The organism is Reyranella sp. (genome assembly GCF_965279625.1).
Taxonomy (GTDB): Bacteria; Pseudomonadota; Alphaproteobacteria; order Reyranellales; family Reyranellaceae; genus Reyranella.
Window position 1 is genome coordinate 3,535,548 of sequence record NZ_OZ257251.1, and the last position, 226,344, is coordinate 3,761,891.

The 226,344-nt window shown below is 66.0% G+C and carries 213 protein-coding genes, 2 tRNA genes, 1 pseudogene and 1 riboswitch (2 of these 217 running past the window's edge); of the genes and pseudogenes, 102 read left to right on the top strand and 114 right to left on the bottom strand.

The window, feature by feature from the left end; genetic code table 11:
• A protein-coding gene (gene hslU / locus ACQY78_RS17130; RefSeq protein WP_428677002.1) for an ATP-dependent protease ATPase subunit HslU crosses the window boundary here: on the top strand, positions 1-875 show its 3' portion. The gene continues 436 nt to the left of window position 1, outside the view; only the last 875 of its 1,311 coding nucleotides appear in the window; its start codon lies beyond the left edge, outside the window; it ends in the stop codon at positions 873-875.
• 214 nt (positions 876-1,089) lie between these two features.
• Here hslU and ACQY78_RS17135 read toward each other — a convergent pair whose 3' ends face one another.
• The 5 genes from ACQY78_RS17135 to ACQY78_RS17155 form a co-directional block, all read right to left on the bottom strand.
• Positions 1,090-2,007, bottom strand: a complete 918-nt coding sequence (locus ACQY78_RS17135; RefSeq protein WP_428677004.1) for a hypothetical protein — start codon at positions 2,005-2,007, stop codon at positions 1,090-1,092.
• A 1-nt stretch (position 2,008) separates the two neighbouring features.
• Entirely contained in the window at positions 2,009-5,935 is a 3,927-nt protein-coding gene (locus ACQY78_RS17140) for a hypothetical protein (protein ID WP_428677006.1), read from the bottom strand.
• Positions 5,936-6,004: 69 nt separating this feature from the next.
• Complete coding sequence (locus ACQY78_RS17145; RefSeq protein ID WP_428677007.1) at positions 6,005-6,127, bottom strand: hypothetical protein; 123 nt, start codon at positions 6,125-6,127, stop codon at positions 6,005-6,007.
• Positions 6,128-6,299: 172 nt separating this feature from the next.
• The gene (locus tag ACQY78_RS17150; protein WP_428677009.1) at positions 6,300-6,449 is read right to left on the bottom strand and encodes a hypothetical protein; all 150 of its coding nucleotides are present in this window, start codon (positions 6,447-6,449) and stop codon (positions 6,300-6,302) included.
• The gene (locus tag ACQY78_RS17155) at positions 6,446-7,693 is read right to left on the bottom strand and encodes an MFS transporter (RefSeq protein WP_428677011.1); all 1,248 of its coding nucleotides are present in this window, start codon (positions 7,691-7,693) and stop codon (positions 6,446-6,448) included. Before ACQY78_RS17155 ends, ACQY78_RS17150 begins: the two co-directional genes overlap by 4 nt.
• 106 nt (positions 7,694-7,799) lie before the next feature.
• Between ACQY78_RS17155 and ACQY78_RS17160 the strand changes: the two genes are divergently transcribed.
• On the top strand, positions 7,800-9,323 hold the full coding sequence (locus ACQY78_RS17160; protein ID WP_428677013.1) for an alpha/beta fold hydrolase: 1,524 nt from the start codon (positions 7,800-7,802) through the stop codon (positions 9,321-9,323).
• Positions 9,324-9,332: 9 nt separating this feature from the next.
• Here the strand turns inward: ACQY78_RS17160 and ACQY78_RS17165 are convergent, their stop codons facing one another.
• From ACQY78_RS17165 to ACQY78_RS17175, 3 genes are all read right to left on the bottom strand, one after another.
• Positions 9,333-10,652: a TRAP transporter large permease gene (locus ACQY78_RS17165; RefSeq protein ID WP_428677015.1), complete on the bottom strand. Its 1,320-nt coding sequence runs from the start codon at positions 10,650-10,652 to the stop codon at positions 9,333-9,335.
• The gene (locus ACQY78_RS17170; protein ID WP_428677017.1) at positions 10,649-11,164 is read right to left on the bottom strand and encodes a TRAP transporter small permease; all 516 of its coding nucleotides are present in this window, start codon (positions 11,162-11,164) and stop codon (positions 10,649-10,651) included. The genes ACQY78_RS17165 and ACQY78_RS17170 overlap by 4 nt, the downstream gene beginning before the upstream one ends.
• Before the next feature lie 82 nt (positions 11,165-11,246).
• On the bottom strand, positions 11,247-12,236 hold the full coding sequence (locus ACQY78_RS17175; RefSeq protein WP_428677018.1) for a TRAP transporter substrate-binding protein: 990 nt from the start codon (positions 12,234-12,236) through the stop codon (positions 11,247-11,249).
• Positions 12,237-12,430: 194 nt separating this feature from the next.
• On the opposite strand from ACQY78_RS17175, the gene ACQY78_RS17180 reads away from it, so the two are divergent.
• Together ACQY78_RS17180 and ACQY78_RS17185 are read left to right on the top strand one after the other, a co-directional pair.
• Positions 12,431-14,095 carry a SulP family inorganic anion transporter gene (locus ACQY78_RS17180; protein ID WP_428677019.1) on the top strand — a complete coding sequence of 555 codons (1,665 nt, stop codon included), beginning with the start codon at positions 12,431-12,433 and terminating at the stop codon, positions 14,093-14,095.
• 8 nt (positions 14,096-14,103) lie between these two features.
• Positions 14,104-15,003 carry an aldose 1-epimerase family protein gene (locus tag ACQY78_RS17185; protein ID WP_428677021.1) on the top strand — a complete coding sequence of 300 codons (900 nt, stop codon included), beginning with the start codon at positions 14,104-14,106 and terminating at the stop codon, positions 15,001-15,003.
• Here the strand turns inward: ACQY78_RS17185 and ACQY78_RS17190 are convergent.
• Complete coding sequence (locus ACQY78_RS17190) at positions 14,978-15,820, bottom strand: helix-turn-helix domain-containing protein (RefSeq protein WP_428677023.1); 843 nt, start codon at positions 15,818-15,820, stop codon at positions 14,978-14,980. The two genes, ACQY78_RS17185 and ACQY78_RS17190, sit on opposite strands and share 26 nt — an antisense overlap.
• 109 nt (positions 15,821-15,929) lie before the next feature.
• Here ACQY78_RS17190 and ACQY78_RS17195 point away from each other — a divergent pair, with 109 nt between their 5' ends.
• Together ACQY78_RS17195 and ACQY78_RS17200 are read left to right on the top strand one after the other, a co-directional pair.
• The gene (locus ACQY78_RS17195) at positions 15,930-16,349 is read left to right on the top strand and encodes a hypothetical protein (RefSeq protein WP_428677025.1); all 420 of its coding nucleotides are present in this window, start codon (positions 15,930-15,932) and stop codon (positions 16,347-16,349) included.
• A gap of 22 nt (positions 16,350-16,371) precedes the next feature.
• Complete coding sequence (locus tag ACQY78_RS17200) at positions 16,372-16,767, top strand: PaaI family thioesterase (protein WP_428677027.1); 396 nt, start codon at positions 16,372-16,374, stop codon at positions 16,765-16,767.
• Here the strand turns inward: ACQY78_RS17200 and ACQY78_RS17205 are convergent.
• From ACQY78_RS17205 to ACQY78_RS17220, 4 genes are read right to left on the bottom strand one after another with little or no spacing between them, the layout of a single operon-like run.
• Positions 16,764-17,453 (bottom strand): hypothetical protein, encoded by a 690-nt coding sequence (locus tag ACQY78_RS17205; RefSeq protein ID WP_428677028.1) that lies wholly within the window; start codon positions 17,451-17,453, stop codon positions 16,764-16,766. The genes ACQY78_RS17200 and ACQY78_RS17205 overlap by 4 nt on opposite strands.
• Before the next feature lie 18 nt (positions 17,454-17,471).
• Positions 17,472-17,936, bottom strand: coding sequence for a glycine/sarcosine/betaine reductase selenoprotein B family protein (locus ACQY78_RS17210; RefSeq protein WP_428677030.1), 465 nt, complete (start codon positions 17,934-17,936; stop codon positions 17,472-17,474).
• Positions 17,937-17,949: 13 nt separating this feature from the next.
• Positions 17,950-18,279 (bottom strand): DUF1330 domain-containing protein, encoded by a 330-nt coding sequence (locus tag ACQY78_RS17215; RefSeq protein ID WP_428686415.1) that lies wholly within the window; start codon positions 18,277-18,279, stop codon positions 17,950-17,952.
• Positions 18,280-18,335: 56 nt separating this feature from the next.
• On the bottom strand, positions 18,336-18,926 hold the full coding sequence (locus tag ACQY78_RS17220) for a TetR/AcrR family transcriptional regulator (RefSeq protein ID WP_428677031.1): 591 nt from the start codon (positions 18,924-18,926) through the stop codon (positions 18,336-18,338).
• Positions 18,927-19,004: 78 nt separating this feature from the next.
• On the opposite strand from ACQY78_RS17220, the gene ACQY78_RS17225 reads away from it, so the two are divergent.
• Complete coding sequence (locus ACQY78_RS17225) at positions 19,005-19,925, top strand: DMT family transporter (protein WP_428677033.1); 921 nt, start codon at positions 19,005-19,007, stop codon at positions 19,923-19,925.
• A gap of 23 nt (positions 19,926-19,948) precedes the next feature.
• Here ACQY78_RS17225 and ACQY78_RS17230 read toward each other — a convergent pair whose 3' ends face one another.
• The 9 genes from ACQY78_RS17230 to mutM all read right to left on the bottom strand — a co-directional run bounded on the left by ACQY78_RS17230 (position 19,949) and on the right by mutM (position 30,053).
• Complete coding sequence (locus ACQY78_RS17230; RefSeq protein WP_428677035.1) at positions 19,949-20,545, bottom strand: hypothetical protein; 597 nt, start codon at positions 20,543-20,545, stop codon at positions 19,949-19,951.
• A complete protein-coding gene (gene gyrB, locus ACQY78_RS17235; RefSeq protein ID WP_428677037.1) occupies positions 20,538-22,979 on the bottom strand; it encodes a DNA topoisomerase (ATP-hydrolyzing) subunit B in 2,442 nt (813 codons plus the stop codon). Before gyrB ends, ACQY78_RS17230 begins: the two co-directional genes overlap by 8 nt.
• A 23-nt stretch (positions 22,980-23,002) precedes the next feature.
• On the bottom strand, positions 23,003-24,208 hold the full coding sequence (gene recF / locus ACQY78_RS17240) for a DNA replication/repair protein RecF (protein WP_428677038.1): 1,206 nt from the start codon (positions 24,206-24,208) through the stop codon (positions 23,003-23,005).
• Positions 24,205-25,323, bottom strand: a complete 1,119-nt coding sequence (dnaN, locus tag ACQY78_RS17245; RefSeq protein WP_428677039.1) for a DNA polymerase III subunit beta — start codon at positions 25,321-25,323, stop codon at positions 24,205-24,207. The genes recF and dnaN overlap by 4 nt, the downstream gene beginning before the upstream one ends.
• A gap of 204 nt (positions 25,324-25,527) precedes the next feature.
• On the bottom strand, positions 25,528-26,937 hold the full coding sequence (gene dnaA, locus ACQY78_RS17250) for a chromosomal replication initiator protein DnaA (RefSeq protein WP_428677041.1): 1,410 nt from the start codon (positions 26,935-26,937) through the stop codon (positions 25,528-25,530).
• A 74-nt stretch (positions 26,938-27,011) separates the two neighbouring features.
• A complete protein-coding gene (locus tag ACQY78_RS17255; RefSeq protein WP_428677042.1) occupies positions 27,012-27,476 on the bottom strand; it encodes a rhodanese-like domain-containing protein in 465 nt (154 codons plus the stop codon).
• Positions 27,477-28,068: 592 nt separating this feature from the next.
• The gene (gene rpsT / locus ACQY78_RS17260; RefSeq protein WP_428677044.1) at positions 28,069-28,332 is read right to left on the bottom strand and encodes a 30S ribosomal protein S20; all 264 of its coding nucleotides are present in this window, start codon (positions 28,330-28,332) and stop codon (positions 28,069-28,071) included.
• 75 nt (positions 28,333-28,407) lie between these two features.
• Entirely contained in the window at positions 28,408-29,190 is a 783-nt protein-coding gene (locus ACQY78_RS17265; RefSeq protein WP_428677046.1) for an enoyl-CoA hydratase, read from the bottom strand.
• Positions 29,191-29,213: 23 nt separating this feature from the next.
• A complete protein-coding gene (gene mutM, locus ACQY78_RS17270; protein ID WP_428677048.1) occupies positions 29,214-30,053 on the bottom strand; it encodes a bifunctional DNA-formamidopyrimidine glycosylase/DNA-(apurinic or apyrimidinic site) lyase in 840 nt (279 codons plus the stop codon).
• Between the two features lie 75 nt (positions 30,054-30,128).
• Between mutM and ACQY78_RS17275 the strand changes: the two genes are divergently transcribed.
• The gene (locus ACQY78_RS17275) at positions 30,129-31,070 is read left to right on the top strand and encodes an endonuclease/exonuclease/phosphatase family protein (protein WP_428677050.1); all 942 of its coding nucleotides are present in this window, start codon (positions 30,129-30,131) and stop codon (positions 31,068-31,070) included.
• Between the two features lie 19 nt (positions 31,071-31,089).
• On the opposite strand, the gene ACQY78_RS17280 is transcribed toward ACQY78_RS17275, so the two are convergent.
• Both ACQY78_RS17280 and ACQY78_RS17285 read right to left on the bottom strand, forming a co-directional pair.
• Complete coding sequence (locus ACQY78_RS17280; protein ID WP_428677052.1) at positions 31,090-31,773, bottom strand: YggS family pyridoxal phosphate-dependent enzyme; 684 nt, start codon at positions 31,771-31,773, stop codon at positions 31,090-31,092.
• Positions 31,770-33,125 (bottom strand): tetratricopeptide repeat protein, encoded by a 1,356-nt coding sequence (locus ACQY78_RS17285; protein ID WP_428677053.1) that lies wholly within the window; start codon positions 33,123-33,125, stop codon positions 31,770-31,772. Before ACQY78_RS17285 ends, ACQY78_RS17280 begins: the two co-directional genes overlap by 4 nt.
• 47 nt (positions 33,126-33,172) lie before the next feature.
• On the opposite strand from ACQY78_RS17285, the gene ACQY78_RS17290 reads away from it, so the two are divergent.
• Entirely contained in the window at positions 33,173-33,778 is a 606-nt protein-coding gene (locus ACQY78_RS17290; RefSeq protein ID WP_428677055.1) for a Smr/MutS family protein, read from the top strand.
• On the opposite strand, the gene ada is transcribed toward ACQY78_RS17290, so the two are convergent.
• Positions 33,712-34,845 (bottom strand): bifunctional DNA-binding transcriptional regulator/O6-methylguanine-DNA methyltransferase Ada, encoded by a 1,134-nt coding sequence (gene ada / locus ACQY78_RS17295; RefSeq protein WP_428677057.1) that lies wholly within the window; start codon positions 34,843-34,845, stop codon positions 33,712-33,714. The genes ACQY78_RS17290 and ada overlap by 67 nt on opposite strands.
• A 61-nt stretch (positions 34,846-34,906) precedes the next feature.
• Positions 34,907-35,143, bottom strand: a complete 237-nt coding sequence (locus tag ACQY78_RS17300) for a DUF1127 domain-containing protein (protein WP_428677058.1) — start codon at positions 35,141-35,143, stop codon at positions 34,907-34,909.
• A gap of 141 nt (positions 35,144-35,284) precedes the next feature.
• On the opposite strand from ACQY78_RS17300, the gene gcvA reads away from it, so the two are divergent.
• Positions 35,285-36,208 (top strand): transcriptional regulator GcvA, encoded by a 924-nt coding sequence (gene gcvA, locus ACQY78_RS17305; protein WP_428677060.1) that lies wholly within the window; start codon positions 35,285-35,287, stop codon positions 36,206-36,208.
• A gap of 32 nt (positions 36,209-36,240) precedes the next feature.
• Here gcvA and ACQY78_RS17310 read toward each other — a convergent pair whose 3' ends face one another.
• The 3 genes from ACQY78_RS17310 to ACQY78_RS17320 form a co-directional block, all read right to left on the bottom strand.
• Complete coding sequence (locus ACQY78_RS17310; protein ID WP_428677062.1) at positions 36,241-37,272, bottom strand: lysine-2,3-aminomutase-like protein; 1,032 nt, start codon at positions 37,270-37,272, stop codon at positions 36,241-36,243.
• Positions 37,273-37,334: 62 nt separating this feature from the next.
• Positions 37,335-38,024 carry a hypothetical protein gene (locus ACQY78_RS17315; protein ID WP_428677064.1) on the bottom strand — a complete coding sequence of 230 codons (690 nt, stop codon included), beginning with the start codon at positions 38,022-38,024 and terminating at the stop codon, positions 37,335-37,337.
• Complete coding sequence (locus ACQY78_RS17320) at positions 38,021-39,679, bottom strand: flavin-containing monooxygenase (protein WP_428677065.1); 1,659 nt, start codon at positions 39,677-39,679, stop codon at positions 38,021-38,023. The genes ACQY78_RS17315 and ACQY78_RS17320 overlap by 4 nt, the downstream gene beginning before the upstream one ends.
• A 251-nt stretch (positions 39,680-39,930) precedes the next feature.
• On the opposite strand from ACQY78_RS17320, the gene ACQY78_RS17325 reads away from it, so the two are divergent.
• Both ACQY78_RS17325 and ACQY78_RS17330 read left to right on the top strand, forming a co-directional pair.
• Entirely contained in the window at positions 39,931-41,109 is a 1,179-nt protein-coding gene (locus ACQY78_RS17325) for an HlyD family secretion protein (protein WP_428677067.1), read from the top strand.
• A gap of 93 nt (positions 41,110-41,202) precedes the next feature.
• Positions 41,203-42,777, top strand: coding sequence for a DHA2 family efflux MFS transporter permease subunit (locus ACQY78_RS17330; protein ID WP_428677069.1), 1,575 nt, complete (start codon positions 41,203-41,205; stop codon positions 42,775-42,777).
• A 1-nt stretch (position 42,778) separates the two neighbouring features.
• On the opposite strand, the gene ACQY78_RS17335 is transcribed toward ACQY78_RS17330, so the two are convergent.
• Complete coding sequence (locus ACQY78_RS17335; RefSeq protein ID WP_428677070.1) at positions 42,779-44,341, bottom strand: AMP-binding protein; 1,563 nt, start codon at positions 44,339-44,341, stop codon at positions 42,779-42,781.
• Between the two features lie 57 nt (positions 44,342-44,398).
• Between ACQY78_RS17335 and ACQY78_RS17340 the strand changes: the two genes are divergently transcribed.
• The gene (locus ACQY78_RS17340) at positions 44,399-45,679 is read left to right on the top strand and encodes an ArgE/DapE family deacylase (RefSeq protein ID WP_428677072.1); all 1,281 of its coding nucleotides are present in this window, start codon (positions 44,399-44,401) and stop codon (positions 45,677-45,679) included.
• 69 nt (positions 45,680-45,748) lie between these two features.
• Here the strand turns inward: ACQY78_RS17340 and ald are convergent, their stop codons facing one another.
• Positions 45,749-46,864, bottom strand: coding sequence for an alanine dehydrogenase (gene ald / locus ACQY78_RS17345; RefSeq protein ID WP_428677074.1), 1,116 nt, complete (start codon positions 46,862-46,864; stop codon positions 45,749-45,751).
• Positions 46,865-46,999: 135 nt separating this feature from the next.
• Between ald and ACQY78_RS17350 the strand changes: the two genes are divergently transcribed.
• On the top strand, positions 47,000-47,509 hold the full coding sequence (locus ACQY78_RS17350) for an Lrp/AsnC family transcriptional regulator (RefSeq protein ID WP_428677075.1): 510 nt from the start codon (positions 47,000-47,002) through the stop codon (positions 47,507-47,509).
• Here ACQY78_RS17350 and ACQY78_RS17355 read toward each other — a convergent pair.
• The 5 genes from ACQY78_RS17355 to ACQY78_RS17375 all read right to left on the bottom strand — a co-directional run bounded on the left by ACQY78_RS17355 (position 47,482) and on the right by ACQY78_RS17375 (position 52,145).
• Positions 47,482-48,345: an EamA family transporter gene (locus ACQY78_RS17355; protein WP_428677076.1), complete on the bottom strand. Its 864-nt coding sequence runs from the start codon at positions 48,343-48,345 to the stop codon at positions 47,482-47,484. The genes ACQY78_RS17350 and ACQY78_RS17355 overlap by 28 nt on opposite strands.
• A gap of 33 nt (positions 48,346-48,378) precedes the next feature.
• Positions 48,379-48,996, bottom strand: coding sequence for a 3-isopropylmalate dehydratase small subunit (gene leuD, locus ACQY78_RS17360; RefSeq protein WP_425068949.1), 618 nt, complete (start codon positions 48,994-48,996; stop codon positions 48,379-48,381).
• A gap of 128 nt (positions 48,997-49,124) precedes the next feature.
• Positions 49,125-50,519, bottom strand: coding sequence for a 3-isopropylmalate dehydratase large subunit (gene leuC, locus ACQY78_RS17365; RefSeq protein ID WP_428677078.1), 1,395 nt, complete (start codon positions 50,517-50,519; stop codon positions 49,125-49,127).
• A 42-nt stretch (positions 50,520-50,561) separates the two neighbouring features.
• A complete protein-coding gene (locus tag ACQY78_RS17370) occupies positions 50,562-51,788 on the bottom strand; it encodes a tetratricopeptide repeat protein (protein WP_428677080.1) in 1,227 nt (408 codons plus the stop codon).
• A 153-nt stretch (positions 51,789-51,941) separates the two neighbouring features.
• Complete coding sequence (locus ACQY78_RS17375) at positions 51,942-52,145, bottom strand: DUF1127 domain-containing protein (RefSeq protein ID WP_428677081.1); 204 nt, start codon at positions 52,143-52,145, stop codon at positions 51,942-51,944.
• A gap of 116 nt (positions 52,146-52,261) precedes the next feature.
• On the opposite strand from ACQY78_RS17375, the gene ACQY78_RS17380 reads away from it, so the two are divergent.
• The 4 genes from ACQY78_RS17380 to ACQY78_RS17395 all read left to right on the top strand — a co-directional run bounded on the left by ACQY78_RS17380 (position 52,262) and on the right by ACQY78_RS17395 (position 56,916).
• A complete protein-coding gene (locus ACQY78_RS17380) occupies positions 52,262-53,164 on the top strand; it encodes a transcriptional regulator GcvA (protein WP_428677083.1) in 903 nt (300 codons plus the stop codon).
• A 2-nt stretch (positions 53,165-53,166) separates the two neighbouring features.
• Complete coding sequence (locus tag ACQY78_RS17385) at positions 53,167-54,222, top strand: LLM class flavin-dependent oxidoreductase (protein ID WP_428677084.1); 1,056 nt, start codon at positions 53,167-53,169, stop codon at positions 54,220-54,222.
• 91 nt (positions 54,223-54,313) lie between these two features.
• Positions 54,314-54,937, top strand: a complete 624-nt coding sequence (locus ACQY78_RS17390; protein ID WP_428677086.1) for an MSMEG_1061 family FMN-dependent PPOX-type flavoprotein — start codon at positions 54,314-54,316, stop codon at positions 54,935-54,937.
• 23 nt (positions 54,938-54,960) lie between these two features.
• Positions 54,961-56,916, top strand: a complete 1,956-nt coding sequence (locus ACQY78_RS17395; protein ID WP_428677088.1) for an adenylate/guanylate cyclase domain-containing protein — start codon at positions 54,961-54,963, stop codon at positions 56,914-56,916.
• Here ACQY78_RS17395 and ACQY78_RS17400 read toward each other — a convergent pair.
• From ACQY78_RS17400 to ACQY78_RS17410, 3 genes are all read right to left on the bottom strand, one after another.
• Complete coding sequence (locus ACQY78_RS17400) at positions 56,905-57,945, bottom strand: fatty acid desaturase (RefSeq protein ID WP_428677090.1); 1,041 nt, start codon at positions 57,943-57,945, stop codon at positions 56,905-56,907. The two genes, ACQY78_RS17395 and ACQY78_RS17400, sit on opposite strands and share 12 nt — an antisense overlap.
• Positions 57,946-58,060: 115 nt before the next feature.
• A complete protein-coding gene (locus ACQY78_RS17405) occupies positions 58,061-58,882 on the bottom strand; it encodes an NYN domain-containing protein (protein ID WP_428677091.1) in 822 nt (273 codons plus the stop codon).
• A gap of 17 nt (positions 58,883-58,899) precedes the next feature.
• A complete protein-coding gene (locus ACQY78_RS17410; protein WP_428677093.1) occupies positions 58,900-59,568 on the bottom strand; it encodes an aspartate/glutamate racemase family protein in 669 nt (222 codons plus the stop codon).
• A 107-nt stretch (positions 59,569-59,675) separates the two neighbouring features.
• Here ACQY78_RS17410 and ACQY78_RS17415 point away from each other — a divergent pair, with 107 nt between their 5' ends.
• On the top strand, positions 59,676-60,203 hold the full coding sequence (locus ACQY78_RS17415) for a hypothetical protein (protein ID WP_428677095.1): 528 nt from the start codon (positions 59,676-59,678) through the stop codon (positions 60,201-60,203).
• On the opposite strand, the gene ACQY78_RS17420 is transcribed toward ACQY78_RS17415, so the two are convergent.
• Positions 60,187-61,389 (bottom strand): CaiB/BaiF CoA transferase family protein, encoded by a 1,203-nt coding sequence (locus ACQY78_RS17420; protein WP_428677097.1) that lies wholly within the window; start codon positions 61,387-61,389, stop codon positions 60,187-60,189. The genes ACQY78_RS17415 and ACQY78_RS17420 overlap by 17 nt on opposite strands.
• 183 nt (positions 61,390-61,572) lie before the next feature.
• A complete protein-coding gene (locus ACQY78_RS17425) occupies positions 61,573-62,499 on the bottom strand; it encodes a Bug family tripartite tricarboxylate transporter substrate binding protein (protein WP_428677099.1) in 927 nt (308 codons plus the stop codon).
• A gap of 296 nt (positions 62,500-62,795) precedes the next feature.
• Here ACQY78_RS17425 and ACQY78_RS17430 point away from each other — a divergent pair, with 296 nt between their 5' ends.
• Complete coding sequence (locus ACQY78_RS17430; RefSeq protein ID WP_428686417.1) at positions 62,796-63,995, top strand: M24 family metallopeptidase; 1,200 nt, start codon at positions 62,796-62,798, stop codon at positions 63,993-63,995.
• On the opposite strand, the gene ACQY78_RS17435 is transcribed toward ACQY78_RS17430, so the two are convergent.
• On the bottom strand, positions 63,961-64,935 hold the full coding sequence (locus tag ACQY78_RS17435; protein ID WP_428677100.1) for a GntR family transcriptional regulator: 975 nt from the start codon (positions 64,933-64,935) through the stop codon (positions 63,961-63,963). The genes ACQY78_RS17430 and ACQY78_RS17435 overlap by 35 nt on opposite strands.
• A 264-nt stretch (positions 64,936-65,199) precedes the next feature.
• Between ACQY78_RS17435 and ACQY78_RS17440 the strand changes: the two genes are divergently transcribed.
• Genes ACQY78_RS17440 through ACQY78_RS17460 form a run of 5 tightly spaced genes read left to right on the top strand, consistent with a single transcriptional unit; the run spans position 65,200 to position 70,140 of the window.
• Complete coding sequence (locus ACQY78_RS17440; protein WP_428686419.1) at positions 65,200-66,540, top strand: LLM class flavin-dependent oxidoreductase; 1,341 nt, start codon at positions 65,200-65,202, stop codon at positions 66,538-66,540.
• Between the two features lie 28 nt (positions 66,541-66,568).
• Positions 66,569-67,411 (top strand): substrate-binding periplasmic protein, encoded by an 843-nt coding sequence (locus ACQY78_RS17445; protein WP_428677102.1) that lies wholly within the window; start codon positions 66,569-66,571, stop codon positions 67,409-67,411.
• A 17-nt stretch (positions 67,412-67,428) separates the two neighbouring features.
• Positions 67,429-68,121, top strand: coding sequence for an amino acid ABC transporter permease (locus tag ACQY78_RS17450; RefSeq protein WP_428677104.1), 693 nt, complete (start codon positions 67,429-67,431; stop codon positions 68,119-68,121).
• Between the two features lie 46 nt (positions 68,122-68,167).
• On the top strand, positions 68,168-68,962 hold the full coding sequence (locus tag ACQY78_RS17455) for an amino acid ABC transporter ATP-binding protein (protein ID WP_428677106.1): 795 nt from the start codon (positions 68,168-68,170) through the stop codon (positions 68,960-68,962).
• Positions 68,962-70,140 carry a M24 family metallopeptidase gene (locus ACQY78_RS17460; RefSeq protein WP_428677107.1) on the top strand — a complete coding sequence of 393 codons (1,179 nt, stop codon included), beginning with the start codon at positions 68,962-68,964 and terminating at the stop codon, positions 70,138-70,140. The genes ACQY78_RS17455 and ACQY78_RS17460 overlap by 1 nt, the downstream gene beginning before the upstream one ends.
• Before the next feature lie 181 nt (positions 70,141-70,321).
• Here ACQY78_RS17460 and ACQY78_RS17465 read toward each other — a convergent pair whose 3' ends face one another.
• The 4 genes from ACQY78_RS17465 to ACQY78_RS17480 all read right to left on the bottom strand — a co-directional run bounded on the left by ACQY78_RS17465 (position 70,322) and on the right by ACQY78_RS17480 (position 73,346).
• Entirely contained in the window at positions 70,322-71,014 is a 693-nt protein-coding gene (locus ACQY78_RS17465) for a GntR family transcriptional regulator (RefSeq protein ID WP_428677109.1), read from the bottom strand.
• 80 nt (positions 71,015-71,094) lie between these two features.
• Positions 71,095-71,781, bottom strand: coding sequence for a DUF2848 domain-containing protein (locus tag ACQY78_RS17470; protein ID WP_428677111.1), 687 nt, complete (start codon positions 71,779-71,781; stop codon positions 71,095-71,097).
• On the bottom strand, positions 71,781-72,584 hold the full coding sequence (locus tag ACQY78_RS17475; RefSeq protein WP_425068963.1) for a putative hydro-lyase: 804 nt from the start codon (positions 72,582-72,584) through the stop codon (positions 71,781-71,783). Before ACQY78_RS17475 ends, ACQY78_RS17470 begins: the two co-directional genes overlap by 1 nt.
• A 9-nt stretch (positions 72,585-72,593) precedes the next feature.
• Positions 72,594-73,346, bottom strand: coding sequence for an SDR family NAD(P)-dependent oxidoreductase (locus tag ACQY78_RS17480; RefSeq protein ID WP_428677112.1), 753 nt, complete (start codon positions 73,344-73,346; stop codon positions 72,594-72,596).
• 250 nt (positions 73,347-73,596) lie between these two features.
• Here ACQY78_RS17480 and ACQY78_RS17485 point away from each other — a divergent pair, with 250 nt between their 5' ends.
• The 13 genes from ACQY78_RS17485 to ACQY78_RS17545 all read left to right on the top strand — a co-directional run bounded on the left by ACQY78_RS17485 (position 73,597) and on the right by ACQY78_RS17545 (position 89,795).
• A complete protein-coding gene (locus ACQY78_RS17485; RefSeq protein WP_428677114.1) occupies positions 73,597-73,767 on the top strand; it encodes a hypothetical protein in 171 nt (56 codons plus the stop codon).
• A gap of 66 nt (positions 73,768-73,833) precedes the next feature.
• Positions 73,834-75,762 carry a protein kinase domain-containing protein gene (locus ACQY78_RS17490; RefSeq protein ID WP_428677116.1) on the top strand — a complete coding sequence of 643 codons (1,929 nt, stop codon included), beginning with the start codon at positions 73,834-73,836 and terminating at the stop codon, positions 75,760-75,762.
• Between the two features lie 56 nt (positions 75,763-75,818).
• Positions 75,819-76,406 (top strand): ANTAR domain-containing response regulator, encoded by a 588-nt coding sequence (locus tag ACQY78_RS17495; protein ID WP_428677118.1) that lies wholly within the window; start codon positions 75,819-75,821, stop codon positions 76,404-76,406.
• A gap of 240 nt (positions 76,407-76,646) precedes the next feature.
• Entirely contained in the window at positions 76,647-77,936 is a 1,290-nt protein-coding gene (locus ACQY78_RS17500; protein ID WP_428677120.1) for a CmpA/NrtA family ABC transporter substrate-binding protein, read from the top strand.
• Positions 77,926-79,239 carry a CmpA/NrtA family ABC transporter substrate-binding protein gene (locus ACQY78_RS17505; protein ID WP_428677122.1) on the top strand — a complete coding sequence of 438 codons (1,314 nt, stop codon included), beginning with the start codon at positions 77,926-77,928 and terminating at the stop codon, positions 79,237-79,239. Before ACQY78_RS17500 ends, ACQY78_RS17505 begins: the two co-directional genes overlap by 11 nt.
• Positions 79,239-80,141, top strand: a complete 903-nt coding sequence (gene ntrB, locus ACQY78_RS17510) for a nitrate ABC transporter permease (RefSeq protein WP_428677124.1) — start codon at positions 79,239-79,241, stop codon at positions 80,139-80,141. The genes ACQY78_RS17505 and ntrB overlap by 1 nt, the downstream gene beginning before the upstream one ends.
• An 11-nt stretch (positions 80,142-80,152) precedes the next feature.
• The gene (locus tag ACQY78_RS17515; protein WP_428677126.1) at positions 80,153-80,968 is read left to right on the top strand and encodes an ABC transporter ATP-binding protein; all 816 of its coding nucleotides are present in this window, start codon (positions 80,153-80,155) and stop codon (positions 80,966-80,968) included.
• The gene (locus ACQY78_RS17520; RefSeq protein ID WP_428677128.1) at positions 80,965-82,749 is read left to right on the top strand and encodes a NirA family protein; all 1,785 of its coding nucleotides are present in this window, start codon (positions 80,965-80,967) and stop codon (positions 82,747-82,749) included. The genes ACQY78_RS17515 and ACQY78_RS17520 overlap by 4 nt, the downstream gene beginning before the upstream one ends.
• On the top strand, positions 82,746-84,317 hold the full coding sequence (locus tag ACQY78_RS17525) for a sulfite reductase subunit alpha (RefSeq protein WP_428677130.1): 1,572 nt from the start codon (positions 82,746-82,748) through the stop codon (positions 84,315-84,317). Before ACQY78_RS17520 ends, ACQY78_RS17525 begins: the two co-directional genes overlap by 4 nt.
• Before the next feature lie 150 nt (positions 84,318-84,467).
• A complete protein-coding gene (locus ACQY78_RS17530; RefSeq protein WP_428677132.1) occupies positions 84,468-87,074 on the top strand; it encodes a molybdopterin-dependent oxidoreductase in 2,607 nt (868 codons plus the stop codon).
• A complete protein-coding gene (gene cysG, locus ACQY78_RS17535) occupies positions 87,074-88,480 on the top strand; it encodes a siroheme synthase CysG (RefSeq protein WP_428686421.1) in 1,407 nt (468 codons plus the stop codon). The genes ACQY78_RS17530 and cysG overlap by 1 nt, the downstream gene beginning before the upstream one ends.
• Before the next feature lie 42 nt (positions 88,481-88,522).
• Complete coding sequence (locus ACQY78_RS17540) at positions 88,523-89,263, top strand: DUF882 domain-containing protein (protein ID WP_428677134.1); 741 nt, start codon at positions 88,523-88,525, stop codon at positions 89,261-89,263.
• A 19-nt stretch (positions 89,264-89,282) separates the two neighbouring features.
• Positions 89,283-89,795, top strand: coding sequence for an O-acetyl-ADP-ribose deacetylase (locus ACQY78_RS17545; protein WP_428677136.1), 513 nt, complete (start codon positions 89,283-89,285; stop codon positions 89,793-89,795).
• A gap of 144 nt (positions 89,796-89,939) precedes the next feature.
• Here ACQY78_RS17545 and ACQY78_RS17550 read toward each other — a convergent pair whose 3' ends face one another.
• Positions 89,940-90,515 (bottom strand): DUF924 family protein, encoded by a 576-nt coding sequence (locus tag ACQY78_RS17550; RefSeq protein WP_428677137.1) that lies wholly within the window; start codon positions 90,513-90,515, stop codon positions 89,940-89,942.
• 47 nt (positions 90,516-90,562) lie between these two features.
• Here ACQY78_RS17550 and ACQY78_RS17555 point away from each other — a divergent pair, with 47 nt between their 5' ends.
• Both ACQY78_RS17555 and ACQY78_RS17560 read left to right on the top strand, forming a co-directional pair.
• Positions 90,563-92,128 carry a sulfatase-like hydrolase/transferase gene (locus ACQY78_RS17555; protein WP_428677139.1) on the top strand — a complete coding sequence of 522 codons (1,566 nt, stop codon included), beginning with the start codon at positions 90,563-90,565 and terminating at the stop codon, positions 92,126-92,128.
• Positions 92,129-92,141: 13 nt separating this feature from the next.
• On the top strand, positions 92,142-93,149 hold the full coding sequence (locus tag ACQY78_RS17560; protein ID WP_428677140.1) for a glutathione S-transferase N-terminal domain-containing protein: 1,008 nt from the start codon (positions 92,142-92,144) through the stop codon (positions 93,147-93,149).
• Between the two features lie 27 nt (positions 93,150-93,176).
• On the opposite strand, the gene ACQY78_RS17565 is transcribed toward ACQY78_RS17560, so the two are convergent.
• Positions 93,177-93,941 (bottom strand): hypothetical protein, encoded by a 765-nt coding sequence (locus tag ACQY78_RS17565; protein ID WP_428677142.1) that lies wholly within the window; start codon positions 93,939-93,941, stop codon positions 93,177-93,179.
• Positions 93,942-94,161: 220 nt separating this feature from the next.
• Between ACQY78_RS17565 and ACQY78_RS17570 the strand changes: the two genes are divergently transcribed.
• The gene (locus tag ACQY78_RS17570) at positions 94,162-95,145 is read left to right on the top strand and encodes a Bug family tripartite tricarboxylate transporter substrate binding protein (RefSeq protein WP_428677143.1); all 984 of its coding nucleotides are present in this window, start codon (positions 94,162-94,164) and stop codon (positions 95,143-95,145) included.
• Between the two features lie 68 nt (positions 95,146-95,213).
• On the top strand, positions 95,214-95,396 hold the full coding sequence (locus tag ACQY78_RS17575) for a hypothetical protein (protein WP_422009599.1): 183 nt from the start codon (positions 95,214-95,216) through the stop codon (positions 95,394-95,396).
• Between the two features lie 76 nt (positions 95,397-95,472).
• Here the strand turns inward: ACQY78_RS17575 and ACQY78_RS17580 are convergent, their stop codons facing one another.
• The 3 genes from ACQY78_RS17580 to ACQY78_RS17590 are packed head-to-tail and all read right to left on the bottom strand — an operon-like array spanning position 95,473 to position 97,205.
• Positions 95,473-96,345, bottom strand: coding sequence for a hypothetical protein (locus ACQY78_RS17580; RefSeq protein WP_428677146.1), 873 nt, complete (start codon positions 96,343-96,345; stop codon positions 95,473-95,475).
• Positions 96,342-96,746, bottom strand: coding sequence for a phage holin family protein (locus ACQY78_RS17585; protein ID WP_425068984.1), 405 nt, complete (start codon positions 96,744-96,746; stop codon positions 96,342-96,344). Before ACQY78_RS17585 ends, ACQY78_RS17580 begins: the two co-directional genes overlap by 4 nt.
• Before the next feature lie 9 nt (positions 96,747-96,755).
• Positions 96,756-97,205, bottom strand: coding sequence for a hypothetical protein (locus tag ACQY78_RS17590; RefSeq protein WP_428677147.1), 450 nt, complete (start codon positions 97,203-97,205; stop codon positions 96,756-96,758).
• 227 nt (positions 97,206-97,432) lie between these two features.
• Between ACQY78_RS17590 and ACQY78_RS17595 the strand changes: the two genes are divergently transcribed.
• Both ACQY78_RS17595 and mdoH read left to right on the top strand, forming a co-directional pair.
• Positions 97,433-98,923, top strand: coding sequence for a glucan biosynthesis protein (locus ACQY78_RS17595; RefSeq protein ID WP_428677149.1), 1,491 nt, complete (start codon positions 97,433-97,435; stop codon positions 98,921-98,923).
• Between the two features lie 28 nt (positions 98,924-98,951).
• The gene (gene mdoH, locus ACQY78_RS17600; RefSeq protein WP_428677151.1) at positions 98,952-100,760 is read left to right on the top strand and encodes a glucans biosynthesis glucosyltransferase MdoH; all 1,809 of its coding nucleotides are present in this window, start codon (positions 98,952-98,954) and stop codon (positions 100,758-100,760) included.
• On the opposite strand, the gene ACQY78_RS17605 is transcribed toward mdoH, so the two are convergent.
• Positions 100,753-101,421, bottom strand: a complete 669-nt coding sequence (locus ACQY78_RS17605; RefSeq protein WP_428677153.1) for a glutathione S-transferase family protein — start codon at positions 101,419-101,421, stop codon at positions 100,753-100,755. The two genes, mdoH and ACQY78_RS17605, sit on opposite strands and share 8 nt — an antisense overlap.
• Before the next feature lie 74 nt (positions 101,422-101,495).
• Between ACQY78_RS17605 and ACQY78_RS17610 the strand changes: the two genes are divergently transcribed.
• Positions 101,496-102,875 (top strand): leucyl aminopeptidase family protein, encoded by a 1,380-nt coding sequence (locus ACQY78_RS17610; RefSeq protein WP_428686423.1) that lies wholly within the window; start codon positions 101,496-101,498, stop codon positions 102,873-102,875.
• Between the two features lie 113 nt (positions 102,876-102,988).
• Here the strand turns inward: ACQY78_RS17610 and ACQY78_RS17615 are convergent, their stop codons facing one another.
• The 6 genes from ACQY78_RS17615 to ACQY78_RS17640 all read right to left on the bottom strand — a co-directional run bounded on the left by ACQY78_RS17615 (position 102,989) and on the right by ACQY78_RS17640 (position 110,800).
• Complete coding sequence (locus tag ACQY78_RS17615; protein ID WP_428676459.1) at positions 102,989-103,930, bottom strand: IS110 family transposase; 942 nt, start codon at positions 103,928-103,930, stop codon at positions 102,989-102,991.
• Between the two features lie 235 nt (positions 103,931-104,165).
• Positions 104,166-105,101, bottom strand: a complete 936-nt coding sequence (locus tag ACQY78_RS17620) for a 2-hydroxyacid dehydrogenase (protein ID WP_428677155.1) — start codon at positions 105,099-105,101, stop codon at positions 104,166-104,168.
• A gap of 58 nt (positions 105,102-105,159) precedes the next feature.
• Positions 105,160-106,794: an ABC transporter ATP-binding protein gene (locus ACQY78_RS17625; protein WP_428677157.1), complete on the bottom strand. Its 1,635-nt coding sequence runs from the start codon at positions 106,792-106,794 to the stop codon at positions 105,160-105,162.
• Complete coding sequence (locus ACQY78_RS17630; protein ID WP_428677159.1) at positions 106,791-107,810, bottom strand: ABC transporter permease; 1,020 nt, start codon at positions 107,808-107,810, stop codon at positions 106,791-106,793. Before ACQY78_RS17630 ends, ACQY78_RS17625 begins: the two co-directional genes overlap by 4 nt.
• Positions 107,810-108,907 (bottom strand): microcin C ABC transporter permease YejB, encoded by a 1,098-nt coding sequence (locus tag ACQY78_RS17635; RefSeq protein ID WP_428677161.1) that lies wholly within the window; start codon positions 108,905-108,907, stop codon positions 107,810-107,812. The genes ACQY78_RS17630 and ACQY78_RS17635 overlap by 1 nt, the downstream gene beginning before the upstream one ends.
• A gap of 15 nt (positions 108,908-108,922) precedes the next feature.
• Positions 108,923-110,800 carry an extracellular solute-binding protein gene (locus ACQY78_RS17640; RefSeq protein WP_428677163.1) on the bottom strand — a complete coding sequence of 626 codons (1,878 nt, stop codon included), beginning with the start codon at positions 110,798-110,800 and terminating at the stop codon, positions 108,923-108,925.
• 202 nt (positions 110,801-111,002) lie between these two features.
• Here ACQY78_RS17640 and ACQY78_RS17645 point away from each other — a divergent pair, with 202 nt between their 5' ends.
• Complete coding sequence (locus ACQY78_RS17645) at positions 111,003-111,929, top strand: glycine/sarcosine/betaine reductase selenoprotein B family protein (RefSeq protein WP_428677165.1); 927 nt, start codon at positions 111,003-111,005, stop codon at positions 111,927-111,929.
• A 7-nt stretch (positions 111,930-111,936) separates the two neighbouring features.
• Positions 111,937-113,130, top strand: a complete 1,194-nt coding sequence (locus ACQY78_RS17650; RefSeq protein WP_428677167.1) for a CaiB/BaiF CoA transferase family protein — start codon at positions 111,937-111,939, stop codon at positions 113,128-113,130.
• Positions 113,131-113,292: 162 nt separating this feature from the next.
• Here the strand turns inward: ACQY78_RS17650 and ACQY78_RS17655 are convergent, their stop codons facing one another.
• Positions 113,293-114,618 (bottom strand): OprD family outer membrane porin, encoded by a 1,326-nt coding sequence (locus tag ACQY78_RS17655; protein WP_428677169.1) that lies wholly within the window; start codon positions 114,616-114,618, stop codon positions 113,293-113,295.
• A gap of 265 nt (positions 114,619-114,883) precedes the next feature.
• Positions 114,884-116,212 (bottom strand): OprD family outer membrane porin, encoded by a 1,329-nt coding sequence (locus ACQY78_RS17660; protein ID WP_428677171.1) that lies wholly within the window; start codon positions 116,210-116,212, stop codon positions 114,884-114,886.
• 115 nt (positions 116,213-116,327) lie between these two features.
• Positions 116,328-116,457: riboswitch (TPP riboswitch) on the top strand.
• Between the two features lie 47 nt (positions 116,458-116,504).
• Between ACQY78_RS17660 and thiC the strand changes: the two genes are divergently transcribed.
• The 6 genes from thiC (at position 116,505) to ACQY78_RS17690 (ending at position 129,224) form a co-directional block, all read left to right on the top strand.
• The gene (gene thiC / locus ACQY78_RS17665) at positions 116,505-118,322 is read left to right on the top strand and encodes a phosphomethylpyrimidine synthase ThiC (RefSeq protein ID WP_428677172.1); all 1,818 of its coding nucleotides are present in this window, start codon (positions 116,505-116,507) and stop codon (positions 118,320-118,322) included.
• 160 nt (positions 118,323-118,482) lie between these two features.
• Positions 118,483-119,781 (top strand): MdtA/MuxA family multidrug efflux RND transporter periplasmic adaptor subunit, encoded by a 1,299-nt coding sequence (locus ACQY78_RS17670; protein ID WP_428677173.1) that lies wholly within the window; start codon positions 118,483-118,485, stop codon positions 119,779-119,781.
• A gap of 12 nt (positions 119,782-119,793) precedes the next feature.
• Positions 119,794-122,949 (top strand): MdtB/MuxB family multidrug efflux RND transporter permease subunit, encoded by a 3,156-nt coding sequence (locus ACQY78_RS17675; protein WP_428677174.1) that lies wholly within the window; start codon positions 119,794-119,796, stop codon positions 122,947-122,949.
• Positions 122,946-126,248, top strand: coding sequence for an efflux RND transporter permease subunit (locus ACQY78_RS17680; RefSeq protein WP_428677176.1), 3,303 nt, complete (start codon positions 122,946-122,948; stop codon positions 126,246-126,248). Before ACQY78_RS17675 ends, ACQY78_RS17680 begins: the two co-directional genes overlap by 4 nt.
• Positions 126,245-127,792, top strand: coding sequence for an efflux transporter outer membrane subunit (locus ACQY78_RS17685; RefSeq protein ID WP_428677177.1), 1,548 nt, complete (start codon positions 126,245-126,247; stop codon positions 127,790-127,792). The genes ACQY78_RS17680 and ACQY78_RS17685 overlap by 4 nt, the downstream gene beginning before the upstream one ends.
• 136 nt (positions 127,793-127,928) lie before the next feature.
• Positions 127,929-129,224 carry an O-acetylhomoserine aminocarboxypropyltransferase/cysteine synthase family protein gene (locus ACQY78_RS17690; protein WP_428677179.1) on the top strand — a complete coding sequence of 432 codons (1,296 nt, stop codon included), beginning with the start codon at positions 127,929-127,931 and terminating at the stop codon, positions 129,222-129,224.
• 53 nt (positions 129,225-129,277) lie between these two features.
• Here the strand turns inward: ACQY78_RS17690 and ACQY78_RS17695 are convergent, their stop codons facing one another.
• From ACQY78_RS17695 to ACQY78_RS17705, 3 genes are all read right to left on the bottom strand, one after another.
• The gene (locus ACQY78_RS17695) at positions 129,278-129,871 is read right to left on the bottom strand and encodes a nitroreductase family protein (RefSeq protein ID WP_428677180.1); all 594 of its coding nucleotides are present in this window, start codon (positions 129,869-129,871) and stop codon (positions 129,278-129,280) included.
• A 43-nt stretch (positions 129,872-129,914) separates the two neighbouring features.
• On the bottom strand, positions 129,915-130,391 hold the full coding sequence (locus tag ACQY78_RS17700; protein ID WP_428677182.1) for a carboxymuconolactone decarboxylase family protein: 477 nt from the start codon (positions 130,389-130,391) through the stop codon (positions 129,915-129,917).
• Between the two features lie 87 nt (positions 130,392-130,478).
• Positions 130,479-131,483, bottom strand: a complete 1,005-nt coding sequence (locus ACQY78_RS17705) for a Bug family tripartite tricarboxylate transporter substrate binding protein (RefSeq protein WP_428677184.1) — start codon at positions 131,481-131,483, stop codon at positions 130,479-130,481.
• Between the two features lie 170 nt (positions 131,484-131,653).
• Here ACQY78_RS17705 and ACQY78_RS17710 point away from each other — a divergent pair, with 170 nt between their 5' ends.
• The 8 genes from ACQY78_RS17710 (at position 131,654) to ACQY78_RS17745 (ending at position 142,201) form a co-directional block, all read left to right on the top strand.
• Positions 131,654-132,523: a protein-L-isoaspartate O-methyltransferase family protein gene (locus ACQY78_RS17710; RefSeq protein ID WP_428677186.1), complete on the top strand. Its 870-nt coding sequence runs from the start codon at positions 131,654-131,656 to the stop codon at positions 132,521-132,523.
• A 180-nt stretch (positions 132,524-132,703) separates the two neighbouring features.
• Positions 132,704-135,379 (top strand): hypothetical protein, encoded by a 2,676-nt coding sequence (locus ACQY78_RS17715; protein WP_428677188.1) that lies wholly within the window; start codon positions 132,704-132,706, stop codon positions 135,377-135,379.
• Positions 135,376-136,428 carry an alpha/beta hydrolase gene (locus ACQY78_RS17720; RefSeq protein ID WP_428677189.1) on the top strand — a complete coding sequence of 351 codons (1,053 nt, stop codon included), beginning with the start codon at positions 135,376-135,378 and terminating at the stop codon, positions 136,426-136,428. The genes ACQY78_RS17715 and ACQY78_RS17720 overlap by 4 nt, the downstream gene beginning before the upstream one ends.
• Positions 136,425-136,973, top strand: coding sequence for an HD domain-containing protein (locus ACQY78_RS17725; RefSeq protein ID WP_428677191.1), 549 nt, complete (start codon positions 136,425-136,427; stop codon positions 136,971-136,973). The genes ACQY78_RS17720 and ACQY78_RS17725 overlap by 4 nt, the downstream gene beginning before the upstream one ends.
• Positions 136,974-137,251: 278 nt before the next feature.
• Entirely contained in the window at positions 137,252-139,015 is a 1,764-nt protein-coding gene (locus ACQY78_RS17730; protein WP_428677193.1) for an adenylate/guanylate cyclase domain-containing protein, read from the top strand.
• A 49-nt stretch (positions 139,016-139,064) separates the two neighbouring features.
• On the top strand, positions 139,065-140,102 hold the full coding sequence (locus ACQY78_RS17735; RefSeq protein WP_428677195.1) for a phosphatase PAP2 family protein: 1,038 nt from the start codon (positions 139,065-139,067) through the stop codon (positions 140,100-140,102).
• 18 nt (positions 140,103-140,120) lie between these two features.
• Positions 140,121-141,167: a G1 family glutamic endopeptidase gene (locus ACQY78_RS17740; protein WP_428677197.1), complete on the top strand. Its 1,047-nt coding sequence runs from the start codon at positions 140,121-140,123 to the stop codon at positions 141,165-141,167.
• Between the two features lie 110 nt (positions 141,168-141,277).
• On the top strand, positions 141,278-142,201 hold the full coding sequence (locus ACQY78_RS17745; protein ID WP_428677198.1) for a serine/threonine dehydratase: 924 nt from the start codon (positions 141,278-141,280) through the stop codon (positions 142,199-142,201).
• An 18-nt stretch (positions 142,202-142,219) separates the two neighbouring features.
• Here the strand turns inward: ACQY78_RS17745 and ACQY78_RS17750 are convergent, their stop codons facing one another.
• From ACQY78_RS17750 to ribA, 15 genes are all read right to left on the bottom strand, one after another.
• The gene (locus ACQY78_RS17750; RefSeq protein ID WP_428677200.1) at positions 142,220-142,798 is read right to left on the bottom strand and encodes a hypothetical protein; all 579 of its coding nucleotides are present in this window, start codon (positions 142,796-142,798) and stop codon (positions 142,220-142,222) included.
• 61 nt (positions 142,799-142,859) lie between these two features.
• Positions 142,860-143,417 carry a hypothetical protein gene (locus ACQY78_RS17755; protein ID WP_428677201.1) on the bottom strand — a complete coding sequence of 186 codons (558 nt, stop codon included), beginning with the start codon at positions 143,415-143,417 and terminating at the stop codon, positions 142,860-142,862.
• A 19-nt stretch (positions 143,418-143,436) separates the two neighbouring features.
• A complete protein-coding gene (locus ACQY78_RS17760; protein WP_428677203.1) occupies positions 143,437-144,378 on the bottom strand; it encodes an ABC transporter ATP-binding protein in 942 nt (313 codons plus the stop codon).
• A 2-nt stretch (positions 144,379-144,380) separates the two neighbouring features.
• Positions 144,381-145,364 carry an ABC transporter ATP-binding protein gene (locus ACQY78_RS17765; protein ID WP_428677205.1) on the bottom strand — a complete coding sequence of 328 codons (984 nt, stop codon included), beginning with the start codon at positions 145,362-145,364 and terminating at the stop codon, positions 144,381-144,383.
• Entirely contained in the window at positions 145,364-146,218 is an 855-nt protein-coding gene (locus ACQY78_RS17770; protein ID WP_428677207.1) for an ABC transporter permease, read from the bottom strand. The genes ACQY78_RS17765 and ACQY78_RS17770 overlap by 1 nt, the downstream gene beginning before the upstream one ends.
• Positions 146,218-147,234, bottom strand: a complete 1,017-nt coding sequence (locus ACQY78_RS17775; RefSeq protein WP_428677209.1) for an ABC transporter permease — start codon at positions 147,232-147,234, stop codon at positions 146,218-146,220. The genes ACQY78_RS17770 and ACQY78_RS17775 overlap by 1 nt, the downstream gene beginning before the upstream one ends.
• Positions 147,219-148,823: an ABC transporter substrate-binding protein gene (locus ACQY78_RS17780; RefSeq protein WP_428677210.1), complete on the bottom strand. Its 1,605-nt coding sequence runs from the start codon at positions 148,821-148,823 to the stop codon at positions 147,219-147,221. Before ACQY78_RS17780 ends, ACQY78_RS17775 begins: the two co-directional genes overlap by 16 nt.
• A 57-nt stretch (positions 148,824-148,880) precedes the next feature.
• Positions 148,881-149,309 (bottom strand): PaaI family thioesterase, encoded by a 429-nt coding sequence (locus tag ACQY78_RS17785; protein WP_428677212.1) that lies wholly within the window; start codon positions 149,307-149,309, stop codon positions 148,881-148,883.
• On the bottom strand, positions 149,306-150,319 hold the full coding sequence (locus tag ACQY78_RS17790; protein ID WP_428677214.1) for a zinc-binding dehydrogenase: 1,014 nt from the start codon (positions 150,317-150,319) through the stop codon (positions 149,306-149,308). Before ACQY78_RS17790 ends, ACQY78_RS17785 begins: the two co-directional genes overlap by 4 nt.
• A 2-nt stretch (positions 150,320-150,321) precedes the next feature.
• Positions 150,322-151,821 (bottom strand): class I adenylate-forming enzyme family protein, encoded by a 1,500-nt coding sequence (locus ACQY78_RS17795; protein ID WP_428677216.1) that lies wholly within the window; start codon positions 151,819-151,821, stop codon positions 150,322-150,324.
• Positions 151,815-152,906 carry a M14 family metallopeptidase gene (locus ACQY78_RS17800; RefSeq protein ID WP_428677218.1) on the bottom strand — a complete coding sequence of 364 codons (1,092 nt, stop codon included), beginning with the start codon at positions 152,904-152,906 and terminating at the stop codon, positions 151,815-151,817. The genes ACQY78_RS17795 and ACQY78_RS17800 overlap by 7 nt, the downstream gene beginning before the upstream one ends.
• 50 nt (positions 152,907-152,956) lie before the next feature.
• Positions 152,957-153,799 carry a VOC family protein gene (locus ACQY78_RS17805; RefSeq protein WP_428677220.1) on the bottom strand — a complete coding sequence of 281 codons (843 nt, stop codon included), beginning with the start codon at positions 153,797-153,799 and terminating at the stop codon, positions 152,957-152,959.
• 191 nt (positions 153,800-153,990) lie between these two features.
• Entirely contained in the window at positions 153,991-155,454 is a 1,464-nt protein-coding gene (locus ACQY78_RS17810) for a GH1 family beta-glucosidase (RefSeq protein WP_428677222.1), read from the bottom strand.
• A gap of 82 nt (positions 155,455-155,536) precedes the next feature.
• Entirely contained in the window at positions 155,537-156,769 is a 1,233-nt protein-coding gene (locus tag ACQY78_RS17815; protein WP_428677224.1) for an ABC transporter substrate-binding protein, read from the bottom strand.
• Positions 156,770-156,789: 20 nt separating this feature from the next.
• Positions 156,790-157,953: a GTP cyclohydrolase II gene (gene ribA / locus ACQY78_RS17820; protein ID WP_428677226.1), complete on the bottom strand. Its 1,164-nt coding sequence runs from the start codon at positions 157,951-157,953 to the stop codon at positions 156,790-156,792.
• A gap of 106 nt (positions 157,954-158,059) precedes the next feature.
• Between ribA and ACQY78_RS17825 the strand changes: the two genes are divergently transcribed.
• Positions 158,060-158,758 (top strand): response regulator transcription factor, encoded by a 699-nt coding sequence (locus ACQY78_RS17825; RefSeq protein WP_428677228.1) that lies wholly within the window; start codon positions 158,060-158,062, stop codon positions 158,756-158,758.
• A gap of 78 nt (positions 158,759-158,836) precedes the next feature.
• Positions 158,837-159,904, top strand: coding sequence for a ferritin-like domain-containing protein (locus ACQY78_RS17830; protein ID WP_428677230.1), 1,068 nt, complete (start codon positions 158,837-158,839; stop codon positions 159,902-159,904).
• Positions 159,905-159,976: 72 nt separating this feature from the next.
• Here the strand turns inward: ACQY78_RS17830 and ACQY78_RS17835 are convergent, their stop codons facing one another.
• Both ACQY78_RS17835 and ACQY78_RS17840 read right to left on the bottom strand, forming a co-directional pair.
• On the bottom strand, positions 159,977-160,663 hold the full coding sequence (locus tag ACQY78_RS17835; RefSeq protein WP_428686425.1) for a YoaK family protein: 687 nt from the start codon (positions 160,661-160,663) through the stop codon (positions 159,977-159,979).
• Positions 160,597-161,616 carry a 2Fe-2S iron-sulfur cluster-binding protein gene (locus ACQY78_RS17840; protein WP_428677232.1) on the bottom strand — a complete coding sequence of 340 codons (1,020 nt, stop codon included), beginning with the start codon at positions 161,614-161,616 and terminating at the stop codon, positions 160,597-160,599. Before ACQY78_RS17840 ends, ACQY78_RS17835 begins: the two co-directional genes overlap by 67 nt.
• Positions 161,617-161,761: 145 nt before the next feature.
• On the opposite strand from ACQY78_RS17840, the gene ACQY78_RS17845 reads away from it, so the two are divergent.
• Positions 161,762-162,829, top strand: coding sequence for a ferritin-like domain-containing protein (locus tag ACQY78_RS17845; RefSeq protein ID WP_428677233.1), 1,068 nt, complete (start codon positions 161,762-161,764; stop codon positions 162,827-162,829).
• A gap of 185 nt (positions 162,830-163,014) precedes the next feature.
• Here ACQY78_RS17845 and ACQY78_RS17850 read toward each other — a convergent pair whose 3' ends face one another.
• The 3 genes from ACQY78_RS17850 to ACQY78_RS17860 all read right to left on the bottom strand — a co-directional run bounded on the left by ACQY78_RS17850 (position 163,015) and on the right by ACQY78_RS17860 (position 164,506).
• Positions 163,015-163,674, bottom strand: a complete 660-nt coding sequence (locus ACQY78_RS17850) for a hypothetical protein (RefSeq protein ID WP_428677235.1) — start codon at positions 163,672-163,674, stop codon at positions 163,015-163,017.
• A gap of 12 nt (positions 163,675-163,686) precedes the next feature.
• Positions 163,687-164,352: a hypothetical protein gene (locus tag ACQY78_RS17855; RefSeq protein WP_428677237.1), complete on the bottom strand. Its 666-nt coding sequence runs from the start codon at positions 164,350-164,352 to the stop codon at positions 163,687-163,689.
• Between the two features lie 78 nt (positions 164,353-164,430).
• Positions 164,431-164,506: transfer RNA gene (locus tag ACQY78_RS17860), tRNA-Ala, on the bottom strand.
• 105 nt (positions 164,507-164,611) lie between these two features.
• Here ACQY78_RS17860 and ACQY78_RS17865 point away from each other — a divergent pair.
• From ACQY78_RS17865 to folD, 6 genes are all read left to right on the top strand, one after another.
• Positions 164,612-165,004 (top strand): RidA family protein, encoded by a 393-nt coding sequence (locus tag ACQY78_RS17865; RefSeq protein WP_428677238.1) that lies wholly within the window; start codon positions 164,612-164,614, stop codon positions 165,002-165,004.
• Positions 164,988-165,248, top strand: a complete 261-nt coding sequence (locus ACQY78_RS17870) for a hypothetical protein (RefSeq protein WP_428677240.1) — start codon at positions 164,988-164,990, stop codon at positions 165,246-165,248. Before ACQY78_RS17865 ends, ACQY78_RS17870 begins: the two co-directional genes overlap by 17 nt.
• Entirely contained in the window at positions 165,249-165,899 is a 651-nt protein-coding gene (locus ACQY78_RS17875; RefSeq protein WP_428677242.1) for an FHA domain-containing protein, read from the top strand.
• Between the two features lie 78 nt (positions 165,900-165,977).
• Positions 165,978-166,271: a YggT family protein gene (locus ACQY78_RS17880; protein ID WP_428677244.1), complete on the top strand. Its 294-nt coding sequence runs from the start codon at positions 165,978-165,980 to the stop codon at positions 166,269-166,271.
• A 58-nt stretch (positions 166,272-166,329) separates the two neighbouring features.
• Complete coding sequence (locus ACQY78_RS17885; protein ID WP_428677245.1) at positions 166,330-166,602, top strand: DUF167 domain-containing protein; 273 nt, start codon at positions 166,330-166,332, stop codon at positions 166,600-166,602.
• Entirely contained in the window at positions 166,595-167,497 is a 903-nt protein-coding gene (gene folD, locus ACQY78_RS17890) for a bifunctional methylenetetrahydrofolate dehydrogenase/methenyltetrahydrofolate cyclohydrolase FolD (protein ID WP_428677246.1), read from the top strand. Before ACQY78_RS17885 ends, folD begins: the two co-directional genes overlap by 8 nt.
• Before the next feature lie 7 nt (positions 167,498-167,504).
• Here the strand turns inward: folD and ACQY78_RS17895 are convergent, their stop codons facing one another.
• The 4 genes from ACQY78_RS17895 to ACQY78_RS17910 all read right to left on the bottom strand — a co-directional run bounded on the left by ACQY78_RS17895 (position 167,505) and on the right by ACQY78_RS17910 (position 170,755).
• The gene (locus tag ACQY78_RS17895) at positions 167,505-167,747 is read right to left on the bottom strand and encodes a hypothetical protein (RefSeq protein WP_428677247.1); all 243 of its coding nucleotides are present in this window, start codon (positions 167,745-167,747) and stop codon (positions 167,505-167,507) included.
• A 13-nt stretch (positions 167,748-167,760) separates the two neighbouring features.
• Complete coding sequence (locus tag ACQY78_RS17900) at positions 167,761-169,233, bottom strand: GSCFA domain-containing protein (protein WP_428677249.1); 1,473 nt, start codon at positions 169,231-169,233, stop codon at positions 167,761-167,763.
• 83 nt (positions 169,234-169,316) lie between these two features.
• A complete protein-coding gene (locus ACQY78_RS17905; protein ID WP_428677250.1) occupies positions 169,317-170,228 on the bottom strand; it encodes a metal ABC transporter solute-binding protein, Zn/Mn family in 912 nt (303 codons plus the stop codon).
• A 32-nt stretch (positions 170,229-170,260) separates the two neighbouring features.
• Entirely contained in the window at positions 170,261-170,755 is a 495-nt protein-coding gene (locus ACQY78_RS17910) for a prolyl-tRNA synthetase associated domain-containing protein (RefSeq protein ID WP_428677252.1), read from the bottom strand.
• A 112-nt stretch (positions 170,756-170,867) separates the two neighbouring features.
• Between ACQY78_RS17910 and ACQY78_RS17915 the strand changes: the two genes are divergently transcribed.
• Positions 170,868-170,942, top strand: a tRNA-Gly gene (locus ACQY78_RS17915).
• Positions 170,943-171,911: 969 nt separating this feature from the next.
• Here the strand turns inward: ACQY78_RS17915 and ACQY78_RS17920 are convergent.
• The 6 genes and pseudogenes from ACQY78_RS17920 to ACQY78_RS17945 form a co-directional block, all read right to left on the bottom strand.
• Positions 171,912-172,241, bottom strand: coding sequence for a helix-turn-helix domain-containing protein (locus tag ACQY78_RS17920; RefSeq protein WP_428677253.1), 330 nt, complete (start codon positions 172,239-172,241; stop codon positions 171,912-171,914).
• A 14-nt stretch (positions 172,242-172,255) separates the two neighbouring features.
• Positions 172,256-173,077 carry a hypothetical protein gene (locus tag ACQY78_RS17925; protein WP_428677254.1) on the bottom strand — a complete coding sequence of 274 codons (822 nt, stop codon included), beginning with the start codon at positions 173,075-173,077 and terminating at the stop codon, positions 172,256-172,258.
• Positions 173,044-173,412 carry a hypothetical protein gene (locus ACQY78_RS17930; protein ID WP_428677256.1) on the bottom strand — a complete coding sequence of 123 codons (369 nt, stop codon included), beginning with the start codon at positions 173,410-173,412 and terminating at the stop codon, positions 173,044-173,046. Before ACQY78_RS17930 ends, ACQY78_RS17925 begins: the two co-directional genes overlap by 34 nt.
• Before the next feature lie 75 nt (positions 173,413-173,487).
• Positions 173,488-174,177: a hypothetical protein gene (locus tag ACQY78_RS17935; RefSeq protein ID WP_428677257.1), complete on the bottom strand. Its 690-nt coding sequence runs from the start codon at positions 174,175-174,177 to the stop codon at positions 173,488-173,490.
• A gap of 340 nt (positions 174,178-174,517) precedes the next feature.
• The gene (locus ACQY78_RS17940) at positions 174,518-175,612 is read right to left on the bottom strand and encodes a recombinase family protein (protein WP_428677259.1); all 1,095 of its coding nucleotides are present in this window, start codon (positions 175,610-175,612) and stop codon (positions 174,518-174,520) included.
• 752 nt (positions 175,613-176,364) lie between these two features.
• A pseudogene (locus ACQY78_RS17945) lies at positions 176,365-176,517 on the bottom strand (IS5/IS1182 family transposase); the annotation flags it as partial.
• Positions 176,518-177,030: 513 nt separating this feature from the next.
• On the opposite strand from ACQY78_RS17945, the gene ACQY78_RS17950 reads away from it, so the two are divergent.
• On the top strand, positions 177,031-178,719 hold the full coding sequence (locus tag ACQY78_RS17950) for a sulfatase-like hydrolase/transferase (RefSeq protein ID WP_428677260.1): 1,689 nt from the start codon (positions 177,031-177,033) through the stop codon (positions 178,717-178,719).
• A gap of 798 nt (positions 178,720-179,517) precedes the next feature.
• Here ACQY78_RS17950 and ACQY78_RS17955 read toward each other — a convergent pair.
• Positions 179,518-180,306, bottom strand: coding sequence for a hypothetical protein (locus tag ACQY78_RS17955; protein ID WP_428677262.1), 789 nt, complete (start codon positions 180,304-180,306; stop codon positions 179,518-179,520).
• 199 nt (positions 180,307-180,505) lie between these two features.
• Between ACQY78_RS17955 and panC the strand changes: the two genes are divergently transcribed.
• Positions 180,506-181,378: a pantoate--beta-alanine ligase gene (gene panC, locus ACQY78_RS17960; protein ID WP_428677264.1), complete on the top strand. Its 873-nt coding sequence runs from the start codon at positions 180,506-180,508 to the stop codon at positions 181,376-181,378.
• A 20-nt stretch (positions 181,379-181,398) separates the two neighbouring features.
• Here the strand turns inward: panC and ACQY78_RS17965 are convergent, their stop codons facing one another.
• The gene (locus ACQY78_RS17965) at positions 181,399-182,283 is read right to left on the bottom strand and encodes a TauD/TfdA dioxygenase family protein (protein ID WP_428677266.1); all 885 of its coding nucleotides are present in this window, start codon (positions 182,281-182,283) and stop codon (positions 181,399-181,401) included.
• 55 nt (positions 182,284-182,338) lie between these two features.
• Between ACQY78_RS17965 and ACQY78_RS17970 the strand changes: the two genes are divergently transcribed.
• A complete protein-coding gene (locus ACQY78_RS17970) occupies positions 182,339-183,334 on the top strand; it encodes a D-2-hydroxyacid dehydrogenase family protein (protein WP_428677267.1) in 996 nt (331 codons plus the stop codon).
• A 145-nt stretch (positions 183,335-183,479) separates the two neighbouring features.
• Here ACQY78_RS17970 and ACQY78_RS17975 read toward each other — a convergent pair whose 3' ends face one another.
• Positions 183,480-184,409 (bottom strand): hypothetical protein, encoded by a 930-nt coding sequence (locus tag ACQY78_RS17975; RefSeq protein WP_428677268.1) that lies wholly within the window; start codon positions 184,407-184,409, stop codon positions 183,480-183,482.
• Between the two features lie 22 nt (positions 184,410-184,431).
• Entirely contained in the window at positions 184,432-185,682 is a 1,251-nt protein-coding gene (locus ACQY78_RS17980) for a class I SAM-dependent methyltransferase (RefSeq protein WP_428677270.1), read from the bottom strand.
• A gap of 83 nt (positions 185,683-185,765) precedes the next feature.
• Between ACQY78_RS17980 and ACQY78_RS17985 the strand changes: the two genes are divergently transcribed.
• Together ACQY78_RS17985 and rlmN are read left to right on the top strand one after the other, a co-directional pair.
• Complete coding sequence (locus ACQY78_RS17985) at positions 185,766-186,332, top strand: RNA methyltransferase (RefSeq protein ID WP_428677271.1); 567 nt, start codon at positions 185,766-185,768, stop codon at positions 186,330-186,332.
• A 53-nt stretch (positions 186,333-186,385) separates the two neighbouring features.
• Entirely contained in the window at positions 186,386-187,534 is a 1,149-nt protein-coding gene (rlmN, locus tag ACQY78_RS17990; RefSeq protein ID WP_428677273.1) for a 23S rRNA (adenine(2503)-C(2))-methyltransferase RlmN, read from the top strand.
• On the opposite strand, the gene ACQY78_RS17995 is transcribed toward rlmN, so the two are convergent.
• Complete coding sequence (locus ACQY78_RS17995) at positions 187,535-188,563, bottom strand: methyltransferase domain-containing protein (RefSeq protein ID WP_428677275.1); 1,029 nt, start codon at positions 188,561-188,563, stop codon at positions 187,535-187,537.
• Positions 188,564-188,672: 109 nt separating this feature from the next.
• Here ACQY78_RS17995 and ACQY78_RS18000 point away from each other — a divergent pair, with 109 nt between their 5' ends.
• The 12 genes from ACQY78_RS18000 to ACQY78_RS18055 all read left to right on the top strand — a co-directional run bounded on the left by ACQY78_RS18000 (position 188,673) and on the right by ACQY78_RS18055 (position 198,324).
• The gene (locus tag ACQY78_RS18000) at positions 188,673-189,929 is read left to right on the top strand and encodes an argininosuccinate synthase (protein WP_428677277.1); all 1,257 of its coding nucleotides are present in this window, start codon (positions 188,673-188,675) and stop codon (positions 189,927-189,929) included.
• A 29-nt stretch (positions 189,930-189,958) separates the two neighbouring features.
• Positions 189,959-190,618 carry a rhomboid family intramembrane serine protease gene (locus tag ACQY78_RS18005; RefSeq protein WP_428677279.1) on the top strand — a complete coding sequence of 220 codons (660 nt, stop codon included), beginning with the start codon at positions 189,959-189,961 and terminating at the stop codon, positions 190,616-190,618.
• Positions 190,619-190,635: 17 nt separating this feature from the next.
• Complete coding sequence (locus ACQY78_RS18010) at positions 190,636-192,030, top strand: ATP-binding protein (RefSeq protein ID WP_428677281.1); 1,395 nt, start codon at positions 190,636-190,638, stop codon at positions 192,028-192,030.
• An 81-nt stretch (positions 192,031-192,111) separates the two neighbouring features.
• Complete coding sequence (locus ACQY78_RS18015; protein WP_428677283.1) at positions 192,112-192,330, top strand: hypothetical protein; 219 nt, start codon at positions 192,112-192,114, stop codon at positions 192,328-192,330.
• A gap of 92 nt (positions 192,331-192,422) precedes the next feature.
• Positions 192,423-192,695, top strand: coding sequence for a hypothetical protein (locus ACQY78_RS18020; protein ID WP_428677285.1), 273 nt, complete (start codon positions 192,423-192,425; stop codon positions 192,693-192,695).
• A 23-nt stretch (positions 192,696-192,718) separates the two neighbouring features.
• A complete protein-coding gene (locus tag ACQY78_RS18025) occupies positions 192,719-193,417 on the top strand; it encodes a response regulator (RefSeq protein ID WP_428677286.1) in 699 nt (232 codons plus the stop codon).
• A gap of 66 nt (positions 193,418-193,483) precedes the next feature.
• Entirely contained in the window at positions 193,484-193,855 is a 372-nt protein-coding gene (locus tag ACQY78_RS18030) for a hypothetical protein (RefSeq protein ID WP_428677288.1), read from the top strand.
• Positions 193,856-194,037: 182 nt separating this feature from the next.
• Entirely contained in the window at positions 194,038-194,856 is an 819-nt protein-coding gene (gene phnC / locus ACQY78_RS18035) for a phosphonate ABC transporter ATP-binding protein (protein ID WP_428677290.1), read from the top strand.
• 40 nt (positions 194,857-194,896) lie between these two features.
• Positions 194,897-195,811: a phosphonate ABC transporter substrate-binding protein gene (gene phnD, locus ACQY78_RS18040; RefSeq protein ID WP_428677291.1), complete on the top strand. Its 915-nt coding sequence runs from the start codon at positions 194,897-194,899 to the stop codon at positions 195,809-195,811.
• A gap of 34 nt (positions 195,812-195,845) precedes the next feature.
• Positions 195,846-196,730 carry a phosphonate ABC transporter, permease protein PhnE gene (phnE, locus tag ACQY78_RS18045; RefSeq protein ID WP_428677293.1) on the top strand — a complete coding sequence of 295 codons (885 nt, stop codon included), beginning with the start codon at positions 195,846-195,848 and terminating at the stop codon, positions 196,728-196,730.
• Complete coding sequence (phnE, locus tag ACQY78_RS18050) at positions 196,730-197,566, top strand: phosphonate ABC transporter, permease protein PhnE (protein ID WP_428677294.1); 837 nt, start codon at positions 196,730-196,732, stop codon at positions 197,564-197,566. Before phnE (ACQY78_RS18045) ends, phnE (ACQY78_RS18050) begins: the two co-directional genes overlap by 1 nt.
• On the top strand, positions 197,563-198,324 hold the full coding sequence (locus ACQY78_RS18055) for a DUF1045 domain-containing protein (protein ID WP_428677296.1): 762 nt from the start codon (positions 197,563-197,565) through the stop codon (positions 198,322-198,324). Before phnE (ACQY78_RS18050) ends, ACQY78_RS18055 begins: the two co-directional genes overlap by 4 nt.
• Here ACQY78_RS18055 and phnN read toward each other — a convergent pair.
• The 8 genes from phnN to phnG are packed head-to-tail and all read right to left on the bottom strand — an operon-like array spanning position 198,272 to position 204,526.
• Positions 198,272-198,847, bottom strand: coding sequence for a phosphonate metabolism protein/1,5-bisphosphokinase (PRPP-forming) PhnN (phnN, locus tag ACQY78_RS18060; RefSeq protein WP_428677298.1), 576 nt, complete (start codon positions 198,845-198,847; stop codon positions 198,272-198,274). The genes ACQY78_RS18055 and phnN overlap by 53 nt on opposite strands.
• A 12-nt stretch (positions 198,848-198,859) precedes the next feature.
• Entirely contained in the window at positions 198,860-200,005 is a 1,146-nt protein-coding gene (locus ACQY78_RS18065) for an alpha-D-ribose 1-methylphosphonate 5-triphosphate diphosphatase (protein WP_428677300.1), read from the bottom strand.
• Positions 200,002-200,736, bottom strand: a complete 735-nt coding sequence (phnL, locus tag ACQY78_RS18070) for a phosphonate C-P lyase system protein PhnL (RefSeq protein ID WP_428677302.1) — start codon at positions 200,734-200,736, stop codon at positions 200,002-200,004. Before phnL ends, ACQY78_RS18065 begins: the two co-directional genes overlap by 4 nt.
• A gap of 7 nt (positions 200,737-200,743) precedes the next feature.
• A complete protein-coding gene (gene phnK, locus ACQY78_RS18075) occupies positions 200,744-201,517 on the bottom strand; it encodes a phosphonate C-P lyase system protein PhnK (protein WP_428677304.1) in 774 nt (257 codons plus the stop codon).
• Positions 201,514-202,371, bottom strand: a complete 858-nt coding sequence (locus ACQY78_RS18080) for an alpha-D-ribose 1-methylphosphonate 5-phosphate C-P-lyase PhnJ (RefSeq protein ID WP_428677305.1) — start codon at positions 202,369-202,371, stop codon at positions 201,514-201,516. The genes phnK and ACQY78_RS18080 overlap by 4 nt, the downstream gene beginning before the upstream one ends.
• 3 nt (positions 202,372-202,374) lie before the next feature.
• Positions 202,375-203,478, bottom strand: a complete 1,104-nt coding sequence (locus tag ACQY78_RS18085) for a carbon-phosphorus lyase complex subunit PhnI (protein WP_428677306.1) — start codon at positions 203,476-203,478, stop codon at positions 202,375-202,377.
• Positions 203,479-203,480: 2 nt separating this feature from the next.
• The gene (gene phnH, locus ACQY78_RS18090; protein WP_428677308.1) at positions 203,481-204,071 is read right to left on the bottom strand and encodes a phosphonate C-P lyase system protein PhnH; all 591 of its coding nucleotides are present in this window, start codon (positions 204,069-204,071) and stop codon (positions 203,481-203,483) included.
• A complete protein-coding gene (gene phnG, locus ACQY78_RS18095) occupies positions 204,068-204,526 on the bottom strand; it encodes a phosphonate C-P lyase system protein PhnG (RefSeq protein WP_428677309.1) in 459 nt (152 codons plus the stop codon). Before phnG ends, phnH begins: the two co-directional genes overlap by 4 nt.
• Positions 204,527-204,784: 258 nt before the next feature.
• On the opposite strand from phnG, the gene pstS reads away from it, so the two are divergent.
• Genes pstS through phoB form a run of 6 tightly spaced genes read left to right on the top strand, consistent with a single transcriptional unit; the run spans position 204,785 to position 210,099 of the window.
• A complete protein-coding gene (gene pstS / locus ACQY78_RS18100) occupies positions 204,785-205,828 on the top strand; it encodes a phosphate ABC transporter substrate-binding protein PstS (RefSeq protein WP_428677311.1) in 1,044 nt (347 codons plus the stop codon).
• Between the two features lie 49 nt (positions 205,829-205,877).
• Positions 205,878-206,894 carry a phosphate ABC transporter permease subunit PstC gene (pstC, locus tag ACQY78_RS18105; protein ID WP_428677313.1) on the top strand — a complete coding sequence of 339 codons (1,017 nt, stop codon included), beginning with the start codon at positions 205,878-205,880 and terminating at the stop codon, positions 206,892-206,894.
• Between the two features lie 4 nt (positions 206,895-206,898).
• Positions 206,899-207,771 (top strand): phosphate ABC transporter permease PstA, encoded by an 873-nt coding sequence (pstA, locus tag ACQY78_RS18110; RefSeq protein ID WP_428677315.1) that lies wholly within the window; start codon positions 206,899-206,901, stop codon positions 207,769-207,771.
• A 5-nt stretch (positions 207,772-207,776) separates the two neighbouring features.
• Positions 207,777-208,601 carry a phosphate ABC transporter ATP-binding protein PstB gene (pstB, locus tag ACQY78_RS18115; protein ID WP_428686427.1) on the top strand — a complete coding sequence of 275 codons (825 nt, stop codon included), beginning with the start codon at positions 207,777-207,779 and terminating at the stop codon, positions 208,599-208,601.
• A 32-nt stretch (positions 208,602-208,633) separates the two neighbouring features.
• Positions 208,634-209,359 (top strand): phosphate signaling complex protein PhoU, encoded by a 726-nt coding sequence (gene phoU, locus ACQY78_RS18120; RefSeq protein ID WP_428677317.1) that lies wholly within the window; start codon positions 208,634-208,636, stop codon positions 209,357-209,359.
• Positions 209,360-209,406: 47 nt separating this feature from the next.
• Positions 209,407-210,099, top strand: coding sequence for a phosphate regulon transcriptional regulator PhoB (gene phoB, locus ACQY78_RS18125; protein ID WP_428686429.1), 693 nt, complete (start codon positions 209,407-209,409; stop codon positions 210,097-210,099).
• Positions 210,100-210,287: 188 nt separating this feature from the next.
• Here phoB and ACQY78_RS18130 read toward each other — a convergent pair whose 3' ends face one another.
• Genes ACQY78_RS18130 through ACQY78_RS18145 form a run of 4 tightly spaced genes read right to left on the bottom strand, consistent with a single transcriptional unit; the run spans position 210,288 to position 213,856 of the window.
• Positions 210,288-211,679, bottom strand: a complete 1,392-nt coding sequence (locus tag ACQY78_RS18130; protein ID WP_428677319.1) for an AmpG family muropeptide MFS transporter — start codon at positions 211,677-211,679, stop codon at positions 210,288-210,290.
• A complete protein-coding gene (locus ACQY78_RS18135) occupies positions 211,676-212,653 on the bottom strand; it encodes an adenosine kinase (RefSeq protein ID WP_428677321.1) in 978 nt (325 codons plus the stop codon). Before ACQY78_RS18135 ends, ACQY78_RS18130 begins: the two co-directional genes overlap by 4 nt.
• Positions 212,654-212,669: 16 nt before the next feature.
• The gene (locus ACQY78_RS18140) at positions 212,670-213,071 is read right to left on the bottom strand and encodes a DsrE family protein (RefSeq protein WP_428677323.1); all 402 of its coding nucleotides are present in this window, start codon (positions 213,069-213,071) and stop codon (positions 212,670-212,672) included.
• Positions 213,068-213,856 carry a HesA/MoeB/ThiF family protein gene (locus ACQY78_RS18145; RefSeq protein ID WP_428677325.1) on the bottom strand — a complete coding sequence of 263 codons (789 nt, stop codon included), beginning with the start codon at positions 213,854-213,856 and terminating at the stop codon, positions 213,068-213,070. The genes ACQY78_RS18140 and ACQY78_RS18145 overlap by 4 nt, the downstream gene beginning before the upstream one ends.
• Before the next feature lie 53 nt (positions 213,857-213,909).
• Between ACQY78_RS18145 and ACQY78_RS18150 the strand changes: the two genes are divergently transcribed.
• Together ACQY78_RS18150 and ACQY78_RS18155 are read left to right on the top strand one after the other, a co-directional pair.
• Positions 213,910-214,080 (top strand): hypothetical protein, encoded by a 171-nt coding sequence (locus ACQY78_RS18150; protein WP_428677327.1) that lies wholly within the window; start codon positions 213,910-213,912, stop codon positions 214,078-214,080.
• On the top strand, positions 214,077-215,114 hold the full coding sequence (locus ACQY78_RS18155; RefSeq protein ID WP_428677329.1) for a Bcr/CflA family efflux MFS transporter: 1,038 nt from the start codon (positions 214,077-214,079) through the stop codon (positions 215,112-215,114). The genes ACQY78_RS18150 and ACQY78_RS18155 overlap by 4 nt, the downstream gene beginning before the upstream one ends.
• A 1-nt stretch (position 215,115) precedes the next feature.
• On the opposite strand, the gene ACQY78_RS18160 is transcribed toward ACQY78_RS18155, so the two are convergent.
• Both ACQY78_RS18160 and ACQY78_RS18165 read right to left on the bottom strand, forming a co-directional pair.
• Positions 215,116-216,159: a WD40 repeat domain-containing protein gene (locus tag ACQY78_RS18160; protein WP_428677330.1), complete on the bottom strand. Its 1,044-nt coding sequence runs from the start codon at positions 216,157-216,159 to the stop codon at positions 215,116-215,118.
• A gap of 4 nt (positions 216,160-216,163) precedes the next feature.
• Positions 216,164-217,135, bottom strand: coding sequence for a CobW family GTP-binding protein (locus tag ACQY78_RS18165; protein WP_428686431.1), 972 nt, complete (start codon positions 217,133-217,135; stop codon positions 216,164-216,166).
• A gap of 155 nt (positions 217,136-217,290) precedes the next feature.
• On the opposite strand from ACQY78_RS18165, the gene ACQY78_RS18170 reads away from it, so the two are divergent.
• Positions 217,291-217,827, top strand: a complete 537-nt coding sequence (locus ACQY78_RS18170) for a hypothetical protein (RefSeq protein WP_428677332.1) — start codon at positions 217,291-217,293, stop codon at positions 217,825-217,827.
• Positions 217,828-217,834: 7 nt separating this feature from the next.
• Here ACQY78_RS18170 and ACQY78_RS18175 read toward each other — a convergent pair whose 3' ends face one another.
• Together ACQY78_RS18175 and ACQY78_RS18180 are read right to left on the bottom strand one after the other, a co-directional pair.
• On the bottom strand, positions 217,835-219,124 hold the full coding sequence (locus ACQY78_RS18175; protein ID WP_428677333.1) for a UbiH/UbiF/VisC/COQ6 family ubiquinone biosynthesis hydroxylase: 1,290 nt from the start codon (positions 219,122-219,124) through the stop codon (positions 217,835-217,837).
• Positions 219,125-219,192: 68 nt separating this feature from the next.
• Positions 219,193-220,077, bottom strand: coding sequence for a TorF family putative porin (locus tag ACQY78_RS18180; RefSeq protein ID WP_428677335.1), 885 nt, complete (start codon positions 220,075-220,077; stop codon positions 219,193-219,195).
• 160 nt (positions 220,078-220,237) lie between these two features.
• On the opposite strand from ACQY78_RS18180, the gene ACQY78_RS18185 reads away from it, so the two are divergent.
• The 5 genes from ACQY78_RS18185 to ACQY78_RS18205 all read left to right on the top strand — a co-directional run.
• The gene (locus tag ACQY78_RS18185) at positions 220,238-220,576 is read left to right on the top strand and encodes a P-II family nitrogen regulator (protein ID WP_298312750.1); all 339 of its coding nucleotides are present in this window, start codon (positions 220,238-220,240) and stop codon (positions 220,574-220,576) included.
• A gap of 38 nt (positions 220,577-220,614) precedes the next feature.
• A complete protein-coding gene (locus ACQY78_RS18190; RefSeq protein WP_428677337.1) occupies positions 220,615-221,946 on the top strand; it encodes an ammonium transporter in 1,332 nt (443 codons plus the stop codon).
• 189 nt (positions 221,947-222,135) lie between these two features.
• The gene (locus ACQY78_RS18195) at positions 222,136-222,474 is read left to right on the top strand and encodes a P-II family nitrogen regulator (RefSeq protein ID WP_295133713.1); all 339 of its coding nucleotides are present in this window, start codon (positions 222,136-222,138) and stop codon (positions 222,472-222,474) included.
• Between the two features lie 228 nt (positions 222,475-222,702).
• Positions 222,703-223,908, top strand: coding sequence for an aminotransferase class I/II-fold pyridoxal phosphate-dependent enzyme (locus ACQY78_RS18200; RefSeq protein WP_428677339.1), 1,206 nt, complete (start codon positions 222,703-222,705; stop codon positions 223,906-223,908).
• A 15-nt stretch (positions 223,909-223,923) separates the two neighbouring features.
• Positions 223,924-226,344: the 5' portion of a DNA translocase FtsK gene (locus ACQY78_RS18205; protein WP_428677341.1), read on the top strand. The gene runs 453 nt beyond the window's last position; only the first 2,421 of its 2,874 coding nucleotides appear in the window; it begins with the start codon at positions 223,924-223,926; its stop codon lies off the right edge, out of view.

Here is a 226,344-nt window from a genome sequence, read left to right on the forward strand (position 1 = left end):
GGCTGCGCTTCCGCCACAAGCTGCGGGCCGGCGAGCTGAACGATCGCGAGATCGAGATCGAGGTTGCCGATTCGGGCGGGCCCATGCAGTTCGAGGTGCCGGGCCAGCCCGGCGCGTCGGTCGGCATGATCAATATCGGCGACATGCTGGGCAAGGCGTTCGGCGGCCGCACCAAGAAGCGCAAGATGACCGTGAGCGAGAGCCACCAGACGCTGCTGCGCGAGGAGAGCGACAAGCTCCTCGACCAGGAGCGCGTCGTGCGCGAGGCGCGCGACATGGTCGAGCAGAACGGCATCGTCTTCATCGACGAGATCGACAAGATCACGGCGCGCAGCGAATACCGCGGCGGCGGCGACGTGAGCCGCGAGGGCGTTCAGCGCGACCTGCTGCCGCTGATCGAGGGCACGACGGTGAACACCAAGCACGGGCCGGTGAAGACCGACCACGTGCTGTTCATCTGCTCCGGCGCCTTCCACCTCGCCAAGCCGTCGGACATGCTGCCGGAGCTGCAGGGCCGCCTGCCGATCCGTGTCAGCCTGGCCTCGCTCAGCCAGGAGGATTTCCGCCGCATCCTGACCGAGCCGGAAGCCAGCCTGGTCAAGCAGTACAAGGCTCTGATGGCGACCGAGAAGGTCGAGCTCGACTTCACGTCGGACGCGATCGACGAGCTGGCGCGGCTGTCGGCCGACATCAACGAGACGGTCGAGAACATCGGCGCGCGCCGGCTGCACACGGTGATGGAGAAGCTGCTGGAAGAAATCAGCTTCACCGCCTCCGACAAGCCGAACACGAAGATCGAAATCGACGCGGCCTACGTCCGCACGCATGTGAGCGAGCTGGCGAAGAACGCCGATCTCTCGAAGTTCGTCCTCTAAGAATCCCTCCCCATTCAAATGGGGAGGTGGCCCGCAGGGCCGGAGGGTCATGGGCCGAGCAAAGCTCGGCCCGTTGAGCGACAGGCTGCGGCTTGGTTACAAGCCGCTAAGCTCGCAATGTCCGAGAGCGCCGAAGGAGGAACGACCACATCTGACCCCTCCGTCGCGCTAAGAGCGCGCCACCTCCCCATTTGAACGCGGAGGTAAGAGTCGCCTAAAGCGGCTTCGGCTCGGCGACGATGATTTCGAGGGCGGCGAACTGGCGACGTGTCAGGGAATGGGTGAAGGCATTCTGCGCGGCGTCGAAGGGCAGGCCTTCGGCGGCTGACGGCTGGAAGCCCCAACTCCAGAACTGGAACGTCATCTCCTCCTGATCGGTCGGCGTTCCGCCGCCTGAGGGGGCCGTGAAGGTCGGGGGCGCAACCAGGCGCACGGCGTGCCGTATCGTGGAATCGATACCGAAGCGCGTCATTTCCCCGACCAGCAGGATGTCCTGCGTGCGGCTCTTCTCCAGCGTCTCAATGAGCTTCTGTCGGTTTCTCTTGTCGGTCGACGATAGCGTCGTCACGTCCTCGTAGAGGCCGCAATCGTCCAACAGGTCGGCCAGTGTGCTGGTCGAAAAGCTGACGGGATCCCGAAGCGATCCGGTCATCGGATAGAGGGTCGTGGCGTCCTGAACGGCTCCCAGCAGGATCCAATCCGCGTGGGAGGCCAGATACAGGTCGCGATGCCGTTGCGACAGCGCCGTGTCCGATCGAATGAAATCGGGATAGTTGAAGGCACGGAAGGCGTCCGTCAGCGTGACCTCGATGTCGCCGAGGCTGCCTTCGCCCGTGGCGTAGAGATCCATGCCGAACTGCGCGACCAGGTCGGGAAACCGACCAAGGACCGACTGCAGGAAGGCAGCCGGCAGACACCAGCTGTACTGGCCCTGCCGCAACTCGTGGGGCGAATCGACCAGCGTGCGCAGGCGCTCGGCGAACCTGTCGGGCGGCAGCCGGTACTGGGTCGTGGTCTCCATGCGCAGCCAGGCTTCGATGGCCGCCTTCGCGTTGCCGCGCCGTTGCTCGCGGGGGATCACCGGCGGATCGTCTCGACCCAGAAGCTCCTTGATGCTGTCGATGATCCCCATGTCAGCGCTTCCCCGGCTTGAGTTGCTGCGCCAGCGTGACGCCCAGCCCGTCGCGCAGTGCCTTGCGCTTCGCGAGTCCCCGCTGCTCGATTGCCTTCTTCTGCGCGGCAATCGATTGCAGCCGGTCCTTCTTCGGCGGCAGCACGAACTTGTCCGCGATCTTTTGCGGCACCAGGTCGGCCGACTTCACCGGTCTCACGCCGGGAAGTCGAACCGAACCCGGCTTCGGCACCGTGGGTTTGGGTCTCGACGGCGGCGTCGCAACCGTCTCGCCGAAAAAGGTGCAGGATGCTTCGAGGCGTCCGCCGCCCGGCAGCACGACCGCCACGACCAGCGTGTTGAGACCTTCCTCGAGCGCGCTGCCGTCCAGCAGGCACGACAGCACGACACCGCCGGTCGTCTGGCCGACGAGGCGTCCGATCTGCGTCACGGTGAGCGGCCTGCCGAAGCGCCGCTCCGCGCGCTTGGCGAGCGCCTGGCCTAACGGCGCGGCCTTGCCCTTGAGCGGTGCGAGCGGTGTGCCGCCGGGGGTGGCGACCGGACGAGTCGGGGTGCGCTTCGATGCGATCACCGCCAGTTGAGCGGCGGCCTTCCTCGCCGCGCCCTTCCCCGGCTTGGCGGGAGTGCGAATCGCGGTCCAATGGGGTCGCAGGTCGAGTTCCTGGCGCGCGTCGTAGATGCCGGGGACGGGCTTCAGAGACGGCGCCAGCACCGTGCCGGTCTCGGTCAGGGTGAAGGACGAGAGCGGCAGTTCCCGTCCGTTGAGGAAGACGCAGACGACCGACGGGCGATCATCCTGGTCCTCGACGGCTGAGCGCGACAGGCCCTCGATCTCGATACGCAGGCGTGTCCGGCCGGCTGCGGCGCTGCCGCTGGTGGGCGACAGGATTCTGACGCTGCGGGGCGCTGCCTCCACCGCCTGGCGCTGGGCGCCGAGCCGTGCCTGCGATGCGGTCTTTCCGGTGCGCTCGGTCTCGGCGGCTTGCAGGCGCGCCTCGTGCGTGAAGGCCGTGGCGAGGGCGGCCGCGGCATCGCGCACCGCGTCCTCGAAGGCGTCGAGCTGGCGGATCGCCGCTCGCAGAGCGTCGACCACCGCGTCGATCGGCACGTCGATGCGGCCCAGCAGGAGCCGGTGGCGCGTGCCGAGCACGGTGAAGTCGAATCCCACGTTGATGTGGGGATCGCGGCCGAGATTGTCATATATCGCGTCGGTCAGCCGGTTCAGCAGCAGGTTGCCGATCTGCTCGGCGAGATCGTGCCGGGGATCGAGGTCGCGGATATCGTCCAACAGCGAATCGACCTCCTCGGCGACCTCGCCCACGATATCGAGCACGCCGTCGAGGACGTCGTTGTCGAGCGCGTTCTCGACGGCGCTGCGTGCGGCCGCCCGGATCGCCCCGCGCACGGGGGCCGGCGCCAGCGTGCGATAGACATAGTTGTCGTCGAGGATGGCGAATGCGTCGTCGATCACCTGGTCGGCGAGCCGGGCCTTGAAGGTGCGACGGCCCGCGCGCGTGGCGAGCGGCGCCAGCGCGCCCAGGAGATCGTCGATCGCCCGGTCGAAGTCGCGCGCGACCTGGTTGGCCAGGCGCTCGATCTCCGCCGCCAGTCGGCCAATCTGCTGCTGCAGCTCGTCGAGCGCACGCTGCGTGTCTTCGTACCATTGCTGGATCTGCGCCCGCGCCGCGTCGATGACGGCCGAGAACTCCTCGAGTATCTTTCGGCCGATCAACTCGACCAGCCTGATGACGAACTGCAGGAAGCGCTCGCCACCGATCGATCCCAGCTCGGTGGCCAGTTCCATCATCGCTTCGCCATTGGGCAGGAAGGCGCTGTCGGCCAGCTGGCGCATGAAGGAGGCGCCAGCATCGACCGGCACCGGATCGATGACCCGATACATGAGCGAGCGGATCTTCGCGCGCTGGCTGTCAGTCAGCGGCCCCAGCACCTCGGCGCCGATGCGCAGTGCATCGGCGGTGAGTTCGGCGATCTCGCTCACGGGCACCGGCAGGTTCGCCGCGCGCGAGAGCTGGCGGACGATGCCGTTGGGCGCGCCGACATTGTCGGCGAGGCCGTTGAGGATGCCCTGCATCTGGCGCTGCGCCTCGGTGACCATGATGTCGGCGGTCGCCACCAGGCTGCGGCCGACCAGCTTCATCAGGATTCCCGAGAGCGCTTCCTTGAGACGCTCCCGGTCCGCGCCGCGCCGGCTCCAGTCGAGGGCGGCGCCGAATACGGTATCGAGCGTGAAGTCGGTGGTCGGCAGGAAGACCTCATCGAAATAGGTCTTCACGTCGGGGCGCGACAGGAGATTTGCGCGCAATACCGGAGCCAGCTCCTGGTGGATCTGTGTGCCGACGAAGCTGCGCAGGGATACGGCGATGGCTTCCAGCGTGGCCTGCGCGTCGGGCCGTCCACCGGCAACGACGGCGCTGCCGATGTTGCGCAGGAACGTGCGGGCGACGTCGTTGGCCAGGGTGCCCAGCGGGCCGGTCATGGCGCCGAGGAAGCGATCCACCCCCGGGTTCTGCTGGCGCAGGAAATCGAGCGCCGCATCGGCGGTGAGGAACTCGACCAGATGGCCGAGCTGCAGCGCGCCCGTCGGCGCGGCGGCGAGCGACGCCCGAATATGATCGCGGACGACCTGGGGCGGCTGGACGGAGAGGTTGCCCTGGAACGGCGCATGGACCTGGCGCGGCGGCAGGCCGATGACGCTGAGCGAAGCATCGGCCCGGGTCACGCGTCGGGCGGCGACGAGGGCGAGCTGCGCGGCCGACCACAGCACGGCGACGAAGCGCTGCGTCGGCTGGTCGAGTGTGCCGCCGGCCATCGCGGTCGCGAGATCGACGATGCGGGTGACCAGCGTCGTCCAATAGGCTTCCGTCGCGGGCGTGCCATCGAAGGGCTCGGCCGGGAAGCCGTCGAGATGATCCGACAGGGCGCGGCGCAGGCTGCGGGCCGCGCGCCAGCGGGCGTTGAGTGGTGGCGCCATCCAGCCCAGCATCGCCGTCCGCAACGCCTGCAGCGCGGCATCGGTCAGGCCTTCGAGCAGGAAGCGCTGACCCTCCTCCAGGGCGACCTGGGCGCAGCGCAGCGCGACCTGTTCCGCGCCCGCCGCATTGGCTTGCGGCGCGTTGACGGCGATGAACTCGCCCAGCTCGTAGGCGGTGCGCAAGGCCATCTTGAAGGCCGGCCGTGCCGCCTGCAGAAGCGCCCGCGAGGTCGCGTCGGCTGCGGGAAGGCCGGCGGCCGCTTCGCGGCAGGCGCCGTCCACCAGCACGTCGACCGAGCGGCCGACGAAGCGGCTGAAGTCGGCGAACTCCATCGCGGCAAAGACGCGGAAGCCGGCGCCGGCCTTCAGGCCGACGCCCATCCCGGCCACGATGTTGAAGCCGGGTTTGATGTTGCGCGAGGGCTGGGCGATCGCCGTGCCCGTGACGACCAGCTGGGCATAGGCCTGCGCGGTCAAGGCCGCCTTCGCATAGAGGCCGGCCTTGATGTCGATCTCCGACAGGAACACTCGCAGAAGCTCGACGGGCAGGCCGCGCATGTTGGAATCGGAACCGGCCAGTTCGAGGAAGTCGCCGACCTTCAGGCCGAGGCTGACCTGGACCGCGGCCGCCAGCTCGGCGATGGCCTGCAGGCGAACGGCGAAGCCGATCTCGCCGAACAGGTTCATCGGCACCTGGATCTGCGCCGCCACCGAAGCCGTGGCACTCGCCTGACCCGAGAGTTCGGCGCTCAGGAATCTGCCCACGCCGGCATCGACATTGGCGAGGGCGGAGATGCCGAGTTCGAAATTGATGCCCCGATTGACCTGCGCGCCGGCGGCGATGGTGACCTGGGCACTGCCCCCGGCCTGCGCCCAATCGGTGGCGACCGTCCCGCCCGCGGCAAAGACGTTCTGGTCCAGTCGTGCTGTCGGCATTCGTCGCGCTCCCCCGCCCGCGGCATCAGCGTCGAACGCTGCGCACGGCGTGAGGTTAGCTGCTCCCGATCACAGGCAATAGGCCGCGATGAGGTGCACGAGATATGCAGGACCGTTCAGCCCCCACAGAACGAAGGACACGACCGTCGCGGCCGCCTCTCCCTCGATCGCGGGCTCGCTCCGACTCTGCATTCCGATGACGTCGTCAGGTCGCATAAACGAAACAAACGAAATAAACGAAATAATCGAAGCCAGTGTCGCACCCCCTGGAACCGGGCCATGACCCCTTGGTATTTGCATGGCGCATGCCGGAGGGCGAGGCCTGCTCAAGGAATACCTCCCCAGTCCGATGGGGAGGCAAATGCTACAGGCAATAGGCTGCGATGAGGTCGACGAGATAGGCGGGGCCATTCAGGCCCCACAGGACGAACGACACGACCGTCGCGGCCGCGACCAGGCTGGCCAGCCCCCACAGCAGCACGGGACGCCAACTGGTGGTCGGGCCGTCCGTCATGCCGGCTGCGGGATCGCCGCCGGACGGATCAGCCGCTCCTCGACGATCGGGTAGTGCAGCGCGGCCGAGACCAGGCCGAGTGCGATCGAGATCCACCACATCATGTCGTAGTTGCCCTGCAGGTCGAACAGCCGTCCGCCGCCCCAGCCGCCGAAGAAGCTGCCGACCTGGTGGCCGAAGAAGACGATGCCGTTCAGCATGGTGACGTGCACCGGCCCGAAGATGTAGCCGACCAGCGAGGTGGTGAGCGGCACCGTGCCGAGCCACAGGAAGCCCAGTGCCGCGGCGAAGATCAGCACCGAGGCGGCCGACAGCGGCGCGATCACGAAGCCCAGGAAGACCAGCGAACGCAGCAGGTAGAGCGTCGACAAGAGGTTCTTGCGCTTGAACCGGTTGCCCATCGAGCTCCACAGGATGGCGCCGGCGATGTTGAACAGGCCGACCATGCCGATCGCCCAGCCGCCGAGTTCGGCCGGAGACAGGTTGATGCTGAACAGCGACAGGCCGATCCCCTTGTCGGAGATGTAGGCGGGCAGATGGCCGCCCACGAAGGCGACATGGAAGCCGCAGACGAAGTAGCCGACCACCAGCAGCACGAAGCTGCGCTGCGCGAAGGCCTCGGACAGCGCCGCGCCGGTGGTCTGGCTGCCGCCGCTGCCGCGCTTGGAGGCCGCGATCTCCTTGCGGTCGTTGAGGCCGATCGGCAGCACCATGATGAGCAGGGCCAGAATGGTCAGGGCCCACATGGTCGGGCGCCAGTCGCCGAAATAGTTCTGCAGCACGGCGGCCAGCGGCACGATGAAGAACTGGCCGAACGAGCCGCCGGCCGAACAGATGCCCACCGCCAGCGCCTGCTTGGCGGGCGGGGCCACGCGCAGGATGACGCCCAGGACCGGCCCGAAAGTCGCCGCCGACAGGCCGATGCCGACCAGCACGTTGCCCACGATCAGCATCAAGCCGTCGTGCATCGTGGCGGTGACGATCATGCCCAGGACATAGATCGCGCCGCCGCCGGCGATGGTCGGTGCGGAGCCGAACCGGTCGGCCAACCGGCCCGAGAAGGGCGCGATGGCGCCCATCAGCAGCATCGACAGCGCGGTGCCGAAAGAGAAGAGTTCGCGGCCGACATGGAGTTCGGCCGAGATCGGCTTCAGGAAGATGCCGAAGCTCTGGCGGACGCCAAGGCCGATGGTGAGGACGAGGAAGCCGCACCAGACGGCGGTCCAATAGGAGCGTTGGGTCATGGCCGCAACCTGAGGCGGCATGCCCCAACTGGCAAGACGTCCTGCCTTATGGTTTCCATAGAATTACTTCATGCCGTCACAAGCTTGGATGTGGCAGAAGATATCCATGGTGCGACTGAGGTTCCTGTGCGGCTTGGCAGCATTCCTGATGCTTTTGGCAGGAAGCGCCCAGGCGACGCCGCGACTGGAACGTGAGCGCTGCACCTTCAAGCCGCCGCGCGGCGACAGGGTCGAATGCTTCGTCCTGACGGTGCTGGAGAATCGCGAGCAGCCTCAGGGCCGCGAGATCAAGCTGAAGGTGGCGATCCTCAAGGCCAAGCGCACCGCCGGCGTCGAGCCGATGATCTACCTCTCGGGCGGCCCCGGCGATTCGCCGCTGGTCGCCTCGACGCCGGGTGCGGATGCGCTGAGCGAGGGCGACTGGTGGAACGAGACGGCCGCCATTCGCCGCCGCCGCGACGTCGTCATCCTGAGCCAGCGCGGCGCCGGCGGGTCGACACCGAATCTCGACTGTTTCGACACGCGCTCCTCCGACCCGGGCCGGGCGCGCCGGCGTGCGGTGACCGAGCAGCAGGAGCGTGAAATCCTGTCGCGCTGCCGGGCCGGGCTGGAACGCCGCAAGATCGATCTCGGCATGTACGCGACGCCGGCCCTGGCCGACGACGTGGCCGACCTCGCGGCGGCACTGGGCCAGACCAAGATCAACATCTACGGCGTGTCCTACGGCACCCGATGGGCGCTCGAGGTGATGCGCCGGCATCCCGATCTGGTGCGGGCGGCGGTGCTCGACGGCGTCTATCCGCCCCAGGTCAATGGCGAGCAGAACGAACCGGCGATCGTGCGGCGCGCCTTTGAACAGCTCTATGCCGACTGCGCCGCCGACGCCGTCTGCCGCGAACGCCACCCGACCCTGCGCGCCTCCCTCGAGGGTCTGATCGAAGCGGCGGAACGCACGCCGATCGAACTCGCGCTCACGCTGGAGGACGGCCCGCATCCCGTGCGGCTCGACGGCACCCAGGTGCTGATGGTGTTGCTGAACATGATGCGGGAGGGCGAGGTCGCCGCGATTCCCGAAACCGTGGCGGGCGCGCAGCGCGGCGACCTGCGGCTGCTCAAGCTCTATGCCGAAGATCTCGAAACCGACGACGGCGGATTGCTCGAGCAGAACGCCCAGCAGTTCGACGGGCTCTACAACAGCGTCGAATGCCGCGAGACCTGGCCGATGGTCGACCGCACGGCCCGGCGCAAGGCCATCGAGAGCAACGGGGTCTACGGCCTGAACGCCCGGTCGAGCAAATCGCCGACCTTCTGTCCGGTCTGGAGGGTCACGCCTGCGCCGGCCGCGGAACGCCAGCCGGTGAAATCCGAGGTGCCGACCCTGCTCCTGAGCGGCGGCTACGACTGGCTGACGCCGCCTCCCTGGGCGCGCGAGGCCGCGAAGACCCTGCCGGCCTCGCGCAACGTCGTGTTCCGGGCCCAGGGCCACGGCGTCGTCGTGCAGGATGCCTGTGCCGCCCGCCTGCGCGACGCCTTCATCGACGATCCCAATCCGAAGCGGGCGCTGCCCTGCCGTCCCGACAAGGCCCCGAACTTCACCGCCGCCTGGGACCGCGTGCGCAACATGCCGTGAGCCTGCGGCCTACTTCAGAAGCTCCGGCGCGATGAGGCGGGGCAGGAAGAGGGCGATGTCGGGCCACACGATCATCGCCGCCAGCACCACGACCATCGGCACCAGCATGATCAGCGTGTCCTTCAGCGCGAAGCGCAGCGGCACGCCCGCGACGGCACAGGAGATCATGAGGCAGAGACCGTAGGGCGGCGTCACGAGTCCGAAGGCCAGCGACACGATCGACACGATGGCGAAATGCACCGGGTCCATCGACACCGACTTGGCGAGCGGCTCCAGCACCGTACCGACGATGATGATCGCCGGGATCGCGTCGAGGAAGCAGCCGACCACGAGGAACACGAAGGCGATGAAGAAGCCGACGCCGATCGGCCCCATGCCCCAGGTGGTGACGTTGGCCAGCAGCTCCTGCGGGATCTTGTAATAGGCCAGCAGCCAGCCGAAGGCCGAGGCGGTACCGATGCAGAACAGTGCCACCGAGGCGAGCTTGCCGGTGTCGACCAGCGCCCTGTAGAGCTCCTTCGCTCCCATCTCGCGATAGACCACGATCGACAGCACAGCCGAGTAGAGCACCGCCACGCAGGCCGATTCGGTGGCGGTGAACCAGCCGGCCAGGATGCCGCCGACGATGATGACGGGCGTCATCAAGGCCGGGATCGACACCCAGATCGAGCAGAGAAGCTGACGGAACGTCCCGCGCGGATAGGTCGGATAGCCGCGCTTCACGGCATAGACATGCACCGTGACCATCTGCGCGCCGGCGATCAACAGGCCGGGCACCACGCCGGCGAGATAGAGCGCGCCGATCGAAGTCGAGATCAGTCCGCCCCACACGATCATCAGGATCGAAGGTGGAATGATCACCGCCAGCACGGCGGAAACCGCAGTGATGGCGATGGAGAAGGAGAGGTCGTAGCCCTCGCGCGTCTGGGCATCGATGAAGATCTTGCTCTGGCTCGCCGCATCGGCGGTCGAGGATCCCGAGATGCCGGCGAAGAAGACCGAGAGGACCACGTTGATTTGGGCCAGCGAGCCGGGAAAGCTGCCGACGATGGCGCGCGACAGCGCCACCAGCCGGTCGGTGATGCCGCCGACGCTCATCAGGTTGGCCGTGAGCAGGAAGAACGGCACGGCCAGCAGGATGAAGGAGTTGTAGGCGTTGAAGGTTTCCTGCGCGAGCATCATCGTCCCGAGCCGCGGCTCGAGATAGAAGAGCGGCAGGCAGGCGAGGCCGAGCGCGAAGGCCACCGGCACACGCAGCACCAGCAGCACGAAGAAACAGCCGAACAGGATCGACGCGGCCTCGCCGGCAGAGAACAGCGAGCCGGTCATGTCGTGCTCCAGCCGAACAGGATGCGGACTTCGTCGTAGAACTGTTCGCCCAGGAAGATGATCCAGGTGACGGCGGCGACCGGCCAGGCGATGTGGATCATCCAGAGCGGCAGGTCGGCCAACTCGGACGTGCGGTACCAGGCAAAGCGCGTGAATTCGATGCCGCCCACCACGAACACCAGGGCGAAGGCCAGGATGCCAAGTCGCGACGCGATCCGGACCGCGGCCTCGCCGCGTCTCGGCAGCGCCGGCCACACGTCGACCTCGAAGTGCGAGGCTTCGCGCACGCCGATCATGGCGCCGATCATGATCATCCAGATGAACAGGAAGCGCGCCATCTCCTCGGTCCAGATGTAGGCCGGGATCAGCGCGGTGTAGCGCGAGATCATCTGCAGGGTGACGGGGATGATGATGACGGCGACGGAGAAAGCGAGCAGGCCGGTCAGGAATTGGGCATAGGCGGCCGTAAACCGGCGCCACAGGCCGGGAGGCGCAGAGACAGAGGAGGGCATCGGGAATCCGTTCAGGAGAAGGCCGACCGGTGGGCCGGGAGAAGGGCGCAGCGGAGCCTGGGGACCCCGCTGCGTATGCCGATCAGTTGGTCGCGACGATCTGTGTGAAGATGCCGTCGGCGCCGATCTCCTTGGCGTAGGCAGCCATCACCGGATCGACCAGCTTCTTCATTTCGGCGCGATCCTTGAACGGGATACGCTTGAGCTTGCCGGCCTTCTCCAGCGCCGCCAGCTTCTGGTCGTCCTCGGAGCTTTCGACCTGGCGGCCATAGGCGCCGGCCTCCTTGCCCGCCTTGACGACGGCGTCCTGCAGGTCCTTCGGGAGAGACTTGAAGGTCTTGCCCGCGAAGCAGACCGGCCGGATGGTGATGGCGTGCTCGGTCATCGCGAGATTGGGCGCCACCTCGTAGAACTTCATCGACTCGACGCCCGCCGCCTCGTTCTCGCCGGCCGAGATCACGTTGTTCTGGATGGCGTTGTAGACCTCGTTGTAGGCAATGACCGTCGGCGACATGCCGGCCGCGGCGAAGGTCTTGGACCAGATCGGCGCGCCCTGGACGCGGACCTTGAGGCCCTTGATCTCGGCGAGGTTGCTCACCGGCTTGTTGACGAAGATGTTGCGTACGCCGCCGCCGGCATAGCCGACCAGCATGACATCGGCCTTCTGCGCGATTTCGTCGGCCACCGGCTTCAGCAGGTCGAGATCGAGCACCTTGTTCCATTGCGCGAGGTCGCGGAACAGGAACGGCGCGTCGATGAACGGTGCCGCCTTGGAGAAGGTCGACATGTGGGCCGGCGAGACGATGCCGTAATCCACCGCCTTGCCCTGCGCCATGTACTCGAAATACTGCTTCTCCAATCCCAGCGACGAATTGCGGTGAAGCACGAAGTTGATCGGCTTGCCGTAGTACTGCTTCACCAACTCCTCGAACTTGAGCAGCGTCTTGTTGAAGGCATGGTCGTCGTTGAACTGGACCGCGCCGTTCAGCGTCAGCGGCGCCTGGGCGTTGGCGATGAACGGGGCGGCGAGAGTCGAGGCGGCGATACCGCCCATCAGCAGTCTGCGCTTCATGTCGTTTCCTCCGGAGATCCTGTTTTGGTTCTGAGACCGGGACCCTGCGCGGACTATGCATGGGTTTCGGATCGGGCGCGACCGAGTTGTCAGACAACAAGCCGTCTTTCTCCGGGAGGCTGGTCTGGACTTTGCGTCGGGTTGTGCCGGTGAGCGATCTTCGTTATGATGATAACACACAAATATCCTGTATTATGTCTCTCGGTCTCCCTTCCCCGATCCTCCCCCCGAGCTTCAACGGCCCCTTCGTGCCGAAGCTCGTGTCGGTTCTGCGCGAGGGCTACGGGCTGGCTTCGTTGCGGGCCGATGCGGTTGCCGGCCTCACGGTGGCGATCGTGGCGCTGCCGCTGTCGATGGCCATTGCCATCGCCTCTGGCACCACGCCGGAACGCGGGCTGTACACGGCCATCGTCGGCGGCTTCCTGATCTCGGCGCTGGGCGGAAGCCGGTTCCAGGTCGGCGGTCCCGCCGGCGCCTTCATTGTGCTGGTCGCCGCGACAGTCGCGCGCCACGGGATCGAGGGGATGCTGCTCGCCACGATGATGGCCGGCGTCTTCCTGGTGGCGGCGGGGGCGCTCCGGCTTGGCACCTTCGTCAAGTTCATCCCGTACCCGGTCACCGTGGGATTCACGACCGGCATCGCCGTCATCATCTTCGCGAGTCAGATCAAGGACCTGTTCGGCCTCACCCTGGCGGGCAAGGAGCCGGGAGAGTTCGCCGCCAAGCTTGAAGCGCTGGCGGGCGTGGCGGGCACCGTGAACGCTGCCGCCGTTACCCTGGCCGTCCTGACCATCGGCGTGATTCTCGGCCTCAAGAAGCTGCGCCCGCACTGGCCGGGCATGCTGGTGGCCGTGGTCGCCACCTCGGTCGCGACCTTTGCGTTGGGTCTGCCGATCGAGACGATCGGCAGCCGTTTCGGCGGCATCCCCTCGATGCTGCCGGCCCCCAGCCTGCCCGACATGTCGCTGGGGAAGGTCTTGGCCGTGTTGCCGGATGCGCTCTCCTTCGCGCTGCTGGGCGCCATCGAATCGCTGCTGTCCGCCGTGGTGGCCGACGGCATGACGGGACGCCGCCACCGCTCGAACTGCGAGCTGGTGGCCCAGGGCGTGGCCAACATCGCCTCGGCGCTGTTCGGCGGCATCTGCGCCACCGGGACCATCGCCCGCACCGCGACCAACGTGCGCGCCGGCGCGCGCGGACCGGTCGCCGGCATGCTCCACTCAGTGTTCCTGCTGGGCTTCATGCTGCTGGCCGCGCCGCTCGCCGCCTACATCCCCCTGGCCGCCCTGGCCGGCGTGCTGGCTGTGGTCGCCTGGAACATGGCCGAGAAGCATGAGTTCGTGACCCTGCTGCGCTCCTCGCGCGGCGATGCGGTCGTGCTGCTGTCGACCTTCCTTCTCACCGTGTTCCGCGACCTGATGGAAGGCATCGTGGTCGGCACGGCGCTGGGCGTCATCCTGCTCATCCAGCGCCTGACCGCCACGGCGGGGGTTGTCGCGCAGCCCGCCCGCGCGCCCTTTGCCGCCGACCTGGTGACCGACCCGCGGGTGATCGTCTACCGGCTGTCCGGCGCCTTCTTCTTCGGCACGGCCTCGACCGTGGGCGCCGTGCTCGACAACATCGCCGACCAGCACAAGGCCTTCATCATCGACTTCAGCGCCGTGCCCTTCGTCGATTCGACGGCGGCCAACGTGATCGCCGGCGTCGGCCGGAAGGCCCAGAGCCATGGCGTCCGTGTCTACATCACGGGTGCCACGCCGTCAGTGCGCCACGCGCTGCTGAGGGCCGGCGCCGGACGACCGCAGGTCCGCTACCGGCCCTCCGTCGACGATGCCGTTCGCGAGGCACATCTGCTGTAGGATGGCCCATGGCCTCCCCCGTCTCGAATTCCCCCGTCTCGAATTCCCCCGTCTCGATCTCCACCGCCGCGCTCAGCGCCGAAATTTCCGCCACCGGTGCCGAGCTGGTGCGTCTGCAGGATCGCACCGGCGCCGATCTGTTATGGGACGGCAATCCCGCCGTCTGGAACGGCCGCTCGCCGCTGCTGTTTCCCATTGTCGGTGAGGTGACGGGCAATCGGCTCAAGGTGGCCGGCAAGGCCTACGAAATCGGCCGCCATGGTTTTGCCCGCACCTCGACCTTCGCGCTTGTCCGGTCCGACGCCGCGTCCTGCACCTGGCGGCTCGAATCGAGCGAAGCAACGCGTCGCCAATATCCGTTCGAGTTTCGCCTCGACGTCACCTACCGGATCGAAGGCGCGACCCTCTACATGGAAGCCGAGGTCACGAACACCGGGGTTGTCCTCATGCCGGCCTCGTTCGGCTTTCATCCTGCGCTGCGCTGGCCGCTGCCCTACGGCAAACCACGGGCGGCGCACGAGATCGTCTTCGAGCGGGACGAGCCTGCGCCGATCCGCCGGCCCATCGACGGCCTGCTGAGTGCGGCGCAGTTCCCGACGCGGGTCCGCGACCGCCACCTCCTGCTGCACGACGATCTGTTCGAAGACGGCGCGCTGGTCTTCGACACGCTGACAAGCCGCAGCGTCGTCTATGGCGAAGCCATCCGCGTCGACTTCCCGCGCATGCCCCATCTCGGCATCTGGACCAAGCCCGGCGCCGGCTATGTCTGCATCGAGCCGTGGCAGGGCCATGCCAGCCCCGAAGGCTTCGACGGCGAGCTGGCCGACAAACCCGGCATCGTCGCCATCGCACCGCGCGAGACCGAGACCTTCGCGATGTCGATCAGCGTTTTGCGGCGAGACTCCTGAACAGCGCGTCGCTGCGGTCGTCGGCAGGGAAGAAGCTCTCGACGCGGACTTCCTGCAGGGTGATGTCCTGCGGCGTTCCCAGGGTGGCGATGGTGGTGAACACCGAGAGCGCCTTGCCGCCCACCAGATAGTCGACCGTCAGTACCGGCGCAGGCCGCTCCTCGAAGCGCAGCTTGCGGAACGAGGCGGGCACGTCGGGATAGGCCATGATCTCCTCGATGAAGGCCAGCGCCCGAGGCTCGCCGCCGGCCGCCAGGATCTCAGCATAGGTCGTCGACACGAGATAGCGCGCGACCTCCTCCCAGTTGGAAATCTTGGGGCGCAGAGCCCTGGGATCGAGGATCCAGCGCAGCAGGTTCGGACCCTTGCCGGGCGGCGGCGCGGGCGGCATGCCTTCGAACAGGAAAACGGTAAACGCGTTGGCCGCCTCGTTGGCCTGCAGCAGGTTCCACAGCCGGTCGATCACGACGGCAGGGTAGGGCTCCTGCTGTTTCAGCATGAAGTCGAGGGCCTGGCGGACCGGCGCGAGTTCGGGCGCGGCGAGGTTGCTCTCGCGATAGGCCGGCGCGAAACCCGCCGCCAGCAGCATCTCGTTGCGCTGGCGCAGCGGCACGTCGAGCGCGGTCGAAAGCTGGACCACCATCTCTCGACTCGGGCGGGCGCGGCCCGATTCGAGGAAGCTGACATGGCGCTGCGAGACGCCGGACTGCAGCGCCAGCGAGAGCTGGCTGGCGCCACGGCGCCGGCGCCAGGCGCGCAGCATGGGACCGAACGTGTCGACCGGGACGGCCGGTGCGGAAGCTGTGGGGGTGCTCATGGCGCGAACCCTAACACCGGCCCGCGGGTCCGCCGATTACCTCCTGCGTAATTGAGGAACCGCTGCGCCAATGCGATTTCCAGGTCGTCCGCAACCAAAGGAGGACGACATGACTGCTTCATCCGATCGCCTGCTCCGCCGCACGCTCTGGGCCAACGCCATCCTGTCCGTGGGCTCCGGCGCCGTCCTGGCCGCCCTGGCCACTCCCCTCGCGAAGATGGCCACCCACGCGCCCCTCCAGGTGCTGGGCCTGGATCTCGCCATTGTGCTGGAAGTACTGGGGCTGGGCTTCGTGGCCTTTGGCGCAGTGTGCGGCTGGGTCGCGTCACGCCCCGAGATGCCCTTGGGCTGGGCCCGGGCGATCTTCCTTCTCGACGCTTCCTGGGTCGCGATCAGTGCCGTCATCCTGATGCTGCCGGCTTCCTGGACCCTGGCCGGCATCGCGGGCATCGTCGTGGTCGCGCTGATCGTGGCCGACCTCGCGATCCTCGAGTATCTCGGCCTGCGCCGCATCAGCACCGCCCACTAGACGCTGACTGGAGGAAACCATCATGGACAGGCTTCAGCTCCTGAACGACATCAAGCTGCCCTTCGCCGAAGTTCTGGGGCTGAAGTTCACGGAAGCGAGCGAGACCGGGGTGAAGGCCGAGATGGTCGTCCGCCCCGAGCTCTGCACGCGGCCCGCCATCCTGCACGGCGGCGCGGTGATGGCCTTCGCCGACACGCTGGGCGCCGCCGCCACCGTGCTCAACCTGCCCGAGGGCAAGGGCACGACGACGATCGAGAGCAAGACCAACTTCGTGGGGCCGGCCCCGGTCGGCACCACGGTGATCGGCGAGACCACGCCGATCCATTGCGGCCGCCGCACCATGGTGTGGACCACCCGCATCACCACCGCCGAGGGCAAGCTCGTGGCGGTGGTGACGCAGACGCAGATGGTGCTCTAGGCCTTGGCCAGCCGGTGGCGCTCGGTCGCCGGGATCAAGGTCAGGTTGCCGAGAATCCTGTGCTGCGGGTCTTCACTCGCGGCCAGCTTGGGCTGCAGGTCGAGCAGCGCCTTGCCGAACAGCGTCTCGTCCCACAGCCACGCCTTGCGCTTCTTCGACGTGCCGGGATCGGGAAAGGCCGAAGCCGCCTCCAGATAGTAGGCCCGCAGATCGTCGACTGCTTCCTTGAGCGCTTGCGCGGACGGCAGATCGCCGGCCAGGGCGGCGGAGAGAAGAGCGCCCGCCGCCGGCATGTCGAGGCCGGAGACGCCCACGGTGGTGCGGCCGGTTCGCGCGACGCTCTGATCGTGCCAGGTCGCCAGACGGTCGATCTCGGCCGCAAGCGTGTCGGTCGCCTGGGGTGCCAGGTTGATCGGACAGGCCCAGCCGGTGAAGTCGGCCTCTTCGGCAACGTGCTCAGGATAGTCGGCGATCAACGGTCCGTCGGTGCGCTCCAGCAGCTCCGCCGTCGCGCGCAAAACGCGTCGCTGAAAGTCGGGATCGTCGGGAATGCCAAGCGGCCGGCCGAGCTCGAACGTGACCCAGAGGGCGCGCGGCGGACGGATGGTTTCGGTGTGCTCCCGAACCAGGCTGATGCTGGCGGTCGGAATGCCCTGACGCTCGAGGAAGTGCCCCAGCGCGCCCACGGCGCGCGTGCAGGCGGGTCAAACGGGAACGAGCAGAGCCGCGTCGACGGCATCCTGTTTCAGCAGGCCGGCGAGATGCTGGGCATGCGGCTCGGCCGCATCGGGCGGAAAGGCGCCCATGAACGAATAGTGCATCGAGGCCATCGAGCCGACGACGCGCTCTTCGACCAGCTCGCGCAGTCGATCGATCGGGAAGGCGACGTTGTGATCCTGCTGGAAGCCGGTGCGGTCGAAGTTCACCGAGATGTGGCTCATGACCAGGTCGCGCGCCGGGGTCTCCGCCGGAATGACGCGGTAGCTGCCGTCGCCGGGACGGAACGGCCGGTCGCCGCGCCGGTGCAGGCCCGCGGTCGAGATCAGCGCGACGCGGCGCTGCGCGAGCGGCTTGCCGGACAGCGCAGGCGTGTCGTCGAACGTGGGACACTCGATGCGCCGGAGATGGTGGGCCTCGACCTCGGGCATCTCGCTGAGACGTTTCACCATGGTGTCGTGCTCCTCATGTGAATTTCCGATAGGTCTCGCGCGTGGCGACGATGGCGTGGTCGATGCAGCCGTTCTCGCGTTCGACATTGGCCGCCGCGTATTCGGGCGACGTCATCATGGCGAGGAAGGCCGCGCGCGAGGGATAGCGGACCAGCGCCACGTAGTCCCAGCGATGCCGGTCCGGCTCGCCCAGCGCCACCGCCTCGGCGTCGCCGGTCCAGATGATGGTGCCGCCCTGGGCCTTGATCAGTTTTATGGTGAGCGCGCTGTAGCGCAGGTAGGCGTCCCATCCGCTTCCCTTGCCGTCGAGCGAACGCTCGCGGAAGCGCATCAGGTTCAGCATGACCACGGGAACGTCGTCCGGCAGCGCGCTCAGGGCGGCATCGTTCAGATGGTCGATCAATGCGGCCTCCCCAGAAGGTCGAGCGCCGGCTGGACCACCGCTTCGAGTGTGCGCTGCCGCGCGCCGGTGCGCGCCAGGACCCGCATGCCCATCAGCACGCCCAGCAGGTGGATGGAGAGGGTCTCGGCATCGGTGCCGGGCGGCGTCTCGCCGGCTTCGCTTGCCGCCTCGACATTGCGCCGAAAGAACGCGCGGATCTCCTCGAGATAGCCGGTGACCACGCGGCCGAGTTCGGCGTCGTGCGGTGCCACGTCGAGCGCGGAATTCACCAGCAGGCAGCCCTTGCAGTCGCGGTCCTTGATCGACCGGTCGATCACCTCGGCCAGGAACGCGCGGATCGCCTCGCGGGGACGATGGCCGGCCTCGAGGCGCGCGATGCGCTCGCGGGTCGATCGGTTGGCGTACCGTTCGAGGACGCGCGCAAACAGGGCGCGTTTGCCGCCGAAGGCATTGTAAAGGCTGGCGCCGCCGATCCCCATCTCGCGCGCGAGGTCGCGCACCGACGTGGCCTCGTAGCCGCGACTCCAGAAACAGTCGACCGCGGCATCGAGCGCACGGTCCTCATCGAATTCCCTGAGGCGAGCCATCGAGGGATAAGAGCGTGATTCTGGATCGATTGCACCAAAATTCGTGTGCCTCTGGCCCGCTGCGTGCTAGCGAGGTGCATGGGCGATTCGACACCGGCACGGATCACACGCGACCAGTGGGGCTTCCTGTGCGGCTCCATCATGGCGCTCGGAGCGTCGCTGTCGTTCGCCTCGGCGCGTGCGGGCATTCTGGGCGGCTTGGGCGCCGTCGACATGATCTTCGCCCGCTACGTCGTGGCCGGCGCGATCATGCTACCGCTGCTCTTGCGATATGGCGTGAGGGACTTCGCCGGGATCGGCTTCCGTCGCTCGTTGATCCTCACGCTGCTGGGCGGTGCGCCCTTTGCGTTGCTGCAGACCGGCGGTTATGGGTACGCGCCGCTCGCCCATGGGGCGGTGATCGCGCCCTCCACCGTCACCATCGTCAGCACCATCGGCGCCGCGCTGTTCCTGCGCGAGCGCTTGAGCCGCAACCATCTGATCGGCGCCGCCGTCGTGCTGATGGGCATCTTCCTCATCGGCTGGGACGGGCTTACCCAACCCGCGGGCGAACGCGCCTGGCTGGGCGATCTCCTGTTCTTCGCCTCGAGCGTGCTATGGGCAGGCTTCACCCTGCTTCTGCGGCACTGGCGCCTGCCCGCCCTGCAGGCGACAGCGGTGGTGGCGGTGCTGTCGTTCATGATTACGACGCCGCTCTACCTGGCGGTCATGGGCATCGCCCACCTGCAGGCGCTGCCGCTCGGGATGCTGGCCTTCCAGGGGCTGGTGCAGGGCGGCCTGCAAGGCGCCATCACGATGATCGCCTACAGCCAGGCCGTGATCTTCCTCGGCGTGAGCCGCGCCGTGCTGTTTCCGGCCATCGTGCCGGCTCTGTCGGTATTGGTCGGGATCCCGATCGTGGGTGAAATCCCCGGCGCCCTGCAGATCGGCGGCCTCTGTCTGGTCACGCTGGGCCTGCTGACGACGGTCGGAACGTTCCGGCGGCTCGGCCTGCGCTGACGCAAGGCCCGCGCATGGCGGGCTCAGCGCATCAGGGCCGGGACGAAGGCCTGCAACGCGGCATCGGCATCGCCGGCGGTCTGCTGGTGCGACTGCGCCCAGTCGACCCGGATCTTGATGAAGTGGTCGCGAAAGCCGGTCAGCAGCAGCTTGCTGTAGACCCGCGAATTGGCCTGGGTGAGGCCGCTGTAGGTGAGGCAGCGGAAGGTTACCGCGCCGTAGGTGCAGCTCGACGGCACCGACGGCTTCTGAAAGCTGGTGTAGCCCGCGTGCTTGAACTGCTGCTCGGCCGAGCTGACCTCCGCGTTGAACTGGCCGGTCACCACCGGATTGTCGCTGCCAGCCGGCACCCGGCGGCCGAGGTCGAAGACCTGGACACTGATGGTCAGCCGCTTCGGCGTCGAATAGTAGTAGGCCGTGCCCTGGCCGGGATTGTTGGCCGGAGGCGCGGCATAGTTGACCGAGCGCTCGAAGGTGGCGCCGCCCAGGCTCGCGGGGAAGTTGAGCCTGGTGCCGGCGTTGGCTGTCGGCGCCGTCGACTGGGTCTGCGCGGTCGCGGGGAGGGCTCCTGCGACGGCGAGCACGGCGGCCATCAGCAGGACGGATACGGTTCTAGACATCGAGGTTCGCGACCTTCAGCGCATTTTCCTGGATGAAATCGCGGCGCGGCTCGACCACGTCGCCCATCAGGGTCGAGAAAATTTCGTCGGCTTCGTCGGCGTGGTTGATGCGGACCTGCAGGAGCGTGCGCGCCTCGGGATCGAGGGTGGTCTCCCAGAGCTGATCGGGATTCATTTCGCCCAGCCCCTTGTAGCGCTGGATCGTCACGCCCTTGCGGCCCGCCTCGAGGATGGCGGCGAACAGCTCCGTCGGCGAAGAGATCCTCGTCTCCTTGTCCTTCACCGCGAACAGGCCGGGCTTCTCGTAGACGGACTGCAATTCGTCGGCCAGCGCGTCGAGCTTGCGCGCCTCGGCGCTGCGGGTGAGCGGTCCATCGATCACGTGCCGCTCGGTGACGCCCCGCAGACGGCGCGTGAAGGCGAGACCGCCGTCCGCGATCGGCTCGCCGGTCCAGCCCCTCTCGAGCGGCGGGCTGACGACATCGAGGCGCTTGGCGATGTAGTCGGCCGTCTGCTTGGCGAGCGTGGGATCGGCCAGCACGTCGGGCTTGAGGGCGCCCGCGATTGCCGCCTGCTCGATCACGGCCTGGCTGGTGACGCGGCGCGACAGGGCCAGCGGCTTCACGAGATTGGTCACCGAGCGGGCAATGTCCGCCGTGTGACGCAGATCGTCCTTGGCGAGGACACTGCCGTCGCCGAGCTGCAGCGTGGCGCCCTCCAGGCCGGTCTGGATCAGATGGTCGTCGAGCGCGCGTTCGTCCTTGAGATAGATGGCCGACTTGCCCTTGGCCGCTTTGAACAGCGGCGGCTGGGCGATGTAGAGGTGGCCACGCTCGATCAGGTCGCGCATCTGGCGATAGAAGAACGTCATCAGCAGCGTGCGGATATGGGAGCCGTCGACGTCGGCGTCCGTCATGATGATGATCTTGTGGTAGCGCAGCTTGTCGAGGTTGAAGTCGTCATGGCCGATGCCGGTGCCGAGCGCCGTGATCAGCGTGCCGATTTCCGCCGAGCCCAGCATCTTGTCGAAGCGCGCCCGCTCGACGTTCAGAATCTTGCCGCGCAACGGCAGGATCGCCTGGTTGGCGCGGTTGCGGCCCTGCTTGGCCGAACCGCCGGCCGAATCGCCCTCGACGATGAACAGTTCGGACAGCGCCGGATCGCGCTCCTGGCAGTCCGCGAGCTTGCCGGGCAGCGAGGAGACGTCGAGCGCGCCCTTGCGGCGGGTCAGTTCGCGGGCTTTCTTCGCGGCCTCGCGGGCGGCGGCGGCCTCGACGACCTTGGTCAGGATCTTGCGCGTCTCGGAGGGATGCTCCTCCAGCCACTGGCCGAACTTGTCGCCAACGACGGACTCGACGACCGGGCGCACTTCCGAGGAGACCAGCTTGTCCTTGGTCTGCGAGGAGAATTTCGGGTCCGGCACCTTGACCGAGAGCACGCAGGTCAGGCCCTCGCGCATGTCGTCGCCCGTGAGGCCGACCTTCTCCTTCTTGGAGATGCCGCTCTCGTCGGCGTACTTGTTCAGCGTGCGCGTGAGCGCGCCGCGGAAGCCGGCGAGGTGGGTGCCGCCGTCGCGCTGCGGGATGTTGTTGGTGAAGCACAGCATCGTCTCGTGATAGCTGTCGTTCCACTGCATCGCGACTTCGACGGTGATGCCGTCCTTCTCGCCGCGGATCGACACCGGCGGGTCGTGCAGTACCGACTTGTTGCGGTCGAGATACTTGGCGAAGGCCTCGACGCCGCCTTCGTAGAACAGCTCGGAGACCTTCTGCTCGGCGCCGCGCTCGTCGGTCAGCACGATGCGGACACCGGAGTTCAGGAACGCGAGTTCGCGCAGCCGGTGCTCGAGTGTGGCGAAGTCGAATTCGGTCTTGGTGAAGGTGCCGGTCGAGGGCAGGAACGTCACTTCCGTGCCATGCTGACCCTGGTCGGCTTCGCCCACGATCTTCAGGTCGCCCTCCGGCTCGCCGTGCCGGAAGATCAGGTGGTGTTCCTTGCCGTTGCGCCAGATGCGCAGGTCGAGGCGCTGGGACAGCGCGTTCACCACGGCCGCGCCGACGCCGTGCAGGCCGCCCGACACCTTGTAGGAATTCTGGTCGAACTTTCCGCCGGCATGGAGCTGCGTGAAGATCACGTTGGCGGCCGAAATCCCCTCTTCCTTGTGGATGTCGGTCGGCACGCCGCGGCCGTTGTCGCGCACCGTGACCGAGCCGTCGCCGTGCAGGATGACGTGGACCTTGTCGCAGTAGCCGGCCAGCGCCTCGTCGATCGCGTTGTCGACGATCTCGTAGACCATGTGGTGCAGGCCGGTCCCGTCATCGGTGTCGCCGATATACATGCCTGGGCGTTTGCGCACGGCTTCGAGTCCGCGCAGCACCTTGATGGAGTCCGCGCCGTAATCCTCGGCGCCCGGCGTGATGTCGTTGTCGCTCATGGTCCTGGCTTTCGGAAAGGTGTTCAGACCGCCGCGATCGAGCCGTCGACGACGCGCAGGATCTGCGCGCGACCGGCAAGCGGCGCAAAGAGTTCGGCATCGGTGCCGGTCATCCAGCTCTGGACGCCGAGCGCCACCACCTCGTCGAACAGCGCCAGACGGCGTTCCGCGTCGAGATGGGCCGCGATTTCATCGAGCAGCAGCAGCGGCGGCCGGTTGCGCGACAGGGCCACCAGCCTTGCATGTGCCAGCGCGATCGAGACAAGGACGGCCTTCTGCTGGCCGGTCGAGCCTTCGGCCGCCGGCAGGTCGAGATCGAGATGGCGCACCGCGAGGTCGCTGCGATGGGGGCCGTACGAGGTGATGCCGGCTTCGGCATCGCGCGACCGGCTCGCGGCCAGTTCGCGGCGCAGACGGTCCTCGACATCGATCGCCGCCATCGTGGCCACCCAGCCGTCGACCTCGCCGGCCATCGTCAGGGACGCTCTCGGGAAGGGGCCGACGCCCAGCCGCGCGGCGGCGTCGAGACGCTGCACCGTGTCGGCGCGCGCCGCGGCCAGGGCCACACCGTGGCGGGCCATCGTGTCTTCCAGGGCCGTGAACCAGTGCGGATCGCGATTGCCTTCGCCGAGCAGCCGCGCCCGCTGGCGCATCGCATTCTCGTAAGCCGCGACGTCGCCGGCATGTTCCGGGTGCAGCGCCGTCACCAGCCGGTCGAGGAAGCGCCGGCGCTCCGACGCGCCGTCGAGGAACAGGCGGTCGAGCTGCGGCGTCAGCCACACCGCCGCAACATGCTGGCCGAGTGCGGTCTGGCTCTGCATCGGCCGGCCGTCGATCCGCACGACACGGCGGGGCAGGCCGCCGTCGCTGCGGCCGGCTTCGAGCCCGGTGCCGATGGCGACCCGACCGTCGGGCGTATCCAGGGTCGCCGCGACGGCCCAGCCGGCGGCCGGAGGGTCACCGGCGCGGGAACGGCAGCAGACATCGTCGAGCCGGGCGCGCCGAAGGCCGCGGCCGGGCACGAGGTAGGACAGCGCCTCGAGCAGGTTGGTCTTGCCCGCCCCGTTGGGGCCGACCAGGACGACGGGCTCGAAGCCGCAATCGAGACGGAGCTGCCGGTAGTTGCGGAAATGGGTAAGGCGAAGCTGGCGCACGGCGAGGAGTGCCGGCGCAGCGCCCGATACGGCGTCGGAAGAATAGGCGAGGGCGCTGATGGCCTGTGCCGTCATACCCGCATCGGCATGAGCACGTAGAGCGCGCTCTCGTCGGCACCGTCGCGCACCAGGGTGGGCGACCCGGCATCGGCCATCAGGAAGCGCGCTTCGGCGCCCGCGATCTGCTCGGTGATGTCCAGCAGGTAACGCGAATTGAATCCGATCTCGAGGGCCGTATCCTTGTATTCGACCTCGATCTCCTCGGTGGCGCTGCCGGCATCGGGGCTGGTGGCCGAGAGCGTGACGACGCCCTTCGCGACGGCCAGCTTGATGGCCCGCGACTTTTCCGTGGAGATGGTCGAGACGCGGTCGACGGCGTGCGCGAATTCCTTGCACGGCACGTTCAGGACCTTGTCGTTGCCGGTCGGGATGACCCGCTCGTAGTCGGGGAAGGTGCCGTCGATCAGCTTGCTGACCAGGGTGACGTTGCCGCTGGAGAAGCGGATCCGGGTGTCGCTGAGCTCGACATCGACCGTACCATCGCTCTCGTCGAGCAGCTTGCGGACCTCGCCCACGGTCTTGCGCGGCACGATCACGCCTGGGATCTCGCCGGCGCCCTTGGGCAGCGGCACCTCGACCCGGGCGAGGCGATGGCCGTCGGTCGCCACCCCGCGCAGGACCTGAGTCCCGCCCACGGTCGCGGCGTGGAAGTAGATTCCGTTCAGGTAATAGCGGGTTTCCTCGTTGGAAATCGCGAACCGGGTGCGGTCGATGATGCCCTTGAGGTCGGTCGCCGGAAGCTGGAACCGGTGCGGCAGGTCGCCCTCGCTCATCGCCGGGAAGTCGGCCGCCGGCAGGCACTGGAGCGTGAAGCGCGAGCGACCGGCCCGGATGACCAGGCTGCTGTCGTCCGAGGCCGTTTCAAGTTCGACCTGGGAGCCATCGGGCAGCTTGCGGACGATCTCGTAGAGCGTGTGGGCCGGCGCCGTGGTGGATCCGGTCTTGGACGCGTTCGCTTCCACCGACTCGGTGATCGCCAGGTCCATGTCGGTCGCGGCAAGGCTCAGCCGGCCCTTGTGAGCGGTGACCAGGACGTTGGACAGAATGGGGATCGTGTTCCGCCGTTCGACCACACTCTGCACATGGGCAAGCGCCTTCAGAAGGGCTGCCCGTTCGATCGTCAGTTTCATGGGTTGGTCGCTATAACGAGGGCCAAAATACGCGGTTCAGACACCCCGTTTCGCCGGCTGCGGAAGTCCCGGCGGAACGGTCGGAGACTATACCACGCGATGTCGCATCGGGAAGCGAATTCGCCCGTATTTTGAGGCCCTTAGGGCCATCCCGACGCAGAACGGGCCCCTTTCGGGGCCCGCCTCCGAACGCGTCCGAAGCGCTCAGCCCTGCAGCTGCCGTTTGAGCAGTTCGACGTCCTCGGCGATCGACAGGTCGGAGACCTTGAGTTCCTCGATCTTGCGCACGGCGTGCATGACCGTGGTGTGGTCGCGGTTGCCGAAGCGCTTGCCGATCTGCGGCAGGCTCAGCGTCGTGAGCTGCTTGGCCAGATACATGGCAACCTGGCGCGGCCGTGCCACCGAGCGCGCGCGCCGGGGCGAGCTCATTTCGGCGAGCTTGATGTTGTAGTGCGAGGCGACCCGCTGCTGGATCTCGTCGACCGTGACCTTGCGATCGGCCTGGCGCAGCAGGTCGTGCAGCACGTCCTGCGCCATCTCGACGGTGATCTCGCGGCCGATCAGCTGGCCGTGCGCGACGACGCGGTTCAGCGCGCCCTCGAGCTCGCGGATGTTGGTGCTGATCTTGTGCGCGAGGAACTCGAGCACGTTCGCCGGCACCGGCACGCGGGCATTCTCGGCCTTGGTCTGCAGGATCGACAGGCGCAGCTCGTAGGTCGAGGAATGGATGTCGGCAACGAGGCCGCTGCCGAGGCGCGAACGCATGCGCTCCTCGATGTCCTGCAGCTCGCTCGGCGGCTTCTCCGAGGACAGGATGATCTGCTTGTTCTGCTCCACCAGCGAATTGAACGTGAAGAAGAATTCGTCCTGGCTCGCTTCCTTGCCGCAGATGAACTGCACGTCGTCGACCATCAGCACGTCGACGTTGCGGAAGAGTTCCTTGAACTGTCCGGTGTTCTTGGTGCGCAGCGCCTGGATGAAGCGGTTCACGAAGCTCTCGGCCGTCAGGTAGAGAACGCGGGTCTTGGGATCGCGCTCGCGGATGACGTGCCAGATCGCATGCATCAGGTGGGTCTTGCCGAGCCCGACGCCGCCGAAAATGTAGAGCGGGTTGCGCTCGGGAAGCGGCATGTCCTGTTCGGAGATGTTGCGCGCCGCGGCATAGGCGAACTCGTTGGGCTTGCCGACCACGAAGTTCGCGAAGGTGTAGCGGCCCTCGGGAGCCTGCGAGAGTTCGTCGGCGCCGCGGCCGATCGAGGGGCCCATGCGGGGCATCGGCGGCTGGTGGTTCTGCGACGACGGCACGGGCGGCATCGCGATGATCTCGTTCGGACGGCGCGGGGCCGGCGGCGGCACGAGGTTCACCTCGACGTTCTTCACTTCGGGCATCACCGACTGCCAGTAGGCGAGCACGCGGTCGCCATAGTGACGGCCGACCCAGTCGCGCACGAAGCGCGTCGGGGCGTAGAGACGCAGCTTGCCGTCCTTCAGTTCACCCAGCTCGACCTCCCCGAACCACGTCTTGAAGGCCTTGTCTCCGATTTCCTTGCGAAGCCGATCACAGACGCGCGCCCAGTGCGCTTCAAGCTCCTTTCGGCCCGCCCCTTCATCCATACCTGCCCCCGCCACGATGTTAGTCTCGAATGCTGCGTTGTTATTGTTGCCTTGGATCGGCGATTGAATTCGATTCACGTTTGTCTCCACGGAAGCCCCGCTGCCTTCCATCCCCTCGCTGCGCCGCGCTTGCCGTGCGCATCGAGGGGCCCCTCAAAGCCGTCTGCCACATTGAGACACGTACTGTATCCGGCCGCGGAGATGGCTTTCGCCGCCGCGACCGATCTGACCCCACTTCGACACAGAAAGAGCAGCGGGACCGTCTTGTCCGCCAGCGCTCCCGAAAGGGCGTCGACGAATTCCGGATTGACCTGCATGCTCGGAAAGATCTGCCATTCGACCAGCGCCGGCTTCTTCTCCAGGCTGGCCAGATCGGGCACACCCACATAGTTCCACTCGGCGCGGGTGCGTACGTCGATCAGGATCGCGTCCTTGTGTTCGCCGAGAATCTTCCAGGCTACCGCAGGACTCACGTCACCGGCGTAGCCGGCAGCGGGGGACACTTCGAATGTGTCTGCGATCTTGTTGTCTTTCGACATGGCCCCCGCTTTCATTCGTCGAAGCGAGGCGTTGTCTGACGAGCCACCAAACGAAGGCGACACACAACACGGCAAGAGGGAACGAGGGATTTTCAGCGAGCGTCGCTTATGGGACGCTTCATCTTCTTATCGATCGTCGAACTTGCGAAGCGTTGTGTACCTGTCTCCCACGTTCGTCGTTTCGATGGAGAGGAATCCCCTCTTCTCCATCTGGCTCGCGATCCAAGCGCCCCACGCCCCGTCGCGATGGCCAGAGTCTTATCCAGACTCTCCGAAGCGCGCAAACGATTCACTCGCCGAACACCACACGCTATTCAGCCACTTCGCGGGGTGACTCGATTGACAAGTTGTTCGACACGTTTTTGCGAACCACACGTCGCGTTGTGTCGCTCAACATCTAGCGCTCGTCGGCGCGCATCGTTCGATAAATTCGAATCGTATGTCAGTCGGCCAATCGACGACCAAATGATCATTGAAGAAAAGAGCTGAGATTTTTTTTCGCCAATGAGTCTCGGCTTCGTCATCGCCACAAAAGAAAACGCCGCTCGAAGGAGCGGCGTTCACAATCTCTGAAGCGAAGAGGCGGGAAGCGTCAGGCCATCGCCTTGATGCGCGCCGACAGACGCGACACACGACGCGAGGCAGCGTTCTTGGTCACGATGCGCTTGACGGCGCCACGCTGGATTTCCGGCTGAGCCAGACGCAGCGCCTCCTGGGCGGCTTTCTTGTCGCCGGACGCAATCGCCTCTTCGACCTTCTTCACCGATCCGCGGACGCGGCTGCGGCGGGCCGTATTCACGGCGGTGCGGCGCTCGGTCTGGCGGGCGCGCTTCTCGGCCGACTTGTGATTAGCCATAATAGTCCTCGTTGCTCGAAGGGCGCGCTTATACGGGCCGCATGGAGGCCGGTCAAGCGCGCCAAAACCGCCAAATCAGCGGTGTTTCCAGCCCGGCTTGCGCTTTTCGGCGAAGGCCGCCATGCCTTCGGACCGGTCGTCGAAGGCAAAAGTCGCGTGAAATGTCCGGCGCTCGAAGCGGACGCCTTCCGAAAGGGTCGTCTCGAAGGCGCGATTGACGGCTTCCTTGGCGACCATGGTGGCGGGCAGCGACATGCCCGCGATTTTCTCGGCGGTGGCGATGGCGTCGTCCATCAGCTGCGCCAGCGGCACGACGCGACTGACCAGGCCGCAGCGCTCGGCTTCGGCCGCGTCCATCATGCGGCCGGTCAGGACCATGTCCATCGCTTTCGACTTTCCGACGAAGCGCGGCAGGCGCTGGGTGCCGCCCGCGCCGGGGATGGTGCCCAGTGTGATCTCGGGCTGGCCGAACTTGGCGTTGTCCGCAGCAATGATGAAGTCGCACATCATGGCCATCTCGCAGCCGCCGCCCAGGGCGTAGCCGGCAACGGCGGCGACGATCGGCTTGCGGACCTGGCTCACCCGCTCCCAGCCGACGGTGATGAAGTCCTGCAGGAAGACGTCCTGGTAGGTCTTCTCCTTCATCTCCTTGATATCGGCGCCGGCCGCGAACGCCTTGTCGCTTCCGGTAAGGACCATGCAGCCGATGCCGGGATCGGCTTCGAACGCGTCGAGCGCCTGACCGAGCTCGCGCACCAGATCGGCACAGAGCGCGTTCAGTGCCTTCGGACGGTTCAGCCGGATGATGCCGACCCGGCCCTTGGTTTCCGTCTGGATGTTCTCGTATGCCGTGGTCATTTCCTCATCTCCTCGATCGTGTCTTAGCGCTGGCAGCGGGCGCAATAGAAGGTGGATCTGCCGGCCTGCACGAGACGGCGAACCGTATGGCCGCAGTCACGTGTCGGGCAGGCGATGCCGGCCCGGTCGTAGACATTGAAGCGCGTCTGGAAATAGCCGAGTTCGCCGCCGGGCTGAACATGGTCGCGCAGGGTCGACCCTCCGTCCGCGATCGAACGGTTCAGCACGAGCTTGATCGCGTCGACGAGGCGACCCGCGCGCTCTCCCTTGACCGTGCGAGCGGACCGGCGCGGCGAGATGCCGGCCAGGAACAGCGCCTCGCACGCATATATATTGCCCACGCCCACCAGGGTCTTCTGGTCGAGCAGCGCCGCCTTGATGGGCGTCTTGCGGCCGGTGAGGCGCGCGGCCAGGACATCGCCGGTGAAGGCCTCGTCCAGCGGCTCCGGGCCCAGGCTCTTGAAGTACTTGTGCTGGGCCACGGCCTCGTCGGCCACCAGCACCATCAGCCCGAAGCGGCGGGCGTCGTTGAACCGGACCTGCCACCCATCGTCCATGTCGAACACGACATGGTCATGCCGGCCGAGCGGATGGCTGGCGGCGCTTTCGGCATCGTGCAGGGTCATGCGGCCCGACATGCCGAGATGGACGATCAGCGTCTGGCCGTCGTCGAGGCGGATCAGCAGGTACTTTGCACGCCGGTCGATGCCCTTGACCGTGCGGCCCTCGACCCTGGAGGCGAATTTCGCGGGCATCGGCACCCGGAGGTCGGGGCGGCGCTGCTGCAGCCGGACGATGCGCCGGCCGACCAGACGCGGCATCAGCCCGCGCCGGACGGTCTCTACTTCAGGAAGTTCGGGCATGAGCGCCGGCCATGTACAGTGCGGTCGATGAGGTGGCAACAACGAGCATTAAACGTCCTGCGACCGGGCCTGACCATGCTCGTCATCGGTCTTTCGCTGGTGGCGGCCCTGTCCTGGCTGGCGCCCTGGCACTGGGCGTTCGAGCTGCTCACTCATTTCCATGTCCATTTCCTGTTGGCGAGCGTGGCCCTTGGCTTGGTGGCGGTCAGCCTCCACCAATGGGGGACGGCCGGGCTGTCGTCTTTGGTCGCCGCTGCGAGCTTTTCGGTCGTGTGGCCCCACGTCCACCTGCCGCCGACCGATCTTCAGCCTCAGAGCGGCCCCGTGGTGCGCCTCATCTGGGCGAACCTGCATCATCGGAACACCGATCTGGACGCCCTGCGGCGTCTCATCGAGACGGAAAAGCCCGATATCGTGGTGTTCACGGAACTCGACCCGGTTCACGACGCCGTCCTGCGCGACGTGGCGCGCTTGCTGCCCTTCCAGTCGGCACCTCCGCGCGCCAACGTGTTCGGCATAATGCTGCTCGCCAAGAAACCACCCGAGTCGCTGAAATTCGATCTGACGATGGGCGACTACGCGCCGTTGATGGTGGCGCGGCTGTGCCCGGTGGAAGCGGGTTGTCTCACGCTCCTCGGCCTGCATGCCTGGCGGCCCGGCTCGTCCTGGACCGACGCCCGCGACCGCCAACTCACCCATGCCGCGGCCGTGGCGCGCCGGCATGTCGACGAGGGCGAGCGCGTCGTCCTGGTGGGCGATCTCAATCTCACGCCGTTTTCACCGGCTTTCGAGCGGCTGACGACGCAAAGCGGATTGTGGGACACGGCCATCCTGCCGGCCGAGCGACCGCGAACCTCGCCGTCGATCGCGACCTGGTGGCTGGCCAATACCGGGATCGGACTCCCCATCGACCACGCGCTCATCGGCGCCGGAATCGGTATCGTCAGTCGCCGTGTGGGACCGGACATCGGCAGCGACCACCTGCCGCTGATCCTGGATCTGAAGATCGCGCCCTGATCTCGGGTTCGATCCGGCCCTAGGACGCGGGCTGCAGCGGCGGACGGGTGCCGAACAGGGCGCTGCCGACGCGGACATGGGTGGCGCCCATCCGGACCGCGGTCTCGTAATCGGCGCTCATGCCCATGCTCAACTTGGCCAGGCCGTTGCGGGCCGCCATCTTGGCCAGCAGCGCGAAATGCAGGGCCGGCTCCTCGTCGACCGGCGGGATGCACATCAGGCCGACGATCGGCAGCTTGTACTGGTCGCGACACTGGGCGACGAAGGCGTCGACATCCTTCGGGAGAATGCCGGCTTTCTGCGGCTCCTCGCCGGTGTTGACCTGGATATAGCAGGCCGGCCGACGGCCGAGCTTTTCCATCTCCTTGACGAGCGCTGCGGCCAGCCGGTCGCGGTCGACCGACTGTATGACATCGAACAGCGCGACGGCGTCGCGCGCCTTGTTGGTCTGCAGCGGGCCGATCAGGTGCAATTCGAGATCGGGCCATGCCGCCTTGAGCTCCGGGAACTTGCCTTCGGCTTCCTGGACGCGGTTCTCGCCGAACACGCGATGGCCGACTTCCAGAAGTTCGCGAACGCGGTCCGCGCCATGCGTCTTCGAGACGGCGACGAGGGTGACGTCGGAGGCTGAACGACCCGAAGCGAGCGCCGCCTCGGCGATGTGGCCCTTGACCTCGGCCAGACGATCGGCGCCGCTGCTCATGCGTCGAGGCCTGCGCGCGCGAGCAGGGCTTCCTCGTTGTTCGGGTCGGCCGCCAGGGCGGCGTCGAGGGTTTCGCGGGCCCTGTCGAGCTCGCCCAGCGCTGCGAGGCAGATGCCATAGTGGGCCAGCAACCGCGTATCGTTCGGCAGGGCACGCAACGCCTGCTCATGGTGCGGGCGCGCTTCGCCGGCCCGGCCCAGGCCCATCAGGGCACGACCGTAGTTGGTCTGCACGAAGGGCTCGTCCGGTGAAATCTTCGCAGCCTTCTTCAGGATGCGCCTCGCGTCGTCGAAGCGCTTGAGACCGAGCAGCGCCAGACCTTGGTTGTTCATCACGCGGGCGTCGCCCGACACGGCCTTCAGGTAGGGCTCCAGAATCCGGGTGGCTTCGTCGAAGCGCCCGACCTGCAGATGCAGGTTGGAGAGCTGGAGGATCGTCTCCTGGTCGAGAGGGTTGCGTTCAAGGACCTTCCCGAGAATCTCGGCGGCCTGCTCGGTCTGGCCGGCGGCCGCACGGGCCAGCGCCAGGGTGTTGTAGGCTGCGCCGAACGCCGGATCGAGTTCGAGCGCCTTCTCGATCATCGCGATGGCGTCGCTCGGGTGGCCGCTAAAATAGAGGACGTAGCCCAGCGTATGATTGAGCGTGGCGCTGGTCGGCGCCAGCTCGAGCGCCCGGCCGGCCTCGGCAATGGCTTCGTCATAGTGGCCGAGGGCCGCCAGCGAGAGCGCGCGGTCGCCGAGAATCTGGCCGCGGCGCTCAGCATTGTCGCCGGCATCCTGCAAGGCCATGTCGAACACTTCGATCGCCGCCGAATGCCGGCCCAGGCGATAGAGCGCATAGCCCAGCATGTTTCGGGCGCGCGCCTGAAGCGGCTTCAGCTCGTCGGTCTGGTGTTCATGGATGGCGCGGTCGACATTGGCCACGAATTCCGACAGTTCGCGCTCGGCGGCGGCGAAGCGGCCGGTGTCCATATGGACCGAGGCCAGCGCCAGCCGTGCCTCGACATGGGTGGGGGCCTGGCGGACCGTGTCCCGGAACCGGCGCGCCGCCTCGTCGAGATTGCCGAGGCGCCGGGCGGCGAGACCGAGATTGTAGAGCAGCATCGGCTCGTTCGGATCCTTCGCCACGGCCTTGCGCCATAGCTTCTCGGCTTCCTTCACGGCCCCGCGCTGCGACAGGCAGACGGCGAGATAGTGCAGGATGTCGGGACGGTCGCCGTGCCGGACCAAGGCGCTCTTGAACAGCAGCTCGGCGCGGTCGTACCAGCCGGCGCGCAGATACTGGAGGCCGGTCTGGAGGTCGGGATCGGGTTGGGGCGGGCCGTTGGGCCGAAGGGGGGGCGCGATGGCCATGGCGGGCTGTGTAGACCCGCCTCACGGCCAAGGCTAGACGAAATGGCATGGTGAAGGACGTCGAATTGTTCGCAGCGGCGATGGCCGACGTGAAGCCGCTCAAGCGAAAGCGGGCTGCCGCGGCACGCGTTCCGGCGGCTGAAGCCAGGGCGGGGGGCAAAGCCGCCGGCAAGCCGGTCGTGGGCAAGCCGGGGGCGGCTCCGCCCCCGGTTCTTGTCTCGAGCCCTCGGCCACAGCCCGCCAAGCCCAGCGTTTCCGACCTGTCGCCGGACGACCGCCAGTTCGATCGCGACGTCTCGCGCGCCCTGTCGCGGCGCAAGCTGGTGCCCGAGGCGACGATCGACCTGCACGGCATGACGCTCGCGGCGGCGGAGCGGGCCGTGACGGCCTTCCTGGCCAGGGTATCGGCGAAGGACATGCGCGTGGTGCTGGTGGTTACCGGCAAGGGCCTGCGCGAGGAAGGCGGCCGCACGATCGATGGCCGCATCCGTGGCGAGTTCGTGGGGTGGCTCAATCGCGGCGACAACCGCGAGCGGGTGCGGGCGGTCCGCGCCGCCCACGCCCATCATGGCGGCACGGGCGCCTTCTACCTGCTGCTGCGCCGTCGTTCCTCGGCCAGCAGTCGTTCCTTGCGCGCCACGCCCCAGCGATAGCCGGTCAGCGCGCCGCTCGATCCGACGGCGCGATGGCAGGGAATGACCACGGCGGCCTGGTTGGTCGCACAGGCGCGTCCCACCGCACGCGCCGCCTTGGGCTCGCCGATGCTGCGGGCGATTTCGCCGTAGGTGCGGGTCTCGCCGGCCGGGATCTCGGTCAGCGCCTTCCAGACCTTCCACTGGAAAGCGGTGCCCACGATATCGAGCGGCACGTCGGGTGCATCGAGCGCGGTGGGCTTGCGGCCGTAGAGCCGCGACAGCACGGCTGTCACGCGCGGGCCGAGCAGGGCGTCGTTGCGCTTGAGCTCGGCGGCGGGGAAGTCCCGCTTCAGGCTCTTCTCGAGCGAACGGTCGTCGTCGCCCAGGAACACCGCGGCGATTCCCTTCTCTGTCGCGGCCACCAGCACGCGGCCATACTCAGACTCGGCCATGGTGTAGTCGATATGGGCGCCGGCGCCGCCCCGCGCATAGGTCGCGGGCGTCATGCCGAGCGCCTTGTCGCTGTTTTCGTAGACGCGGCTGGGCGAGCCGTAGCCCGCGCCATAGAGGGCGTCAGCCACGCTGGCGCCGCCGCGCAGGGCGCTGCGGAAGCGTTCGCGCTTGCGGGCGACCAGCCAGTCCCGCGGATTGACGCCCAGTTCGACCAGGAAACGTTTGCCAAGGGCACCGCTCGACAGGCCGACCTTGCGCGCCACCTCGGCCAAGGAAGGCGGGGTGTCGGCATCCGCCGAGTCGAACAGTGCGCACGCCTCGGCCACCGGACGGCTGAGGCCGAGATCGGCCCCCTTCCCCAAGATCCAGTCGCGCGGCTTGCACCGCTTGCACGCACGGAAACCCGCCGCCTCCGCCGCCTCGGGCGAGGCGTGGAAGTCGACGTTGCGGCGCAACGGCGGACGGGCCGCGCACGACGGCAGGCAATAGACCCCGGTCGTCTTGACCGAGAACCAGAACCTGCCGTTGTAGACGCGGTCACGCCGCTGGACGGCGTGCCAGCAGGTTTCCGGATCGGGGAGAAGGGAAGTGGCGAGGGCCACGGCGGGAAACGAAAGAGGGTGTTGGGTCATGGCGCCATCAAAGCACCACGACCCGAACTTGCTCTATCCGGCGCCCGCCGGCAATTCCGGTCTAGGACCAGAAAGGCTTGGTCGCCTCGAACCGGGCGGTGGCGCGGTCGAGGCCGATGTCTCGCAGCAGTCGCTCGTCCAGCTGGGCCAGCTGATTTCGCGAACGGGCGAGCTCGGCTCGGGTCATGACTTTCTCGATCCCGACCACAACCGTGCCCGCCAGCAGCGCGACGGCGCGGCCGAACGAGAAGGAAGGGGCTTCCGCGCGGGCAACCCGCACGTTGGATACGATCGACATGACTTAGCTCCGCTTGAGGCGATGAGGCCGGGGATCGGCAGTTGCGCCTCGTTTCTGCGCTGTATTTGCTGTATCCTGTGGATACTTGCAAAGGATGAAAGCTCGGGGGAGGCATAGAATTTCTATGAGCGTGTGTCCTAGATGAGCCGTTCGCAACTACCATTGAATGCCTTGCGCGCCTTCGAGGCCGCTGCCCGTCACGCGAGTTTTACGCACGCTGCCGAGGAGCTTCACGTCACCCAGGCGGCCGTCAGCCATCAGGTAAAGGCGCTCGAGGAGAGGCTCGGCGTCGCGCTGTTCGTGCGCCGTCCGCGTGGTCTCGAGATCACCAGCGAGGGCGAGGCGCTGCTGCCGGATCTGCGCGATGCCTTCGACCGCATGACCAACGCGCTGGAGCGGGTCGGCCGCAAGGCCAACTCCGGCACGCTGAACGTGAGCCTCGTCACGACCTTCGCGCTGGGTTGGCTGGTGCCGCGCCTGCATCGCTTCCAGGCCAAGCATCCGGAGATCGAGGTGCGCATGACGACCAGCCAGAAGCGCGTCGACTTCGCGCGCGAGGATGTCGACTGCGCGATCAGGTTCACGGTGCAGCCGGAGCCCGAACTGCATGCAACGAGGCTGTTCAGCGACGTGCTGACGCCGCTCTGCGGCAAGCGCTATCATGACAAGCTGAAGACATTCGACGACCTGAAGCGCGTGCCCTTCATCGACATGACGCACGATCCCGAATGGCCGATCTGGCTGCGCGCCGTGGGCCTCGGCGACTTCAAGCCCAAGCGCGTGCTCACCTTCGATTCGACGATGATCGCGGTGGAGGCGGCGATGGAAGGTGCGGGTGTGGCCGTCGGTCCGCCACAACTCTTTCGCGAGGAGTTGTCGGTGGGGCGGCTGTTCCAGCCCTTCGAGCAGATCGTCGACAGCGGCAAGGCGTGGTGGTTCGTCTGTCCGCCCGCATCGGTGAGCCGTCCCAAGACCAAGGCCTTCGAGGAATGGCTGGTCGAGGAGCTAGCCGCACCGCAGGCGCGGAGCGCGCGCCCGGCCCTTACCGCGACCGGCCGCCGCTAGGACGCTCCCGAAAAATTCTAATGGCTAGAGGGTCAGTCGGACGGGTAGCGGTGCTGCCCGCCAAAGACGTCCTCGACCGTCAGGGCGCCGGGATCCTCGGCCAGATAGGAGGGTCCGACGGGGACCTTTCCGTGACCGCCGGGCACGTCCAGCACGTAGGTCGGCTGGGCGAGCCCGGAGAGCCGCCCGCGCAGGGCTTTCATCAGCATCTGTCCCTCCGCGATCGACACCCGGAAGTGGCCGGTGCCGCGCACGAGGTCGGGGTGATGAAGGTAGTAGGGCTTCACCCGGGCGGTCACGAGCGCGCGCATCAGCTGCTCCAGGGTCTCGACGGTGTCGTTCACGCCCTTCAGCAGGACCGTCTGGCCCATCAGCGGCAGGCCGGCGTCGGCCAGCCGCGCCAGGGCGGCGCGGGTCGAGGGGGCGAGTTCCCGGGCATGATTGCAGTGAACGGCCAGCCAGACGGCGACCCGGCCGGGCTTGAGTGCCCGCACGAGTTCGTCGGTAACCCGCTCGGGATCGACGATCGGCACGCGGCTGTGCAGGCGTACGATCGCCACGTGCGGGATGGCATCGAGCGCCGCCATCAGTTCGGCCAGGCGGCGTGGCGCCAGCATCAGCGGGTCGCCGCCGGTCAGGATCACTTCCCAGATTTCCGGCCGGCTGCGGATATAGGCGAGGGCTGCCGCCAGCTCTTCGGCCGACAGGGCCTCGCCGCCCGGGCCCACCTTCTCGCGGCGGAAGCAGAAGCGGCAATAGACCGGGCAGACATGGAGCGGCTTCAGCAGCACCCGGTCGGGATAGCGATGGACGATGCCTTTCACGGGCGACCGCGCCTCGTCGCCGATCGGGTCGGCCAGCTCGCCCGGCGCGATCTCGGCCTCGGCGCCGCTCGGCACGAACTGCCGGGCGATCGGATCGTCGGCCAGGCGCGAGCGGTCGATCAGTGCGACCATCTCCGGCGTGATGGCAATCGCCATCGCCTGCGCGGCGTCCTGCAGCCGCGGATCGGGCGACAGGAGGCCCTCGCGTTCCAGGGCGTCCAGGGAGCGCAGCGTCGGCATGGCGGCGTGGAGATAGGCGGCAGCGCCGCTTGAGTCCAGCGGCTGCTCAGGTCCGGCGCCCCTCAGGTCCAGCGAGCCGTATCGGTGCGGTCGACGGCGGTCAGAAGCGTCGCGGTGGACACCACGGTCCAGTCGCAGAGGTCGTAGCGGCGGCTGAGCTTGTCGCGGACCGCCGCCTCGACCTCGCCTTCGGGCAGCTTCGAGCGCTCCCACATCGCGAGATTGGGCCGGCGGGTCAGCAGCAGGCTGCGCACGCCGCTGTGCAGCCCGGCGCCCGTCACCTCGTCCGGGCCGGCGCCGGTACGGTCGCCGGTCGCCTGCCAGAGGCCGATCACCTGCGAATCGTAGGCGCCCTCGAAGCCCGGCCACGCGGCGGCGCAGAGATCGAGGAACTCCGGCCAGTTCGGTTCCGGCACGGCGAACCAGCGGAAGGCGTAATTGCCCTGGCGGGTGGGCGGCACCATATCGGTCGGGCGAAGCGTCGGCGTCAGGACCTCGCTTGTTACCGCGCGGATGTCGTCGGACTTCGCCAGCAGCGTGCGTTCGGCGGCCGCCGCCGTGATCCCCTGCGGCCAGACGCTGATCGCCTGAACCTCGTCGCGCGGGCGGCCGATCTGGCTGCGCCAGGCGCCATAGAGTTGGCCACCGGCCTCGGCGATGCGTCGTGCGCCGTCGCCGGACAGCCGATCGGCCACGGCCTGCCATCGACGCGGCGCGGCGTCGATGCGGTGATGAACGAAGGTGGCGCTCAAGCTACTTCGGCTTTGTGACGGCTGAGCGTGAAGCCTTCGTAGCCGCCGGCCGTGACCTCGTCGCAGCGCTTCTTGTAGCGATCGAAGCCGCCGACATAGGGCATGAACACGCGCGGCTTGCCGGGAATGTTGGCGCCCACGTACCAGGAATTGGCCAGCGGATAGAGGGTGCTGTCGGCCACCGCGTTGACGTGCTCGACCCACTGGGCCTCGGCCTGCGGCGACGGCTCGATGCGGTCGAGCTGGTGCTTGCCGAGATGGCCGAGCGCATCGGCGATCCAGTCGACATGCTGCTCGATCGACGCGATCATCTGCGTCTTCACGCCGGGGCTGCCGGGACCTGTGACGACGAACATGTTGGGAAAGCCCGAGACCATCAGGCCGAGATAGGTGAGGGGGCCGCCCTCCCAATGGTCGGCCAGCACCGCGCCGTCGCTCGTCCGGATGTCGATCTCGCGCAGCGCGCCGGTCATGGCGTCGAAGCCGGTGGCGAAGACGATGGCGTCGAGCTCGTACTCTTTCTTGCCCGTACGCACGCCCTTCTCGGTGATCTCCTGGATCGGGTCGCTGCGCACATCGACCAGCACGACGTTGTCGCGATTGTAGGTCTCGTAATAGTTCGTATCGAGGCAGAGCCGCTTGGTGCCGATCGGGTGATCCTTCGGCGCCAGCAGCTCGGCCGTCGCCTTGTCCTTCACGATGCCGCGGATCTTGTTGCGCGCGAACTCCGAGGCCGTGTCGTTGGCCTCCTTGTTCACCAGCAGATCGGTGTAGGTGTAGAGGTAGCTGATGCTGCCGCCCTCCTGCCACTTGGACTCGTAGGCGGCGTTGCGCTCCTGCTCGGTGGCTTCGAGGGCCGACTTGGTCGGCCGCGGGTAGCCGCCGATCGCGAAGGGCGTGTCGTAGGCGGCGCGCCGGCGGGCCGGATACTCGGCCTTGTGGCGGCTCTCGCGCTCTTCCTCCATGGGCGCGTTGCGCGCCGGCAGGCTGAAATTGGCGGTGCGCTGGAAGACATGCAGATGTTTGGCCTGCTGCGCGATCAGCGGGATCATCTGGACGCCCGAGGAGCCCGTGCCGATGACGCCGACCCGCAGCCCGGTGAAGTCGACACCCTCATGCGGCCACAGGCCCGAATGGTACCACTTGCCCTTGAAGCTCCCGATGCCCTTGAAGTCGGGCACGCGCGGCGTCGAGAGATTGCCCGCCGCCATGATGCAGTAGCGCGCGCGGATCTCCTCGCCCTTCTCGGTGCGCAGCGTCCACTCGTTGGCCTTGCCGTCGAACAGCGCCGACTTGATCCGTGTGTCGAGCTGCACGTCGCGGCGCAGGTCGAAGCGGTCGGCGACATGGTTGATGTATCTCAGGATCTCGGGCTGCGTGCCGTAGCGCTCCGGCCACTTCCACTCCTGCTGCAGCTCGTCTGAAAAGCTGTACGAATATTCTAGGCTCTCGACGTCGCAGCGCGCGCCCGGATAGCGATTCCAGAACCACGTGCCGCCGATGCCCGATCCTGCTTCGTAAGCCCGGACCTTGAGGCCGAGCTTGCGCAGCCGGTGGATGGCATAGAGGCCTGCCAGTCCGCCGCCGACGATCGCCACATCGAGGGGGGCGACATCGAGCGGGCGAGGCGCGGGGGTGTGGGAAGCATCGGGCATGGCGGCGGGTCCTGGTTGAATTTTTGCTCTGCGAGCGGTGTCCGACGGGCTGCGCGATCAGCGTCGACCCGGTCGCCTGCTTTGGCAAGAGCGTCGAGCCCGCATGCGGAACTGGTAGTGCGCCATGCAAGGCACGCGTTGCTGCAAATCCATGTTCTCGCGCGAAGATCGTTGGCCCGCCGATTGTTTCGGCACTATTCTTTTTTCATGACAACAGCGCGAAACCCCGGTTGAGAACGGCAGGATAGGTCGTGGATCAGTCGGTGCCGCCGCCCGCCGTGAAAACGCCGCCAGAATCGCCCGCCGTTGGCGTGATGCCTCGTGGACGGCTGAGCCGAACGTCCGGCATCGTGCGCGTGCTGCTGCGTCCGCGCTTCATCGCGATCGCCCTCGTGCTGCTCGCCGCCGTCGCCTATGGCGGCCGCGAGCTCCACCTGCGTCTCACCCATGTCTACGAGTACGACGCCCGCGTGACCGCCGACATCGTGACGGTGTCGAGCCGCGCCGAAGGTTGGATCGTCGAGCTTCCGGTGCGCGAGGGCCAGCGCGTCGAGGCGGGCCAGACCCTGGTGAAGATCGACGACCGCGCGGCCAAGCTTCGCGTCGACGGCTTGCGGGCGCAGATCGAAGGCGTGCGGGTCGAACGGGCGAGACTGCGGGCCGAGCGCAAGCTCGACCAGAATCAGGCAGATGCCGCGATGCGCACTCGCACCTCGACCATCACGGTCCGCGAGAAGGCACTGGCCGCCTTGAATGCCGACCTCGATTTCGCCAGGCTCGAACTCGACCGCAGCCGGACGCTGTTCGCCAGCAAGGTCGTCAACGAGCGGCAGCTCCAGGTGGCGCAGGCGGCGGTCACGAAGCTCGAAATCCAGATCCTGCAGCTCCAAGCCGAGCATGAGCAGGCCGAGGGCAGCCTCGGCGAGGCGCGGGTCGGCCACGACCGGCTGGGCATCATCGACGCCCAGATCGAGGCGCTGACCCATCAGGTCGCGGTGCTGGCCGCGCAAATGCGCCAGCAGCAGGTCGATGTCGAGGACCGCACGATCAAGAGTCCGATCCCGGCCGTGATCGACCGCACCTTCACCTTGCCGGGCGAATATGTGGCCGCGGGACAACGCATCCTGCTGCTGCACAATCCGGACGAGGTCTGGGTCGAGGCCAACATCAAGGAAACCCAGGTCGGCAAGCTCAAGCTTGGCCAGGCCGTGCGCGTCTCGGTCGACGCCTATCCCAACGACACGTTCGTCGGCCGCGTGGGTCGCATCGGCAGTGCCACGACCGCGCGCTTCGCGCTGCTGCCGACGCCCAATCCGTCGGGCAATTTCACCAAGATCACGCAGCGCGTGCCGGTGAAGATCGACATCGTCCAGATGCCGAAGCCGCTCACGCCCGGCATGATGGTCGAAGTCGAAATTGACATTCGCTGACTCTCTGAACGCTGGGGGCGCGCCACTCCAGTGGCGCGATCTTCCTCTTTCGCCAGATATGACGCGCCACTGGAGTGGCGCGCCCGCGGCGCCATGAGCGCCGCCGCCGTTCCCCTTCAGACCGCCGCGGCACTCACCGAGCGCTACGGTCCTTCCTATCGCTGGCTGGTCACCGTCACCGGCATGATGGGCGTCGTTTCCATGGTGCTCGCCATGACCACGGTGAACGTGGCGGTGCCCGACGTGATGGGCGCCTTCGGCATCGGCCAGGACAAGGCGCAATGGATGTCGTCGGCCTATATGGCGACGATGACGGCCGGCATGCTGATCAACGCCTGGGTGAGCGGCATCCTGGGCGAGCGCCGCACTTTCGTGGGCGCGCTGTTCTTCTTCTCGGTGGGCGCGCTGATGGGCGGCTCGGCGCCGACCGAGGATGCGCTGATCTTCGCCCGCGTCCTGCAGGGGTTCAGCGCCGGCATCGCCCAGCCGCTGGTCATGGCCACGATCTTCACCGTCTTCCCGCCGGAGCGCCGCGGTATGGCGATGGGCGTGTTCGGTCTCGGCGTCGTCTTCGCGCCGGCGATCGGGCCGACCCTGGGCGGCCTGATGATCGAATACTTCTCGTGGCGCTACGTCTTCTTCATCTCGCTGCCCTTCTGCGTCGTCGCGGCCGTCCTCGGCATGGTGTTCATGCCGACCCGGCCCATCCCCAAGGTCATCCCGCCCTTCGACTGGCTGGGCTTCGCGCTTCTCTGCACGGCGCTGCTGGGGCTGATGACCGGCATCGCCGACGGCCAGCGCGAGGGCTGGAGCTCCGACACCATCGTGTTCCGGCTGGTCCTCGGCGCCGTGGCCACGGTCGCCTTCGTCTGCTGGGAGCTCTATACGCCGCGGGCGCTGCTCGACGTGCGCATCTTCGGCAATGTCGAGTTCGCCGCTGCCGCCCTCATCGCCTTCATCTTCGGCGCCGGCATGATGGGCTCAACCTACATCATCCCGGTCTTCGTGCAGACCATCATCGGCTTCACGCCGCTGCTGGCCGGGCTGATGATGATGCCGGCTGGCATCATGCTGGCCTTCATCTTCCCGCTGGCCGGGCGGCTGTCGGACGCGATGCCGGCCTCGACCATGATCATTGGCGGGCTGATCCTGTTCGCCGCCGGCTTCGCCTGGATGACGACCGCCGACATCGACACGACCTTCTGGACGCTGGTCTGCATGGTCATGGTGTCCCGGCTGGGGCTGGGCTTCATCAACCCCAGCCTCAACGCCTCGTCGCTGAAGGCGCTGCCGGCCGACAAGGTGCGCCAGGGCTCGGGCGTCGCCAACTTCATGCGCCAGCTCGGCGGTGCTTTCGGGATCAACCTGATGGTCGCCTTCTTCGAGATCCGCACCCGCTTCCATGCCGACGCGCTGACGGCGACGCAAGACTGGGGCAACCGCACGACCGACCGCATGCTCACCCAGGTCGAGCACCTGATGCAGAAAAGTGGCCTGCCGTTCCAACAGCAGAAGGCGGGCGCCCTCGAATATCTGGCCACGATGCTGCAAAGCAACGCGCAGATGATGGCGTTCTCCGATACGTTCATCGTCGTGGGCGTGGTGGCGCTTCTGGCCTTGTTTCCCGCGGCGATGCTGTCGCGTTCGCAGCGCCGGTCGCGCCGATGAGTCACACGATGCGGCTCTTCTTGTCGCCCCAGTAACGGTCGCGCAGCAGGCGCTTGTAGAGTTTGCCGGTCGGCAAGCGCGGCAGCTCGTCTTCGAAATCGACGGAGCGCGGCACCTTCTGCCGGGCCAGATGCTGGCCGCAGAAGGCGATCAGCTCCTCGGCGGTGGCGCTCGTCTTCGGCACGTCCGGCATGAGCTGGACGACGGCCTTCACCTCCTCGCCGAGATCGGCGTTGGGGACGCCGAACACCGCCGCGTCGGCCACCTTGGGATGGGTGATCAGCAGGTTCTCGCATTCCTGCGGGTAGATGTTCACGCCGCCGGAAATGATCATGAAGGTCGCGCGGTCGGTCAGGTAGAGGTAGCCGTCCGCATCGACATAGCCGACGTCGCCCACCGTGCTCATCGTGCCGTCCTCGGAGCGCGCCTCGCGCGTCTTGGCGGGGTCGTTGAAATACTCGAACGGCGTCGCGGTTCTGAACCACAGGGTCCCGGCCGTGCCGGTGGGCAGCGGCTTCATGTCATCGTCGAGCACGTGCAGTTCGCCCAGGAGGACGCGTCCCACCGTACCCTTGTGCGCCAGCCATTCCTGCGAGTTGCAGGCGGTGAAGCCCAGCCCCTCGGTGGCGCCGTAATATTCGTGGATGATCGGGCCCCACCAGCCGATCATCTGTTCCTTCACCTGGACCGGGCAGGGCGCCGCCGCATGAATGGCGATCTCCAGCGAACCGAGGTCGTACCGCTTCCGCGTCTCCTCCGGCAGCTTCAGCATCCGCGAGAACATCGTCGGCACGAGCTGGCTGTGCGTGACGCGATGCTTTTCGATGAGCTGCAGGTAATGCTCGGGGTCGAAACGCTCCATGATGATCACGGTGCCGCCCATGCGGATCGTGAGGTTCACCGCCGCCTGGGGCGCCGAATGGTAGAGCGGCGCCGGCGAGAGGTAGATCATGCCTTCGCGGTACTGCCAGAGCTTCAGCAGGAAGGAGAAGATCGGCAGGAGCTGCGACGGCGCCTGTTCGGCCAGCGGCCGTACGATCCCCTTTGGCCGTCCCGTAGTGCCGGACGAGTAGAGCATCGCGGTCCCGAGCGACTCGTCGGCGATCGGCGTCGCGGGCAAGCCGGTCGTCTCTTGCGCGAGATTGACGATCTTCGCGCGGCCGGCCGATCCGCCACCGGGCCCGTCGACGACGATGCAGAGCGCGATCCCCGGACAGTGCGGCAGGGCCGCGAGGGCCACGTCCCGCTTGGCCTGGGAGGTGATCAGCACTTTCGAGGCGCTGTTGTTCAGGATGTAGGCAAGCTCTTCGGCCGTCAGGAACGAATTCACGCACGTGTAGTAGGTGCCGGCGCGTTCGCCGGCGGTACAGCACTCCACGTAGCGCGCGTTGTTTTCCATGAAGATCGAATAGTGGTCGAGCCGCTTCACGCCATGGGCGCGCAGCAGGTGCGCCAGCCGGTTGCTGCGCGCTTCCAGCTCGCCATAGGTCACGGTCTCGCCGCTGCCGGCCATGATCACCGCAGGATGGGACGCCTGCGTCGTCGCATTTTTGCCCGGGTACATTTTGTTTCCTCCGCCGAAACTATAGACGGCGTACCGGGGCTGCGCCAAAGTCCACGCATGCTCGATTCATCGCTCAAGTCCAAAATCATGGACGAAGTCGATCGCCGCTTCGACGATCAGACGAACGTACTGGCCGACCTGGTACGGATTCCCTCGACCCGGTTCCAGGAAGCCCCGGCGCAGGACATGATGGCCCGCCTCTTCAAGGAGGACGGGCTCGGCATCGATCGCTGGCAGGTCAAGATCGACGACCTCAAGCACCTGCCGGGCTACTCGCCGCATTCGCTGGATTACGACGATGCCTGGAACGTGGTCGGCGCCTGGCGGCCGTCCAATCCGAAGGGCCGGTCGCTGATCCTCAACGGCCATATCGACGTGGTGCCCGAGGGGCCGCACGAGATGTGGACGCGCAATCCCTACGACGCCTACGTCAAGGACGGCTGGATGTACGGCCGCGGCTCGGGCGACATGAAGGCCGGGCTGATCCTGAACGTCTTCGCGCTGCGCGCGCTCCGCGCGCTGGGCTACATGCCGGCGGCCGACGTCTATCAGCAGTCGGTGGTCGAGGAAGAATGCACCGGTAACGGCGCGCTCGCCTGCCTGCAGCGCGGCTATCGCGCCGAGGCGGCGCTGATCCCTGAACCGTCGGGCTGCACGCTCACCGTGGCGCAGGTCGGCGTCATGTGGTTCCAGGTCAAGGTCACCGGCCACCCGGTGCATGTCTACAAGGCCGATGCCGGCTCGAACGCCATCGAATCGGCCTTCCGTCTGATCCAGCAGCTGCGCGAACTCGAGAAGAAGTGGAACGCGCTGAAGGCCCACGACAAGCACTATTGCGACCATCACCATCCGGTGAACTTCAACGTCGGCAAGATCGCGGGCGGCGACTGGGCCAGTTCGGTCCCGTCCTGGTGCACCTTCGACATGCGCGTCGGCGTGCTGCCGACACAGACGCTCAAGGAGTGCCGGCAGGAGGTCGAGGACACGATCCGTCAGGCCGCGGCCAACGATCCCTTCCTCGGCAACAACCTGCCGACGGTGAGCTGGGAAGGCTTCCAGGCCGAGCCCTACGTGCTCAAGAACCACGAGCATGTGCGCGACGTCCTGGCCGAGGCGCACAAGACGGTGTTTGGCGCGGAACTCGACGACCGCCGCACCACCGGCACGACCGATGCCCGCTTCTTCGGCCTCTATGCCGGCCTGCCGGCGCTGGTCTATGGGCCGCAGTCCGACGACGTGCACGGCTTCGACGAGCGGGTGAACATCGAGTCGATCCGCAAGATCACTCAGTCGACGGCGCTGTTCATCGCCGAATGGTGCGGCCTGGAGAAGGTCTAGACCTCATCGCCGTCGTATGACGAGGGCACTTCCCCTTTGCGGACTCCGCAAAGGGGAAGAGTTTGAGGATCACGCAGCGATCGCCTGTTCGGCGGGCGAGTAGGCAAGGCCGAGGCTTGCGGCGGCCGCCTTGTGCGTCAGCCGGCCGCGATGGACGTTGAGGCCTGCCGCGAGATGCGGGTTCCCGGCGAGGGCGGCGAGGCCCGTGGCGGCCAGAGCGAGGCCGAAGGGCAGGGTCGCGTTGTTCAGCGCCTCGCTCGAGGTCACCGGCACCGCGCCCGGCATGTTGGCCACGCAATAGTGGATGATGCCGTCGACCTCGTAGGTCGGTTCGGCATGCGTGGTGGCGTGCGAGGTCTCGAAGCAGCCGCCCTGGTCGATGGCGACGTCGACGATCACCGAAGCCGGCCTCATCGATTTGAGCATCGCCTTGGTCACCAGCTTGGGGGCGGTGGCGCCGGCCACCAGCACGGCACCGATCACGGCGTCGGCCGAGAACACTTCCTGCTCGATGGAGTCGATCGTCGAATAGCGCGTGCGGACCCGGCCCTGGAACAGGTCGTCTAGCTCGCGCAACCGCGGCAGCGAGCGGTCGAGCACCGTGACTTCGGCGCCGAGGCCTGCGGCCATGCGCGCGGCATGCGTGCCCACGACGCCGCCGCCCAGTACGACGACATGGGCCGGCTTGACGCCCGGCACGCCGCCCAGCAGCAGGCCGCGGCCGCCGCGATGGCGCTGCAGCGCGCCGCCCGCCGCCTCGATCGAAAGTCGCCCGGCGACCTCGCTCATCGGCGCCAGCAGCGGCAGGCCGCCGCGAGGATCCGTCACGGTCTCGTAGGCGATGGCGGTGCAGCCCGAGTCGAGCAGGCCCTTGGCCTGTGCTGGATCGGCGGCGAGATGGAGATAGGTGAACAGGATCTGGCCGGAGCGCAGTTGCGCCCATTCGCCGGGCTGCGGCTCCTTCACCTTCACGATCATCTCGGCGGTCGAGAAGATCTCGGCGGCGGTGCCGGCGATGCGGGCACCCGCCGTGCGGTAGACCTCGTCGCTTGCTCCGATCCCGGCGCCGGCGCCGGTCTCGACCACGACCTCGTGGCCGGCATGGACGTATTCGCGGACCGCGCCGGGCGTCAGCCCGACGCGATATTCATGCATTTTGATCTCTTTCGGCACACCGACGCGCATAGGACAAATCTCCAGGCTGTTTCGGGTGTCATCAAACCAAGGAAGGCGGGTTTGTTTCCCGGCATTCTGAAGATGAATTGTGTCTCTCCTGCCGAAATTCTACGTTGAACCGCGAAAGCACGCAGGATTCCGCACATGCATCTCGACAAGATCGACGCCACCATCCTGTCGGAGCTGACGGAGAATGCCCGCGTCAGCCAGGTCGAGCTTGCCGCGCGGGTCGGCCTGTCCGCCACGGCAGTGGCGAGGCGGCAGCGCGCGCTCGAGGAGGCGGGCCTCATCCGCGGCTATCAGGCCGTGCTCGATCTCGGCCGCTTCGGCCTGGGCACGACGGTGGTGGTGCGGATCACTCTGGAGAGCCAGAGCGACGAGGCGCTGAAAGCGTTCGAGGCGGGAGTGCTCGACTGCCCCTCGGTGGTGCGCTGCTTCCTGATGTCGGGCAGCGACGACTATGTCGTGATCGTGCTGGCGCGCGACATCGAGGATTTCGAGCGCATCCATCGCACCGAACTCTCGCGCCTGCCGCGGGTCGCCCGGCTGGAATCGAGCTTCGCGCTGCGCGAGGTCGTGGCTCGCGCCGTCCCACCGTCGGTGTTCGGCAAGTCCGCGCGAGGGGCTCAGCGCAGGCGGCGCGCCGAGGCATAGACGCCGATCGCCACGCCGCCCAGCACGACCGCCACGGCCACGAGGCGCTCCCCGGACAGCGGCTCGCCGGTCAGGTAGGCCGAGATGGCGATCGCTGCGCAGGGCACGAGCAGGCTGACGGGGCCGACCTTCGCGGCGGGATAGGTGCGCAGCAAGGTGCCCCAGATCAGGTAGCCCAGCCACATCACCGGAACGACCGTGTAGAAGAGTACGAACCAGCCAAGCCAGGTCGGCGCGAGGATCGGCGCGGCGAGCGCCGCCGGCCCGTCGAGCACGAGGGACGCGAGCGCCAGGGGGATCGGCGGCAGGACGCTCGCCCAGACGGTGACGGCGAACATCGAAACGCCGCGGGCCGAGCGGAAGACGAGATTGCCCAGCGCCCAGGTGAAGGCCGACATCAGCGCCAGGCCGACGGCGAGCAGCGGCGTGTCGTCCGAGATCGAGCGTGCGAGCAGCACGACGCCGGCGACCGCGACGGCGAGGCCGAGCCACTGCCCCCGCGTCGCATGCTCGCGCAGCAACAAGGCGGCCAGCACGACGGTGAGCGGCCCCTGGAGCTGCACCAGCACAGAGGTGAGTCCGGGCGGCAGACCCGCGCCCATGGCGAAGAACAGGAAGACGAACTGGCCGGCGAACATCAGGCCGCCGATCCCGGCGAGCGCCGCCCACGATACGTTGGGCTTCGGAATGAACAAAGCCGGCAGCGCGCCCAGCAGGAAACGCCAGGTCGCAAAGGCGAAGGGCGTGAACTCGTCGAGGCCGAACCGGATGACCGTGAAGTTCAGCCCCCACATCGCCACGATGAGGAGGGCCGCCGCTAAGTGCGTCGGGCTCATGCCCGACGCAGGGGATGCAGCGGGCTCAAGTGCCTACAGCCAGACCCACGGACGCGAGCTCTTGTCCGAGGACTGCCACGCCTCGATTTCGTCGCGCCGCGACATGGTGAGCGCGATGTCGTCGAGCCCGTTCAGCATGGCGTGCTGGCGCCTGGCATCGACCTGGAACGGGATGGTGCGGCCGGTCGGCGAGATCACCTGGCAGTTCTCGAGGTCGACGGTGATGCGCGCGTTGCCGGGCGAGGCTTTCATCTCGTCGGCGAGCTGCTCGATCTCGTGGATCGGCAAAGCCACCGGCAATAGCCCGTTCTGAAAGCAGTTGTTGTTGAAGATGTCGCCGAAGTAGGGCGCGATCACCGCCTTGATGCCCATGCCCTTCAGCGCCCACACCGCGCCCTCGCGGCTCGAGCCGCAGCCGAAATTCTCCCGGCTGAGGATGATCGGCGCATCGCGATAGGGCGTCTGGTTGAAGATGCAGTCCGGATCCTCGCTGCCATCGGGCTTGAAGCGGATCTGCTCGAAGGCATAGGGCCCGAGCCCCTCGCGCGTCACATTGTCGACCAGCCGCTCGATGCGGATGATCAGGTCGGTGTCGACGTTCTGGCGCATCAGCGGCGTGGCGACGCCCGTCACCTTGGTGAACTTGTCCATCCTGAGTCTCCTCCTACCACCTCATCCTGAGGAGCGCGTGCAGCGCGCGTCTCGAAGGATGGGCAACAATCGTGGTGCTCGTTCTCACCCTTCGAGGCGCTACGCGCTCCTCAGGGTGAGGTCTTGCGTTACATCTTTCTCACGTCGGCGATGGCGCCCTTGATGGCGGCGGCGGCGGCCATGGCGGGGCTCGCGAGATGGGTGCGCGCGCCGGGGCCCTGGCGCCCGACGAAGTTGCGGTTGGAGGTCGAGACGCTGCGCTTGCCGGGTGGCACCCTTTCGCCGTTGGAGGCGAGGCACATCGAGCAGCCGGGTTCGCGCCATTCGAAGCCGGCGTCGGTGAACACACGGTCGAGGCCCTCGGCCTCGGCCTCGGCCTTGATGCGCACCGAACCCGGCACGACCCAGGCGGTGACATGGTCGGCCTTGTGGCGGCCCTTCACGATCTCGGCGGCGGCGCGGAGGTCGGAGATGCGGCTGTTGGTGCAGGAGCCGATGAACACCCAGTCGACCTGTGTGCCCTCGATCGGCTTGCCGGGCTCGAGCCCCTGATACTGGAGCGCCGCTTCCCAGGCGCCGCGCTTCTCTTCGGGACCGGTGCGCGGATCGGGGATGGCGCGATCGACGGCAATGACATGCTCGGGGCTGGTGCCCCAGGTGATCTGTGGCGCGACGTTCTTCATGTCGATCGTGTGCTCGCGATCGAACTCGGCATCGGGATCGGTCGGCAGGGAGCGCCAGTGTGCGACGGCGCGGTCCCACATCGCGCCCTTCGGCGCATAGTCGCGGCCGTTCAGGTATTCGTAGGTCGTGTCGTCGGGCGCCACCATGCCGGTGCGCGCGCCCATCTCGATGGTGAGGTTGCAGAGTGTCAGCCGCGCCTCGACCGGCAGCGCCCGCACGGCAGAGCCCGCATACTCGACCGAGTAGCCGGTGCCGGCGGCCGTACCGAGTTCGCCGATCAGGTGAAGGATCATGTCCTTGGCCGTGACGCCCGGCATCAGCTTGCCCTCGAAGCTGGCGCGCATACGCTTGGGCTTGCGCTGCACCATGGTCTGCGTGGCGATTACATGCACCAGCTCGGACGAGCCGATGCCGAAGGCCAGCGCGCCCATGCCGCCATGGGTGGAGGTATGGCTGTCGCCGCACACCAGCGTCGTGCCGGGAAGCGTCAGCCCCTGCTCGGGGCCCATCACGTGCACGATTCCCTGGCCGTCCTGGCCGAGGTCGAACAGCTTGATGCCGTAGGCGCTGGTCGTTTCGCGCATCGACTTGATCAGCGGCAGGCCCGGCGGATGGGTATGTTCCGTGCGGCCGGGCCTGGTCGACATGGTGTGGTCGGGCGTGCCGTAGATCAGGCGCGGCTGCACCGGCGGATAGCCTTTATCGATGGCTTCCTTCAGCGCCTTGCCCCCCGACATGTCATGGAGCAGCAGGCGATCGATGTGCAGCAGCACGAAGCCGTTGCCGAGATCGGTGATGACGTGGCTGTCCCAGATCTTGTCGAACAGGGTCTTGCCCATGGGTTTGGCCTCTGGGTGTGGGGTTTCCGCCGGAGGCGGATATCAGCACCCGGCGAGCCGCGCCGCCAGCCCTTCGCGATCATCGTCGCGCAGTAGTTCCGCAGACGCATACCACGGCGATATTCCGAGCCTCGGTCCCCAGAGCCAGTCTGCGATACGGGGCAGCAGGATCACGGTCGGGATGCCGAGCGCCGCCGCAGCATGAACAGGCCAGATGTCGTCGCCCACGACCAGGCGACAAGCCGCGATCTCGTCGGAGGTGCGCACGAGATCGAGCCCGGCGAGGGCCGGGGGCGGTTCGGCGGCGGTGAACCATCCGATGCGCGACGAAGGTTCGGGCGTGCGTCTTAGCCTGGCGGACGGCGGCGGCGCGTCGCTCGTCCAATTCAGGAGGAGTGGCAGGCTGCGCAGCGGAGCGGCGGCCGCGAACCCTTCCAGGGATTCGCCACGTCGTACCGTGGGACCGTCGAGCCAGTCGGCGAGGGTCGCGCTGCATTGCACGCTGGCCTCGACCCCGCGCGCCAGCATCAACGTATCGCGCAGGGCGGCGTCGCTCTCGATGTCGGCCTGCTCGGGATAGAGCAGCAGACGGCCTTCCAGCGATTCGCCCTGCCAGCGCGGCAGGTCCGGCGTGTAACGCTCGCCCGGGATCTCCAGCCGCGCCTCGTAGTCGGCAAGCCCGCGCCACCAGTCGCCCTGGCGCAGCATCAGCTCGCCGCGCCGCAGCCTGATGCGCGGTTCGTTGGGTTGGCTGACCAGCGCCGTTTCGAGATCGGCAAGGGCACCCGCCCATTCGCCGCGCGCGACCAGAAGCTCCGCCCGGGCGCTGAGCGCCGGCAGCAGCCGATGGTCGATCGACAGAGCGAGATCGTAGGCGCGCTCGGCTTCCTCGGTCCGCCCCAGGGCTTCTAGGGTGCGGCCGGTATTGTGCGAGATGGCGGCGTCGTCCGGCTTCAGCCGCGCGGCCTTGGCGAGGGCGGCCAGCGCCTGTTCGTGCCGGCCGAGCTGGATCAGGCAGCCGGCGAGGTTGGTCTGGGCCGAGACGTCGCGCGGCAGGAACTGGGCGGCGCGCTCCAGCGGCTCGCGAGCCTCGGCGAATCGGCCCAGCTTGAGCCGGAACTGGCCCAGCAGATGGAGGGCCTGGCCCATGTTGGGCCGCGCCTCGACGATGCGGGCGAACATCTCTTCGGCGGACGCGAAATCGCCTGCCGCCGCCCGCTGAAGGGCGTCGCGGCCGAGGGCCTGGATCTGCTGGTCATTGAGCGCCACGCGGCGGCTCTAGCAGAGCCGCGCCGGCTGGCAAAGAAGAACGGGCAAGAAAAAGCCGGCGGTCGCAAGGGAGGCAGGGGCGACCGCCGGCCAGGTACCGGAGTGGGATGGTCCCGTGCAGGGTATGAAACGGGACCCCTCCGGATTCGGATGTCAGCCGCGCCAGAAGGGCTTGTTCGCCTCGAACTGGACGTCGGTCGGGCTGATGCCCAGATCACGCATCGTGCGGTAGTCGAGGTTGGCAAGCTCGCGGCGCTGCCGGGCGCGCTCGCGCCACGTCGCCAGGATCTGACCGAAGGCGGTGAAGGTGCCGGCCATCGAGGCCTGCGAAGAATACTGGAGAGATATGTTGGCCATCGAACTGTTCCCGAAAGGGTTGAACTCTGTTGGCGTGGATGTGCGCCCGGGGGGCCCCCTTTACAAACGACCCTTTGTCCTGTTTTGATTAAAATAGCTCATGTGAAGGATTCGCGATGAAACGATCCCTGCCGCCGCTCAACGGCTTGCGTGCCTTCGAAGCCGCGGCACGCCATATGAGTTTTACCGATGCCGCCGAGGAATTGAGCGTCACGCAGGCCGCGATCAGCCACCAGGTGCGCGGCCTCGAGCAGAGACTCGGATTAAAATTGTTCGTGCGGCGCAATCGTTCGCTGCTGCTGTCCGAGGCCGGTCAGGCCTATCTCCCCTCGGTCCGTGCGGCCTTCGACCAGCTCAACGAGGCGACCGAGAAGCTGCTGCAGAAGGACAAGGGCGGCAACCTCACGGTGACCACGACCTCGTCCTTCGCGGTGAAATGGCTGGTGCCGAGACTGGGCGGCTTCCAACGCTCGCATCCGGAGATCGACGTCCGCATCTCGACGGGCACGTCGCTGGTGGATTTCTCGCGCGAGGACGTCGACATCGGCATCCGCTATGGCCGCGGCCAATGGCCGAACCTGCTGGCCGAGCGACTGGTCAGCGAGGACGTCATGCCGGTCTGCGCGCCCTCACTGCTCAAGGGACCGAACGGCCTCAAGAAGCCGGCCGACCTCAAGCGTTTCACCTTGCTCCATATCGGCAGCTTTCCCGACGACTGGCAGGTCTGGCTGACGGCCGCGGGCGTGAAGGGTTTCGATGCCTCGCGTGGCGTCTCGTTCGATTTCGCGCTGGCGGCCTATCAGGCGGCGATGGACGGGCTGGGCGTCGCGCTGGGGCGCAACCCTCTGGTCGAGCCCGACCTCAAGGCCGGCCGGCTGGTCGTCCCCTTCGATTTCAAGCGCTCCTCGGACTTCGCCTATTATCTCGTCTATCCGCCGGAGGCGATCCGGCGGCGCAAGATCAAGGCGTTCCGCGACTGGATCGTCTCCCTCTCCGAAGTGGCGCAGCAGGCGGCCTGATCATGCAGTTCGGTTACTTCACGCTCTCGGACAACCGCTATCCGAACAATCCGCGCACAGCCGAATCCTTCATCAAGGACATCTACGCCGAGGCGCTGTGGGCCGAGAAGGTCGGGCTGAACTCGGCCTGGATCGGCGAACATCACTTCAACCTGCTGGGCGTCAACGCCTCGCCGTTGGCGATGCTGGCGCAACTGGCGGGCGCCACGACCAAGCTGCGGCTGGCGCCGGCCGTGACCCTGCTGCCGGTGCACCATCCGCTGCATGTCGCCGAGGAATGGGCAACGCTCGATCTCCTGTCGGGCGGCCGGGTCGATTTCGCCGCCGGCCGTGGCTACGATCGCAAGGAATACGATCCGTTCCAGATGCCCTTCGACGACTCCGCCGAGCTGTTCGCCGAGGGGTTGGAGATCGTGTGGCGCGCCTGGACCGAGCCCGGCACGTGGTCCCACAAGGGCCGGTTCTACGAGTTCAACGACGTCGAGGTGCGCCCGAAGCCGGCGCAGAGCCCTCTCAGGCCGTATGTGGCCTGCTTTTCGCGGCCGTCGATGGAGCTGGCGGCAAAGAACGACTGGAACGTGATCTATGCGCCGTTCGCCGCGGCCATGGTCTACGGCTCGCTGGCCGACGCGGTGCGGGTCTATCGCGAGACCTGCGAGACCGGGTTCAAGCGGCCGATGCGGCGGGCCATGTGCTCCTACTTCGTGCACATCGCCTCGACGCCGGAGGAGGAGCGCTACGGCAAGGAAGCGCTGGTCCGCTACTTCCAGGATGCGCTGATCGCGGCCTTTCCCTCGGCGACGGGCGAGAAGGTGCCGCCGACCTACAGGTACTTCGTCGACATCGTGAATATCCTGCGCGACATGCGGCCGGAGAAGCTGACCGACAAGTCGATCCTGTGCGGCAGCCCACAGCACATCGTCGACACTCTGAAGCAGGTCGAAGCGGCCGGCGTCGCCGAGGTCATCCTCTACTTCAACTACGGCCAGAAGCCGCATGCGATGGTGAAGGAGCAGATGCAGCGCTTCATGCTCGAGGTGGCGCCGCACTTCGCATGATGGAGGCGGAGAGCCCCCAACGCAGCCGAGGTTGCAAGTCGTTCGCAAGTAGCGGATGTTGCCCCGAAACGCGTTTCCAAGGAGTTGTCTCATGGCTCGCATCAGCACGACGGAAGAGCTGCGGCGCATCATTGCCGAGCCGCGGCCGGCCGCGCGCGTCAAGATCCTCGACGCGCTGGACGATCAGTCGATCGAGTTCCTGAAGCGCTGCCCCTTTGCCCTGGTCGGCACGACGTCGGCGGACGGCACCATTGAAGTGTCTCCCAAGGGCGACGAACCGGGCTTCATCCGGATGGAGGATCCAAAGACGCTGGTGATCCCCGAGCGGGTCGGCAACAACCTGGCGTTTGGCCTGAGCAACATCATCGCCACCGGCAAGATCGGCATCATCGCGCTGGTGCCGGCGACCGGCGAGACGCTGCGCATTTCCGGCACCGCGGAGATCCACGACGACGCCGACCTTCTCGCGTCGCTGAGCTCGCTCGGCAAGCCGGCGCTGCTGGCGACACGCGTCCATATCCAGCACTGCTATTTTCACTGCGCCCGCTCGATCGTGCGCGCCAAGCTGTGGGACCCGAAGGCCTGGCCGGCGCCCGGACGCATCTCGTTCGGCAAGATCATCGCGCCCCGCATCGGCGAGAGCGAGGCCGTCGCGGCGCAGATCGACGCCAATGTCGAGGGCGCCTATACGACACGGCTGTGGCAGAATACCTGATCGGCTGAAGGACCGGCCCTTCGATGAAGCGAAAGGTCGGTCTCTTCCTGCTCACGGTCCTGGTGGCCGTGAGCCTGGGCGCGACGATCGTGGCGTCGCTCGCCATGTACCGCCTGGTCTCGAGGCTGCAGGACGAGGAGCTGCGCCGCATCGAGGCCAGCCTCAGCGAACGCTTCGACGTCTTCGAAACGATGCTGCGCAGCGAGAACGAGCGCAACACGGCGGTCATGGCCAAGGTGCTGCCCCAGATCGAGGCGGAGGTGGAGCGCATGGGCCGCGCTCCGGCCGACCTGACGGTCGACGAACTGAACGCGCTCTCGGCCAAATACGGTGTCGCGCACCTCTACTTCATCAATCGCGACCACAAGATCTTCAACACCAACCTGGCCTACGATATGGGCCTGGTCTTTCCGAAGGGGCCCTTCACCGACTTCCTCGATTCGGTGTTCGGCAAGGGCAAGGCGATGAGCGACGGGATCGACCTGTCGTCGGTGACCGGCACGCTGCGCACCTACACCTATTACGGCCCACCGGGTAAGGACTACCTCATCGAGGCCTCCACCGAGGTCCGCGCGACGCTGAAGCAGAGCGACTTCAGCTGGATGAGCCAGTACTTCTTCCACGATTACTTTTCCGACGCGGTCAAGTCGAACGCCTATGTGACCGATGTCGACATCTACCTGATCAATGCGTCGGGAACCTGGTCGCTGATCCGGCCCGGCGAGAAGCTCGATCCCAAGCTGACTCGGGAGATCCTGAGGGAAGGGCGCCTCGAGGTGCCTGACGCTTCCGGCCACGGCGTCACGACCTACAGCCGCTACAACAGGGCGGACACGATCAAGGGCGAGAGGCCGATGATGATCGTGCGCAAGGTCACCTACGACCTGGCGCTCGCCCGACAGGCCGTCGTGCATGTGTTCGTGAGCTCGATGGTCATGCTGGCGCTGATGTTGCCGTTGATCTTCTGGATCGCCTCGCGGCTGTTGCAGCGCCAGATTATCGATCCGCTGCTGAACCTGCGCGGCGAGGCCGGCGCCATCGCCGGCGGTGACCTCGATCATGCGATTGCCAACACCGACCGCAGCGACGAGATCGGACATCTCGCCCGCAGCTTCGCGTCGATGCGCGATTCGGTGCGGTCGAGGATCAACGATCTGCGGGAAACCAACCTGGCGATCGAGCGATTCGTGCCGCAGGCGTTCCTCGCCAAGATCGGCAAGCCGAACATCGTCTCGGTCGCGCTGGGCGACAACAAGCGCGAGCACATGACCATCATGTTCTCCGACATTCGCAACTTCACGGCGCTGTCGGAGACGATGACACCGGACGAGAACTTCGCGTTCATCAACGCCTATCTCGAGCATGTGGGGCCGGTGATCCGCGACCATGGCGGCTTCATCGACAAATATATCGGCGATGCGATCATGGCCCTGTTCGAAACGGCTGACGACGGCTTGCGGGCCGGTCTCGCCATGCTGGACGCGCTGGACTCGTTCAATGCCCCGCGCGCGGCAAAGGGCCTGGCGCCGGTGGCCATCGGGACCGGTCTCAACACCGGCTCGCTGATGATGGGAACGATCGGCGAGCTGCATCGCATGGATGGCACGGTGATCTCCGATGCGGTCAACCTTGCCTCGCGGATCGAGAGCCTCACGAAGGTCTACCGGGTCCGCATGCTGATCTCGCAGTACACCTACGATCAGCTGGCGGATCCCGATGCCTACGCGATCCGTCCCCTCGATGTCGTGGTGGTCAGGGGCAAGACGCGGCCGGTGGTGCTGTTCGAGGTGTTCGACCGCGACCCGCCGCCGGAGCGCGAGGCCAAGCTCAGAACGCGCGCGTCGTTGCTGCGCGGGGTCGAGGCCCTGCTACACCATGACATCGCCACGGCGCGAACCCTCTTCGAGGACTGCCTCGCGCTGGCGCCGGGCGATCCAGCCGCCGCAAATCTGCTGAAGAGCTGTCCCTCAGACGCGTGAGGCGCGCGCCTCGCGGAAGGACACGAGGCGACGCTGCGTCTCGTCCCACAGGACCAGGCGCACGCAACGGAAACTCTGGAGCAGGGTCAAGCGCCCGACCTCCCGAAGCTCGGGGTGGTCGCGCAGCACGAGCGGCAGCCGGTAGTAGGGGATGCGGCTGCTGAGATGATGGACGTGATGGATGCCGATGTTGGCGGTGAACCAGCGCAGGAAAGCCGGCAGATCGTAGTGCGAGCTGCCGTGCAGGGCGGCTTCGTGCAGGTTCCAATCGGGATCGTTGTCCCACTTCGTATGCTCGAACTGGTGCTGGACGAAGAACAGCCAGACCCCGACCGAGGCGGAGAGCAGCAGCACCGGAAGGTGGATCAGCAGGAAGGCTTTGATGCCGACCAGCCAGATGAGCAGACCGGCGACCAGAACGATCGCCAGGTTGTTCGTCATCGTACTGACCCACGGCCGCCAGCCATCGCGCATCAGGCCGATCGGAAGGCGATGCTGGACGATGAAGAGGTAGGCCGGTCCGAGACCGAACATGACCAGCGGATGGCGATAGAGACGATAGCGCAGCCGGCCCCACATCGAGCGCGCGCGATATTCCTCGACCGTCAGCGTGTCGACGTCGCCGAGGCCGCGCTTGTCGAGATTGCCGGTGCTGGCGTGATGGGTCGCATGCGTGCGGCGCCACACGTCGTAAGGCGTCAACGTCAGCACGCTGGCAAGGCGCCCGATCCAGTCGTTCGCCGAGCGCTGGCGGAAGAAGGCGCCATGCCCGCAATCGTGCTGGATCGCGAACAGCCGAACCATGAAGGCCCCGGCCGCGAAGGCCAGCGGCAGCGCCAGCCAATAGCCGATGTCGAGCGTTGCCCAGGCCAGGGCCCACAAGGCGACCAGCGGCACCACCGTGACGGCGATCTCGAAAATGCTGCGGCTGTTGCTGGGCTGGCGATAGCGCGACAGGACCTGAGCCCAGGCGCGGGCGGCTTTCGCCACCTGCTCGCGCGGGCCGGCAGCTTCCAGAGGGGTGCTCAAACGAGTGGATTTCCTTGAGAAGAGGAGCGGGCGTCGGCAACCGCAAATCGGGCTTAGGGGGCGGTCTGGACAAAAGCAACGAGCGAAATGGCCCAGCGCTGCGACTCTATGGCGACTAAGCCGATTGTGACCGCGGCGCGGCGGAAGCGGCTCCTCTGCCACGTCCCCTGCCACGGCCGCGACTGCGGGCGGGGGCGCTTTCCGCAAGGGGCTGGGGCGGCTTGGCACGAATGCGCACGGTGCGTCCGTCCGGCTGTTCCATGTCGAAGGCGCCGGTCTTGCGGATGAGGTCGCTGAGTTTGCGGAAGCCGTAGGTGCGCGGGTCGAAATCCGAGGCGATGTTGGCGAGTCGCTGGCCGACCGCGCCGAGACTCACCCAGCCGTCTTCCGTCTCCATCTGCGCGATCGCCTTCGTCAGGAAGGGGATGGCGGCGCTGGCGGGCTGCAAAGATTTCGGAGCCGCGCCCTCGCCGGCCGTGGTTACCGCGGCCTCGGGCAGGAGGTTCTCAGTGTAAATGAACCGCCGGCAGGCCTGTCGGAAGCTTTCGGGTGTCTTTTGCGCGCCGAAGCCATAGACGTCGGCCCCCTCCTCGCGCAGGCGGGATGCAAGGCGTGTGAAGTCGCTGTCGGAGGAGACGAGACAGAAGCCGTCGAACCGCCGGCTGTGCAGCAGGTCCATCGCATCGATCACGAGCGCGATGTCGGAAGCATTCTTGCCCGACGTGTAGGCGAACTGCTGATAGGGATCGATCGCGTACTTCTGCAGGATCTCGGCCCACGACTTGAGGCGCGTGCTCGAAAAGTCGCCGTAGATGCGGCGAACGCTGGCCTCGCCGAACTTGGCGATCTCCTCGAACAGGCCGGCGGCGATGCGCGGTGACGTATTGTCGGCGTCGATCAGGACGGCGAAGCGGCGGGGGCGGGTGTCTTCGGCCATGTGGATGCTCCGGGCCGTCAGGCGGCCGATGTGGCGTGGATCGCGTCGACATGGATGTCGGCGCAGTCGATGACGGGAAAGCCGGGATCGTGTCCGGCGAAAGCCAGGAAGAGGTCGGTGCCGCCCAGCATGATCGCCTCGGCGCCCTGCGCGCAAAGTGCGCGACCGGCCTCGAAGAAGACCTGGCGCTGGGCCTCGGTCACGTGTCCGATCGTCGCCATCGCGACGTAGTTGTCATGGACGAGATCGAGCGCGGCACCTTCCGTCGGGACGACCTCCACCGAGGGGATGCCGCCATATAGTTTAGATTCCATGACAGTGCGGGTTCCCAGGATTCCGATCTTCCTGAACCGTCCCTTGGCCAGCGCGGCGTCGACCGCCGGAATGGCATTGAGGATAGGCAGCGGCGAGATCGCCATGAGCTCGCTTACGCAGAAATGGCCGCCCATGGAGGTGATGGCAGCGGCCTCGGCGCCGGCCGCTTTCAGGCGGCCGACAAGGCCGGCGAAGATTTCAGCCTGTCTCTTGGGATTTTTGCCCACGAGATTGCGGCTCATCTCGCGCACATCGGCATGCGCCATTGTGAGCTCGAGCGGAATGCCGACGCCGACATGCCGGTCGATCAGGCCCCGATAGTAGAAGTCGGTGGCGGCCGGCCCGATGCCCGCGATGAGTCCGATATGCATGGGCGACTGTCCCCGATCTGCCGCCGGGCGGCAACAGGTCCGGCGGCGCCGGGGTGTGGCGAAAAGCGTCCCTGCAGAATGCCAGCGGCGGACGCTAGAGTTTGTCCATGCGACGGGTGGCGGTGTTCGGGACGACGGGATCGGGCAAGAGTTGGCTGGCCGAGCGCCTCGCCGAACGCGCCGGCCTGCGCGTGGTCGAGCTCGATGCGCTCTTCTGGGGGCGCGACTGGCAACCGGCGCCGGTCGACCTGTTCCGTCATCGCGTCGAGCGCGAGACCGCCGACGACGGCTGGATCGTCGTCGGCAATTACGGCCAGGTGAGGGATCTCGTGTGGCGTCCGGCCGACACACTGGTCTGGCTCGACCTGCCATTACCCGTCGTGATGTCGCGCCTGGTGCGGCGCACGGTGAAGCGCGCCGTCACGCGCGAGGAGCTGTGGGGCACGGGCAATCGCGAAACCCTGTCCAACGCCTTCCTCAGCCGGAACTCGATCCTGCTCTATGCGCTGAAGACGCACCGCCGAAATCGCGAGCGCTTCGCCCAGGAGTGCGAAGCGCTGGCGGGAGAGAAGCGCGTCGTGCGGCTGCGCAGCCGCCGCGACATCGAACGCTTCGTTCTCAGTCCGCTGCCTTGACGGCCGGCGCCGGCGCCCGCACGCCGCCGCGCGCCAGTAGCGCATCGATCTCGGCGGCGGCGTAGCCCAGCTCGCTCAGGATATCGGGTCCGTCCTCGCCGATATGCGGCGCGTGCTGCTGCGGCGCGTGCTCCGATGCCGGCGGCAGGCCCGCAATGTTGGCGACCGGCATGCGGCCGAACCCGTCCTGCTCGATCCAGTCGATGGCCCCCGATTCCTTGACGTGCGGATGCTCGAGATAGTCGGAGTAATTGTTCACCCGCTCGCAGAACACGTCCTTGGGCTGCAGAATCGCGATCCACTCCTCGGTCGTCTTGGTCGGCATCGTCTCGTTCAGCGCCTTGATGATCTTGGCCGCGTTCTTGATGCGGTTCTCATGGCTCTGCAGGTCGGGGTCGTCGGCGATGTCCTGGCGGCCGATGAGTTCGAACAGCAGGCGGAAATGGTGCGGCCGCATGGCGCTCACCATGATGTAGCCATTCGACGTCTTGTAGCTGCCGGCCGGCATGTAGAGCACCGGCGGTGCGCCCTTGGAGAACACCCATTCCATCAGCTTGGCGCCCTGGAAGGCGGCGGCCGCGCGCATCAGGCTCGAATCGATGAAACAGCCTTCATTGAAGCGGAACTGGCGCATCAGCGCCGTCGCCAGCGCCTGGAAGGTATAGAGACCGGTGGTCACGTCGACGGCGATCATGCCCTGCCGCCACGGCGTGCCGTCCGGCATCTTGTTCATCACCATCATACCGCTGAACGCCTGGATCAGGCCGTCGACCGTAGGACGTTTGCTGTAGGGGCCGGTCTGGCCGAAGCCCGACACCGAGCAGTAGACGACGCTCGGATTGATCTTCTTGATGTCCTCGTAGCCGAAGCCCAGGCGCGAGATCACGCCCGGCCGGAAGCTCTCCATCACGACATGCGCCTTGGCGGCGATCTTCTTGGCGACGGCGATGCCATCGGCGGACTTGAGGTCGAGGGCGATCGAACGCTTGCCGCGGTTGAAGGCGACGGAATGGGCGCAATGGTCGCCCTTCAGCTCGCCCAGCGCGCGGCCCCAGTCGCCTTCCGGCGGCTCGACCTTGATCACGTCGGCGCCGTGCAGCGCCAGCAGCATGGAGGCGTGCGGCCCCGCGATGCCCTGCGTGAAGTCGAGAACGGTAATGCCGTCGTATGCGCCCTTGATCGTCACTTGTTCCTCCCGAAGGCGCTGAACCTACGTTTACCGGCGCGGTTCACGCAAGGCCCGACCTGCAGCCGAGCCATGCATCGTCGCGATGCAGACCGCCCTTAGGTGATGATCGGCAGCGTCTCGATGTCGTAAGCCTGGGGGATCTTGCCGCCGACGACGGGATCGTCGAGCCCGCGTCGCATTTCATTCCACCTTGATATTGGCAGCCTTGATCACCGGTCCCCAACGCTTGCGCTCGGCCTGCAGGAAGGCTGCGAACTCCTCCGCCGATCCGGTCGTGACCTCTGTCCCGATGGCTTCGAGCTTTTCCTTCACATCGGGCGCGCGCAGCGCCTGCAGCAACGCCGCATGCAGGATCTCCACCACCTGAGGCGGCGTTCCTCTCGGCACCACGATGCCCTGCCATTGCGCTCCGATCAGACCCGGAATGCCAAGTTCCCGGCTGCACGGCACATCGGGCAGGATTGAACTCCGTGTGTCGCCGACCACCATCAGCGCCTTGAGCGTCCCATTCTTCACTTGGGAGGTGATGGTCGACAGTCCGATGAACATGAAATCGACATGACCGCCGATCAGGTCGTTCAGCGCACCCGCTCCGCCCTTGTAGTTGACCAGCGTGAAATCGAGCTTCTCCTGGCTGCGGAACATTTCCGCGATCAGGTGATGGACCGAGCCTACCGTGGCATTGCCGGCATTGATCTTGCCGGGATTCTCCCGGATCAGGCGAATCAGGTCCTGTAAGGTGTTTGCCTTGATATGCTTGCCAACGACCAGGCCGATACGGGCCTCGTTGATCTTGATCACCGGGACGAAGTCGGCCTCGGGATCGTACTGCATGTCGGGAAACATGAATTGCGCGATGGCCATCGGTCCAGGCACGGCGACACCTAGCGTGTAACCGTCGGGTGGTGCCTTCGCCACCGCCTTCATGCCGATCAGTCCGTTGGCCCCAGCAATATTGTCGACAACGACGGTCTGCCGCAGAATTTCTGCCAGCTTCTGCGCCACGATGCGCGCGGTCGCATCGGTTCCCGCGCCCGGCGGGAATGGCACCACGAGCTTCAGCGCCCGATCGGGAAACCCGGCGGCAAACGCCGGGCCGGCGGCCATTGCGGCACTTCCCGCCAAGAATGTACGACGATGGAGAAACGCGTTCATTTCGTCTTCCGTTCCGAGAGGTGGCCGATGAGGAAGCAGACCCTAGTCCGCACGTCAGATCACATCAAACGTAACATTTCACTGCAATATTAATTGCATCTCACTGAAGCGGCACGCATGATCGAACGGTCGTTCTGGAGCAAGGAGCGTGCCGCGCCGAAGGCGCTGGGCGCTTTTGCCGACGCGGTTGCGCTCGAGCATGGCAGCGACAAATCTTGGAATGCACCACGCAGGGGGCCGCGATGACCATGCAACTTCAACCCACCGCCGCTGACGCGCCATGCGACCCGTCCCGCCCCGTCCCGCGTGTTGTCTTGGAGGCGCGCCTCCGTTCGTTGCAGATCTGGATGGTCGAGCAGGGCCTGCAGGCGCTGGTGGTCTTTGGCCACGGCAGCGCACTCGCGATGGCGACGCGCAGCCATGGCAACCTGCGCTATCTCCTGGACTGGGATGCCGAGTACGCGCAATCGGTCTTGGTGCTGCCGGCGCAGGGAGCCCCGACCCTCGCCATCGGCAACGTCTTCTCCGTCATGCGGGCGCGCGAACAAGCCTGGATAAGCGACGTGCGTTTCGGAAAGGGGCCTGGTCTCGCAAAGGAAGTCCTTGCTCTGCTCCCCTCAGGAGCGAACCGGGTGGGACTCGTCGGTCGCGAGGAAATACCCATGGCGGTTTGGGACGGACTGGCGGCTGCCGGGGCTTCCGGATGGATCGACTGTTCGCCCGAACTGGCGCGACGTCGCGCGATAAAGGACGCGGTCGAGATTGCCTACCATCGCGAAGCCGGACGAATCTGTGACGAGATCTTCGAACGCCTCGGACCGGCACTGCATGCGGGGAAGGCCGTCTTCCAGATCCAGGCCGAGCTCGAGCACCATGCCCGTTCGCGCGGCTGCGAACTGTGCAAGACCTGGCTGACGGTTGCGCCGATCCCCGACCGTTGCCGGTATACCCGCGACGAGAACTACCACGTGCCCCAGGAAGGAGATCAGGTTCTCCTCGGCATCATGTTGATTCTGCACGGACATTGGGGGCACGCCATTCGTACAGGCGCGATCGGACGCAGCAACCCCGATGCCGAGCGGATCTTCGCGCGTGTCGCTGCCATGCACACGGCCATGTTCGACGGCCTGCGGCCGAACGCCGAGATTTCGACCGTAGGCAATGCGGGTGTCGTTCCGGCCGAGGAAGGCGTCTTCCAGTTTCGCTCCGGCCATGCGCTGGGTCACAGCTACGAAGATCCGGCCGGCACGAGCGAGTTCCCGCAACCCTACGAAGCGGGGCAAGCGACCGGCAGGCCGGCCCTCGTCCAGGCAGGGATGCTGTTCGAGCTTCATCCCAACCTGTTCATCAGGGACGTCGGCGCGGCATCGATCGGGGATATGGTCCTGGTGACGGAACAGGGCGCTGAGTACCTCACGACCTTTCCGCGCCACCTCCAGATTTTCTAGTCTGGCGAAGGGGCGTTGGCCTTCGTCGATGGCGCATGGCGTTGGTCAAGTGCGTCCGCATGAGTTCCGAGGCTTCGGTCGCAGAGCCGCTGACCATCGCATCCATGATATCGAGATGTTCCTTGAGCCAGATCACCATGCGGCTTTCGTCCGGAGCATCCCTGTACTCGAGAAGCTGACGCAAGCGATTGTGTTGGACGACACCAGAATGGAAGAACGGATTCTCCGCGCAGGTGGCGATCATTTCGTGAAAAGTGGCATCCACCTTGAATGCGAGCCGACCCGTCCGCTGCTCTGTGGGCAAGGTCAAGAGCCGAATGTGCTCGTCACGGCAGGCGCGGACCAGATCGCGGCGCACAGAAAACGTAGGCAGCAAGAAGAGCTGAGGCTCGGTGGCGAGGCGATAGTCGTAGCTTGCCCAGCTTGCCTCGTTGGTGAGCAGGAAAGGATTGAAGCGCCAGGCACCGGCCTTTTCCTGGACGATGACTTTCTCTTCGCTAAGCGAGTCGATCACAGCCCGTGCGAGACGTGCGCTAACTTCGTAGTGCGCGATCAGATCCTGCTCGGAAAAGGGTGTGGGCAAGGATCCATTGAGATAGTCCAGTGCCACTCTTTCGAAGAGGGCATCCTCGTCGAACGTGGGGAACTCGAAGCTGGCGGCGAACAGCGCTTGTGCTGGGCGCTCGAGGAAATAGCCACGCCGGGCGATCTTTTCGACGATACCCTCGGCGTGAAGTTGAACGAGCGCCTTGCGCACTGGAGTGCGCGAAACATTGAGCGCATCCGCCAGGGCTTGCTCTGTCAAATGCGCACCGATCGGAAGGTCGTTCGCGACGATGTAATTCAAGAGACGGCGAACGATCGGACCCTGACCGCCGTCTAGAGCTGGTCGGTCGTGACTGCCATTTTGTCTCGTCGGCAAATGACTGCGCTCAATCATCGGAGTTCGTGAGTGTGGTCATTATCGGCCGAAGCCTCTGTATTGTATCACTTTATCACCTCAATACAATATTTCGGCATTCTAACTGAAATGCTACCCCGCTGAAGCTTGGGAACCCGTCGCGGGCGCGCTCTGCTCTGAAAATGGCAACCCGCGCGTGCGCTCTATCTGCAGGCTTTCGTGTTGATTGTACCCAGCCGATGCTTTGGTACAATTCTTGCGACCCGTGCGTTGCCCTTTGAGGACCAGACGCCGGCCGACATGATGAACCTTGTCTCCATTCCCAACACGACTGGCGGCCATCTCGGTGGCTGGCGGCATCCTAGCTCGTACTCCCAAACAGCGATGAATCTCGACTGCGTCATCGAGTTGGCCCAGCTCGCTGAACGCGGAAAGTTTGACGCGGTCTTCCTGGCCGACGGCAACGCGGTGCGCGACATGCAGCCGCCGGCGCTGTTTGCGGCCAACCATCCTTCAGCGCGTCCGGTGGGTTTCGAGCCAACGACTGTGCTCTCGGCGGTGTCCGTGTTGACCAAGAAGATCGGCGTCGTCGCCACCGCGACCACGACCTACGACGAGCCCTGGTCGGTGGCCCGGCGGTTTGCTTCGCTCGATCACATCAGCCGCGGCCGCGCCGGATGGAATCTCGTCACGACCTCCTACGCGGGCGATGCTCTCAACTTCAGCCGCACCGAGCACATGCTCCGTGAGGAGCGCTACACGCGGGCGGAGGAATTCCACGACGTCGTGATCGACCTATGGGACAGCTGGGCCGAGGACGCTTTTCCGGAAGACAAGCCGACGGGCCAATTCCTCGATCCAAGTCGTGTGCGGAACATCGATCACGAAGGCCCGCACTTCAGAGTGAAAGGCCCGCTCAACGTCGCGCGCTCGCCGCAGGGGCGACCAGTCGTGTTCATGGCCGGCCAGTCCAGCCGCGGCATGGAACTCGCTGCGCGACACGCCGATGCCCTGTTCGGCGCCGGCAGCACCAAGCAGCACTGCCTCGATGCCTATGCCGGCGTCAAGGGACGCATGAGCAAGTACGGGCGCAAGCCGGAGTCGCTGAAGATCCTGCCCGGCATCAGCGTCTTCGTCGGCCGAACGACGGCCGAGGCCGACGAGCTCTACGAGGAACTGCAGGGACTGATCTCGCCGACGCTCGGTGTCCACTACCTGTCGAAGATCATGGAGATGGACCTTTCACCGTATCCGCTCGACGGCCCCCTGCCCGACGTGCCGGGCCACACCCTGGGCGGCAGCAGCCTGCGCGAATACATCATCGATATGTCGCGCAAGGGCGGCTGGAGTATCCGTCAGACCTACGAGCGGTCTCTGCCCTCGATCGGCGCTCCCTTGTTCCGCGGCACGCCGCGGCAGATCGCCGACGAAATGGAGGATTGGTACCGCAGCCAGGCTTGCGACGGCTTCACGATCCTGGCGCCGTTGGCGCCGCGCGGGCTGCGCAACTTCGTCGACCTGGTCATCCCGGAGCTTCAGCGGCGCGGCCTGGCTCGAACCGAGTACGCCACGAGCACGCTGCGCGGCCATCTCGGCCTCGATCATCCGGTGAACCCACACTTTCCCAATGTCGCCGCTCGATGAGCGCCCCCCGATCAACACGGAGAGCACAGTGAAGAATCACGCCAAACGCATTGCGACCTGCATCGGCCTGATCGCCGCCCTGGCCGGTCAGGTGGCTTACGCCCAAGAGGACGATCTCCTGGCAAAGCTGAAGACGACCAAGAAGCTCGATACTGCCGTCGGCCATTCTCCAGCCTGGTCCACGCTCGATGCATCGGGCCAGGCGACCGGCATCATGCCGGACATCACGCTCGCGGTGCTGAAGAAGGCCGGCATTGACGCAACGCTCAATCCGGTCTCCATGCCGTTCGACAGCATCATTCCGGCGCTGGTCTCCGGCAAGGTGGACATCGCGGCCAACACGATGTTCGTGACGCCTGCGCGTGCCAAGCAGGTGCTGTTCACCGATATCCTTCTCTACAATTCCGAGGGCATGTTCGTTGCCAAGGGAAATCCGCTCGGCATCAAATCTCTGGCTGACCTCTGCGGCCACACGGGCGCCACCTACAAAGGCACGGTCTGGACGGCCGTGCTCGAGAAGGCGAGCAAGGAGTGCCCGGCCGGAAAATCGATCGAGATACGCCTTTATACTTCGAGCGATCTCGTGCTCCAGGACGTGGCTGCGGGACGCGTGAACGGCGGCCTCGTGGATCAGTACGCCGGCCTCTACGCGCTCGTGAAGGATCCCAGCCTGAAGTTCGAGGTGGCGACCGGTTACGTCCCCGCCGACCGAGCGGCCAATGGCGCCGCCTTCCCGATCAACCCCAAGTACAAGTCGTTCGCCGCGGTCTTCAACAAGGCCTACTTCGAACTGCTCGCCGACGGCACGATAAAGAGCATTTTCGAGAAGTACGGAATGAAGCCGGCGGACGTCTTTCTGCGCCGGGAATAGCTGCCGCGCGAAGGGCCATGACGATGGACGAAATCCTCGGGTGGATGCCCAGGCTGCTCGGCGGGCTCAAGTTCACGGTGCTGCTGACGGTCATGTCGTTCGCGCTCTCGCTCGTGATCGGCCTCGTCATCGCCGCGATGCGGCTCAATCCGGCGCTGAAGCTGCTGTACATACCGGCGACGGTCTATCTCGAGACCTTCCGCTGTACGCCGATGATCCTGCAACTCTTCTTCGCCTACTTCGCGCTGCCCATGCTGGGAATCAATCTCTCGCCGATGACGGCGGGTGTTCTCGCGCTCGGCATGTGCATCGGCGCCTATCTCAGCGAAGTGTTCCGTGCGGCGATCCTTGCCGTCGACCGGGGCCAATGGGAAGCGTCCAGCGCTCTCGCCATGTCGTGGTCCGAAACCATGCGGTACACGATCCTGCCTCAGGCAATCCGGATCGCACTGCCCTCGACTGGCAACTATGCGATCGCGCTGTTCAAGGATAGCGCGCTCGCCTCGACGGTCTCCGTCGTTGAACTCCTGTTCGCCGCTCAGCTCATCGCCTCGGATACGTTCCAGTACATAACGGTCTACTCGATTATCGGCGTGTTCTATGCCGCCGTCTGCTATCCGACCGGCCTCGCCATCCGGCGGCTCGAGCGGAGGCTGGACATCACGCTCAAGCGATCGTCGAAGCCGGCCATCGCCGTCGAGCCCGCTTGAGCTTCCCGCCGACGCCGGGCGCCACACCAGAGATCGAAGGATAGAGATGGCCGAGAGCGCAGGCAGCGCAACGCACATGATCGAGGCCCATGGCGTGTGCAAGAGCTTCGGTGAGACCGAGGTGCTCAAGAACGTCGACCTCACGGTCAACCGCGGAGAAGTCGTCGTCGTGATCGGCCCCAGCGGATCGGGCAAGACGACGCTCATTCGGACGTTCAACGGCCTCGAGACCATCAACGCCGGCAGGATCGTCGTCGACGACATCACCCTCCAGGACGCGACGACAATCAAGCGCGGCCGGATCGACCGCAACGTGCTGAAGAGCGTGCGCCTCGAGCTCGGCATGGTCTTTCAGCGGTTCAATCTCTTTCCCACTCTGACTGCGCTCGAGAACGTGATGCAGGGCCCGTATCGGGTGCGCGGACTGCCGAAGCAGGAAGCAGCCGCGCGCGCAGAAGCCCTGCTGGCGCGCATGAACCTGGCCATGAAGGCGAGTAGCTACCCGCATGAGCTCTCCGGCGGCCAACAGCAGCGCGTCGCCATCGCGCGCGCGCTCGCCATGCAGCCGCGGGCCATGCTCTTCGACGAGGCGACGTCGGCGCTCGATCCCGAGCTGATCGGCGAGGTACTCGATGTCATGCGCAATCTCGCGGCCGACGGCATGACCATGGTGATCGTCACCCACGAAATGGCCTTCGCCGCCCAGGTCGCCGACCGTGTCGTCGTAATGGATGCAGGCCGGATCATCGAGCAGGGCCCACCAGACGTCATCTTCAAGTCACCCGCCCAGGAGCGCACTCGCTCCTTCCTGCGCGCCGTCATCGACAGAAAGGCAGAGTAATGGAACGCTATTTCCCCTTGGACGAATACGAAGGCCGCTGGAGCCGCGTCATGGCCGAGATGGAGTTCCGTGGCTTCGAGACCGCCGTCGTGTTCGGTCGTGCAGGTGGCACGATGGACAATTGCGGCGACATTCTCTACCTCGCCAACCATTACGCCACTAACGCCGGGCTCGATTCTGCCATCTGGTCGGCGCGCTCGTTCGCCGCAGTGATCTTACAGCTCGGCCGCGCGCCACAACTGCACATCGACGAACCCGAACCTCGGCCGCGCGTCCTCACCATTGCCGATGTCCATAGCCACAATCACCCGTTCAAAGGGGTTGCCGACGCGCTGGCGGCGCGCAGGATCGAAGGCAGAGTGGCGCTGGTCGGTACTGAATTCATCCCCGTGAAATACTATCGCCAGCTCGTCGAGGGTGCGCCCGGGATCGAATGGGTTACTGCCGACGATCTCGTGCGAGCCGTGCGAATGTACAAGAGCCCGCGAGAACTCGATGCCTACCGGATCGCCGGCGAAACGGCGACCATTGGCCTCAACACGCTAATGGAAGGCCTGCTGGGCGGTAAATCTGAGCAGGAAGCGGCAGGCGACGCAGCGAGGGAGGTGATTCGGCGCGGTGGCCGCATCCAGACTGTCGGCACGAACCACGGCGACACGATCGGCTGGAGTCATCGCAAGACCATCACGGGCTACAGCCCCGACACGCCCAAGATCGGCGACATGGTCAAGGGGAGCATTACCGCGGCTTTTCATGAGGGCTACTGGCTGGACCCCGGCCGGACGGCTGTCCGCGGCGGCCCCAACCCCGCCCAGAAGGAATTGGTCGAAGCCACTGGCAATATCGTCCGCACCCTGTGCGACATGATGCGGCCGGGCGTTACCCTTCTCGACGTCGCCGCAAGGGGAGACAAGATGACCGCCGACTTCGGCGGAACGATCTCGCCCTTCGCGAAGTCATTTCCCTTTTATGGTCACGGCGTCGGCCTTACGTTCGAACTGCCACGCATTGGCAGCACGATGTCGATGCCCGAGGACAAGGTGGCCGAGAGCATGGTTTTCGGCGTCGAGGCCTTCCTGGCGCAAGACGGCGCCGGCTCGGCCTTCGTCGAGGACATCATCATCATCGGCAAAGACAGCAATGAATTGATTACAAACACGCCCCTCTACTGGTGGTGATCGGAAAATTTCCAACACCTTCGAAGCCTGACCGGGGGAGACTCGCTGATGCCATGGGGGCGACCAGGGCCGCAGCGACGCTGGTGTCTTGACAACGACCTCAGACTCCACGGCAGAGGTGGAATCAAACGATAGCCTCTGGACTAGACCGCCCATTGCGCCAGTGGCGTGTCGCACCGATTCAGCGCAGCGCCCGCTTCATCGTGGCGCTGAAGGACTCGATGTGCGCTTCCATGGCGGTCGCTGCACCGGCCGCGTCGCGCCTCTTCAGCGCTTCAATGATTGCGGTGTGCTCCGGCACGATTTCTTCGAGGTGACGAACGTCGGAGAGGGAGACGGTCCAGAAGCGCTGAGAGCGATCATGAAGCTGCATCAGCATCTCGTGCAGGACCTTGTTGCGAGAGGCCCGGGACAGGATCTGGTGAAAGGTCCGGTCGAGATCGACCACCGTGTCGATGTCGCGACGCTCGACGGCCTGCGCCGCGCGGTGCAGGAGGCCCGTGAGCGCCTCCAGTTCTGCGGCATCGATATGTTCCGCCGCGCAACGCGCACAGTAGGGTTCATTGAGACGGCGAACATCGATGAGGTCGGCCACTTCGTCGAAAGAAAGGGGCTGAACGAGGAGCCCTTTGCGCGGCAGGATCTGGATCAGCCCCTCGAAACTGAGCCGGTGCACCGCTCGATTGACGGGCGTACGGCCCACTCCCAGGGTCTCCGACAACTTGGCTTCGTTCAGATAGTCGCCGGGCTTGAGCTTCAGTCTCAGGATCAGGCGCTTGATTTCGCGATAGGCCTGCTCGCTCAGGGAGACTGGCGTCTCGTGCTTGGATCTGGCCGTCGCCGCCCTCGAACGGCTGATCACCTTGCTCTTCATGGCGACAGGCTTAGTTCGGTCCAGGGCGTGCGACAACAACGATACTTTACGCCCCGTTGCTGTTGCCGGCGGGAGGGGGCTCAGGCGATGATCGGCAGCACTTCGATGTCGTAGGCGTGGGTGATCTTGCGGCCCAGCACGAGATCCTCGAGTTCCATCTCGAAGCGCGACGAGGAGCGGATGCCGCCGATCGCCGGCATGGTGCCGCAGAACATCACGGTTCCCGTGGGCAGGCGCTTGTTGTCCTTCCAGGCGAAGATCAGCTCGCGCGGATCGCGAATCTTGGACAGCGGCCCTTCCTGGTAGAGAACCTTCTTGCCGCCTTCCTGAACGTAACTGCGCAGGATCAGGCTGTCCCAGTGCGCCTCGACTTCCTCGAAGCGCCAGGCGGTGCGGCCGATCGGCTTGGCGCACATCTGCTTGGAGACGGCGATGCCGTAGCTTTCGACCTTGCGGTCGGTGTGGTCGGCGCCGACCGTCACCCAGAGCCGGTCGGCGGCGCCGATCAGCACCGGCTCGACCTCGCCCGAACTGTCCTCGCCCAGCACCTGGATGCGATCGGCCTGCGTCAGCATCTGCGCGGCGGCACGGTAATAGATCGGCACCCGCGACGGCGGCTGCACGCCGATCGCCTTGAGTTCCTCGATATGATGGTTGAGCGCGGTCACGTCGCGCCCGGTCCAGCCGGCGATGACGAGATCCTTGATGTCGACGGCGACGTTTTCGACCGCGCCCTTGGCGTGGCCCTCGAATTCCAGGCGCGCCATTACAGAATGGCGAGCTGCGAATTGAGCAGGTCGCTCACCAGCATGTAGCCCGGCGCGTGGGTGATGCAGAACTCGGGCTTCACGGTGGCCACGACCGATTGCGGAGTGACCCCGCAGGCCCAGAAGACCGGCAGCTCGTCGTCGCGCACGGGCGCCGGATCGCCGTAGTCGGGCTTGTTGATGTCCTTGATGCCGATCAGTTCGGGCTTGCCGATATGGACCGGCGCCCCGTGCACGGTCGGAAAGCGTGTCGTCACCTGGATGGCGCGGATGGCGCCGGCCGGCTTGAAGGGGCGCATCGATACGACCATCGGACCGTGGAAGGGGCCCGATGGCGCGCATTCGATGTTGGTGCGGAACATCGGCACATTGGTGCCGCAGCTCTGGTGGCGAATCTCGAGGCCGTTCTCGACCAGCGCGTCTTCGAAGGAGAAGGAGCAACCCAGCACGAAGGAGACGAGGTCGTCGCGCCACACTGACTTGAGGTCGGTGACTTCCTCGACCATCACGCCGTTCTTCCAGATCCGGTAGTAGGGAATGTCGGTGCGGATATCGAGATCCTCGCCGAGCGTCGGCAGGCGCCAGTCGCCCGGCTCCGAGGAAGCGAGCAGGGGGCAGGGCTTGGGATTGAGCTGGCAGAAGCGGGCAAAGTCGGCCGCCAGGGCCTTCGGCAGGATCGCGAGATTACCCTGGACGTAACCCGGCGCCATGCCGGACGTCGGCAGACGGTGACCGCCGCTGCGGATGCGCCGCCGCGCGTCGCGGCCGGTCTCGCCCTTGAAGCTGGTGATCGTGCTGTCCATCGCGAACTCCTAGACGTGCTGGCCGCCGTTGATCTGGATCTCGGCCCCCGAAACGTAACTCGATCCCTTCTCGCAAAGAAAGTGGATCACGTCCGCCACTTCGTCGGGCGTGCCGAGCCGGCGCATTGGGATCTGCTCCTCGACGATCTTCTCCGTGCCGGGCGACAGGATCGCCGTGTCGATCTCGCCGGGCGCGATCGCGTTGACGCGAATGCCGCGCGGTCCGAAATCGTGACTCATCTCGCGGGTCAGCGCGGCGAGTGCCGCCTTCGAGGTGGCGTAGGCGGAACCCGCGAACGGATGGACGCGGCTGCCGGCGATCGACGTCACGTTGACGACGCAGCCCTGCGCCTTCGACAGCTCGTCGACCAACCCGCGGGCCAGCGCCACGGGCGCGAAGAAATTGACGTTGAACACCTGCCGCCAGAGATCGAACGGCGTGTCCATCGCGCCGAGTCTCCCACCGGCCTTGCCCTTGGGCGAGATGGCGGCGTTGTTGACCAGCGCGTCGAGCCGGCCGCCGGCAAGGCGCGAGCGGATCTGTTCGATACCGCGCCCGATATCGACGGGATCGGCGAGGTCGAGCTGCACGTGATTCTCGCCGCCGCTCGGCCACGGGCAGAGGGCGCTGAAGGGTTGGCGCGAGATCGTGATGACCCGCCAGCCATTGGCGCTGAATTTCTTGACGGTCGCATGGCCGATGCCGCGGCTGGCGCCGGTCAGAACGATGGTCCTGACATTGTCGCGTGGGGCTGTATTCATGGGACGATCCTAACCCGGCCGGGGCCGGAGTTCGCGGCCGATCTTGCGTCTCGCCTCCACGCAAGACACACGCCATCAATAGTGGTGTTCGCTTTTGTTCTTCACATTATCTATTAAACCCTTGTGATTACACGACTTTGTTGGATTTTTAAGGCAATTTGATCTAAGGTCTGCCCAGGCTTGGCCCAATTTTAGGGCCGCTCGGCCGTAGTTATTTTTGACGACGTTTATATTTTTGGAGTTGTTCGACATGACGGACGAACGACGGGTCTCCACGCCCACCCCCCATCTGCGCACGGGCCCTGCCACGATGCTGACGGCGATCGGTCTCTGCGTGCTGCTCATGATCATGCAGCTCATGCCGGAAATGCGCGACGCCGGCCTGCACCGGTCGTTTACGGCGTCGGACGCCAGCCGCTAATCGCGATTCAGCCGCTTGTGCGGCTGGCCGGGAGCGCGCATTTAGGGGCCGAGGTTGCGCGTGCCCATGACAGCAGAACACGATCAAGCTTTGCCGCTCGGCACGCGACTGGGCGATTATCGCCTCGACGCTCTGATCGGCCATGGCGGCTTCGGCATCACCTATCGGGCCTTCGACACCCAGCTCGCCAAGTTCGTCGCCATCAAGGAATACATGCCCGTCGAGTTCGCGACGCGCCGGGCCGATGGCCAGGTGGCGCCGCGCGGCTCGCGCTTCGCCGATGATTTCACCTGGGGTCGAGAGCGCTTCCTCGACGAGGCGCGGGCGCTGGCGCGGTTCCGGCATGTCCATATCGTGCCGGTGCTGCGCTACTTCGAGGCTAACGGCACCGCCTATACGGTCATGGAGTTCGAGGACGGCCACAGCGTCGCGCAGCTGCTGCGCCAGCCCGGCCGCCGCCTTCAGCCCGACGAGATCCGCCGCCTGACCGACGGCATGCTGAGCGGCCTCGGCGCCGTTCACGCCCAGGGCTTCCTGCACCGCGACATCAAGCCGTCGAACGTGATCGTGAGGCGCGATGGCGTGCCGATCCTGATCGACTTCGGCGCGGCGCGTCAGGCGATGGGCGGCCGCACGCGCACGCTGACCAGCATCCTGACGCCGCAATATGCGCCGATCGAGCAATACGCGATGGACGGCAAGCAGGGGCCGTGGACCGACATTTATGCGACGGCGGCGGTGCTGCATCACACGATCACGGGTTCGCCGCCACCCGAGGCGGTGAGCCGAGTGGGCACGGACCCGTACCGGCCGCTCGCGGCGACCCATGCCGATCGTTTCGATCCGGCGATGCTGTCGGCGATCGACCGGGGCCTGGCGTTCGCCCCCGAGCAGCGACCGCAATCCATTGCCGAATGGCGCACGCTGTTCGGTGGGGCCTTGCCGCGGGTCGAGGATGCCCCGACCCAACGCATGACGACCGAGCCCGCACCGGCACAGGTCGCGTCGGGGCCCCGCCTTGGCGGCGCGAGCCGGTCTCCCGCCGAGGAACCCTCCGTCGAGCCTCCGGTCACGCGGCGGAAAGGCTTCGTCCGCCGCCGTCTGCCGATCGTGCTGCTGGTCCTGGCCGCTGTCGGCATCTGGAAGGCGGCGCCGCAACTTCGCGAGCGCTTCCTCGACACGCCGAAGGTCGAGACACAGGCAAGCCTGCCCTCGTCGGTTCCGATCGGCGTTCCGACGGAACCCTCCCAGGGCACCGCGACATCCACGCCCGTTCCGCCGTCCGCGACGCCGCCGGCTCAGGCTCCAGCCAAACCGCCCGTCACGGCGCCCGACACATCGGCTCAGAAGGCGCTGGCCGACCAGGCGACGCGCGCGGCAACCGAAGCTCGGGCCGTGTTCGACCGGGCCGAGGAAGCCGCGCGCGCCGCGCGCGCCATGGCGGGCGAGGCCCGGATCGTGGCGGCCCGCGCTGCACGCCCCGACCTCGAGAACAGCGAACGCCTGACTTACGGCAGCGGCGCCAGCTATGTCGGTCAGGTCGTCGATGGCAAACGGCAGGGGCTTGGCGTCGCCGAACTGGTCAATGGCGAGCGCCAGGCCGGGGACTGGAGCGCCGACCTGATGAACGGTCTCGGCACCGTGCGGCTTGCCGACGACACGCGCTATGCCGGGCAGTGGAAAGAAGGCAAGTCGACCGGACTTGGTCTTCGCGAGAAGCCGGGCGTCGAGCGCTCGGAGGGCAACTTCGTCGGCGGCCGTCTCGAAGGCCTCGGCCTCCGCCGGACCCTGGCCGATCCGAACGCCGTGCAGGCCGGCGAGTTTCACGGCGACCTGCTGGATGGGCCGGGTGTCGAACGCATCGGCGAGCGCGAGCGCTATGAAGGCGGCTTTCGCGGCGGACAGCGCAACGGCTACGGCCAGGTCACCGACGCCGACGGCAAGATGCGCCCGGGACGCTGGGCAGACGGAAAGCTCGTCGAATCAGGCCCGTAACATCGGTGGCACGGAAGTTGCGCCCCGCGGCTTAAAGAGAGTTACAGCCGCCGCCCGTGTCAAAACCGCTTTCCGTCGTGCTGATCGACGACAATCCCACCCGCGCCGAGATCGTGGAGTCAGGACTGCGCGATGCCGGCTATGTGTTGCTGGCGCGGCTCGACGGCACCTACGACCTCGCGGCGCGCGTCAGCGTCCTGCAACCCGACGTCATCGTGATCAGCATCGACAGTCCCGGCCGCGACGCGATTGAGGATCTCCGGCGCACGACCGAGCAGCAGCCGCGGCCGATCGCGCTGTTCGCCGACCGCTCCGACCCGGCGACGATCGCCGCCGGGATGGAGGCGGGCGTCTCGGCCTATGTCGTGAAAGGTCTGACGCAGGATCGCGTACAACCGGTCGTCGATGTCGCGGTCGCGCACTTCAATCGCTATCACACGATGCGCGAGGAGCTCGAGCGCGCGCGCCTGTCGCTGGTCGAGCGCAAGACGGTCGATCGGGCCAAGGGCCTGCTGATGGAGCAGAAGGGGATCGGCGAGGAAGCGGCGTACAAGCTGCTGCGCAAGCTCGCGATGGACCAGAACAAGCGCATCGGCGAGGTCGCCCAGGACCTCCTGACCTACGCGAAGGCGCTCAAATTCTGAGCGGGCCGTGTGCCTGCCTATTCGGCGACCATGCTGTATTTGTAAGCAGGCAGGACCGCCCGGGCCGCGAGACATGCCGGGTCGCTGCCCGGACTTTTTGAGACAAATCAGCCACTTGCCGGGCGCCCGCGTCGCCTCGCGCCCTTGGCACGCTTCCTGCTGATCTACGGGTGAGGCGCCCAAGGATGGGTGGCTCCTGAATTCTCCGGCAGGCCAATGGCGGTCTGCCTCCATCGGACAATGACGTCCCACACGGTCGCTTTTCGGCGGCCGCTTGGGGCGTCTTTTTTTTTGGAGTCGCGAGGCGTGGGACATATCGAGCGACCTAGGGTGACGGTGGGGTTCATCCCCCTGATCGACTGCGCGCCGCTGCTGTTCGCGGAGGTGCTCGGCCTCTACGAGCGCCACGGGCTCGACGTGGAGCTGCGCCGCGAAGTGTCGTGGTCGAACATCCGCGACAAGCTCGCGGTCGGCCTGCTCGACGCGGCGCACATGCTCTCGCCCATGCCGCTCGCCACCACGCTCGGCATCGACAGCGTCAACGTCCCGATGATCGCGGCCATGACGCTGCATCTCAACGGCAACTCGATCACGCTGTCGAACGGGCTGTGGCGGGAGATCGAGGAAGCCGCACCCGCCTTCGTGGGCGACAACCTGCCGGCCGGTGCGCCGCTCGATGTCCGGGCGCTGGCCGCGGTGGTCGCGCGCCGTGCCCGGGAGGGCCGGCCGCCGATCACGCTTGCATCGGTCTTCACCTATTCCTCGCACAACCACCTGCTGCGCCTGTGGCTGGCGTCGGGCGGCATCGATCCCGACCGCGACGTGCGGCTCACCGTCGTGCCGCCGCCGCACATGGTGGCGCACCTCTCGGGCGGCACGATCGACGGCTACTGCGTGGGTGAGCCGTGGAACCAGCAATCCGCCTCGCTCGGCATCGGCCGCATCGCGGCGTCGAGCCGGCAGATCTGGGACTCGATGCCGGAGAAGATGCTCGGCACCACGGAAGCCTGGGCGCAGCGCAATCCGAAGACCCTGATCGCGCTGGTCAAGGCCATCACCGAGGCCGGCGCCTGGCTCGACGAGCCGGCCAACCGGCCCGAGGCGGCCCGCATCCTGGCGACGCCGCGCTTCCTCAACGTGCCCGCCGACGTGATCGCGCGGTCGCTCAGCCTGCCCGACTTCCACATCTTCCATCGGCAGCTTGCCAACTTTCCGTGGCGCAGCCATGCCGACTGGTACCTGTCGCAGATGGTGCGCTGGGGCCAGGTGGCGCCGCGCGCCGACATGCGTGCCGTCGCCGATCGCGTGTTCCGCAGCGACATCTACCGCGCCGCCGCCAGCGAACTCGGCCTGCCGTGCCCCCTCATCGACCGCAAGATCGAGGGCGCCCATCCCGATCCCTGGATCCTCCCGACCAACGGCGCGCCGGTGGCGATGGGACCGGACAGTTTCCTCGACGGGTCGGTGTTCGACCCCAGCAAAGAAACCTCAACGACATTCAAACAGCAGGAGAGCCTTCATGGAAAATAGGAACGGCCGCAAAGGCCTGGGCCGGCGCCAGATCCTCAAGAATGCCGGTGCCGCGACGGCGACGGCCGCCCTGATGAGCGCCGTGCGCGCCTCCTTCCCGGGCGGCGCCTTTGCGCAGACCGGTGGACCCGAGACCAACAAGGTCACGCTGGGCTTCATCGCGCTTACCGATTCCTCGCCGCTGATCGTGGCGAAGGAGAAGAAGCTGTTCGACAAATACGGCATCACCGACGCCAACATCGCCAAGCAGGCCTCGTGGGGCACCACGCGCGACAACATCGTGCTGGGCTCCGGCTCGGGCGGCATCGACGGCGCCCACATTCTCACGCCCAAGCCCTACCAGATCTCGCTGGGCCTCACGACGCCGGAGAACAAGCCGGTGCCGATGTACATCCTGTCCCGCCTCAACACCAACGGACAGGCGATCTCCGTCGCGAAGGAACTGATGCCGACCGGCGCAACCGTGAATGCGGAGCCGCTCAAGGCCGCCTTCGCCAAGATGAAGGCCGGCGGCAAGGAAGTGAAGTGCGCCATGACCTTCCGCGGGGGCACGCACGATCTGTGGATCCGCTACTGGCTGGCCGCCGGCGGCATCGACCCGGAAAAGGACGTCTCGACCATCGTCGTGCCGCCGCCGCAGATGGTGGCCAATATGAAGGTCGGCAGCATGGAGGCCTTCTGCGTCGGCGAGCCGTGGAACGAGCAGCTGGTCAACCAGGGCATCGGCTATTCCGCCTGCACCACCGGCGATCTGTGGAAGAACCATCCGGAGAAGAGCCTCGGCCTGCGTGCCGACTGGGTCGACAAGAATCCCAAGGCGGCGCTGGCCGTGTTGCAGGCGGTCCTGGAAGCCGCGCAGTGGTGCGACAAGCTCGAGAACGCCAAGGAGCTGTCGGAGATCGTGGGCAAGCGCCAGTGGTTCAACTGCCCGCCGGCCGACATCATCAATCGCATCGAAGGCAAGGTGAACTACGGCGATGGCCGCAAGATCGACAACCGCGACCTGTCGATGAAGTTCTGGCGCGATCACGCCTCCTATCCCTACCAGAGCCATGAGCTGTGGTTCCTCACCGAAAACCAGCGCTGGGGCATGATGGCGCCCGACCTCGACACCAAGGCAATCATCGGCAAGGTCAATCGCGAGGATCTGTGGCGCGAGGCCGCCAAGGCGATCGGTGTCGCGGCGAGCGACATGCCGGCCGGCACGTCGCGCGGCAAGGAGACCTTCTTCGACGGCAAGGTCTTCGACCCGGCCGATCCAAAGGCCTATCTCGCCGCGCTTCAGATCAAGAAGGTGGCGTGATGCAGGCAGCTGCCAAAGCCGCCGTGTCCGTGGCCACCGCCGTTCCCGTGCCGGAATCCTCCGCCGAGATCGTTACCTTCCGTCCGCCCGTGCGGCCGGTCGTGGAGCGCGCGATGGAGCTCGCGCGACATGTGGTGGCGGTCGTCCTGCCGCCGCTCATCGTGCTCTCGATCACGCTGTTCGTCTGGCAGCTCCTGTGTTCGGAGCCCGGCGCACGCCTGCCGCCGCCGACCAAGGTGGTGTCGGACGCGTGGGACTTCATCGCCGATCCGTTCTACGACAATGGCGGCATCGACAAGGGTGCCTTCTGGCAGATCTCCAAGAGCCTGGGGCGCGTCGCGATCGGCTTCAGCCTCGCCGCCGTAGTCGGTATCGCGCTGGGCGTTCTGGTCGGACAGAGCACCTGGGCGATGCGCGGCCTCGATCCGATCTTCCAGGTCCTGCGCACCGTGCCGCCGCTCGCCTGGCTGCCGCTGTCGCTGGCGGGCTTCCGCCATGCCGATCCCTCGGCGCTGTTCGTGATCTTCATCACCTCGATCTGGCCGATCATCATCAACACGTCGGTGGGCGTGCGGAACATCCCGCAGGACTACCGCAACGTCGCGGCGGTGATCCGGCTCTCCTGGTGGGAGGTCTTCTACAAGATCACGCTGCCCGCCACCGTGCCCTACATCTTCACCGGCCTGCGCATCGGTGTCGGCCTGAGTTGGCTCGCCATCGTGGCGGCCGAGATGCTGATCGGCGGCGTCGGCATCGGCTTCTTCATCTGGGACGCGTGGAACAGCTCGCGCATCTCCGACATCATCGTGGCCCTGGTCTATATCGGCATCGTCGGCTTCCTGCTCGACAAGCTGATTGCCACGGTCGGTCACTTCGTCTCGCACGGCGTCTCGACGCAGTAGGAGCACAGACCATGCCCACCAACGCCTACCTCAAGTTCGAACAGATCGGCATGAGCTTCCGCCGCGGCCAGATGGCGACGGAAGTGCTGCGCGACGTGAATCTGCGCATCGAGCGGGGCGAATTCGTCTCGATGATCGGCCATTCAGGATGCGGCAAGTCGACCTTGCTCAACATCCTGGGCGGCCTGCTGAAATCGACCAGCGGCGAGGTCTTCCTCGAAGGCAAGGTGGTCGACGAGCCGGGCCCCGACCGCGCCATCGTGTTCCAGAACCACTCGCTGCTGCCGTGGCTCACCGTCTACGGCAACATCGCCATCGCCGTCGACAAGGTGTTCGGCGGATCCCAAGGCAAGGGGAAGACCAAGGCCGAGCGACACGACTGGGTCATGCACAATCTCGAACTGGTGCAGATGGCCCAGGCCAAGGACAAGCGGCCCCACGAAGTGTCGGGCGGCATGAAGCAGAGGGTGGGCATCGCCCGCGCGCTCGCCATGCAGCCCAAGGTGCTGTTGATGGACGAGCCGTTCGGCGCGCTGGACGCGCTGACACGCGCCCATCTTCAGGACAGCGTCATGGAGATCCACTCCAAGCTGGGCAACACTGTGCTGATGATCACCCACGACGTCGACGAGGCGGTGCTGTTGTCGGATCGCGTGGTGATGATGACCAACGGCCCTGCCGCCACGATCGGTGAGATTCTCCCGATCAACCTGGCCCGGCCGCGCCGCCGGCTCGAACTCGCGACCGACGCCGAATACGCGCGCTGCCGTGCCGCGGTGCTCGAGTTCCTCTACGCGCGCCACAGGGTGCCGGCACGGGCTGCATGACCGAGGAATTCGACGACGCCCAGAAGCAGTGGCTGCGGGGTTTCGTCAGCGGGATTGAGGCCCGCAAGGCGGCGGAAAAGCTCGCCTCGCGCACGGCCTCGACGCCGGCGGGGCAAGCGATTGGTCCCGATGCCCTGCAGCATGCGGCCCAGGACCGCGCCGTGGCGGCGGGCGGCAAGCTGGTCGCCGAAGAGACGGCCAAGCGCGCGCGCCATCCGCTCGATCGCTGGGACGAGGTGGTGGGCCGTGCCGAAGCGGGGCAGTTCCCCAAGGGCATCGACGTCTTCCTCACCAAGTATCACGGGCTGTTCTACGTCGCGCCGGCCGAGAATTCCTTCATGTGCCGGCTGCGCATCCCCAACGGCATCCTGAACGTCTGGCAGATGCGCGGGCTGGCCGACGCGGCGGAGTCCTTCGGTGGCGGCTATGTCGACGTGACGACGCGGGCCAACCTGCAGATCCGTGAAATTCCCGCGCAGGCGGCGATCGACCTCCTGCTGGCCGTGCAGGATCTCGGACTGACGGCGCGCGGCTCAGGCGCCGACAATATCCGCAATATCACCGGCAGCCCGACCGCCGGCATCGATCCCCAGGAACTCTACGACACGCGGCCGCTGTGCCGCGCCATGCATCACTACATCCTCAATCACCGCGAGATGTACGGCCTGCCGCGCAAGTTCAACATCGCCTTCGACGGCGGCGGCCGCGTGCCCGTGCTCGAGGACACGAACGACATCGGCTTTGTCGCGACCGAGGTGACCGGCGGGGATGGGTTCGAGCCTGGCATTTATTTCCGCCTCCAGCTCGGCGGCATCACCGGTCATCTCGATTTCGCCTTCGAGACCGGCATCCTGCTGAAGCCCGAAGAGTGTGTGACTGTGGCGGGCGCCGTCGTGCGGGCGTTCGCGATCCACGGCGACCGCACCAACCGCCAGAAGGCGCGGCTGAAATACGTGATCGACCGTATGGGCCGCGACGCCTTCGTGGGGGAGGTCGAGAAGGAACACGGTGCGAAGCTGCGCCGAGCGGCGGGGGCGCAGGTGACGCCGCGCGCGCTGGCCGACAAGCACGGGCATATCGGCGTCCACAGTCAGAAGCAGGCGGGTCGCAACTATCTCGGCCTGCTGCTGCCGGTGGGACGCGTGACAGCCGAACAGATGCGCGGCATCGCCGAGATCGCGCAGCGCTTCGGGAGCGGCACGATCCGCTTCACCGTGTGGCAGAACCTGCTGATCTCCGATGTGGCCGATCGCGATATCGGCGTCTGCATCGCGGCCATCGCCGCGCTCGGACTCGGGGTCGAGGCGAGCGCCATCCGGCGCGGCCTGGTGGCCTGCACCGGCAATGCCGGCTGCAAGTTCGCGGCGTCGAACACCAAGGGTCATGCGCTGAAACTCGCCGACTATCTTGAGATGCGGCTGGCGCTCGACACGCCGATCAACATCCATCTGACCGGCTGCCATCACTCCTGCGCCCAGCACTATGTCGGCGACATCGGCCTGATCGCGGCCAAGGTCGAGCGCGGTGAGGAGAGCGTCGAGGGCTATCACGTCTTCATCGGCGGCGGCGCGGCCTCGACGGCCGAGCAGGCGATGGCGCGTGAGTATGCGACCGCGATCGCCTACGATGAGCTGCCGCCACTTCTCGAGAGGCTGCTCGCGGCCTATCTCGCGCACCGCCAGTCGCCAACCGAATCCTTCTTCGAATTCTGCCGCCGCCACGACATCGCCGCGCTGCGCGATCTTGCCGAGCGTGCCCCGCTGCCGGCGCTCGCGGCATGAACGCGATGGCGCCCCTGCCGGAGATCGTGCCCGAGAACGCGCCGTTTTCTCCGGCGCAGCGCGCCTGGCTGAACGGCTTTTTCGCCGCCTATCTGGGCGTGAACGGGGGGGCTGCGGACACGGAAGCGGCGGAGCCCGCCGAGCCGGAGGATTTCCCCTGGCATGATGCGGCGCTGTCGCTCGCCGAGCGGCTGGAGCTTGCGAAGGATACGAAGCCCGAGCGCCAGCTGATGGCCGCGATGGCGCAGCTCGATTGCGGCCAGTGCGGTTATCTCTGTCAGACCTATGCAGAAGCGGTGTGGTCGGGCGCGGAGGCCGACATGGGCCGCTGCGTGCCGGGCGGCAAGGAAACGCAGCGCAAGGTGAAGGAACTCGTGTCCGCGCTCGAGCCGATGCGTGACGGCTCGGCCGTGGCCGCACCTTCCGTGAAGCCCGCCGGCCAGGTCGGCTTCTCGCGCGACCGGCCCGCTCTTGCCACCCTGGTCGATGCCCATCCGCTGAACCGTCCCGGGTCGGAAAAGGACGTGCGGCACGTCGTGCTCGACCTCTCGGCCAGCGACGTGACCTACGAAGCCGGCGACAGTCTCGGCGTCTTCGCCCGCAAGAACCCGCAGCTCGTCCAGGCGGTGCTCGATCGACTGGGCGCCACAGGCGAAGAAATGGTTGGCGTCGATCACGAGGCATTACCGCTGCGGCAGGCCTTGCTGAGCAAGGTCGACATCGCCCGCCCGAGCGACGAGTGCATGCTTTTCCTGGCGACGCGGGCCTTCAACGGCGAGGAGGCGCTCAAGCTCCAGGCGCTCGCGTCGGGCGAGGGGCCGCCGGAACTGGCGGAGGCCGACCTCCTCGATCTGCTGCTGGCCTTCCCCTCGGTCTCGCCCTCGCTGCCGGGCCTCCTGAAGTCGCTCGACCGGCTGCAGCCGCGCCTTTACTCGATCGCGTCGTCGCCCAAGGCGCATCCGCACGAGGTCCACCTCACCGTGTCGGCCGTGCGCTGGGACACCAACGACCGCACCCGCACCGGCATCGGCTCGTGCTACCTCGCCGATTTCGCCAAGCCTGGCGATGTCATCCCGGTATTCGTGCAGAAGGCTCACGGCTTTGCGCCGCCGGCAAACGATGCGGCGCCCGCCATCATGGTCGGGCCGGGTACGGGCATCGCGCCGTTCCGAGCTTTTCTCGAAGAACGCGACGCGCGCGGCGCAAAGGGGAGGAACTGGCTCTTCTTCGGCGACCAGAAGCGCTCGACGGATTTCCTCTACGAGGACCAGATCATGGACTGGCAACGCCGGGGCGTGCTGACCCATCTGGACCTCGCCTTTTCGCGCGACCAGGCCGAGAAGATTTACGTCCAGACCCGCATGCGCGAGAATGCGGACGAACTCTGGGCCTGGTTCGAGCAAGGCGCACACTTCTATGTCTGCGGCGACGCCAAGCGCATGGCCAAGGATGTCGAGACGGCTTTGATGGACATTGCCATGGGACCGGGCGGCAAGAGCGCCACCGAGGCGAAAGCCTGGCTGGACGGGCTCGTCAAGGCGGGCCGCTATCAGCGCGATGTGTACTAGAGGCCGTCGCTCCGAAATCGCATCCCTCATCCTGAGGAGCCGTGCGCTGCACGGCGTCTCGAAGGATGGGCAACGGACGCGGTGCGCGTGCCCACCCTTCGAGACGCACTCCTGCGGAGTGCTCCTCAGGGTGAGGTCGTGTTTGTCGTCATGACGACGCCCGTCCACACCACGTGCCCCTATTGCGGCGTCGGATGCGGGATCGTTGCGACGCCTGACGGAAGGGGCGGCGCGGCCATCGCGGCCGACCGCACGCATCCGGCCAACCACGGACGACTCTGTTCCAAGGGCGCGGCGCTGGGCGAGACGCTGTCGCTCGAGGATCGTCTCCTGCATCCAGAGATCGATGGGCGGCGTGTGTCCTGGGAGGTCGCGCTCGACACGGTGGCGACGGGATTGCAACGGACGATCGAGCGACACGGGCCCGATGCCGTCGCCTTCTATGTTTCCGGCCAGCTCCTCACCGAGGATTATTATGCCGCCAACAAGCTGATCAAAGGCTTCCTCGGCACCGCCAACATCGATACCAATTCGCGCCTCTGCATGGCCTCGTCGGTTGCGGGCCACAAGCGCGCCTTCGGCAGCGACACGGTGCCGGGCCTCTACGAGGATTTCGAACGCGCCGACCTCGTGGTGCTGGTCGGCAGCAACCTCGCCTGGTGTCATCCCGTACTGTTCCAGCGACTCGAGGCCGCCAAGCACAAACGGCCGTCGATGAAGATCGTGGTCGTCGATCCGCGCCGCACCGAGACCTGCGACATCGCCGATCTCCATCTGGCGCTGAAGCCGGGCAGCGACGTGGCGCTGTTCAACATCCTGCTGGCCGGCCTCGCGGACCGCGGTGTCGTCGACGGTGACTTCGTCGACCGGCACACATCGGGTCTCGACGCGGCGCTCGCCGCCGCGCGGGCGACGGATGTCGCCGCCTGCTGCCTGACGCGGGCCGACGTCGAGACTTTCCTCGACTGGTTTGCCCGTACCGAGAAGGTCGTGACGCTCTATTCGCAAGGCGTGAACCAGTCGAGCGCCGGCGTCGACAAGGTCAATGCGCTGATCAACTGCCACCTGCTGACCGGCCGCATCGGCCGTCCGGGCATGGGACCCTTCTCGATCACCGGCCAGCCCAACGCGATGGGCGGCCGCGAGGTCGGCGCGCTCTCGAACACGCTCGCCGCGCACATGGATTTCGGCCCGGCCGCGATCGACCGGGTCGCGCGCTTCTGGCGGGCCCCGCGCATGGCGACCAGGCCGGGTCTCAAGGCGGTCGATCTGTTCGAGGGCGTTCGCGCCGGCCGCATCAAGGCGGTGTGGATCATGGCGACCAATCCGGTCGCCAGCCTGCCCGATGCCGATGCGGTCCGCGAGGCCCTGCGCAGTTGCGAATTCTCCATCGTTTCCGAGGCGATCCGTGCCAGCGACACGGTCGATGCCTGCCGTATCCGGCTGCCAGCGCTCGCCTGGGCAGAGAAGGACGGCACGGTGACCAACTCCGAGCGCGGCATCTCGCGGCAACGACCCTTCCTGCCGCCGCCCGGCGAAGCCAAGCAGGACTGGTGGATCCTCGCCGAGGTCGCGCGACGACTGGGGCACGGCGAAGCCTTTGCCTGGCGCGGTGTCGCCGACATCTTTCGCGAGCACGCGGCCCTTTCCGCATTCGAGAATGCGGGCACGCGCGACTTCGACATCGGCTCGTCTGCCTCGATCGACGATGCTGCCTACGAGGCGCTGCAACCGTTCGTCTGGGGCGGCGGGGCCGACAAGCGCTTCTTCGGCGACGGCGGCTTCTTCCATGACGACCGTCGCGCACGTTTCATCGCCACCACGGCGCGCCCGCCGGTGAATGCGCCCGATGAAGAGCGGCCGCTGATCCTCAACACCGGTCGCGTGCGTGATCAGTGGCACACGATGACGCGTACCGGGAAATCGGTGCGCCTCGCCGGTCATCGGCCCGAGCCCATGCTCGGGTTGCATCCACTCGATGCCTCGGTGCGATGTCTTGTCGACGGCGACATCGCGGAAGTGACGAGCCGATGGGGCAGGGGCGTGCTGCGTGTCCATGTGACCGACTCGTTACGCATCGGCGAGGTCTTTGCGCCCATGCATTGGACCGCGCAGGTGAGCCGTGCGGGTCGCATCAACGCTGCAGTGAATCCCGCGGTCGATCCTCTCTCCGGGCAACCGGAACTGAAACACACGCCCGTCGAAATTCGTCGGCTTGATATGCATTGGCATGGCACGATTCTCGCTCGTCGCCCGATCATGCTGCCGAAGATTTCTTATTGGGCGCGAATCAGGGGCGCCGGCTATCACGCCTACGTCGTTGCCGGCGACCAGCCTTTCGCAGTTGCACAACGAGCGTTGTCCGCAGCCGTGCGCACGACCAACCCTGGCCCATGGCTCGACGGTGAGAACGGAGTCGGCGCGGTCTTGAGCGATGGCCGGATCGAGGCCGTGATGACACTCGGGGCGACCTACGATGTCGAGGCGCGTGACCGGCTGGCGCCCTACATGGCGCTCGACCGCCTCACGATGAATCAGCGCGACGAGCTGTTGCACGGCGGGACGGACATGCATCGCGGCGGCGAGATCTGTGCCTGCTTTGGCATTTCGCGGGGCGCCGTCGAGGCGGCCATTGCCGATGGCGCCGCGTCGCTGGCGGCCGTCGGCGCGACCACACATGCCGGCACCAACTGCGGCTCCTGCCGTTCCGAGATCCGCGCTCTGCTGCGGGCGGCGCGTCTCGTGAAAGTGGCGTGATGCAGACCTTCCCGCTTTTCCTGACGCTGAAGGGCCGCCGTGCGCTGGTCGTCGGCGGCGCCGATGCGGCCGCTCGCAAGGCCGAGCTGCTGCTCAAGGCCGGGGCGCAGGTATCGCTGATCGCGGAGACGGTCGGCGGCGAGGTCGCCCAGTTCATCGCCGAGGGTCATGTCTCCTGGGCCGGCAGCAGCTTCGACGAAGGCGATCTCGAGGGGGTGTCGCTGGTCATCGTGGCGAGCGAAGACGAATCGATGCAGGCGCGCGTGTCGGCCGCCGCCCAGCGGCGCTGCCTCCCGGTCAATGTCGTCGACCGACCGGCCCTGTCGAGCTTCATCATGCCGGCGATCATCGATCGCTCTCCGATCACCATCGCCATCTCGACGGGAGGGACCTCGCCGGCACTGGCAGGGCGCATCCGCGCCGAGATTGAACGCAGCCTGCCGGCGGCCCTGGGGCGGCTGGCGCGCTTCGCCGACGTCTTCCGCGAACAGGTGCGCCGTACCCTCGTCGTGCCGCGGGCCCGTCGCCGCTTCTGGGATCGCGTCTTCGAAGGCAGCGTCGGCGAGCTTGCGCTGGCGGGCGACGAGATCGGTGCGCGCCGCGAATTGATCCGGCTGCTGGACGGCGTCCGCAGTGAAGCGCCGTCGGCCGGCATGGTCCATCTGGTCGGCGCCGGACCGGGCGATCCCGATCTTCTCACCCTCAAGGCGCACCGGCTGCTGCAGCGTGCCGACGTCCTGGTCTACGACCGGCTGGTTTCGGACGAGATTCTCTCGATGGCGCGTCGCGATGCCGAGCGGGTCTATGTCGGCAAGCGGCGGGCGAACCATTGCGTGCCGCAGGAGGAGATCAACGACCGGCTGGTGGCGCTGGCCCGGGCCGGCAAGAGCGTCGTGCGGCTCAAGGGCGGCGATCCCTTCGTATTCGGACGCGGCGGCGAGGAGGTCGAGGCGCTGGTGAAAGCGGGCGTGACCGTCGAGGTGGTGCCCGGCGTGACGGCCGCCCTGGGGTGTGCCTCCAGCGCAGGCATTCCGCTCACCCATCGCGACCACGCCCAAGCCTGCGTGCTGGTCACGGGCCACCTGAAGAACGGCACGGTCAATCTCGACTGGGAGATGCTCTCGCGGCCGCGGCAAACCGTCGTGATCTACATGGGGACCGGCGCACTGCCCCAGATCGCGTCGCAGCTCATCGCTCATGGCCTGCCGGCCTCGACCCCCATCGCCCTGATCGAAAACGGCACGACCGATCGGGAGCGTCGCGTCGTCGGCACCCTGGCCACCATCGATCGGCAGGCCCAGCGGGCCTTCCTGACGGGTCCCACTCTATGCATGGTGGGTGCGGTCGTCGGATTGGCCCTGACCCGCGATCAGGAATTTAACTTTGAGTCGAGAATGGGTCTCTGATAAGGGTGTCTGTGACAAAAATGCAACAACACCGGGGCACGGATGCGTAGTTTTGTACTGAGCCTGGCGACCTTGTTGGCATTTGCCGGCACGGGCTTCGCCCAGACCAATACGGGCGCCTCAAGCGCTCCAAAAGTGAAGACCGCCGCGACCGCCGAGACCTCTACCACAAAGAAAAAGACCGCCGCACCCGCTAAGTCCGCGAGCGTCCAGAAGGCCGCCGCCCAGCAGAAGAAGGCGCCGGCCGCCACCCAGCAGCAGCTCCGCGGCTCGCGTTACGGCGGGTTCGCGCCGGCCGCCATGGCCGCGCCGCTCCCGGCGCCAGACCTCGACCTGTCGAGCCCGCGCAGCCTCAGCCTGGTGAACTTCAACACCAAGGAAAAGATGACGGTTACTTTCTGGTCGAACGGCGCCTATCACCGCAGCGCGCTCGACCAGCTCAACCAGTTCCTGCGCGACAGCCGCGACAGTGGCACCACCGAGATGGATCCGCTGCTGTTCGACGTGCTGTGGCACACCGCCCGCATCTCCGGGTACAGCGGCCAGATCGAGGTCCTGTCGGCTTTCCGCTCGCCCGAGAGCAATGCCTGGCTGGCCAGCGTCAGCCGCGGCGTGGCACGCGACAGCCAGCACATGAACGGCAACGCCATGGACATTCGCTTCCCGGGCGTGCCGGTGTTCCGCATCCGCCAGGCCGCCCGTTCGCTCAACATGGGCGGCGTCGGCTTCTACCCGCGCTCCGGCTTCGTGCATATCGACACGGGTCCCGTTCGCTACTGGTAAGGGCGCTCCTGGTAAGAACATGAGCCGCATCGAGATCGTCGAGGGTGACATCACGCGCCTCGACGTCGATGCCATCGTCAACGCCGCCAAGGAGAGCCTGCTGGGCGGCGGCGGCGTCGACGGCGCCATCCATCGCGCCGCCGGTCCCGAGCTTCTGGCCGAATGCCGCGCCCTGGGCGGCTGCCAGACCGGCGAAGCGAAGATCACCAGCGGCTATCGCCTCAAGGCGCGCCACGTCATCCATACGGTCGGCCCGGTCTGGCAGGGCGGGGCGCAGGGCGAGCCCGAGAAGCTGGCGCGCTGCTACCGCAACTCGCTGGCGCTCGCGATCGTCCACGGCCTGCACAGCATCGCCTTCCCCGCTATCTCGACCGGCATCTACGGCTATCCGAAGGAAGCCGCCGCCGAGATCGCCGTCCATGAAGTCCGCATGATCCGCATGCCCGAGCACGTGATCTTCTGCTGCTTCGACACCGCCACCGCCGAAATCTATCGCGAGATCGTGGGCGACGTCGGACAGCTGTCGTCCTGAGTGAAGCGAAGGACCTAGCCGAACGGCCAAAGCACTCGGTCGCTAACGTGAGATCCTTCGCTTCGCTCAGGATGACAAGAGGCGGTGACGGCGCGTTCTCTCGTCGAATCTCAAATCATCGCGGCTAAGAAAGTTTGCAAACCGTCACTGCCCGTATCTGTTGGCGTTCTTCAGATACTCGAGCTCTTCCGCCGTCGTGCTGCGGCCCAGGACCTCGTTGCGGTGGGGGAAGCGGCCGAAGCGGGCGACGACGTCGCGGTGTTCGTGGGCCGACTTGATGTTGTTCTCGCCGCCGATCGTCTCGAACAGGGCGCAGGCAAGCTGCTGGTCGGCGAGATGCTCGCTGTGACCGAAGGGCATGTAGAAGAACAGCCGCATGTCGACGGGAAAGACCGACGGATAGAATCGCGCCAGCGCGTGTCGCGCGATCTCGATGGCCCGCGCATCGCCCGCGAAGGCGCGCGCCGTCTTGCGGAAGCAGTTGCGGGTGAACTGGTCGCAGAGAAGGATCAACGCCAGCGCGCCCTCGGGTGAGTTCCTCCAGGCATCAAGTTCGCCCGAGATCGCGCGTTCGATTGCGGTGCCAAATCGGCCGACGGTCTCGGCGTCGAATTCCGGCGTGCTTTTCCACCAGATGTCGCGCGGCTTGCCGTGCTCGGGGTGGCCGAGCGGCAGGAACCAGAAATCGATGATGTCGCGGATGGACGGCGCCTGTGTCATGCGGCTTAGTTAGACCGGGCACGCAGAACCCGTCGAGAGAGGAAACCGTGGGCAAGGTTAAGAACGTTTTGTTCATCATGTGCGATCAGCTGCGCGCGGACCATCTGTCCTGCGCCGGCCATCCGCACCTCAAGACGCCGGCGATCGATGCGCTGGCGGCGCGAGGCGTGCGCTTCCCGCGCGCCTATGTGCAGTCCGGCGTCTGCGGTCCCAGCCGCATGAGCTTCTATACCGGCCGCTACGTTTCGAGCCACGGCGCCACCTGGAACCGCGTGCCGCTCTCCTTGCGCGAGAAGACCCTGGGCGAATTCCTGTCGGCTGCCGGGATCCGCGTGGCGCTGGCCGGCAAGACCCATGTTCTGCCCGATCTCGAGGCGCTGGAACGGTTCGGCATCGAGGGCGGCTCGGCCCTGGAAGCGCTGATGCGGGCCGGCCGTTTCGAAGAGCTGGACCGTTATGACGGGCATTCGCCGCCCGGCGCGGAGAGCGGCTATGCCGACTATCTGCGGCGCCACGGCTATGTCTCCGACGATCCCTGGAGCGACTTCGTGATCGCGGCCGACGGGCCGGGCGGCGAGAAGGCCTCGGGCTGGCACATGCGCAACGTCCACCTGCCGGCGCGCGTGAAGGAGGAGCATTCCGAGACCGCCTACATGACGCGCGAGGCGATGCGCTTCATCGACGAGATGGGCGAGAAGCCTTGGTGCCTGCACCTCAGCTACGTGAAGCCGCACTGGCCCTACATGGCGCCGGCGCCCTATCACGACATGTACGGCGCCGCCGACATGCTGCCGCTGAACCGCGACGAGCAAGAGCGGGCGAACGAGCATCCCGTGCTTGCCGCCTATCGCGAGATGGAGGAATCGATCTCCTTCAGCCGGCCCGAGGCGCCGGGCATCGTGCGGCCGGCTTATATGGGACTGATCCGCCAGCTCGACGACTGGCTGGGCCGCCTGTTCGCGCACATGGACCGTGCCGGCCGGCTCGACGACACGCTGATCGTCTTCACCGCCGACCATGGCGACTTCCTGGGCGACCACTGGCTGGGCGAGAAGGAGATGTTCTACGAGGAGGCGCAGCGCGTGCCCTTTATCGTGGTCGATCCCGATCCCGAGGCCGACCTGACGCGCGGCACGGTCGACGAACGCTTCGTCGAGGCGATCGACGTCGTGCCGACCATCCTCGAAACGCTGGGCCTGCCGCCGCAGGATCATCTGCTCGAAGGCCGTTCGCTGCTGCCGCTGCTGCGGAAGATCCATCTCGATACGTGGCGCGACGCGGTCTTCTCGGAGCTCGACTATTCCTTCCGCGAGGCGCGTACCATCCTTGGCCGGAAGCCCGATGAATGCCGCGCCATCATGGTCCGCACCGACCGCTGGAAGTACGTCTGGTGGCAGGGCTACAGGCCGATGCTGTTCGATCTCGCCAACGACCCGAAGGAGCGGCGCGATCTCGGCGCGGACCTGACCTACGCGCCGATCTTCCGGGAGATGGAGGACCGGCTGAACGCCTGGGCCAAGGCGCGCAAGAGCCGCGTCACCGTCGACGACGCCTATGTCGCGGCGCGCACGGCCAAACATCGCCAGCACGGTATCTTCTTCGGCCAGTGGTAAAATGAGGGATGACATGAGCACGAACCCCTACATCCTCCACGGCTTCGGACCTTCGCCCTATTCGGTGAAGATGCGCGCGATCCTGCGCTACCGCCGGCTGCCCTTCGTCTGGAAGGCCGTGGGCTGGCCGCGCGACGTCGCGGTCGCGGCGGGCCTGCCGCCGGTGATCCCGGCGCTCACGTTTCCCGACGGCACGGTGATGAACGATTCGACGCCGCTCGCCCATGCGCTGGAGCGCGCCCATCCCGGCCAGCGCTCGATCATTCCAGATGATCCCGCGCACGCCTATCTCAGCGATCTGCTGGAGGATTTCGGCGACGAGTGGGTCACCAAGATCATGTTCCACTATCGCTGGTACTATGAGGCTGATCGCGCGTTCGCACAGGATTGGGTGATCACCTCGCGCGACCCGCAGATGCCGCAGCCCGAGCGGCGCGAGGCGATGCAGGCGTTCAACGACCGCCAGGTGGGCCGCATGGCGATGGTCGGCTGCACCGACGCCAACCGTCCCATCATCGAGGACAGCTACCGCTTCATCCTCGATACGCTCGATCCCCACGTCCGTCGGATGGAGTACCTGTTCGGCTCGCGTCCGTCGCTGGCCGATTTCGGCCTGTTCGGCCAACTGCAGATCCTGTCGGTCGATCCGACGCCGATGATGGAGATGCGGGCGCGGGCGCCCGACGTCTATTGCTGGCTGCTGCGCCTCGACGATGCGTCGGGCGTCGAAGGTGAATGGCTGCCGGCCGATGAACCCTTACCGGACGGCGTGACCGCGCTGCTGAAGCACTGCGGCGAAACCTACCTGCCGTTCCTGGCGGCCAACCGCGCGGCGCTCGAAGCGGGTGCTCCCTCGGTCGATCTCGACATCCTCGGCCGGCCGTGGAGCCAGGCGCCCTTCCGCTACCAGGCGAAGTGCTACGACGCGTTACGCAAGAAGCTGGCGGCGCTGCCGGCCGACGTGCGCCAGCGGCTCGATCCCGCGCTCGAAGCTGCCGGCTGCCTGCGCTGGCTCGAATAGCGTCGGCTTTCGGCGGACTGAATCCGATCAGAACTCCATCGGGTCGCAGAAGTGCGCCTTGAAGATGCGGTCGCGGTGTTCGACCAGGATTGGGTCGAGCGCCGCCACGATCTGCGGATCGGTGGCGGTGAAGGCCGGCCGTGACGAATCGCGGATCGGGCACTGCGCGGCGGGCAGCGGCTGGATCATGCTCATGATTGCCGTCCAGTAGATGTCGACGCAGCTCAACCCTTCGCCCACGAAGTAAGGCACGCCGCGCGCCTGCTGCGCGCGAAGCTGCGTGGCGAGACCGCGCAAAGTAGTGGCGACGCGCATGCCTGCGGCTGCGGCGTCGTCGGCATCGAAGCCGTATTTTTCGATCAGCGGCGCCATGCGCGCGCCGGCGCCGGCTTTCACGGCCATCGAGAACATCTGCAGGCGGCGGTTCCAGGCGATGCCGCCTTCGCCCAGGATCTCGTGGCCGAGGCCGATGGCCAGCGCGCGCTGCAGCGGATCGGCGGGCAGAAGGGCGGGCGTCGGCGCGAGCCGCTCGGCCAGCAGCAGGATGTCGAGCCAGCGGTTGAGCGGCGGGCCGTTGCGCCAGGCGACGACGGGGCCGCTGTTCTGGCCCGACCAGGCCACGATCTCTTCGTTGGCGGTGCCGACATCGAGCGGGGCCGCGACATAGTCGAGCCCCTTGATCTCGAGGATCGTCTTGGCGGCCTGGCTCCACGGGCTCGGGACGCCGCGCACCAGAACGATGCGCAGCCCTTGATGGCCAATGATTTCGGCGGGAGTCTTGTAGGTGAGCATGGTGTCTCCTCTCGCGGTGATCTTTGCGTTCACGCAATGACGCTGCCAGCGAGCATTTCGACGGCAAGGCGCAGGAATTCTCATCGTGCCGACTTCGCGTGTTGCGACCGCTCAGCGACCTCGCGGGCCGCAGCGCGAGCCGTCCCCTTCGGTTCGCGTGACGACACTCCGGCCGGCTGTTAGCGTTCGCCACACATAAGAAACGTCGTCTGGAGGAAACATGCAGTTCACGATCAACCGCCGCGCCCTGTTGGCGGGCGCCGCAGCAACCCTGGCCGCGCCGGGCCTCGCCCGCGCGCAGGACGCGTATCCCAACAAGCAGATCAAGTTCATCGTGCCCTACACGCCCGCCGGCGCGACCGACAACATCTCGCGCATCGTCATGGCCAAGGTCTCGGAGCTGCTGGGCCAGCAGGTGCTGATCGACAACCGCGCCGGTGGCGGCGGCACGATCGGGACCGACGCGCTCGCCAAGGCGCCGCCCGATGGCTACACGATCGGCCTGATCACCGTCTCCATGTTCTGCATGGCGCCGGCGCTTTACACCAAGCTCCCTTACGATCCGGTGAAGGATTTCTCGCCGATGGCCGGCATGTCGGTATGGCCGAACATGCTGGTGGTCCATCCCAGCCTGCCGGTGAAGACCGTGCCGGAGCTGATCGCGCTGCTGAAGGCCAATCCCGGCAAGTACAACATGGCTTCGTCCGGCTCAGGGACCACGATCCACCTGGCCGGCGAGATGTTCAAGCAACTCACCGCCACCGACATGGTGCACGTCCCCTACAAGGGCAGCGCCGGCGCGCTGCAGGATCTGCTTGCAGGCAACACGCACATCATGTTCGACAACATGCCGAGCTGCTGGCCGCACGTGCAGGCCGGCAAGCTGCGGGCGCTGGGCGTGACCAGCCGGGAGCGCAACAAGGCGGCCCCCGACGTGCCCGCGATCATCGAATTCGTGCCCAACTATGTGGTCGAGGTCTGGATGGGCTTCGGCGGACCGGCCGGCGTTCCGCAGCCGATCGTCGACAGGCTGGCGGCCGTCGGCACCAAGGCGCTCGAGGATCCCGAGGTGAAGGCCAAGTTCGCCGCCCTGGGCAGCGATACCTGGCCGATGGCGCCGAAGGGGCTTCAGGATCGCATCGTGAGCGAAATCGCCGTCTGGGCCCCGATCGTGAAGGCCAGCGGGGCGAAGGTCGACGGCTGAGGCCCTCGGAGCGCCGCCGGGCCGACAAGGCATCGGACTCCGGCGGCAAAGCTCTGTATAAGGCCGCGATGACAAAAGAAGCAGCCTTCGGCAAGCACATGGTGTGGACGATAGATCCGCGCACCAAATCTGAAATCGGCATCGGCTATTCGAGCCTGGTGGAAGCTCAGGCAGAGGCCGTGAAGCTGGAGCAGGTGGGGTACACCATCCTGCGGATCAGCCCGACCACGCTGCCCAAGCCCAATTCCTGAGGGTCGGCAGCTGCAAACAGAAACGGCCGCCCCTGGGGCGGCCGTCCTGCTGTCTGGCGTAGGGCCTGCGTAAGAGCTACGCCGGGCGGGATGAGGTCGGCACCATCGTGTCGACCAGCTTGCCCGCCATGCCCTCGACCTTCTCGCCGAGATGCGCACCGGCGATCTCTTCGGTCACCGTGTCCTTCGCCGTCTCGAGGACCTCGCGGCCCTTATCGATTGCCTGGGCGCCGACCTTGCCGAGCACGCTGCGTTCGGCCTGGGAGACCGGCAGCGCCGCGCCGAAGATCGCTCCCAGCGCCGCGCCCATCGCGGCGACCAGGATCGGCTGCTCTTCCAGAAGCTTGGAGACGGCCTGACGCGTGTCGGAGGCCAGCTTGGTGGCATCCTCGCCGAGATGCTCGGCGGTATGCTTGCCGTCTTCCATCATGTGCTTGGCCTGGTCGAGCTGTTCGTCGGCCTTGCCGCGCAGCGCGTCGGCGGTGCCCGCGGCCCGGTCCTTCAGCGACGCGGCGGTTTCGCTCACCATGCCGGTGACCTTGTCGGTCACGCCGGCAACCTTGTCGCTCGCCTGGCCCGCCATCGAGCGGGCGGTATCGGCGGCGGCGCCGGCTGCATTCTTCACGCTGCCGGCCGCCGCGACGGCGGCGTCGGTGCCGACGGCGGTGGCGGCCTTCAGTGCCGAGCTGGCGCTCGACATCACGTCGGCTCCGGTCGTGCGCGTCAGCATCATCGTCAGGCCCGCGCCGATGAGCAGCGCCGCCCCCGGATTGGTCCGGGCCGATTCGGCCAGGCTCTTCACCACCGACAGGCTGCTGTCGCGCAGCACGCCGACCAACTCGGTCGACAGGGCGGAACTCGTCATGCCTTCGCGCAGCTGGCCGAGCGTGTTGGACAGGCCAGCGCGCTGGGCTTCGGCTTCGCGTTGCAGTTGGGCGCTCTCTCTCATGTCAGGCTCTCCTTCGCCATGCGAGCATCGCTCTGCAGGGACGTGATGGTACGGGTAGGGGTGGGATCGACGGCGCCGATCGTCTTCTTGCCGGCGAGTAGGACGATGATGCCGCCAACGGCGGAGCCGCCGGCAACGATCAGGATCGCCAGAGCAGGCGCCACGCCGCCTTCGATGAGCGCCGCGACCAGGGCCTGCAGGACGAGAATGAGCGCGCCGATGATGAAGACGGTACCGACCAGCATCATCACGAGGCCGCTAACGACGCTGGTGCGCAGAGCATCGGCCTTCTCGCCGATTTCGACGCGGGCCAGACGAATCTCAGTTTGTATCAGGTCGGCGCTGCGGCCGAGGGCGTCCGTCACGAGACCGACGACGCCGGGCCTTTCCTGGGTGTTCATGCGGACCTCCTAGACGTCGATGCGGCCGACATTGGGCTCGTTCGCCCGCGGTCCGGCCGCTTCCGCCGTGGTTCCCATACCGGCCTTCACGATGCGGGCGAGCGCGAATCCAACGATGGCCGAGCCGGCCAGCAGGGCGAGCGGCTGACGCTTGCCGAAGTCGGTCGCCATCGTCAGCAGTTCGCCCGCCGACTTGTCGCGCAGGTCGTCGGCGAGGCGGTCGATCCGCTGCCCGGTCGAGCGCACATAGTCGGCGACGGCAGGCGACTGCTCCTCCAGGGAGCCCGCAAGCGTCGCCGCGGTCTTGCCCAGAGCAGACACGGCGGCCGCGCCGGTTTCGGTCGACCGCCCAGCCAACTCTTCGGCCTTGCCGGTCAGCGCCGTCTTTATTTCGGATACAGCCGCGCCGAGATCCGGCTTCGCGTTCCTGTTTTCATGAGCTTGAGAAGTGTCGGACATCGTGTGGTTCTCCCTCGACGATCTCGTCCTCGGCAGAACGCCGTGCGTGATTGATCGCGCGGCGGCAACGTGCCGTCGGGGATTCTCGTTCCTGAAATATCGTCACGCCCTGATCATGTACCGTGGCGAACGATCCGGAACAGACTGCTGCGCTTGTCGGGGCGGCAACCGCTCGCGTCGATGTTGCGTTGCGGCAAGTCCTAGACCTGGTCCGTATGAGGGATGCCGTGGTTCGATTGGTCGCCCTGCTCGTCGTGTTCATGATCCCCAGCCTCTCGACGGCGCACGCGCAGGGATTTTTCGACAAGCTCATCGAGCGGGCGCAGCTCTCAGCCGGACAGGCCTATGCGAAGGAAGCCCCGGTCCCCGACACGGCGAAGCTCGGGTACGACACCTATCGCGGCATTCGCTATCGGCCGGACTCCATCCTGTGGCGCGAGGGCGGGGGGAAGTTCCGCGTCGAATTCTTCCCGACCGGCTTCCTCTACCAGACGCCTGTGAAGATGTACGTCATCAAGCGCAACGGCACGCCGGACGCGGCAGGGGCTGCGACGGCACTGTCGGCTTCGCCCGAGATGTTCGACTTCGGCACGGCCACGCCGCCGGCCCAGGTCGGATTCGCCGGCTTCAAGGTCACCTCCCCGATGAACGGCCAGAAATTCGACGAGGTAATCGCCTTCCTCGGCGCGAGTTACTTCCGCCCGATCGGCAAGGATCAAGCCTATGGCGCCTCGGCGCGCGGGCTGGCGATCGATACGGCCCAGCCACGTTCGGAAGAATTTCCCGAGTTCCGTGAGTTCTGGCTGGTCGAGCCGGCGCCCGGCGACAAGACGCTCACGATCTACGCCCTGCTCGAATCGCCGGGTGCCAGCGGCGCCTATGTCTTTACCGTGACGCCCGGCGCGCGCACGACGGTCGATGTCGATGCGCGTCTGTTCATGCGCCACGGCGTTTCGATGCTGGGCATCGCGCCGCTCACCAGCATGTTCCTGTCCGGCAAGTCCGGTCCCTGGCGCGACGACTTCCGGCCTGAGGTCCATGATTCCGATGGCCTCGCGCTGCTGACCGGCACGGGCGAGCGGATCTGGCGCCCGCTCGGCAATCCCGGCTCGCTGCAGGTCTCCTCGTTCGTCGACAACAATCCGCGCGGCTTCGGCCTGCAGCAGCGCGAGCGCCGCTTCGATCGCTACCAGGATAGCGTCGCCAAGTATCAGGCACGTCCCTCTCTGTGGGTCGAGCCCAAGGGCGACTGGGGCGAAGGCGAGGTCCGCCTCGTGGAGATCCCGACGCCGTCGGAATATCACGACAACATCGTGGCCTTCTGGGTGTCGCGCTGGCCGGTCGCGAAGGGCCAGGCACTGGAATACCGCTATCGCCTCTCCGCGCTGGGCGACGAGCCGGCCCTTGCCCGCGATGCGCGGGTGGTGGCGACGCGGCAGGCGCCGATCGACGGCAACTCCAAGGCACGCCGGATCGTCGTCGAGTTCGAGGGCGACACTTTGCCCACCCTGAAGGAGGAACGGCTCGTCGGATCGAACGTAGAGGTCAGCGGCGGCAAGCTGTTGCGGACCGAGATCGACCAGCCGCCCGGCTCAACCAACCGGCGTCTGTTCATCGATGTCGAGCTGGAGGGCCGCCGAACCGCCGACATCCGTGCCTTCCTGACAGCAGAGGGAGAACGGGTGAGCGAGACCTTCGCCAGCCAGATCCGTCCTTGAATTGAACTTGTCCGCGGAGAGCGCGCCCTTGGAACGCACCGGCCCCCAAACGCTCTGGAACCTCGACCGCCATGCCGGGCGGGCAGGCTGGCGGCGATTTCTTCTGCTGCTTCTTGTAGCGGCAACGACGGCCGGGGGCGTGCAACTGCTGGCGACCGCCCTGGGGCCGCAGGTTCCCTATGGCCTGGCGATCGCCCTGCTTGCGGTGTTCGCGCTGAGCTTCGGCTGGATTGCGCTTTCTTTCTGGACGGCCATCGCGGGCTTTGTGCTCAAGAGCTTCGGTCTGCATCCGCTCTCGCTGCGGCGGCGGGGGCCGGGTGACGATGCAGGCGACGGCGGTGTCCCGGCGCTGCGCGAACGCACCGCGATCCTGGTACCGGTCTACAACGAGGCGCCGGACGAGGTGTTCGCGCGGTTGGCGACGACCTGGCGCTCGCTGGAGGCGACCGGCCAGTCGAACGCGTTCGAACTGTTCGTGCTGAGCGACACGACCAACGATGCGATCGCCGCAGAGGAAGCGGCGGGCATCGAGGTGCTGCGCGAGCGGCTCGGCATCGGCGAGCGGCTGCACTGGCGCCGGCGCCGCCGGAATGTCGGGCGCAAGGCCGGCAACATTGCGGACTGGCTCGACACCCACGGCGCGCGGTTCGACCACATGATCGTGTTCGACGCCGACAGCGTGATGTCGGGCGACACGATGGTACGGCTGGCCGCGCTGATGGAGGCAAGCCCGCGCACCGGCATCATCCAGACCCATGCGGTGGCGATGGGTCAGGAAACATTGTTCGCGCGTGTCCTGCAATTCTCCTCGCGCGTCTATGGCAGCATGGTCTCGACCGGCCATTCCTTCTGGCAGATGAGCGAGGCCAACTATTACGGCCACAACGCGATCATCCGCGTCGCGGCCTTTTCAGCGCATTGCCGCTTGCCGGTGCTCAAGGGGCGGGCGCCCTTCGGCGGCGAGATCCTGAGCCATGATTTCGTCGAGGCGGCGTTCATGCGGCGCGCCGGCTGGTTCGTGTGGAGCCTGCCGAACCTGGACGGCAGTTTCGAGGAACTGCCGACGAATGTCGTGGACTATGCCGTGCGCGACCGCCGCTGGATGCAGGGCAACCTGCAGCACGCGCGGCTGGTCTTCACCCGCGGCCTGCATTGGATGAGCCGCCTGCACCTCGTGATGGGCATCATGGGCTATCTCGCCTCGCCGCTGTGGCTGGGCTCGCTCTTGCTCAGCGCCGCCATCGTGCTCGAGCATGAGATCGTCGGGCCCGTCTATTTCGGCAACGCGCCGTCGCTGTTTCCCAACTGGCCGCAATACAATACCGGCCACGTGCATGCCCTGCTGCTCGTCACGACCTTGCTCCTGTTCCTGCCCAAGTTGCTCGCGCTGGTGCTTTCGCTGCGTGCCCCCGCGCCGGCCTATGGCGGACGCCTGGCACTGACCGGCAGCGTGGTGCTGGAGACATTGTTCTCGGCGCTGCTGGCGCCGGTGATGATGCTTTTCCACTCGCTGTTCATGCTGGGCATCCTGGCCGGCCGCGCCGTGGGCTGGCCGCCGCAGGCGCGCGGGGAGCGGGGAATGCCCTGGGCGCTTGCGTTGGGACGCCACGGTGGCCAGGTGGCGCTGGGCGCGGCCGCCGTGGTGGTCATGGGCTACTGGGCGCCCTCGTTCCTCACTTGGCTGCTGCCCGTGGTCGCGGGCCTGCTGCTGGCGCCTCTGCTCGCCGTCTATTCCAGCCGCCGCAGCCTGGGCGTCGCCGCCCGCCGCTGGCGCATGTTCATGACGCCTGAGGAGAGGCTGGAGGAGCGGACCAAGCAGGCTTCGTCGACTACTTGAACTCGTATTTGTCGATCAGCCAGGGTTCGTGCTCGGCGGCGTCGATCCATTCCTTCACGGCGGGGTGCGACAGCACGGCCGAGCAGTAGGCGTCCGCGTCACCGTCGAGGGTGACGCTGTAGGTCTTGAAGCGGGTCACGACGGGCGCGAACATCGCGTCGGCCGCGCCGAACGTACCGAACAGGAATCCCTCGTCCTTCTGGAAAGCACCGGAGAAGCGCTTGCGGCAGTCTCGCCACAGGAAGGTGAGGCGCTCGATGTCGGCCCGGACGCCCGGCGTCATGCCTTTGCCGGGATAGGACGCGCGGATGTTCATCGGCATGTTGTCGCGCAGATCGGCAAAGCTCGAATGCATTTCGGCCGAGATCGAGCGGGCATGGGCGCGCGCGGCGGCTGAGGTTGGCCACAGACCGGCCTCGGGCTTGAGGTCGTTCAGGTATTCGGCGATGGCGAGGGAGTCCCACACCGAGAGACCACGATGCAGCAACACCGGCACGCGCCCCGACGGCGAGTGCTTGCGGATCGCCGCCTGCGTCTCGGGCCTGTCGAGCGGTACCACGATCTCGTCGAACTCGATGCCGGCGATCCTGGCCATCAGCCAGCCGCGCAGCGACCACGACGAATAGTTCTTGTTGCCGATCACGACGGTGAACTCGGCCATGTACGCCCTCCTTGCCAGCCATGGAGTTTGGCCGGCAATGTTAACCATTCTCTATGATGATTGTGAGCATGGCCATGTCGCTGCCGTTCGTCGACCGTTCTTCTTCCTCCTTGCCCCTGCAGTTTGTGGGTCAATCGAACTGGCGGCCCTGGCTCAAGGAGCAATCTGAAGCCCACCGTGGCTGGATCGAGTCGCTCGGTATTGGCGGATCGGCGGGCGACGTCGTCGTGCTGCCGGGCGGTGACGGCAAGGCCTCCGGTGCAGTGCTTGTGATTCCCGACGCGCCGACCCTGTGGGATTTCGGCGCACTCACGTCGAAGCTGCCGGTCGCGACGTGGCACCTGGAGGGTGAGACCGCGCCGGTTTCGATGACCGACGTCGTCGTGGCCATCGGATTGGGCGGCTGGAAGTTCGACCGCTATCGCGCGACCAAGGCCAAGCCCGGCCCGCGCTTCGTGTGGCCCGCCGATGCCGACAGGAAGCGTGCGACGGCGACGGTCGAGGCGATCTCGATGGCGCGGAACCTCATCACCACGCCATCTTCCGACATGGGCCCGGCCGAACTGGCCGCCGCGGCGCAGGATCTCGCCAAGGCGCACAAGGCGAAGATCAAGGTCATCGCGGGCGACGAACTGCTGAAGCAGAACTATCCGACGATCCATGCGGTCGGCCGCGCCTCGACGCGCGCGCCGCGGCTGATCGATCTCACCTGGGGCAAGGCCAGCCACCCGAAGGTCACCCTGGTGGGCAAGGGCGTGTGCTTCGACACCGGCGGCCTCGACCTCAAGCCGGCGGCCGGCATGCTGATGATGAAGAAGGACATGGGCGGCGCCGCGACCGTGCTCGCGGTCGCGTCGATGATCATGGCGACTGGCCTGCCGGTGCGGCTGCGCGTGCTGGTGCCGGCGGTCGAGAACTCGGTGTCGGGCAACGCCTTCCGGCCGATGGACGTGATCACGACGCGCAAGGGCATCACCGTCGAGATCGGCAACACCGATGCCGAAGGCCGCCTGATCCTGTGCGATGCGCTGGCCGAAGGCGCTTCCGAGAAGCCCGCGATGATGATCGATTGCGCGACCCTGACCGGCGCGGCCCGGGTGGCGCTGGGTCCGGACCTGCCGGCGCTGTTCTGCAACGACGACACGCTTGCGAATGCGCTGATCGCGGCGGGCGAGGAGGTGACCGATCCGATGTGGCGGATGCCGCTCTTCCCGGCCTATCGCCGCATGCTCGACAGCAAGGTGGCCGACATCAACAACGTCTCGGCAGGCGCCTTCGGCGGTTCGATCACCGCCGCGCTCTACCTCAAGGAATTCGTGCCCGACGACGTGCCGTGGGCGCATTTCGACATGATGGCCTGGAACAACAGCAGCCGGCCGGGCCGGCCCGAAGGCGGCGAAGCGCAGGTCGCCCGCGCGATCTACCGCACGATTGCGGACAAGTTCGGGAAGTAGCAGAAACCCACATGATGTCATCCTGAGCGAAGCGAAGGATCTCGCGTTCGCTCAGGAGTACTCCGGTCGTTCCGTCAGGTCCTTCGCTTCGCTCAGCAACCATTAAGAATGCACTATGCGGCGACGCGGCGAGATGAGATCCACGGGGTGCCGCGGGCGACGACGGCGTTGACCTGGATGAGCATCTTGCGCGCACAGGCGATCATGATCTTACGATGGGGTTTGCCGGCGGTCTTCAGGCGTTGATACAGCGCCTTGATGGCCGGATTCCAGCGGAAGGCTGCCGCGAGGCTGGCGGCATAGAGCGCGCGACGCACCCGATCGCGGCCGCCGCCGATGCGGCTCTGGCCTCTCCATTTGCCCGACTGCCGCACGAAGGGAGCCAGCCCCGCCAGGGAGACAATCGGTTCACGCTCGAGACGCCCGAGTTCGGGCAGCAGCAGCAGCAGGCTGAGCGCGGTGCGCTCGCCGACCCCGTCGACGCTCTGGATCAGTTGCAGCCGGGCCAGCAGGTCAGGCTCGGCGGCGATGCTCTTCATCAGCAGGATCCGCTCTGCCGCCTCGCGCCGTTCCAGCCGCTCGACCTCCCGGCGCAGGAAGCGGCGCACATGCGCCAGATGCGCGGCCTCCAGGCGCGTCTTGGCCCGCACCACGTCGTCCTCCAGCTGCTCGATCAGCCGCAGATGCTCGGCAAGGGGAACCAGCCGCGCATCCGAAGCCTCGTGCACCTTGTCGAGCAACGCCGCGCAGGTGGCGATCAGCGCCGCATCCAGTGGGTCACTCTTGGCCCGGCGCAGGCGGTATTGCGCGAACGCCCGGACCTGTAGGGGCTGCAATACCGCTACTTCGAAGCCGGCCTCGCGCAACGTGCCAGTCACTTCCTGCGAGTACGAACCGGTGGATTCCAGACCGACCCGCACGACCTGCGCCGCGCGGAGCCATTGGATCAGCTGGTGATGGCCGGCCGCACTGTTGTCGAACGCCATGCGGTCTGCCGCGCCGTGCAGCGCCACGTCCAGCCGCGCCTTGCCGATGTCGATCCCGGCTACGACCATGCTAACATCGCTCATCTTCGTCCATCCTGCCTCGTCTTCGAACCTGGAGTTCGGGCAACCATCCGGATCGGGTGAAGAGGCCGGCCGCGATCTTGCTGAGCTCATCCCCCAAAGGGATCAGACGACGTCGATCCGACGACCGGCCGCGCGGGCCCGGATGGCCATCCGGGCCCGCGCGCTCCTTGCGAAGCGTCTAAAGGCTAGCCGTTTTTGCTAAGACGAGGACGACATAGAGTTAGTACCCCGTGACCGGATCGACCGTGTTGATCAGCGGTTGGCCGGCACGCATCCGCTTGATGTTCTCGATCACGCCGGGCGAGGCGGTGCGCGGGTTGGTGGCGCCGGCGATGTGCGGCGTCACCTTGACCTTGGGGTGCGTCCAGTAGGGATGGCTCTCGGGCAGCGGCTCGGTGTTGAACACGTCGAGTGCGGCGCCGGAGAGATGGCCCGAATCGATGGCGGCGAGGAGGTCGTCATCGACCACGTGCCCGCCGCGGCCCATGTTGATCAGGTAGGCGCCCTTCGGCAGCGCCGCGAACAGCTTTGCGTCGAGCAGGCCCTTGGTGTCGCGCGTGAGCGGCAGCACGTTCACCAGGATGTCGGTGCGGGCGAGAAAGGCCGCCAGCCCGTCCGGGCCGTGGAACGTCTCGACGCCGGGCAGGCTCTTCTGCGTGCGGCTCCAGCCGGCGGTCGGAAAGCCGAGCGCTGCGAACTTCTTGGCCGTGTCCTGGCCGATGGTGCCGAGGCCGGTGATGCCGATGCGGCGATCGATGGTGTCGATGAAGTCCTCGGGCTTCCACCGCTTCGCCTGCTGGCTCGCCGCGTACTTGTCGATGTCGCGATGATGGCGCAGCGCCCAGTAGATCGCGTACTCGCTCATCTGGCCGACCAGACCGTCGTCCATGATGCGCGTGATCGGCACGCCGGCGGGCAGCTGGTCGTCGGCCAGCAGGTGATCGACACCCATGCCCAGCGACACGATCAGCTTCACGTTGGGGAAGGAGGCGATCAGGCCGCGATCGGGCTTCCAGGCGAGGACGACGTCGATGTCGGCTTTGTTGCCGAGATTGTCCCGGGTGCGGAAATCGAGGGGACCAAGGCCCGCTTCGAGGACCTTCTTCCAGTGGATGCCGTCGGTATCACGGCTGATATAGGCAATAGCGGCGGTCATTCGGTCTTTTACTGGCGCGGACTCGCCGGGTCGAGCCCCGTTCGCTTTCTACTGGCGACTAGGTGGCGACCGCCCGGCCGTCGCCGCCGATCGCTTCGAGATTGAAGGCCGCGGCGATCAGCGCCTGCGTGTAAGGCGTCTGCGGCGCTTCGAAGATCTGCCTCGCCGGTCCGCGCTCGACCACCTTGCCGTGACGCAGGACGACGACCTCGTCGGCCAGTGCCCGCACAACCTTGAGGTCGTGGCTGATGAAAAGATAGGCAAGCTTGTGCCGTTGCTGGAGGTCGCGCAGCAGGTCGACGATCTGGGCCTGGACGCTCATGTCGAGCGCCGAGGTCGGCTCGTCGAGCACCATCAGCCGCGGTTTCAGGACCAGGGCGCGGGCGATCGAGATGCGCTGGCGCTGGCCCCCGGAGAATTCGTGCGGGTAGCGTTCGCGGCTCGACGGGTCGAGCCCGACTTCGCGCAGCACCTGGTCGATCAGGGTGCTGCGCTCCTCCTTCGTGCCGATGCCATGGACTTCCAGCCCTTCGCCCACGATCTCGCCCACCGACATGCGCGGGCTGAGCGAGCTGAACGGATCCTGGAAGACGATCTGCATCTCGCGGCGCATCGGCCGCAGCTCGCGCTGGCCGAGCCCCTGCAGGTCGCGGCCGTCGAACCGGATGCCGCCCTCGCTGCGTTCGAGGCGCAGCAGGGCGAGACCCAGCGTCGTCTTGCCCGATCCCGATTCGCCGACAAGGCCGATCGTGTGGCCCTCGCGCAGCGCGAGGCTGACGCCGTCGACCGCCTTCACATGGCCGACCGTGCGGCGCATCACGCCGCGCCGGATCGGGAAATGCACCTTGAGATCGTCGAGCCGCAGGATCTCGGGCGCGGCGGGATCGGCCGCCGCCGGCCGGCCCTTGGGCTCGGCCGAGAGCAGATGCTGGGTGTAGCTGTGCTGCGGCCGGTCAAAAACCTCGCCGACCGGGCCCTGCTCGACGATCTGGCCCTTGGTCATCACGCAAACCCGGTCGGCCATCTTGCGCACGATGCCCAGGTCATGGGTGATGAAGAGCAGCGCCATGCCGTAGCGCGCCTGCAGCGATTTCAACAGCTTCAGGATCTGCGCCTGGATGGTGACGTCGAGCGCCGTCGTGGGTTCGTCGGCGATCAGCAGGTCGGGCTCGTTGGCGAGCGCCATGGCGATCATCACGCGCTGGCGCTGGCCGCCCGAGAGCTGGTGCGGGTAGGCGTCGAGGCGATTGGCGGCGTCGGGGATGCCGACCTGTTCGAGCAGTTCGAGCGTGCGCTTGCGCGCCGCCTCGCGCGACAGGCCCTTGTGCAGGATCAGCACCTCGTTCACCTGCCGCTCGATCGTGTGCAGCGGGTTGAGCGAGGTCATCGGCTCCTGAAAGATCATCGAGATCCGGTTGCCGCGCACCGACAACAGTTCTCGCGTCGAGGCGCCGACCAGCTCCTTGCCCTGGAAGCGGATGCTGCCCGTGGGATGACTGGCCGCCGGATAGGCCAGGAGCTGCAGCACCGACAGCGCCGTCACCGACTTGCCGGAGCCCGATTCGCCCACCAGTGCGACGGTTTCGCCGCGCCTGATGTCGAAGCTGACGCCGCGAACCGCGCGCACGGCCTTGTCGCCGGTGCCGAAGTTGACGGAGAGGTCCTTGACCTCGAGCAGGAGGGGCTCGCTCACGCCAGCACCTTGCGCGGGTTGAAGGCGTCGCGCACTGCCTCGCCGATGAACACCAGCAGCGACAGCATGAGGGCGATCACGAAGAAGCCGGTGAAGGCGAGCCAGGGGGCGTTCAGGTTGTTCTTGCCCTGCAGCAGCAGCTCGCCGAGCGAGGGCGAGCCCACCGGCAGGCCGAAGCCCAGGAAATCGAGCGAGGTCAGCGTCGTGACCGAACCCGCCAGGATGAAGGGCAGGAAGGTGAGGCTCGCCGTCATCGCATTGGGGAGGATGTGTCGGAACATGATGCGCGCATCCATCATACCCAGCGCCCGGGCCGCGCGGACATAGTCGAAGTTGCGTCCGCGCAGGAATTCGGCGCGGACAAGCCCGACCAGCGCCATCCAGCTGAACAGCAGCATGATACCCAGCAGGACCCAGAAGCCCGGCTGGATGAAGCTCGCCAGGATAATCAGCAGATAGAGGGTCGGCATGCTCGACCAGATCTCGAGGAAGCGCTGCATCAGGAGGTCGACCACGCCGCCGAAATAGCCCTGCACCGCGCCGGCGGCGATGCCGATCACCGTGCTGGCCAGGGTGAGGACCAAGCCGAACAGGACGGAGATGCGGAACCCGTAGATGAGCCGGGCCATCACGTCGCGGCCGCTGTCGTCGGTGCCCAGCCAATGCTGTCGCGAGGGTGGCTGCAGGGTCGTGCGCCCTTCGCCCTTCAGCACCGTGTCATAGCTGTAGGGAATCGGCGGCCACAGGATCCAGCCCTTCGCCTCGATCAGCTTCTGCACCTCCGGGTCGGAATAGACGGTATTGGTCGGGAAATCGCCACCGAAGGTCGTCTCGGGATAGTCCCTCACCATGGGCGAGTAGAAGGCGCCCTCGTAGCGGATGAGGATCGGCTTGTTGTTGGCCAGGAACTCGGCGAACAGGGAGACGAAGAACAGCAGCCCGAAGACCGCGAGCGAGATCATGCCGCGCTTGCTGGAGCGGAACGCCGCGAGCCGGCGCCGGTTCATCGGGTTCATCAGGAACGTCCCTCGAAATCGATCCGGGGGTCGACCACGGTGTACATGATGTCGCCCAGGATCCCCATGACGAGGCCGATCAGGCCGAAGAAGTAGAGCGTGCCGAACATGATCGGATAGTCGCGGTTGAGCGCCGCCTCGAAGCCCAGCAGGCCGATCCCGTCGAGCGAGAAGATCACCTCGATCAGCAGCGAGCCGGTGAAAAGCACGCCGATGAAGGCGGCGGGAAAGCCCGCGATCACGATCAACATGGCGTTGCGGAAGACGTGACCGTAGAGCACGCGGCGCTCGACCAGACCCTTGGCGCGGGCGGTCAGCACATACTGCTTGTGAATCTCCTCCAGGAACGAGTTCTTGGTGAGGAAGGTGAGTGTGGCGAAGCCGCCGATCACCATGGCGCCGATCGGCAGCGCCATGTGCCAGAAATAGTCGAGCACCTTGTCGATCGGCCCGAGCGAACTCCAGTCGTCGGAGACGAGGCCGCGCAGCGGGAACCACTTGAAATAGCCGCCACCGGCGAACAGCACGACGAGCAGGAGCGCGAACAGGAACCCCGGGATGGCGTTCAGCACGATGAGGGTGGTCGAGGTCGAGACGTCGAAGCGCGAGCCGTCGCGCACCGCCTTGGCGATCCCGAGCGGGATCGACACCATGTAGATCAGCAGCGTCGTCCAAAGGCCCAGCGAGATCGACACCGGCATCTTCTCGATGATGAGGTCGACGACCCGCTTGTTGCGGAAGAAGCTCTCGCCGAAATCGAAGACGAGGTAATTCTTCATCATCAGCACGAAGCGCTCGCCCATCGGCTTGTCGAAGCCGTACATCTTCTCGATGCGCTCGATCAGGTCGCGCGGCAGGCCGCGGGCGCCGCGATAGGTGCCGCTGCCCGAGTCCTGGCCGCCTTTGCGCAGGGTCTCGCCGCCGCTTGAGCTGCCCGAGAAACGCTCGGTCGCATCGACGGCCGTGCCCTGGATCTGGGACAGCATCTGCTCGACCGGGCCCCCGGGAGCGGCCTGGATGATGAAGAAGTTGACCACCATGATGCCGAACAGGGTCGGCACCACCAGCATCAGGCGTCGCAGGATGTAGGCGATCATGGAGTGGCCGGACGCCTACTTCCTGTCGCGCTGCAGGGCGCGGTCCTTGGCCTCGTCGATCCACCAGGTGTCGAAGGCGACCGGGGCGTACTTCGCGTTCTTGGACGGCCGGCCGAACCGGTTCCAGTAGGCGACGTAGGCGGTGTTGCTGTGCCAGTTAGGCACCACGAAGCTGCTCCACAGCAGCACGCGGTCGAGCGCGCGCGTGACGTTGATCAGGCTTTCGCGGTCGGGCGCGCCGATCAGGGTCTCGATGAGGGAGTCGATCGCGGCATCCTTGATGCCGATCGTGTTGCGGCTGCCCTTGCTGTCGGCGGCGTTCGAACCCCAGAAGTCGCGCTGTTCGTTGCCCGGCGACAGCGACTGGCCGAAGCCGTCGACCATCATGTCGAAGTCGAACTCGTCCTCGCGGCGCTTGAACTGCGCGGTGTCGACCGTGCGCACGGTCATGTCGATGCCGATGCGCTCGAGGTTCTGCTTGTAGGGCAGCACGACACGCTCGAAGCTGGCGTCGCCCAGGAGCATCTCGAAGGCGAGCTTCCGGCCCGTCTTCGTCTCCGTCATCTTGCCGTCCTTGATCTCCCAGCCGGCTTCCTTGAGGAGGGCCAGCGCCTTGCGCGCGAGGTCGCGGACATTGCCGGTCCCGTCGGTCTCCGGCAGCACGAACTCCTTGGTGAAGACCTCTTCGGGAATCTTGCCGCGCAGCGGTTCGAGGTACTTCAGTTCGGCGGCGGTCGGCAGGCCCGACGAGGCGAGCTCCGAGTTCCCGAAGAACGAGATGTTCCTCTTGTACATGCCGTAGAACAGGTTCTTGTTCGCCCAGGCGAAGTCGAACATCGTCGAGATCGCCTCGCGCACGCGCCTGTCCTTGAAATAGTCGCGGCGCGTGTTGAAGGCGAAGCACTGCATGCCGGTCGGCAGTTCGTGTGGAATCTCGGCGCGCTGGATGCGGCCGTCGCGCACTGCGGGGATATCATAGGCCGTCGCCCAGTTGCGCGCGATGTTCTCCTGGCGCATGTCGAGGTCGCCGCCCTTGAACGCCTCGAACTGGACGGTGACGTCGCGATAATACTCGTAGCGGATGACGTCGAAGTTGTTGCGGCCGCGATTCATCCAGAGGTCCTTCGCCCACCAGTCGTCGACGCGGCGATAGGCGATGGAGCGGCCGACATCGAAGGACTCGACCTTGTAGGGGCCGCTGCCGAGCGCGGGCTCGAGCGACACCTTCTCGAAATCGCGGCTGGCCCACCATTTGGACGGCAGGATCGGGAGCTGGCCGATGATCAGCGGCAACTCCTTGTTGGTATTGTCGCGGAAGGTGAACTTCACCTTGCGGTCGCCGACCTTCTCGGCCTTCAGCACGTCGTTGTAATAGAAGGCGTAGTTCGGCAGGCCCTTCGATTTCAGGATGTCGAGCGAGAAGATCACGTCCTCGACCGTGATCGGGCTGCCGTCGTGCCAGCGCGCCTGCGGCCGGAGCGTGAAGGCCGCCCACGACCGGTCCTCGGGCCATTCGATCGTCTCGGCGATCAGCCCATATTCAGTCGAGGCCTCGTCCCGCGAATTGAAGCACAGCGTGTCCCAGAGCTGGCTGATGCCGGCGGCCGGGACGCTCTTGATGATGAAAGGGTGCAGCGAATCGAAGGTGCCGCGGGCGCCCAGCCGGACGCTGCCGCCCTCCGGCGCATCCGGGTTCACATAATCGGGCGGGCCGGCATCGCCCCTGTACTTGGGCTCGCCGTGCATGGCGAAACCGTGACTGACGTGGATCGCGTCCGCCGCAGCCTTGGCGACCGCAGCGGGAGCCGCCGGGCTCTGGGCCCGCAGAATCGCCGGCGCGCCGACCCAAAGGGCCGCGCCGCCCGCCAATATGCTGCGCCGTTTGATCGCCATGCAGTGCGCTCCCCAGCCTGTCCGGTATCGTTTCATATATAGCGCGAGGGAGTTGGGCGGCACTATGGCCGGGCGGTTACATCGGGGTCAGGTTTCCCAACGGCTGGAACGCTGGCCTTGTCCTGGCTGTCCGACATATCGTCCTGCGAACACTGGCGTCTGCTCGTTTGACTTCGCTCGCCCCAACGCTCAGTTTTCGGTCATGGTCGACACGATGAACTTTGCGCCGGAATTCGACACCCCGCTCGAATACATGCGCCGCACCCGCGAGTATTACCTCGCGCTGGGATACGACAATCCCTACCGCTGGGCGCACTACACCGACGCGCCCTTCCAGCCGCTGAAGAAGCCGTTGAAGGACAGCACCCTGGCGCTGATCTCGACGGCGGCGCCGTACCAGCCGGACAAGGGCGATCAAGGCCCCGGCGCCCTCTATAACGCCGGCGCCAAGTTCTATTCGGTCTATTCAGGCGACACGTCCGAGGATCACGACACCCGCATTTCCCATATCGGCTACGACCGCAAGCACACGACGGCGAAGGACAGCAACACCTGGTTCCCGCTGCCGCTGATGCGCGAGTTTGCCCGCGAGGGCCGCTTCAAGCTGGCGGCCCGGTTCCACGGCGCGCCGACCAACCGCAGCCAGCGCGTCACCCTCGAAACCGATGCGCCCGAGATTCTGGCCCGCTGCCGACAGGACCAGGTCGACGCCGCGCTGCTCGTCCCTACATGACCCGTCTGTCACCAGACCGTGAGTCTGGTCGCACGATATCTGGAACGGAACGGCATCCCCACCGTGGTGATGGGAGCGGCGAAGGACATCGTCGAATGGGTGGGCGTGCCCCGGTTCCTGTTCAGCGATTTCCCGCTCGGCAATTCCTGCGGCAAGCCGCACGAGCCCGATACCCAGCGCTTCACGCTCGATCTGGCGTTGAAGGTGCTGGAAAGCGCCGTTGGTCCGCGCACCACGGTTCAGTCGCCGCTGCGCTGGACCGAGGATGGGGACTGGAAGAACGACTACAACAACATCGACCGCATGAGCCCCGAAGAGGTCGCCAAGCGGCGCGCCGAATTCGACAAGGTGAAGCAGGTCGCGCTCAACCAGCGCAAGCAGGCGGGCGTGGCGTAGGAGTGACATGAGCAAGCCGTTTACGGGCGTAAAGGTCGTCGATTTCACGCGCGTGCTGGCGGGGCCCTACAGCTCCTATCAGCTCGCCCTGCTCGGCGCCGACGTGGTCAAGATCGAGTCGCGTGAAGGCGACGACATGCGCTTCGGCACCCGGTCCAACGACTGGGAAAAGCGCGGCCTGGCGGCGCCGTGGGTCGCGGTCAACGGCAACAAGCGCTCGATCACCCTCGACCTCAAGCAGCCCAAGGCGATCGAGGTCGTCAAGCGCCTGGTCGAGACCGCGGACGTGGTCGTCGAGAATTTCCGGCCGGGCGTGATGGACAAGCTCGGCATCGGCTACGAGACGCTGAAGAAGCTCAATCCGAAGCTGATCTACTGCGCCGTGTCGGGCTTCGGCCAGGTCGGGCCTGAGTCCAAGACCGCGGCCTTCGACGGCATGATCCAGGCCATGTCCGGCCTGATGTCGATCACCGGCTTCGAGAACAACGGTCCCACGCGGGTTGGTTTTGCCGGCGCCGATGTTATGTCGGGCGCGACCGCGGCGCTGGGCATCGCCTCGGCGCTGTACCAGCGCACGCATACCGGCAAGGGCCAGCTCGTCGACGTCGCCATGATCGACTCCGTGATGGGCTATCTCGCCCAGCAGTTCACCGAGCACCTGATGACCGGCCGCGTTCATGGCCAGGCCGCCAACCTGTCGGTGACTCGCAAGCCCACGGGCAATCTCTTCAAGACGAAGGACGGCTGGATCGTGCTGGCCGTGATGACCGATCCGCAGTTCAAGCGCCTGATGAAGGTGCTGGGCCACGAAGAGGTGCTGGACGATCCGCGCTTCGTCGACTGGGGCACGCGCATCGCCAACAACACCGCCCTGCACGAGATCGTCGAAGGGGCGATGAAGACCGAGGAGTCCGGCACCTGGATCGAGCGCTTCGCCAAGGCCGACGTGCCGGCCGGCCGCGTGCACAGCATCCCGGAGACCGCGCAGCTCGACCTCTTCAAGCACCGCACCGTGCTGCAGACCGTCGAGACCGAGCATGGGCCCATCAAGGTCGTCGGCTCGGGCTTCCGGCTGGAACATGGCGGCGGCTCGATCGACCGTCCGCCGGCGACGCTGGGCCAGCACACCGACGAGGTTTTGAAGGAAGCCGGCTATTCCGAGGCCGACATCGCCGAGATGCGCAGCGCTCTGGTCGTCTAGCGCCTTTCCGTCTTCCGTCGATTAGCACGACCTCATCCTGAGGAGCCGCGCGACGCGCGGCGTCTCGAAGGATAGGCAATGGATGTGGTGCGAGTGCCCATGCTTCGAGACGGCTGCCGTGCAGCCTCCTCAGCATGAGGGTCTATCTTGTTCGCAAGAACTCTAGCGCAGGCGCGGGCCCTTCCAGGTGAGCTCGTAATTCAGCTGCACGCGGTACTCCGTATAGGAGGTGACCGTGTTGTTGAGGTACTGATCCACGAAGGCGACGCGGTTGCGCAGATTGAACGGTTTCAGCCAATCGGGCGCGTTCGGCATGGCGTCGCCCCTGATGGCCAGTTCGAGATCGTACTCCCAGTTGTTGGACAGCGATGTGTGCGTCTGCGGATTGACCGAGTTGCCGCCGTAGGTCGCCGTCGCGAGGAAGACGAAACCCGGCAGGCGCACGCCCTTGAAGTCGTAGTTGGCGCCTGCGGTCACGGCCATTTCGCCGGCCCGGTTGAAGTCCAGCGACTGCATCTTGTTGTAGCCGATGAAGATGCCGTATGGGTTGCGCCAGGCCGCGGCCGAGCCGATTTGGGTATATGAGACGCGGAAGGCCATGGGCCCCCAGAACGCATCGGCGCGGAAGCCGCCCCAGAAAGTGCTGAAGGGCTGGCCGGTGAGGAGGTTCATGCCGTTGCTGCCCTGCACGGCGAACTGGCCGGCGAGCTGCACGCGCAAATCCCCGTTCACCTTGATCGTGCCGCCGACATCGGCGTAGCTCGACCACAGAATATCCGGGACATAATACGTCGAAGCGCGGACCTGCACCTCGTTCATGTTGCCGTACTTCACGCTGAAGAGGCCCATGCCCTTGTTCACGTGCGACGCGCCGGCTGCTTGGCCCATGTTGATGAAGGCGGAGTCGTCGCGGGGTTTCATGGCGGCCACGTAGCCCGCGAAGTAGTTGACCGGTCCGAGCACGCCGCGCAGCGCATAGGCCTCGAACGTCTGCGGGATCTCGCGATTGTCGCGTGGATTGACCTCGAGTTCGTCGACAATCTGCCGGAAGACCGTGGCCGTCTGTCTATTCCAGCGGGCCGAGGCGTAGGCCTGGCCCAGGGTGAAGAAGCCGTATCCACCGCGCTTGAGAAGCGACGTGCCGTCGGAGGTGGTGATACGGCCCTGCGGTGCCCAGAGGGGTTGGGTCGTGTAACCGACGGCGCCGAGCTGCAGCGCGTCGTAGAACCATCCGGTCTGCAGGCCGATCCAGCCGCCGGTGACGGCGGCGGCCAGGCTGGGCGGCTTCTGGTTCTGACGGTCGAACAGGTAGCTGCGCAGATGCAGCACGGCTGCCGCTTCATCGTAGAGAAAGCGCTGCAGTTCCACGCCGAGCCGGGACGTCGGTGCCTCCGCGGGCGGTGCGCTTTCCTGCGCGAAGGCGGATTGCACCGGCGCCATCGCGAGCAGGGCCAATGCCAGCCCGCCCGGCTTGCCAGCTGACGTCACTGTTCGCATCATTGGCTTCCCCTCTCCGGGGGAGTTTCTTAGGGGGGGCACGTTAAGTGAGCATATCCTGAGCCTTGACAGTTGCAGCATTACATTCTCGCCCGCTCGAAAATCCCGAAAGATTCACTCGAGGCGTGAACGCTCTAGGGAGCGTCGAGAAGTCTCTTTTGTCGTCTTGAGCGCAGCGAAGGATCGCACGCCGGGCTCGTAGTCGTCTGGGCATTCCGTTAGGTGCTTCGCTCCGCTCGAGGCGACAGTAGCGCCTTTACAGACGAAGGCGCGGACCCTTCCAGGTCAGCTCGTAGTTCAGCTGCACGCGGTACTCCGTATAGGAGGTGACCGTGTTGTTGAGGTACTGATCCACGAAGGCGACGCGGTTGCGCAGATTGAACGGTTTCAGCCAACCGGGCGCGTTCGGCATGGCGTCGCCCTTGATGGCCAGTTCGAGGTCGTATTCCCAGTTGTTGGACAGCGACGTGTGCGTCTGGGGATTGACCGAGTTGCCGCCGTAGGTCGCTGTCGCGAGGAAGATCACGCCGGGAAGACCCGCGCCCTTGAAATCGTAGCTGGCGCCCGCCGTCACGGCCATTTCGCCGGCCCGGTTGAAGTCCAGCGACTGCATCTTGTTGTAGCCGATGAAGATACCGTAGGGATTACGCCAGGCCGCGGCCGAGCCGATCTGCGTGTAGGACACGCGGAAGGCCATCGGGCCCCAGAAGGCATCCGCCCGGGAGCCGCCCCAGAAAGTGCTGAAGGGCGTACCGGTGAGAAGGTTAAGGCCGTTGCTGCCCTGCACCGCGAACTGCGCGGCGAGCGCGACGCGGAGATCCTCGTTCACCTTGATCGTGCCACCGACATCGGCGTAGCTCGACCACAGGATGTCGGGAACATAGTAGGTCGAGGCGCGGACCTGCAGGTCGCTCATGCTGCCGTATTTGGCGCTGAAGAGGGCCATGCCCTTGTTCACGTTCGGCGCGCCGGCCGCCTCGCCCATGTTGATGAAGGCTGAGTAGTCGCGCGGCTTCATGGCGGCGACGTAGCCTGCAAAGTAATTGACCGGCCCGAGCGCGCCGCGCAGCGCATAGGCCTCGAAGGTCTGCGGGATCTCGCGGTCGTCGCGTGGATTTACTTCGAGTTCGTCGAGATACTGACGGAAGACCGTGACGGTCTGCTTGTTCCAGCGGGCCGAAGCGTAGGCCTGGCCGAGGGTGAAGTAGCCGTATCCCCCCGGCTTGAGCAGCGACGTGCCGTCGGAGGTGGTGTCGCGGCCCTGCGGCGCCCAGACCGGCTGTGTCGTGTAGCCAACGGCGCCGAGCTGGAGCGTATCGTAGAACCATCCGGTCTGCAGGCCCACCCAGCCGCCGGTCACGGCGGCGGCCAGGCTGGGCGGCTTCTGGTTCTGGCGGTCGAACAGATAGCTGCGCAGATGCAGGACAGCCGTCGCTTCGTCGAAGAGGAAGCGTTGCAGTTCCCCCTTGAGCCCATCGGCGGGCTGGACCTCCGGCGAGGGCTCGCGCGTCTGGGCAAGGACGGTCGGCGCCGGCAGGGTCAGCAGGGCCAAGACCAAACCGCCGGCGAACCTCCTGGCGCGCATCGATACCCCCCGATCCTTCCGGACCGGGACGCTAGAAGGCGGGGGTTAAGGAATTGCGCAACTGGCGGGACAATTTGCGAAAGCTTGTGATCGTCTGTCCGGCGACCTAAGCTGGTTCTTGTCCAAGGGGGGTCCCGACAAGGGGCTGAGATACCGATGGTCGCCAGTCCAACTGGCGTCGGCGCGGTGACCCTTTGAACCTGATCCGGGTCATGCCGGCGAAGGGAATGGATACATCCTTTGCGCGACAACACCGGATCTCCGTCTGCCAACCAGCCACGGGAGATCCATCATGGACACCATCGTCACCGCTACCGCCCCGACCGTCACGACGGGGCCGCTGCCTGCATCCCGCAAGGTCTACGCAACGCCCGAGGCCGCGCCCGACCTGCGCGTTCCCCTGCGCGAGATCGAGCTGTCGTCGCCCACCGAGCCGCCAGTGCGCGTCTACGACACCACCGGTCCCTACACCGACACCGATATTGCGATCGATGTGCGCAAGGGCCTCGCCCAGACGCGGCGTGCCTGGGTCCTCGAGCGCGGCGGTGTCGAGGACTATGCCGGTCGTGCGATCCAGCCGATCGACAACGGCAACGTGAAGGAATCGGTGCTGCGGCCGTTTCTCCATACGCCGCGGCCGTTGCGCGGCCTCGACGGCAAGCCGATCACCCAGTTCGAATGGGCGCGTGCCGGCGTCATCACCAAGGAGATGATCTACGTCGCGGCGCGCGAGAATCTCGGCCGCAAGCAGGTGCTCGACGAGGCCGAGGCGCGGCTGGCGGATGGCGAGAGCTTCGGCGCGGCGCTGCCGGCGTTCATCACACCGGAGTTCGTGCGCCAGGAAATCGCCTCCGGTCGCGCCATCATCCCGGCCAACATCAACCACACCGAACTCGAACCGATGATCATCGGCCGGAACTTCCTGGTGAAGATCAACGCCAACATCGGCAACTCCGCCGTTTCCTCGTCGATGGAGGAGGAGGTCGAGAAGATGGTGTGGGCGATCCGCTGGGGCGCCGACACCGTCATGGACCTCTCGACGGGCCGCAACATCCACGACACGCGTGAATGGATCGTGCGCAATGCGCCGGTGCCGATCGGCACCGTGCCGATCTACCAGGCGCTGGAGAAAGTGGGCGGCGACCCGACGAAGCTGTCCTGGGAAGTTTTCCGCGACACGCTGATCGAGCAGGCCGAGCAGGGCGTCGACTACTTCACCATCCATGCCGGCGTGCGCCTCGCGCATGTGCCGCTGACGGCCAGCCGGGTCACCGGGATCGTGAGCCGCGGCGGCTCGATGATGGCCCAGTGGTGCCTCACCGAGCATCGCGAGAGCTTCCTATATGAGCATTTCGGCGACATCTGCGACATCATGCGCAAGTACGATGTCTCCTTCTCGCTGGGCGACGGGCTCCGGCCGGGCTGCAACGCCGACGCCAACGACGCCGCACAGTTCGCCGAGCTGGAGACCCTGGGCGAACTTACCAAGGTCGCCTGGGACAAAGGCTGCCAGGTCATGATCGAGGGGCCCGGCCACGTGCCTATGCACAAGATCAAGGCCAACATGGACAAGCAGCTGCGCGAATGCGGCGAGGCGCCGTTCTACACACTGGGGCCGCTCGTCACCGACATCGCACCCGGCTACGACCACATCACCTCGGGCATCGGCGCCGCGATGATCGGCTGGTTCGGCACGGCGATGCTCTGTTACGTGACGCCCAAGGAACATCTCGGCCTGCCGGATCGAGATGATGTGAAGGTAGGCGTGATCACCTACAAGATAGCGGCTCACGCCGCCGATCTGGCAAAAGGCCATCCGGCGGCCCGCCTGCGCGACGACGCCCTGTCCCGGGCGCGATTCGACTTCCGCTGGCGCGACCAGTTCAACCTCTCGCTCGATCCCGCCACGGCCGAGAAGTTCCACGACGAGACCATGCCCAAGGAGGCCCACAAGACCGCGCATTTCTGCTCGATGTGCGGTCCGAAGTTCTGCTCCATGCGTATCACGCAGGACATCAGGGACTACGCCAAGAAGGGCATGGACGAGATGAGTGCCAAATTCCGGGCCGGCGGCGGAAGTCTCTACGTGGCGGGCAAGCCTGCTGATTAGAGACGCTTTAGTTCGGGGTCCGAGGGGTCTTTTCGGCCTCTCGGACGTTGCACTCCCCGGTCAGCGCCTGTCGCCTTGCGTCTGCCATTTACGTGGGGGAGACTCCGCGCGCTCAGCTCGTATGTGAAACGGGCTGTATTTTCTGGGGTGTGTTGGACAAATGAAGCGGCTGCGAACCCTCCTCGGGATCGGTTTCGGGCTGGCCATCGTGGCTGGCGCGGGCTGGTACATTTCGCAGTCCAGTACTGCACCTCCGCCTCGTCAGGGGGGCCGGTTTGCCGCCGGTGCGGCGGTGCCCGTCGGCCTGGCGACCGCCAGCAAGGGCGAAATCCCGATCGTGCTGCGCGCGCTGGGCACCGTGACGCCGCTCCAGACCGTCAACGTGAAGACCCAGATCACCGGTCAGCTCACCGAGGTCTATTTCCAGGAAGGCCAGATGGTGAAGAAGGGCGAGCTGCTGGCCCAGGTCGATCCGCGGCCCTACGACGTGGCCCTGCAGCAGGCGATCGGCCAGCAGCAGCGCGACGAGGCGCTGCTCAAGAACGCGCAGATGGATCTCGAACGCTACCGCAAGCTGGTGCAGCAGGATTCGATCGCACGGCAGCAATACGACACGCAGACGTCGCTGGTTCGCCAGTACGAGGCGGCACTGGTCATTGACCAGGCGCAGGTCGACGCCGCCAAGCTCAACGTCACCTACACGCGGATCGTCGCGCCGCTTACCGGCAAGATCGGCCTGCGCATGGTCGACAAGGGCAACTACGTCACCATGGGCGACGCGAGCAGCATCTGCGTGATCATCCAGGTGCAGCCGATCTCGGTCCTGTTCACGATTCCCGAAGATTCCCTCCCGCTGGTGCGTCAACGGTTGAAGACCGGCGAAAATCTCGAAGTACGCGCGCTCGACCGCTCGCAGAAGAACGAGCTCGCCGCCGGTCGCCTCGACACGACCGACAACGTGATCGACCTGACGACCGGCACCGTGAAGCTGCGCGCGATCTTCGACAATGCCGACGAATCCCTGTTCCCCAACCAGTTCGTGAACATCCGCCTGCTGGCCGACACGGTGAAGGATGCCGTTGTCGTGCCGGTCGCGGCGATCCAGCGCGGGCAGCCTGGCACCTTCGTCTACCTGGCGAAGGCCGACGATTCGGTGGAGATCCGCGTCGTCGAGCTTGGCGCGACGGATGGCGAGAAGGTGGCGATCCTCAAGGGCCTTCAGGTCGGCGACCAGGTCGTGATCGATGGTGTCGACCGCCTGCGCGACGGCGCCAAGATCCGCAAACCGACGCCCACCCCTCGCGCCTCGGCCGGTCCGCCGGTTGCCAACGCGCCGCCCGACGCCCAGGCGCCCAACGCGCCGGCAGAGGGGCAGCGCCGGCGGCAGCAGGCCAACGGCGGCGCCGGAGCGCCCCCTGGCGCAGGCGCTGGCCGGCCGGCCACGCAAACCAACCAATAGAGCGGCCGCGACATGAATCCGTCGCGGATCTTCATCGAACGGCCCGTCGCAACCTCGCTTTTCATGGTTGCGATCATGCTGGTCGGTATCATCGCGTATCGCTTCCTGCCGCTGTCGGCCTTGCCGCAGGTCGACTACCCCACGATCCGGGTCCTGACCCTCTATCCCGGGGCCAGCCCGGAGGTGATGACCACTTCGGTCACCGCGCCGCTGGAACGCCAGTTCGGACAGATGCCGGGCCTCAACCAGATGACGTCGACCAGCTCGGCCGGCGCTTCGTCGATCACCCTGCAGTTCGATCTCAAGCTCGGGCTCGACATCGCCGAGCAGCAGGTCCAGGCCGCCATCAATGCCGCCGGCAATCTGCTGCCCGGCGACCTGCCGTCACCGCCGATCTACGCCAAGTTCAATCCGGCCGACGCGCCGGTGCTGACGCTGGCGGTCACCTCCAAGAGCGAACCGCTCACCAAGGTTCACGACCTGGTCGACACGCGCCTCGCCCAGAAGATCTCGCAGCTTCCCGGCGTCGGCCTGGTCAACCTCGAGGGAGGACAGAAGCCCGGCGTGCGCATCCGCGCAAACCCGACGGCGCTCGCCGCCTACGGCCTCAACATCGACGACCTCCGCACCACGATCTCCAACGCCAACGTCAACACGCCCAAGGGCAATTTCGACGGGCCGGCGCGCGCGCTTACCATCAACGCTAACGACCAGATCACCGATCCCGACACGTTCCGGGACATCATCGTGGCCTACCGCAATGGCGCGCCGGTGCGCATCCGCGACGTGGCCACGGTCGAGGAGGGCCAGGAGAACACCCGGATCGCGGCCTGGGCGAACAACACCCAGGCGGTGATCGTGAACGTCCAGCGCCAGCCCGGCGCCAACGTCATCGAGGTCGTCGACCGCATCAAGACGCTGCTGCCGACCCTGCGCGAAACGCTGCCCAGTTCGCTGGATATCACCATTCTCACCGACCGGACGCTGACCATCCGGGCTTCCGTCCGCGACGTGCAGATCGAACTGTGCTTCGCCGTCATCCTGGTCGTGGCGGTGATCTTCGCCTTCCTGGGCGATGCGCGGGCAACGATCATCCCGAGCCTTTCGGTGCCCCTGTCGCTGGTCGGCACGCTGGCGGTGATGTACCTCGCCGATTTCAGCCTCAACAACCTGTCGATCATGGCGCTCACCATCGCCACCGGCTTCGTGGTGGACGACGCCATCGTCATGATCGAGAACATCGCGCGCTACATCGAGCGCGGCGAGGATCCGAAGGCGGCGGCGCTCAAGGGCTCGAAACAGATCGCCTTCACGGTCGTGTCGCTCACCGTCTCGCTGATCGCGGTGCTGATCCCGCTGCTGTTCATGAGTGACGTGGTCGGCCGACTGTTCAGCGAGTTTGCCGTCACCCTGTCCGTCACCATCCTGATTTCGGCCGTGGTGTCGCTCACCCTCGTGCCGATGCTGTGCGCCCAGTTCCTGCGCCAGCGGCCGCATGCGGCGGCGGCACCGCAGGACAGGAAGCCGACCGTTGCCGAGTCCGAGACGATGGGCACGGGATGGTTTTCCCGCGTCATCCGCTTCTACGATCGCTGCCTGATCGTGGTGTTCCGGCACCAGGCGCTCACGCTGCTGGTCGCGGTCGGCACGGTGGTCCTGACGGTGGTGCTCTATATCGTTATTCCCAAGGGCTTCTTCCCGGTGCAGGACACCGGCCTGATTCAGGCGGTGACGGAAGGACCACAGAGCGTGTCCTTCGCCTCGATGAGCGAGCGCCAGCGTGCCCTGGCCGAGGCGATCCTCAAGGATCCCGACGTCGAGAGCCTGACATCGTTCGTCGGCGTCGACGGCACCAATCCGACCCTCAACTCGGGCCGCATGCTGATCAACCTGAAACCGCGCGGCGAACGCTCGCTGACGGCGACCCAGGTGATCCGCCGCCTGCAGCGCGAGACTTCGGGAGTCCAGGGTATCTCGCTCTACATGCAGCCGGCCCAGGATCTCACGATCGATTCGGCGGTCAGCCGCACGCAGTACCAGTTCGTCCTCGAATCGGCCAACGCCGCCGAATTCGAGACCTGGGTGCCGCGCCTGATGGATCGTCTCGAGAAGCTGCCGGAACTCGCCGACGTGACGAGCGACCTGCAGAACAAGGGCCTGTCGATGTTCATCAGGATCGACCGGGATGCCGCGGCACGCTTCGGCATCACGGCGGCCACCGTCGACAACGTGCTCTACGACGTGTTCGGCCAGCGCATCGTCTCGACCGTCTACACGCAGTCCAACCAGTATCGGGTCATCTACGAGGTCGAACCCGCGATGGTGCGCTCGATCGCCTCGCTCAACGATCTCTATCTGCCGAGTTCGGCGAGCGGCAAGCAGGTGCCGCTGTCGGCGATCGCGACGTTCGAGGAGCGCACCGCGCCGCTGCGACTCGACCGGTTCGGCCAGTTCCCGGCCACCACGATCTCCTTCAACCTGGCGCCGGGCTTCGCGCTGGGACAGGCGGTCGACGCCATCGTCGCCGCCCAGCATGAAATCGGCATGCCGCGTTCGATCACGACGCATTTCCAGGGCGCGGCGCTGGCCTTCCAGAAGTCGCTCGACAGCCAGCTCCTCCTGATCCTGGCGGCCATCGTCACCGTCTATATCGTGCTGGGCGTGCTCTACGAGAGCTACATCCATCCGATCACGATCCTCTCGACCCTGCCCTCGGCGGGCATCGGCGCGCTGCTCGCGCTCATGCTGGCCGGCACCGACCTCAGCATCGTGGCCATCATCGGCATCGTGCTGCTGATCGGCATCGTGAAGAAGAACGCGATCATGATGATCGACTTCGCTCTCGATGCCGAACGCAACGAAGGCAAGGCGCCGCGCGAGGCGATCCACCAGGCCTGCCTGCTGCGCTTCCGGCCGATCCTCATGACCACGGTCGCGGCCCTCGTCGGCGCGCTGCCGCTGATGCTGGGCAGCGGCACGGGCTCCGAGCTGCGTCAGCCGCTCGGCCTCACCATCGTCGGCGGCCTGATCGTCAGCCAGATGCTGACGCTGTTCACCACACCGGTGATCTATCTCGCCTTCGACCGGCTGGGACGCCGCCTGCGCGGCGTGCCGCTCGATACGCCGCTCCATCCCCTGCGCGCCGAGGCGGGAGAGGGCACGCCGTGAACCTGTCGGCGCCCTTTATCGCGCGCCCTGTCGCCACGACCCTGCTGACGATCGGGCTGGCGCTCGCCGGCCTGGTCGCCTTCTTCGGCCTGCCGGTGTCGCCGCTGCCCAAGATCGACTTTCCGACGATCCAGGTGACGGCGAGCCTGCCGGGCGCGTCGCCGGAGACGGTGGCGACCAGCGTGACGACGCCTCTCGAACGGCGGCTCGGAGCGATCGCGGGCGTCAGCGAGATCACCTCCTCCAGCACCGTGGGCAATTCGCGCATCACTCTGCAGTTCGATCTGTCGCGCGATATCGATGGTGCCGCCCGCGACGTCCAGGCAGCCATCAGCGCGGCCCGTGCGGACATGCCGACCGATCTGCGCAGCAATCCGCAGTACCGCAAGATCAATCCCGCCGACGCGCCGGTGATGGTGATCGCGCTCACCTCGAACACGCTGGGCCAGGGCCGGCTGTTCGATGCCGGCTCCAACATCCTCCAGCAGAAGCTCAGCCAGGTGAGCGGCGTCGGCCAGGTGCAGCTGGGCGGCAGTTCGCTGCCGGCCGTGCGCGTGGAGCTCAATCCGACGGCGCTCAACAAGTACGGGATCGGCCTGGAAAGCGTTCGAGCCGCCCTCGCCGCCGCCAACGCAAACTCGCCCAAGGGCGCCATCGAAGTCGGCGACCGGCGCTTCCAGATCTATTCCAACGACCAGGCGACCGTTGCCGCCGAGTACCGCTCGCTGATCATTGCCTGGCGCAATGGGGCGCCGGTCCGGCTCTCCGACGTGGCGGAGGTCATCGATTCGACGGAGAACATCCGCAACGAAGGCCAGGCCAACGGCAAGCGTTCGGTGCTGGTCATCATCTACAAGCAACCCAACGCGAACATCATCGAGACGGTCGACGAGATCAAGGCGCTGCTGCCCGAGCTCCAGGCCTCGATGCCGAACGACGTCGAGCTCCAGGTGGTGAGCGACCGCACGACCACGATTCGCGCCGCTCTCAAGGAAGTCGAACAGGCGCTGGTGATCGGCGTCGTGCTGGTCGTGCTGGTGACCTTCGCCTTCCTGCGCTCGGCCCGAGCCGGCTTCATTGCGGCGGTGACCGTGCCGGTGTCGCTGGTCGCCACCTTCGGCGGCATGTACCTGCTGGGCTACAGCCTGAACAACTTGTCGCTGATGGCGCTCACCATCGCGGCGGGCTTCGTGGTCGACGACGCGATCATCGTGCTCGAGAACGTGACCCGCCATCTCGAGGCCGGCATGTCGAGGATCGAGGCGGCGCTCAAGGGCGCGCGCGAGGTCGGCTTCACCGTGGTCTCGATGAGCATCTCGCTGATCGCCGTCTTCATCCCGATCCTTCTGATGGGCGGCATCGTCGGCCGGCTGTTCCGCGAGTTCGCCGTGACTCTGTCGGTGGCCATCCTCATTTCCATGGTCGTGTCGCTGACCACCACGCCGATGATGTGCGCCTACGTCCTGCGGGCACCGGGCTCGAACCACAGGCCCGGCTTCTTTGCCCGCCTGAGCGAGCGCGGCCTGGGCGGGCTGCAGCGTATCTACGGCCGCAGCCTGGGGCTCGTGCTGCGCCATCCGCTGCTCACCATGTTCGTGTTCCTGGCGACCGTGCTGCTCAACATCCATCTCTATGTGACGATTCCCAAGGGATTCTTTCCGCAGCAGGACACCGGCCGCATCATGGGCGGGATCCGCGCCGACCAGAGCATTTCGTTCCAGGCGATGCGCCGGAAGTTCCGCCAGTTCGTCGAGATCGTGCGGTCCGATCCGGCGATCGAGAGCGTGGCCGGCTTCACGGGCGGCGGGCAGACGAATTCGGGATTCCTCTTCGCGACCCTCAAGCCGCTCGCCGAACGCGACGCCACGGCCGACCAGGTGATCGCGCGGCTGCGTCCCAAGCTCAACCAGGTCCCCGGTGCCATGCTGTTCCTGCAGGCCGTACAGGACATCCGTGTGGGCGGCCGCCAGGGCAATGCGCAGTACCAGTTCACCCTGCAGGCCGACTCGCTGCCCGACCTCTATACCTGGGGCCCCCGGCTCACCCAGGCGCTGCAGGCCGACACTTCTGTGATCACCGACGTCGATTCCGACCAGCAGCAGCGCGGGCTTCAGCTCAACCTGACGATCGATCGCGACGCCGCAAGCCGTCTCGGCATCTCGACGCGCAGCATCTCCGCGACGCTCTACGACGCCTTCGGCCAGCGTCAGGTCTCGACCATCTACAACGCCCTCAACCAGTATCACGTGGTCATGGAAGTGGCGCCGCAATGGTGGGAAAGTCCTGAATCGCTGAAGGACATCTACGTCAGCAAATCCGGCGGCGCCCTGAGCGGCACGCAGTCGACGGGCAGCATCACCTCCTCGACCACGACTTCCACGTCGAGCGGCGCGGCCGGCACCGGCGCGCAGACCGTCGATCCGGCCCAGGCGGTCCGCAACCAGCGTACGAACCAGATCGCCGTCAGCGGCCGCGGTTCGGCGTCCACGGGTGCTGCGGTCAGCACGACACCGGAGACGCTGGTGCCGCTGTCGGCGGTGACGCGCTGGGACTACGGCACGACGCCGCTTGCGGTGAACCATCAGAGCATGTTCGTGGCCAGCACCGTCTCCTTCAACCTGGCGCCGGGCAAGACGTTGAGCGATGCGGTGCAGTTCGTGAACGATACGATGCGCGACATCGGCGTGCCCACCACCCTGCACGGGGCCTTCCAGGGCACGGCACGTGCCTTCCAGGATTCGCTCAACAATCAGCTGTTGCTGGTGCTGGCTGCCCTGGCGGCCGTCTACATCGTGCTGGGCGTGCTCTACGAGAGCTACATCCATCCCATCACGATCCTCTCGACCCTGCCGTCGGCCGGCATCGGCGCGCTGCTCGCGCTGAAATTCACCGGCGTGGAGTTCAGCATCATCGCGATGATCGGCGTGCTGCTGCTGATCGGCATCGTGAAGAAGAACGCCATCATGATGATCGACGTCGCGCTGGAGCGCGAACGCGGCGAGGGACTCGAGCCTGCCGTGGCGATCCACCAGGCCGCGCTCCTGCGTTTCCGGCCCATCCTCATGACGACAATGGCAGCAATCCTCGGCGCCCTGCCGCTGGCCATCGGCTACGGCGATGGCGCGGAGTTGCGTCGACCCCTCGGCATCTCGATTATCGGCGGCCTTATCGTGAGTCAGATCCTGACCTTGTACACCACACCCGTGATCTATCTTTATCTCGACCGCTTCCGCCGCCGTGACCGCGAACAGCCGAGCCGCGTCGCGCGCGTCATGGGTAGCGGCGGAGTGCCGGCATGAGGCGCAGCGCGGCGCTTCTTCCCCTGCTGCTGGTCTCGGGCTGCCTCGTCGGGCCGGACTATGAGCGCGCGCCGCCGGCCAGTGCGGTGGCGCCGCAGTACAAGGAGGCCGAGTTGCCGCCGGCTACGGCTTCGCTGTTCCGTCCGGCCCAGCCGAGCGATGGCGCGGATCGCGGGCAATGGTGGCGGGTCTACGGCGATCCGACCCTCGACGGCCTGGCCGCTCAGATCGATGTCTCGAACCAGAACCTGAAGATCTTCGAGGCCAACTATCGGCGGGCGCGGGCGATCATCCGGCAGGATCAGTCGGCGCTCTATCCCAGCATTACCGGCACGGGTTCGGCCCAGCAGAGCGGCACCGGCGGCCAGCGCGGCACCAGCACCAGCAGCACCTCGACGGTGACGCGGTACGATTCCACGGTGGGCCAGTTCTCGACCGGCGGCACGCTCACCTGGGAGATCGACCTGTGGGGCACGTTGCGCCGCCAGGTCGAGAGCGATTCGGCGACGGCGCAGGCCAGCGATGCCGATCTCGCCAATGCGCGGCTGTCGGCGCAGACCGATCTCGTGACGAACTACGCCTCGCTGCGCATCTCCGACGATCGCAAGCGGCTCTACGAGGCGACCGTCGCGGCCTATCTGCGCTCGATGCAGATCGCCCAGAACCAGGTCGACGCCGGCATCGTCTCGCGGGTCGACCTCGTGCAGGCGCAGACGCAGTACGAACAGACCCGCGCGCAGCTTGTGAACGAAAGCATCAACCGCGCCCTGCTGGAACATGCGATCGCCTTGCTGGTCGGCAAGGCGCCGTCGGAAGTGACCATCGAACCGGCGGTCACGCGGCTGACGATTCCGACGGTCGAGTCCGGTATTCCGTCGACCTTGCTGGAGCGGCGGCCCGACATCGCCTCGGCGGAGCGCCAGATGGCGGCGGCCAATGCGCAGATCGGTGTCGCCAAGGGGGCCTTTTATCCGCAGATATCGCTCGGCGCGACGATCGGCTTCCTGAGCGGCGGGCTGGGGTCGCTGCTGCAGCTCGGCGCCGCCTCCTGGTCGGTCGGGCCGCAGATCGCCGGCACCCTGGTCGACGGCGGCGCCATCGCGGCGCAGGTGCAGGGCGCGCGCGCAAGCTACGACGCCACGGTCGCCACCTATCGCCAGACCATCCTGACGGCGTTCCAGCAGGTCGAGGACGCGCTCGCGCAACAGCGCATCCTTGTCGCGCAGGAGCAGGTGCAGCGTGCCGCCGTCGCCGCCGCCCGCGAAGCCGAGCGGCTCTCCCTCAACCAGTATCGGGTCGGCACCGTCCCCTACACGACCGTGGTGCAGACTCAAACCGCGGCGCTGTCCGCCGAGCAGACCCTGCTCACCATCCGCCTCAACCGGCTCACGGCCAGCGCCAACCTCGTGAAGGCGCTGGGCGGCGGCTGGCGACAGGAGGATCTGCCGCCACCGGTGCCGATCGGTGGCCTGAAGCAGGCCAATCCGGCACCGCCGGCTTTCCCGCCGCCCGCCGCGCAACCGGTCTCCTCGCCCGGACGGTAGAGAAGATGTTACTTCAGCGATGGCGACCCGGAGGCTGAACCCGTGGTCCGCCAGTCGGACGTCGGCAGCCATTCCCTTTGACTGCGACGTCGCTTGCCATGAGTTTGGCCGCTCCTCGCAACCCAGCAGGCCGATCATGACCAACTCCCGCCATCCCGAGACCCTGTCGCTGCATGCCGGCTGGCGCGCCGATGCCACGACCGGTTCGGTCGCCGTGCCGATCCATCAGACGACGTCCTATCAGTTCCGCGATACCGAACACGCGTCGAACCTGTTTGCCCTGAAGGAACTCGGCAACATCTACACCCGCATCGGCAATCCGACGCTCGACGTGCTGGAGCAGCGCGTCGCGGCCCTCGAGGGCGGCGCGGCGGCGCTCGCCGTAAGTTCGGGACAGGCGGCCTCGGCCTTCGCGATCCAGAACCTGGCAAAGGCTGGCGACAATATCGTCAGCTCGACCGACCTCTACGGCGGTACGTGGAACCTGTTCGCCCATACGCTGAAGGACCAGGGCATCGAGGTCCGCTTCGTCGATCCGGCCGATCCGCAGGCCTTTGCCCGCGCCACCGACGATCGCACCCGGGCCTACTACGCCGAGACGTTGCCTAACCCGAAGCTGGCCGTCTTCCCGATCAAGGAAGTGGCCGATATCGGCCGGCCGCTCGGCATTCCGCTGATCGTCGACAACACGGCGGCACCGCTCCTGGCGCGGCCGTTCGATCATGGGGCGGCGGTCGTCGTCTATTCCGGCACCAAGTATCTCGGCGGGCACGGCACGTCGATCGCGGGCCTGATCGTCGACGGCGGCAATTTCGACTGGGCCGCGCATCCGAAGCGCCAGCCGGCGCTGAACACCCCGGACCCCAGCTATCATGGCGCCGTCTGGGTCGAGGCGGTGAAGGCGATCGGCCCGGTGGCCTACATCATCAAGGCGCGTACGACGCTGCTGCGCGACCTCGGATCGGCGCTGTCGCCGTTCAACGCCTTCCTGATCCTGCAGGGCATCGAGACGGTGACCTTGCGCATGGAACGCCACGTAAAGAATGCGCAGGCGGTCGCCGACTTCCTCGCGAAGCGGCCCGAGGTGGCCAAGGTCATCCACCCGTCGCAGCAGACCGGCGAGAGCCGGCGCCGCGCCGACACCTATCTCAAGGGCGGCTATGGCGGGCTGGTCGGCTTCGAGTTGGCGGCGGGGCGCGAGGCGGGACGACGCTTCATCGATTCGCTGAAGCTCCTCTATCACGTCGCCAATATCGGCGACGCGCGCAGCCTGGCGATTCATCCGGCCTCGACCACGCACTCCCAGCTCTCGGCGGAAGAGCAGCTCGCGACCGGCGTCTCGGACGGCTATGTGCGGCTGTCGATCGGCCTCGAGCATATCGACGACATCCTCGCCGACCTGTCGCAGGCGCTCGACGCCGCCGGCAAGTAGAGCGCTGCTTGGCGTTGATCTACCTCCCCCGTAAGACCGGGGAGGTGGCAGAATTAAGGAGTCCACTCCGATACATGCGGGGCCCGCTCGGGCCGGGCCGGAACCGGGGCGGTCGAGGGTGCGGGTGTGCCGGCGGTGAGGAAGCCTACCAGGCGCGACGGTGCCTCGAAGCCCAGCAGCGCGTTGACGTTGGGATCGTAGGTGTTCGGGCCGGTCACCCACATGCCGCCATAGCCCAGCATGTGCAGCGCGTTCAGCATGTTCATCGCGGCCGCGCCGGCAGCGAGCAGCTGCTCGATCTCGGGGATGTTGCCCGGCTTCACGACGGCGCCGACGGCGATCAGCATCGGCGTGCGGCGGACCCAGGCGCGATAGCGTTCGGCGAGCGTTGCGGCATTCGCCGGATCGCGCACCGCGGCGGCGTCGCCCAGCCGTTCGCCGAAGGGCAGGCGCGCCTCGCCGCGAATGACCACGAACCGCCACGGTCGCAGCCGACCGTGGTCCGGCGCGCGCAAGCCGGCATCGAGGACCAGGTCGAGATCGGCACCCTCGGGCGCCGGCTCCTGCAAGGGACCCACCGAGCGGCGGGACAGCAATTGGTCGAGGGCGAGCAGGCGGGGCTCGCGGGCATGGGTGATGTCAGGCATGACATCACTTGTATCTTAATTGCAAACGATTGTCATTTGCAGATCACGCAGCCGCCCGCGCTGCCTTCTGAATCGGCGGCGCGAAGCGGAAGGCGGCCCCCAGCCGGTTCCAGGCGTTGATCGTCGCGATCGCGACCGAGAGGAAAGCCACTTCCTCCTCGCTGAAGTGCCGGCGGACCGATTCGTAGGCGTCGTTCGACACGCTGTGACCCACCAGGCGTGTCAGCGTCTCCGCCCAGGCGAGCGCCGCGCATTCCCGCTCGGAGAAGATGCCGGCTTCTTCCCACGTCGCCACCAGATCGAGCTTCTCCCGCGGCAGGCCGAGCTTGCGTGAGACGTTGAGGTGGATCTGCAGGCAGAAAGCGCAGTTGTTGAGCTGCGACACCCGCAACTTCACCAGCTCGACGATCTGCTTGTCGATCCCGGATTCGTCGGCCTGCCGGCCCATGGCGATCAGCGACTGCTGGGCGACCGGCGCGATCTTCGCGAAGGCATCGTAGGTGAGGCGGGGGTGGGACATCGAAGGCTCCTATATCAGAATGCTGATATTAGGAGCCTTCGTCTGCTTGGCAAGACGCCGGCGCTTCCCGCCGTCTCGTGTCAGGCCTCAGCCCATGTCGAGCTTGAGGCCTTCCTTGTCGATGACGCCCTTCCATTGCGCGATCTGCGCGGTGACGAAGGCGTTGAACTGTTCGGGCGTGCCGTAGGCGGGGAAGCCCGCCATGGTCTTGATGCGCTCCAGGGTCTTCGGATCGCTGAGCCAGGCCTTCATCTGGGCGTTGAGCGAATCGACGATGGGCTTGGGCGTGCCCGCCGGCAGGAAGACGCCGAACCAGGTCGACACGTCGAAGGGCTTCAGCTCCGGCATGGTCTCGCAGATCGGGACCAGGTCGGGGGTGAGCGGATTGCGCTGCGCCGAGGTGAGGCCGAGTGCCCGCAGCTTGCCTGCACGGACGAACTCGATGGCGGTCGTCAGATTGTCGAAGAAGAACTGGGTGACCCCGGCCGTCAGGTCGTTGAGTGCCGGCGCCGCGCCGCGATAGGGAATGTGTTCGGCCTTCGTGCCCGTGAGCTGCAGGAACCAGGCGCCGCACAGGTGGGGCGACTGACCGGTCCCGGACGAGGCGTAGGAGGCCTTGCCATTCTGCGCCTTCAGCCAGGCCACGAACTCCGGGATCGTCTTGGCCGGGACCGACGGGTGGACGACCAGCACGTTGGGGGCGGTGATGGCATTGGACACCGGGATCAGGCTGGCCGGCGTGTAGGGCATGTTGCGGTACAGCGAATAGGCGATCGACTGCGGTCCGATGTTGCCCATCAGGATCGTGTTGCCGTCGGGCGCCGACTTGACGACCTCGGCCGAGCCGATGACGCCGCCGGCGCCCGACTTGTTGTCGACCACGCAGGACTGGCCCCAGGCCTCGGTGAGATAGGACGAGAGAAGACGGGCGGCGATGTCGGTGGTGCCGCCCGGCGCGGCCGGGCAGACCATGCGGACGTTCTGGGTGGGCTTCCATGCGGCCTGCGCGTGCAGACCCCGGGGCAGCAACGCGGCGGCAGGCAGGGCGGCGGCCGTTGAGAGGACGGCGCGGCGGGACAGTCTACGGTTCATTCTTAATTTCCTCCCTTGATTCGCGATTGTTACCGACGGCGTACCATGGCCGCGCTGGCAAATCCGCCACAATTCCCGTATCTATTCGACGTGCGGTTGCCCCCAAATCGCCGGGCTTTTCCGGCGGTTTTTCCCCTCGTCTCAACGGGTCCGCGCCAAGGAGGAATATCTTGAAGAGGCGCACTTTCGTCTCCGGCTCGGTCGCGCTCGCCGCCGGTGCCCTGGCCGCCCCGGCCATCGCTGCCACGATCAAGCCCTACAGCTGGGATCTCAACCCACCGATGGACTCGCGCGAGAACTTCATCGCCTGGGGCAAAGCCCGCGGTGAGGACCCCGTGTTCCTCGGCCAGCGCTGGGATCGTTTCCAGGCCCTGATCAAGAACAAGGATATCTGGGGCCAGGCGACCATGCGCGCCTTCCTGCTCACCCCGCGCGAGGAATTCTCCGCGATCAGCCCGGCGATCGCCAAGCGCGCCTACGAGCATGCCTTCCTCGACATCGGCTACGGCGTGACCATGTCCGGCCCGCACGTGCAGGGCCGCATGACCAACGTCATCGACGTGAAGCGCGGCGAGAAGGTGCTCGAGATCGGCACCGGTTCGGGCGTGCAGTCGGCCTACATCGCCAACCTCACCGAGAACGCCTACACGATCGAGATCATCGCGCCGCTCGCCCAGCGTACGCGGGGGCTGTACGACAAGCTCATCGACAAGGGCTACACCGAGTTCAAGCACATCAAGACCAAGACCGCCGACGGCTTCTACGGTTGGGAAGAGGCCGCCCCGTTCGACAAGATCATCGTGACCTGCGGCATCGACCACGTGCCGCCGCCGCTGCTGCAGCAGCTCAAGTCCGGCGGCCTGATGGTGATTCCGGTCGGTCCGCCGGGCGCGCAGCGCGTGCTCAAGGTGACCAAGACGCAGGCCGCCGACGGCTCCATCACCACGAGCCGCGAGGACATCTACGGTGGCAAGATCGTGCCGTTCGTGCCCTTCACCAAGCTCGATGGCGACAAGATCGTCGGTACGCACAACCGGTAAGGTCGCACGAGGCGACTTATCGAGAGATAATGTCATCCCGAGCATCGCGACGGACCTTTGGCGGCACTTGCCCAAGGGGGCCTCGCTTCGCTCGGGATGACATCGATTTTTGGGACGCAGGGAGTGCGCCCCCTCTAGAGATCGCATAAAGCGATCCAACAAAAACAACGGAGATCCCCCTTGTCCGTCACGGTCGATCTCGATCACCGTCCGCCACTCGCGTTCTATCTGTCCGTAGGCCTGGTCGCCGGCAGCATCATCGCGCTGCAGATCGGCATCATGCGCGTGTTCTCCGTCGGCAGCTGGGCCCATTTCGGCTCGCTGGTGGTGAGCCTCGCGATGTTCGGCTTCGGCCTCACCAGTGCCGTCATGTGCGTGGGCAAGAGCTGGTTCGAGCGCCACTGGATCGGCTCCGTGAAGGGTGCGCTGCTGGCCTTCGGGCCGCTGATGGTGGTGTGCAACCTCGCCGCCCAGCAGGTGCCGTTCAACGCGATCTTCCTGATCTCCGACCCGATGCAGAAGTGGCGCCTGTTCGCCAACTTCGTGCTCTACTTCCTGCCGTTCCTGGCGGGCGCGCTCTATCTCGGCGTCATCTTCCTGAAGGCGCAGAAGACCTTCAACCGCGTCTACTTCGCCGACCTGGTCGGATCGGGCCTGTGCGGCCTCACCGTGCTTCTGGCGATGTATGCCTGGCGGCCCGACGACCTCATCATGGCGCCGCTGCTGCTGTGGCTGGCCGGCGGCCTGCTGTGGTTCGTGGCGCTGGGCGATCGCAAGGGCATGGCGGCCATCGTCATCGTCGCCATCCTGTCGGCGGCCGTGCACCACTTTGCGCCGCAGGTGCTGGGCATCCCCAAGCTCGCCGTGTCCGACTACAAGGGCGTCTCGTACGCCCGCAAGTTTCCCGACGCCCAGCGCGTCTACGAGCGCGCCTCGCCGTTCGGCTACATCGAGGTCTATTCCAGCTCCTACCTGCATTTCGCGCCGGGCCAGTCCGACAATGCGGCCTTCAACCTGGAGAAGATGCCGTCGAACGCCTATCTCGGCCTTTACATCGATTCCGAGGGTCCGGCCGGCATCATCAAGGACCTGCCGGCCGAACAGACGGCGTACTTCAAGTATCTGCCGATGTACTACCCGTACCTGCTGAAGAAGGACCCGAAGACCTTCGTGGTCCAGTTCGGCGGCGGCATCTCGACGGCGGTGGCGCTGAAGTCGGGTTCCAGCCAGGTCACGGTGGCCGAGGGCAATCCGGCGCTGCTGACGGCCTTCCGCGAGGACAAGTTCCTGCGCGACTTCACGGGCGACGTCCTGAACAATCCGAAGGTCAACGTCATCGACTATGACGGCCGCCTCTACGTCGCCCATACCAAGAACCGCTACGACGTGATCGACCTGTCGCTGGCCGATTCGGCCGGCCTGTCGAGCCCCGGCGGCTTCTCGATCGTCGAGAAGTATTCCTACAGCCGCGAGGCGATGAGCGCCTACATGCGCGCCCTGACGCCGGGCGGCGTCCTGTCGGTGACCTTGTGGAACAAGGAAGAACCGCCCAAATCGGTGCTGAAGCTCTATGCCACGATGGCCGCCGCCGCCCGGGACGTCGACGGCGGCAAGGACATTGCCCAGAAGTTCTACGTCGTCTCGTCCTACCTCTCGACCGCGACCGTGCTCTACAAGCGCGACGGCTTCACGCCGGCCGAGATCGAGCTGCTCAACGCCCACACCAAGGCGATGTCGTTCGACGAGATCTATTATCCCGGCCTCAAGGTCGACACGGCGGACCTCAAGCAGATCCTGCAGGACTATCGCGACCAGTTCTTCTTCGCTGGCCAAGCGGCCGATCCGACCGCGCCTGCGGAGACGGAGCCCAACGACAAGCCGCCGCCCGGCGCAATTACAGAGGGCGCGCCCGGGGCGACCGAGGCCAAAGCCGACGGCCCGCCGCCCGCGCCGGTCGTGCCGGCGACCGTGCTCGGCCGCCTCGCCTGGCACTACCTGCTCGAAGGCGGCTGGCAGAAGGTCGCGGACGAGTATGTGTTCGACACCCGCATCCTGACGAACCACCAGCCGTATTTCGCCGCCTACATCAAGGTGGGCGACCTGCTGAAGTTCACCGACCGGCTCGAGCTGGTGCAGGACGAATGGGGCTACCTGCTCCTGTGGGCGACGCTGGGCATCGCGACCGTGTTCGCGCTGACGCTGGTGCTCTTCCCGGTGGTCTTCGGCTGGCGCACGATCTTCAGCCGTTATCCGGGCAAGGCCGGCACGATGCTGTACTTCCTCTGCCTCGGGCTGGGCTACATCATCGTCGAGGTGGGCATGATCTCCCACTTCATCCTGGCGCTCTCCAACGCCACGGTCTCGGCCTCGGTGCTGATCACCGGCATGCTGGTCTTCTCCGGCATCGGCAGCTTCTTCTCCGAGCGCTTCCTCGACCGGGCGCGCTCGTTCATGCCCAAGGTCTTCCTCGCGATCTTCGCGATCCTGGCGACCTATGCCTTCACCATCGACTACGCGCTCGACTGGATCGGCACGCTGCCCTACGCGCTGCGCATCGTGCTCTGCCTGCTGATCGTGTTCCCGCCGGCGTTCCTCATGGGCTTCCCCATGCCGACGGCGATGACGATGCTGGGTCGCCTCGGCAAGGACCACATGTTCCTGTGGGCGTGGGGCATCAACGGCTGTTTCTCGGTGATCGGTGCGGCGCTGGTGCCGATCGTGGCGACCAGCTTCGGCCTGCCCGCCGTGGTGCTGGTCGGCGCCTTCGCCTATCTGGTGGCGCTGCCGGCATTCTTCTCCGTCATCATGCCGCTCCAGCCCCAGGCAACGGGGGCAGGGCGGCCCGCCGCCGCGTGAAGCGACGGGCGCTGCTGCTGGGGGCTCTCCTGATGCCGACCGCCGTGCACGCCCAGCCCAAGAAACCCAGCAAGCGGCAGGCTGCCAAGCCTGCCGCGACTCCCGCGCCGGTACATGCCGCGAAGCCGGCCCCGCCGGCGCCGCCGCCCGGCCTGAAAGAAGCGAAGACGCAGCTCGCTGCGTTCGAGGCCTCGCCCTTTCCCTATCGCGGCTTCATCCCCGATACGACCAAGCCCTTTCTCGACGCGCGCGACGGCAAGCGGCGCGGTCATACGACCGGCCGCGGTGACGTCTATTGGGAGGAGGCGACCTATAGCGATCGCCGCTCGCTGCTCTACCTGCCGCAAGGGTTCGATCCCTCGCGGCCGGTGCTGATCCTGCTCTTCCTCCATGGCCAGGGCGCTACGCTGGAACGCGACGTGGTGCTGCGCCAGGCGGTAGCGCGGCAGGTGGCCGAGTCGGGCAAGAACATCGCCCTGGTCGCACCGCAGCTCGCCGTCGACGCCCTCGATTCGAGCGCCGGCAATTTCTGGCGCGGCGGACATTTCGCCAAATATCTCGACGAGGCGGCGGAGCGGCTGATGCGCCTCTATGGCGACCGCAGCGCCGGCCGCGGCTTCAACCTCGCGCCCGTGACGATCGCCGCCTATAGCGGCGGCTACCTGTCGGCCGCCTATGCGCTGGAGCGCGGCGGCGCCAACCATCGCGTGAACGGGTTGATCCTGCTGGATGCGCTCTATGGCGACGAGCCGAAGTTCGCCGCCTGGTTCGCCGCGCGTCGCAAGCAGGCCTTCCTGCTGAGTGCCTTCACCGACTCGACCAAGGACGAGAACGCCACCCTGCAAGGGCTGCTGACCAAGCGGCGCATTCCCTTCACACGCACTGTCCCGAAGGCGCTGACACCGGGCACGGCTTGCTTCGTGGGCCCCACCGGCGGGCTCGACATGCATGGCGATTTCGTTACACGCGCGTGGCAGGTCGATCCCCTGAAACAGGCGCTTTCCTCTATTCCCGGATACGCCCCGGTTCATGGTAAAAAGAACGCATGAACGACCCGCTGCGCCAGGAACTCCTGGAAATCTTCGCCGGCCGCGCCACGCGCCGTTACGGCCTCTCCGACATCAACCAGCTTCAGCATGCGCTGCAGTCGGCGGCGCTGGCTGAAGCCGATGGTGCGCCGCCGGCGACCGTGCTGGCCTCGCTGCTGCACGATGTCGGCCACATGATCCACGGGCTGGGCGAAGATCCGGCCTCGCAGGGCGTCGACGACGTGCATGAGGAGCTGGGCGCGCAATGGCTGGCCGAGCGCTTCGGTCCCGCCGTCAGCGAGCCGGTCCGCCTGCACGTGACGGCCAAGCGTTATCTCTGCACGGTCGAGTCCGACTATTTCGGCAAGCTGGCGGCCGACTCGGTGCGCAGCCTCGAACTCCAGGGCGGACTGATGTCGCCCGACGAGGTCGAAGCCTTCCGCGCCAACCCGTTCCACGCCGAGGCCGTGCGGCTGCGCCGCTACGACGAGGAAGCCAAGGACCCGCGCGCGAGCACGCCCGACTTCGACTACTACCTGCGCCACGTCCCGGCCTGCCTCAGGTAGTTCATTTTACGGAAGAAGCTGCCGTCCGAGCAGTGCCAGCCAGCCGTGCATCGTGGTGAGTGGCTTCGAACCACCTGAACGTACACGGAGCTTCCGTTTTTCAAACGAGAACCTTCGGAAACAACCCTAACCGTAGGCGAGAAATACCATCGTCTTGGACGTGAATTGGGGTTCCGATCGTTCGGGTAGAATGATGTAGGTGTCGTGCGCGAACACCAGTTTCATTTACCGTGCGGATACGTTAGCCTGACCGCGGTCCAGTTCTTCCGCGAGTTGCCATGCCCCAGGTGCAACGACAGGTAGCTGCCATCTTGGTCGCAGACGTCGTGGGCTACACTCGTCTGATCGAAGCGGCGGAGGAAGAGACCCATCGTCACCTGATGCAATTGCTCGTCGAAGTCATCGAGCCGGCGATTGCCGGGCATCAAGGCAAAGTGGTCAAGAACACGGGAGATGGCTTCTTGGCGATCTTCGCGAATGCCGGGACCGCAACGACCTGTGCCATGGCGCTTCAGAGGGCGATTTCGGCCGCGACAGCCCGCCAGCCGCCCAGCCTGCGACTGACATTCCGCATGGGAATCAATTTTTCAACCGTCATCGTCGAGAACGACGACGTGTTCGGCGATGGCGTGAACGTCGCGGCTCGCCTGCAAGCCTATGCCGAACCCGGCGACGTGATCGTTTCCCAGTCCGTCATCGAGAAACTCGAATCTCCGGTACGCCGGATGGCTGTCGACCTGGGCGAATTGCAGCTCCGCAATCATCGACAGCCGGTGCGCGTTTTCGCCCTCCGGCCGGAGCCGAACGCCAGTTCGCCGCAACGCTGGGGGGAAACGGCGGTGGGAGAGGAGGCAAGGCCTTCGATTGCCGTGCTGCCGTTCCGCACGAACCATCCCGAAGGCGCGGCCGACTATGTCGCCCTCGGTGTTGTCGACGCGATCGTCCACGGGCTTTCGGGGCTGAAGGAGCTGTTCGTGATCTCCCGGGGATCGACCTTGGCTTATGGTCGCCGCCGCGCCGACCCGATTGCCGTGGGGCGCAAGCTGGGCGTGAGGTACATCCTGGCCGGTGGAGTCCTTCATGCCGGAAATCGCCTGCGTATCAACACCGAGCTTACCGATACCCACAACGGCACGATCGTATCCAACGACAATCATGACGGCTCCTCGGCCGAGCTGTTCGATTTGCAGGACCGCATTGCGCTCAAGCTCGTGAAGACCATCGCGCCGAACGTCCGGGAGCGCGAATTGAAGCGCTCGCTACGCAAGCATTCGAGCAGCATGACGGCCTACGACCTGCTGCTGCAGGCTCTGGATCTCCTTTATAGGATGGATGCCGACAGCTTCCGGGCAGCACGCGGACTCCTGCAACAGGCCATTGCCCTCGATCCGGGCTACGCGCCCCCCTACACCTATGCCGCCTTGTGGCATGTGTTCCGGGTCGGCGAGATCGGCTCGCCGGACCCGGATGCAGATGCCCGGGCCGCAGCCGACCGGGCCTCCGCCGCGCTTGAGCGCGACGGCAACGATGCTTTGGCTTTGGCAATCTATGGCCACGTCCAAGCATTTCTCCTGCGTGATACAGGGACCGCCCTTCGCTTCCTTGACCGGGCGATCGAGGCCGGGCCAAGCGTCGCCATGGCCTGGACGATGAGCAGTGCGGCTCGCGGCTTTGTCGGCGATGGCGCGCTTGCCGTGGCGCACGCAGAGCGCGGGCAACGGTTGGCCCCGGCCGACCCCTATACGTTCTGGCACGAGGGAATTCTCGCTCAAGCTCACTACGTCAACCGCGACTACGAGCAGGCGGTGACGTGGGCGCGTAGTGCCGTGGCGCAGAACCGCTCGATTCGATTCACCTTGCGCACGCTCATCGCGAGTCTCGTGGCCGCGGGACGCCAGGCCGAGGCCGAAGCTGCCGCTCGGCACCTGGTTCAGGTGCAACCCGATTTCAGGTTGGGCACCTACGCCCAGCGCTGCCCGTTCGTGGAACCCATTCTCGGGAACTGGATCGCGCAGTTGCGGGCCTCGGGTCTGCCGGAATGAGGACTGTGTACCCTTCAGGACTTGAGCTCACACGGGGGAGGAGACGGCAATGAGTAACACCGGCAACACGGGCAATACTGGAAATACGGGCAACACCGGTAACACCGGCAATGCGGGTATCAATGGCGACGTCGGCGGTGGTTGGATTCTGCCAGATCGCGCCGACTTTCCTTTCGCGATGGAGTCCTACCCGATCCCGCACTATCCGCCGGGCCGGTTGTCGGATCTGCGCAGGCGTGTCTACATCCACGAAACAACACCCACCGGACAAGGGCGGATAACGGTCGAGTTCCGAAGCGAACCCCTCGCCGCCGGTACAGAGGTCAATTTCCATGATCGCAACTGGGCCGGCCGCTGGTATGCGTGGCGCGTCCTAAGGCAGTTTACGGCGGCGCGCTGGGGCACAAAGACCTGGAACACCCGGGCGCTGAACAACGACCTCGCCCAGATGTTGCTCGATCTCCATGTCGCGGTCCACGGCGGCCAATCCGTCCAGGAAGAGGAGTATGAAACCCTCTACGCGATGGCGCGCGACGAGCGGGCGTCGGCATTGGGCGAGATTCTGACGCAGGATGTCGAGTTCGTCACGGCTTTCATGGAGGCACTCGCCATGACGCCGGGCTCCCACTATCGCACCTTCCGCATACTGCATATCGCAAGTCTGATCGGTTCGTTTGCGGCACTGCACTACAAGCATGTGTTCAATAGACCGCGACCGTCGTGGGAAATGCCGGCTCTCATGCCGCCCGTGCCCGTGCCCGGGCACTCCGCCTTCCCCAGCGGTCACGCGACGCAGGCGCATCTGATGGCAAAGTGCATGGGCTTGGTGTTCGATGCGGCGGCTCTGCCCATGGGACATAAGGGTGCTCTCAAGGAGACTCTGAATGCCCTGGCGCGCAGAGTGGCGCGCAACCGCGAGATTGCCGGCCTTCACTATCCGAGCGACTCCAGCGCCGGCGAGAAGCTTGCCACACATGTGTTGGGTAGGCTCGTCGAGCTTAAAGACGCAGAGGAAGATGGCGTCAATTCCGGCTACCGGACCTTCGAAGTCGCCGTCGCAGACGCCCTTCAAGAATGGACTCTTTAGGTTGGAGGACGTGCCGACATGAACGAACCCAACGACGTGCCGGCTGCCGTGGCGCCGGCTTCCACCGGGCTCCGCCACCGGACGTATCTCTGGCCTTTGCCGCCTCGCGGCTTCGACCCGCTCGCCGCCACCGACGCCATTCGAAGCCGGTATGGCTTGCCCACGCTGGGTGGACTGTCCGCGCATGCGGCGGGCCTCGCCTTCCGTCGTGCGTTCCTGAGCCGCCCGTCGTCTGGCCGGTCGCTTCGATTCGTCGCCGCGTTTCCGCGCGTCCCTTTGCCTTTGGTGCCCGGCCTGCAAGCGTTCACGGCGCCGACGACCCCTCATCCCTGGCCCGGGCAGAAGAGCAGCAACTGGTCGGGAGGCTACGTCGTTTCGCGAAGCAGCCGGAGCCTGATCAGCGTGATGGGCACATGGAACGTGCCGCAGGTGTCGGCGCCTGGCGGAACGCCAACCCATCGCCGCTGCCACAGCTCGACGTGGATCGGTTTGGATGGGCAGCGTCACTATCGGGACTCGACTTTGCCGCAGATGGGTACCGCGCAGATATTCGACCTGGCCACCGGGAGGAGCAGGCGTCCTTACGCCTGGTACCAGTGGTGGGCGCGCGGGCGGGACGAGGCTCCCGAGAAACTGGCGTTGCCGGTTGCCGCCGGCGACGAGGTAAGTGCCCTGCTGACGGTACTCGACGCGGTAACGGTACGGTTCAACTTCAAGAACGTAACCCAGGGGATCGTTCTCCAGGCTTTCGACGTTGCGGCGCCGCCGGACTATCGTGTGTCGGGCGCGACGGCCGAGTGGATCATGGAGCGGCCGAGCCCCATGCGATCCGACGGATGGGAGCCCTACAAGCTTCCGGCCTTCCGACCTTTTTCGTTCACGGACTGTCTCGCGGAGTCGGGAGAGCCGCGTGGCGCCGCCCTCGTCGGGCACGACCTCGAGCGGGCGCGGCTGATCCGCATGTACGGGATCGACCGTGCCTCGGGCCATGTCCGAACGTTGTCGACCGTCAAACGGTCTCTCGCGCCGGTGCAGAGTCTGGACTTCGAATACGTGGGGCCTTAGAGCGAGACGGCTCTGGAGAGCCGTCACCATGTTCGACGCCATATGGCCTGCGTCGGGTGACCTCCTCTTTTCCTTGTCCGCGGACGGAGGAGGAGTAGAACGATGCCCCCATGACCTCCCGTACCGACGTCGAAACCGCTTGGGCCCTCATCCGCCCGCATGTGCGCCGCACGCCCGTGATCGAGCTCGCGGCCGGCGCGCTCGGTGTCGCGTCGCCGCTGGCGTTGAAGCTCGAATCGCTGCAGGTGAGCGGCTCGTTCAAGGGGCGCGGCGCGTTTCACAAGCTGCTCGCCTCGAAGGTGCCGGCCGCGGGAATCGTCGCGGCCTCGGGCGGCAACCACGGCGCCGCCGCGGCCTTTGCCGCGCGCGCCCTGGGCCACAAGGCCGAGATCTTCGTGCCGACCATTGCATCGCTCGCCAAGGTGGCCCGGCTGCGCAGCTACGGCGCGGTCGTGAATCAGATTGGCGCCGTCTATGCCGAAGCCCGCGCCGCCTCCGAGGCGCGCGCCGCCGAGGCCGGCGCGTTGATCGTGCCGGCCTATGAAGACGAGGTCGTGTTCGCCGGCGCCGGCAGCGTCGCGCTGGAATTCGCCGAGCAGGCTGAGTTCGACACGCTGCTGATCGCCGTCGGCGGCGGCGGCCTGATCGCCGGCTGCGCCGCCGCGATCGGCTCGGTGAAGAAGATCGTCGCCGTCGAGACCGAAGGTACGCCGACCCTGCACGAGGCGCTGAAGGCCGGGAAGCCGGTCGATGTCGCGATCTCCGGCATCGCCGCCGACGCACTCGGTGCGAGCCGCATCGGCACGCCCAACTTCGAGGTCGCGCGGGCGCTTGTCCGCGGCTCCGTGCTGGTTACCGACGAGGCCGTGCGCAACGCGCAGCGCGCGCTGTGGGACGAACTACGCATCGTCGCCGAACCCGCCGGCGCGACCGGCCTCGCTGCGTTGCGCGCCGGTGCCTATCGTCCCGCACCGGGCGAACGCGTCGCTACGCTGATCTGCGGCGCCAACACCGATCCAGGCTCGGTCGCGTAGCCAAGAGCGTCGGCGGCGTTATTTTGCGGCCGGCTTCAGCGATGCCAAATCGAGGGTGATTGTCTTGCCGGGCGTGCGCCAGTCGGGAAATGTTTCCTTGACCGAGGCCGAAACGGCCGGCGCCCACCAATGAATGTTACGGCCGTTCGAATCGGCCTTGCTTTCCTCGACCCGGAAAGCGTCGAAGCTGCCGGCTGGCACCGTGACCTTCTCGTAGGCGACGACGGTCATCGTGATGGTGGAGGTGTAGCTCTTGCCGTCGCGGCCGACGACGGTGACGGTGTTGGTGATCTTGTTGCCGACCTTGAGCGGCCACAGCGCCTTCAGGTCGAGGCCTTTGGCGAAGGACTCGCCCTGTGCATCGACCGAGCCGACGAGGCCGCCGTGCACGCGCAGCGTCTCGGCCTTGCCGTTGGAGAGGCTGTCGTACAGGCAGACGGTGCCGTCTTGCCCCACCACCGTGTTCATCTTCTCCAAGCCGTCGCCCTTGTAGCTGAGCAGGGTGCCGCTGGCCGGGCACTGGAAGGAAGCGGTCTGCGCGGAGGCGCTGCCTGCGGCGACAGCTGCCAGCAGGGCAGCGAGGGCAATCGACTTCATGGCCTGAGATCCTCCAGAGGTCACGCGACTAAGCGCGCCGGAGGCTACAAGTCAAACCTGGCTAGCGCGTGACCTCGGTCACCACCGCGCGGTTGGCCTTGCCGGCGCCGTCGCTGAAGTCGTAGCGGATGGCGAACTTGTCGGCGGGCGAGATCCACCAGCGCGAGATCGTGCGTTGGCCCTTGTCGCCGGTCTCGTTCATCTCGATCAGGAACGCGTCGATCATCTTGTCGCCCGGTCCGGTGCGACGCTCGTAGCGCGCCACCGCGAGCGTGTAGGTCCAGGTGCCGCCGCCGGCCCTGTAGCTCGCCTCGATCTTCTTGCCGACTTCGAGTGGCCACAGGCGTTCGGGCCGCAGCGCTGCGATGTAGGCGGTCAGGTCCGCGCCATCGGCCGACGGATTGTCGAACAGCAGCGCGCGCAGCTTGAAGGGCTTTTCGCCCACCCGGTCCATCAGGCAGTCCATGCCCTCGCGACCGCGGGCCACGACCTTGACGCCGCTGTCGTAGGTGAAGGTCGTGCCCGGGTCGGGGCAGGCGAACTCCATGGTCTGGGCGGAGGCGGTGCCGGAAAAGGCACCGGCGGCAAGCAGGGTGGCGAAGAAGGCAGGCAGTCTCATGGCCGCGATCATAGCCCAATCAGACGAAATGGCACGCCGCCTGGACGCCATTTCCCACGGCGCGCAACGCCGGCTTCTCGACCCGGCAGCGATCCTGGGCCATCGGGCAGCGCGAATTGAAGGGACAGCCGGGCGGCGGGTTCAGCGGGCTCGGCAACTCTCCCTGCAGCACCGTGCGTTGGCGCGCGCGCGCGAGCTTGGGGTTGGCGATCGGTGCCGCCGCCAGCAGGGCCCTGGTGTAGGGGTGCCGCGGCTCGCGCCAGATCTGGTCGCGGCCGCCGACCTCGAACAGCATGCCGAGATACATCACCGCCACCCGGTCGGCGATGTGCTCGACCACGCTGAGGTCATGGCTGATGAAGAGATACGAGACGCCGAACTGGCTCTTCAGGTCCTCGAGCAGGTTGATCACCTGGGCGCGCACCGAGACGTCGAGCGCCGAGACCGGCTCGTCGCAGATGATCAGCTTGGGGCTGAGCGCCAGGGCGCGGGCGATGCCGATGCGCTGGCGCTGGCCGCCGGAGAATTCATGCGGATAGCGTTGCTTGGCGTCGCTCGGCAGACCGACCCAGCGCAGCAGCGTCTCGACCCGCTCGGCCGTGGCGTCGGCCTTCCAGCCGGCCAGCGTCAGCGGCTGGGCCACGGAACGGCCCACCGTCGAGCGCGGATTGAGCGAGCCGTAGGGGTCCTGGAAGATCATCTGCACCTTGCGGCGCATGTTGGTGAGCTGTTCGCGATTGAGCGGCGCGATGTCGACACCCTCGACCAGGATCTCGCCGCCGGCGACGGGCACCAGCTTCATGATCGCCTTGCCCAGGGTGGACTTGCCGCAGCCGGATTCGCCGACCAGTCCCAGCGTCTCGCCGACCGCGAGGTCGAGGCTGACGCCGTTCACGGCGCGCACGACGCCGCCCGCGGTGTTGAACTGGACTCGCACGTCGCGGAGGGAAAGCAACGACATGGTCAGCCCCTCTCGGCCGCGAAGCAGGCGACGAGGCGGCCCGGCCCGGGAACCGTGAGAGCAGGCTTCTCGGTGAGGCAGCGATCCATCACCCGCGGGCAGCGCGGCGCGAAGGCGCAGCCCTGCGGCAGGGCGTTGAGCGGCGGCACCATGCCCGGAATGTCGGCCAGCCGCTCGGCGCGCTCGGCGCCGGGTGTCGGCGTCGCGCCGATCAGGCCCACCGTATAGGGATGCAGCGGGTTCTCGAACAGGTCGTCGACCGAGGCCTCCTCGACCTTGCGGCCGGCATACATGACGACGACCCGGTCCGCGGTTTCGGCCACCACGCCGAGATCGTGGGTGATGAAGATCATCGCCATGCCGGCATCGGCCTGCAGCTTCTTCAGAAGCGCCAGCACCTGGGCCTGCACCGTGACGTCGAGGGCCGTGGTCGGCTCGTCGGCGATCAGCACCGACGGGCTGCAGGCGATCGCCATGGCGATGATCACCCTCTGGCACATGCCGCCGGAGAGCTGGTGGGGGTAGGCGTCGAGGCGGCGGGCGGCGTCGGGCATGCCGACCAGCTCCAGCAGCTCGTGGGCGCGCACGCGCGCCTGGCCGCGGCCGAGCTCGGTATGGGTCATCAGCACTTCGACGATCTGCTTCTCGACCGTGGCGACCGGGTTCAGCGAGCTGAGCGGGTCCTGGAAGATCATGCCGATCTCCTTGCCCCGGATGCCGAGCATGGTCTCCTCGGGCAGGGGCACGATGTCCCGTCCGTTGAGCTTCACCTGGCCGCCGACGATGCGGGCCGGCGGGTCGGGCAGCAGGCGCATGATCGAGAGCGCCGACAGCGACTTGCCGCAGCCGGACTCGCCCACCAGGGCTACCGTTTCGCCGGCGCCGACGCTCAGGCTGAGCCCATCGACGGCCTTCATCTCGCCGCGGCGCGTGAACAGCGTCGTCTGTAGGCCGGTGATTTCGAGGGGAAGGGCCGCGCCGCTCATCACCGATCCCTCAGCTTCGGATTGAGCGCGTCGTTCAGCCCGTCGCCCACCAGGTTGAGGCAGAGCACCGTGATCATGATGGCGATGCCCGGGATGGCGCAGATGTACCAGGAGCTGCGGATGAGCTGGCGTCCGTCGCCGACCAGCCGGCCCCAGCTGGCGACGTTGGGATCGCCCAGGCCGAGGAAGGAGACGGCGGATTCGAACAGGATGGCGCCGGCCACGACCAGTGACGAGAGCACGATCACCGGCGGCAGGGCATTCGGCAGGATTTCAGAGACGATGATGCGGAAGTCGCTCATGCCCATCGAGCGGCACGCCTGAACGAACTCGCGGTCGCGCAGCGACAGGAACTCGGCCCGGGTCATGCGCGCGATCGGCGTCCAGCTCACGATGCCGATGGCGATCACGATGTTGGTCAGGGTCGATCCCAGGATGACCACGATGGTGAGCACGAAGATCAGGTTCGGGATGGTCTGGAACAATTCGGCCGCGCGCATGGCGACCTCGTCGACCCAGCCGCCGAAATAGCCGGCGATGGCGCCGACGCCGACGCCGATGATCGTGGCGACGGCGGAGGCGAACAGGCCGATCAGCAGGGTCGCGCGCGCGCCGTGAACGATCATCGAGAGGATATCGCGACCCAGCGAATCGGTGCCCAACGGAAACTCGGGATCCTGGCCGGGCCACAGCTCGGGCAGGCCGACGATGCGCAGTGGATCGGTTGGAAAGAAGACCGAGGCGAAGACTGCCATCAGGGTGACGACGAGGATCAGGCAGGCGCCGACCAGGGCGCCGCGATTGCGGGAGAAGCGGGCGATGAACTCGAAACGGGGGAACTCGAAGCGCTGCATCAACGGATCTCGATGCGCGGGTCGAGCCACATGTAGATGAGGTCGACCGCGATGTTGGCGGCGATGACGACCAGCGAGCCCAGCACCATGATGCCGAGCACGACCGGATAGTTGCGCGAGCTCACGCTGTCGAACAGCAGCGAGCCGACGCCCGGCCAGCTGAACACGCTCTCGATCACGACGCTGCCGGCCAGCACGGTGCCCATCTGCACGCCCAGGATCGTGACCACCGGCAGCAGCGCGTTGCGCAGCACGTGGTGGATCGTCACCTTGTTGCGGCTGAGGCCCTTGGCGCGGGCGGTGCGCACGAAGTCGAGTTGCGCGACCTCGAGCATCGAGGAACGCATGACGCGGGTATAGATCGCGGCATAGAACAGGCCCAATGCCAGAGTCGGCAGGATCAGGTGATGCACGATCTCCAGCACGCCACCGGTGCCGCCGATCTTCATCATGCCGCCGACCGGCAGCCAGCCGAGCTTCACCGAGAACAGCACGATCATCATGATGCCGAGCCAGAAGCTGGGCGCGGCGTAGAAAAACATGGCGGCGACCGAGACCAGGCTGTCCCAGAAGGTGCGGACCTTCATCGAAGCGACGACGCCCGCCGCCACGCCGATCGAGATCGCGAGCGTGATGCTCGACACCATGAGCAGAACGGTTGCCGGCAGGTGGATCCAGATCGCCTGGATGACCGGCATGTTCTGGCGATAGGAAAAGCCGAAGTCGAAATGCAGCAGGGCCCAGATGTATTTCAGCAACTGCATCCAGACAGGGTCTTCCAGCCCGTAGGTCTTGCGCAGCAGCGCGACCGTCGCGGGGTCGCTCACCTGGTTCTCGGCCGTCATCAGCTCGAGGAAACTGCCTGGCGCCATCTGGATCAGGCAGAAATTGATGATCACCACGCCCAGCATCAGCGGGACGGCCTGGATGAGCCGTCGCCGCAGGAGCCGCAGTGCCGCCGCCCGGCGGGCGGAACCGCGAAGCGTGGGCGTCGGCGAGACTAGCTCGCCAGCCATAGGTCTCCCCAGCTTGCCGCGAGGAAGTTCGGGTCGTTCGAGTGGTTCTGCACCTTGGTGCTCGCCAGGGTGATCGACTCCAGCTCGACCAGCGGCAGGAGCGGAGCCTCCTGCGTGGTGATCTTCTGGAACTCGAAGACCAGCGCCTTGCGCTTCGCCGGGTCTGTCTCGACCTTGATCCTGTCGACAAGCTTGTCGACGTCGGGATTGGAATAGCCCGAGGCGTTGCGGAACGGCACGCCCTTCAGGATTCCGTCGGTCGTGTAGTACTGCGTCGTCGACGGCACCGGCTCCGACGGATTGGCCTGATTGGAGATCGCCAGGTCGTAATCGTAGTCGGTGTAGATGCGCTTCAGCGAGGTCGGACGATCGGGGACCGTGAGGTTAACGCCGACGCCGACATCCTCGAGCACCTGCTTCACGTAGGCGCCGACCTTGCCGTTCTCCGGGAACCACCCGGCGGCCAGCAGGTTCAGGGTGAACCGCTTGCCGTCGGCCTTCTTCGGGAAGCCCGCGGCATCGAGCAGGGCCGCCGCCTTCTTCGGATCGAAGCCGGTCTTGAACGTGTCGGCGGTGAAGAACTCCTTGTTGGGGGAGTAGATCGGGCTCGTGCCCGGCCGCGCGTAGCCGTAGTAAACCGTCTTGGCGATGAACTCGCGATTGATCGCATGAAACATCGCCTGCCGGACCTCGCGCTTGGCGAACACCGGATTGCGCATGTTGCATTCGAGCGTCGTCGACCAGACCGCTTCCTCGTAGCCCTTGGGGGTGGCGACGAATTTGCCGGTTGCGGTCAGGCGCTTGATGTCCGGCGGCGCGACGGGATTGAACACGCCGATGTGGATGTCGCCCGCCTCCATCGCCGCGGCGCGGCCCGCCGGGTCGCGCACGTAGCGGATGATCAGACGGTCGAGATAGGGCTCGTCCTTCTTCCAGTAGTTCTCGTTCTTCACGTATTCGAAGTGGCTGCCGCGCACCCACTCCTTGAACTTCCACGGACCGGTGGCGATCGGCGCATTGTTCGCCGGATTCGTGACCGGGTCGCTGCCGGCATAGATGTGCTTCGGCACGATGTAGGCGACGGGCGAGCACAGGGTCGACGCGAAGAAGAACTCCGGCGTCGGATTGTTGTACTTGAAGACGACCGTATCGGCGTCGGGCGACTCGATGCCCGCGAAGTCGGTGAGCGCCGACGCAACGGCATACTTCTTCCAGATCTCGGCGACGGAATAGACGACGTCGTCGACGGTCATGTCCTTGCCGTCATGGAACTTCACGCCCTTGCGGATCTTCACCGTGTAGGACTTGAAGTCGGCCGACGGCTTCCACGATTCGGCCAGCACGCCCTCGAACTGGCCGTCCATTCGCCTCAAGGCGAGCCGCTCGAAAAGCTTGGACGACGAGAAGGTCGGGCTCGAGCCGCCGCCGGCCGGCACGTAGCAGGCCTGCGGCTCGCCGCCACCCCAGGTCGCCACCAGCGTGCCGCCCCGCTTGGGCGTGCCCTGTGCGAAAGTTTGTCCCGAGGTACCGACCAGACCCGCGGCGAAGACACCCGCGCCGAATACGCGGCGTGAAACCTTGATCGTCATGACACCCTCCGTTCCCCAATCCCCAAGTCAGCCCAAGCAAACTTCATACCGTGTGGCCTAGGCAGACAGCGTCGAGTAGGTCGCGCGACCAATCGCCAGCAGCACCATCTTGTCGTTGAACACGTCGACATCGACCACGCCGACGCTCTTGCCATTGCGGCGGACCGTGGCTGTCGTGATGAGCTTGGTCTTGATCGCCGGCCGCAGATAGTCGACGCGGAAGTTGATGGTCGGCAGGCCGCGCCGCAGCGCCATGATCAGCGCATAGTCGCCGACCGTATCGATGACCGCCGCAAGCGGGCCGCCGTGCCACTGGCCCGTGCCCTTGCCGCGCTCGAATTCGGGGCGCATCTCGCATTCCATCGTGATGCGTTCCTTCGCCGGATCCGCCTCGGTGACCTTGAGGCCGAGGAAGGAAATGAACGGCGAATGATCGAGCATCGCCTGCAGTTCGGCGTCGCTCAGGGGCTGGAGCTTGTCGCTCATGGGGCCACCACGATCTTGCCGAACACTTCACGATCCTCGATCACGCGCAGCGCCTCACGCGCTTCGGCGAGCGGGAAGACCTTGTCGACCAGCACCTTGAGCTTGCCGCTCTGCACCAGCTCCAGGAGCTTCTCGATGTCGGTGCGCATCCAGCCATTGGAACCCAGGATCTTGAGTTCGAAGGTCCAGATGAAACGGATGTCCTCGGTCGGCGCGTAGCCGGCGGTGGCGCCGCAGGTCAGCAGGCGTCCGCCGACCTTGAGCGTCTTCAGCGAATTCACCCAGGTGTCGCCACCGGTGTAGTTCACGACGACATCGACGCCCTGGTCGGTGCCGCCGCCACGCCGCGTCGGCTTGCCGTACATCGCGAAGATTTCCTTCATGAAATCCTTCTCGATGTAGTTGATCGTCTTGTCGGCGCCGAGCTCGGCCAGGCGCTTGGCCTTGGCGTCGGTGCCGGCACAGGCGATCACTTCGCAGCCGGCCAGCTTGGCGAGCTGCAGGCAGCACACGCCGACGCCGCCCGAGGCGCCGAGAATCAGGACCTTCTCGCCCTTGGCGATATGTCCGTTGGTGACCATCATGCGCAGCGCCGTGCCGTAGGCCACGGGAAGGGCCGCGGCATCGGCATAGCTCACGCCGTCGGGAATCTTGATCAGCTGGTGCGCGCGCGCCTTGCACAGTTCGGCCAGGCCGCCATGCACCGTCTCGCCCATCAGGCCGCCTTCGACCCGGTTGATCGGATCGACCAGGACGCGGTCGCCCTTCTTCCAGCCGGTAACGCCCGGGCCGACCTCGGCGATCTCGCCGGCGACGTCGAGGCCCATGATCGCGGGCATCGGCACCTTGATGCCAGGCATGCCGCGGCGGGTGAAGACGTCGTGATAGTTCAGCGAAGAAGCCTTCACGGCCACGATCACGTCGCCCTCGCCGGGCGTCGGATCGGGGAAGTTGGTTTCGAAGACGAGGCGGTCCGGTCCGCCATGTTCACGGACGACAGCAGCTTTCATTTTTATACTTCTCCAGTTGGGATTTGCTTGGCGAGGACGCGCTTGTCGATCTTGTTGGTGCCGGCGAGCGGCATCTCGTCGACGAACAGCACGCGTCTCGGGTGCTGGTAGGCCGGCGCATTGGCCAGCGCGTAGGTCTTCACCGCCTGCTCGTCGAGTTCGGCGCCGGCTGCCTTGACGACGAAGGCGATCGGCTTGTGGCCCTTGAGTTCGTCGGGAACGGGGATCACCGCGGCCTGGTGGATGCCGGGATGGCGCTCAAGCATCTTCTCGACCTCGCCGGGATAGATGTTCTCGCCGCCGCACACGAACATGTCGTCGACCCGGCCCACGAAATAGAAGAAGCCGTTCTCGTCGCGCCGGAAGACGTCGCTGGTCCGGTAGTAGCCGTCCGCCGTCATCACCTCGGCGGTCTTGGCCGGCAGCTTGTGATAGTGCGTCATCAGCGCGCCGCACTTCATCTGGAGCTCGCCTTCGTCCTGCACTTCCTTTCCGTCGCGCACGAGGCGGAGCTGAACCTCGGGATGCGGATAGCCGGTCGAGAGCACCGGCTGCGGCAGGCCTTCGGGATGAGGGCCGAACACGACGGGGCCGGCCTCGGTGGTGCCGTAGCCGTTGCTGACCAGAGCCTTTGGAAACACCGCGTGCACCTGGTCGATCAGCGATTGGGTAACAGGCGCGGAGCCCATGCGGACGGCCTCGACGGCCGAGAGATCGGTGCGGGCGAGCAGCTCGCGCTCGCGCAGCATCATCGCGATCATGGTCGGCACCGAGGTCAGGAAGGCGACGCGATGCTTCGCGGCCGCCTCGATATAGCCGCGGGTCGTGAACTGCGGCAGCAGCACAACGGTGTCGCCGTGCGAGAAGGTGGTCTGGCACATGGCCAGCCCGTTCATGTGATAGAGCGGCGCGGCCACGAGGGCGCGCTGGCCGAGCGGCGCCGGCCGGCGCACACGCTGGCTGATCGCCCAGAGATGCGAATAGTGCGACAGCACCACGCCCTTGGGGCGGCCCGTCGAGCCCGACGTGTAGAGGAACATCGCCGGTTCCTCGGGCTTCATGGGAAGCGGCGTGAACGGGCCCTCGTCGAGCAGCGCCTCGAAGTCCCTGTCGAAGGAGAGTTTCGGCACGTCGTCGGGTGCCAGCGGGAGCCGCGCATCGTCGCCGATCACCAGCTTGGCATCGCAATCGCCCACGACGTAGGCCACCGTCTCGGCCGGCAGCTTGTAGTTGACCGGAACCGACACGAGGCCGGCCTGCATCGTGCCGAGGAAGGTCAGCAGGAACTCGGCGCGGTTGGCCGAGAGGATCGCGACGCGATCGCCGCGCTGCAGGCCGCGCTTCAGCAGGCCGCGCGCCACCGCGCCGCTCAGCCGCAGAAGGTCGCCATAGGTGTAGCTGCGTTCGTGGCCGTTGCCGCCCGCGTCGATCAGCGCCACGCTGTTGGCCGGCACGTCGCGCGAAATCGCGTCGCCCTGGTTGTCGTACTTGATCGTCACCATGATGCGAGTCCCGAAAGTGCCTGGTCGGTGAGCTTCAGCCCGTAGTCGAGCGTGTCCTTGCGCCATTGACCGTCGAAGGGACAGAAGGCGTCCATCATGTCGGCCTGCAGGGTGGCGCGGACATCGGAGTCGAGCCCGTGCTGGCGGCGCAGCCACTGATCGAGCCGCAGCACGCGGCGCATGTTGACGCCGCGCGTGCCGAACTCGATCACCGCGCCGCACATGTCGCGATTGCCGAGGAAGCGCTGCACGCCGTGAAAGACCAGGCCGGTATAGTTCGGCCGCTCCATGCCGTGCGGCCGCACGCCGTCGACATTGTCCTTGCCCCACCAGTCGCAGGCGCGTGCGAACAGCGGGCCGGCGGGGTCGTTGAAGCACAGGAAGAACGGCTTGCCGTACTCGCCGATGCCGGTGTGCCAGTCGATGAAGGCCACGCGCTCGGCGTCGGCCAGCGTTTCGTCGACGATCGTCTGCAGCGTCCGGTTCGACCATTCGCGGTCCTTGCCGCCGAACATCAGCCCGTCCTGATGCAGGTACTGACCGCGCGCCAGCGTATCGAACAGCACGTCTCGGCCCTTGCTCTCGGCGAAGCGGTCGAGCACGCCGGCAACCCGTTCATTCTCCGCATCTGTCCATTCGCGGATCAGAAGGTCGGCATGAAGCGTCTCGTAATGCGGATTGGCCGGCGCCGGGCCTGCGTCGCGGTCGATGAAGTTGCGATTGAGATCGACGTTGTTCTCGGTGGTGCGGGTGAAGTGCGCGAAGCCGTAGGGATTGAGCCCATGCACCAGCACCACGCCGACACCGGCGGGCAGCCGCGCCGGACCGCCCGAGGCCAGCCAGCCGATCTGCACGGCCGAGCCGGAGAAGCCTTCCTGGCCGTGCGTGCCGCTCAGGAACAGGGCCTGCCGGGGCGCCGTGCGGTCGCCGAAGCAGGCGACGTCGATCGCCAGCGGACCGCCATCGGGCGCCTTCTTGGCAGGGTGCAGAAACGACCGCACCTCGCCCTGCGCGGCCGTCGCCGCCTTCAGGAACTTCGCGCGCGCGTTGGCGTAGCTTGCGGCGAAGCAATCGTAATATTCCATAGTATCCCTTCTCGGCCGCTCCCCAGCAGCCCTGACGGTTTCCCGTCAGCCTATTCGATGAACTCCAGCACCGCGTTCAACGCCTGTTTGGCCGGCACGACGACCCGTCCTGCACTCTGTGTCACGCCGCTGATCTTTCCGTCCTGCAAGGCACGTGCCGCCTTTGCCGCCGACAGCGTGCGGAAAGTGAGGCCAGCCATATAGGCCTTGCGGCCCTCGGCGTCCGGCACGGCATCGCCGAACTGCGCCTTGAGCTCGTCCTCGGTCACGATGTCGACACGCGAATTGCCGACCACGACGGACTTGCCGCCCTTGATGTCGCGTACGGCTTCCGCTCCGAACATGTCGGCATAGAGCTTCGAGGCCGCTGCGGGATCCGGCTCGACGATCAGGAAGCGCACGATGGCGACCGTGCCGTTGGCATGGTGACGCCACTCGTCGCGCCATACGACGTCGCGCGTGAAGTGGTGACAGTAGTAGACGCGGCCGTACGGCACGACCCCGGCCTTCATGCGCACCGTGCGGAAGCGCGCGTCGCGCATCTCGTCGCCGACCTTCACGGGGCGCGTGAATTCGACGGGCGGGTCGACGGGGACGCCCGCCTTGCTCAGCGCTTCGTAAGTGACGGCGGAATCTTCGGCGCCGAAGACGAGACCGTTGAGGCCGAACGGGAAGGTGAGCAGGTCCAGGCGCCCCGACGTGGCGTCCTTCGGAATGGCGATCAGCTCGAGATAGTCCGTGCCGAACATGGCGAGGTGGTTCATCGAGCCCAGCGAATGATAGCCGCGTTCGGTGAGCGAAAAGCCCAGACGCGTATAGACGTCCGCCGCATGGTCCATGTCGTTGCGGGCGTTGATGACCACGTGGTCTAGCGTCGCTACGGGCAGCTTCATTTCATTCCCCTCTCGCCGTTCACAGCGTCGCCCATCTTGGCACAGCGGGCACGTCAGGTTTTCTTATATTAAGGGGCGATGCTTTCGTGTGCGAAATCTATTTCCAAGTTCCGCAGACAATGCAGAAATCAAATCCTATTTCCGCCCCATGACGACCAACCCCATTTTGTGGCCTGCGATTTGCCGCGCGCTTACGCCAACGCGTTGCGCGAAATGACTTCGCGATAGAAGGCGGCGCTGAGCTTGGGCGTTCTCTTCTGCGTGGCATAGTCGACATGGACGAGACCGAACCGCGTCGCATAGCCGTCGGCCCATTCGAAATTGTCGAGCAGGCTCCACAGGAAGTAACCCCGGACCGGCACGCCCTCGGCCGTCGCGCGCTGCAGGTGCATCAGGCAGTTCCGCAGGTACATCACGCGGTCTACGTCGTAGACCGTGCCGTCCGGCGTCGGCTCGTCGGCCGCCGACGCGCCGTTCTCGGTGATGAAGATGTCCTTTACCTGCCAGAGCCGGGCGGCGTGGCGCGGCGCCCAGTACAGCGCCTCCGGTCCCAGCAGGAGCCAGGACGAGGCCATGTGCGGATGCGACGACGGGAAGGGCACCGAGGTGAAGCCCGGTGCGGCCTCGCTCGCCAGCACATACTGGCTGGGCGCATAGACGTTCAGGCCGACGAAATCGACCTTGCTGGAGATGATCTTCAATTCCGCGTCGGTGAATCGCGGCGCGTCACGGCCCGCCTTCGCAAGATAGGCGTCGGTGTAGCGGCCCTCCATCATCACCGTGAGGTAGGGCGCGTTCAGCTCGCGCGTCGCCAGCTCCGCGGCCTTGATGTTCTCGACGGTTTCGACGGCGGGCAGCGCCGTGGCGATGTTTTCGGCCGGGCCCACCTTGGTGCCGCGGCGTCCGTTGGCGCGCACCGCCTGGACAGCGAGGCCATGCGCCAGCACCGCATGGTGACGGACCTGGTTCAACCGGCCGGGCGGCAGCTTGAGGCCCGGCGCGAAGTTGCCGGTCTCGTGACCCTGCTCGACGAAGGTCTGCATCTCGTTGATCGTGAAGACCTGGCGCACGCGATCGGTGAGCCGGCGCGCGACGTAGGCCGCGTAGTCGCCGAACGCCTGGGCGGTGTCGCGCGATTCCCAGCCACCGCGATCCTGCAGCGCCTGCGGCAGGTCCCAGTGATAGAGCGTCGCGAACGGCTCGATGCCGGCGGCGAGAAGCTCGTCGACCAGCCGGTCGTAGAAATCGAGCCCCTTGGGATTGGCCGTGCCCGTGCCGTCGGTAAAGACGCGCGGCCAGGCGATCGAGAAGCGATAGGTGCGGGCGCCGATGGACTTCATCAGCGCCACGTCTTCCTTGTAGCGATTGTAGTGGTCGACGCTCTGCTGGCCGGTCGAGCCGTCGCGGATCCGGCCCGGCTCCCGGGTGAAGGTGTCCCAGATCGAGGGACCGCGGCCGTCCTCTTGGGCGGCGCCCTCGACCTGATAGGCCGAGGTCGCGGTGCCCCAGCGGAAGCCGTCGGGAAAACCCGCCGGGCGGCGCGGGCCCTGCGCGGTCCGGGGGGCGGTGTGGGCCGATGCGTAGGCCGTTGCCGCCAGAGCGGCCGCGCCCGCCGCGGTGAGCAGGGCGCGGCGGCGGTTCAGTTTAAAGGGCATGGGGTAGAGCGGCTCCGGTCTGTCACGGACCGTACGGAAGCATCCGCCATGCCATCCCGCCTGCGCGGGCGGGTTTCGGTTTTTAGGCGCTTTCGTTACTGAGCACGTCGCCGAACAGCTTCCAGGTCTCGCCGTCGAAGGCGGAGAGGCGCACCGACTGGATGGGATAGTAGTCGGTCGGACTGGTGTTGATCTTGATGCCCGGCAGCAGCATCGGCACCACCAGGTTCTTCATGCTGGCAGCCTGCTTCATCAGGTTCTCGCGCGTGAGGTTGTCGCCGCAGGCCTCGAGGCAGTGCCGCATCGTGGCGGAGACGGCATAGGCGTAGGTGTTGCCCGAGTCGGCGGGATTGGCGTCGGGCAGGTACTTCTTCATCCACGCGTCCCATTCCTTGTAGTCCGCGTCGTTGACCCACTGCGTGTCGGTCGCGTCCTTGAGATAGGACGCGGTGATGATGCCCTTGCTGTTGTCGAAGCCGGCCGGCTTCAGCACCGCGGCCACGGAGGCCGAGACGTTGGCGAGATAGTGGTCGGGCTTCCAGCCGAGGTCGGCCACCTTGCGGATGGCCTGCGCCGCGGCCTTGGGGGCGCAGTCGTTGAAGAACACGTTGGCGCCGGAGCTCTTGATCTGGATGATCTGGCTGTCGACGGTCGGATCGGTGACTTCGTAGCTCACCTTGGCGGTGACGTACTTTTCGTTCTCCTTGCCGAGGCCCGCCAGGAAGCCGCCGCTGTAATCCTTACCCGAATCGTCGTTCTGGTAGATGATGCCGATGCGGAGGTCCTTGAGATTGTCCTTGTGCTTGGCCAGCACGTGCTTGGCATAGATCGCCGCCTCGGTGTGGTAGTCGGGCTGCCAGCCCATGGTCCACGGGAACTCCTTGGGCATGCCCCACTTGGACGCGCCGGTCGCCACGAAGAGCTGCGGCACCTTCTTCTGGTTCAGGTACTTCTGCACGACCGTGTTGGTCGGGGTGCCGAGCAACTGGAAGATCGCGAAGACCTTGTCGTCCTCCACGAGCTTGCGGACCATCTCGACGGTCTTGGGCGGCACGAAGCCGTCGTCGTAGGTGATGAAGTTGATCTTGCGGCCGTTGATGCCGCCCTTGTCGTTCACCATCGTCCAGTAGGCCGCGATCGCCTTGCCGATCGTGCCGTAGGCCGAGAGCGGCCCGCTATAGGGATTGGTGTGGCCGAGCTTGATCTCCTTGTCGGTCACTCCCGGATCGTACTTCTTCTGGGCACTTGCGATGTAAGGGGAGAATGCGAACGCAGCACTACCAGCCGCGAAAACGCGGCGACGCATCTTGGTCATGTTTCCTCCAGTCGTCGTTATTAGAGCAGGTGGCCTGCTCGCTCCGCCTTGGTGCGAAGATAGTTCTCGTTGTGCCCGTTGGAGGGGAAGGAATGCGGGACGCGCGCCGCGACCTCGATGCCGTAGCGCTCGAGCTGGGCGATCTTCTCCGGATTGTTGGTCATCAGCCGCACGCGCTGGATGCCCATGCGCGACAGCATGGTGGCGGCCGGCACATAGATGCGCTCGTCGGCGTCGAAGCCGAGCTGCTCGTTGGCGTCGATCGTGTCGAACCCGTCGTCCTGCAGCTCGTAGGCGCGCAGCTTGTTGACGAGGCCGATGCCGCGGCCTTCCTGCGCGAGATAGAGCAGGACGCCCGATCCCTGCTTGGCGATCTCGGCGATGGCGCTGCGCAACTGCACGCCGCAATCGCAGCGCAGCGAGCCCAGCAGGTCGCCGGTGAAGCATTCCGAATGGAGCCGGATCAGGACGGGCTCGGTGGGGTCGATCTCGCCGACGACGATGGCGAGATGCTCCTTGCCGCCGTCGCTGGGACGCCAGGCGAGGATGCGGGCATTCTCGGCGCCTTCGAGCGGCACATGGGCCTGCGCGACCTGCTGCAGCGTGCGCGACGCGGTTTCCTCGTAGGCCGAGACGTCGGCGGCATCGACATAGACGAGATCCTGCTCGCGGGCCCAGTCTCGCCGCTTGTTGCCGGGATCGCGGGTCAGCGGCCCCAGGACCACGGCCGGCAGGAGGCGCGACAGCTTGGCCAGTTCGATCGCCGCCTGGGCGATGACGGGCGCATGGCTGGCCACCGGCCGGGACAGGTGGCGAAGGGCGACGTGGCGGCCGCTCCGGTCGCCCTCGTGCGGCCGCAGGATGACATCGACGGGAACGCCCTCCGGCAGGTCGATGGTGATCGGCTTGTTGGTTTCGCCCATGCCGCCCGCGATGTGCGGGGGGATGTCCATGCCGATCGCCTCGGCACGGCGGCGGGTGGTGACCAGCACCGGGGCGTTCTGGGCAAGGCCCTGCAGGCGCTGCAGGGCGCGCGGGCCGCAGGATTCGGCGGCGATCACCAGGCCGCCGGCGCCTTCCGCGTCGCGCAACACGACAACTCCGCCGCGGCGGAGCTCCGCCATGGCGCGTTCGACGGCGGCGACTGCAGCCGCGCTGCGGGAGTGGGCTGGATTGGAATTCATGACTCTCAGGGTATCACGCCACGGGATTTCGCCGAAGTGAACCACTTTTGTGCCCAGATCGTACCGGATAGAGTAAATTTCGAGATGGCTGACAGGTAACAGACGCATGTCCGTGAACAATCGTGGCAAGAAGATCCTGTTGGTCGATGACGACCAGGCGTTGCGCACGGTGCTCGCCGAGCAGCTCGATCTCTATGACGGGTTCACCACCATCCAGGTCAGCACGGCGGCCGAGGGGCTCGAGAAGGCCAAGCTCGCCCACTACGACGCCATCCTGCTGGATATCGGTCTTCCCGACATGGACGGGCGTGAACTCTGCAAGCTGATGCGCCGCGAGGGCGTCCGGGCGCCGATCATCATGCTGACCGCGGCCGACAGCGATGCCGATACGATCCTGGGCCTGGAATCCGGCGCCAACGACTATGTGACCAAGCCGTTCCGCATCAACGTCCTGCTGGCGCGCCTGCGGGCGCATCTGCGCCAGCACGAGCGCAGCGAGGATGCCGTCATGTCGATCGGCCCCTACGAATTCCACCCTGCGGGCAAGTTGCTGATGGAGAAGGGCGGGAAGAAGAAGGTCCGCCTGACCGACAAGGAAGCCTCGATCCTGAAATACCTGTTCCGGGCCGGCGACCGGCCGGTGGCCCGCGACATCCTGTTGAACGAGGTCTGGGGCTACAATGCCGGCGTGACGACCCACACGCTGGAAACCCACATCTACCGCCTGCGCCAGAAGATCGAGAAGGACCCGGCCAGCGCCGCGATCCTGGTCACCGACCGCGGGGGCTACCGACTCCAGCCCTGACGAGGGCTTGCCAATATGTGAACGGGGCGTCATCGTTTCGGCAAGCAAGAGCCAGAAACACCCTGGGAGGGTGATGCCATGACCACGCAACGGATCTACGCCCTGCCCGTCGACGTGACGCAGTGGACGTTCGACGGCGCGACCGACCTTCAGTTCAATTGGGAATATGACGACGGTTCCGCGCCGCTGCTCGAGCTCTACGAGAAGGGCAAGCAGCAGCAGTGGGACGCGAGCACGCGGCTGGACTGGTCGCTCGAACTCAATCCCGACAATCCGATGGAGCTGAAGGACGAGGCGATCTCGATCTACGGCACCGATCACTGGAACAAGATGACGGAGAAGGAGCGGAGCTGGCTCAGGCTCCATCTCCAGGCCAATTCGATCTCGCAGTTCATGCATGGCGAGCAGGGCGCCCTGATCGCCACCGCCAAGATCGTCGGCACCGTTCCCGACATGAACGCCAAGTTCTACGCCGCGACGCAGGTGATGGACGAGGCGCGCCACGTCGAGGCCTACAAGCGGCTGCTGCACGAGAAGTTCAAGGTCGCCTATCCGATCAACAAGGCGCTGCAGACCCTGCTCGAGCAGACGCTGACCGACCGGCGCTGGGACATGACCTATCTCGGCATGCAGGTGCTGATCGAGGGCCTGGCGCTCGCCGCCTTCCAGTCGATCCGCGACAAGGCCGGCAACACGCTGGCCGGCGCGGTCAACGCCTATGTCATGCAGGACGAGGCGCGCCACGTCTCCTTCGGGCGGCTGGCACTGCGCGAATACTATCCGCACCTGTCGGACGCCGAGCGCGACGAGCGCGAGGAATTCCTGGTCGAGGCGCTCTATTTCATGCGCGACCGTTTCAACCAGTCGGAAGTCTGGGAGCGGCTCGGCCTGCCGGCCAAGGTGCTCGACGACATCCACTACAATTCCAAGCAGATGCAATCGTTCCGCGGACGCCTGTTCAGCCGCGTCGTGCCGACCGTGAAGGATATCGGCCTGTGGGGTCCGCGGGTGCAGAAGGCCTTCGCCGACATGGGCGTGATGGACTACGCCAAGATCGATGTCGCCGAGGTCCTTGCCAACGACGGCCGGGTGGCCGAGGAGTTCGACCGGAAGATGTTCGTCGAGAAGGCGATCGCGACGGCGTAAGGGGAGCGTTCGTTCTTCGGCGCTCTCGGACATTGCAAGCAATGTCCTGTCGCTTGACGGGCTGAGCGTCGCTCAGCCCAGAAGAGGCAGCATCAGGATCAGCAACGCGGCCGGCACGAGCAGCGGCCAGGCGAGCACCGGCAGCAGTAGCCCGCCAATCACCGCGCCCACCAGGTAGCCCGTCCAGGTCAGCGCCAGCAGCCCGGTGTTGAGCGCCGACGGCGGGGATATCGCGGCGCCGCGCCACAGCCGGTCGACGGCCGCGTCGGCGGTGCGGGCCAGGGTACTGGTCACGACGACGGTGCTGACCGAATGGCCCGCGAAGCTGGTGATCGTCGAGGCCTGCAGTCCCATGGCGAAGGCCACGATCATCACCGCGTTTTCCTCGCCCACGGGCAGGAAGCCGACGCCCGCGAGCAGCGCCGCTTCGAGCAGGATGCCGGCCACCGGCCCCTTGAACAGGCGCAGCATCACGCGGGCGAGCATGGCGCCGGGGAAGAACGCGACCAGCGGCGTGAGATGGTTCCAGGCGCCGAGATGATTGCCCTTGGCGATGTCGATGCCGGCCAGCACCGTGTTGCCGGTCATGTTGGCCGCGAACACGCCACCCATGGTGACATAGCCCACGGCATCGGCGATCCCGGCGACCAGGGTCAGGATGGTCGCCTGGGCGAGAGGGCGGGCGCTAATCGCTACACCACGTCGTAGGTGATCTCGACCTCGGCCCCGAAACAGTGGCCCTGGCAGGTCAGGATCCAGTTATTGGCGAGATCCTCGGGCGTGTAGATGTCGTTCTTGGCGAGCATGACCTTGCCCTTGATGGTCTTGGCCGCGCACGAGGCGCAGAAGCCTTCCTCGCAGGACGAGAGCGGGTTGAGCCCGCCGGCGCGCGCGGCCTCGAGGATGGTCTGGCCTTTCGCATAGGCCACCTTGTGGACCTTGCCCTCGAAATGGATCGTGATCTCGCCCGGGATCACGTCGCCTTGCTCGCTGGGCTGGATCGGGATCGCATCGTTGCCCGAGGCCTCGAACCGCTCGATGCGCACCTTCTCGTGCGGCATGCCGTGCTCGAACAGCGTCTCCTCGACCAGCTTCATGAAGGGGCCGGGGCCGCAGAGATAGACGTCGCCCGCCTCGAAGCCCTTCATCGCCGCGACGATCTCCTCGGGCTTGATGATGCCCTGCGTCGCATCGAGATGATGGACGAGTTCCAGCCGGCCGGGATGGGCCGCCAGCAGCGCCTCGAACTCGGCGTCGAAGATCACCGATTGCTTGTCGCGGTTGGCATAGAACAGGCGGATGCGGCGCGGTCCCCTCAGCGCGCTCTTGATCAGCGACATCATGGGCGTAATCCCGCTGCCGCCGCCGAACAGCAGGAGCGGGGCATCGCCCTCGCCCAGCACGAAGCGCCCGGCCGGCGGCAGGACCTCAAGCATGCCGCCTTCCTTCACCGCATCATGGAACCAGTTGGAGCCCCTGCCGCCAGCGACCCGCTTGATCGTGACCTTGGGCAGTCCATCGGTCTCGGGGGCGCTGGACAGCGAGTAGCAGCGGTTGAAGGCGCCGTCGGCGTGGGGGACGCGGAAGGTCAGGAACTGGCCGGCGCGGTAGCGGTATTTTTCGGCCAGGTCGGGCGGAATCTCGAGCACGAAGGAACGTGCGTCCGGCGTTTCCTGGATGATCTTGGCGATGCGCAGCTGATTATAGGACATCAAAAACTCGTCTTCAGATGCCCGTTTTCCGGGCGGACTCTCCTAGCAGACTGTGCTAGCGTCCGCCGAGAAAAATGAGCGGAGCGTCATTGTTCGGACGCTCCATAGGGATGGGACAAGGTTCAGGGCCAGGAGGCAAGAGCCGATGACAACGCAAAAAATTTATCAGCTGCCGGTCGAAGTCACGAACTGGAAGTTCGATGGCGCCACCGAGATCGCCTTCAACTGGGAATACGAGGACGGGTCCGCCGACCTGCTGAACCTTTACGAGAAGGGCAAGCAGCAGCAGTGGGACACCAGCACCCGCATCGACTGGTCCCAGGAACTGTTCGAAGGCAACCCGATGGGCATGGCCGACGAGACGATCCCGATCTACGGCTCGCCCTTCTGGGAGAAGATGACCGACAAGGAGAAGGACTGGCTGCGCTTCAACCTGCAGTGCCATTCCATCTGCCAGTTCATGCACGGCGAGCAGGGCGCGCTGATCGCCACCGCCAAGATCGTGAACACCGTGCCGGACATGAACGCCAAGTTCTATGCCGCGACGCAGGTGATGGACGAGGCCCGTCACGTCGAGAGCTACAAGCGTCTGATCCACGAGAAGTTCAAGGCGGCCTATCCGATCACGGAGTCGCTGAAGAAACTGCTCGAGCAGACGCTGACCGACCGGCGCTGGGACATGACCTATCTCGGCATGCAGGTGCTGATCGAGGGCCTGGCGCTCGCCGCCTTCCAGCGCATCCGCGACACCGCGAAGAACAACCTGGCCGGCGCCGTGAACGCCTATGTCATGCAGGACGAGGCGCGCCACGTCACGTTCGGGCGCATGGCGCTGCGCGAATACTATCCGCACATCTCCGATGCCGAGCGCGCCGAGCGCGAGGAGTTCGTGGTCGAGGCGCTGTACTTCATGCGCGACCGCTTCAACCAGGCCGAGGTCTGGATGCGGTCCGGCCTGCCGGTCGATAAGCTCATGGAGTACGCCTACAACTCGGGCTCCATGCAGGCTTTCCGCACGCGGCTTTTCACCCGCATCGTGCCGATCCTCAAGGAGATCGGCCTGTTCGGACCGAAGGTACAGAAGGCGCTGGGCGACATGGGCGTGATGGAATACGCCAAGATCGACGTCGAGAAGCTGCTCGGCAACGACCTCAAGGTCGCCGAGGACTTCGACGCCAGGAAGTTCGTGAACGACCAGATCGCCGCCGAGTAGCGCAGCGATCCGAGACGAAATCGGAAGGGGGCCTCACGGCCCCCTTTTTCTTTCACAGAGTAATAACAACAACCTCATGCTGAAGAGGCCGCGAAGCGGCCGTCTCGAAGCATGGGAACGCGCACCCCGTTGGTCGCCCATCCTTCGAGACGCGGCCTGCGGCCGCTCCTCAGGATGAGGTGGTGCTAGCTACACGTATCAATGCGCGGCGGAGCGCCGAGCACCGTGGCGACCTTCGAGATGTCGAGGCAGCGCGGGCCGATCCAGGCCTTGGTCTGCACCAGGATCGCGAAGCGGGCGAAGGTGTCGGCCTGTGCCTCGGGCGTCGGCCTCTTGCGCGCAAGCAGCCAGCTCAGCGCATAGATGTTGCCGGTCGCGAAGTCGGCCGAGGCGATGTCGGGATCTTTCTCCCAGAGGGCCACGTTCTTCCTGGCCGCGCCCGTCGGATCGGCGAGGCCGGCGAGCCAGGTGTTGGCGTTCGAGGCCAGCGCATAGGATCCGCCATTCTGGGCGATCAGCGCCTTCACCTGTTCGGCGACAGAGACATAGCCCTGACCCTCGATGGTGCTGCCGGCGCAGCCGATGCGGCACAGCGCCACGAACATCAGATACTCGGCGAGGATGATCTCGATGTTGCCGTTGTTGTGCCGCCGCCAGGCCCGCGCGAGGTTCCAGCCCTGCGTCAGCTCCGCACCGGTCCACGGCTTGGCGGCCTGGGGCGTGTCGCGCTCCAGTTCGCCGATCACGGCCTGGGCGGCGGCCTGCCATTCGGCGGGGATCTGGGCGGCGGCCGGTGTGGCGGTGCCGAGCAGGATCAGCAGCAGGATCGCGCGGAGTCGTTTCATGGCAGGCTCCCTTCAGTATTTGCGGGCCGTCTTGCGATCGCGGCTTTCATATTGAACGATGTCGTCGGCCCGCAGCACGGTGGCGTCGGGCGGCATCAGCCAGCGCCTCTGCGCCGGTTTGATCAGCGGATAGTGGCGGGCATCGTCGAGCGCCGCGCCGACGTCCCAGCAATCCTCTTCGTTGGTGATCCACGTGTCGGGGGCGAAGCGGCGCAGGTCGACCGAGGTCGAATAGGTCCGCAGCGTCTTGCGGCCCTTGTTGAAATATTCATGGAAGTACGACATCGCGAGCTCGCGCAGGCTGCGATAGACCGGGTCGCGCCAGCGCAGCCAGACATGATTGCTCTTGGAGATCGCGCCCCAGCAGCCGTCGCGGCGGAACAGGGTGACGACGTGGTCGAAATCGTCGCGCGTGGCCGTCAGGTCCATGACCAGGGGCGGTTCGCCCTGCAGCCACAGCGCGCAGGCCGCGAGAAAGGCCGCCTCGAGGCAGTGGGCCTCGCGATGGCGCAGCACGCCGCGCACGGAGCGCAGGCTGTCGCCATCCCGTTCGAAATTGGCCGGGAGGGCCGAAACATAGTCCTGCACGCGCTGCGGCGTGCGCAGCGACGTGAGGATGCGTCCTTCGGCGGCGGTGAGGCCGAGTTCTGCCGGGGTCGGGCGTTTGCGTCTGCGCATCGAGTGCAATAGTGCCGTGATGCGCCGCGACAGGCCAGTGAATGAGGCCGTCGTCGTCGGCCGAGGGTCGGGGGTGGTTGGTGGAGCTGAGGGGGATCGAACCCCTGACCTCCTCATTGCGAACGAGGCGCTCTCCCAGCTGAGCTACAGCCCCCTCCGACCCTTGGAGAACCGCGCGGATAATGGTTGCCGGGCCCCCTGTCAAGCAAAGCAGGCTGTGATAGCGTCCGGCCCGTGTTTTTGATGGAGAGGTAAGACCATGGCCCACGCCAAGAAAGTCGTTCAGACCGACGCCGCCCCCAAGGCGCTCGGTCCCTATTCGCAGGCGGTCGTGGCCAACGGGCTGGTCTTCTGCGCCGGCCAGATCCCGCTCGATCCCGCGACCGGCGAGATCGTCGAGGGCGGCATCGCCGAGCAGACGCACCAGGTGCTGAAGAACCTGCGGGCGGTGCTGAAGGCGGCGGGCAGCGATCTCGGCCATGCGGTCAAGACGACGGTGTTCCTGAAGAGCATGGACAGCTTCGCGGCCATGAACGAGGTCTACGGCCTGCCCGAATATTTCGGCAGCGCGACGCCGGCGCGTTCGACGGTGGAGGTCGCCCGGCTGCCGCGCGACGTGATGGTCGAGATCGAAGTTGTCGCCCTCGCCTGACGACATGGCCAGTCTGGTGACATGGGTGCTGGCGCTGGGCTCCCTCACGGTGGCGGTCATGCTGATCGGCTACGTGCTGATGTCCCTCGTCCTCATCATCCCGACCTGGCGCATCTGCACCCGCGCCGGCTTCTCCGGGGCGCTGTCGCTCTTCCATCTGGTGCCGTTCATCGGCTCCTTCATCGTCATGGGCATGCTGGCGTTCAGCACCTGGCCCGCCGGCGAAGCTGCGGCGAGGCGCTAGATGATGGGCGTGGAAGTCGCGGCCCTCATGGGCTTCTTCGGCCTGACCGGCGCCTTTGCGGTGGTCGGCACCGTGCTGGCGGCGTGGATGGCCTGGCGCATCGTGGAGAAGGCCGGCCTGCCGGGATGGACGGGGCTGGGCGCCATCCTGCTCACGCTGACCGGCGTGGGCACGATCGTGCCGCTGATCCTCCTCTGGGTCTTCGCCTTCATGCGCTGGCCGCGCGACGAACCGGCCTCCGCCGGAACGTTCGACTACGCCCGGTCGGGCGGGCCTGCGCCGGCGTCCGGACCCGCGGCCCTGGCAGGCCCGTCGATGGCGCTGCCCGATACGCGCGGCTGGCGGCTCTCCGGTACGCTCGGCAATGGCGGGACGGTCTCGCTCTCGGTCGCCGGCACGTCCGGCACCTATGCGCTGACCGGCGGCCAGGGCGGCGCGCCGGCCGATCTCAGCGTCCCCGACCCGTCGGTCGGCCGGCCGCATGCGCGGCTGATGCTGTCGGGCCAGCGTCTGGGGCTCGAGGATCTCGGCAGCCCCGGCGGCACCTTCATCGATGGTGCCCGGCTGCTGCCCGAGCATGGGCCGCGCGACATCAGCGCGGTGCGCTCGATTCGGCTCGGCAGCGTGGAACTCAGCCTGACGCGGGCCTGAAGGGGCTTGTGATCGGCATTCCCCGCCGAGTAGGGTGCCGCGGCCGGCGCGGTGCCGGTCTCAAGAGGCGGGGACTCGATGCTGTCGCTGGCGGTGCTGATCGACAAGGTGATCGACATCTACACCTGGATCGTGATCGCGAGCGCGATCATGAGCTGGCTGGTGGCGTTCGGCGTGGTGAATGTCCGCAACCGTTTCATCAGTGTCGTGGTCGACATGCTCTTCAAGTTGACTGAGCCGGTCCTGCGCCCGATCCGCCGCATGCTGCCCAATCTCGGCGGCGTCGATGTCTCGCCCGTCATCCTCCTGCTCGGCCTGTTCTTCATCCGCAGCCTGCTGTGGGAGTATGTCTGGCCGTCCTTCATCCGCTGACGGCCCGCTGAGCCCGCCTCCCGCCGACCCGGTTTTCCTGCGCCGGAACCCGGGCGGCGTGACCATCCAGCTTCGCGTACAGCCGCGGGCGCGCCGTATCGCGCTCGAGCGCACGCCTGAAGGGGCGCTCAAGGCCGCAGTGACGGCGGCGCCCGAGGATGGCAAAGCCAACGACGCTGTCGTCGCGCTGCTGGCGAAGGCGTGGCGCCTTCCGAAATCGACCTTCGAGATCGTGCGTGGCGGGACGGCGCGAGAGAAGACCCTCATGGTCGCGGGCGATCCTGCTGCGCTCACCGACCGGATTGCCGAATGGATGCGCAAGAATGGCTGATGCGAAACTGATCGATGGAAAAGCCTTCGCGGGCGGTCTGCGCCAGCGCGTGGGCGCGGGTGTTGCCGATCTGGTGGCCAAGGGCGGGCCGAAGCCCGGCCTCGCCACGGTACTGGTCGGCGCCGATCCGGCCAGCCAGGTCTACGTCCGCAGCAAGGGCAAGCTCGCGGTCGAGCTCGGCATGGCGAGCTTCGACCACCAGCTGCCCGAGGACACAACGCAGGCCGAACTGCTGGAGCTGATCGGGCGTCTCAACGCCGATTCCGCGGTCAACGGCATCCTGGTCCAGCTGCCGCTGCCGAAGCATCTCGACACGGCCCAGATCCTGATCGCCATCGATCCGGCCAAGGATGTCGACGGCTTCCATCCGATCAACGTCGGCCGCCTCGGCTCGATCGCACCGGGTGCCCCGCTCGACTTCCCGGTGCCCTGCACGCCGCTCGGCGTCTCGATGCTGCTGCAGGATGCGCTGGGCTCGCTGTCGGGCCTCAATGCGGTGATCGTCGGCCGGTCCAACCTGGTGGGCCGTCCGGTGGCGCAGCTGCTGCTGCGCGCCGATTGCACGGTGACGATCACGCACTCGCGCACCCGCGACCTGCCGGCCGTCTGCCGCCAGGCCGATATCCTGGTCGTGGCGATCGGCCGGACCGAATTCGTGAAGGGCGACTGGATCAAGCCGGGCGCCGCGGTGATCGACGTCGGCATCAACCGCATCCCGACGCCGGAGGGCAAGAGCCGGCTGGTCGGCGACGTGGCCTTTGCCGAGGCGCAGAAGGTGGCGGGGCACATCACGCCGGTGCCGGGCGGGGTCGGGCCGATGACGGTGGCCTGTCTGATGTTCAACACGCTGCAGGCCGCACGCCACAAGGCTGGATTGGCGATGACGGCCGCCTGAGCGGCGCTCAGGCTTTTCCCACGGCGCGCCTGATCAAGGCGGTCGACCAGCGCACGGCGCTGTGGAGGGGACTTCCCGTGACAGGCGTGGAGTGGCCGGCCTGGCGCGCCGGCAGACGGGCCTTTCTGATCTCCGTGCGCAAGCGCAGGGCCGTCTTCTCGTTCGGGGCGTGGAGCAGCGCCCGGTCGACCCATTCGGCGGCCTCCGGCCAGCGATCATGGGTTGCCAGGAATTCGGCGAATGCCGCCATGTAGACCGGATTTTCAACGAGGCCGTTGCACTCCCGCCAAAGGGCTTCTGCATCCGCAGGCCGCCCCAGCCTGTCGCAATATCGCGCCTTCCAAAGGAGCAGCAGCGATTTGCGCTCGAGCGGCCAAGCGATCTTGTCGAGGACGACGAGACCCTCCTCGAGCCGGCCGAGATGAAAGTAGGCCTCGACGCGCTGCAGGGACGCGTCGAGCCGGGCCTTGCCGTGTTCGCACGCTTTCTCGGCGTGCAACGCGGGCTTCGTCGTGGCGGCCGCTGCGGTTGTAGTGGGTCGCGAGAAGAGTACGCACGACGGCGTTTTCCGCTGATTCGAGCTGATTGAGCAGCAGGGCTTCCGCGGCGGCGCCACTACCCGCCCTCAGATGCGCCCGCGCCAGCGCAATGGCGAGGTCGGAATCCCCGGGATGTGAGGCCCAGGCCTGTTGCAGGCGCTTGAGCCCGGCCTGGAAGCGGCCGGCGGTGGTGTCCTCGCGGGCGCGTGCGATCACCTTGGCAATGGTGTTGTCCCCGGTCTCGACATAGCGGTTGATCATGCGGTCGACGTTGAAACGCACCATCGGCGTCTCGATGTGGACCTGATCGTCGACGAAGGCGACCGAACGGTCGGTCAGGACCACGCTCTCGTAGGAGGGGAAGTATTCGACGTGGTCCCGGTTGGCGACGAACGGTTCGACCGCTGCTCGCAGGACTGACTTGCTGTAGCAGTTCGCGACCGCCACGTTGGACGAGGTAAAGGTCGCCTGGAGCGGCACGGGTGACACGGTGAGGATGATGCGATGGTCGCACGGGCACACCCGGCCGAGCAGATCGACGAGGTCCGAAAGCGCGCGGGTGACGTCGCCGTAGTCTAGGACATGAAGTTCGAAGCACGAAGGATCGGTCCGGATGACGCCCTTGGGGGGCGGGCAGTTGATGTACAGACCCGAGCGATTGTCGAACCATGCCTCGATCAATCCGAGGGTGATCAGCACCACGTGGCTGCTGGCGAGGTGTCGATAGATCGCACTGATGTCGTTCCGCCGCTTGATCAATGCCTCGGCGGAGACCGGCCGGAAGCCGAGTGTCAGCTGCGGGTCCATGTATCGCCCTGCCGCGACTTCGACCGCATGCCGGCCGATGTCGAACTCCTCCAGGCCGAACGCCCAGCGGATCTGCGGAGCGATCGCCGGCGGCACGTAATTGTTCAGGATCGTGGTCGGATCGCCGCTCCACCCGGTCTTGTCGACCTGCAGGGTCAGGGTGGGAATGTCGAAACCGCGATCGGCGAGCGTCCTTTCGATGCCGCGGGCGAAGCAGGAACCGATGGTGAAAATGCGCTGGCCGGGCTTCAGCATGAAACGCGGCTTGAACGATGGATCGGCGAAGTGTGCGAACCGGTTCGCGGGATCGTCGCGACGCGGCCAGTTGCCGTCGGGGTTGGTCTTGAGCGTGCCATAGGCATCGGCAGCGCTGATCCGGCGAATTGGCATCGTGTCCCTGACCCTCTGGACACATGGCTAGCACCCCGGGGTGGCTGGGGGAAAGCCGGCGGCTCTCCGCCGACGGCGTGACGTCAGTTCTTCAGCATGCCCGCGACGAGGGCCGTCACGTTGTGGCGCATCATCTTCTCGTAGGTCGGCGCCGGCCCGTCCGGGCCTGACAGCGCGTCGGTATAAAGCCGCGGGCCGACCACGGCGCCGGATTCGCGCGCGATCTGGTCGACCAGGCCGGGGTTGGTCATGTTCTCGACGAACAGCGCTTTGATGCGGTGTTCGCGCGCCTCGCGGATCAGCGCGGCGACGTCGCGGGCCGACGGCTCGGTGCTGGTATTGTAGCCGCGCGGCGACTGGAATTTCACGCCGTAGGCGCTGGAGAAGTAGCGAAAGGAATCGTGGCCGGTGATCGCCCGCCTCTTGTCGGCCGGCACCTTGGCGATCTCTTCCTTCACCCAGGCGTCGAGTTCGACCAGGCGCCGATCGAAAGCCTCGGCGCGGTCGCGATAGGAGGCGGCATTCGTCGGATCGGCTTCGGCGAGGCCCTTGGCGATGTTGGCGACGTAGGTGCGAACGCGCTGCACGTCCTGCCAGCAATGCGGATCGGGCCCGTGTTCGTGCGAGTGACCCTGCGAATGGCCGGCGCTCGGCGCGGCCGGAAGGGTCGCGACGCCGGTCGAGGCCACGATCGGCTTGCCCTTGAAGGGGGCGGCCGTGGCCAGCCGGTCGATCCAGCCCTCGAAGCCCAGCCCGTTGCTCACCAGCACCTGCGCATCGGCCAGCGCGCGCGCGTCGCTGGGACGCGGCTGGTAGGCATGGGCGTCGATGTCGGGACCGACCACGAGCGACACCACCGCCTTGTCGCCGGCTACCTCGGTCAGCAGGTTCCCCAGGATCGAGAAGGTCGCCACGGCCTTGATCGGAGCCTGCGCCGAAGCCGGAAGGGAAACGGCGAACAGGGCCGGTGTCAGGAGGAATGCACGACGGAGCATTCCGTTATAATATAACGATACATGACATAACGCTACAGGGGAAAGTCGAGCCACTCCGGCGTGTGGCCGGTCGCCTCGAAGAAGCGCAGCAGGTCGGCGAGCCCGAGCGCCGTGGTCATCGTGTTGACCAGCGGATGGGCATTGATTGGCCCGTCGCCGTCGGCGAGGCCGCGGTCGAGAACCAGCCTGACCTTGTGCTCCGGGTCGTTGGCGACGGCGAGCGGCGTGACCGAGCCCGGCTCGACGCCGAGATGGCGCCGCAGCCGGTCGGGGCTACCGAACGAGAATTTGCCGGCGCCCAGCCGCTCGCCCAGCTTCTTCAAGTCGATGGCACGGTCCTCCAGCGCCACCACCAGCCACATCTCCTCCTTCCGGTTGCGCAGGAAGAGGTTCTTGATGTGATGGCCGGGCAGGTCGCCGCGCAGCGCCTTGGCCTCCTCGACCGTGAAGACCGGCGGATGTTCGACGGTGCGATGGGCGATGCCGAGCGCGTCGAGGCGGTCGAGCAGTTGGTGCGGATCAAGCATGGTGTGTGACGGCTCTACCCCATGAAAAGAGCCTTTCGCCAGCCCCTTGCCAAGCCATCGGAAAAGCCCTATCAACGCCGCCTTCCGGCCACCTACCCAGCCGGATCGGAGCGCGGGCGTAGCTCAGGGGTAGAGCACGACCTTGCCAAGGTCGGGGTCGAGGGTTCGAATCCCTTCGCCCGCTCCAACTACTCTTCCAGTGATTTCAATGACTTGAGCCGCTTTTGCGGCCCCCGCAGGCTGGGCGGGTTTCTGGACGGTTGCGCGCGAGTTGCGCGCGCCGCCGGTTGCTGCGCGTTCGGACGCGTGGCGGAGATGTTCGACTTCGGCCTTCGCATAGACCCGTTCCAGCGTCTTGGTGCTGGTCGCGGTTAGCTGGGACATCTCGTAGACAGTGATTTGCTGGAGCCCCCAGGTGACCGCTGTGTGCTTAAGGACGTGAGCCGATACCGAGAGCCCGGTTTCCTTCCGAAGCGTCCGGAAGGCCTTTTTTACGCTTTTGACGGGCTGTTCCTTCCACGTGATGACGTATCCCGCGGTTGCGTGTCGCGCCTGGCGCCGGAGCGTCGCAAGCAGGCGTAGCGGAATGGGCCGGACTGCCCGCTTTTTCTTGCGATGCTCGACACCTGGCAACCGGAAATCCACGATGCCGCGCGCAAGGTTTACCCTATCCTACGTAAGTTGAAGAATAGCCGAGTGTCGGGCTCCGGTGCGAAGAGCAATGCGAATGAACAAGGCGACGTACGGGAGCCTCCGCGCAGCCCACAACAGGCGGGCCGCCTGCGTTCGAGTGAGAAAGTGAGGGCGCGGGGGTCCTTCCTGCAACGTTGCAACGTACGGGACGAATTGAAGGCGGCCATTCTTGTAGGCATGATGGAGCGCAGCGCGAAGGACAGCGCGTCTACGATTTATCGTTGATGGCTTAAACCCCTTCTTGCGGCACTGATCCTCGTAAGACTTGTGACCGGTCGGGCCGGTAAGCACAGAGACGGTAGCGACCCCGTAATGCTGCTCCAACTGCTTGTGATCGGCCGTGTCACGTCCTTACTCGGAAGCCGGTAAGCGTACCCATCGTAGTAGTTATTCAGCACCGCCGAGATAGACACCTTGTCGAGTGTCGTCTCGCCGGTCGAGCCGCGCTCGATGATCAAAGCGGCTAGGACCCGTTGTGCCTGCTCGCGATTTGTCGTGCCCGTCGAAGCGCGCCGTGAGCGTCGACCGTCGGCCCATGTGATGTACCAGCGAGGCGACCAATCGAATTGGGTGAGTTTGTAGTCGGGCATGAGATTGTGATTGCTGCTTGCTTGTATGCGTCGAGCGCTGACATCGGAATCAAAACACGCTTGCCTACGCGGGCAAGACCTAATCGCCCGCGGTTTCGTTCATTGCGAATGGTAGAGATAGAGACACGTAATTGGCGTGCAGCTTCCTGCTCGGTGAGCCACGGATCGCGAACCTGCGACCCGACTTCATCAACGGCTTTCATGTGAGCAGCTTTCTTCAAATCGAGGGGGGCTGGTTCGGCTGGCCGGGTGTAGTCGCGGAGTGGGTTGCGACCGGCAATATCGATCGAAGCGCGCTGCCAAATTCCTCAGTCACGGCGTAATAGCCGTGCACGGTCCGGCGAAGTATGCCGCGTGTCTGCCAAGCTTTGATGAGCGCCGGGTTGAATGCCCGGCTAATTCGCCCATTGCGACCGAGGGTCAACAAAGCCTGCTCAACGGTCGCCAGTCGAAGTCCACTTATGGCGAGCGCGAGAAATTGTGTTGGGCTACGCCCTTCGACTTGACGGTCGCGCACGGCATTGGTCAGGTGCTCAAACCGGCCCGCCACGTGTACCGACAGCATTCTGCAAAGACGCGGAAAACCATCCGGGTCATCTAGCTTTCTGCTGTATTCGGTTCCCGCCAAGACCTTGTCCAAGGCCTGCTTATCAAGCGAACATTCGAAACGTACCCGGCGCGTGGTCTTCTCGTAGGCTTTGATCCGCTCGCCTTTTTGGGCAAAGCCCCACGCCATGAGAGAATCAGCCTCCACGCCGCGATAAGCCGTCGCAGACCGATAAGTTGCACCGATTGAATTTTTGAAGTGCGTTCGGATACCCGTGTACGCGCGTTCAACAATATGAGCGGGATCGTCCGTTTGAATATCTGCGCAGAGTTCTAGTGCGTGCAATCGCCATTCGAGGAGTAGCGAAAAGCCGCTCGCACGTAATGCCTTCGCTAGACTGTCAGCAAGGCTGTCCAAAGCGGTTTCAATGGGAACGAGAAGCTCCGCGACGCGTGCGGCTACAAATGAATTGTCGGCGGTCGTCTCTCCCATAGACAGGAAATCCGCCGTCCATCCTTCTGCGTTTCCAGCGTGAGTGGAGAGCGAAGAAGCTGCAGCGGGTTTAGGTAAACCTTGAAGAAGAATGGCCTGCTGGAATTTGGCTTGGTGAACTTGACGCGTACTCCCCCTTCCACCCCGTCGACCGGGATAACGAACGACAATGCCATACCCGGCATGTCTCTTCCGTCTGAGACGAGCCGGTTGAGTGCAATGCGAGAGGCGAAGGCGGTAATATTCGGTGGCGATGCATAGCAGAACTGGAACGCGATACGGTCGGGGTGAATGTAGGCAGGATGCAGAGTGTCGTTTGGTGTGAGTAGTGACATTTGACTTCTCCATCATGTGAAGCGGTTCAGGACCGTTCATGAGCTGCGATGGGGAGGATCTACGGACCTGCGATGCTAAGCGCGAATCAGCTTGGATTTTGGTCTGCCACTACGGGATTGCTCGGCGCACACGCACTTGATCCAGTGCTCAAAAACGCTCGCTGCCAACACCGGGATTTCAACCTGCGGGGAGAAACCATGAAAGCGGCAGATGACCGACGACGGCGGATGCTTGAACGGTCTCTTAATGGCTTTTCTCAGATTTTCCCGGGCTTGATGGAGCGTTCCGTGTCTTTTGGATAGATGCGGGAGGACATCCCCGATCAATAGAAGCGGTACGCGCTTATGCGGCTGGGATTCTTCATTTTCTGAGAAGCCGACCAATATTAAGGAGAGCCACTCATACGCGGGGCTTAATGCGAGAGCGTCGGCGCTAGACGCAGGAATGCTCGGCGAACCTTCCCATTCATCGAGCTGTCGTGGCGGGCGAGTTAAAGGTCGAGCTAGTCGTCGCTTCGCATTGCGCTGTGATTGACGATGCTGGGCCTTCTCGTACTGCCGATCTCGTGATTGCTTGTAGAGTTCAACGGGCCGAATGGCTGCGAGAAGACACAGCGCACGTGTATAAGAAAGGCCCAGCCCGATCGCACGCGCTTCGGCGATATCTTCTGAGCGAAAGGTGGAGATTCTGGCGCTGCGTGCTTCGCCAATCGCAGGGCTGACATGATGCCCAAACAAGATGCGCGGATCACCGGTGAAATTCATATTTGCGCTGTATGTCGGGGAGGCGCGTCACGTGCCATCCCAAAAATTTGATGCCATTTTTGCATCTATTGTAAAGACGGCGAAGAGAGAGGTTTGCAAACGATTGCAAATCGATAGGTAGTACAAAGGGGGGGATATCAGTGCGAAACCCGGTCAAGGCGGGGCCAAGCTGGAATTACGATGGGGCATGCAGGCAAATGCTTGGTCCGCTTAGAGATTACGTGCATGGGTTACGATGGCGAGGTTCTGTAAAACGCTACGGGAATAGGGAACTATAAGTTAGCTAGCCCCGTACCATATAGGACTAGGATGCAAGAAGGGTCCCCCGCTTCTGGAAATTTCAGACCTCGGGGGAAAATCGCAAATCCGATTTTTTCCCACGGATAGCGAGACATATCACGCATGGGAGGGGGCTCCGACCTACTGCGGTTTTGGGGGCTAGCGTGCTGGGGTTTCGATGGTGGCTAACCGCGTGAGGATGCGGGCAACTTGAGCCCCGTGCCACGCTCCCCCGTGACCAGTAGGACGGCCGTGCTTGTCGTAGCTTCCCATCGTCGGGATGTTCAACGCTTGGAGACGCCCCGCGATTGCCCGATTTGAGGTTATTCCCTCGGCTTGGAGGTTGCGGCTCGTCCCCGAAATCCCCCGAGCTGGTCCCCCGCTGATTAGCGGCAGCGAGCGCAACCTTCGTACGGTCGCTAATCATACGGGCTTCATTCTCAGCGACGGCAGCAATTATATGCAGGGTGAGCCGGTTCGCGGCTGGCATGTAGGTAGCCAGAAATTCGACCCCGCTGTCCATCAGAGCCGATATGAATGCGACATTGCGCGCGAGACGGTCGAGCTTCGCGATAACGAGCGTGGCTCGATGAACGCGGCAGGCTGCTAACGCCGTTAGGAGTTCAGGGCGATCACTGCGACGCCCGCTCTCGATTTCCGTATGCTCCCCGAGTAGTTCCCCGCCTACGGCAGAAAGGTGGAGACGGATGGCTTCGCGTTGGGCGTCCAGCCCGAGCCCGGACCGGCCTTGGCGTGCCGTGGATACCCCTGTGGTAAGCAATGTAGCGAGTGGCGAGCATGATGATGGCCCCAATCGATCCGGTGCCACAAACGTCGCATCCGACGTTGATAGACCTGTTTCTGACCTCCTTCGTTTCTGCTCTGCAATCCAAATCCGACAAACGCGGGCATATTTGCAAACGATTGCAAACAGGCTGCGGGGGCGTCCCCAAAGGTGTCCGAGGGGCCTCTTATTTTCGACGCTGGGCCCAATAGCGGGTGGAGAGCAGGGGGAGGGGCAGGACGCGATGAAAAGGCCAATGCGGGCCCCGCTACGGGCATTTCGCATACATTGCTGAGGCGATGCGGGGTGGTATTCAGTGACCGCCGCTAAGGAAGCGCTTTCGGGGCCGACTAAGCTCAGTAACGAGCGCATAAACAAAGGCCCCGGCTACGATGGCAGCCACACCGCCGATTGCCCAAAGGGCGGCAGAGCCCCAAAGCACATATGCGACGGCGAGCCCAAGCAGAATAAGCGCAGCTGAGCATAGGCGCATGAGGAATGGTAATCCGCCCGGCAGAAGCAGAATACAATTACTGTCAGAAGCGCGACTACGGTCATTCGCGCTTGTCCAATTCGGGAAAGCGTTTCGGGCTGGTCCGACCGGACCGAACGGCCTCGACGCAAAGGTTCAGCATACGAGCGCTATTCATTGCATTGATTTGGTTGTCGTAGGGGTTAGCTCTATTCATCATCCTGTCCACGGCAGCCGAACCGATGGGCTGATAGGGTGACGTTGCCTTGGGATATGCGGCGATGAAGGAGTTGTTGCGCAAAAGCAATGCATGCCAATGCTGCCCAGTATATACCCCATAAAGGTTGCGTGCGTTTAGCGGACTTGTTCATTATGTCGGGGACGGGCAAGCTTGCCACGCTGAAGCCCGGTCGGAAGCAACGGCCAAAACGTGGGGGTCACCGGGATTAGGTCAATCGATTTAAGGGCGTCTCGAATAATGGCGCCGCTGACTGACGTGTGCGAGTCTCGTAACTTTTCATAGTCGGGGCCATGTCTGAACGATCTGAGCGTCCCATTTTCGAGCTTCGCCGCCTTATTGACTACACGGCAGAAAGTGTTCTTGCGGAACTACGGCGTGTAGCAGAACTCGTTTCAGTGAGGGGGGCACTTAGTCGCTGTAGAGCGGTGCGATCTCTGCGTCGATCCACGCCCAGTCGATCTTGCCGGCGAGCTGCACGAGCTCATGCTTCGTGTTGATGATTTGGTCGAGCCTGGCCCGGAACAGATCGCCTTCCTTTGTCGCCTCGTGCTTCTTCGGCCGCATCGATCCCTCCGATACGGCATCGAGTCACGGCTCGCCGGAAGAGGGAATCCCCAAACGAAATCTCAAGGTTCCAGGATCTCGAGACGCCAAACCTTGCAATCCAAAATCTGCCGCCCCGCCGAAAAGCGACCCGCCTTCAAACACTTGGCCGTTCTTCACGGCCGACTGCCTGTCCTGCGTCAATGCGCCGCCTACACGGAGCAGCGCGACCGACAGACGGCTACGTGCGACGGGGTAAATGCGGCGCCACCAGGGAGGAGTGCGTCGGAATGGCGAGGGGAAGGGCCAAATCGATGGCTCAAAGCTCGTTATGGGCGGTGGACGCGGCGGGATCGCCCGGGAATCTGGATCGGCCGCCCATAGCTTCCCCCGCGACCCGGCGGAATGCTAGCGTTCACAAAGTGCCCGGTTTAGTTGGGGAATGTCGGATAAATGCTTTCTGACTCTTCTGACGGCATCCAATGGTGTTGTTGAGATTCGAAAATGCCTCCTAGTCGCCGTAAGCTTAGACTAATGCTCATCACATTTTCCAAGATTGCTGCCTCAGCTGTGCTCTTGTTAGCGACGGTTGGTTTGCTGTGGCACAAGAATAACGATGCAGCACTTTGGCCAGCTGCTAGTCCGATTGACCCGGTATTGCCTGAGTGGCTCACGTCTGCTGCATATGGATGGTACCCAACTATTCTTGGGACCCTTGAGAATCTACTACAACGAAAGTCTACTCTTGCATCGATTGCGTATTTATTCGTCTGCGGTCTTTGCGTTGCCTCGGTTTTTGCTGCTCCCTTTATCTCAAATCCCTTATTCCGCTACTTGATCAGTGTCATTTTGCTCGGCGGAGTATCTTATGACCTAGTTATGTTCGACATTGGCGGACACTTTCCGTCCCTCGAGACCACCAACACAATTCTATCGAATATTCGGTTTGGACTTGATGGAACTGTTGGCTCTTATGCAGACAAGATTCTTCGTAATTTATGTTTTGCATTGCTAGTTCTGTTCGTCTTCTTTCTACAGCCCCCACTTTTAGCCAGGTGGGTACCCACAGTCTGCGTAGGAATGGCGGGATTAGGTATAGCGATCATTCTATGGCGGACTGACGGGTACACTCGTGCATTTCCATCACCGGTATCTTCATTCATCAATGTCTACAAAAGTAGACTCGCCAACGAAGATCAGCCCATAGCGGAAGTAATCTATGCAGCCGTGCCCGCAAGCCATCTTCGCAAAATCATCCTGGTCATGGATGAGAGTGTGCGGGGCGACTACATTTCGCTGAACAACAAGCTAGTCAATACAACGCCTTTCCTGGCGTCGGGGCACAATGAACTCATAAACTTTGGAATCGCTACTTCCGCTACCAATTGCTCGACGGAGTCGAGATTGGCTGTAAGATTTGGCACACGCGAGAGCGACCTAGGTGAATCTTGGAAAACGCTCCGTAGTCGTACGTCCATTTGGCAATACGCTAAGTACGCCGGCTTTAAGACAGTTCACATTGATACTTTTGGAACAATAAGCACTCTTTTGAATGGTATGACGGCCACAGAACGTAGCTTCATTGATGAGCGAATAATCGTCGAAGACATGCCAGTATATCTTCGCGACGAAGTAGCTGCATCCAAGCTGCGTGGCCTGCTCCAGGATCCGACGCCCATGTTCATTTTTCTCGACAAGTACGGCACTCATCTCCCCTACAATAGAATGTATCCGCCCTCGCGAAATGTGTTCGAAGCTTCTCAATCTCCATTCTCATTGAAGAATCAAAGCGAACTCATCAGGCACTACAAGAACGCAGTTATGTGGTCGGTGGATGGCTTTTTCGAGATACTTTTGAGGGGTGGCCTGCCGTCCGATACTCTACTTTTCTACACATCCGATCATGGTCAGTCTCTGTCCGAGACACCGACAATGATATCGCACTGCAGTGAAAGCGCTTCTGTCGTTAAAACTGAGGTAATTGTCCCGCTATTCGCATTGACGAACAATATGGAGTGGAAAACAGCTCTATCTGTGGGAGCGGCTTCCAACTTTGGTTTCACTAGCCACTTCCAACTCTTTCCGACCATCTTGCTTGCAATGGGGTATGAGCGTGAGCAGTTGTCTGGCAAGTTGGATCTCAGCCTTCTTGATAGTCAAACGTTTGGTCGGCGCCGACAATTCCGTGCAGGGCGTGACTTGAGAATCTATGATGACCATTGATCGTCTTGACCTGCCCTGATTCTTCGGACCACGGTCAAGTTGGAAGAATTGGCGTCTCCTGATCGTTCGATTGTCCCGTCAAGGACGGCGTTGGATCTTGCCCCAGGGCGTGGTGTACCTGATCGTTGATCACGACGATGTCCGGTTAGGTCCTAATAAACTCCTGATGCCGGTTCTCGACCATGCATGCTGGCGAGTATGAAGAAATGTGAGATGAAAACACACGTACATCAAAAAATGCACGTATCACAGCCAAGAACAGAGCGCTCTGGCGGACAGGACGGGATTCGAACCCGTGGTGGTGATTCGGTAATCAAAGCTCGTGCTTCAGCCAGCCATGGAATTGCTCCCTGAGGGCAGCATTCGCAATGCCATGATCCGTGTTTCGGCTTGAGCTTCCGGGCACCGGAAGCGAATGCACGTGTCGCCGGCGAGTGACCGGCCAGCTGCAACGCAAAGGAGCCTATCATGAGCAAGCGGAAGAAGAGCGTGCCGGCGGAAGCCGCCAACATTGATGCGACGCGTAGCCGGGATTAGGGCGCGCGCAAGTTGCGCGTCATTCGTGGTATGTTCCTGCGCATCGTGGCACGTCGCGGTTCATCGTGCGCAGCAAGATCAATGCGTTAGCCTACCCTTTGTCCTTGCCAAGGTCGGGGTCGAGGGTTCGAATCCCTTCGCCCGCTCCAATTTCCGGATATGGCTTTAATGCCAGTCCGGACAAAACCGCAGAGACGAAGATTGGCACGATGGGCGGAGTTCTCGCGAGAGAACTCCGGGCCGGACGTCACGTACGACCGATCATCGGCGGTCAATTTGCGACAGGGCGTCCAAGGCCGCTTCCAAGGGAGCGATGGATACCATTCGGGGCTGGGTGAACGGATCTTCCGTCAGTGCGCCGGCCGCTATGCTCAGGCTCCCGGCGAGGGATATCAACACGAGGTGGACGACCATCCGGCGTGTATCCGCGCCATGGATCAGGACCACCGCGATCTGGATCGAAAACAGCAGATAGAGGAGCAGGGCCCATTTCAGCTCGTTGGGCTCGGCGCGCATCAGGCCGATTCGGCGAGCGCGTGCATCCGATGCTCGCAGGGCCAGCTCGAGTATCATGTTGCGAACCGGTGCGCTTACCGCATCGGATCCGGTGAGAGCCGCCGCGGCCGCGCCAAGCTCTTCCATCTTCTGCGAGGCTGTCGAAAACTCCATCGCCGCTCGATGGCCAGAAAGCTCCCGCTTGATGGACGCTTCCAGGTAACTGCGAGCGGCGGCCCTGACCTTCGCTGCCTCCGGGCCTTCCACCTTCAGGATCGACGCGATCCCTCGAAGGGAATTGCCTTCCACGCTGAGCGCGCTCGCCGCTTTCTCTATGCGATCCTCGATCTCGACAGCGAGGAATCCGATGCTGAGGCTGAACAGGACGCCGAGGAAGAAAAGCAGGTCTTGTGTCGCACAGCCGATGATCTTCACTCTCGTGCGAAGCGGAGGCCACAGAGCGACACCACACAGGAGCATCGCCGATATCAGATAGAGGCAGACGATGGCTGCGCCGACGATCCAATCGTCGAAATCAAACAGGTACTGGATCATTGGCGTCCGCAGTCATGAACGATCGCTCGATGGGCCTCGACGGCCGGCAAGCTTCTCGATCCGAACGGTTGCATGAGTGGGGCCGCAAGGCAAACACCGGTCGTAACCGGCGAAAAGGACGGGCCTTCCGGGGCATTTGCGGTCGCGGGCGATGATTGCCAAGGTCCCCCGGCAATTTCACAGCGGAGAGTATCGCCTGATGATCAAGGACAGCCAGCCCCAGGAACGTGGTCTCGCGGTGGTGCGCACCGTCGCGGAATTGCGCAAGGCGGTTTCTGCCTTCAGGATGGCCGGTCGTACCGTCGGTCTGGTTCCGACCATGGGCGCGCTGCATGAAGGCCATGTCAGCCTGGTGAAGGGCGCGCTCGAGCGCGGCGACGTGCCGGTGACCAGCATCTTCGTCAATCCGACTCAGTTCGGGCCGAAGGAGGATTTCTCCGCCTATCCGCGCGACGAAGAGGGCGACTTCGACAAGCTGCGCGACGCGGGCTGCCGCATCGCCTTCGCGCCGAGCAAGGACGAGATGTATCCCGGCGAGCAGCTCACGACCGTGACGGTCGCCGGCATCACCGACGGCCTGTGCGGTCCGCTGCGGCCCGGTCATTTCCAGGGCGTCGCCACCGTGGTGAGCAAGCTTCTGCTGATGGCGATGCCCGATCGCGCCTATTTCGGGGAGAAGGATTACCAGCAGCTCCAGGTCATCAAGCGCATGGTGCGCGATCTCTCCATGCCGTTCGAGATCGTGGGCATGCCGACGGTGCGCGAGGCGGACGGGCTCGCGATGTCGTCGCGCAATCGCTACCTCAGCCCCGACGAGCGCACGAAGGCGCTGGGCATGTACAAGCAGCTCGTGAAGGTCGCCGACACGGTGCGCGGCGGAAAGGCCTCCTGCGCCGAAGCCACGGCAACGGCATCCCAGGCGCTGCGCGACGGCGGGTTCGATATCGTCGAGTATTTTACCGTGGTCGATGCCGAGAGCCTGAAGCCGCTCGAGCATGCCGCGGGTCCAGCGCGCGTCATCGCCGCCGCCCGCCTCGGCCGCACGCGCCTGATCGACAATCTGGCGGTCTGAGCGGGCGCCTGACGAGAGGGTCAGGCCGCCTGTTCGAGCGTCGAGGCGACGTCGCGCGTGGTCACGCGCCGCAGATCGCGCACCTTGGTCGTGTCGAACGGGCGCGCCCGATGCATGGTGCAGCGATTGTCCCAGATCACCAGGTCGCCCTTCGCCCAGCGATGGGCATGCACGAAGCGCGGCTGGGTCGCGTGCTCGATCAGGTCGAGAATGATCAGGCGCCCGTCGGCCACCGGCAGGCCGATGATGTGCGAGGCGTGCGCCGCGAGATACAGCGTCTTGCGGTGCGAGCCGGGATGGGTGCGCACAACCCGCTGCGGCACCGGCGGCAGCGAGGCGCGCTCCTCGTCCGTGTACTGCACGACGCCGAGCTGTTCGCGCGAGCGCCAGATCGAATGCTCGGCGACCAGCCCTTCCAGCTCCTTCTTCTTCGCCTCGGGCAGCGCATCGTAGGCTGCGCGCATGTCGGCGAATTCCGTGTCGCCGCCTGCGTCGGGAATGACATGCGCATAGAGCATCGACAGGCCGCCAGGCACGGCGCGGAACGAGGCGTCGGTATGCCAGAGCCGGTTGGCGAGGCCATCGAGCCGGCGACGCGCATCGGGCTTCATCACGTTGCCGTCGCCGTCGAGGTTGGAGATGTCGGCGACCTGGCTCGATGCGATCCGGTGCTTGATGTCGCGATGCCGGAGCTTCAGCGCCGAGGATTCGATCGGGCCGAAATTGCCGGCGAAGGCGACCTGCCGATCGTCGTCGAGTGTCTGGCCGCGGAACACCACGACCGCGTAGCGGTTGATGGCATCCTCGATCGTCTGCCGGTCGTCCGGACTCAACGGCTTTGCCACGTCGACGCCGGAAATCTCGGCGACGAATTCAGGGTGAGTTGGCGTAACGGTGATGCTCACGACCGCCTCCCGCGGCTATAGTGCTTTTGCAAAACATTCTCTCCCAGGAAACGCCATGCCGCAAACCATGAAGCTCGCCCTGCTCGACGATTACCAGAAGGTCGCCCTGCGCATGGCCGATTGGGACCGCCTCAGGAAGCGCGGTATCGAGATCACGGTCTTCCAGGAGCCCTTCACGTCGGTCGAGGATGCGGCGCAGAAGCTGGCGCCCTTCGACATGCTGGGATTACTGCGCGAGCGAACCGCCTTCCCGCGGGCGCTGATCGAAAAGCTGCCCAACCTCAAGTTCATGGTGCTGACCGGCGCCCGCGCTGCGAGCCTCGACGACAAGGCGGCCGCCGAGCGCGGCATTCCGGTCTCGACGACGCCGGGCGGCACCTCGAACGCGCCGACCGCGGAACTCGGCTGGGCGCTGCTGATGATGTGCGCGCGCGATCTCGCCAAGGCCGAGCGGCTGGCACGCCAGGGCAAGTGGCACGACGGCATCGAGCAGATGGTCGTGCTCGAGGGCAAGCGGCTGGGCATCCTCGGCCTCGGCAAGCTGGGCAGCCGCGCGGCGCGTTATGCCAAGGCGTTCGGCATGGAGGTGGTGGCGTGGAGCCAGAACCTCACGCCCGAGAAGGCGGAAGCGGGCGGCGCGACGTACGTGAGCAAGGACGAGCTGCTGGCGACGTCGGACTTCGTGTCGATCCATCTCGCCCTTTCGGATCGCACGCGCGGCCTGATCGGCGCCGCCGACCTCGCGAAGATGAAGAAGACCGCGATCCTGGTGAACACGTCGCGCGGTCCGATCGTGGACGAAGCGGCGCTCATCGAGGCGCTGAAGAACCGCACGATCCTGCACGCCGGCCTCGACGTCTACGACAAGGAGCCGCTGTCGGCCGACCATCCCTTCACCAAGCTCGACAACATCACGCTCATTCCCCACCTGGGCTACGTCGTCGAGGAGAGCTACCGGCACTTCTACGAGGGCACGATCAAGGACATCGAAGCCTGGCTCGACGGCACGCCGATCAACGTCCTCAATCCGGACGCGCTGAAGAAGGCCTGACAGGCCGTTGAAGAAGGTGGGGCGTGGCGAATAAACGAAACAAACGAAATAAACGAAACCAACGAAGTCAATGTCGCACCCCCCGGGATCCTGTATCGGGATGACCGGCGGCGCAACAATGTTGCTCGCGGTGCTTCTTGAGAGGCTATTTCGTTCGCACCCTGACCACGATCAGCCAGACGGCGCCGGCGAGGATCACACCGGCGGCCAGCCATTCCGGCGTTGTCAGGGTCGCGGGCGTCAGCCAGCCCAGGCGGGCGAACAGGGCTTCCAGCGCGATGGCGAAGAACGGCATGGCGGTGAGCGCGATCAGGTAGGTCTGCACGCCCGAGTGGTTGATGGTCCAGAAGCCGAGCCAGGTGCCCGGCGCGCGGAACAGCAGGCCGGCCAGGATGGCGTAGAGCCAGAGTTCGATCCGGCCGAAAGCGTCGCCGCCGCCCGCCCAGGGCGAGGCCATGGCGCCGGCGAGACCGGCCAGCGTCCAGACCAGGATCAGCGCCAGGGAGGCGGCGACCAGGATCTCGCCGGTGAAGCGGCTGCGCGCCGCCGGCTCGGCCGCGCGATTGCGCGGATGGTAGGCGATCATCCACGAGGCCGCGACCGCGATGGCCTCCGAGGCGATCAGCCAGGCGACGCCGCGCCACGCCGTCTCCGACCCCAGACCGGCGGCGAAAGCCGTTATGCCGACCGCCAGCAGCGCGAGGCCCGGCCAGTCGCGCCGCGCCGGCGCCTGGCGCGTCAGCGCCCAGCCCGATGCCGCGCCGATCAGCACGCTCATCGTGGACAGGAGCGTGCTCTGGGTGACCGCCAGCCAGACGATGGCGGCGGCCGTGCAGCCGTTGATGATCACGCGCATGAAGGCGTAGCAGACCGTCCAGGGCACCAGCAGGTCGGCCCAGCTTCCCGGCGTGCGGCGGCCGACCCACAACATCGCGAGGCCCGCCGTCAGCAGCTGCACCAGTGTGTAGGCCCAGGCATCGAGCTGGGCGCCGCTCACGACGTGGCGCGTCAGAAGGAGATAGACCGACCAGAGGAGGGAGTTGCCGAGCGCAATGGTCAGGACGTGGCCGCTCATTGCGGATTCGGCAGGTTTGGTTTCAGGTGCGGAAGCGCAGCAGCAGGTGATTGACGCCGTTCAGCTTGACGTAGAGGTCCTCGAACTGGGTGTAGAAATCCTCCCACTGCGGCAGGCCGCCCTGGGTGCCGAGCGAGGTGTAGATCTCCGCGACCGTCCGGCGGCCGTCGATCTGCGAGATGATGCGCGGCGCCAGCGGCGGAAGCTGGGCCCGCCAGGGAAAGCCGTCGAGGTTGGCGACCAGCGGCGCGCCGGGCTGCAGGCCCGCGGCGAACTTCTGCGCATCCATCTCGCGCAGCACCGGAATGGCCGAGGTGTCCTCGGGGCGCGCGACCGTGTCGAAGCCGGCGCGCGTGGCATAGAAGACATGGGTCCGCACATTGCCGGCGAGACGCTCGGCGAAGGCCGCGCGCTCGATCAGCGGCAGCGAACTGGCCTGACGGGCGATCACCGGATCGCTCATGTAGGTGGCGGGCTCGTAGCGCACCGGCTCGAGGAAGGCCACGACCCTCAGGCCGGAGGCGGCGGCCATCTTGCCGATCTGCGGCACCGTGAAGGCGCGGTCGCAACTGTGCAGCAGCAGGTCGTAGAGGCCGGCGTCGCCGCCCGTCACATGGTCGTTCAGGTAGGGATTGCGGCGGAACAGGTTGGTCGTCGGCAGGAAGCGGATCAGGCGCTTGGCCATGGCCAAGCGGTCCTCGATCGCCATCGACGGCGGCGCGATGGTCTGCAGCAGCTCCTGCAGCGGGTAGACGCCGCTGCGGCCATATTCGCCGTAGAGCATGACGCCCATGCCGCCGTCGGCATGCAGCACGCTGGCCAGCGCCTGCATCCCGGCGGTCGGGTCGGGCAGATGGTGCAGCACGCCGGTGCAGTCGATGTAGTCGAAGTGGCCGATGTTCATCGTCGGCAGGTCGAGCAGCGAGCCGGTCAGGAACTGGATATTGCGCAGGCCGCGCGCCTTGGCCCGCGCCTCGCAGATCTGGCGCGAGGCCGTCGACAGGTCGAGATAGACGACCTCGCCGGGGCAGCGGCGATCGACCAGCTGCTGGGCCAGCATGATGCAGGCATCGCCCGTGCCGCCGCCGGCGACCAGCGCCCGGAACGGCCGGATGAAGTTCAGGCGGCCGGAGAAGAGATAATGATTGATCTCGAGGACATGGCTCGGCGTGCCCGTGATCAGGCGGATCGCCTCGTCTCGCGGGTCTCGGGCAGGATAGGGCAGAGCCTCGTACTGGGCGCGAACGCTGTCCAACGGCGAGGTAAGGGTCATCAGGGCCTTGTTTGACGGCGGGCTGGGCGCTACCGGGAGGGTGGCAACGCCTGCCAGTCATTACTGCAACAAATCGAAGGGCCATGAAAGGCTATTTCGGCATCGGTATCGAAGGTCCGAGCAAGTCGATGAATGTCGGCACCTTGTTCCGGACGGCCCACGCGTTCGGCGCCTCGTTCGTCTTCACCCTGCGCGCGCAGTACGACGCGCGCGCCGGCGCACTGGCCGACACGTCGGACACGCCGCTGTCGGTGCCGACCTACCGTTTTGCCGATCTCGAAAGCTTCCGCCTGCCGCTGGGCTGCCGGGTGGTCGGCATCGAGATCACAGACGATGCGATCGAGCTGCCGAGTTTTCGGCATCCGCGCCAGTGCGCCTATATCCTGGGGTCCGAGCGCGAGGGCCTGTCGCCCGGCGTTCAGTCGCTCTGCGACTACGTCGTGAAAATCCCGACGCGCTTCTCGGTCAATCTCGGCACCGCCGGCGCCCTGGTCATGTACGACCGGCTGATCAGCCTCGGCCGGCACGCGCCGCGGCCGGTCGGCGAGGGCGCGCCGACCGAGGCACTCGACGTGCCGGTGTTCGGTGAACCGCTCTACAAGCGCAAGGAGCGGCTCAGGCTGCGAAAAAAAGCGCAGGAAAAACAATAGTTTACGCCGGCGCGGTTGCGCAGCGGGAGTGCGGCGACTATCTCACGCGCTCCATGTCCGTCCTGCCCACCGAACCGCTGCAGATCCTCGAGCCCGGCGCCGCCGCGCACGGCCGCAACGACCTGCGCCGCAATCTGATCGGGCTGTCGCGCGACGGGCTCAAGACCGCGCTGGCCGAGGCCGGGCTGGAGCCGTTCCGCGCTGCCCAGATCTGGCAGTGGATCTACTGGCACGGTGTCACCGACTTCGGGCGCATGACCAACATCGCCAAGAGGGCGCGCGATCGTCTCGCCGACCAGTTCGTGATCGAGCGGCCCTCGATCGTGACCGAGCAACGCTCGGTCGACGGCACGCGCAAATGGCTGCTGCGCTTCGCCGACGGCAACGAGGCCGAGACGGTGAACATCCCGGAGACTGATCGCGGCTCGGTCTGCGTGTCGAGCCAGGTCGGCTGCACGCTCACCTGCACCTTCTGTCACACCGGTACCCAGCCGCTGGTGCGCAACCTCACGCCGGATGAAATCGTCGGCCAGTTCATGGTGGCGCGCGACAGCTACGGCGAATGGCCGACGCCGACCGCCGATGCCCAGCGCATGCTCAGCAACATCGTCATGATGGGCATGGGCGAGCCGCTCTACAATTTCGACAATGTCGTCGCGGCACTCAAGATCGTCATGGACGACCAGGGCATTGCGCTCAGCCGCCGCCGCATCACCCTTTCGACCTCAGGCGTCGTGCCGATGATCCCGAAGGTGGGCGAGGCGCTCGACGTCAATCTCGCGGTGTCGCTGCACGCCGTCAGCGACGAGGTGCGCGACACGCTGGTGCCGATCAACAGGAAGTGGCCGATCGCCGAGTTGTTGAAGGCATGCGCCGATTATCCTGGCGCCCGCAACAGCCGGCGCATCACCTTCGAGTACGCGATGCTGAAGGGTGTCAACGACAGCGACGCCGACGCGCGCGAGCTGGTGCGCATCCTGAAGCCGATCCACGCCAAGGTGAACCTGATCCCGTTCAATCCCTGGCCGGGTGCGCCCTACGAGTGCAGCTCCAACAACCGCATCCACCGCTTCGCCGAGATCGTGAACGATGGCGGCCTGAGCGCCCCCGTGCGCACGCCCCGCGGCCGCGACATCTCCGCCGCCTGCGGCCAGCTCAAGAGTGCCAGCCTGCGCCAGCGCGGCGAGAAGGTCGCGCTGTAGCTACTTCGTGAAAGCAGCGACCTTCGACAGGAAGGCGTTCTCAGTCGAGACGGGCTGCAGCCCGGCCCCCTCAAACCACTCTTCCAGACGGCCGGCGGTGTACTGGGCGTAATACGGCTCGTGGAAGTAGTGCGGGAAGAGGTCGAGCAGGCCGTCCCAGTCGGGGCGGTCGCCCTTCTGCAGGGAATCGACGATCACCACGAGGCCGCCGGGCTTCACGACGCGCGCCATTTCAGCGATCGCCTTGGCGCGGATTTCCCTGGGCAGCTCGTGAAGCAGGAACGAGGAGACGACCAGGTCGAGGCTCGCTTCGGCGAAGGGCAGGGATTCAGCCGCCGCCTCGTCGAGCTTGACCCGCGCCGTGCGGCCGATCAGGCGGCGGGCTTCGTCGAGATAGGGGCGGCTGAGGTCGACTCCGGTGAGCTTCAGGCCGGGCCAGGCGCCATGCAGCGTGGCGAGCAGGCGGCCGGTGCCGCAGCCGACATCGAGGCCGCGGACGTCGCGCTGGTTGCGGTCCGCGAGCCAGGCGGCAATCGGCGCCAGGGCGCGACGGCGCATGACGTCGGCGGCGCCCGTGAACAGGACCTCGACCTGGGTGTCGTACAGGGCGGCCGAGTGGTCGGAGAGCCAGCCGTCGCTCTGGAAATGGAAATTCTGCCGGTAATAGTCTGGCAGGCCGTCGGCCTGGGTGCCGGGCGGCAGCTCGTCGTCGAGGGCACCGTGCCGCCGCGCGTCGACCTGCGGCAGGTCGCGGAAATAGAGCAGGCTGCGGCGCAGGAACTCGGCAGGCTCCGGGCGAAGGGGGCGCGGCGCGGGAAACAGGCCGTCCGCGACATCGCGCCATTCCCGCCCGAACACTGCACGCATCTCGGCGGTCAGCTCGGCGCGGCCGGGCGTCGGCCCGACGGGAAAATCGGGCTTGGGCATGGGCTTCATCAGGCGGCGGCCGGCGGCATAGTGGCCGGCATACCAGGCGACCCGGGCGGTCTGGCGGGCGGCGTAGGAGAGGCGGTCGAGGGGGGAAACCATGGGATGCTATTCTCGCTCCGATTATAGCCTCTTTGCGGCGCCCTTGCCCCGGTGGGGTCGACCGCTATATTCGCGCGCCTTTTACCGAATCGACACGAAAGCGGCCAGCATGAGCGTTTCTTATCCCGGGCCCTACAAGAAGGGCGACATCAAGAAGGTCGTGCTCGCCTATTCGGGCGGTCTCGACACCTCGGTCATCCTGAAATGGCTGCAGACGGCCTATGGCTGCGAGGTGGTGACCTTCACCGCCGATCTCGGCCAGGGCGAGGAACTGTCGCCGGCCCGCAAGAAGGCCGAGCTGCTCGGCATCAAGCCCGAGAACATCTATATCGAGGACGTGCGCGAAGAGTTCGTGAAGGACTTCGTCTTCCCGATGTTCCGCGCCAACGCGCTCTACGAGGGCCAGTACCTGCTCGGCACCTCGATCGCGCGGCCCTTGATCTCCAAGCACCAGATCGACCTCGCGCTGAAGACCGGCGCCGACGCCGTCTGCCACGGCGCCACCGGCAAGGGCAACGACCAGGTCCGCTTCGAACTCTCCTATTACGCCCTGAAGCCGGACATCAAGGTGATCGCGCCGTGGCGCGAGTGGGAGCTGACCTCGCGCACCAAGCTGCTCGAGTTCGCCGAGGAGCACCAGATCCCGATCGCCAAGGACAAGCGCGGCGAGGCGCCGTTCTCGGTCGACGCCAACCTCCTGCACTCCTCCAGCGAGGGCAAGATCCTCGAAGATCCGTGGGAAGAGGCCGACGAGATGGTCTACCAGCGCACGATCTCGCCCGAGGCCGCGCCCGACAAGGCGACCTACATCACCATCGACTTCGAGAAGGGCGACGCCGTCGCCATCGATGGCGTCGCGATGTCGCCTGCGACCCTGCTCACGAAACTCAACGAACTGGGCAAGGCCAACGGCATCGGCCGTCTCGACCTGGTCGAGAACCGCTTCGTCGGCATGAAGAGCCGAGGCATCTACGAGACGCCCGGCGGCACGATCCTCTACGCCGCCCATCGCGGCATCGAATCGATCACGCTCGATCGCGGCGCCGGCCATCTCAAGGACGAGGTGATGCCGAAATACGCCGAGCTGATCTACTACGGCTTCTGGTACTCGCCGGAGCGCGAGATGCTGCAGGCGCTGATCGACAAGAGCCAGGAGAACGTGACCGGCACGGTGCGGCTCAAGCTCTACAAGGGCAACACCACGGTCGTCGGCCGCAAGTCGCCCGTCTCGCTCTACTCGATGCAGCACGTGACCTTCGAGGAAGACCAGGGCGCCTACAACCAGCGCGACGCCGAGGGCTTCATCAAGCTGAACGCGCTCAGGCTGCGCCTGCGGGCGCTGGGGCAGGGCGGCCCCAAGTCCTGAACGGACACCCGACCTGACAGGAGCGGCGCATGCCTTTCGATGACGACCAGCGCCGTCTCCCAGGAGGGCGCGGAAAGGGCGAGCGGGCCATCAACCTGCCGCCCGCCGTGCTGTGGCTGATCGGCATCAATGTCGCCGTTCAGGTGCTTCGCCAGTTTCTCGGCGAGCAGGCCGATCAGGAGATCATCCTGCAGTTCGGTCTGGTGCCTGCCGCCTACACGACGGACAGCGGCCAGGATCTCTTCTCGCTGCTGGTGGCGCCGATCACCTACCAGTTCCTGCATGGCGGCTGGATGCATCTTGGCATCAACATGCTGACGCTCGCGGCCTTCGGCGCGCCGGTCGAGCGGCTGCTGGGCGTGCGCCGCTTCGTGCTCTTCTACCTGGTGTGCGGCGTCTTCGCGGGTCTCGTGCATGTCCTGGTCTATCCCGAATCGCCCGATCCGGTGGTCGGCGCGTCGGGTGCCATCAGCGGCATCTTCGGCGCCGTGCTGATGCTGATGCGCTACGTCGGCAGCCTGACGTCGCTGCTGCCGGTTGCCGGCATCTGGATCGCGCTCAACGTGTTCTTCGGCCTGTTCGGCGGCATGCCGGGGGCGGGGGGCGAGTCGGTCGCCTGGGTGGCGCACATCGCGGGCTTCCTGTTCGGTCTCGCCGCCATACGCTTCTTCGCACCGCGGACGAGTTAACCCGCTATAGTCGGTCGATGGCCGACAACGGGATTCCGCTGCGTCGAACTCTGGTTGCCAACGCCGTGGCGCTGGCTCCGTCGTGGGGGGCGCTCGCCATCCTCTTTGGCCTCGGCGAGCTGTCGGGCCGCGCCACGCTGATCGCGATGGCCGGCATCGCCGTGGTGACGATGCTCCTGATCCAGCGCTACCTCGGCTCGCTGGCGCGCTTCGCGCGCTTCGTGGGGGAACTCTCGGACGAGCGCGAACCGGTGATGCCCCGCCTTTCCTTCGCCCCCGCCACCGAGGAGCTCGCGACCGCGGCCGCCACCCTGTCGACCGGATGGCGCCGACAGCGCGCCTCGATCGACAATCTGGCGGCCTCGGCCCAGGCGATCGTCGACGGTCTTCCCGATCCCCTGGTCTGTCTCGACCGGCAGCGCCGCATCGTGCGCACCAATCTCGCCGCCGCCCTGCTGCTGGGCAGTCCCGGCGGCTCCGAGCGCGACGTCTCGACGGTGCTGCGCCAGCCGCAGCTCCTGGCAGCCATCGACGCGCTGCTCGAGACCGGCCCCGACGGCAACTTCGCGCGACCCGACCAGAGCGTGGTCGAACTGGTGCTGGCGGGGCCGCCGGAGCTCGACATGGTGGCCCATCTGCGGCGCCTGCCACGGGCCGCCGCCGACGGCTCGCTGGCGCTGATCGTGCTGCACGACACCACGGCCCTGCGCCGCGCCGAGCGCATGCGGGCCGATTTCGTGGCCAACGCCAGCCACGAACTCAAGACGCCGATCGCCGGCCTGGCGGGCTTCATCGAGACCCTGCGCGGCCCGGCCCGCGAGGATACGGCGGCGCGCGAGCGGTTCCTGGGCATCATGGCCGAGCAGGCCGACCGCATGCGCCGCCTGGTCGACGACTTGCTGATGCTGTCGCGCATCGAGCAGCACGAGCATGCAAGGCCCGCCGCCGCCGTCGATCTCGACCGCGTGCTGCGCTCGGTGCTAGACCTGCTGCAGCTCAAGGCCTCCTCACGCAAGGTCAGGCTCGAAATCGACCTGGCCCCCGATCTGCCGCGTGCCGTCGGCGACCATGACGAGCTCATCATCGTCTTCCAGAACCTCATCGACAACGCGGTCAAGTACGCACGGCCCGAGACTTCCGTCAGGGTCGAGGCGCGATGGTCGGGCAAGGACCGCGTGGCGGTCGCGGTCCGGGACGAGGGCGACGGCATTCCGGCCGCGCACCTGCCGCGGCTCACCGAGCGCTTCTACCGTGTCGACACGGCCCGCTCGCGCCAGCTCGGCGGCACCGGCCTGGGGCTCGCCATCGTGAAGCATGTCGTCAATCGCCATCGCGGCCGGCTGGACATCGAGAGCGCGCCGGGAAAGGGCTCGACCTTCACGGTGACCCTGCCGGCTTCGGACGTGGCCTGACTTCTCTGCAGTTGTGACGAAAGCGCATTGTAAGGAAAGCGCCTCATAGTCACGGGCATCGAGTACGCGAGAGTCCGCCCGATGACAGTCAAAGCAAGCGAACCGAGCGAAATCGTGGTGACCGCCCAAATGATCCGGGCCGGTCTCGACGTCGTGAAATCGTGGCCGGCACTGACCGATGGCGAGGCACTGGCCATGGCCTACCGCGCCATGGCGGCGGCGGCGCCTCCCGAAAGTCTAGGCCTCAGCATGCCGACGCCGACGATGCTGCAGGCCCTGCGGATGCTCGGCCACAAGTAGCAGGGCGTAAGCTCGTCGAAATCGGGCTGCCGCAATCGAGCCTCCGTCCACGCCTTCAATGGTGTCGCTCTCAGAGAGCGAAGGAGGATCAGATGATCAAGAAGATGGTGCTCAATTCCGCAATCGTGGCGGCGACGCTGATGCCGATCGCCGCGCTCGCCCAGTCGCCGGACGCGGCCTACTGCTCGGCGTTGGCGGCCAAATACGATCAGTATCTCGACATGAGCTCGAAAGGTGGCCGGCAGCCCCAGAGTCTGGAGACCCGTGTCGCCGTCGAAAAATGCAAGGCGGGCGATACCAGCGGGATCGCGGGGATCGAGAAAGCGCTCAAGGACGCCAAGATCGATCTGCCGTCGAGAGGGTGATCGATCCGGGCGAGGGAGGTTCGATGCGTGTGCTCATCATCGAGGACAGCCGGGATCTGGCCGCGTTGATCGGCAATGCCCTGAAGCATGCGGGCATGGATGCCGACATCGTGGGACTGGCGGATGAGGCGAGGCTCGCCGTCCAGGCCGTGCAGTATGCGGCCATCGTGCTCGATCTCGGCCTTCCCGACGCCGACGGATTGATGGTGCTCGACCAGCTGCGAAAGCGGCACGAAGCGACTCCCGTCGTCATTCTGTCGTCGCGGAGCGCACTGGGCGACCGGGTGAGTGGTCTCGACAGGGGTGCGAGCGATTACATGATCAAGCCCTTTGCGATGGCCGAACTGGTCGCCCGTCTCCGGGCGGTCATGCAGCGTCCGCCGGACATGGCCGCCCCGGTCCTCGCCATGGGCAACCTGACGTTCGATGCCGAGAGCCGTCTCGCGGTGATCGGCGGCAGGACTGTCACCGTTCCGGCCCGGGAGGCCGAGCTGCTGGAAGTCTTCCTGAAGCGGAGCGGAAGGGTGCTGGTCCATGACGTGCTCGATGCGCTGGTCTTCGGGGGCGCGCACGACAAGGCGTCCAACGCGGTCGAAGTGTATGTTCATCGCCTGCGCCGCCTGCTGGCCGATGCCGGTTGCGATGCCGAGATCCACACGATCCGCGGCGTCGGTTATCTCATGCGGCCGTCCATCCCGACCCCGGCGGCTGCGGTCGCCTGATCCCGCCTCGGGGACAACGCCTGATTCCACCGGAACGATCCGCGGCGCACGGGCGTTTCCCAGGCGATGAATCTCATCGACGCCTTGGGTTGGGCGATGGCCACCCAGTTCCAGTCTCACCGTGAGGGCCCGGTTTATCGGCAGGATCGTAAGGGTCGGCCGATTCTCGTGACGGAAGCCGAACGCCGCGGATTCGTCCGGGCTTTCGGCTGGAAGTTCCTGGCGCACGTGGCGGGGTTGATGGCCGCCATCATCGCTGCCGCCGTCGTGACCGCGCAGTTCTATCCCAAGGGAGACGAGCCCGGCGGCTTCGTCCTCATGGGCGGATTGCTGGTCGCGATCGGGCTCGGGCTCTATGCCTCGGTCAAGTGGGCGCTGCATGCCCCCAGTCGCGCGCTGTCCGATCGTCCGACCTTCTCCAGCGGCGCAGCGCGCTGAGCGCGACCATCGCCGCCGGCCGACCAAGAGGGCGGCGACGAGTGCGCCGGCTCCCCGTGATGGACCTCGCGTGCAACGCCGAGGCCGTTCCTCCACCGTGTGTCTTTTGTTCGTAACCAAAGCGTAGCGCGGTCGAAGCCTGCTCCCGGTACCGAGCCTTCCGTGTAGGACCCGGAGGCCGGATGCTGCGACTGGAAGGCGTTACCAAGAGCTTCGGCGGCAAGAAGGCCGTGGACAGCGTTTCGCTCGTCGTGCCGACGGGCCAGCTCGTGGGCGTGATCGGTCGGTCCGGCGCCGGCAAGTCGACCCTCCTGCGCATGATCAATCGCCTGGGCGACCCGACGTCGGGCCGGATCCTGTTCGGCGACACCGACGTCACCGCGCTGCGCGGCCGGCCGCTGCGCGCCTGGCGCGCCCGCTGCGCCATGATCTTCCAGCAGTTCAACCTCGCCGGCCGCCTCGACGTGCTGACCAACGTCATGATGGGCCGCGCCTTCCACATGCCGCCCACGCGGGCGCTCCTGAAGCTGTGGAACGACGAGGAGAAGGCGCAGGCCCTGTCCGCGCTCGAGAGCCTCGACATGGCGCGGATGGCCGGCCAGCGCGCCGAGACCCTGTCCGGCGGCCAGCAGCAGAGGGTGGCGATTGCCCGCGCGCTCGTGCAGGAGCCCGACATCGTGCTGGCCGACGAGCCCATCGCCTCGCTCGATCCTCGCAACACCAAGGTGGTGATGGACGCGCTGCAGCACATCAACCGCCATCTTGGCATCACCGTGGTCTGCAATCTCCACAGTCTCGACCTCGCGCGGACCTACTGCGACCGGCTGGTCGGCATGGCCGGCGGGCGTGTCGTGTTCGACGACGTGCCGGCCGCGCTCACCGAAGAGATCTCGCGCGAGCTCTACGGGCTCGAGGCGGGCGATGTGATGGGCCATGGCCTGCCGTCACCCGCCTCTCTACCCGCCGCCGCCCAGCCGGGATTCGCCCTCGCCGGTTCCTGACCTCTTTCCCGACGTTTCGCTTCCTCAAGGAGAACCCGCCATGCTCACCCGTCGTCTCGCGCTGGGCGCTGCCCTCGCTGTCTCGTCGCTCGCTTCCCTCGGCACCGCTCACGCCCAGTCGTGGAAGAGCGCCTATCCCGAGCTCGTCTTCGCCGTCATCCCGGCCGAGAACGCGTCGGGCGTGACTGAGCGCTATGGTCCGTTCATCGAGTACCTGTCGCAGACGCTGGGCACCAAGGTGACGCTGCGCGTCGCCAACGACTACGCCGCTGTCATCGAGGGCCAGCGCAACGGCAGCATCCATATCGCGGGCTACGGCCCGGCCTCCTATGCCCGCGCCATCGTCACCGGCGTCAAGGTCGAGCCCTTCGTCACGACGGTGAACAGCGACGGGACGGTCGGCTACTATTCGGTTTTCTACGTGCGCGCCGACAGCCCCTACAAGTCGATCGACGACCTCAAGGGCAAGAACCTCGGCCTGGTCGATCCCAACTCGACCTCGGGCAACAATGTCCCGCGCTTTGCGCTGAACAAGCTCAAGCTCAATCCCGAGACCTTCTTCGGCCGCGTGACCTACACCGGCAGCCATGAGAATGCGGTGATCGCGCTGCAGCAGAAGACGGTCGACGTCGCCGCCAACTGGTGGAATGCCGAGAGCGACTCGAACCTGACGCGCATGGCGTCCAAGGGCCTGGCCAAGCAGGAAGACTTCCGCATCATCTACAAGTCGGACCTGATCCCCAACTCGCCCTTCGCCTATCTCGCCAGCCTGCCGCCCGACCTGAAGGCCGCCATCACCAAGGCCTTCATGGAATCGCCGACCAAGGCGAAGGCGGCGTTCGACAAGCTGTCCGACGGCAAGGATCGCGGATTCCAGGCGGTCGACGCGCAGTATTACGAGCCCGTGGTCGAACTCATCAAGTTCATCGACCAGCTCCGCAAGCAGAAGAGCTGATCGGCCCGGACTTCGTTTCCGCGCTCGCTTTGTCTTGAGTACGCACGTCACACGTCTGCCCGAGGCGCAGTTGAGGCCGCTCATGGCGGCCTACGACGCCTCGGTGCGGTCGCGTCGCTGGCACACGCTGCTGATGGCGGCGTGTATCGCGGCGGCGATGCTTCTCGCGTCGATCTCGGCCGAGGTGTCGCCGGTCAGGTTCTTCGAGAACATCCATCGTTTCCCGAGCTACATCATCCGCCTGTTCCACCTCGAGAACGGCCAGCCGGTCTGGACGGACTTCGGGGAGTGGTTCTGGGGCCTCGGCCGCTGGTTCCGGCTGCTCTGGGAAACCTTGCTGATGGCTTACGTCGGCACGCTCCTGGGCGCGGTGGCGGCCTCGTGCCTCGCTTTCCTGGGGGCGGCGAACGTGGCGCCGGCCCGTTGGGTGCGCCTGCTCGTGCGCCGCTTCTGCGAACTCTGCCGCACCGTGCCGGAGCTGGTCTTCGCGCTGCTCTTCGTCATCGCCTTCGGGCTCGGTCCCATGGCGGGCGTGCTGGCGGTCGTGATCCATACGCTGGGCGCGCTCGGCAAGCTGTTTGCCGAGGTCGTCGAGAACATCGACATGAAGCCGGTCGAGGGCGTGTCGTCGACGGGCGCGTCCTGGCATGTCGCCATGCGCTTCGGCGCCCTGCCGCAGGTCCTGTCCAATTTTGCGAGCTATGCGTTGCTGCGCTTCGAGATCAACGTGCGCGGCGCCGCCGTCATGGGCTTCGTCGGCGCCGGCGGCATCGGCCAGGACCTGATCGAGGCGATCCGCAAATTCTACTATTCCGATGTCTCGGCGATCCTGGTGATGATCCTGCTCACCGTCGCGGTCATCGACAGCCTGACCTCGTTGCTGCGTCACCGCCTGATCGGTCTCGAAGGGAAGAACTGATGGACGCCGTGCGCGACCGCTATCCCGAACATTTCCAGCGCCTCGGGCCGCAGCGCCTGCCCATGATCGCCGTGGCGACCGCCATGCTCGTCCTCCTCCTGTACGGCATGGAGGTGCTGGGCTTCTTCGACGGCAAGCTTCTGTCGGGCATGGGCCGGCTGGTCGAGATCGCCGGCCTGATGCTGCCGCCCGATCCCGGGTCGTGGGCGCATGCGCGGGCCTATGGCATGGCGCTGATCGAGACGGTAGCGATTGCGCTGCTGGGCACCCTGTCGGCGGCGGTCCTCGCCCTGCCGGTCGGTCTGCTCGCCGCGCGCAACGTCACGGCCCAGCGCATCGTGCGCTTCCTCGCCCGGCGCTCGCTCGACACCATCCGCAGCGTCGACATCCTCATCTGGGCGCTGATCTGGATCAACGTCGTGGGGCTCGGACCCTTCGCCGGGGCGCTCGCCATCATGACCTCCGACATCGGCAGCTTCGGCAAGCTGTTCTCCGAGGCGATCGAGGCGGCCGACCGCAAGCCGGCCGAAGGCATCGACTCGACCGGCGGTAGTCACTTCATGGGTATCCGCTTCGGCATCCTGCCCGAGGTCTTTCCCGTGCTGGTGAGCCAGGTCCTCTACTACTTCGAATCCAACACCCGGTCGGCCACCATCATCGGCATCGTCGGCGCGGGTGGCATCGGCCTGCATCTCGCCGAGGCGATCCGGACGCTGGAATTGCAGCAGACGTCCTTCATTATCCTGATGATCCTGGTCACCGTGGCGGCCATCGACCTGGTGTCGAGCCAGCTGCGCTTCGCCATGATCGGCCGTCGCGGGGGAGTGAGCGCTTGAGCGAGCCATCCGAAGAATCGACAGCGGGCCTGCCCCGCTATGCGCTCTACTACGCGCCGCGTGCGGAAGAGGCGCTGGCCGTGGCTGCCAGCCGATGGCTCGGTCGCAACGCCGAGACGGGTGAGGCCCGCGACATCGTTCCCGTGAGCGGCCTTTCCCACGAGCGCCTGACGACCCTCGTGGCCGATCCTCGTCTCTACGGCTTTCACGGGACGCTGAAGCCGCCGATCGCTTTGGTCGACGGCGCGACCGAGCGCGATTTCGTCGACGCCGTCGGCAGCTTCGCCGCGACCGAGCGCCAGATCGACGTACCTGCGCTGGCCCTGGCCGAAGTGCAGGATTTCCTCGCGCTGGTGCCGGCGGACCGTTGCGCCGCGCTTCAGGATTTCTCGGATCTCTGCATCGTGGAGTTCGACGAATTCCGCCGTCCCGCCGACGAGGCCGAACTGACGCGCCGGCGCGCCGCGGGCCTGACCCAGCGGCAGGAGAATCTGCTGCTGCGCTGGGGCTATCCCTATGTTCTCGAGCAGGGCCAGTTTCACCTGACCCTCACCGGGCGGGTGAAGGAAGCGCGCGAACGCGCCGTCATCCTCGACGAGCTGCGCCGGCGCTTCATGGCCTTCATCGACCGGCCGCTGGCCGTGCGCGACCTTTGCGTCTTCCGTCAGCCGGCGCCGGGCCGGCCCTTCACCGTGCTGGCGCGGTTCAGGCTCGGCGGAGGACGGCGTCTGTCCACCCAGGTCTGGCGAGCAGCCTGAGAAAGACCGCGGCCGCGTCGTCGAGGCTGCCGTCGTTGACGATCGTCACCAGGCGCGGGTCGTCGACCTCGTAGGCGTCGGCGCGCTGCAGCCGCTCCGCCGCTTCGATCGCCGATTCGCGGCCGCGGCCGGCGAGGCGCTGCCGGAGCCGTTCCGCCGGCGCCGTGATCAGCACCGGACGGGCCTGCGAATCGAGGCCGCCGGTTCTCAGGAAATGGTCGCGCGAGCCGCTCACCACGACGGTCAGGCCGGCGGCCCGCCAGTCGTGGATCTCGCGGCCGACGCCGTAATCGTTGCCATGGGCGTTCCAGTGATAGGCGAACAGGCCATAGGCGCGACGAGTCGCGAACTCCTCGTGCGTCAGCGCGACATGGTTCTCGCCGCCGCTGTCGGCCGGCCGGGTGATGTAGCGGTGCGCGAACACCACCGGCGCTCCCGGCGGCAACAGGGTCCGGGCTCGCCCGAGGACCGAGTCCTTGCCGGCGCCGGAGGGACCCATGACATAGACCAGCGAGCCTTCCATGTCGGTTCCGGCTCAGACGACGCGTTCGCCTTCGCGCCACACGGCGCGCACGACGGCCGCGCCGTCGACAGTGCGTACGCGCACCAGGTCGGCGCGGCGCTCGGGCGCGATCTCGCCGCGATCGCCAAGGCCGACGGCCCGGGCCGGATTGAGTGTAGCGAGGCGCACGGCCTGCGGCAGGGAGATGCCGATGCCGGAGGAGGGCAGCTTGAACACACTCTCCATCAGGCTGGCCGGCACATAGTCCGAGGACAGGATGTCGACATGGCCGGCGCGCAGCAGGTCGATGGCGGCGATGTTGCCGGAATGCGAGCCACCCAGCACGAGGTTGGGCGCACCCATCAGAATGGCGAGGCCGGCCTCGCGCGAGGCGCTGGCGGCTTCGTGCGTGGTCGGGAATTCGGCGATTGTCATGCCGTTGGCGACGGCTTCCTGGACATGGCCGTGCGTCGCATCGTCATGGCTGGCGATCGGCAGGGCGCGCGCCTGGGCGCGGCTCACGATCTCCCGGCGATGTTTCGCGGCGTTGCGATGGTGAAGCCCGGTGACGCGGATCGAGAATTCCTCGAACTGCTCGTCGGTCATCGCGTGCTTGCCCTTGTAGTATTGCTTCAGCTTCTCCGGATCGAGGAACTGGCGCTGGCCGGGCGTATGGTCGTTGATCGACACCAGGCCGACCAGCGGCAGGTCGATCCATTTGTCGACGGCTTCGACGGCATCGTCGGCCGTGATCTCGCAGCGCAGGTGGATACGGTGCTCGGCGCGGGTCATGCGCCGGTCATTGGCCATGCAGACGGCCTCGATCATGCGCTCGCGGTTCTCGACGCGGTCGGATTTGCCGTGGACGTCGCCCAGGGCCAGCGAATCGAACACCGTCGTGATGCCGGCGGCGCTGACCTGGGTGTCGTGCGCCATCACCGCCGACACGCTTGGCCATTTCACGCCGGGACGCGGGGCGAAGTGCTTCTCCATATTGTCGGTGTGCAGCTCGACCAGGCCGGGCACGAGATAGTCGCCCTCGAGATCGAGGGCGCCCGCGGCATGGGACCGCTCGGTATCGATCTCCACGATGCGGCCGTCGCGAACGACGACGGTGCCGTCGAATTCCGCATCGGCGGTGACGACGCGGGCGTTGGTGAAGATGGTCTCGAGGCTCATGTGGAAACTCCGGCCAGAGAGGCTGGGGGAACTGAGGCGGGGGGAAGGACTTCGTGCACACGGGTCGCGACCGCATCGCGCACATCGGCATCGTGGAAGATGCCGACGATGGCGGCGCCGGCGTTGCGGCGTTGGCAGATCAGTTCGACCACGCCGTCTCGGTTGGCGGCGTCGAGCGACGCCGTCGGCTCGTCGAGCAGCAGGATCGGATAGTCGACGATCAGCGAGCGGGCGATGTTGACCCTCTGCTGTTCGCCGCCGGAGAAGGTCGCGGGCGGCAGCGCCCACAGCCGCGCGGGAATGCCGAGCATGGCCAGCAGGAACTCCGCGCGTTGACGTGCCTCGACGGGATCGGTGCCGCGCCGCCGGAGCGGCTCGGCCACGACGTCGGCGGCCGAGACCCGCGGGATCACGCGCAGGAACTGGCTGACGAAGCCCATGGTGCGGTGACGTACGTCGAGCACGGTGCGGGCCTCGGCGCCGACCAGCTCGGTCCAGGCATCGTCCTGCCGCACGCGGATCGAACCGCTGTCGGCGCGATAGTTGCCGTAGAGCGAGCGCAGCAGGGTGCTCTTGCCGGCGCCCGACGGGCCGACCAGCGCCAGGCATTCGCCGGGCGAGACCGCCAGCGACACGCCGCGCAGCACGGGGAGCGACAGGCCACCCTGGGCATGGACGGTGAACGACTTGGCGAGACCGGAGACGCGCAGCGCGGGTTGGGAGGAGGTCATGATCGCGTCACACCGGCAGGATCGAGGCAACAAGCATCTGCGTGTAGGGATGCTGCGGATCGTCGAGCACCTGGTCGGTGAGCCCCTGCTCCACGACCGCGCCGCCCTGCATCACCATCAACCGGTGCGTCAGTAGCCGCGCGACGCCGAGATCGTGGGTCACCAGTACGACCGACAGGTGCAGCCCTTCGACCAGGCCGCGCAGCAGGTCGAGGAGGCGGGCCTGCACCGAGACGTCGAGGCCGCCGGTTGGCTCGTCCATGAAGACCAGCCGCGGATTGCTGACGAGGTTGCGCGCGATCTGCAGGCGCTGGCGCATGCCGCCGGAGTAGGTGCCGGGACGGTCGTCGAGGCGGTCGACGTCGATCTCGACCCGCGCCATCCAGTCGGCGGCCTGGCCGCGGATCTCGCCGTAGTGGCGAGCCCCCACCGCCATCAGCCGCTCGCCGATGTTGGCGCCGGCGCTGACGCCCATGCGCAATCCTTCGCGGGCATCCTGGTTCACAAAGCCCCATTCGGTTCGCGCCAGCAGCCGGCGGCGGGCCTCCGAGAGGCAGTGCACGTCCACAGTGCCGGCGGACCTCGTCTCGTAGACGACGGAGCCGCCGTCGGGCTGGAGGCGGCCGGCCAGGCAATTGAGCAGCGTCGTCTTGCCGGAGCCCGATTCACCCACGATGCCCAGCACCTCGCCGGGCCACAGGTCGAAGCTCACCTCGCGGCAAGCGATGCGACCGCCGAAGCGCTTGCTGACGCCGCGCACGGAGAGCAGCGGCGCGCTCATCGCCGGCTCTCGCAATAGTCGGTGTCGGAGCAGACGAACAGGCGCTTGCCGTCATCGTCGACGATCATCTCGTCGAGGAAGCTCTCGGTCGAGCCGCAGAGCGCGCAGCACTCGGTCCAGGTCTCGATCTCGAACGGATGATCGTCGAAGTCGAGACTCTTGACCGGCGTGTGCGGCGGCACCGCATAGATGCGCTTCTCGCGGCCCGCGCCGTAGAGCTGCAGTGCCGGGCTGCGATCGAGCTTGGGATTGTCGAACTTCGGGATGGGGGAGGGGCTCATGATGTAACGCCCGTTCACCATCACCGGATAGTTGTAGGTCTTGGCGATGCGGCCGTGGCCGGCGATGCTCTCATACAGGCTCACCTGCATGACGCCGTACTCCGACAACGCATGCAGCGTCCGCGTCTCGGTCTCGCGCGGCTCGAGCATGCGCAGCGGCTCGGGAATCGGCACCTGGAAAACCAGGATCTGTCCGTCGGTCAACGGCGTCTCGGGCACGCGATGACGGGTCTGGATGATGGTGGCTTCCCCGGTGTGCGTCGTCGTGGCCACGTCGGCGACCCGGGCGAAGAAGCGGCGGATCGAGACGGCGTTGGTCGTGTCGTCGGCGCCCTGGTCGATCACCTTCAGCGTGTCTTCGCGGCCGATGATGGCGGCGGTCACCTGGATGCCGCCCGTGCCCCAGCCATAGGGCAGCGGCATCTCGCGAGCCCCGAACGGCACCTGATAGCCCGGCACCGCCACCGCCTTGAGGATGGCGCGGCGGATCATCCGCTTGGTCTGCTCGTCGAGATAGGCGTAGTTGTAGGCGCCGTCCTGCGGGAGCGTGTCGTGGATCGTCGTGTCAGGCATGGTTCACTCCGCCGCCTGGGCGAGGCCGGCCTGCTCACGGCGCTTCTCGACCTCGGCGCGCAGCATGCGCACCACCACCAGTTCGGACTGGAAATCGACATAGTGCGGCAGCTTCAGGTGCTGCACGAAGCCCGAGCCCTCGACATTGTCGCTGTGGGCCAGCACGAATTCCTCGTCCTGGGCGGGCGAGGTCGCGGCCTCGCCGAACTCCTCGGCGCGGAGCGCGCGGTCGACCAGCGCCATCGCCATCGCCTTGCGCTCGGCATGTCCGAAGGCCAGGCCATAGCCGCGCGTGAACTGCGGCGGCACGTCATGCGAGCCGGCGAACTGGTTGACCATGTCGCACTCGGTCACTTCGATCTCGCCGATCTCGATGGCGAAACCCAGCTCTTCCGGTACGAACGACACCGGCACGTGGCCGTAGCGGATCTCGCCGACGAAGGGATGGTTGTTGCCGTAGCCGCGCTGCGTCGAATAGCCGAGCGCCAGCAGGAAGCCCTCGTCGCCGCGCGCCAGGTTCTGCAGGCGCAGCGGCCGGCTGGCCGGCAGCACCAGCGGCTCGCGCGTCAGGTCGCGCGCTTCGCCGTCATCGCGGGACGGTGGCGGTTCGAGCAGGCCATCGCGCTGCAGGATGTCGCCGACGCGCGGCAGGGCGTGGCTGGCATCGGCCGGTGCGGTCGGTGCTTCGGGACGTTCGCCCGACGCGGCCAGCGAGAAGTCGAGCAGGCGGTGGGTGTAGTCGTAGGTCGGGCCCAGCACCTGTCCGCCCGGCACGTCCTTGAAGGTCGAGGAGATGCGGCGCTCCGCCACCATGCGGGTGGTATCGAGCGGCTCCGACGCGCCGAAGCGCGGCAGGGTGGTGCGATAGGCGCGCAGCAGGAAGATCGCCTCGATGAGGTCGCCGCGCGCCTGCTTGATCGCCAGCGCGGCCAGGCCGCGGTCGTAACAGGAGCCTTCCGTCATCACGCGATCGACGGCGAGGCCGAGCTGCTGGTCGATCTGTTCGAGCGACAGCTCGGCGACATCGCGGTCGCCGCGACGCTTGTCGGCCAGGAGATCGAGCGAATGGGCGATGGCGGTCTCGCCGCCCTTGACCGCGACATACATGGTCAGGCCTCCACGGCGACGCTGCGCGGCAGCGCGATGAGTTGGGATCCCGAGGCGAAGACGATATCGACGCCGCAGGGGAACAGGGCATAGTTGGCGGTCCAGGCCGGCCAGAAGCCGTCGCCCAGCCCGTCGATCGCGACCTGGATCTCGCCATCGATGCCGGGTCCCCGCCAGATCGTGGCGCGGCCGCCCTCGAGCGCCGGCACTTCGATCACCAGCGTGGCGGCGCGGTCGGGATAGGTGTCGGTGCCGATGGCAAAGCCTGCGAACGGTTCGCCACCGCCGGCGATGATCACGGCGAAGGCGGCGGCCTCGCGCGCAGGGACGAGCGGCGCACCGGCATGGAAGCGCAGGAAGTCGCGGACCTCCTGCTTGTCGACTCCGGCTTCGAGCCAGAGCGGTGTCTCGCGATCGGCGAAGGTGAGCAGGAAGGCTGCGGCCGCCGGGCTGAGCGTGCCCGGGCCAACCGGTGCATCGCGCAGTTCGACGATGCGGCCGGGATGGGAGAAGGCGTCGAGCACACTGCGGAACAGGCGTTGCGCATCGTGCGACGGATCGGCGAAGCCGGGCGCGAGGAGCGTCGTGCTCATGCGCCGGCCTCACGCGCGACGGTGAAGAAATCCACCCGGGTGGCGGCGGCGCGCGCGGCGATCAGGCGATGGCGCGCCTCGGCCTCATCGGCGAGCGGCGCCACGATCTCGGCCTCGAGTCTTTCGGTCCAATCCGCGCGCTGCCCCAGCGCATCGACCGCGGCGGCGATCTCGGCATGGCGTGCATCGCGGCCGCGAACGTAGCCGAAGCCCATCTCGCCGCTGTCGAGGCGCACGGCGGCGCGCGTCACCGTCATCTCGCCCGCACAGAAGGGCGCGCCGGTGCCCGAGATACGGCCCTGCACCATGACGAGCCCGATCTCGGGGCGGCGCAGGACAGTGTAGGGAGGAGCAGCCCCGAGGGCCTGCCAGAGGCACGCGAGCCGCGCACCAGGCGCCTTCGCGAGGACGGAAAGCCATCGCTGACGACGCGCGATCAGTGGGGTGGAAGGCATGGGGTGCTCTCGAAAGAGGCGCACCTTCGTGGGGCTGCGTTACCGTTCCGAGGGCGGAGCGTTAAACTATTGTGACGGCTGGCGGCCTTGCCCCTCGAGCGTCTAACTCGTTGATTTAGATCAAATATTTACGAACGAGCGGCCGCCATCCTGTGCAAGAGGCCGCCTCTGTAACCGGATTGTCATTTATCCGTCATATGAGAGAGACGTACGGCTCCTAGATGACGGGCGCTTCGAAATTCATAGAAGGAGACCCCCGTGAACCTTTCCAAGATCGTCCTCGCGACAGCCTTCGCGCTGTCTCCGGCGGCCGCCTATGCCATCGACATCTCCGGCGCCGGCGCCACCTTCCCCTACCCGGTCTATGCCAAGTGGGCCGACGCCTACAAGAAGGAGACCGGCAACGGTCTCAACTACCAGTCGATCGGCTCGGGCGGCGGCATCAAGCAGATCAAGGCCAAGACCGTGACCTTCGGCGCCACCGACGCCCCGCTCACGGGCAAGGATCTCGAAGAGTCGGGTCTTGTGCAGTTTCCGATGGTGATGGGTTCGGTGACGCCGGTCGTCAATCTCGAAGGCATCAAGCCGGGCGAGCTGGTGCTCGACGGGCCGACGCTGGCAAACATCTATCTCGGCCAGATCAAGAGCTGGGACGATGCGGCGATCGCCAAGCTCAACCCCAACGTCAAGCTGCCGAAGCAGGCCATCGTGCCGGTGCGTCGTTCGGACGGATCGGGCACGACCTACAATTTCGCCTACTACCTGGCCGAGGTGAGCCCGGACTGGAAGACGAAGGTCGGCGTGAGCACGGCGCTGCAGTGGCCGGTGGGCATTGGCGCCAAGGGCAACGAAGGCGTGGCCGGTAACGTGGCGCAGACCAAGGGCTCGATCGGCTATGTCGAGTACGCCTACGCCAAAGAGAACAAGATGATCTTCACCAAGATGATCAACAAGGCGGGCAAGGCTGTCGCCCCGGGCTCGGATACGGTGCAGTCCGCCGCGGCGAGCGCCGACTGGAACTCCAAGCCGGGCTTCGGCGTGATCCTGGCCAACCAGCCGGGCGACCAGTCCTGGCCGATGGCGGCCGCGACCTGGATCCTGATGTACAAGAAGCCGGAGAAGATGGCGGAGTCGGCCGAGGCGCTGAAGTTCTTCGCCTGGGCCTACACCAAGGGCGATGCCATGGCGGACTCGCTCGACTACGTGCCGATGCCCCAGAACGTCGTCAACGACATCATGAAGATGTGGGCGGCGGAAATCAAAGACGCCAGCGGCAAGCCGCTGTACTCGCCGACGAACTAAACGGTGACGGGGCGGGTGGCGACACCCGCCCTTCATTCTTGGGGGGCTTATGGCTTCGGGGGAGCGCGACGTGAGTGAAGTTGCATTGAAGGGCGCAAGCGCGCCGGCGGCGGCATCCGCCTCGCGGGCGGCGGTGCTTCGACGCCTGAGATTGACGGACTCGATATTCCACGGGCTGACGCGCGGCGCTTCGCTCGCCGTGCTCGCCCTGCTGAGCGGCGTCATTATCGCCCTCGTCATCGGTGCTGCGCCGGCGCTCGGCACGTTCGGCTTCGGCTTCCTGTTCGACGAATCCTGGAACCCGGTGACCGAGCGGTTCGGCGCCCTGGCGCCGATCTTCGGCACCCTGGTGACGTCGTTCATCGCGATGGTGATCGCGGTGCCGGTCGGCCTGATGGTCGCCTTCTTCCTGACCGAGCTCTGCCCGAAGGTGCTACGCCGCCCGATCGGTATCGCCATCGAGCTGCTGGCCGGCATCCCCAGCATCATCTACGGCATCTGGGGCCTGTTCGTCTTCGCGCCTTTCCTGCAGCAGTACGTGCAGCCCTTCTTCATCGGCGCGTTCGAGAACGTGCCGGTGCTGTCGACGCTGTTCGCGGGCCCGCCGTACGGCATCGGCATGTTCACCGCCGGCCTCATCCTGGCGATCATGGTGCTGCCGTTCGTGACCTCGATCTCACGCGACGTGTTCGACGCGGTGCCGCCGGTCCTCAAGGAAGCGGCCTACGGTGTCGGCTGCACGACCTGGGAAGTGTTCCGCTACGTCGTCCTGCCGTTCACGCGGGTCGGCGTCATCGGCGGCTTCATGCTGGGCCTCGGCCGCGCGCTGGGCGAGACGATGGCCGTCACCTTCGTGATCGGCAACGCCCATCACGTCTCGGCCTCGCTGTTCGCACCGGGCACGACGATCTCTGCCTCGATCGCCAACGAATTCACCGAAGCGGTGGGCGATCTCTACACCTCGTCGCTGGTCGCGCTCGGCCTCATCCTCTTCTTCATCACCTTCATCGTGCTGGCGATCGCCCGCTACATGCTGATGCGCCTGCAGCGGCAGGGAGGGAAGTAAGATCATGGCTACCACTGCCTCCAAGACGGCCGCCATGGACAGTCCGCTCTACGCGGGCCGCCGCCGCCGCAACACCATCGCCAAGAGCCTGGCGTACGCTGCAACCGTTTTCGGACTGGGCTGGCTTGTCCTGATCCTGGGTGTGCTGCTCTACAAGGGCATCGGCGGGCTCTCGCTCGCGGTGTTCACCGAGAACACGCCGCCGCCGGGCGCCGCCGGCGGTCTGCTCAACGCAATCATGGGCAGCATCGTGATGACCGTGCTGGCGGTGGTGATCGGCACGCCGATCGGCGTCCTGGCCGGTACCTACCTCGCGGAGTACGGCCGTCACGACAAGCTCTCGAGCGTCGTACGCTTCATCAACGACATCCTGCTCAGCGCGCCGTCGATCGTGATCGGCCTGTTCGTCTACGAGATCCTCGTGGCACCGATGGGCCACTTCTCGGGATGGGCCGGCGCCGTTGCCCTGGCCGTCATCGTGATCCCCGTCGTCGTGCGCACGACCGAGGATATGCTCAACCTGGTGCCCGACACGCTGCGCGAGGCGGCCGCCTCGATCGGCCTGCCGCGCGCCCACATGATCGTCCGCATCGCCTACCGCGCGGCGCAGGCCGGCATCGTCACCGGCACCCTGCTGGCCGTTGCCCGCATCAGCGGTGAGACGGCGCCGCTGCTGTTCACCGCCCTGAACAACCAGTTCTTCAGCATGAACATGAATGCGCCGATGCCCAGCCTGCCGGTGGTCATCTTCCAGTTCGCTTTGTCGCCCTACGCCGAATGGCAGAAGCTCGCCTGGACCGGTGCGCTTCTGATCACCGTCACCGTGCTGGGACTCAGCATCCTGGCCCGTTCGCTCACCTCCGCGAGGAAATCCTGATGTCCATGCAATCCACGGAAACGCCCAGCGTCGCCGTTCCCGTCGCCAGCCACGCCAAGCTCGACGTTTCGAAGCTTACGCCCAAGATCACGCTCAAGAACCTAGAGTTCTTCTACGGCGACAGCCGGGCGCTCAAGGGCATCACCATGTCGCTCTACGCCAACAAGGCGACGGCGTTCATCGGCCCCTCGGGCTGCGGCAAGTCGACCCTGCTGCGCATCCTGAACCGCATGTACGACCTCTACCCCGGCCAGCGCGCGACCGGCGACGTGATGTTCGACGGCGACAACCTCCTGCGCGAAGGCCAGGACATCAACCTCCTGCGCGCGCGCATCGGCATGGTGTTCCAGAAGCCGACGCCGTTCCCGATGACGATCTACGAGAACATCGCCTTCGGCGTTCGGCTTTACGAAAACCTGCCCAAGTCGGAACTCGACGGGCGCGTGGAGCACGCGCTGCGTCGCGGCGCGCTGTGGGACGAGGTCAAGGACAAGCTGAACGCCAGCGGCCTCAGCCTGTCGGGCGGCCAGCAGCAGCGCCTCTGCATCGCCCGTACCGTGGCGGTGAAGCCCGAAGTCATCCTGTTCGACGAACCCTGCTCGGCGCTCGACCCGATCTCGACGGCGAAGATCGAGGAACTGATCGACGAGCTGAAGCAGGACTACACGATCGTGATCGTGACCCACAACATGCAGCAGGCCGCGCGCGTCTCCGACTTCACCGCCTTCATGTATCTGGGCGAGCTGGTCGAGTTCGGCGCGACGGCCACGCTCTTCACCACCCCGACCGACAAGCGCACCCAGGCCTACATCACCGGCCGGTTCGGCTGATCGGCCAAGAGAACGAGAAGAAGGGACAAACCATGCCCGAACATACCCTGAAGCGGTTCGACGAGGAGCTGGAGCGGCTGAGCGCCACGATCAGCGAGATGGGCGGCCTCACCGAGAGCCAGCTCGCCCAGGCCCTGCGGGCGCTGCGCGAGCGCGACACGGAGGTCGCCGAGAAGGTGATCGTCGAGGATCCGCGCGTCGATGCCCTCGACGAGGCGGTGCAGGAGCAGACGGTGCGCCTGTTGGCCCTGCGCCAGCCGATGGCGGTCGACCTGCGCGTCATCCTGTCGTCGATCAAGATCGCGGCAGCGCTCGAGCGCATCGCCGACTATGCCAAGAACACGGCGAAGCGCAGCATCGTGCTGAGTCAGACGACCGCACCGGCCTCGGCCATCGCCGGGATCGACCGGCTGGGCCGCCTGGTGCGCGCTGCCCTCAAGGACGTGCTCGATGCCTTTGCCCACGGCGACGTCGCCAAGGCCCGCGACGTGTGGGAGCGAGATGAAGAGATCGACCAGGTCTACACCGGCCTGTTCCGCGAGCTTCTCACCTACATGATGGAGGATCCGCGCACGATCACCGGGTGCACGCATCTCATGTTCATGGCCAAGAACATCGAGCGCGCCGGCGATCATGTCACCAACATCGCCGAACTCGTGAGCTTCCGCTCGACCGGTCACGGCTTCGAGGAAGACCGGCCGAAGGGCAGCGCCGCCATGTACGCCACGACCGGCACCGAGACGGGGCCGACGCCGTGACGATGGTCGCCACCAGCCCCGCGCGGCGTGAGGCGCACACCTCCTCGATGAGGCCGCACGTGCTGGTCGTCGAGGACGAGACGGCGCTGGTCGAGTTGCTGCGCTACAATCTCGAACAGTCCGGCTTCAAGGTCGCCGTCGCCTATGACGGCGAGGAGGCGCTGCGCTCGGTCCAGGAGGATGTGCCCGACCTCATCCTGCTCGACTGGATGCTGCCGCTGATGTCCGGCATCGAGGTCTGCCGCCAACTGCGCCGCCAGACGTCGACCGCTAATGTTCCGATCATCATGCTGACGGCGCGGGGGGAGGAGGGCGACCGCGTGCGCGGCCTCGACGCCGGTGCCGACGATTACGTCCCGAAGCCCTTCTCGCCCACCGAACTGGTCGCGCGCATTCGCGCCGTGCTGCGGCGCATCCGGCCGGCGCTTGCCGACGAGGCGTTGTCCTACGCCGACATCGTCATGGATCTGGTGGCGCATCGCGTGACGCGCGGCGGCAAGCCGCTGCATCTCGGTCCCACGGAGTTCCGCCTGTTGCGTCACTTCATGGAACATCCCGGCCGCGTCTTCTCGCGCGAGCAGCTCCTCGATTCGGTGTGGGGCAAGGATGTCTATGTCGAGGCCCGTACCGTCGACGTCCATATCCGCCGCCTGCGCATCGCGCTGAACGGCGACAGCCATGCCGACGTGATCCGCACGGTCCGCGCCGCCGGCTACGCCCTCGATTCGACGCCCGGCTGATCCCGCACGGCCGGGGGCAGGGTTGTGCCGCCGGGTTTTCCACACGGCCAGTAACGGTTTTGTAGCGTCGAGGGCTTAAACAGAGCTTGCCCGTTCCTTGCAGGCACCCCACGCCCCGCACCCCTGGAACGGGCCGGTTCCCCGGCTCGGAAACGACACCGCAGCCGAGCCACTGGCCCCTCCTTCCGTCAGGAAGGAGGGGTTTCTTTTTCGAAGTGACGGCGCACGATGACCGCCAGCACCAGCGCGGGCAGGCCGAGCAGCGCGGTGTAGACGAAGAAGATCGCGTAACCGCCGAACTTGTGGGTGGCGGTGAAGTCTTCCTGCAGCCTGTCAACGACCCATCCGGAGGAGCCACCGAGCAGCTTGCCGGGGAGGGTCATGATCGAGGTGAAGAGCGCGTACTGCGTCGCCGTGTAGGCCGTGTTGGTCAGTCCGGACAGGAAGGCGATGAAGATCGAACCGGACATGCCGCCCACCAGATTGTCGACGCTGATCGCGATGGTGAGAATCAGCAGATCAGGTTCGCCCACCCAGGCGAGCCACGAGAAGGTGAGATTGCTCGCCGCGATCAGGAATACCGCCGGCGCCAGAAGTCGCGCCGCACCCATGCGGAACACCAGCGCCCCGCCCAGCAGCGCGCCCAGGATCGTCATCACGAAGCCAAAGATCTTGGAGACGTCGGCGATCTGGTCCTTGCTGAAACCCATGTCGATGTAGAACGGGTTGGCCATGACGCCCATGGCGATGTCCGACAGCCTGAACAGGCCGATGAACAGCAGCAGCAGGACGGCCATCCAGCGGAAGCGCGCGAAGAAGTCGACGAACGGGCAGACGATCGCGCCATAGACGAAGATCAGTGCCTTGCGCACCCAGCCGGGCATGGTCCCGAGACCCGCGGCGAAGGCGGCGACCTTGCCTTCGAGCTCGCTCGTCCCGGCGGTCGCGCGTCGCTCGGGCTCCGAGATCAGGAGGGTCGTGAGGATGCCGACGAAGCCGAGCGCCGCCATCGTCTGGTAGGCCGCCGTCCAGGAGACGAACTGGGCCATGTAGAGGGCGCCCGCGCCGGCGGCGAGGACGGCGATGCGGTAGCCGAGCTGGTAGGTCGCCGCGGTTGCCCCCTGCAGGCTCGCATCCGTCGCTTCGATGCGGCAGGCATCGAGGGCGATGTCCTGTGTGGCCGACGAGAACGCGACGACCAGCGCGAACACGACCATCCACCACAGGTCGGTGCGCGGGTCGCAGAACGCCATGGCGAGCAGCCCGCCCGCGATCCCGCTCTGCGCCAGCAGCATCCAGGATCGGCGTCGCCCCAGCCATCGGGTCAGCAGCGGCAGTGGCACGCGATCGACGACCGGCGACCACACGAACTTGAAGGAGTAGGTGATGCCGATCCAGCTGATGAAGCCGATGGCGGTACGGCTGATCCCGTACTCGCGCAGCCACGCCGACAGCGTCGAAAAGACCAGCAGGAAGGGCAGCCCGGCCGAGAAGCCGAGAAACAGGAACTGGATGACGCGGGGATGGCGGTAGGTCGCAAGCGACTCCCGCCATCCCTTCGCCGGAGCGCCAGCGCTCAAATCAGGCCCTTCAGCGCCTGCTCGGGCCGGGCGCCGACATGGGAAATCACCTCGGCCGCGGCGATGCCGCCCAGCCGCGCGCACTCGGCCAGCGGCTTGCCGTGGGTGAAGCCGAACAGGAAGCCCGCGGCGTAGAGATCGCCGGCGCCGGTGGTGTCGACGACCTTGGCGACGGGGGCCGCCGGGACCTCGTAGGTTTCATCGCCCTTGACCACGACCGAGCCCTTCTCGCTGCGCGTGAGGGCGGCGATCTTGGCTTCCTTGCGGACTTCGGCGAGCGCCTGCTCGAAGGTCTCGACCTCGTAGAGCGCTTTGATCTCGGCCTCGTTGCCGAACAGGATGTCGACCTTGTTGCGGATCAGGTCGCGGAACTCGTCGCGATAGCGATGGACGCAGAAGGAATCCGACAGTGTGATCGAGACCTTGCGGCCGGCGGCGCGGGCGGCGTCGAAGGCCTTGAGCACCGCCTGCTTGGCGGCCGGCGCGTCCCACAGATAGCCCTCGACATAGGTGACCTGCGCCGAGGCGACGAGCTTGGCATCGATGTCGGCCGGGCCGAGACCGGTGCAGGCGCCGAGATAGGTGTTCATCGTCCGCTGGGCGTCGGGCGTCACCAGGATCAGGCAGCGTGCCGTCGCCGGACCGTCTGTCGCGGCCGGCGTCTCGAACGAGACACCCGTCGCCTTGAGATCGTGGCCGAACACGCCGCCGAGCTGGTCGTTGCGCACCTTGCCGATATAGGCGCCCTTGCCGCCGAACGAGGCGATACCGGCCATCGTGTTGCCGCACGAGCCGCCGGACACTTCGACACCGGGGCCCATGCCGGCGTAGAGCTGCTCGGCGCGCTCCTCGTCGATCAGCATCATGCTGCCCTTCACCAGACCGTGCTTGCCGAGGAAGGCCTCGTCGGACCGCGAGATGACGTCGACGATGGCGTTGCCGATTCCCAGCACGTCGAAGGTAGCGGATGTCATGATGTCTCCCACAGAATCACAGTGAAACCAGGTGCATGCCCGGCTTGGTCTCTTCCAGCAAGGTGACGATACCGGCCACCGTGAAGGCGACGTCGGCGCGCAGGCTCGCACGATCGATGTCGAGCGACCGCAGGCCCATTTCGCATACGATCAGGCGCGCGCCAAGCTCGACGCAGGCTTGCAGCAGAGTCTCGAAGTCGCCGACGCCGCGCGCGCGGTTGCCGGCGTCGCGATCCCAGTCGCGGAGCGCGGGGGGCGAACCCTGCAGGGCGCGGATGCCCCCCATGGTGAAGAACAGGACGGCCGGCTTGTTGACGGCCAGCGCCGCCGCTGCCAGCGCCAATCCGTAGTGGACGCTTTCGTAGTCGTCGGAGCGCAGGATGACGGAGACGCCCCCTGCATTCAGGGCGTCGCTCATGCGTGCGCCCCCGAGACGTCGCCGCAGGTCGGGCAATCGATCCGCTTGGTGACCGCCAGCGTCTCGAAGGAGGCGTTGAGCGCGTCGTAGAGCAGCAGCGACCCGGAGAGCGAACGTCCGACGCCCAGGATCTCCTTCACCACTTCGGTGGCCTGCAGGGTGCCCAGCGTGCCAGCCAGGGCTCCCAGTACGCCGGCCTGCGCACAACTCGGCACGGCGTCTTCCGAGGGAGGCTCGGGAAAGAGGCAGCGCAGGCAGGGATGCCCTGCGCCCTGCCACGCCTTGTAAGTCGAGATCTGGCCGTCGAAGCGCAGGATCGCCGCCGAGACCAGCGTCTTGCGCAGCCCGTAGCAGACGTCGTTCAGCAGATAGCGGGTCGCGAAGTTGTCGCTGCCGTCGGCCACGATGTCGTAACCGGCGATGATGCGCCCGGCATTATCCGCCGTGAGGCGCTCGTCATGGGCTTGCACGCTGACTTCGGGATTGATCTCCGCCAGCGCGCGGCGTGCGCTTTCGACCTTGGAAAGGCCGATGTCGGATGTGCGGTGAATCACCTGCCGCTGCAGGTTGGAGAGATCGACCGTGTCGTGGTCGATCACACCCAGCGTGCCGATACCGGCCGCGGCGAGATACTGCAGGAGGGGTGCGCCGAGACCGCCGGCGCCGACGACCAGTACTTTCGCGGCAATCAGCCGCGACTGGCCGATGCCGCCGATCTCCGCCAGCACGATATGTCGCGCGTAACGGCGGATCTGCGTTTCTGACAGGTCAGGCAGCGATGTCATGGTCCGCTTATAGCATGGCGAGATGCCATGGATGCCTGTAGAGCCACCGCGCAATGAACACCACAACTCGTCCGACCCTGTCGCCGCTCCTCTTGGCGGTGCTCGCGTTGTTGTCGGCCTTCACCCCGCTTTCGATCGACATGTACCTGCCGGCCCTGCCGGTGATCGCGGTCGACCTCCAATCCTCACCCGGCGACATCCAGCTCACCTGTCGGCCTTCATGATCGCCTTCGGCGTGGGGCAGGTCTTCTATGGCCCCGCGGGCGACCGGTTCGGCCGTCGCCCGGTCATCCTCATCGGCCTGGTGGTCTATGTGCTGACGAGTATCGGTTGTGCGTTTGCGGCGGCGGCAGGCCATCTCATCACCCTGCGTTTCCTGCAGGGCCTCGCCGCCTGCGGCGGCGTCGTCCTGGCGCGCACGATGGTGCGCGACCTTGCTGAAAAGGATCACGCCGCGCGCGCCATGTCGCTCATGATGGCCTGCACCTCCATCGCGCCGATGCTGGCGCCCGTGATCGGGGGCCAGGTGATGTGGTTTGCGGGTTGGCGCGCCATCTTCTGGGTGCTGGCCTCCGCCGGTGTGATTGCCTTCGTCGTCGCGTGGTTCCAGCTGCCGGAGACGCTGAAGCCGGAGTATCGCCAGCCGCTGGTCTTCACCCAGATCCTGAAGCGGTTCGGCGAGCTGCTGACCACGCGCACCTTCATCGGCTACGCCTTGACCTCGTCCTTCATGTTCGCCGCCCTGTTCTCGTACATCTCGGGATCGCCGTTCGTCTTCATCGAGCGCTACGGGATTTCGCCCCGCTTCTACGGCGTGGTGTTCGGCGGCATGGTGGTCTTCATGACCATCGGCAGTCTGTTCAATGCGCGGTTCGTGCGCCGGCTGGGAGCCGGGCGGATCCTGCGCTTCGCGGTGATCGTTCCGGCCGTGTCCGGTGCGGCGGCGATGGTCATGGGCTGGATCGAGGCACGGTACGGCACGATCGGCCTGTGGCCCTTTCTGGTCTGCTTCGTCTTCCAGATCGCAACACTGAGCCTGATTGCGCCCAATTCGACCGCGATGGCGATGCAGCACTACCCGCACATGGCCGGCACGGCGTCGTCGCTGATGGGCGTCATGACGTTCGGGGCCGGCGCGATCTTCGGCGCGATCGTCGGGCAGACCTTCGATGGCACCATCGCGCCGATGACGACCGCGATGGGCGTCGCGGGCATCCTCTGTCTCATTTCCCACCGCACACTGGTGCGGCGCGGGTAGATCAGCGACGCAAATCGATCGTCTGCAGGTCGCCACGGTCGTTGCCGACGGCCAGCCTGAAGCCGTCGGGTGACCAGGCGAGGCAGGTGATGGCGGAGCCATCGGCCATCTTCAGCACGACCGAGCGTTTTGTCCGGATGTCGCCGAGCTGCAGCTCGCCCGAATCGTAGCCGCCGGCCACGAACTCTGCCGCCGGGTGCGCCGCGACCACGGTCATGAGGCCGGCGCCCTCGTCGCCGAACTGCAGCGGCGGCTTGCCTTCCGGTCCCTTGCCGGCGAACGGCCAGGCGGTGAAGACCGGCTGCGAGGAGGTGTAGAGGAAGCGCGCGTCGGCGGTCCACGACAGCGACCTCACCTTGGCGGGATAGCCCTGCATGCGCATGTCGGTGGCCTGCGCCACGCGCCAGACATGGATGTCGTTCTCCTGTGTGCCGGTGGCGATGAACTTGCCGTCGGTGCTCCAGCGCAGCGCCACGTGGCTGCCCTGCCAGGCGAAGCGGCGCGGCGGCAGGGCGACGTCCTTGCTCAGGCTCCACACGGTGATGCCGCCGTAATGCGCGCAGGCCACCCGGCTGCCGTCCTTGCTGAAATCGAGTCCGGCCACCGTGCTCGGATGCGGGCCGAATTCGCGGACCTCGCCATCGCGGAACAGGAACATGCTCTTGCCCGCCGAGGCGGCGACCGCGCCCGTCTTGTGGGCGACGAGATGCTCGAACCACTTGCCCTTCTGCGCCAGCAGTTCGGTGGCCGTGCCGTCGCCGGCGATGCGCAGCACGCGGCCATCGTCGCCGCCGCTCACGAAACCGTCGCCGGCCGGATCGCCGACCAGCGAGAGCACGACGCCCTTGTGCAGCGGGTCCGCCGCGTCGGGCGCGGCCGCTGTGACGTCGGTGGGCAGGAGGCGGACCTGGCCGTCGCCCAGTGCGAAGGCGACGGTCGTGCCGTCGCGGTTGAAGGCGCAGGCTGCCACCGGAGCGTCGGTGGCGAGGGAGCGGGCCGGCGGCAGCGTCTGCTGCCAGGCCGGGTTGGCGAGATCGATCTTCACGGTCCTACTTCAGGCAGTCTTCAAAGGCGCGCTGCAGGTTGTCGCCGTCGAGGTTGCGGCCGATGAAGACCAGCTTGCTCGACCGCTTCTCGCCGTCCTTCCACGCCGTACCCCAGGCGCTGTCCATCATCATGTGGACGCCCTGGTAGACGTAGCGGCGCGGTGCGCCGTCGATCGCGAGGATGCCCTTGCTGCGGAAGATGTCGGCGCCCTTGATCTGCAGCAGCGCGCCCATCCACTTCTGGAACTTGTCGGGATCGACCGGCCGGTCGGCGGTGATCGACAGGCTCCGGACCTCGTCCTCGTGATGATGGTCGTGGCCGCTGTGCAGGAAATCCGGCTCGAACTCAAGGATGCGGCCGAGATCGAACGCGCCCTTGTCGAGGATGGCGTCGAGGCCGATCTGGCTCTTCTGTGTGTGGAAGATGCTGGCGTAGCGGTTGATTCCGCGGATCCTGTCCTCGACCTTCTTGAGCTCGTCGGCGCTCACCAGGTCGGTCTTGTTGAGCAGGATCACGTCGGCGAACGCCACCTGCTGCTCGGCCTCGCTGCCCTGCTCGAGCTGGCCGAAGAAGTGCTTGGCGTCGATCACGGTGACGATGGCATCGAGCCGCGTCCTGGCCTTGACGTCCTCGTCGGTGAAGAAGGTCTGCGCCACCGGACCGGGATCGGCGAGGCCGGTCGTCTCGACAAGGATGCCGTCGAACTTGTCCTTGCGCTTCATCAGCCCTTCGATGATGCGGATCAGGTCGCCGCGCACGGTGCAGCAGATGCAGCCGTTGTTCATCTCGAACACTTCCTCGTCGGCATTCACCACGAGGTCGTTGTCGATGCCCAGCTCGCCGAATTCGTTCACGATGACGGCGTACTTCTTGCCGTGCTGCTCGCTCAGGATGCGGTTCAGCAGGGTGGTCTTGCCGGCACCGAGATAGCCGGTCAGCACGGTCACGGGAACTTGCGCCGATGTCTGTGGGATGGCCATAAAAAGGTCCTCGAAATTGACCTTTGAGATAGGGTGGGACGTGCAAAGAGTCCAGTTGCGACCGTTTATTGACAGCGCGCGAGGGCATCGCCTAAACGTCCGATAGCAAGACGCACGAGAAGATCGCGTCATTGGAGTTGGGGGATTGGATGGGCTTACGTGGTCTGTTGTTCGTTGCGTTGGCTTTCGTCGTGGCCGGCTGCGAAACCTACTCGGCGCCCCGCTACGGAATGTCTGCCGACAATATCGTCGCCTTGAAGAGTTTGGCGCCTGCCCAGATTGCGGTCGGCCCCTTCGCCGAGGCACAGCAGTTCAGCGACGGCTGTCGCGCCGCAGGTCCCATTATGGCTGCCGACCGACTGGGTTTCGGCGCCTATATTCGCAAGGCATTCATCGACGAATTGAAGATCGCTGGTGTCTACGCTGACAATGGCAGCGTCACCCTGACGGGAACGCTCGACAAGCTCGCCTTTTCCTCGACGGTCGCCTACTGGGACATCTGGCTTACAGTCAGCTCCTCGAACGGCAGGTCTATCAGCGTGCAGGAGCACTATGCATTCGACGGCGCCTTTGCTGCCGTTACCGCCTGCAAGCGTGTCGCCGATGCCTACTTTCCGGCAGTGCAGAACGTGTTGCAGAAGCTGATCGCGTCCCCCGATTTCCGCAGCTTGGTCTCTCCGAACTGACGCGAAGCTACGGGCGTTCGCCCCTGATCAGCTTGGGCAGGTCACCGACCGTGCCCATGGCGTGGCGGACGAAGAACTTGCGCAGCGCGGGCACGCGGTTCACCGCGGCGAGGCCCGCGTCGCGCACCATCCTGAGCGGCGCGATGTCGTTGGAGAACAGGCGATTGAGCAGGTCGGTGGCCGCGACCATGGTGAAATTGTCGGCCCGGCGCCACTGCGCGTAGCGCTCGAGCGTGTCGGCGCTGCCGACGTCGAGGCCGAGGCGCTTGGCGTCGACCAGCACCTCGACCAGCGCCGCAATGTCCCGCACGCCGAGATTATAGCCCTGGCCCGCGATAGGATGGATGCCGTGCGCGGCATCGCCCACCAGCACCAGCCTCGTGTCGATGTAGCGTTCGGCGTGCACGAGGCGAAGCGGATAGGACCAGCGCGGTCCCGCCGGCACAACCGGCCCGAGATGGTCGCCGAACCGCCGCGCGAACTCCGCCTGGAAGCGCGGTGCATCCAGTTCGAGCAGGCGGCGCGCGAGATCGGAGCGTTCGGTCCACACGATGGAGGAGCGATGCTCGCCGCCGGGGCCGTCGGTCATCGGCAGGATGGCGAAAGGACCGCCGGGCAGGAATTTCTCCTGGGCAATGCCCCGATGCGGCTCGGCATGGTGGGCCACCAGGACGATCGCGATCTGGTCGTACGACCAGTTGCGCGCGCCGATGCCCGCCTCTTCCCGCATCGAGCCGAGGCGGCCCTCGGCCGAAGCAATCAGGCGGGTCGCGAGGCGTCGGCCGCTCTTCAGGGCCAGGCCGGCGCGCGCCGGCCCGCGCTCGGTCTCGATCACCTCGTCGGGCGACACGAGTTCGACCCGCGGGCAGGCGGCGAGCCGGCGCAGCAGAGCCGCGCGCAGGAACCGGTTCTCGACGATCCAGCCCATCGGTGCAGCCGTCTCGGGATCCTCGGCGGCCTCGCGATGATCGAAATGAAGGAAGAACGGGCTCGCGCGGCCGTCGTGGCCTGCGTCGGAAATGCGGATGTCGCGGATCGGCTCGGCTTCTGCCGACACTTCGTCCCAGACTCCCAGCGCCTCGAACAGGCGCTGGCTGGTGTAGGCGATGGCGGTGGTGCGGCCGTCGAAGCCCGGCTCGGCCAGGGAGGCCAGTGGCACTCGGTCGATCAGCGCGGTCGAAAGGCCCGATTCGCCGGCGGCCAGGGCCAGAAGGCTGCCGTTGAGGCCCGCGCCGACGACCGCAAGATCGAACGGGGCAGGGCCGGCGGGGACGGGATCGGAGGGACGGCTATCCATGGACCATAGATGGCAGCCGCCCCGAGGGGCGGCAACCCTCTATGGTCACGTGGATCGGTCGATCGAGATCAGAACGACTTGGCGATGCCGAGGATGACGCGGCTGGCGCAGTTCTGGGTGCCGAGGCAGTCCTGAACGCTGAGGTTGGTGCCGGTGTAGACGGCGGAGAGGTCGAATCCGTAGACGGAGACGACGAGGCCGAGCTGCCAGTCCCAGTAGTTGTCATTGGGGATGCCGTAGTTGGCGAAGCGCTCGACATACTGGTTGCCGATGGTGCCGAAGGCCTTGAACGCCACGTTGTCGTTGACGTGGAGGAACGGCATGGGAACGGTGAGCGAGGCCCACTTGTACCAGGCGTTGCCGGAGTTGGCGAAGAAGTTGGGGCTGTAGCGGACGGCCGCGCTGAGCTGGGCGACGCCGAAGTCGTAGCCGGCGACGAGGCCGAACTCATTGAAGTCGTAGAACAGGTTCGAGGGGGCGCTGAGGTAGTTGTAGCGGATGTAGCCGAGGTCGAAGGTGAGCTTGTCGTCCATGAGCTTGAGCTTGAGACCGGTGAGCAGGTCGATCTCGGCGGTGGTGCCGGTGCCGGGGAAGTTCACGTTGGAGCCCCAGGCGCCGACATAGGCGCTGAGCGGGACCTTTTCGCTGACGGTGGGGGTCTCGTAGCCGAGCGACGCCTGGATGGCGATCTGGCGCTGGGTCTGCGAGATGCCGCGATAAGAATAGTCGTTGAGGACGGCGAAGCCGGCGGTGAAGTTGCCGCCGAACGGAGCCTTCCAGGTCTCCTTCTCGGGTGCCGCCTCAGTCGCCGCATTCGGCGTACCCTGAGCCGTCTGCTGATCCTGCGTGACCGTTACGGTCTGCGGATTTGGCGTGCCCTGTGCACGAGCAGCGCTCGTTGCATAGATTGTGACCAGCGCAGTAGCCAGAACAGCGGTTTTTTTAAGCAACACGACCACCCCCAAAGACTTATGACTTGTTTCCGCCCCAATCCCTGCAAGCAGCGTGCCAGACTAGGGGGTGCAATTTGTTGTGAGCCTTTTGGCACGACCCTTGCTCACGACGAATTGAACTTTGGGGGCGGGCGTGCCGCCCGTTGGAGGATAGGCGCAAATGAAAATGATCGTGGCAATCTTCAAGCCCTTCAAGCTGGACGAGGTCAGGGATGCCCTGACGGCGCTCGGCATCCAGGGCTTGACCGTAAGCGAAGTGAAGGGGTTCGGCCGTCAGAAGGGCCAGACCGAGATCTATCGCGGCGCAGAGTACGCCGTGAGCTTCCTGCCGAAGGTGAAGATCGAGGTCGTGATCGACGACATCCTGGTCGAGCGCGCCGTCGAGACCATCCGCAAGGCGGCCGGCACCGGCAAGATCGGCGACGGCAAGGTCTTCGTCCTGCCGGTCGAGCAGGCGATCCGCATCCGCACCGGTGAGTCCGGTATCGAAGCGCTGTGATCCGACACCAGAATCAACTCGAGAACCAGGGGACAACGATGAAGTTCAAGACCAATTCGGTGCTGGCGGGCGCGGGGGCGGCCGCGGTGCTGCTTCTGCCGGCGCTTGCGCTGGCCCAGGCCGCCGCGACGCCTGCTCCGGCGGCGGCGCCCAAGCTCGATACCGGCGACACGGCGTGGATGCTGACCTCGACGGCGCTCGTTCTGATGATGACCATTCCGGGTCTCGCGCTGTTCTACGGCGGCATGGTCCGCAAGAAGAACGTGCTGGCGACGGTGATGCAGAGCTTCGCCATCACCTGCATGATCTCCGTCCTGTGGCTGATCGTGGGTTACAGCCTGGCCTTCACGCCGGGCAGCTCGATCCTCGGTGGGCTCAGCCGCATCTTCATGTCGGGCCTGACACTCGACGGCGTGCATGATCTCGCCAAGACGATTCCCGAAACCGTCTTCATGACCTTCCAGCTCACCTTCGCGATCATCACGCCGGCGCTGATCGCCGGTGCCTTCGCCGAGCGCATGAAGTTCTCGGCCATGATGTGGTTCATGGCCCTGTGGTCGCTGATCGTCTACGCGCCGATCGCCCACTGGGTGTGGGGCGGCGGCTTCCTCGGCGACTGGGGTGTTCTCGACTATGCCGGCGGCACGGTCGTGCACATCAACGCCGGCGTCGCGGGCCTCGTCTGCGCGCTCGTCATCGGCAAGCGCAAGGGCTTCGGCACCGAGAACATGGCGCCGTTCAACCTGGTCTACTCGGTGATCGGCGCGGCCCTCCTGTGGGTGGGCTGGTTCGGCTTCAACGCCGGCTCCGCCGTCGGCGCCAGCCCCAACGCCGGCATGGCGATGGCGGTCACCCAGTTCGCCGCAGCCGCGGCGGCCATGGCCTGGATGTTCGCGGAGTGGGTGACGCGCGGCAAGCCGTCGGTCCTCGGCATCATCTCGGGTGCGGTTGCCGGCCTGGTCGCCATCACCCCGGCCTCGGGTTTCGTGACCCCGATGGGTGCGTTGGCCATCGGCATTGTCGCCGGCCTGGTCTGCTTCTGGGGCGCCACCGGCCTCAAGAAGGCGATGGGCTACGACGACTCGCTCGACGCGTTCGGCGTGCACGGCATCGGCGGCTTCGTCGGCGCCATCCTGACCGGCGTGTTCGCCGTGGAAGTGATCGGCGGCGAAGGCAAGAAGGGACTGATCGACGGCAACGCCGGCCAGGTCCTGACGCAGCTCTGGGGCTCGCTGGTCTGCATCGCCTGGTGCGCGGTCGCCACCTTCATCATCCTCAAGGTCGTCGATGCCCTGATCGGGCTGCGCGTGACGAACGAGGAGGAAATCGAGGGTCTCGACATCAACCTGCACGGCGAGACGATCCACTAGGACCGTCTCCTCCTCGAGATCGGGAACCCTTCTCTCCTCCTGGTTCCCTCTCATCCGCCGCGACGTGTCGCGGCGGACCCTCGGGCCCGGCGAGTCTCTCGCCGGGCCCGCTTTCTGTCTGGAATTTGACGCCGCGAACGCGACGGGCCAGTCTGGGGGCCAATGCCGGAAGGCAGGAGGGGAAAGCAGATGAAGCTCGTGTCCGCCATCATCAAACCGTTCAAGCTCGACGAGGTGCGCGACGCGCTGACCGGCGTCGGCGTGTCGGGTCTGACGGTGAGCGAGGTCAAGGGCTTCGGCCGTCAGAAGGGCCAGACCGAGATCTATCGCGGCGCCGAATATCTCGTGAGCTTCCTGCCCAAGGTGAAGATCGAGATTGTGGTCGACGACGGCCAGGTCGAGCGTGCCGTCGAAGCGATCCAGAAGGCGGCGCACACCGGCAAGATCGGCGACGGCAAGATCTTCGTCACGCCGGTCGAGCAGGCCGTGCGGATCCGCACCGGCGAATCGGGCTCCAACGCGCTGTAGGCGCAAATTCAGTGCTCATGGAATAGGCAATCGGCGGCTGCGGCGTCGTGGCCGACTAGCGCTTGTGGTCGGGCGGCTTGCGCCCGCAAGCCCTTCCTTCATCTCAAGAAACAAGCCTATTCCATTGTTGTGATTGGCTAATTTGTTCCATAGAATGTGGCAATAGGCGGGCCATCACCGGTCGGCACCTTTTGTTTTGTTCGGCCGGTTCGGCCACTGGATACGAGAATGTTCAATCCGCGCCTGACCGAGACGCTGACAGACTTTCCCTTTGCGCGGTTGAACGCCCTCATCGCTCCCATCGCGCCGCCGGCGCACCTGTCGATGATCAACATGTCCGTGGGCGAACCGCAGGGCGCGATGCCCGCTTTCGCGCGGCAGATCGTGATCGACGAGGTCGATGGCTGGAACCGCTATCCTCCCAACCAGGGCCTGCCCGACCTCAACCTCGCGATCTGCGAATGGCTGACGCGCCGCTACAAGCTGCCGGCGGGCCTGCTCGATCCCAACCTGCACGTCCATCCGACGGCCGGCAGCAAGGAAGGCGTCTACATCATCTCGACGGTGGCGACGCCGCAGGAGAAGGGCGGGGGCAAGCCGATCGTCGCGCTGCCCAACCCCTTCTACCAGGCCTATCTCGGCGGCGCGGTGCTGTCGGGCGGCGAGCCGCTGCTGGTCAATGCCGAAGCCTCGAACGGCTTCCTGCCCGACTATGAGAGTCTCGATGAAGCGACCTGGAAGCGACTGTCGGTCGTCTATCTCTGCTCGCCGGCCAATCCGCAGGGCGCCATCGCCAGCAAGGACTATCTGCAGAAGCTGCTGAGGCTCTGCCGCAAGTACGACACTGTGCTGGCGGTCGACGAATGCTATGCCGAGATCTACACCGGGGCGCCGCCGCCGGGTGCGCTCGAAGCCGCGCTCGAGATCGACGAGACCGGGGGCAAGGATCCGTTCCACAATCTCGCGGTCTTCCATTCGCTCTCGAAGCGGTCCAATGCGGCGGGCCTGCGCTCCGGCTTCATGGCCGGCGATCCGAAGCTCGTCGCGATGGTGCTGCGCTGGCGCAGTTATGGCGGCCCGCAAATTCCCTTCGCTGTCCAGAAGGCGTCGGCGGCGCTGTGGCGCGAGGAGACGCATCCGGTCCAGACGCGCGAATGGTACGTGAAGAATTTCCGGATCGCCGAGCAGATCCTGCACAATCGCTTCTCCTACTATACCCCGGGCGGCGGCTTCTTCCTGTGGCTCGACGTCGGCGACGGCGAGGAGGCTACGCGCAAGCTGTGGGGCGAGGCGCACGTCAAGGTGCTGCCGGGCGCCTATGCCTGCCGCGAGACCAACGGTGTCAACATTTCCCAGCGCTACATCCGCGTGGCGCTGGTGCATGACGAGAAGACCACCCGCGAGGGGCTCCAGCGCCTCGCGTCCGTTCTCTAGGGAGCGCAACCGCGCATGGCCATGCTGAGCGTCTCTTCAGCGTTGCAGCCCAGAACCTCCATCCTGCCGGAGGGCGGGCGCGATTTCCTGCGACGCCGCATGATGGAGATCGTCGGCGTCGCCACCGCGGGCTTCGGTCTGGCGCTGATGATGGCGCTGTTCACCTACAGCCCCGGCGATCCCTCGCTCAATCACGCGACGGCGCGCGCGCCCAACAACCTGCTCGGCCTGCCGGGAGCCTACATCTCGGACCTGCTGCTGCAGACCTTCGGCCTTGCCATCATCCTGGCGCCGGTCGCCTTCATCACCTGGGGCGTGCGCATGGTGCGCACCCATCATCTCGGATTCTTCGGGCTGCGTCTTTCGCTGCTGCTTCTGGCGCTGCTGATGATGAGCGTGGCCTGCGTGGGGCTGGGCGATGTGGGCGGCGCTGCCACCCATGCCGGACCGGGCGGACTGGTCGGCCTGGCCCTGGTCGGCCGCTTCCGCGAGCTGGTGCTCACCCATTCGAGCGGCGGCGCCTTGACCCTGATCGAGCCTGCCGCAGCGGCCCTGGCCTTCATCGCGATGGCTCCGGCGCTCGGCATGAACCGTACGGACCTGCCGCTGATCTTCCGCATCCTGCGCGCGCCCTTCCTGTGGGTCGTGCTGGGGATGCGCGCGGCCGTGGATCTGTGGCGCGGCAAGCCGCAGGCGCTCGAGGACGAAAACGAGCTGCCGGCGCCTCATATCGGCTATGCCGAGATTCCGGGTGAGATCGACGCCAGCCAGTACGATCCGGCACAGTTCGAGACCCGCTACGAGCAGATCCCCGAGGAAGGCACGGTGATGCCGGCGCGCGACTCGTTGATGGTCGATGCACCCTATGCGCCGATCGAGCGGCCGGCCGACGACATTCCCGAGGCGCCCGGTGGTTCTCGCATGCACTCGCCGGTGCTCGACGAGGCGGCACCTTCCCACGTCCAGGAGCGCACCTTCCTCAGTCGTCTTACCGGCGGCCTGCGGATCGAGCCCTTCATGCGTCGCTCGGCGACGGCCTCCCCGACTGCGGCCGAACGCATCGAGCCGGGCTTCGGTGGTTACGACGCCCCGCCGCCGTCGCCGGACCACTACCGGCAACCGGTCGCCGACGAGGAGTTCGAGGCGCCGCCGACGGTGACGGCCGCGCCGGCGCATCTGCCCCTCGCCGATGAGGCGGTGGACGAAGAGACCGACGACAATCCGTTCACGCCCGACAATGCGCTCGACGTCGAACAGCCCGTCGCCGCTCCGGCTGCCCCCGCGGCCGTGAAGATCGTGCCGCGCAAGTCGGCCGCCGCGCAGGGAAAGCGCGCCGCCAAGGCCGGGCAGCGCGAGCTGGCCCTGGGGGCGGAGTATCAGCTGCCGCCGCTCGACATCCTGTCGCTGCCGTCGAGGGTCAACGCCCAGCCCAAGATCGACGAGGAGGCGCTGGAGCAGAATGCGCGCCTGCTCGAGACGGTGCTCGAGGATTTCGGCGTCAAGGGACAGATCGTGAAGGTGCGGCCGGGTCCGGTCGTCACGCTCTACGAACTGGAACCGGCGCCCGGCACCAAGTCCAGCCGCGTCATCGGCCTTGCCGACGACATCGCCCGCTCCATGAGCGCCGTCTCCGCGCGCGTCGCCACCGTGCCGGGCCGCAACGTCATCGGCATCGAGCTGCCCAACGCCAAGCGCGAAACGGTGTTCCTGCGCGAGCTTCTGTCGACCAAGCACTACGAGGATGGCCGCCTCGGCCTGCCGCTGGCGCTGGGCAAGGATATCGGCGGCGATCCGGTCATCGCCGACCTCGCCCGCATGCCGCATCTGCTGATCGGCGGCACCACCGGCTCGGGCAAGTCGGTGGCGGTCAACACCATGATCCTGTCGCTGCTCTACCGGCTGACGCCGAATCAGTGCCGCTTCATCATGATCGACCCGAAGATGCTGGAGCTCAGCGTCTACCAGGACATTCCCCACCTCCTGACGCCCGTCGTCACGGAGCCGCGCAAGGCGATCGTCGCCCTGAAGTGGGTGGTGCGGGAGATGGAAGACCGCTACCGCGCCATGAGCGCCGTCGCCGTGCGCAACATTGCGGGCTACAACGAGAAGCTCGCCGAGACAGCGCGCAAAGGTGGCGTGCTGACCCGCAAGGTCCAGACCGGCATCGACCCCGAGACGCGCAAGCCGACCTTCGAAGACGAAGAGATGGACCTGACGCCACTGCCCTTCATCGTCGTCATCATCGACGAGATGGCCGACCTGATGCTGGTCGCGGGCAAGGAGATCGAGGCGACGGTGCAGCGCCTCGCCCAGATGGCGCGCGCCGCCGGCATCCATGTCGTGATGGCCACCCAGCGGCCGTCGGTCGACGTCATCACCGGCACCATCAAGGCCAATTTCCCGACCCGAATCTCTTTCCAGGTGACGTCCAAGATC

Coding starts and splice junctions, on each gene's coding strand:
- ACQY78_RS17755 (WP_428677201.1), bottom strand. CDS start 143,417: ATGAGACTGCCTGCCTTCTTCGCCACCCTGCTTGCCGCCGGTGCCTTT.
- ACQY78_RS17780 (WP_428677210.1), bottom strand. CDS start 148,823: ATGACGATCAAGGTTTCACGCCGCGTATTCGGCGCGGGTGTCTTCGCC.
- ACQY78_RS17380 (WP_428677083.1), top strand. CDS start 52,262: ATGAAACGATCCCTGCCGCCGCTCAACGGCTTGCGTGCCTTCGAAGCC.
- ACQY78_RS17455 (WP_428677106.1), top strand. CDS start 68,168: ATGGCCGAGAGCGCAGGCAGCGCAACGCACATGATCGAGGCCCATGGC.
- ACQY78_RS17335 (WP_428677070.1), bottom strand. CDS start 44,341: ATGTACCCGGGCAAAAATGCGACGACGCAGGCGTCCCATCCTGCGGTG.
- ACQY78_RS17540 (WP_428677134.1), top strand. CDS start 88,523: ATGCGTAGTTTTGTACTGAGCCTGGCGACCTTGTTGGCATTTGCCGGC.
- ACQY78_RS17615 (WP_428676459.1), bottom strand. CDS start 103,930: ATGGTCGTAGCCGGGATCGACATCGGCAAGGCGCGGCTGGACGTGGCG.
- ACQY78_RS17265 (WP_428677046.1), bottom strand. CDS start 29,190: ATGACCACGGCATACGAGAACATCCAGACGGAAACCAAGGGCCGGGTC.
- ACQY78_RS17995 (WP_428677275.1), bottom strand. CDS start 188,563: ATGGTTTCCCCCCTCGACCGCCTCTCCTACGCCGCCCGCCAGACCGCC.
- ACQY78_RS17760 (WP_428677203.1), bottom strand. CDS start 144,378: ATGTCGTTGCTTTCCCTCCGCGACGTGCGAGTCCAGTTCAACACCGCG.
- ACQY78_RS17690 (WP_428677179.1), top strand. CDS start 127,929: ATGACCAACTCCCGCCATCCCGAGACCCTGTCGCTGCATGCCGGCTGG.
- ACQY78_RS17765 (WP_428677205.1), bottom strand. CDS start 145,364: ATGAGCGGCGCGGCCCTTCCCCTCGAAATCACCGGCCTACAGACGACG.
- ACQY78_RS17980 (WP_428677270.1), bottom strand. CDS start 185,682: ATGACCCTTACCTCGCCGTTGGACAGCGTTCGCGCCCAGTACGAGGCT.
- cysG (WP_428686421.1), top strand. CDS start 87,074: ATGCAGACCTTCCCGCTTTTCCTGACGCTGAAGGGCCGCCGTGCGCTG.
- ACQY78_RS17375 (WP_428677081.1), bottom strand. CDS start 52,145: ATGGCCAACATATCTCTCCAGTATTCTTCGCAGGCCTCGATGGCCGGC.
- ACQY78_RS18190 (WP_428677337.1), top strand. CDS start 220,615: ATGAAGTTCAAGACCAATTCGGTGCTGGCGGGCGCGGGGGCGGCCGCG.
- ACQY78_RS17300 (WP_428677058.1), bottom strand. CDS start 35,143: ATGTCGATCGTATCCAACGTGCGGGTTGCCCGCGCGGAAGCCCCTTCC.
- ACQY78_RS17865 (WP_428677238.1), top strand. CDS start 164,612: ATGGCCCACGCCAAGAAAGTCGTTCAGACCGACGCCGCCCCCAAGGCG.
- phnD (WP_428677291.1), top strand. CDS start 194,897: ATGCTCACCCGTCGTCTCGCGCTGGGCGCTGCCCTCGCTGTCTCGTCG.
- ACQY78_RS17700 (WP_428677182.1), bottom strand. CDS start 130,391: ATGTCCCACCCCCGCCTCACCTACGATGCCTTCGCGAAGATCGCGCCG.
- ACQY78_RS17585 (WP_425068984.1), bottom strand. CDS start 96,746: ATGAACACCCAGGAAAGGCCCGGCGTCGTCGGTCTCGTGACGGACGCC.
- ACQY78_RS17640 (WP_428677163.1), bottom strand. CDS start 110,800: ATGGCGATCAAACGGCGCAGCATATTGGCGGGCGGCGCGGCCCTTTGG.
- ACQY78_RS18170 (WP_428677332.1), top strand. CDS start 217,291: ATGGGCTTACGTGGTCTGTTGTTCGTTGCGTTGGCTTTCGTCGTGGCC.
- ACQY78_RS18020 (WP_428677285.1), top strand. CDS start 192,423: ATGATCAAGAAGATGGTGCTCAATTCCGCAATCGTGGCGGCGACGCTG.
- ACQY78_RS17775 (WP_428677209.1), bottom strand. CDS start 147,234: ATGGCTGGCGAGCTAGTCTCGCCGACGCCCACGCTTCGCGGTTCCGCC.
- ACQY78_RS18080 (WP_428677305.1), bottom strand. CDS start 202,371: ATGCCTGACACGACGATCCACGACACGCTCCCGCAGGACGGCGCCTAC.
- ACQY78_RS17810 (WP_428677222.1), bottom strand. CDS start 155,454: ATGCCCTTTAAACTGAACCGCCGCCGCGCCCTGCTCACCGCGGCGGGC.
- ACQY78_RS17450 (WP_428677104.1), top strand. CDS start 67,429: ATGACGATGGACGAAATCCTCGGGTGGATGCCCAGGCTGCTCGGCGGG.
- ACQY78_RS17285 (WP_428677053.1), bottom strand. CDS start 33,125: ATGGCCATCGCGCCCCCCCTTCGGCCCAACGGCCCGCCCCAACCCGAT.
- ntrB (WP_428677124.1), top strand. CDS start 79,239: ATGCAGGCAGCTGCCAAAGCCGCCGTGTCCGTGGCCACCGCCGTTCCC.
- ACQY78_RS17695 (WP_428677180.1), bottom strand. CDS start 129,871: ATGCCTGACATCACCCATGCCCGCGAGCCCCGCCTGCTCGCCCTCGAC.
- ACQY78_RS17430 (WP_428686417.1), top strand. CDS start 62,796: ATGCAACTTCAACCCACCGCCGCTGACGCGCCATGCGACCCGTCCCGC.
- ACQY78_RS17970 (WP_428677267.1), top strand. CDS start 182,339: ATGCCGCAAACCATGAAGCTCGCCCTGCTCGACGATTACCAGAAGGTC.
- ACQY78_RS17520 (WP_428677128.1), top strand. CDS start 80,965: ATGACCGAGGAATTCGACGACGCCCAGAAGCAGTGGCTGCGGGGTTTC.
- ACQY78_RS17935 (WP_428677257.1), bottom strand. CDS start 174,177: ATGAATTTCACCGGTGATCCGCGCATCTTGTTTGGGCATCATGTCAGC.
- ACQY78_RS17440 (WP_428686419.1), top strand. CDS start 65,200: ATGAACCTTGTCTCCATTCCCAACACGACTGGCGGCCATCTCGGTGGC.
- ACQY78_RS17470 (WP_428677111.1), bottom strand. CDS start 71,781: ATGGCGCGCCTGGAATTCGAGGGCCACGCCAAGGGCGCGGTCGAAAAC.
- phnK (WP_428677304.1), bottom strand. CDS start 201,517: ATGAGCGCGCCGCTGCTCTCCGTGCGCGGCGTCAGCAAGCGCTTCGGC.
- ACQY78_RS17850 (WP_428677235.1), bottom strand. CDS start 163,674: ATGAAACGACTCCGCGCGATCCTGCTGCTGATCCTGCTCGGCACCGCC.
- ACQY78_RS17525 (WP_428677130.1), top strand. CDS start 82,746: ATGAACGCGATGGCGCCCCTGCCGGAGATCGTGCCCGAGAACGCGCCG.
- ACQY78_RS17845 (WP_428677233.1), top strand. CDS start 161,762: ATGACAACGCAAAAAATTTATCAGCTGCCGGTCGAAGTCACGAACTGG.
- pstB (WP_428686427.1), top strand. CDS start 207,777: ATGCAATCCACGGAAACGCCCAGCGTCGCCGTTCCCGTCGCCAGCCAC.
- rlmN (WP_428677273.1), top strand. CDS start 186,386: ATGTCCGTCCTGCCCACCGAACCGCTGCAGATCCTCGAGCCCGGCGCC.
- ACQY78_RS17405 (WP_428677091.1), bottom strand. CDS start 58,882: ATGGCCGAAGACACCCGCCCCCGCCGCTTCGCCGTCCTGATCGACGCC.
- ACQY78_RS17490 (WP_428677116.1), top strand. CDS start 73,834: ATGACAGCAGAACACGATCAAGCTTTGCCGCTCGGCACGCGACTGGGC.
- ACQY78_RS17280 (WP_428677052.1), bottom strand. CDS start 31,773: ATGAGCAGCGGCGCCGATCGTCTGGCCGAGGTCAAGGGCCACATCGCC.
- ACQY78_RS17805 (WP_428677220.1), bottom strand. CDS start 153,799: ATGAAGCTGCCCGTAGCGACGCTAGACCACGTGGTCATCAACGCCCGC.
- ACQY78_RS17310 (WP_428677062.1), bottom strand. CDS start 37,272: ATGCCGACGCTGCGCTCCCTGGACGCCCTGGAACGCGAGGGCCTCCTG.
- phoU (WP_428677317.1), top strand. CDS start 208,634: ATGCCCGAACATACCCTGAAGCGGTTCGACGAGGAGCTGGAGCGGCTG.
- ACQY78_RS17185 (WP_428677021.1), top strand. CDS start 14,104: ATGGCCTCCCCCGTCTCGAATTCCCCCGTCTCGAATTCCCCCGTCTCG.
- ACQY78_RS17425 (WP_428677099.1), bottom strand. CDS start 62,499: ATGGCCGCCGGCCCGGCGTTTGCCGCCGGGTTTCCCGATCGGGCGCTG.
- ACQY78_RS17590 (WP_428677147.1), bottom strand. CDS start 97,205: ATGTCCGACACTTCTCAAGCTCATGAAAACAGGAACGCGAAGCCGGAT.
- ACQY78_RS17840 (WP_428677232.1), bottom strand. CDS start 161,616: ATGTCCTATAATCAGCTGCGCATCGCCAAGATCATCCAGGAAACGCCG.
- ACQY78_RS17175 (WP_428677018.1), bottom strand. CDS start 12,236: ATGAAGCGCAGACTGCTGATGGGCGGTATCGCCGCCTCGACTCTCGCC.
- ACQY78_RS17275 (WP_428677050.1), top strand. CDS start 30,129: ATGCTCGTCATCGGTCTTTCGCTGGTGGCGGCCCTGTCCTGGCTGGCG.
- ACQY78_RS18015 (WP_428677283.1), top strand. CDS start 192,112: ATGACAGTCAAAGCAAGCGAACCGAGCGAAATCGTGGTGACCGCCCAA.
- ACQY78_RS17330 (WP_428677069.1), top strand. CDS start 41,203: ATGAGCGCCGCCGCCGTTCCCCTTCAGACCGCCGCGGCACTCACCGAG.
- ACQY78_RS17735 (WP_428677195.1), top strand. CDS start 139,065: ATGAGTAACACCGGCAACACGGGCAATACTGGAAATACGGGCAACACC.
- phnN (WP_428677298.1), bottom strand. CDS start 198,847: ATGGAAGGCTCGCTGGTCTATGTCATGGGTCCCTCCGGCGCCGGCAAG.
- ACQY78_RS17675 (WP_428677174.1), top strand. CDS start 119,794: ATGAATCCGTCGCGGATCTTCATCGAACGGCCCGTCGCAACCTCGCTT.
- leuC (WP_428677078.1), bottom strand. CDS start 50,519: ATGGGCAAGACCCTGTTCGACAAGATCTGGGACAGCCACGTCATCACC.
- ACQY78_RS17705 (WP_428677184.1), bottom strand. CDS start 131,483: ATGAACCGTAGACTGTCCCGCCGCGCCGTCCTCTCAACGGCCGCCGCC.
- ACQY78_RS18135 (WP_428677321.1), bottom strand. CDS start 212,653: ATGACATCCGCTACCTTCGACGTGCTGGGAATCGGCAACGCCATCGTC.
- ACQY78_RS18010 (WP_428677281.1), top strand. CDS start 190,636: ATGGCCGACAACGGGATTCCGCTGCGTCGAACTCTGGTTGCCAACGCC.
- ACQY78_RS17610 (WP_428686423.1), top strand. CDS start 101,496: ATGTCGCTGCCGTTCGTCGACCGTTCTTCTTCCTCCTTGCCCCTGCAG.
- ACQY78_RS17795 (WP_428677216.1), bottom strand. CDS start 151,821: ATGGTGACGATCAAGTACGACAACCAGGGCGACGCGATTTCGCGCGAC.
- pstC (WP_428677313.1), top strand. CDS start 205,878: ATGGCTTCGGGGGAGCGCGACGTGAGTGAAGTTGCATTGAAGGGCGCA.
- ACQY78_RS18030 (WP_428677288.1), top strand. CDS start 193,484: ATGAATCTCATCGACGCCTTGGGTTGGGCGATGGCCACCCAGTTCCAG.
- dnaA (WP_428677041.1), bottom strand. CDS start 26,937: ATGGATGAAGGGGCGGGCCGAAAGGAGCTTGAAGCGCACTGGGCGCGC.
- ACQY78_RS17570 (WP_428677143.1), top strand. CDS start 94,162: ATGCAGTTCACGATCAACCGCCGCGCCCTGTTGGCGGGCGCCGCAGCA.
- ACQY78_RS17725 (WP_428677191.1), top strand. CDS start 136,425: ATGAACGACCCGCTGCGCCAGGAACTCCTGGAAATCTTCGCCGGCCGC.
- ACQY78_RS17900 (WP_428677249.1), bottom strand. CDS start 169,233: ATGCCAATTCGCCGGATCAGCGCTGCCGATGCCTATGGCACGCTCAAG.
- ACQY78_RS17140 (WP_428677006.1), bottom strand. CDS start 5,935: ATGCCGACAGCACGACTGGACCAGAACGTCTTTGCCGCGGGCGGGACG.
- ACQY78_RS17230 (WP_428677035.1), bottom strand. CDS start 20,545: ATGTCTAGAACCGTATCCGTCCTGCTGATGGCCGCCGTGCTCGCCGTC.
- ACQY78_RS18150 (WP_428677327.1), top strand. CDS start 213,910: ATGAACACCACAACTCGTCCGACCCTGTCGCCGCTCCTCTTGGCGGTG.
- ACQY78_RS17830 (WP_428677230.1), top strand. CDS start 158,837: ATGACCACGCAACGGATCTACGCCCTGCCCGTCGACGTGACGCAGTGG.
- ACQY78_RS17415 (WP_428677095.1), top strand. CDS start 59,676: ATGCGACGGGTGGCGGTGTTCGGGACGACGGGATCGGGCAAGAGTTGG.
- ACQY78_RS17190 (WP_428677023.1), bottom strand. CDS start 15,820: ATGAGCACCCCCACAGCTTCCGCACCGGCCGTCCCGGTCGACACGTTC.
- ACQY78_RS17565 (WP_428677142.1), bottom strand. CDS start 93,941: ATGCTCACCTACAAGACTCCCGCCGAAATCATTGGCCATCAAGGGCTG.
- ACQY78_RS17635 (WP_428677161.1), bottom strand. CDS start 108,907: ATGATCGCCTACATCCTGCGACGCCTGATGCTGGTGGTGCCGACCCTG.
- ACQY78_RS17905 (WP_428677250.1), bottom strand. CDS start 170,228: ATGCTCCGTCGTGCATTCCTCCTGACACCGGCCCTGTTCGCCGTTTCC.
- ACQY78_RS17770 (WP_428677207.1), bottom strand. CDS start 146,218: ATGCAGCGCTTCGAGTTCCCCCGTTTCGAGTTCATCGCCCGCTTCTCC.
- ACQY78_RS18025 (WP_428677286.1), top strand. CDS start 192,719: ATGCGTGTGCTCATCATCGAGGACAGCCGGGATCTGGCCGCGTTGATC.
- ACQY78_RS17340 (WP_428677072.1), top strand. CDS start 44,399: ATGCTCGATTCATCGCTCAAGTCCAAAATCATGGACGAAGTCGATCGC.
- ACQY78_RS17685 (WP_428677177.1), top strand. CDS start 126,245: ATGAGGCGCAGCGCGGCGCTTCTTCCCCTGCTGCTGGTCTCGGGCTGC.
- thiC (WP_428677172.1), top strand. CDS start 116,505: ATGGACACCATCGTCACCGCTACCGCCCCGACCGTCACGACGGGGCCG.
- folD (WP_428677246.1), top strand. CDS start 166,595: ATGGCTGATGCGAAACTGATCGATGGAAAAGCCTTCGCGGGCGGTCTG.
- ald (WP_428677074.1), bottom strand. CDS start 46,864: ATGCGCGTCGGTGTGCCGAAAGAGATCAAAATGCATGAATATCGCGTC.
- ACQY78_RS18200 (WP_428677339.1), top strand. CDS start 222,703: ATGTTCAATCCGCGCCTGACCGAGACGCTGACAGACTTTCCCTTTGCG.
- ACQY78_RS17740 (WP_428677197.1), top strand. CDS start 140,121: ATGAACGAACCCAACGACGTGCCGGCTGCCGTGGCGCCGGCTTCCACC.
- ACQY78_RS17920 (WP_428677253.1), bottom strand. CDS start 172,241: ATGAAAGCCGTTGATGAAGTCGGGTCGCAGGTTCGCGATCCGTGGCTC.
- ribA (WP_428677226.1), bottom strand. CDS start 157,953: ATGAATTCCAATCCAGCCCACTCCCGCAGCGCGGCTGCAGTCGCCGCC.
- panC (WP_428677264.1), top strand. CDS start 180,506: ATGATCAAGGACAGCCAGCCCCAGGAACGTGGTCTCGCGGTGGTGCGC.
- ACQY78_RS18175 (WP_428677333.1), bottom strand. CDS start 219,124: ATGGATAGCCGTCCCTCCGATCCCGTCCCCGCCGGCCCTGCCCCGTTC.
- phoB (WP_428686429.1), top strand. CDS start 209,407: ATGAGGCCGCACGTGCTGGTCGTCGAGGACGAGACGGCGCTGGTCGAG.
- ACQY78_RS17670 (WP_428677173.1), top strand. CDS start 118,483: ATGAAGCGGCTGCGAACCCTCCTCGGGATCGGTTTCGGGCTGGCCATC.
- ACQY78_RS17605 (WP_428677153.1), bottom strand. CDS start 101,421: ATGGCCGAGTTCACCGTCGTGATCGGCAACAAGAACTATTCGTCGTGG.
- dnaN (WP_428677039.1), bottom strand. CDS start 25,323: ATGAAACTGACGATCGAACGGGCAGCCCTTCTGAAGGCGCTTGCCCAT.
- ACQY78_RS17750 (WP_428677200.1), bottom strand. CDS start 142,798: ATGAAGTCGATTGCCCTCGCTGCCCTGCTGGCAGCTGTCGCCGCAGGC.
- ACQY78_RS17925 (WP_428677254.1), bottom strand. CDS start 173,077: ATGGGAGAGACGACCGCCGACAATTCATTTGTAGCCGCACGCGTCGCG.
- ACQY78_RS17160 (WP_428677013.1), top strand. CDS start 7,800: ATGGTGCGACTGAGGTTCCTGTGCGGCTTGGCAGCATTCCTGATGCTT.
- ACQY78_RS17475 (WP_425068963.1), bottom strand. CDS start 72,584: ATGGACAGCACGATCACCAGCTTCAAGGGCGAGACCGGCCGCGACGCG.
- gyrB (WP_428677037.1), bottom strand. CDS start 22,979: ATGAGCGACAACGACATCACGCCGGGCGCCGAGGATTACGGCGCGGAC.
- pstA (WP_428677315.1), top strand. CDS start 206,899: ATGGCTACCACTGCCTCCAAGACGGCCGCCATGGACAGTCCGCTCTAC.
- ACQY78_RS17575 (WP_422009599.1), top strand. CDS start 95,214: ATGACAAAAGAAGCAGCCTTCGGCAAGCACATGGTGTGGACGATAGAT.
- ACQY78_RS17790 (WP_428677214.1), bottom strand. CDS start 150,319: ATGAAAGCTGCTGTCGTCCGTGAACATGGCGGACCGGACCGCCTCGTC.
- ACQY78_RS17135 (WP_428677004.1), bottom strand. CDS start 2,007: ATGGGGATCATCGACAGCATCAAGGAGCTTCTGGGTCGAGACGATCCG.
- ACQY78_RS17650 (WP_428677167.1), top strand. CDS start 111,937: ATGAGCAAGCCGTTTACGGGCGTAAAGGTCGTCGATTTCACGCGCGTG.
- ACQY78_RS17460 (WP_428677107.1), top strand. CDS start 68,962: ATGGAACGCTATTTCCCCTTGGACGAATACGAAGGCCGCTGGAGCCGC.
- ACQY78_RS17880 (WP_428677244.1), top strand. CDS start 165,978: ATGCTGTCGCTGGCGGTGCTGATCGACAAGGTGATCGACATCTACACC.
- ACQY78_RS17480 (WP_428677112.1), bottom strand. CDS start 73,346: ATGAATACAGCCCCACGCGACAATGTCAGGACCATCGTTCTGACCGGC.
- ACQY78_RS17930 (WP_428677256.1), bottom strand. CDS start 173,412: ATGTCACTACTCACACCAAACGACACTCTGCATCCTGCCTACATTCAC.
- ada (WP_428677057.1), bottom strand. CDS start 34,845: ATGACCCAACACCCTCTTTCGTTTCCCGCCGTGGCCCTCGCCACTTCC.
- ACQY78_RS18140 (WP_428677323.1), bottom strand. CDS start 213,071: ATGAGCGACGCCCTGAATGCAGGGGGCGTCTCCGTCATCCTGCGCTCC.
- ACQY78_RS17150 (WP_428677009.1), bottom strand. CDS start 6,449: ATGACGGACGGCCCGACCACCAGTTGGCGTCCCGTGCTGCTGTGGGGG.
- ACQY78_RS18065 (WP_428677300.1), bottom strand. CDS start 200,005: ATGAGCCTCGAGACCATCTTCACCAACGCCCGCGTCGTCACCGCCGAT.
- ACQY78_RS18085 (WP_428677306.1), bottom strand. CDS start 203,478: ATGTATGTCGCGGTCAAGGGCGGCGAGACCGCCATCGCCCATTCGCTC.
- ACQY78_RS17825 (WP_428677228.1), top strand. CDS start 158,060: ATGTCCGTGAACAATCGTGGCAAGAAGATCCTGTTGGTCGATGACGAC.
- ACQY78_RS17950 (WP_428677260.1), top strand. CDS start 177,031: ATGCTCATCACATTTTCCAAGATTGCTGCCTCAGCTGTGCTCTTGTTA.
- ACQY78_RS17165 (WP_428677015.1), bottom strand. CDS start 10,652: ATGACCGGCTCGCTGTTCTCTGCCGGCGAGGCCGCGTCGATCCTGTTC.
- ACQY78_RS17620 (WP_428677155.1), bottom strand. CDS start 105,101: ATGACCGCCGCTATTGCCTATATCAGCCGTGATACCGACGGCATCCAC.
- ACQY78_RS18005 (WP_428677279.1), top strand. CDS start 189,959: ATGCCTTTCGATGACGACCAGCGCCGTCTCCCAGGAGGGCGCGGAAAG.
- phnG (WP_428677309.1), bottom strand. CDS start 204,526: ATGCCTTCCACCCCACTGATCGCGCGTCGTCAGCGATGGCTTTCCGTC.
- ACQY78_RS17200 (WP_428677027.1), top strand. CDS start 16,372: ATGGACAGGCTTCAGCTCCTGAACGACATCAAGCTGCCCTTCGCCGAA.
- ACQY78_RS17985 (WP_428677271.1), top strand. CDS start 185,766: ATGAAAGGCTATTTCGGCATCGGTATCGAAGGTCCGAGCAAGTCGATG.
- ACQY78_RS17895 (WP_428677247.1), bottom strand. CDS start 167,747: ATGGCGGCATTCGCCGAATTCCTGGCAACCCATGATCGCTGGCCGGAG.
- ACQY78_RS18000 (WP_428677277.1), top strand. CDS start 188,673: ATGAGCGTTTCTTATCCCGGGCCCTACAAGAAGGGCGACATCAAGAAG.
- ACQY78_RS17385 (WP_428677084.1), top strand. CDS start 53,167: ATGCAGTTCGGTTACTTCACGCTCTCGGACAACCGCTATCCGAACAAT.
- ACQY78_RS17410 (WP_428677093.1), bottom strand. CDS start 59,568: ATGCATATCGGACTCATCGCGGGCATCGGGCCGGCCGCCACCGACTTC.
- ACQY78_RS17955 (WP_428677262.1), bottom strand. CDS start 180,306: ATGATCCAGTACCTGTTTGATTTCGACGATTGGATCGTCGGCGCAGCC.
- ACQY78_RS17730 (WP_428677193.1), top strand. CDS start 137,252: ATGCCCCAGGTGCAACGACAGGTAGCTGCCATCTTGGTCGCAGACGTC.
- ACQY78_RS17500 (WP_428677120.1), top strand. CDS start 76,647: ATGACGTCCCACACGGTCGCTTTTCGGCGGCCGCTTGGGGCGTCTTTT.
- ACQY78_RS17785 (WP_428677212.1), bottom strand. CDS start 149,309: ATGAGCGACAAGCTCCAGCCCCTGAGCGACGCCGAACTGCAGGCGATG.
- ACQY78_RS18195 (WP_295133713.1), top strand. CDS start 222,136: ATGAAGCTCGTGTCCGCCATCATCAAACCGTTCAAGCTCGACGAGGTG.
- phnH (WP_428677308.1), bottom strand. CDS start 204,071: ATGAGCACGACGCTCCTCGCGCCCGGCTTCGCCGATCCGTCGCACGAT.
- ACQY78_RS17350 (WP_428677075.1), top strand. CDS start 47,000: ATGCATCTCGACAAGATCGACGCCACCATCCTGTCGGAGCTGACGGAG.
- ACQY78_RS17215 (WP_428686415.1), bottom strand. CDS start 18,279: ATGCTGAACCTGATGCGCTTCCGCGAGCGTTCGCTCGACGGCAAGGGA.
- ACQY78_RS17560 (WP_428677140.1), top strand. CDS start 92,142: ATGAGCACGAACCCCTACATCCTCCACGGCTTCGGACCTTCGCCCTAT.
- ACQY78_RS17485 (WP_428677114.1), top strand. CDS start 73,597: ATGACGGACGAACGACGGGTCTCCACGCCCACCCCCCATCTGCGCACG.
- recF (WP_428677038.1), bottom strand. CDS start 24,208: ATGACGGCACAGGCCATCAGCGCCCTCGCCTATTCTTCCGACGCCGTA.
- ACQY78_RS17530 (WP_428677132.1), top strand. CDS start 84,468: ATGACGACGCCCGTCCACACCACGTGCCCCTATTGCGGCGTCGGATGC.
- ACQY78_RS17210 (WP_428677030.1), bottom strand. CDS start 17,936: ATGGTGAAACGTCTCAGCGAGATGCCCGAGGTCGAGGCCCACCATCTC.
- phnE (WP_428677294.1), top strand. CDS start 196,730: ATGGACGCCGTGCGCGACCGCTATCCCGAACATTTCCAGCGCCTCGGG.
- leuD (WP_425068949.1), bottom strand. CDS start 48,996: ATGGACAAGTTCACCAAGGTGACGGGCGTCGCCACGCCGCTGATGCGC.
- ACQY78_RS17580 (WP_428677146.1), bottom strand. CDS start 96,345: ATGAGAGAGAGCGCCCAACTGCAACGCGAAGCCGAAGCCCAGCGCGCT.
- ACQY78_RS17195 (WP_428677025.1), top strand. CDS start 15,930: ATGACTGCTTCATCCGATCGCCTGCTCCGCCGCACGCTCTGGGCCAAC.
- ACQY78_RS17255 (WP_428677042.1), bottom strand. CDS start 27,476: ATGTCGAAAGACAACAAGATCGCAGACACATTCGAAGTGTCCCCCGCT.
- ACQY78_RS17505 (WP_428677122.1), top strand. CDS start 77,926: ATGGAAAATAGGAACGGCCGCAAAGGCCTGGGCCGGCGCCAGATCCTC.
- ACQY78_RS17800 (WP_428677218.1), bottom strand. CDS start 152,906: ATGGAATATTACGATTGCTTCGCCGCAAGCTACGCCAACGCGCGCGCG.
- ACQY78_RS17155 (WP_428677011.1), bottom strand. CDS start 7,693: ATGACCCAACGCTCCTATTGGACCGCCGTCTGGTGCGGCTTCCTCGTC.
- rpsT (WP_428677044.1), bottom strand. CDS start 28,332: ATGGCTAATCACAAGTCGGCCGAGAAGCGCGCCCGCCAGACCGAGCGC.
- mutM (WP_428677048.1), bottom strand. CDS start 30,053: ATGCCCGAACTTCCTGAAGTAGAGACCGTCCGGCGCGGGCTGATGCCG.
- ACQY78_RS17435 (WP_428677100.1), bottom strand. CDS start 64,935: ATGATTGAGCGCAGTCATTTGCCGACGAGACAAAATGGCAGTCACGAC.
- ACQY78_RS17290 (WP_428677055.1), top strand. CDS start 33,173: ATGGTGAAGGACGTCGAATTGTTCGCAGCGGCGATGGCCGACGTGAAG.
- ACQY78_RS17465 (WP_428677109.1), bottom strand. CDS start 71,014: ATGAAGAGCAAGGTGATCAGCCGTTCGAGGGCGGCGACGGCCAGATCC.
- ACQY78_RS17630 (WP_428677159.1), bottom strand. CDS start 107,810: ATGAACCCGATGAACCGGCGCCGGCTCGCGGCGTTCCGCTCCAGCAAG.
- ACQY78_RS17145 (WP_428677007.1), bottom strand. CDS start 6,127: ATGCAGAGTCGGAGCGAGCCCGCGATCGAGGGAGAGGCGGCCGCGACG.
- phnL (WP_428677302.1), bottom strand. CDS start 200,736: ATGACCTCCTCCCAACCCGCGCTGCGCGTCTCCGGTCTCGCCAAGTCG.
- ACQY78_RS17320 (WP_428677065.1), bottom strand. CDS start 39,679: ATGCCCGATGCTTCCCACACCCCCGCGCCTCGCCCGCTCGATGTCGCC.
- ACQY78_RS17545 (WP_428677136.1), top strand. CDS start 89,283: ATGAGCCGCATCGAGATCGTCGAGGGTGACATCACGCGCCTCGACGTC.
- ACQY78_RS17855 (WP_428677237.1), bottom strand. CDS start 164,352: ATGCGCAGACGCAAACGCCCGACCCCGGCAGAACTCGGCCTCACCGCC.
- ACQY78_RS17940 (WP_428677259.1), bottom strand. CDS start 175,612: ATGCGCTCGTTACTGAGCTTAGTCGGCCCCGAAAGCGCTTCCTTAGCG.
- ACQY78_RS17815 (WP_428677224.1), bottom strand. CDS start 156,769: ATGACCAAGATGCGTCGCCGCGTTTTCGCGGCTGGTAGTGCTGCGTTC.
- ACQY78_RS17355 (WP_428677076.1), bottom strand. CDS start 48,345: ATGAGCCCGACGCACTTAGCGGCGGCCCTCCTCATCGTGGCGATGTGG.
- ACQY78_RS18145 (WP_428677325.1), bottom strand. CDS start 213,856: ATGACATCGCTGCCTGACCTGTCAGAAACGCAGATCCGCCGTTACGCG.
- ACQY78_RS17395 (WP_428677088.1), top strand. CDS start 54,961: ATGAAGCGAAAGGTCGGTCTCTTCCTGCTCACGGTCCTGGTGGCCGTG.
- ACQY78_RS17515 (WP_428677126.1), top strand. CDS start 80,153: ATGCCCACCAACGCCTACCTCAAGTTCGAACAGATCGGCATGAGCTTC.
- ACQY78_RS17910 (WP_428677252.1), bottom strand. CDS start 170,755: ATGCTTGATCCGCACCAACTGCTCGACCGCCTCGACGCGCTCGGCATC.
- ACQY78_RS17550 (WP_428677137.1), bottom strand. CDS start 90,515: ATGACACAGGCGCCGTCCATCCGCGACATCATCGATTTCTGGTTCCTG.
- ACQY78_RS18155 (WP_428677329.1), top strand. CDS start 214,077: ATGATCGCCTTCGGCGTGGGGCAGGTCTTCTATGGCCCCGCGGGCGAC.
- ACQY78_RS17660 (WP_428677171.1), bottom strand. CDS start 116,212: ATGCGCGCCAGGAGGTTCGCCGGCGGTTTGGTCTTGGCCCTGCTGACC.
- ACQY78_RS17220 (WP_428677031.1), bottom strand. CDS start 18,926: ATGGCTCGCCTCAGGGAATTCGATGAGGACCGTGCGCTCGATGCCGCG.
- ACQY78_RS17180 (WP_428677019.1), top strand. CDS start 12,431: ATGTCTCTCGGTCTCCCTTCCCCGATCCTCCCCCCGAGCTTCAACGGC.
- ACQY78_RS17390 (WP_428677086.1), top strand. CDS start 54,314: ATGGCTCGCATCAGCACGACGGAAGAGCTGCGGCGCATCATTGCCGAG.
- ACQY78_RS18185 (WP_298312750.1), top strand. CDS start 220,238: ATGAAAATGATCGTGGCAATCTTCAAGCCCTTCAAGCTGGACGAGGTC.
- ACQY78_RS17875 (WP_428677242.1), top strand. CDS start 165,249: ATGATGGGCGTGGAAGTCGCGGCCCTCATGGGCTTCTTCGGCCTGACC.
- gcvA (WP_428677060.1), top strand. CDS start 35,285: ATGAGCCGTTCGCAACTACCATTGAATGCCTTGCGCGCCTTCGAGGCC.
- ACQY78_RS17975 (WP_428677268.1), bottom strand. CDS start 184,409: ATGAGCGGCCACGTCCTGACCATTGCGCTCGGCAACTCCCTCCTCTGG.
- ACQY78_RS17225 (WP_428677033.1), top strand. CDS start 19,005: ATGGGCGATTCGACACCGGCACGGATCACACGCGACCAGTGGGGCTTC.
- phnC (WP_428677290.1), top strand. CDS start 194,038: ATGCTGCGACTGGAAGGCGTTACCAAGAGCTTCGGCGGCAAGAAGGCC.
- ACQY78_RS17745 (WP_428677198.1), top strand. CDS start 141,278: ATGACCTCCCGTACCGACGTCGAAACCGCTTGGGCCCTCATCCGCCCG.
- ACQY78_RS17170 (WP_428677017.1), bottom strand. CDS start 11,164: ATGCCCTCCTCTGTCTCTGCGCCTCCCGGCCTGTGGCGCCGGTTTACG.